This window comes from Kineococcus anabasis, from assembly GCF_054590795.1.
Genome location: NZ_BAAIHU010000008.1, coordinates 1 through 228,678, shown reverse-complemented (window position 1 = coordinate 228,678; position 228,678 = coordinate 1). Strand labels below are relative to the sequence as shown.

The 228,678-nt window shown below is 75.0% G+C and carries 202 protein-coding genes, 2 tRNA genes and 2 pseudogenes (1 of these 206 only partly in view); 106 read left to right on the top strand and 100 right to left on the bottom strand.

Features of this window, described 5'->3' with window-relative positions:
* From ACYQBY_RS14600 to ACYQBY_RS14590, 3 genes are all read left to right on the top strand, one after another.
* Positions 1 to 410, top strand: the 3' portion of a protein-coding gene (locus ACYQBY_RS14600) for an ATP-binding protein (protein ID WP_459644591.1). Its footprint begins 124 nt before the window's first position; only the last 410 of its 534 coding nucleotides appear in the window; its start codon lies off the left edge, out of view; its stop codon occupies positions 408 to 410.
* A 154-nt stretch (positions 411 to 564) separates the two neighbouring features.
* Positions 565 to 4,098, top strand: a complete 3,534-nt coding sequence (locus tag ACYQBY_RS14595; RefSeq protein WP_459644607.1) for a TM0106 family RecB-like putative nuclease — start codon at positions 565 to 567, stop codon at positions 4,096 to 4,098.
* Positions 4,099 to 4,224: 126 nt separating this feature from the next.
* A complete protein-coding gene (locus ACYQBY_RS14590; RefSeq protein ID WP_459644590.1) occupies positions 4,225 to 5,139 on the top strand; it encodes an SGNH/GDSL hydrolase family protein in 915 nt (304 codons plus the stop codon).
* A gap of 22 nt (positions 5,140 to 5,161) precedes the next feature.
* Here ACYQBY_RS14590 and ACYQBY_RS14585 read toward each other — a convergent pair whose 3' ends face one another.
* On the bottom strand, positions 5,162 to 5,827 hold the full coding sequence (locus ACYQBY_RS14585; protein WP_459644589.1) for a hypothetical protein: 666 nt from the start codon (positions 5,825 to 5,827) through the stop codon (positions 5,162 to 5,164).
* 169 nt (positions 5,828 to 5,996) lie between these two features.
* Positions 5,997 to 6,848, bottom strand: coding sequence for a helix-turn-helix transcriptional regulator (locus tag ACYQBY_RS14580; protein WP_459644588.1), 852 nt, complete (start codon positions 6,846 to 6,848; stop codon positions 5,997 to 5,999).
* Between the two features lie 76 nt (positions 6,849 to 6,924).
* Between ACYQBY_RS14580 and ilvD the strand changes: the two genes are divergently transcribed.
* Positions 6,925 to 8,778, top strand: coding sequence for a dihydroxy-acid dehydratase (gene ilvD, locus ACYQBY_RS14575; protein WP_459644587.1), 1,854 nt, complete (start codon positions 6,925 to 6,927; stop codon positions 8,776 to 8,778).
* A gap of 123 nt (positions 8,779 to 8,901) precedes the next feature.
* Here the strand turns inward: ilvD and ACYQBY_RS14570 are convergent, their stop codons facing one another.
* Positions 8,902 to 9,366: a MarR family winged helix-turn-helix transcriptional regulator gene (locus ACYQBY_RS14570; RefSeq protein ID WP_459644586.1), complete on the bottom strand. Its 465-nt coding sequence runs from the start codon at positions 9,364 to 9,366 to the stop codon at positions 8,902 to 8,904.
* A 117-nt stretch (positions 9,367 to 9,483) separates the two neighbouring features.
* On the opposite strand from ACYQBY_RS14570, the gene ACYQBY_RS14565 reads away from it, so the two are divergent.
* The gene (locus ACYQBY_RS14565; RefSeq protein WP_459644585.1) at positions 9,484 to 10,116 is read left to right on the top strand and encodes an NADPH-dependent F420 reductase; all 633 of its coding nucleotides are present in this window, start codon (positions 9,484 to 9,486) and stop codon (positions 10,114 to 10,116) included.
* Between the two features lie 135 nt (positions 10,117 to 10,251).
* On the opposite strand, the gene ACYQBY_RS14560 is transcribed toward ACYQBY_RS14565, so the two are convergent.
* Together ACYQBY_RS14560 and ACYQBY_RS14555 are read right to left on the bottom strand one after the other, a co-directional pair.
* Positions 10,252 to 11,013 (bottom strand): LGFP repeat-containing protein, encoded by a 762-nt coding sequence (locus ACYQBY_RS14560; RefSeq protein ID WP_459644584.1) that lies wholly within the window; start codon positions 11,011 to 11,013, stop codon positions 10,252 to 10,254.
* A 164-nt stretch (positions 11,014 to 11,177) separates the two neighbouring features.
* On the bottom strand, positions 11,178 to 12,545 hold the full coding sequence (locus tag ACYQBY_RS14555; protein ID WP_459644583.1) for an MFS transporter: 1,368 nt from the start codon (positions 12,543 to 12,545) through the stop codon (positions 11,178 to 11,180).
* Between the two features lie 112 nt (positions 12,546 to 12,657).
* On the opposite strand from ACYQBY_RS14555, the gene soxR reads away from it, so the two are divergent.
* From soxR to ACYQBY_RS14525, 6 genes are all read left to right on the top strand, one after another.
* Positions 12,658 to 13,128: a redox-sensitive transcriptional activator SoxR gene (gene soxR / locus ACYQBY_RS14550; protein ID WP_459644582.1), complete on the top strand. Its 471-nt coding sequence runs from the start codon at positions 12,658 to 12,660 to the stop codon at positions 13,126 to 13,128.
* A 79-nt stretch (positions 13,129 to 13,207) separates the two neighbouring features.
* On the top strand, positions 13,208 to 13,954 hold the full coding sequence (locus ACYQBY_RS14545; RefSeq protein ID WP_459644581.1) for a PIG-L deacetylase family protein: 747 nt from the start codon (positions 13,208 to 13,210) through the stop codon (positions 13,952 to 13,954).
* 159 nt (positions 13,955 to 14,113) lie between these two features.
* Positions 14,114 to 15,880, top strand: a complete 1,767-nt coding sequence (locus ACYQBY_RS14540) for a glycoside hydrolase family 13 protein (RefSeq protein WP_459644606.1) — start codon at positions 14,114 to 14,116, stop codon at positions 15,878 to 15,880.
* A complete protein-coding gene (locus ACYQBY_RS14535) occupies positions 15,877 to 16,962 on the top strand; it encodes a Gfo/Idh/MocA family protein (RefSeq protein WP_459644580.1) in 1,086 nt (361 codons plus the stop codon). Before ACYQBY_RS14540 ends, ACYQBY_RS14535 begins: the two co-directional genes overlap by 4 nt.
* A complete protein-coding gene (locus tag ACYQBY_RS14530; protein WP_459644579.1) occupies positions 16,959 to 17,723 on the top strand; it encodes a ThuA domain-containing protein in 765 nt (254 codons plus the stop codon). The genes ACYQBY_RS14535 and ACYQBY_RS14530 overlap by 4 nt, the downstream gene beginning before the upstream one ends.
* Positions 17,724 to 17,760: 37 nt before the next feature.
* Entirely contained in the window at positions 17,761 to 17,982 is a 222-nt protein-coding gene (locus tag ACYQBY_RS14525) for a hypothetical protein (protein WP_459644578.1), read from the top strand.
* Positions 17,983 to 18,021: 39 nt separating this feature from the next.
* Here ACYQBY_RS14525 and ACYQBY_RS14520 read toward each other — a convergent pair whose 3' ends face one another.
* A complete protein-coding gene (locus ACYQBY_RS14520) occupies positions 18,022 to 19,167 on the bottom strand; it encodes an epoxide hydrolase family protein (RefSeq protein WP_459644605.1) in 1,146 nt (381 codons plus the stop codon).
* Between the two features lie 121 nt (positions 19,168 to 19,288).
* On the opposite strand from ACYQBY_RS14520, the gene ACYQBY_RS14515 reads away from it, so the two are divergent.
* From ACYQBY_RS14515 to ACYQBY_RS14495, 5 genes are all read left to right on the top strand, one after another.
* Positions 19,289 to 19,921 (top strand): TetR/AcrR family transcriptional regulator, encoded by a 633-nt coding sequence (locus ACYQBY_RS14515; RefSeq protein ID WP_459644577.1) that lies wholly within the window; start codon positions 19,289 to 19,291, stop codon positions 19,919 to 19,921.
* 137 nt (positions 19,922 to 20,058) lie between these two features.
* Positions 20,059 to 20,985, top strand: coding sequence for an ABC transporter ATP-binding protein (locus ACYQBY_RS14510; RefSeq protein ID WP_459644576.1), 927 nt, complete (start codon positions 20,059 to 20,061; stop codon positions 20,983 to 20,985).
* Positions 20,982 to 21,722, top strand: a complete 741-nt coding sequence (locus tag ACYQBY_RS14505; RefSeq protein WP_459644575.1) for an ABC transporter permease — start codon at positions 20,982 to 20,984, stop codon at positions 21,720 to 21,722. The genes ACYQBY_RS14510 and ACYQBY_RS14505 overlap by 4 nt, the downstream gene beginning before the upstream one ends.
* 41 nt (positions 21,723 to 21,763) lie before the next feature.
* Complete coding sequence (locus ACYQBY_RS14500; RefSeq protein ID WP_459644574.1) at positions 21,764 to 23,008, top strand: sensor histidine kinase; 1,245 nt, start codon at positions 21,764 to 21,766, stop codon at positions 23,006 to 23,008.
* Positions 23,009 to 23,067: 59 nt separating this feature from the next.
* Complete coding sequence (locus ACYQBY_RS14495) at positions 23,068 to 23,649, top strand: response regulator (protein WP_459644604.1); 582 nt, start codon at positions 23,068 to 23,070, stop codon at positions 23,647 to 23,649.
* Positions 23,650 to 23,694: 45 nt separating this feature from the next.
* On the opposite strand, the gene ACYQBY_RS14490 is transcribed toward ACYQBY_RS14495, so the two are convergent.
* From ACYQBY_RS14490 to ACYQBY_RS14470, 5 genes are all read right to left on the bottom strand, one after another.
* A complete protein-coding gene (locus ACYQBY_RS14490) occupies positions 23,695 to 23,892 on the bottom strand; it encodes a hypothetical protein (protein WP_459644573.1) in 198 nt (65 codons plus the stop codon).
* A 135-nt stretch (positions 23,893 to 24,027) separates the two neighbouring features.
* Entirely contained in the window at positions 24,028 to 25,737 is a 1,710-nt protein-coding gene (locus ACYQBY_RS14485) for an EAL domain-containing protein (RefSeq protein WP_459644572.1), read from the bottom strand.
* Positions 25,738 to 25,816: 79 nt separating this feature from the next.
* Positions 25,817 to 26,326: a hypothetical protein gene (locus ACYQBY_RS14480; RefSeq protein WP_459644571.1), complete on the bottom strand. Its 510-nt coding sequence runs from the start codon at positions 26,324 to 26,326 to the stop codon at positions 25,817 to 25,819.
* Positions 26,323 to 27,498: a zinc-dependent alcohol dehydrogenase gene (locus tag ACYQBY_RS14475; protein WP_459644570.1), complete on the bottom strand. Its 1,176-nt coding sequence runs from the start codon at positions 27,496 to 27,498 to the stop codon at positions 26,323 to 26,325. Before ACYQBY_RS14475 ends, ACYQBY_RS14480 begins: the two co-directional genes overlap by 4 nt.
* 45 nt (positions 27,499 to 27,543) lie before the next feature.
* On the bottom strand, positions 27,544 to 28,431 hold the full coding sequence (locus ACYQBY_RS14470) for a manganese catalase (protein ID WP_459644569.1): 888 nt from the start codon (positions 28,429 to 28,431) through the stop codon (positions 27,544 to 27,546).
* A 186-nt stretch (positions 28,432 to 28,617) separates the two neighbouring features.
* On the opposite strand from ACYQBY_RS14470, the gene ACYQBY_RS14465 reads away from it, so the two are divergent.
* Genes ACYQBY_RS14465 through ACYQBY_RS14455 form a run of 3 tightly spaced genes read left to right on the top strand, consistent with a single transcriptional unit; the run spans position 28,618 to position 31,566 of the window.
* Positions 28,618 to 29,640: an agmatine deiminase family protein gene (locus ACYQBY_RS14465; RefSeq protein ID WP_459644568.1), complete on the top strand. Its 1,023-nt coding sequence runs from the start codon at positions 28,618 to 28,620 to the stop codon at positions 29,638 to 29,640.
* Between the two features lie 58 nt (positions 29,641 to 29,698).
* Positions 29,699 to 30,277, top strand: a complete 579-nt coding sequence (locus ACYQBY_RS14460) for an ArsR/SmtB family transcription factor (RefSeq protein ID WP_459644567.1) — start codon at positions 29,699 to 29,701, stop codon at positions 30,275 to 30,277.
* Positions 30,274 to 31,566, top strand: a complete 1,293-nt coding sequence (locus tag ACYQBY_RS14455) for an MFS transporter (RefSeq protein ID WP_459644566.1) — start codon at positions 30,274 to 30,276, stop codon at positions 31,564 to 31,566. Before ACYQBY_RS14460 ends, ACYQBY_RS14455 begins: the two co-directional genes overlap by 4 nt.
* A 15-nt stretch (positions 31,567 to 31,581) precedes the next feature.
* Here ACYQBY_RS14455 and ACYQBY_RS14450 read toward each other — a convergent pair whose 3' ends face one another.
* On the bottom strand, positions 31,582 to 32,247 hold the full coding sequence (locus tag ACYQBY_RS14450; protein ID WP_459644565.1) for a maleylpyruvate isomerase N-terminal domain-containing protein: 666 nt from the start codon (positions 32,245 to 32,247) through the stop codon (positions 31,582 to 31,584).
* A gap of 63 nt (positions 32,248 to 32,310) precedes the next feature.
* Here ACYQBY_RS14450 and ACYQBY_RS14445 point away from each other — a divergent pair, with 63 nt between their 5' ends.
* Together ACYQBY_RS14445 and ACYQBY_RS14440 are read left to right on the top strand one after the other, a co-directional pair.
* The gene (locus ACYQBY_RS14445; RefSeq protein ID WP_459644564.1) at positions 32,311 to 33,474 is read left to right on the top strand and encodes an acyl-CoA dehydrogenase family protein; all 1,164 of its coding nucleotides are present in this window, start codon (positions 32,311 to 32,313) and stop codon (positions 33,472 to 33,474) included.
* 11 nt (positions 33,475 to 33,485) lie between these two features.
* Entirely contained in the window at positions 33,486 to 35,576 is a 2,091-nt protein-coding gene (locus ACYQBY_RS14440) for a SpoIIE family protein phosphatase (RefSeq protein WP_459644563.1), read from the top strand.
* A gap of 157 nt (positions 35,577 to 35,733) precedes the next feature.
* Here the strand turns inward: ACYQBY_RS14440 and ACYQBY_RS14435 are convergent, their stop codons facing one another.
* Positions 35,734 to 37,272 carry a CCA tRNA nucleotidyltransferase gene (locus ACYQBY_RS14435; protein WP_459644562.1) on the bottom strand — a complete coding sequence of 513 codons (1,539 nt, stop codon included), beginning with the start codon at positions 37,270 to 37,272 and terminating at the stop codon, positions 35,734 to 35,736.
* A gap of 168 nt (positions 37,273 to 37,440) precedes the next feature.
* Here ACYQBY_RS14435 and ACYQBY_RS14430 point away from each other — a divergent pair, with 168 nt between their 5' ends.
* Positions 37,441 to 37,917 carry an NUDIX hydrolase gene (locus tag ACYQBY_RS14430; protein WP_459644561.1) on the top strand — a complete coding sequence of 159 codons (477 nt, stop codon included), beginning with the start codon at positions 37,441 to 37,443 and terminating at the stop codon, positions 37,915 to 37,917.
* 26 nt (positions 37,918 to 37,943) lie between these two features.
* Positions 37,944 to 40,160: a DUF6049 family protein gene (locus ACYQBY_RS14425; RefSeq protein WP_459644560.1), complete on the top strand. Its 2,217-nt coding sequence runs from the start codon at positions 37,944 to 37,946 to the stop codon at positions 40,158 to 40,160.
* A gap of 49 nt (positions 40,161 to 40,209) precedes the next feature.
* On the opposite strand, the gene murJ is transcribed toward ACYQBY_RS14425, so the two are convergent.
* Positions 40,210 to 41,928, bottom strand: a complete 1,719-nt coding sequence (gene murJ, locus ACYQBY_RS14420) for a murein biosynthesis integral membrane protein MurJ (protein ID WP_459644559.1) — start codon at positions 41,926 to 41,928, stop codon at positions 40,210 to 40,212.
* A 231-nt stretch (positions 41,929 to 42,159) separates the two neighbouring features.
* Here murJ and ACYQBY_RS14415 point away from each other — a divergent pair, with 231 nt between their 5' ends.
* The 5 genes from ACYQBY_RS14415 (at position 42,160) to trxA (ending at position 47,105) form a co-directional block, all read left to right on the top strand.
* Positions 42,160 to 43,740 carry a protein kinase family protein gene (locus tag ACYQBY_RS14415; RefSeq protein ID WP_459644558.1) on the top strand — a complete coding sequence of 527 codons (1,581 nt, stop codon included), beginning with the start codon at positions 42,160 to 42,162 and terminating at the stop codon, positions 43,738 to 43,740.
* A gap of 1 nt (position 43,741) precedes the next feature.
* Positions 43,742 to 44,335 carry an RNA polymerase sigma factor SigM gene (gene sigM / locus ACYQBY_RS14410; protein WP_459644557.1) on the top strand — a complete coding sequence of 198 codons (594 nt, stop codon included), beginning with the start codon at positions 43,742 to 43,744 and terminating at the stop codon, positions 44,333 to 44,335.
* Positions 44,336 to 44,516: 181 nt separating this feature from the next.
* Entirely contained in the window at positions 44,517 to 45,560 is a 1,044-nt protein-coding gene (locus ACYQBY_RS14405) for a hypothetical protein (RefSeq protein ID WP_459644556.1), read from the top strand.
* Between the two features lie 125 nt (positions 45,561 to 45,685).
* On the top strand, positions 45,686 to 46,714 hold the full coding sequence (trxB, locus tag ACYQBY_RS14400; protein WP_459644555.1) for a thioredoxin-disulfide reductase: 1,029 nt from the start codon (positions 45,686 to 45,688) through the stop codon (positions 46,712 to 46,714).
* Positions 46,715 to 46,763: 49 nt separating this feature from the next.
* Positions 46,764 to 47,105: a thioredoxin gene (gene trxA, locus ACYQBY_RS14395; RefSeq protein WP_459644554.1), complete on the top strand. Its 342-nt coding sequence runs from the start codon at positions 46,764 to 46,766 to the stop codon at positions 47,103 to 47,105.
* Positions 47,106 to 47,436: 331 nt separating this feature from the next.
* Here trxA and ACYQBY_RS14390 read toward each other — a convergent pair whose 3' ends face one another.
* On the bottom strand, positions 47,437 to 48,108 hold the full coding sequence (locus ACYQBY_RS14390) for a GNAT family N-acetyltransferase (RefSeq protein WP_459644553.1): 672 nt from the start codon (positions 48,106 to 48,108) through the stop codon (positions 47,437 to 47,439).
* Between the two features lie 234 nt (positions 48,109 to 48,342).
* On the opposite strand from ACYQBY_RS14390, the gene ACYQBY_RS14385 reads away from it, so the two are divergent.
* Both ACYQBY_RS14385 and ACYQBY_RS14380 read left to right on the top strand, forming a co-directional pair.
* Entirely contained in the window at positions 48,343 to 49,737 is a 1,395-nt protein-coding gene (locus tag ACYQBY_RS14385; RefSeq protein WP_459644552.1) for an aminotransferase-like domain-containing protein, read from the top strand.
* Entirely contained in the window at positions 49,734 to 50,708 is a 975-nt protein-coding gene (locus ACYQBY_RS14380) for a D-alanine--D-alanine ligase family protein (RefSeq protein ID WP_459644551.1), read from the top strand. Before ACYQBY_RS14385 ends, ACYQBY_RS14380 begins: the two co-directional genes overlap by 4 nt.
* Positions 50,709 to 50,806: 98 nt before the next feature.
* Here ACYQBY_RS14380 and ACYQBY_RS14375 read toward each other — a convergent pair whose 3' ends face one another.
* From ACYQBY_RS14375 to rpmH, 8 genes are all read right to left on the bottom strand, one after another.
* Entirely contained in the window at positions 50,807 to 52,285 is a 1,479-nt protein-coding gene (locus ACYQBY_RS14375) for a ParB/RepB/Spo0J family partition protein (RefSeq protein WP_459644550.1), read from the bottom strand.
* Positions 52,282 to 53,472, bottom strand: a complete 1,191-nt coding sequence (locus ACYQBY_RS14370) for a ParA family protein (protein ID WP_459644549.1) — start codon at positions 53,470 to 53,472, stop codon at positions 52,282 to 52,284. The genes ACYQBY_RS14375 and ACYQBY_RS14370 overlap by 4 nt, the downstream gene beginning before the upstream one ends.
* 868 nt (positions 53,473 to 54,340) lie before the next feature.
* Positions 54,341 to 55,186: a 16S rRNA (guanine(527)-N(7))-methyltransferase RsmG gene (gene rsmG, locus ACYQBY_RS14365; RefSeq protein ID WP_459644548.1), complete on the bottom strand. Its 846-nt coding sequence runs from the start codon at positions 55,184 to 55,186 to the stop codon at positions 54,341 to 54,343.
* Positions 55,187 to 55,238: 52 nt separating this feature from the next.
* Positions 55,239 to 55,838, bottom strand: a complete 600-nt coding sequence (locus ACYQBY_RS14360) for a Jag family protein (RefSeq protein WP_459644547.1) — start codon at positions 55,836 to 55,838, stop codon at positions 55,239 to 55,241.
* 112 nt (positions 55,839 to 55,950) lie between these two features.
* Complete coding sequence (gene yidC, locus ACYQBY_RS14355; RefSeq protein WP_459644546.1) at positions 55,951 to 56,976, bottom strand: membrane protein insertase YidC; 1,026 nt, start codon at positions 56,974 to 56,976, stop codon at positions 55,951 to 55,953.
* Positions 56,977 to 57,096: 120 nt separating this feature from the next.
* Positions 57,097 to 57,363: a membrane protein insertion efficiency factor YidD gene (yidD, locus tag ACYQBY_RS14350; RefSeq protein WP_459644603.1), complete on the bottom strand. Its 267-nt coding sequence runs from the start codon at positions 57,361 to 57,363 to the stop codon at positions 57,097 to 57,099.
* 1 nt (position 57,364) lies between these two features.
* Positions 57,365 to 57,733: a ribonuclease P protein component gene (gene rnpA, locus ACYQBY_RS14345; RefSeq protein WP_459644545.1), complete on the bottom strand. Its 369-nt coding sequence runs from the start codon at positions 57,731 to 57,733 to the stop codon at positions 57,365 to 57,367.
* Positions 57,734 to 57,752: 19 nt separating this feature from the next.
* The gene (gene rpmH / locus ACYQBY_RS14340) at positions 57,753 to 57,890 is read right to left on the bottom strand and encodes a 50S ribosomal protein L34 (RefSeq protein WP_104433422.1); all 138 of its coding nucleotides are present in this window, start codon (positions 57,888 to 57,890) and stop codon (positions 57,753 to 57,755) included.
* A gap of 399 nt (positions 57,891 to 58,289) precedes the next feature.
* Here rpmH and dnaA point away from each other — a divergent pair, with 399 nt between their 5' ends.
* The 5 genes from dnaA to ACYQBY_RS14315 all read left to right on the top strand — a co-directional run bounded on the left by dnaA (position 58,290) and on the right by ACYQBY_RS14315 (position 64,435).
* Entirely contained in the window at positions 58,290 to 59,855 is a 1,566-nt protein-coding gene (gene dnaA, locus ACYQBY_RS14335; protein ID WP_459644544.1) for a chromosomal replication initiator protein DnaA, read from the top strand.
* Positions 59,856 to 60,479: 624 nt separating this feature from the next.
* The gene (dnaN, locus tag ACYQBY_RS14330) at positions 60,480 to 61,607 is read left to right on the top strand and encodes a DNA polymerase III subunit beta (protein WP_459644543.1); all 1,128 of its coding nucleotides are present in this window, start codon (positions 60,480 to 60,482) and stop codon (positions 61,605 to 61,607) included.
* 74 nt (positions 61,608 to 61,681) lie between these two features.
* Positions 61,682 to 62,593, top strand: a complete 912-nt coding sequence (gnd, locus tag ACYQBY_RS14325) for a phosphogluconate dehydrogenase (NAD(+)-dependent, decarboxylating) (protein WP_459644542.1) — start codon at positions 61,682 to 61,684, stop codon at positions 62,591 to 62,593.
* A gap of 17 nt (positions 62,594 to 62,610) precedes the next feature.
* A complete protein-coding gene (recF, locus tag ACYQBY_RS14320; RefSeq protein ID WP_459644541.1) occupies positions 62,611 to 63,798 on the top strand; it encodes a DNA replication/repair protein RecF in 1,188 nt (395 codons plus the stop codon).
* Positions 63,791 to 64,435, top strand: a complete 645-nt coding sequence (locus tag ACYQBY_RS14315; protein WP_459644540.1) for a DciA family protein — start codon at positions 63,791 to 63,793, stop codon at positions 64,433 to 64,435. Before recF ends, ACYQBY_RS14315 begins: the two co-directional genes overlap by 8 nt.
* Before the next feature lie 21 nt (positions 64,436 to 64,456).
* Here the strand turns inward: ACYQBY_RS14315 and ACYQBY_RS14310 are convergent, their stop codons facing one another.
* Entirely contained in the window at positions 64,457 to 64,951 is a 495-nt protein-coding gene (locus tag ACYQBY_RS14310; protein WP_459644539.1) for a hypothetical protein, read from the bottom strand.
* Between the two features lie 530 nt (positions 64,952 to 65,481).
* Here ACYQBY_RS14310 and gyrB point away from each other — a divergent pair.
* The 5 genes from gyrB (at position 65,482) to ACYQBY_RS14285 (ending at position 73,283) form a co-directional block, all read left to right on the top strand.
* Positions 65,482 to 67,602 carry a DNA topoisomerase (ATP-hydrolyzing) subunit B gene (gyrB, locus tag ACYQBY_RS14305; RefSeq protein ID WP_459644538.1) on the top strand — a complete coding sequence of 707 codons (2,121 nt, stop codon included), beginning with the start codon at positions 65,482 to 65,484 and terminating at the stop codon, positions 67,600 to 67,602.
* Positions 67,603 to 67,717: 115 nt separating this feature from the next.
* On the top strand, positions 67,718 to 70,354 hold the full coding sequence (gene gyrA, locus ACYQBY_RS14300) for a DNA gyrase subunit A (RefSeq protein ID WP_459644602.1): 2,637 nt from the start codon (positions 67,718 to 67,720) through the stop codon (positions 70,352 to 70,354).
* Positions 70,351 to 70,821, top strand: a complete 471-nt coding sequence (locus ACYQBY_RS14295; protein WP_459644537.1) for a DUF3566 domain-containing protein — start codon at positions 70,351 to 70,353, stop codon at positions 70,819 to 70,821. Before gyrA ends, ACYQBY_RS14295 begins: the two co-directional genes overlap by 4 nt.
* A gap of 65 nt (positions 70,822 to 70,886) precedes the next feature.
* Positions 70,887 to 70,960 (top strand) — tRNA-Ile (locus tag ACYQBY_RS14290).
* Positions 70,961 to 71,615: 655 nt separating this feature from the next.
* Positions 71,616 to 73,283, top strand: a complete 1,668-nt coding sequence (locus tag ACYQBY_RS14285; RefSeq protein ID WP_459644536.1) for a hypothetical protein — start codon at positions 71,616 to 71,618, stop codon at positions 73,281 to 73,283.
* A gap of 94 nt (positions 73,284 to 73,377) precedes the next feature.
* On the opposite strand, the gene ACYQBY_RS14280 is transcribed toward ACYQBY_RS14285, so the two are convergent.
* The 8 genes from ACYQBY_RS14280 to ACYQBY_RS14245 all read right to left on the bottom strand — a co-directional run bounded on the left by ACYQBY_RS14280 (position 73,378) and on the right by ACYQBY_RS14245 (position 80,141).
* The gene (locus ACYQBY_RS14280) at positions 73,378 to 74,547 is read right to left on the bottom strand and encodes a tyrosine-type recombinase/integrase (protein ID WP_459644535.1); all 1,170 of its coding nucleotides are present in this window, start codon (positions 74,545 to 74,547) and stop codon (positions 73,378 to 73,380) included.
* Entirely contained in the window at positions 74,544 to 74,765 is a 222-nt protein-coding gene (locus tag ACYQBY_RS14275) for an excisionase family DNA-binding protein (protein WP_459644601.1), read from the bottom strand. Before ACYQBY_RS14275 ends, ACYQBY_RS14280 begins: the two co-directional genes overlap by 4 nt.
* 23 nt (positions 74,766 to 74,788) lie before the next feature.
* Positions 74,789 to 75,886, bottom strand: a complete 1,098-nt coding sequence (locus ACYQBY_RS14270) for an AAA family ATPase (protein WP_459644534.1) — start codon at positions 75,884 to 75,886, stop codon at positions 74,789 to 74,791.
* Positions 75,886 to 76,887, bottom strand: coding sequence for a bifunctional DNA primase/polymerase (locus ACYQBY_RS14265; protein ID WP_459644533.1), 1,002 nt, complete (start codon positions 76,885 to 76,887; stop codon positions 75,886 to 75,888). The genes ACYQBY_RS14270 and ACYQBY_RS14265 overlap by 1 nt, the downstream gene beginning before the upstream one ends.
* A gap of 248 nt (positions 76,888 to 77,135) precedes the next feature.
* On the bottom strand, positions 77,136 to 79,271 hold the full coding sequence (locus ACYQBY_RS14260) for a cell division protein FtsK (protein ID WP_459644532.1): 2,136 nt from the start codon (positions 79,269 to 79,271) through the stop codon (positions 77,136 to 77,138).
* On the bottom strand, positions 79,268 to 79,657 hold the full coding sequence (locus ACYQBY_RS14255; RefSeq protein ID WP_459644531.1) for a hypothetical protein: 390 nt from the start codon (positions 79,655 to 79,657) through the stop codon (positions 79,268 to 79,270). Before ACYQBY_RS14255 ends, ACYQBY_RS14260 begins: the two co-directional genes overlap by 4 nt.
* 5 nt (positions 79,658 to 79,662) lie before the next feature.
* The gene (locus ACYQBY_RS14250) at positions 79,663 to 79,875 is read right to left on the bottom strand and encodes a hypothetical protein (RefSeq protein ID WP_459644530.1); all 213 of its coding nucleotides are present in this window, start codon (positions 79,873 to 79,875) and stop codon (positions 79,663 to 79,665) included.
* Positions 79,872 to 80,141: a DUF6284 family protein gene (locus ACYQBY_RS14245; RefSeq protein WP_459644529.1), complete on the bottom strand. Its 270-nt coding sequence runs from the start codon at positions 80,139 to 80,141 to the stop codon at positions 79,872 to 79,874. Before ACYQBY_RS14245 ends, ACYQBY_RS14250 begins: the two co-directional genes overlap by 4 nt.
* 116 nt (positions 80,142 to 80,257) lie before the next feature.
* Between ACYQBY_RS14245 and ACYQBY_RS14240 the strand changes: the two genes are divergently transcribed.
* Together ACYQBY_RS14240 and ACYQBY_RS14235 are read left to right on the top strand one after the other, a co-directional pair.
* Positions 80,258 to 81,046 (top strand): helix-turn-helix domain-containing protein, encoded by a 789-nt coding sequence (locus ACYQBY_RS14240; RefSeq protein ID WP_459644528.1) that lies wholly within the window; start codon positions 80,258 to 80,260, stop codon positions 81,044 to 81,046.
* A 10-nt stretch (positions 81,047 to 81,056) separates the two neighbouring features.
* Positions 81,057 to 81,524 carry an NUDIX hydrolase gene (locus ACYQBY_RS14235; RefSeq protein WP_459644527.1) on the top strand — a complete coding sequence of 156 codons (468 nt, stop codon included), beginning with the start codon at positions 81,057 to 81,059 and terminating at the stop codon, positions 81,522 to 81,524.
* Here the strand turns inward: ACYQBY_RS14235 and ACYQBY_RS14230 are convergent.
* The 3 genes from ACYQBY_RS14230 to ACYQBY_RS14220 form a co-directional block, all read right to left on the bottom strand.
* Positions 81,496 to 82,059 (bottom strand): HD domain-containing protein, encoded by a 564-nt coding sequence (locus tag ACYQBY_RS14230; protein ID WP_459644600.1) that lies wholly within the window; start codon positions 82,057 to 82,059, stop codon positions 81,496 to 81,498. The genes ACYQBY_RS14235 and ACYQBY_RS14230 overlap by 29 nt on opposite strands.
* Positions 82,060 to 83,132: 1,073 nt before the next feature.
* Positions 83,133 to 83,702, bottom strand: a complete 570-nt coding sequence (locus ACYQBY_RS14225; RefSeq protein ID WP_459644526.1) for a hypothetical protein — start codon at positions 83,700 to 83,702, stop codon at positions 83,133 to 83,135.
* Between the two features lie 3 nt (positions 83,703 to 83,705).
* Entirely contained in the window at positions 83,706 to 88,796 is a 5,091-nt protein-coding gene (locus tag ACYQBY_RS14220) for a polymorphic toxin-type HINT domain-containing protein (protein ID WP_459644525.1), read from the bottom strand.
* Between the two features lie 1,917 nt (positions 88,797 to 90,713).
* On the opposite strand from ACYQBY_RS14220, the gene ACYQBY_RS14215 reads away from it, so the two are divergent.
* From ACYQBY_RS14215 to ACYQBY_RS14205, 3 genes are all read left to right on the top strand, one after another.
* The gene (locus tag ACYQBY_RS14215; RefSeq protein ID WP_459644524.1) at positions 90,714 to 91,292 is read left to right on the top strand and encodes a nuclease-related domain-containing protein; all 579 of its coding nucleotides are present in this window, start codon (positions 90,714 to 90,716) and stop codon (positions 91,290 to 91,292) included.
* 185 nt (positions 91,293 to 91,477) lie between these two features.
* Positions 91,478 to 91,717 (top strand): hypothetical protein, encoded by a 240-nt coding sequence (locus tag ACYQBY_RS14210; RefSeq protein WP_459644523.1) that lies wholly within the window; start codon positions 91,478 to 91,480, stop codon positions 91,715 to 91,717.
* 101 nt (positions 91,718 to 91,818) lie between these two features.
* The gene (locus ACYQBY_RS14205; RefSeq protein WP_459644522.1) at positions 91,819 to 92,931 is read left to right on the top strand and encodes a hypothetical protein; all 1,113 of its coding nucleotides are present in this window, start codon (positions 91,819 to 91,821) and stop codon (positions 92,929 to 92,931) included.
* A 321-nt stretch (positions 92,932 to 93,252) separates the two neighbouring features.
* On the opposite strand, the pseudogene ACYQBY_RS14200 reads toward ACYQBY_RS14205, so the two are convergent.
* Both ACYQBY_RS14200 and ACYQBY_RS14195 read right to left on the bottom strand, forming a co-directional pair.
* Positions 93,253 to 93,516, bottom strand: a pseudogene (locus ACYQBY_RS14200) (HD domain-containing protein); the annotation flags it as partial.
* 360 nt (positions 93,517 to 93,876) lie between these two features.
* The gene (locus ACYQBY_RS14195; RefSeq protein ID WP_459644521.1) at positions 93,877 to 94,536 is read right to left on the bottom strand and encodes a LysE family translocator; all 660 of its coding nucleotides are present in this window, start codon (positions 94,534 to 94,536) and stop codon (positions 93,877 to 93,879) included.
* 554 nt (positions 94,537 to 95,090) lie between these two features.
* Between ACYQBY_RS14195 and ACYQBY_RS14190 the strand changes: the two genes are divergently transcribed.
* The 11 genes from ACYQBY_RS14190 to ACYQBY_RS14140 all read left to right on the top strand — a co-directional run bounded on the left by ACYQBY_RS14190 (position 95,091) and on the right by ACYQBY_RS14140 (position 106,203).
* Positions 95,091 to 95,699 carry an NADPH-dependent F420 reductase gene (locus ACYQBY_RS14190; RefSeq protein ID WP_459644520.1) on the top strand — a complete coding sequence of 203 codons (609 nt, stop codon included), beginning with the start codon at positions 95,091 to 95,093 and terminating at the stop codon, positions 95,697 to 95,699.
* Between the two features lie 119 nt (positions 95,700 to 95,818).
* Positions 95,819 to 96,727, top strand: coding sequence for a zinc-binding dehydrogenase (locus ACYQBY_RS14185; protein ID WP_459644519.1), 909 nt, complete (start codon positions 95,819 to 95,821; stop codon positions 96,725 to 96,727).
* Positions 96,728 to 96,742: 15 nt separating this feature from the next.
* Positions 96,743 to 99,556 carry an ATP-binding protein gene (locus ACYQBY_RS14180; protein ID WP_459644518.1) on the top strand — a complete coding sequence of 938 codons (2,814 nt, stop codon included), beginning with the start codon at positions 96,743 to 96,745 and terminating at the stop codon, positions 99,554 to 99,556.
* A 93-nt stretch (positions 99,557 to 99,649) separates the two neighbouring features.
* Positions 99,650 to 100,105: a DUF2255 family protein gene (locus ACYQBY_RS14175; protein WP_459644517.1), complete on the top strand. Its 456-nt coding sequence runs from the start codon at positions 99,650 to 99,652 to the stop codon at positions 100,103 to 100,105.
* Positions 100,102 to 100,731, top strand: a complete 630-nt coding sequence (wrbA, locus tag ACYQBY_RS14170; protein ID WP_459644516.1) for an NAD(P)H:quinone oxidoreductase — start codon at positions 100,102 to 100,104, stop codon at positions 100,729 to 100,731. Before ACYQBY_RS14175 ends, wrbA begins: the two co-directional genes overlap by 4 nt.
* A gap of 62 nt (positions 100,732 to 100,793) precedes the next feature.
* On the top strand, positions 100,794 to 101,867 hold the full coding sequence (locus ACYQBY_RS14165) for an ABC transporter ATP-binding protein (RefSeq protein ID WP_459644515.1): 1,074 nt from the start codon (positions 100,794 to 100,796) through the stop codon (positions 101,865 to 101,867).
* Complete coding sequence (locus tag ACYQBY_RS14160) at positions 101,864 to 102,076, top strand: hypothetical protein (RefSeq protein ID WP_459644514.1); 213 nt, start codon at positions 101,864 to 101,866, stop codon at positions 102,074 to 102,076. The genes ACYQBY_RS14165 and ACYQBY_RS14160 overlap by 4 nt, the downstream gene beginning before the upstream one ends.
* Before the next feature lie 7 nt (positions 102,077 to 102,083).
* Complete coding sequence (locus ACYQBY_RS14155) at positions 102,084 to 103,082, top strand: helix-turn-helix transcriptional regulator (protein ID WP_459644513.1); 999 nt, start codon at positions 102,084 to 102,086, stop codon at positions 103,080 to 103,082.
* Positions 103,083 to 103,152: 70 nt separating this feature from the next.
* Positions 103,153 to 103,911 carry an ATP-binding cassette domain-containing protein gene (locus ACYQBY_RS14150; protein WP_459644512.1) on the top strand — a complete coding sequence of 253 codons (759 nt, stop codon included), beginning with the start codon at positions 103,153 to 103,155 and terminating at the stop codon, positions 103,909 to 103,911.
* A gap of 109 nt (positions 103,912 to 104,020) precedes the next feature.
* Entirely contained in the window at positions 104,021 to 104,746 is a 726-nt protein-coding gene (locus ACYQBY_RS14145) for an Atu4866 domain-containing protein (RefSeq protein ID WP_459644511.1), read from the top strand.
* Between the two features lie 41 nt (positions 104,747 to 104,787).
* The gene (locus ACYQBY_RS14140) at positions 104,788 to 106,203 is read left to right on the top strand and encodes an amidohydrolase family protein (protein WP_459644510.1); all 1,416 of its coding nucleotides are present in this window, start codon (positions 104,788 to 104,790) and stop codon (positions 106,201 to 106,203) included.
* A gap of 60 nt (positions 106,204 to 106,263) precedes the next feature.
* On the opposite strand, the gene ACYQBY_RS14135 is transcribed toward ACYQBY_RS14140, so the two are convergent.
* The 4 genes from ACYQBY_RS14135 to ACYQBY_RS14120 all read right to left on the bottom strand — a co-directional run bounded on the left by ACYQBY_RS14135 (position 106,264) and on the right by ACYQBY_RS14120 (position 109,716).
* Positions 106,264 to 106,617 (bottom strand): ArsR/SmtB family transcription factor, encoded by a 354-nt coding sequence (locus ACYQBY_RS14135; protein WP_459644509.1) that lies wholly within the window; start codon positions 106,615 to 106,617, stop codon positions 106,264 to 106,266.
* Positions 106,618 to 106,701: 84 nt separating this feature from the next.
* Positions 106,702 to 106,998, bottom strand: coding sequence for a DUF1330 domain-containing protein (locus ACYQBY_RS14130; protein WP_459644508.1), 297 nt, complete (start codon positions 106,996 to 106,998; stop codon positions 106,702 to 106,704).
* Positions 106,999 to 107,122: 124 nt separating this feature from the next.
* Positions 107,123 to 108,313: a serine hydrolase domain-containing protein gene (locus tag ACYQBY_RS14125; RefSeq protein WP_459644507.1), complete on the bottom strand. Its 1,191-nt coding sequence runs from the start codon at positions 108,311 to 108,313 to the stop codon at positions 107,123 to 107,125.
* A gap of 161 nt (positions 108,314 to 108,474) precedes the next feature.
* Positions 108,475 to 109,716: a serine hydrolase domain-containing protein gene (locus ACYQBY_RS14120; protein ID WP_459644506.1), complete on the bottom strand. Its 1,242-nt coding sequence runs from the start codon at positions 109,714 to 109,716 to the stop codon at positions 108,475 to 108,477.
* A gap of 159 nt (positions 109,717 to 109,875) precedes the next feature.
* On the opposite strand from ACYQBY_RS14120, the gene ACYQBY_RS14115 reads away from it, so the two are divergent.
* Genes ACYQBY_RS14115 through ACYQBY_RS14105 form a run of 3 tightly spaced genes read left to right on the top strand, consistent with a single transcriptional unit; the run spans position 109,876 to position 112,134 of the window.
* The gene (locus ACYQBY_RS14115) at positions 109,876 to 110,667 is read left to right on the top strand and encodes an SDR family oxidoreductase (RefSeq protein ID WP_459644505.1); all 792 of its coding nucleotides are present in this window, start codon (positions 109,876 to 109,878) and stop codon (positions 110,665 to 110,667) included.
* Between the two features lie 56 nt (positions 110,668 to 110,723).
* Positions 110,724 to 111,569 carry a helix-turn-helix domain-containing protein gene (locus tag ACYQBY_RS14110; RefSeq protein ID WP_459644504.1) on the top strand — a complete coding sequence of 282 codons (846 nt, stop codon included), beginning with the start codon at positions 110,724 to 110,726 and terminating at the stop codon, positions 111,567 to 111,569.
* A 52-nt stretch (positions 111,570 to 111,621) separates the two neighbouring features.
* The gene (locus ACYQBY_RS14105) at positions 111,622 to 112,134 is read left to right on the top strand and encodes an MmyB family transcriptional regulator (protein WP_459644503.1); all 513 of its coding nucleotides are present in this window, start codon (positions 111,622 to 111,624) and stop codon (positions 112,132 to 112,134) included.
* A 48-nt stretch (positions 112,135 to 112,182) separates the two neighbouring features.
* Here ACYQBY_RS14105 and ACYQBY_RS14100 read toward each other — a convergent pair whose 3' ends face one another.
* The 3 genes from ACYQBY_RS14100 to ACYQBY_RS14090 all read right to left on the bottom strand — a co-directional run bounded on the left by ACYQBY_RS14100 (position 112,183) and on the right by ACYQBY_RS14090 (position 114,176).
* Positions 112,183 to 112,479, bottom strand: a complete 297-nt coding sequence (locus ACYQBY_RS14100; RefSeq protein ID WP_459644502.1) for a putative quinol monooxygenase — start codon at positions 112,477 to 112,479, stop codon at positions 112,183 to 112,185.
* Positions 112,480 to 112,545: 66 nt separating this feature from the next.
* Positions 112,546 to 113,370, bottom strand: a complete 825-nt coding sequence (locus ACYQBY_RS14095) for an SDR family NAD(P)-dependent oxidoreductase (RefSeq protein ID WP_459644501.1) — start codon at positions 113,368 to 113,370, stop codon at positions 112,546 to 112,548.
* Positions 113,371 to 113,441: 71 nt separating this feature from the next.
* Positions 113,442 to 114,176: an SDR family NAD(P)-dependent oxidoreductase gene (locus ACYQBY_RS14090; RefSeq protein ID WP_459644599.1), complete on the bottom strand. Its 735-nt coding sequence runs from the start codon at positions 114,174 to 114,176 to the stop codon at positions 113,442 to 113,444.
* A gap of 223 nt (positions 114,177 to 114,399) precedes the next feature.
* Between ACYQBY_RS14090 and ACYQBY_RS14085 the strand changes: the two genes are divergently transcribed.
* The 3 genes from ACYQBY_RS14085 to ACYQBY_RS14075 all read left to right on the top strand — a co-directional run bounded on the left by ACYQBY_RS14085 (position 114,400) and on the right by ACYQBY_RS14075 (position 115,443).
* Positions 114,400 to 114,729 carry a nuclear transport factor 2 family protein gene (locus ACYQBY_RS14085; RefSeq protein ID WP_459644500.1) on the top strand — a complete coding sequence of 110 codons (330 nt, stop codon included), beginning with the start codon at positions 114,400 to 114,402 and terminating at the stop codon, positions 114,727 to 114,729.
* Between the two features lie 76 nt (positions 114,730 to 114,805).
* On the top strand, positions 114,806 to 115,102 hold the full coding sequence (locus ACYQBY_RS14080; protein WP_459644499.1) for a UBP-type zinc finger domain-containing protein: 297 nt from the start codon (positions 114,806 to 114,808) through the stop codon (positions 115,100 to 115,102).
* Positions 115,099 to 115,443 carry a GNAT family N-acetyltransferase gene (locus ACYQBY_RS14075; RefSeq protein WP_459644498.1) on the top strand — a complete coding sequence of 115 codons (345 nt, stop codon included), beginning with the start codon at positions 115,099 to 115,101 and terminating at the stop codon, positions 115,441 to 115,443. Before ACYQBY_RS14080 ends, ACYQBY_RS14075 begins: the two co-directional genes overlap by 4 nt.
* A gap of 61 nt (positions 115,444 to 115,504) precedes the next feature.
* Here the strand turns inward: ACYQBY_RS14075 and ACYQBY_RS14070 are convergent, their stop codons facing one another.
* A complete protein-coding gene (locus tag ACYQBY_RS14070) occupies positions 115,505 to 115,885 on the bottom strand; it encodes a putative quinol monooxygenase (protein WP_459644497.1) in 381 nt (126 codons plus the stop codon).
* Positions 115,886 to 115,953: 68 nt separating this feature from the next.
* Positions 115,954 to 116,664 carry an SDR family oxidoreductase gene (locus tag ACYQBY_RS14065; protein WP_459644496.1) on the bottom strand — a complete coding sequence of 237 codons (711 nt, stop codon included), beginning with the start codon at positions 116,662 to 116,664 and terminating at the stop codon, positions 115,954 to 115,956.
* Positions 116,665 to 116,855: 191 nt separating this feature from the next.
* Here ACYQBY_RS14065 and ACYQBY_RS14060 point away from each other — a divergent pair, with 191 nt between their 5' ends.
* Positions 116,856 to 117,827 carry an AraC family transcriptional regulator gene (locus ACYQBY_RS14060; protein WP_459644495.1) on the top strand — a complete coding sequence of 324 codons (972 nt, stop codon included), beginning with the start codon at positions 116,856 to 116,858 and terminating at the stop codon, positions 117,825 to 117,827.
* A 76-nt stretch (positions 117,828 to 117,903) separates the two neighbouring features.
* Here ACYQBY_RS14060 and ACYQBY_RS14055 read toward each other — a convergent pair whose 3' ends face one another.
* The 4 genes from ACYQBY_RS14055 to ACYQBY_RS14040 form a co-directional block, all read right to left on the bottom strand.
* Positions 117,904 to 118,824, bottom strand: a complete 921-nt coding sequence (locus ACYQBY_RS14055) for an LGFP repeat-containing protein (protein WP_459644494.1) — start codon at positions 118,822 to 118,824, stop codon at positions 117,904 to 117,906.
* A 118-nt stretch (positions 118,825 to 118,942) separates the two neighbouring features.
* Positions 118,943 to 119,728 (bottom strand): SDR family oxidoreductase, encoded by a 786-nt coding sequence (locus ACYQBY_RS14050; protein WP_459644493.1) that lies wholly within the window; start codon positions 119,726 to 119,728, stop codon positions 118,943 to 118,945.
* A gap of 44 nt (positions 119,729 to 119,772) precedes the next feature.
* On the bottom strand, positions 119,773 to 121,593 hold the full coding sequence (nhaA, locus tag ACYQBY_RS14045) for a Na+/H+ antiporter NhaA (protein WP_459644492.1): 1,821 nt from the start codon (positions 121,591 to 121,593) through the stop codon (positions 119,773 to 119,775).
* Positions 121,594 to 121,631: 38 nt separating this feature from the next.
* Positions 121,632 to 122,411, bottom strand: coding sequence for an SDR family oxidoreductase (locus ACYQBY_RS14040; RefSeq protein ID WP_459644491.1), 780 nt, complete (start codon positions 122,409 to 122,411; stop codon positions 121,632 to 121,634).
* Positions 122,412 to 122,443: 32 nt separating this feature from the next.
* Between ACYQBY_RS14040 and ACYQBY_RS14035 the strand changes: the two genes are divergently transcribed.
* Positions 122,444 to 123,181 carry an SRPBCC family protein gene (locus ACYQBY_RS14035; protein WP_459644490.1) on the top strand — a complete coding sequence of 246 codons (738 nt, stop codon included), beginning with the start codon at positions 122,444 to 122,446 and terminating at the stop codon, positions 123,179 to 123,181.
* Positions 123,182 to 123,680: 499 nt separating this feature from the next.
* On the opposite strand, the gene ACYQBY_RS14030 is transcribed toward ACYQBY_RS14035, so the two are convergent.
* Positions 123,681 to 124,697, bottom strand: a complete 1,017-nt coding sequence (locus ACYQBY_RS14030; RefSeq protein WP_459644489.1) for an LLM class flavin-dependent oxidoreductase — start codon at positions 124,695 to 124,697, stop codon at positions 123,681 to 123,683.
* Positions 124,698 to 124,816: 119 nt separating this feature from the next.
* On the opposite strand from ACYQBY_RS14030, the gene ACYQBY_RS14025 reads away from it, so the two are divergent.
* A complete protein-coding gene (locus ACYQBY_RS14025) occupies positions 124,817 to 127,573 on the top strand; it encodes a helix-turn-helix transcriptional regulator (protein ID WP_459644488.1) in 2,757 nt (918 codons plus the stop codon).
* 39 nt (positions 127,574 to 127,612) lie between these two features.
* On the opposite strand, the gene ACYQBY_RS14020 is transcribed toward ACYQBY_RS14025, so the two are convergent.
* Together ACYQBY_RS14020 and ACYQBY_RS14015 are read right to left on the bottom strand one after the other, a co-directional pair.
* Positions 127,613 to 128,596: an aldo/keto reductase gene (locus ACYQBY_RS14020; RefSeq protein ID WP_459644487.1), complete on the bottom strand. Its 984-nt coding sequence runs from the start codon at positions 128,594 to 128,596 to the stop codon at positions 127,613 to 127,615.
* 50 nt (positions 128,597 to 128,646) lie between these two features.
* Complete coding sequence (locus tag ACYQBY_RS14015; RefSeq protein WP_459644486.1) at positions 128,647 to 129,612, bottom strand: alpha/beta hydrolase; 966 nt, start codon at positions 129,610 to 129,612, stop codon at positions 128,647 to 128,649.
* Between the two features lie 259 nt (positions 129,613 to 129,871).
* Between ACYQBY_RS14015 and ACYQBY_RS14010 the strand changes: the two genes are divergently transcribed.
* Positions 129,872 to 130,465, top strand: coding sequence for an NADPH-dependent F420 reductase (locus ACYQBY_RS14010; RefSeq protein WP_459644485.1), 594 nt, complete (start codon positions 129,872 to 129,874; stop codon positions 130,463 to 130,465).
* 83 nt (positions 130,466 to 130,548) lie between these two features.
* On the opposite strand, the gene glpX is transcribed toward ACYQBY_RS14010, so the two are convergent.
* The 4 genes and pseudogenes from glpX to ACYQBY_RS13990 form a co-directional block, all read right to left on the bottom strand.
* Positions 130,549 to 131,574 carry a class II fructose-bisphosphatase gene (glpX, locus tag ACYQBY_RS14005; RefSeq protein ID WP_459644484.1) on the bottom strand — a complete coding sequence of 342 codons (1,026 nt, stop codon included), beginning with the start codon at positions 131,572 to 131,574 and terminating at the stop codon, positions 130,549 to 130,551.
* 64 nt (positions 131,575 to 131,638) lie between these two features.
* Positions 131,639 to 132,040 (bottom strand): annotated as a pseudogene (locus ACYQBY_RS14000) (glycogen debranching N-terminal domain-containing protein); the annotation flags it as partial.
* 177 nt (positions 132,041 to 132,217) lie between these two features.
* Positions 132,218 to 132,631: a (R)-mandelonitrile lyase gene (locus ACYQBY_RS13995; RefSeq protein ID WP_459644483.1), complete on the bottom strand. Its 414-nt coding sequence runs from the start codon at positions 132,629 to 132,631 to the stop codon at positions 132,218 to 132,220.
* A 124-nt stretch (positions 132,632 to 132,755) separates the two neighbouring features.
* Complete coding sequence (locus tag ACYQBY_RS13990; RefSeq protein WP_459644482.1) at positions 132,756 to 133,790, bottom strand: LacI family DNA-binding transcriptional regulator; 1,035 nt, start codon at positions 133,788 to 133,790, stop codon at positions 132,756 to 132,758.
* A 201-nt stretch (positions 133,791 to 133,991) separates the two neighbouring features.
* Here ACYQBY_RS13990 and ACYQBY_RS13985 point away from each other — a divergent pair, with 201 nt between their 5' ends.
* Positions 133,992 to 136,193, top strand: a complete 2,202-nt coding sequence (locus tag ACYQBY_RS13985; RefSeq protein ID WP_459644598.1) for a glycoside hydrolase family 3 N-terminal domain-containing protein — start codon at positions 133,992 to 133,994, stop codon at positions 136,191 to 136,193.
* A 49-nt stretch (positions 136,194 to 136,242) separates the two neighbouring features.
* On the opposite strand, the gene ACYQBY_RS13980 is transcribed toward ACYQBY_RS13985, so the two are convergent.
* Positions 136,243 to 136,521, bottom strand: a complete 279-nt coding sequence (locus ACYQBY_RS13980) for a DUF427 domain-containing protein (RefSeq protein WP_459644481.1) — start codon at positions 136,519 to 136,521, stop codon at positions 136,243 to 136,245.
* Between the two features lie 98 nt (positions 136,522 to 136,619).
* The gene (locus tag ACYQBY_RS13975; RefSeq protein WP_459644480.1) at positions 136,620 to 137,471 is read right to left on the bottom strand and encodes an alpha/beta fold hydrolase; all 852 of its coding nucleotides are present in this window, start codon (positions 137,469 to 137,471) and stop codon (positions 136,620 to 136,622) included.
* A gap of 149 nt (positions 137,472 to 137,620) precedes the next feature.
* On the opposite strand from ACYQBY_RS13975, the gene ACYQBY_RS13970 reads away from it, so the two are divergent.
* Positions 137,621 to 138,247 (top strand): hypothetical protein, encoded by a 627-nt coding sequence (locus tag ACYQBY_RS13970; protein ID WP_459644479.1) that lies wholly within the window; start codon positions 137,621 to 137,623, stop codon positions 138,245 to 138,247.
* 44 nt (positions 138,248 to 138,291) lie between these two features.
* Here the strand turns inward: ACYQBY_RS13970 and ACYQBY_RS13965 are convergent, their stop codons facing one another.
* Entirely contained in the window at positions 138,292 to 138,504 is a 213-nt protein-coding gene (locus ACYQBY_RS13965; protein WP_459644478.1) for a hypothetical protein, read from the bottom strand.
* 392 nt (positions 138,505 to 138,896) lie between these two features.
* On the opposite strand from ACYQBY_RS13965, the gene ACYQBY_RS13960 reads away from it, so the two are divergent.
* Together ACYQBY_RS13960 and ACYQBY_RS13955 are read left to right on the top strand one after the other, a co-directional pair.
* Positions 138,897 to 140,855, top strand: coding sequence for a glycoside hydrolase family 127 protein (locus ACYQBY_RS13960; RefSeq protein ID WP_459644477.1), 1,959 nt, complete (start codon positions 138,897 to 138,899; stop codon positions 140,853 to 140,855).
* A gap of 121 nt (positions 140,856 to 140,976) precedes the next feature.
* The gene (locus tag ACYQBY_RS13955) at positions 140,977 to 142,059 is read left to right on the top strand and encodes a LacI family DNA-binding transcriptional regulator (protein ID WP_459644476.1); all 1,083 of its coding nucleotides are present in this window, start codon (positions 140,977 to 140,979) and stop codon (positions 142,057 to 142,059) included.
* Between the two features lie 322 nt (positions 142,060 to 142,381).
* Here ACYQBY_RS13955 and ACYQBY_RS13950 read toward each other — a convergent pair whose 3' ends face one another.
* Both ACYQBY_RS13950 and ACYQBY_RS13945 read right to left on the bottom strand, forming a co-directional pair.
* Positions 142,382 to 143,350 carry a S66 peptidase family protein gene (locus ACYQBY_RS13950; protein WP_459644475.1) on the bottom strand — a complete coding sequence of 323 codons (969 nt, stop codon included), beginning with the start codon at positions 143,348 to 143,350 and terminating at the stop codon, positions 142,382 to 142,384.
* A gap of 71 nt (positions 143,351 to 143,421) precedes the next feature.
* Positions 143,422 to 143,913 carry a hypothetical protein gene (locus tag ACYQBY_RS13945; protein WP_459644474.1) on the bottom strand — a complete coding sequence of 164 codons (492 nt, stop codon included), beginning with the start codon at positions 143,911 to 143,913 and terminating at the stop codon, positions 143,422 to 143,424.
* 252 nt (positions 143,914 to 144,165) lie between these two features.
* On the opposite strand from ACYQBY_RS13945, the gene ACYQBY_RS13940 reads away from it, so the two are divergent.
* On the top strand, positions 144,166 to 145,314 hold the full coding sequence (locus ACYQBY_RS13940; protein ID WP_459644473.1) for a diguanylate cyclase domain-containing protein: 1,149 nt from the start codon (positions 144,166 to 144,168) through the stop codon (positions 145,312 to 145,314).
* A 72-nt stretch (positions 145,315 to 145,386) separates the two neighbouring features.
* On the opposite strand, the gene ACYQBY_RS13935 is transcribed toward ACYQBY_RS13940, so the two are convergent.
* The 3 genes from ACYQBY_RS13935 to ACYQBY_RS13925 form a co-directional block, all read right to left on the bottom strand.
* The gene (locus tag ACYQBY_RS13935) at positions 145,387 to 148,587 is read right to left on the bottom strand and encodes an Ig-like domain-containing protein (RefSeq protein WP_459644472.1); all 3,201 of its coding nucleotides are present in this window, start codon (positions 148,585 to 148,587) and stop codon (positions 145,387 to 145,389) included.
* 61 nt (positions 148,588 to 148,648) lie between these two features.
* Entirely contained in the window at positions 148,649 to 150,439 is a 1,791-nt protein-coding gene (locus ACYQBY_RS13930) for a glycoside hydrolase family 35 protein (protein WP_459644471.1), read from the bottom strand.
* A gap of 186 nt (positions 150,440 to 150,625) precedes the next feature.
* Positions 150,626 to 151,639, bottom strand: coding sequence for a glycoside hydrolase family 5 protein (locus ACYQBY_RS13925; RefSeq protein WP_459644470.1), 1,014 nt, complete (start codon positions 151,637 to 151,639; stop codon positions 150,626 to 150,628).
* Between the two features lie 391 nt (positions 151,640 to 152,030).
* Here ACYQBY_RS13925 and ACYQBY_RS13920 point away from each other — a divergent pair, with 391 nt between their 5' ends.
* The 4 genes from ACYQBY_RS13920 (at position 152,031) to ACYQBY_RS13905 (ending at position 156,619) form a co-directional block, all read left to right on the top strand.
* The gene (locus tag ACYQBY_RS13920; RefSeq protein WP_459644469.1) at positions 152,031 to 152,954 is read left to right on the top strand and encodes a carbohydrate ABC transporter permease; all 924 of its coding nucleotides are present in this window, start codon (positions 152,031 to 152,033) and stop codon (positions 152,952 to 152,954) included.
* A 5-nt stretch (positions 152,955 to 152,959) separates the two neighbouring features.
* Entirely contained in the window at positions 152,960 to 153,892 is a 933-nt protein-coding gene (locus tag ACYQBY_RS13915) for a carbohydrate ABC transporter permease (protein WP_459644597.1), read from the top strand.
* 85 nt (positions 153,893 to 153,977) lie between these two features.
* Positions 153,978 to 155,315 carry an ABC transporter substrate-binding protein gene (locus ACYQBY_RS13910; RefSeq protein WP_459644468.1) on the top strand — a complete coding sequence of 446 codons (1,338 nt, stop codon included), beginning with the start codon at positions 153,978 to 153,980 and terminating at the stop codon, positions 155,313 to 155,315.
* Positions 155,316 to 155,626: 311 nt separating this feature from the next.
* On the top strand, positions 155,627 to 156,619 hold the full coding sequence (locus ACYQBY_RS13905; protein WP_459644596.1) for a LacI family DNA-binding transcriptional regulator: 993 nt from the start codon (positions 155,627 to 155,629) through the stop codon (positions 156,617 to 156,619).
* A 39-nt stretch (positions 156,620 to 156,658) separates the two neighbouring features.
* On the opposite strand, the gene ACYQBY_RS13900 is transcribed toward ACYQBY_RS13905, so the two are convergent.
* From ACYQBY_RS13900 to ACYQBY_RS13875, 6 genes are all read right to left on the bottom strand, one after another.
* The gene (locus ACYQBY_RS13900; protein ID WP_459644467.1) at positions 156,659 to 157,771 is read right to left on the bottom strand and encodes a glycosyltransferase; all 1,113 of its coding nucleotides are present in this window, start codon (positions 157,769 to 157,771) and stop codon (positions 156,659 to 156,661) included.
* Between the two features lie 131 nt (positions 157,772 to 157,902).
* Positions 157,903 to 159,324 (bottom strand): MFS transporter, encoded by a 1,422-nt coding sequence (locus ACYQBY_RS13895; RefSeq protein WP_459644466.1) that lies wholly within the window; start codon positions 159,322 to 159,324, stop codon positions 157,903 to 157,905.
* A 153-nt stretch (positions 159,325 to 159,477) separates the two neighbouring features.
* Positions 159,478 to 159,906, bottom strand: coding sequence for a Dabb family protein (locus ACYQBY_RS13890; RefSeq protein WP_459644465.1), 429 nt, complete (start codon positions 159,904 to 159,906; stop codon positions 159,478 to 159,480).
* Between the two features lie 461 nt (positions 159,907 to 160,367).
* On the bottom strand, positions 160,368 to 161,432 hold the full coding sequence (locus ACYQBY_RS13885) for an alkene reductase (RefSeq protein ID WP_459644595.1): 1,065 nt from the start codon (positions 161,430 to 161,432) through the stop codon (positions 160,368 to 160,370).
* 391 nt (positions 161,433 to 161,823) lie between these two features.
* Complete coding sequence (locus ACYQBY_RS13880; protein WP_459644464.1) at positions 161,824 to 162,957, bottom strand: zinc-binding dehydrogenase; 1,134 nt, start codon at positions 162,955 to 162,957, stop codon at positions 161,824 to 161,826.
* 93 nt (positions 162,958 to 163,050) lie between these two features.
* Complete coding sequence (locus ACYQBY_RS13875; RefSeq protein WP_459644463.1) at positions 163,051 to 163,602, bottom strand: GNAT family N-acetyltransferase; 552 nt, start codon at positions 163,600 to 163,602, stop codon at positions 163,051 to 163,053.
* A gap of 254 nt (positions 163,603 to 163,856) precedes the next feature.
* Here ACYQBY_RS13875 and ACYQBY_RS13870 point away from each other — a divergent pair, with 254 nt between their 5' ends.
* Positions 163,857 to 165,929 (top strand): ATP-binding protein, encoded by a 2,073-nt coding sequence (locus ACYQBY_RS13870; RefSeq protein ID WP_459644462.1) that lies wholly within the window; start codon positions 163,857 to 163,859, stop codon positions 165,927 to 165,929.
* A 36-nt stretch (positions 165,930 to 165,965) separates the two neighbouring features.
* Here the strand turns inward: ACYQBY_RS13870 and ACYQBY_RS13865 are convergent, their stop codons facing one another.
* Entirely contained in the window at positions 165,966 to 166,346 is a 381-nt protein-coding gene (locus ACYQBY_RS13865) for a peptidase inhibitor family I36 protein (protein ID WP_459644461.1), read from the bottom strand.
* A 295-nt stretch (positions 166,347 to 166,641) separates the two neighbouring features.
* On the opposite strand from ACYQBY_RS13865, the gene ACYQBY_RS13860 reads away from it, so the two are divergent.
* From ACYQBY_RS13860 to bla, 3 genes are all read left to right on the top strand, one after another.
* Complete coding sequence (locus ACYQBY_RS13860) at positions 166,642 to 167,034, top strand: peptidase inhibitor family I36 protein (RefSeq protein WP_459644460.1); 393 nt, start codon at positions 166,642 to 166,644, stop codon at positions 167,032 to 167,034.
* Positions 167,035 to 167,223: 189 nt separating this feature from the next.
* Positions 167,224 to 167,607 (top strand): peptidase inhibitor family I36 protein, encoded by a 384-nt coding sequence (locus ACYQBY_RS13855; RefSeq protein ID WP_459644459.1) that lies wholly within the window; start codon positions 167,224 to 167,226, stop codon positions 167,605 to 167,607.
* 252 nt (positions 167,608 to 167,859) lie between these two features.
* Positions 167,860 to 168,852 (top strand): class A beta-lactamase, encoded by a 993-nt coding sequence (gene bla, locus ACYQBY_RS13850; RefSeq protein WP_459644458.1) that lies wholly within the window; start codon positions 167,860 to 167,862, stop codon positions 168,850 to 168,852.
* Here the strand turns inward: bla and ACYQBY_RS13845 are convergent.
* Together ACYQBY_RS13845 and ACYQBY_RS13840 are read right to left on the bottom strand one after the other, a co-directional pair.
* The gene (locus ACYQBY_RS13845) at positions 168,845 to 169,768 is read right to left on the bottom strand and encodes an NADP-dependent oxidoreductase (protein WP_459644457.1); all 924 of its coding nucleotides are present in this window, start codon (positions 169,766 to 169,768) and stop codon (positions 168,845 to 168,847) included. The genes bla and ACYQBY_RS13845 overlap by 8 nt on opposite strands.
* A gap of 89 nt (positions 169,769 to 169,857) precedes the next feature.
* Positions 169,858 to 171,027: an alkene reductase gene (locus ACYQBY_RS13840; protein ID WP_459644456.1), complete on the bottom strand. Its 1,170-nt coding sequence runs from the start codon at positions 171,025 to 171,027 to the stop codon at positions 169,858 to 169,860.
* 178 nt (positions 171,028 to 171,205) lie between these two features.
* Between ACYQBY_RS13840 and ACYQBY_RS13835 the strand changes: the two genes are divergently transcribed.
* Complete coding sequence (locus ACYQBY_RS13835; RefSeq protein ID WP_459644455.1) at positions 171,206 to 171,691, top strand: MarR family winged helix-turn-helix transcriptional regulator; 486 nt, start codon at positions 171,206 to 171,208, stop codon at positions 171,689 to 171,691.
* A gap of 206 nt (positions 171,692 to 171,897) precedes the next feature.
* Here ACYQBY_RS13835 and ACYQBY_RS13830 read toward each other — a convergent pair whose 3' ends face one another.
* From ACYQBY_RS13830 to ACYQBY_RS13790, 9 genes are all read right to left on the bottom strand, one after another.
* Positions 171,898 to 172,509 carry an AAA family ATPase gene (locus ACYQBY_RS13830; RefSeq protein WP_459644454.1) on the bottom strand — a complete coding sequence of 204 codons (612 nt, stop codon included), beginning with the start codon at positions 172,507 to 172,509 and terminating at the stop codon, positions 171,898 to 171,900.
* 172 nt (positions 172,510 to 172,681) lie between these two features.
* The gene (locus tag ACYQBY_RS13825; RefSeq protein WP_459644453.1) at positions 172,682 to 173,284 is read right to left on the bottom strand and encodes a GAF domain-containing protein; all 603 of its coding nucleotides are present in this window, start codon (positions 173,282 to 173,284) and stop codon (positions 172,682 to 172,684) included.
* The gene (locus ACYQBY_RS13820) at positions 173,281 to 173,607 is read right to left on the bottom strand and encodes a hypothetical protein (RefSeq protein ID WP_459644452.1); all 327 of its coding nucleotides are present in this window, start codon (positions 173,605 to 173,607) and stop codon (positions 173,281 to 173,283) included. Before ACYQBY_RS13820 ends, ACYQBY_RS13825 begins: the two co-directional genes overlap by 4 nt.
* Before the next feature lie 112 nt (positions 173,608 to 173,719).
* Positions 173,720 to 175,621, bottom strand: a complete 1,902-nt coding sequence (locus ACYQBY_RS13815; protein WP_459644451.1) for a carbohydrate-binding domain-containing protein — start codon at positions 175,619 to 175,621, stop codon at positions 173,720 to 173,722.
* A gap of 33 nt (positions 175,622 to 175,654) precedes the next feature.
* Entirely contained in the window at positions 175,655 to 176,446 is a 792-nt protein-coding gene (locus ACYQBY_RS13810; RefSeq protein WP_459644450.1) for a polyphosphate polymerase domain-containing protein, read from the bottom strand.
* A complete protein-coding gene (locus ACYQBY_RS13805; RefSeq protein WP_459644449.1) occupies positions 176,443 to 177,078 on the bottom strand; it encodes a DUF4956 domain-containing protein in 636 nt (211 codons plus the stop codon). Before ACYQBY_RS13805 ends, ACYQBY_RS13810 begins: the two co-directional genes overlap by 4 nt.
* Before the next feature lie 211 nt (positions 177,079 to 177,289).
* Positions 177,290 to 177,949 carry a hypothetical protein gene (locus ACYQBY_RS13800; protein ID WP_459644448.1) on the bottom strand — a complete coding sequence of 220 codons (660 nt, stop codon included), beginning with the start codon at positions 177,947 to 177,949 and terminating at the stop codon, positions 177,290 to 177,292.
* A gap of 146 nt (positions 177,950 to 178,095) precedes the next feature.
* Positions 178,096 to 178,995: a serine hydrolase gene (locus ACYQBY_RS13795; RefSeq protein ID WP_459644447.1), complete on the bottom strand. Its 900-nt coding sequence runs from the start codon at positions 178,993 to 178,995 to the stop codon at positions 178,096 to 178,098.
* A complete protein-coding gene (locus tag ACYQBY_RS13790) occupies positions 178,992 to 179,885 on the bottom strand; it encodes a LysR family transcriptional regulator (RefSeq protein WP_459644446.1) in 894 nt (297 codons plus the stop codon). The genes ACYQBY_RS13795 and ACYQBY_RS13790 overlap by 4 nt, the downstream gene beginning before the upstream one ends.
* A gap of 183 nt (positions 179,886 to 180,068) precedes the next feature.
* On the opposite strand from ACYQBY_RS13790, the gene ACYQBY_RS13785 reads away from it, so the two are divergent.
* From ACYQBY_RS13785 to ACYQBY_RS13775, 3 genes are all read left to right on the top strand, one after another.
* Positions 180,069 to 181,223 carry an FAD-dependent monooxygenase gene (locus tag ACYQBY_RS13785; protein ID WP_459644445.1) on the top strand — a complete coding sequence of 385 codons (1,155 nt, stop codon included), beginning with the start codon at positions 180,069 to 180,071 and terminating at the stop codon, positions 181,221 to 181,223.
* 267 nt (positions 181,224 to 181,490) lie between these two features.
* Positions 181,491 to 182,405: a sugar phosphate isomerase/epimerase family protein gene (locus ACYQBY_RS13780; RefSeq protein WP_459644444.1), complete on the top strand. Its 915-nt coding sequence runs from the start codon at positions 181,491 to 181,493 to the stop codon at positions 182,403 to 182,405.
* 28 nt (positions 182,406 to 182,433) lie between these two features.
* Entirely contained in the window at positions 182,434 to 183,213 is a 780-nt protein-coding gene (locus ACYQBY_RS13775) for a sulfite exporter TauE/SafE family protein (protein ID WP_459644443.1), read from the top strand.
* Positions 183,214 to 183,264: 51 nt separating this feature from the next.
* Here the strand turns inward: ACYQBY_RS13775 and ACYQBY_RS13770 are convergent, their stop codons facing one another.
* Positions 183,265 to 185,862, bottom strand: coding sequence for a sensor domain-containing phosphodiesterase (locus ACYQBY_RS13770; protein WP_459644442.1), 2,598 nt, complete (start codon positions 185,860 to 185,862; stop codon positions 183,265 to 183,267).
* 441 nt (positions 185,863 to 186,303) lie between these two features.
* On the opposite strand from ACYQBY_RS13770, the gene ACYQBY_RS13765 reads away from it, so the two are divergent.
* The 3 genes from ACYQBY_RS13765 to ACYQBY_RS13755 all read left to right on the top strand — a co-directional run bounded on the left by ACYQBY_RS13765 (position 186,304) and on the right by ACYQBY_RS13755 (position 190,082).
* On the top strand, positions 186,304 to 188,358 hold the full coding sequence (locus tag ACYQBY_RS13765) for a diguanylate cyclase (protein ID WP_459644441.1): 2,055 nt from the start codon (positions 186,304 to 186,306) through the stop codon (positions 188,356 to 188,358).
* A gap of 44 nt (positions 188,359 to 188,402) precedes the next feature.
* A complete protein-coding gene (locus tag ACYQBY_RS13760) occupies positions 188,403 to 189,398 on the top strand; it encodes an AAA family ATPase (RefSeq protein WP_459644440.1) in 996 nt (331 codons plus the stop codon).
* A 66-nt stretch (positions 189,399 to 189,464) separates the two neighbouring features.
* Positions 189,465 to 190,082 (top strand): arsenate reductase/protein-tyrosine-phosphatase family protein, encoded by a 618-nt coding sequence (locus ACYQBY_RS13755; protein ID WP_459644439.1) that lies wholly within the window; start codon positions 189,465 to 189,467, stop codon positions 190,080 to 190,082.
* Positions 190,083 to 190,088: 6 nt separating this feature from the next.
* Here the strand turns inward: ACYQBY_RS13755 and ACYQBY_RS13750 are convergent, their stop codons facing one another.
* Positions 190,089 to 191,540 (bottom strand): tyrosine-protein kinase domain-containing protein, encoded by a 1,452-nt coding sequence (locus tag ACYQBY_RS13750; RefSeq protein ID WP_459644438.1) that lies wholly within the window; start codon positions 191,538 to 191,540, stop codon positions 190,089 to 190,091.
* Positions 191,541 to 191,768: 228 nt separating this feature from the next.
* On the opposite strand from ACYQBY_RS13750, the gene ACYQBY_RS13745 reads away from it, so the two are divergent.
* Positions 191,769 to 193,217 carry a sugar transferase gene (locus tag ACYQBY_RS13745; protein WP_459644437.1) on the top strand — a complete coding sequence of 483 codons (1,449 nt, stop codon included), beginning with the start codon at positions 191,769 to 191,771 and terminating at the stop codon, positions 193,215 to 193,217.
* Entirely contained in the window at positions 193,214 to 194,416 is a 1,203-nt protein-coding gene (locus tag ACYQBY_RS13740; RefSeq protein WP_459644436.1) for a glycosyltransferase, read from the top strand. The genes ACYQBY_RS13745 and ACYQBY_RS13740 overlap by 4 nt, the downstream gene beginning before the upstream one ends.
* A 40-nt stretch (positions 194,417 to 194,456) precedes the next feature.
* On the opposite strand, the gene ACYQBY_RS13735 is transcribed toward ACYQBY_RS13740, so the two are convergent.
* From ACYQBY_RS13735 to ACYQBY_RS13715, 5 genes are all read right to left on the bottom strand, one after another.
* Positions 194,457 to 195,935, bottom strand: coding sequence for a lipid II flippase MurJ (locus ACYQBY_RS13735; RefSeq protein WP_459644435.1), 1,479 nt, complete (start codon positions 195,933 to 195,935; stop codon positions 194,457 to 194,459).
* Positions 195,936 to 195,980: 45 nt separating this feature from the next.
* Complete coding sequence (locus tag ACYQBY_RS13730; RefSeq protein ID WP_459644434.1) at positions 195,981 to 197,204, bottom strand: glycosyltransferase family 4 protein; 1,224 nt, start codon at positions 197,202 to 197,204, stop codon at positions 195,981 to 195,983.
* Positions 197,201 to 198,358 (bottom strand): glycosyltransferase, encoded by a 1,158-nt coding sequence (locus ACYQBY_RS13725; RefSeq protein WP_459644433.1) that lies wholly within the window; start codon positions 198,356 to 198,358, stop codon positions 197,201 to 197,203. Before ACYQBY_RS13725 ends, ACYQBY_RS13730 begins: the two co-directional genes overlap by 4 nt.
* Positions 198,359 to 198,443: 85 nt before the next feature.
* Positions 198,444 to 199,787 carry an O-antigen ligase family protein gene (locus tag ACYQBY_RS13720; RefSeq protein WP_459644432.1) on the bottom strand — a complete coding sequence of 448 codons (1,344 nt, stop codon included), beginning with the start codon at positions 199,785 to 199,787 and terminating at the stop codon, positions 198,444 to 198,446.
* 1 nt (position 199,788) lies between these two features.
* A complete protein-coding gene (locus ACYQBY_RS13715; RefSeq protein WP_459644431.1) occupies positions 199,789 to 200,982 on the bottom strand; it encodes a glycosyltransferase in 1,194 nt (397 codons plus the stop codon).
* A 158-nt stretch (positions 200,983 to 201,140) separates the two neighbouring features.
* Here ACYQBY_RS13715 and ACYQBY_RS13710 point away from each other — a divergent pair, with 158 nt between their 5' ends.
* Both ACYQBY_RS13710 and ACYQBY_RS13705 read left to right on the top strand, forming a co-directional pair.
* Positions 201,141 to 201,257: a DLW-39 family protein gene (locus tag ACYQBY_RS13710; RefSeq protein ID WP_459644430.1), complete on the top strand. Its 117-nt coding sequence runs from the start codon at positions 201,141 to 201,143 to the stop codon at positions 201,255 to 201,257.
* Between the two features lie 27 nt (positions 201,258 to 201,284).
* Positions 201,285 to 201,357, top strand: a tRNA-Ala gene (locus tag ACYQBY_RS13705).
* Between the two features lie 63 nt (positions 201,358 to 201,420).
* Here the strand turns inward: ACYQBY_RS13705 and ACYQBY_RS13700 are convergent.
* A complete protein-coding gene (locus tag ACYQBY_RS13700; RefSeq protein ID WP_459644429.1) occupies positions 201,421 to 202,317 on the bottom strand; it encodes a hypothetical protein in 897 nt (298 codons plus the stop codon).
* Between the two features lie 118 nt (positions 202,318 to 202,435).
* Between ACYQBY_RS13700 and ACYQBY_RS13695 the strand changes: the two genes are divergently transcribed.
* Positions 202,436 to 202,960: a peptidylprolyl isomerase gene (locus ACYQBY_RS13695; protein WP_459644428.1), complete on the top strand. Its 525-nt coding sequence runs from the start codon at positions 202,436 to 202,438 to the stop codon at positions 202,958 to 202,960.
* A gap of 46 nt (positions 202,961 to 203,006) precedes the next feature.
* The gene (locus ACYQBY_RS13690) at positions 203,007 to 203,894 is read left to right on the top strand and encodes a rhomboid family intramembrane serine protease (RefSeq protein WP_459644427.1); all 888 of its coding nucleotides are present in this window, start codon (positions 203,007 to 203,009) and stop codon (positions 203,892 to 203,894) included.
* A 329-nt stretch (positions 203,895 to 204,223) separates the two neighbouring features.
* On the opposite strand, the gene ACYQBY_RS13685 is transcribed toward ACYQBY_RS13690, so the two are convergent.
* Entirely contained in the window at positions 204,224 to 204,472 is a 249-nt protein-coding gene (locus ACYQBY_RS13685) for a cell division protein CrgA (RefSeq protein ID WP_459644426.1), read from the bottom strand.
* An 81-nt stretch (positions 204,473 to 204,553) separates the two neighbouring features.
* On the opposite strand from ACYQBY_RS13685, the gene ACYQBY_RS13680 reads away from it, so the two are divergent.
* The 5 genes from ACYQBY_RS13680 to ACYQBY_RS13660 all read left to right on the top strand — a co-directional run bounded on the left by ACYQBY_RS13680 (position 204,554) and on the right by ACYQBY_RS13660 (position 208,887).
* A complete protein-coding gene (locus ACYQBY_RS13680) occupies positions 204,554 to 205,351 on the top strand; it encodes a DUF881 domain-containing protein (RefSeq protein ID WP_459644425.1) in 798 nt (265 codons plus the stop codon).
* Positions 205,348 to 206,070 carry a class E sortase gene (locus ACYQBY_RS13675; RefSeq protein WP_459644424.1) on the top strand — a complete coding sequence of 241 codons (723 nt, stop codon included), beginning with the start codon at positions 205,348 to 205,350 and terminating at the stop codon, positions 206,068 to 206,070. The genes ACYQBY_RS13680 and ACYQBY_RS13675 overlap by 4 nt, the downstream gene beginning before the upstream one ends.
* 3 nt (positions 206,071 to 206,073) lie before the next feature.
* Positions 206,074 to 206,292, top strand: coding sequence for a hypothetical protein (locus ACYQBY_RS13670; RefSeq protein ID WP_459644423.1), 219 nt, complete (start codon positions 206,074 to 206,076; stop codon positions 206,290 to 206,292).
* A gap of 121 nt (positions 206,293 to 206,413) precedes the next feature.
* Positions 206,414 to 208,375 carry a S8 family serine peptidase gene (locus ACYQBY_RS13665; RefSeq protein ID WP_459644422.1) on the top strand — a complete coding sequence of 654 codons (1,962 nt, stop codon included), beginning with the start codon at positions 206,414 to 206,416 and terminating at the stop codon, positions 208,373 to 208,375.
* Positions 208,376 to 208,455: 80 nt separating this feature from the next.
* Positions 208,456 to 208,887 (top strand): DUF4190 domain-containing protein, encoded by a 432-nt coding sequence (locus ACYQBY_RS13660; protein WP_459644421.1) that lies wholly within the window; start codon positions 208,456 to 208,458, stop codon positions 208,885 to 208,887.
* Between the two features lie 87 nt (positions 208,888 to 208,974).
* On the opposite strand, the gene ACYQBY_RS13655 is transcribed toward ACYQBY_RS13660, so the two are convergent.
* Positions 208,975 to 210,306, bottom strand: coding sequence for an aminotransferase class I/II-fold pyridoxal phosphate-dependent enzyme (locus tag ACYQBY_RS13655; RefSeq protein ID WP_459644420.1), 1,332 nt, complete (start codon positions 210,304 to 210,306; stop codon positions 208,975 to 208,977).
* Positions 210,307 to 210,369: 63 nt separating this feature from the next.
* On the opposite strand from ACYQBY_RS13655, the gene ACYQBY_RS13650 reads away from it, so the two are divergent.
* The 4 genes from ACYQBY_RS13650 (at position 210,370) to ACYQBY_RS13635 (ending at position 214,432) form a co-directional block, all read left to right on the top strand.
* Complete coding sequence (locus ACYQBY_RS13650) at positions 210,370 to 210,834, top strand: GNAT family N-acetyltransferase (protein ID WP_459644419.1); 465 nt, start codon at positions 210,370 to 210,372, stop codon at positions 210,832 to 210,834.
* 1 nt (position 210,835) lies between these two features.
* Positions 210,836 to 211,540, top strand: coding sequence for an FMN-binding negative transcriptional regulator (locus ACYQBY_RS13645; protein ID WP_459644418.1), 705 nt, complete (start codon positions 210,836 to 210,838; stop codon positions 211,538 to 211,540).
* A gap of 80 nt (positions 211,541 to 211,620) precedes the next feature.
* Positions 211,621 to 213,147: a hypothetical protein gene (locus ACYQBY_RS13640; protein ID WP_459644417.1), complete on the top strand. Its 1,527-nt coding sequence runs from the start codon at positions 211,621 to 211,623 to the stop codon at positions 213,145 to 213,147.
* Positions 213,148 to 213,346: 199 nt separating this feature from the next.
* The gene (locus tag ACYQBY_RS13635; RefSeq protein ID WP_459644416.1) at positions 213,347 to 214,432 is read left to right on the top strand and encodes a hypothetical protein; all 1,086 of its coding nucleotides are present in this window, start codon (positions 213,347 to 213,349) and stop codon (positions 214,430 to 214,432) included.
* Here the strand turns inward: ACYQBY_RS13635 and ACYQBY_RS13630 are convergent.
* The 7 genes from ACYQBY_RS13630 to ACYQBY_RS13600 form a co-directional block, all read right to left on the bottom strand.
* The gene (locus ACYQBY_RS13630) at positions 214,429 to 215,349 is read right to left on the bottom strand and encodes a metallophosphoesterase family protein (RefSeq protein WP_459644415.1); all 921 of its coding nucleotides are present in this window, start codon (positions 215,347 to 215,349) and stop codon (positions 214,429 to 214,431) included. The genes ACYQBY_RS13635 and ACYQBY_RS13630 overlap by 4 nt on opposite strands.
* Positions 215,350 to 215,374: 25 nt before the next feature.
* Positions 215,375 to 216,406, bottom strand: a complete 1,032-nt coding sequence (locus ACYQBY_RS13625) for a DUF418 domain-containing protein (protein ID WP_459644414.1) — start codon at positions 216,404 to 216,406, stop codon at positions 215,375 to 215,377.
* A gap of 103 nt (positions 216,407 to 216,509) precedes the next feature.
* Positions 216,510 to 217,166 (bottom strand): response regulator, encoded by a 657-nt coding sequence (locus tag ACYQBY_RS13620; RefSeq protein ID WP_459644413.1) that lies wholly within the window; start codon positions 217,164 to 217,166, stop codon positions 216,510 to 216,512.
* A complete protein-coding gene (locus tag ACYQBY_RS13615) occupies positions 217,163 to 218,362 on the bottom strand; it encodes a sensor histidine kinase (RefSeq protein WP_459644412.1) in 1,200 nt (399 codons plus the stop codon). Before ACYQBY_RS13615 ends, ACYQBY_RS13620 begins: the two co-directional genes overlap by 4 nt.
* Positions 218,363 to 218,389: 27 nt before the next feature.
* A complete protein-coding gene (locus ACYQBY_RS13610; RefSeq protein ID WP_459644411.1) occupies positions 218,390 to 220,414 on the bottom strand; it encodes an FtsX-like permease family protein in 2,025 nt (674 codons plus the stop codon).
* The gene (locus ACYQBY_RS13605) at positions 220,411 to 221,199 is read right to left on the bottom strand and encodes an ABC transporter ATP-binding protein (protein ID WP_459644410.1); all 789 of its coding nucleotides are present in this window, start codon (positions 221,197 to 221,199) and stop codon (positions 220,411 to 220,413) included. Before ACYQBY_RS13605 ends, ACYQBY_RS13610 begins: the two co-directional genes overlap by 4 nt.
* Positions 221,200 to 221,436: 237 nt before the next feature.
* Complete coding sequence (locus tag ACYQBY_RS13600; protein ID WP_459644409.1) at positions 221,437 to 222,198, bottom strand: alpha/beta hydrolase family protein; 762 nt, start codon at positions 222,196 to 222,198, stop codon at positions 221,437 to 221,439.
* Between the two features lie 101 nt (positions 222,199 to 222,299).
* On the opposite strand from ACYQBY_RS13600, the gene ACYQBY_RS13595 reads away from it, so the two are divergent.
* The 5 genes from ACYQBY_RS13595 (at position 222,300) to ACYQBY_RS13575 (ending at position 228,597) form a co-directional block, all read left to right on the top strand.
* Positions 222,300 to 223,682: a sensor histidine kinase gene (locus tag ACYQBY_RS13595; protein ID WP_459644408.1), complete on the top strand. Its 1,383-nt coding sequence runs from the start codon at positions 222,300 to 222,302 to the stop codon at positions 223,680 to 223,682.
* Positions 223,683 to 223,732: 50 nt separating this feature from the next.
* Positions 223,733 to 224,338 carry a response regulator gene (locus ACYQBY_RS13590; protein ID WP_459644594.1) on the top strand — a complete coding sequence of 202 codons (606 nt, stop codon included), beginning with the start codon at positions 223,733 to 223,735 and terminating at the stop codon, positions 224,336 to 224,338.
* Between the two features lie 180 nt (positions 224,339 to 224,518).
* Positions 224,519 to 225,598, top strand: coding sequence for a hypothetical protein (locus ACYQBY_RS13585; protein WP_459644407.1), 1,080 nt, complete (start codon positions 224,519 to 224,521; stop codon positions 225,596 to 225,598).
* Positions 225,599 to 225,947: 349 nt separating this feature from the next.
* Complete coding sequence (locus ACYQBY_RS13580; protein WP_459644406.1) at positions 225,948 to 226,694, top strand: MerR family transcriptional regulator; 747 nt, start codon at positions 225,948 to 225,950, stop codon at positions 226,692 to 226,694.
* A 334-nt stretch (positions 226,695 to 227,028) separates the two neighbouring features.
* Positions 227,029 to 228,597 (top strand): LCP family protein, encoded by a 1,569-nt coding sequence (locus ACYQBY_RS13575; RefSeq protein ID WP_459644405.1) that lies wholly within the window; start codon positions 227,029 to 227,031, stop codon positions 228,595 to 228,597.
* Positions 228,598 to 228,678 lie beyond the last annotated feature (81 nt).

Here is a 228,678-nt window from a genome sequence, read left to right as displayed (position 1 = left end):
GCACCGTGCTGCTGGCCTGGGGCTGCACCGACCCCACCACCCACGACGTCGTGGAGCTGGTCGTCACCGAGCTCGTCACCAACGCGGTGCGCTACGCCGACGGCTCCCAGCCCCCCCGCCTGCACCTGGAGCACGGTGAGGAGCTCCTCGTGGCCGTCTCCGACGGCTCCTCCATCCCCCTCGTCGTGCACGAGTTCACGGACAGCGCCGAGTCCGGCCGCGGCCTGGGGATCGTCCGGTCCCTCGCCATCACGTGGGGCATCGAGGACCGGGGCCCCGGCAAGCGCGTCTGGGTCCGCATCCCCACCTCCCCCGGGCCCGGCGGGGCGCCCGTGCCGGCCGCGCGCCCCGCCGGGCGGGCACCCGAGCCCTCCCCCGGCGGCGGCGCCGACGCGGTGCCCACCGCCTGAGGACCCCCCGCCGGGCACCCGCCGCGGGGCGGGAGGAGGAGGACGCGACGCGCCGGGCGTGTCGGACGGCACCGCCAGGGTGTGCGGCCACCGCACACTGGACGAGCCGACCGACCCCAGGAGGCCACGCGTGCTCACGACCGGCGACGGGCCGATCATCTCCCCGACCGACCTCGTCGACCTCCTCGAGTGCGAGCACCGCAGCGCCCTGCGGCACGCCCTCGCCGCCGGCCTGCCCGGCGCGCCCGAGCCCACCGACACCCCCGACCGGCTCGTCGTCCAGCACGGTCTCGAGCACGAGCGCGCCGTCCTGGAGGACTTCCGGCGCGTGTTCGGCCCCGACGGCGTCCTGGTCGTCGAGCAGCCCGCGCCCACCCGTCGCGCCATCGCCGCGGCCGCCGAGGTGACCCGCGCGGCGCTCGCGCGCGGTGTGCCCGTCGTGCACCAGGGCGTCCTCGTCGACGGCGACCTCGCCGGGCGCGCCGACTTCCTCGTCAGCACCGCCCACGACCCCGCCACCGGTGAGCGCCTCGGCGGGCACCCGGCGGGCTACGAGCCGTGGGACACCAAGCTCGCCCGCCACGCGCGGCCCGCCGCCGTCGTGCAGCTCACCGCCTACGCCCAGGCCCTGGCCGCCGGCACCGGCACCGCCGGGCCGCACATGCACCTCCTCCTCGGCGACGGCACCCGCGAGACCCTGCGCGTGGCCGACTTCACCGCCGTGGTGGACGACCTGCGCCGCCGCCTGGCCGGGCGCCTCGCCACCGGGGCGCGCGTGCCGGAGCTGCCGTGGGCCGAGGAGCGCCCCGCCTGCTCCACCTGCGCGTGGAGCACCGCCTGCGCCCGGGGCCGGGAGGGCGCCCGCGACCTGTCGCTCGTGGCGGGGCTGCGCTCGGACCAGCGGCGCGTCCTCGTCGCGGCGGGCCTGCGCACCATCGACGACCTCGCCGCCGCCGAGCCGGACGGGAGGCCGGCGGAGATGTCGCGGTCCACGTGGACGTCGCTGCGGCTGCAGGCGGCCCTGCAGGTGCGGCAGGACGCCACCCGCACCCCCGAGCGGCCCACCGGCGACGTCACCGCGGAGGTCGTGGCGCCGTCCGCGCTGGCCACGCTGCCGCCGCCGGACGCGGGCGACGTGTTCTTCGACATGGAGGGCGACCCGTACGCCCTGCACGAGAGCGGGCTGGAGTACCTCTTCGGGGCCGTCGTGCTGGAGGGCCCCTGGCCCGTCGACGGGGAGCTCGCCCTCGACGTGCCCCTGGAGCGGTTCACGGCGTTCTGGGCGCACGACCGCGGGGAGGAGAAGCGCGCCTTCGAGCAGTTCGTGGACTTCGTCACCGCACGGCTCGCGGCGCACCCCGGCGCGCACGTCTACCACTACGCGCCCTACGAGACGACCGCCCTGAAGAAGCTCGCCGCCCGGCACGGCACCCGCGAGGAGGAGGTCGCGGACCTGCTGCGCGCCGGGGCGTTCGTGGACCTGTACGCCGTCGTGCGCAAGGGTCTGCGGGTCTCGCAGCGCTCCTACTCCATCAAGTACCTCGAACCCCTCTACATGCCGGCCGCGCGCGGGGGGGACGTCAAGACGGCCGCCGGCTCCATCGAGATGTACGAGGACCACCTCGCCGCCCGCCGCCGCGGGGATGACACCGCCGCCAAGGCCGCCCTCGACGCCATCGCCTCCTACAACGAGGACGACTGCGTCTCCACCCACCGGCTGTTCCGCTGGCTGCACGAGCTGCGCGAGCAGCACGGCATCGAGAGCGCACCGCCGCCGGAGGTGGATGCGGAGACGTGGGCGGCGATGGAGGAGCGGCGCCTCGCCCGGGCCGAGCGGGCCGCCGCGCTCGCCGCGATCACCGGCCCCCTCCTCGACGGCCTGCCCGACGACGAGAGCGCGTGGGACGCCGACCAGCGCGCCCGCGCGGTGCTCGCCGCCGCCGCCGGGTACCACCGCCGCGAGATGGACCCGGAGTGGTGGGACTTCTTCCGCCGCGTCGAGCAGCCCCTCTCCGACCTGGAGACGGACTCCGCCTGCGCGGTGCCCGTCTCGTGGCGGGCCGAGCCCTGGGTGGAACCCGCCGGGCGGGTGCGCAACCACAAGCGGACCCTGCACGCCCGCTGCTCCGCGGAGCGCCCGCACCCGTTCGCGCCCGACCAGAACGTGCGGCTGCTGTACCTCGACGGGGCCACCACCTCCACGCGCGGGGCCACCGTCGTCTCCGCCTCCGGCACGCACCTGGAGCTGCTGGAGTCCGTGAAACCCGACGCCTTCACCGGCGCGGCGGGAACCCCCGTGGCGGTGCTGCCCGGGGACCCGGTGAAACCCGCGCCCAAGGACGCCGCCGTGGAGGACCTCGCGCGCCGCGTCGCCGAGGCCCTGCCGGAGCTGCCCCGCGTGTGCGGCGTGGACCTGCTGCGCCGCACCCCGCCGCGGCTGGCGGGCGGGCGGGCCCTGCCCCGCGCGGAGGACCACGACGGGGACCTCGTGCGGGCGGTCATCGCCGCGGTGGACGCCCTGGACTCCTCCACCCTCGCCGTGCAGGGGCCACCGGGGGCCGGCAAGACGTACCTCGCCGGGGAGCTGGTCCGCCACCTCGTCCAGCGCGGCCGCACCGTGGGCGTCACCTCCACCAGCCACCGCGCCGTGGAGAACGTCCTCGCCGCCGCCGTGGAGGCCGGCGAGCGCGCCGGCGTGGAGATCCCCGTCGCCAAGCGGTACCAGGGGAGGAAGCCCCTGGAGGACGTGCCGTGGGAGCAGCCGAAGGACAACAGGGGGCTGGCGAGGTTCCGCGCCGACAACCCCGGCGGGCACCTCGTCGGCGGCACCGCGTGGAACTTCGCCGCGGAGGAGGTGCGCTCCGACCCGGTGGACGTGCTGATCGTCGACGAGGCCGGGCAGTTCGCGCTCGCCGACGCCCTGGCCGTGTCCACCGCCGCGCACAACCTCGTCCTCCTCGGCGACCCGCAGCAGCTCCCGCAGGTCGTGCAGGGGACCCACCCGCACGGGGCGGACGCGTCCGCGCTCGGGCACCTCATCGGCGGGGCCGACACCGTGCCGGCGGAGCTGGGGTACTTCCTCGACACCTCCCGGCGGATGCACCCGCAGGTGTGCGCGCCCGTGTCGCGGCTGTCCTACGCGGGGCTGCTGCACTCCCACGACTCCGCCGCGGGCCGGCGCGTGGAGGGCGTGGAACCGGGCCTGCACGTCGCGTCCGTGGAGCACTCCGGGCGCATCACGTCCTCACCGGAGGAGGCCGCCGCCGTCGCGCAGGTCATCGAGGACCTGGTCGGGCGCACCTGGCACGACGGCTCCCGCGCCAGACCGCTCACCGCCGCCGACGTGCTCGTCGTCGCGCCCTACAACGTGCAGGTGCGGCTCGTGCAGCAGCACCTCGCGGAGAGGGGGCTGGGCGCGGCGCGGGTGGGCACGGTCGACCGCTTCCAGGGGCAGGAGGCGCCCGTGGTGGTCGCCACGATGACGTCGTCCTCCTCCTCGGACCTGCCGCGCGGGCTGGAGTTCCTGCTCTCCCGCAACCGCCTCAACGTGGCGCTCTCCCGCGCGCAGGCCGTCGCGGTGCTGGTGTGCTCGCCGCGGCTGGTGGCCGCCGACGTGCGCAGCGTGGAGGCCCTGCGGCTGGTGTCGGGGATGCTCGGGCTGCTGCAGCAGGGGCGGGCGTGGGAGTGAGGAGCCCGACGGGCTGACCAGGCACGGACAGCACCGGTGCTGTCACACTCGGTCCGACCCCGGGAGGGCCCGATGCTCCGTGCACCGTCCTGTCCACCTCACCGCCGCCGCGGTGCCCCCGCGGTCGTGGCCGCGCTGGTCGCGCTCGTCGCGGGCTCCACCTCCGGCGCCACGGGAGCCGCGGCGGCCCCACCGGGCCCGCCCGCCGGCGGCGCGCAGGTCGTGACGCTCGGCGACTCCTACGCCTCCGGGGAGGGGGCTCCCTCGCCGGTCGGCGCGCCCTGGACGGTCGACGCCCTGGGGGACAGCGGGGCCGACGGCTGCCACCGCTCCGTCCTCAGCGGCCACGCGTGGTTCGGGTTCCTCGCCGCGCGCGGGAAGCCGGGCCGGTACGTCAACGCCTCCTGCAGCGGCGCCACCACCGCCGACGTCGTGACGGGCAGCAGGGGCGAGGCGTCCCAGCTGTCCGTCCTCGGGCCGCGCACCCGCACGGTGACCCTCAGCGTCGGCGGCAACGACGCGGCGTTCGGCACGGTCGCCACCGCCTGCCAGAGCGTCGCCCAGCCGGACGAGGCCCGGTGCCGGGTGGCGCTGGAGCTCGCCGGGCAGGGCCTGGCCCGGCTGACGACACCGGCCGCGGGGGGCGTCTCGCCGCTGGAGGGGCTCTACCGCACGGTCCGGGAGCGGGCGCCCCGCGCGGAGGTCCTCGTCGCCGGGTACCCGCTGCTGTTCCCGGCGGCGGACGCCGCCTCGCCGGTGTGCGACACGGTGTTCGGCTTCGCCCGGGAGGAGCTGAACCGCCTCGCGCTGGCGGCGAACACCGCCATCGCCGCGACCGCGGAGCGGGCCGGGGCCGTCTACGTCGACCTGGCGGGGCCGTTCACCGGGCACTCCTCCTGCGAGGAGAACCCGGCCCGCTCCTGGATCAACACGCTGACCCCGCAGGACCCGGTCGCCAGCTTCCACCCGAACCGCGCCGGTCAGCGCGCCATCGCCTGCGCCCTGGCGAGGGCCTCGCGCACCGCGCCCGGGAGGGCCTGACCAGGGCGGGCCGGGCGGGGTCTCAGCCGACCACCGTCCCGTCGGGCAGCTCCACCTGCCGGCGCCGGGCCGGGCGCAGGCTCAGGGTCGTGCGCTGCTCCATCGCCCGCCCCTCCCACTCGCGCACCGTCGTCAGGTCGATCCCGCGGACGACGCCGCCGTCGAGCACCACCGCGCCGCGCAGCACGGTGACCGGCGGGGTCTGGTTGTCCTCCCGGAGGCTGGCGGCGACGTCGGGTGCGCTGCGCCGGGCCGCGACCTCCACGTCGGCCTCCACGTCGAAGTGCCCCGGCGCGCCGGGCCGCGCGGTGGCGGAGGTCACCCCGCGCAGCCACAGCAGCACCGCGGGCTCCGCCGCGGCCACCCCCCTGACCGGCTGCAGGTCCCAGCGGGGGGCCGCCCCGTCCTCCAGGGCGGCCCAGTACCTGCGGCCGTGCTGGATGCCGCGCGCCCGGTGGACCGGGACCGGTGCCTCCGCCCCGAACCACCCCGGCGCCTCGCCGGCGTCGAACCACGCCCGGGTCTCCACGAGGGGGACGCGCAGGTCGAACCAGCCGGACGTGCCGGCCCGGCAGGTCGGCCGGCTGATCATGGCGAAGCCGTAGTCGAAGTCGAAGACGGCCGCCTCCACGGTGCGCTCGACGGCGTCCAGCACTGTGGTCACGGCGGGGTCGGCGGACGGGTCCACAGGTCTCCTCCCGGGTCGCGGCGCTCCAGCGTCGCAACGAGCGCGGTGGCCGGGCGTGCCCCTTCCGTCGCCGGGCGGGGCCGACGGGAGACCCACCCGGCGGCGTCCCCGCTGCACCACCCGGACGACACGCCGCGGACCGGGCGGCGGTGCGGGGTGTCCCGGCCGCTCACGCCCCCGCGGCCGGGTCCTGCGCGAGCAGCTCCGCCAGCGCCCCGGGCGTGCGGCCGTCGCCGACCGGCGTGTAGACGACGACGTGCAGGTCGGGGTGGTCCGACGGGCTGAGCCGGTGCTGCTCCAGGCGCAGGTCGCCCACGCGCGGGTGGTGGAACAGCCGCTCGCGGGAGCTGAACCCCGCCACACCGCGACCGGTCCAGCCCGCCCGGAACTCGGGGCTGGTCTCCCGCAGGCGCTCCACGAGCGCGGCGACGGCCGGCTCGCCCAGGTGCGGGCCGGCCTCGGCGCGGAACTCGGCGAGGAAGCGGCGGCTGTCCTCCGCCCAGTCCGGCAGCAGCTCGCGCACCGCCGGGTCGGTGAACACCAGCCACAGGAGGTTGCGGTCCTGCGCGGGGGTCGTGGCGACGTTCGGGTAGAGCACCGCGTACGCCGCGTTCCACGCCGCGATGCCCCAGTCGCGGGCCACGGCGAACGCCGGGGAGCCGGGCAGCGCGTCGAGCAGGCGCTGCACGGAGCCGGGGGCGGTGCGGACGGGGGCGCCGGGGGCGGGCAGGGGCGCCGCGTGGCCCGCGAGGGAGAGCACGTAGGCGTGCTCGGCGGGTGAGAGCCGCAGGGTGCGGGCGACGGCGTCCAGGACCTGCCGGGAGGGCCGGATGTCGCGGCCCTGCTCCAGCCACGTGTACCAGGTGACGGACACCCCCGAGAGCGCGGAGACCTCCTCGCGGCGCAACCCGCCGGTGCGGCTGCGCGGCACGGGTGGCAGGCCGAGGGCGGAGCGCTCCAGCGCCTCGCGGCGGGCGCGGAGCAGCGCGCCCAGCTCCTGGCGCTGCGCCTCACCACCCACCCGTGCAGGGTAGTGGTGCCGGTACCAGCACCAGCGCCGTCTCCCACCGCCGCGCGCGGAACCGCACACTGGGCCCGTGCCCCCCCTGAGATCGCGGACCGTCACGCACGGCCGGAACATGGCCGGCGCCCGCGCCCTGCTGCGCGCCGCCGGCGTCGCGCGCGAGGACTTCGGCAAGCCGATCATCGCCGTCGCCAACAGCTTCACCGAGTTCGTCCCCGGCCACACCCACCTGCAGCCGGTGGGCCGCATCGTCTCCGACGCGGTCCAGGCCGCCGGCGGGATCCCGCGGGAGTTCAACACCATCGCCGTGGACGACGGCATCGCCATGGGCCACGACGGGATGCTCTACTCCCTGCCCAGCCGCGACCTGATCGCCGACTCCGTGGAGTACATGGTCGAGGCCCACCGCGCCGACGCCCTGGTCTGCATCAGCAACTGCGACAAGATCACCCCCGGGATGCTCATGGCCGCGCTGCGCCTGGACATCCCCACGGTGTTCGTCTCCGGCGGGCCCATGGAGGGCGGCACCGCGGTCCTCGTCGACGGCACCGTCCGCAGCCGCCTCAACCTGGTCTCCGCCATCGCGGACGCCGTGGACACCGAGGTCTCCGACGCCGACATCTCCCGCATCGAGGAGGCCGCCTGCCCCACGTGCGGGTCCTGCTCGGGGATGTTCACCGCGAACTCCATGAACTGCCTCACCGAGGCCCTCGGCCTGGCGCTGCCCGGCAACGGCTCCGTGCTCGCCACGCACACCGCGCGCAAGCGGCTCTACGAGGACGCCGGGCGCACCGTCGTGGAGATCGCGCACCGCTGGTACGACCAGGACGACGCGAGCGTCCTGCCCCGCAACGTCGCCTCCCGCGCCGCGTTCGACAACGCCATGTCCCTGGACATCGCGATGGGCGGCTCCACCAACACGATCCTGCACCTGCTCGCCGCCGCGCAGGAGGCGGGGCTGGACTACACCCTCGCCGACATCGAGGCCCGCTCGCGGCAGGTGCCGTGCCTGACGAAGGTCGCCCCCAACGGCACCTACCTCATGGAGGACGTCCACCGCGCCGGCGGCATCCCCGCGATCCTCGGGGAGCTCGACCGCGCCGGCCTCCTCGACCACGACGTCACCACCGTGCACTCCGCCTCGGTGGCGGAGTGGCTGAAGAACTGGGACGTGCGGGGCGGCTCGCCCTCGGCGGAGGCCGTGGAGCTGTTCCACGCCGCGCCCGGCTGCGTCCGCTCCGCGCGGGCGTTCTCCCAGTCCGAGCGGTGGGACTCCCTCGACACCGACGCGGCGGGCGGCTGCATCCGCGACGTCGCGCACGCCCACTCCGCCGACGGCGGCCTGGCGGTGCTGCGCGGCAACCTCTCCCCCGACGGTGCGGTCGTGAAGACCGCCGGCGTCGACGAGTCGATCTGGGAGTTCACCGGCCCGGCCGTCGTCGTGGAGTCCCAGGAGGACGCCGTCGAGGCGATCCTGTCCGGCCGCGTCGTCGCCGGCGACGTCGTGGTGATCCGCTACGAGGGCCCGAGGGGCGGGCCGGGCATGCAGGAGATGCTCTACCCCACCTCCTACCTCAAGGGCCGCGGCCTGGGGAAGGTGTGCGCGCTCGTCACGGACGGGCGGTTCTCCGGCGGCACGTCGGGGCTGTCCATCGGGCACGTCTCCCCCGAGGCCGCCTCCGGCGGGGTCATCGCCCTCGTCGAGGACGGCGACACCGTCGTGATCGACATCCCGCACCGGGTGCTGCGCCTCGACGTCCCCGACGAGGTCCTCGCGCAGCGCCGCGCGGCGCTGGAGGCCGGGCGCGGGTACCGGCCCGCGAAGGCCCGGCCGCGGAAGGTGTCCACCGCGCTCAAGGCGTACGCGGCCCTGGCGCTGTCCGCGGACCGCGGCGCCGTGCGGGACGTCTCGCAGTTCGAGGGCTGACACCCGCCCCGGCTGGGCGGACCGGCCGGGGACGTCCTGCGCGACCGCCCCGGCCCGGTGGGGACGTTCCGCGCGCGACACGCCGGTGTCGCGGGGCGGAACGTCCCCACCCGGGGGTGCGGCTCACTCCGCGGAGGCGGCGCGCAGGTGGTCGCGCACCGCGCCGAGGGTGTCGGCGAGGGCGCGGAGCTGCTCCCGGTCCAGGAGGTCGACGAGGCCCTCGCGGACGACGCGCACGTGCCCGGGCGCGGTGCGCTGCAGCACGTCGAGCCCGTCCCCGGTCAGCGCGGCGAGGACGCCGCGCTCGTCGTCCGCGCACGCCTCCCGGCGCACCAGTCCCGCCTTCTCCAGCTGGGTGACCTGGTAGGTCAGCCCGCTGCGGGAGGCGACGAGGAGATCGGCCAGCTCCGTCATCCGCAGCCGCCGGCCGGGGGCCGCCTCCAGCCGGGTCAGCAGCTCGTACTGCGGCTGGGTGAGCCCGCCGTCCTCGCGCAGCTGCCGGTCGATGCGGCGCTGCAGGAGGTTGCTCGCGTCGAGGAACGCGACCCACGCCCGCATCTCGGTCTCGTCCAGCCACCGGGGTTCCACGGCACGAGGGTACCCCCTTGCTTCGAATTGGAAACAGCTCTACGGTTCCCCCAGTGCTTCCAATTCGAAGCATCCGGGCGCAGCAGCGCCCGCACCACGCACCCACCGGGAGACACCGTGAAGATCGCCGTTCTCGGAGCGGGCAACGTCGGCTCCGCCCTCGCCGCCCGGCTCGTGGCCGAGGGCCACCACGTCACCCTCGCCGCCAGCCGCCCCGACTCCCCCCGGCTGCTGGAGGCCGCAGCGGCCGCGGGCGCCGCGACCGGGACCGCCGCGGAGGCCGCCACCGGCGCGGAGGTCGTCTTCCTCGCCGTCCCCTTCGCCGCCCTCGACGCCACGCTCACCACCGACGTCGCCGACGCCCTCGCCGGTGCGGTCGTCGTCGACGCCACCAACCCCCTCGCGCCCGACTTCATGTCGCTGACGCTCGGGCACACCACCTCCGCCGGTGAGCAGGTCGCCGCCCGGCTGCCGCGCTCGCGGGTCGTCAAGGCGTTCAACACGGTCATGGCCGCGACCCTGCACACGCCGGTCCTCGGCGGGATCCGCCAGTTCCTGCCGGTGGTGGGGGACGACGCCGAGGCGAAGCGGGTCGTGGTGGAGCTGGGCGCCGCACTGGGTTTCGACGCGCTCGACGCCGGGCCCCTGACGAACGCGCGCTACCTCGAGCCCGCGGTGGAGCTGCTGATCCAGCTCGGCTACGGGCAGGGCCTCGGCGCGGGGATCGGGTTCGCGCTGGCGCGGGGTTGAGGCCGGCCGCGGGCGGTTCCGCTGCGATCGACCGGCGACGCGCCGCCGCACCCGGCAGCGGGAGCGGCGCGTCCCGGACCGACGGCAGCGGAACCGCCCGGGCGAGGTGCGGACCGCCGGACGGGGCGGGGTGCGTCAGGGTCGGATCGGGCGGTTCACCCGCGCGCCGGTGGCCGCGGACCACTCGACGTACCCGCCCTCGAAGTTCACGCGGCGCCCGCCCGGGATCGTGAACTCGCTGCTGGTGGGGTACCCGAGCACGCCGTTCTCCCAGCCCTGCCAGCCCCACGCGTCCCGGATCGCCCCGTACACGAGGTGGGCACCCGTCTCCGGGGTCCAGTAGATCGAGCCGCCCTCGAAGAGCGAGTAGGCGCCGCGGCCGTCCGGGGTGGCGATCTCGTCGCTGACGGGGAAGCCGAGCACACCCGTGTGCCAGCCCGACCAGCCGTACGCGCCGCGGATCGCGCCGCGGACCTCGTGGGCACCCGTCTCCGGGGACCAGTAGATGGTGCCGGTCTCGAAGGCGCTGTAGGACCCGCGCCCGCCCCACGCCCCCGTCTCGTTGACGACGGGGAACCCGAGCGGGCCGTTCTCCCAGCCGAGCCGGCCCCAGTGGTCGCGGATCGCGCCGTGCACCTCCCACGCGCCGGTGCCGGGGGACCAGTAGATCGAGCCGCCCTCGAAGAGCTGGTAGACGCCGCGCCGCCGCGGGGTGGGGTTCTCCCCGCTCACGGGGTCGCCGAGGAAGCTCGCCGGGCCGCCGAGCAGGTCGTAGGTGCGGGCGATCGCCCCGCCGACGGCCGGCGGGTCGGCCGCGACGGCGCTCGGGGTGGCGGTGAGGGTGCTGAGCAGGACGGCCGCCAGGACTGCGGCGGCGGTCGGGGCGGTGCGCTTCACGGGGTCCTCCACGGGACGGCTGGTGCCGGGTGCACCGGGTGGACGCGGCGGCGGACGGTTCTGCTGCACCGCCGGGCGGAGGTACGGCGTGTCGCGCCGCTGCGGGCGGCGTGTCGCGCGACGGCCGCAGCGGAACCGTCCGCGCCCGGAACCGCCGGGCCGCCTCAGCGCGCCCGGCCCGCGAGCAGCGCACCCACCAGCGCCGCACCGCCCGCGACCGCGAAACCCGCCGCGTAGGACAGGGGGTCCTGCGCGCCGAGCGCCCCCAGCACCGAACCGCTCGCCGCGAGCACGACCGTCGCGACCAGCGCGTCGCTGATCTGCAGCGCGGAGGAGTTGCGGCCCTGCTCCCCCTCCGGCGACATCCCCAGCACCAGCAGCGACGTCACCGGGTACGCCAGCCCCGTGCCGAACCCCGCGACCAGCCACCCGGCCAGCGCGACGGCGACGGGCACCGCGGGCAGCAGCGCCGCGGCGGCGACCGCGATGCCGAGCGCCTGCATCCCCAGGCCCAGCCGCAGCAGCCCGGCCCGCTCCGCGCGCAGCGCCTCCGCGTCCGGCGGCACCTCCCGCCGGCCCTGCCACCACGAGCCCGCCGACCACCCCAGCGCCCCGGCGGTGAGGACCAGCCCCGCGACCGCCACGGGCAGCTCCCGCCGGGCCGTCAGCAGCAGCGGCAGGAACACCTCCGCACCGGTGAACGCCGCGAACACCAGCCCCCGCAGCGCGACCACCGCGGGCAGGCCGCGCCGGGCGAGCACGGTCCCGGCGGGCAGCAGCCGGGGCGCGCCGGCCACCACCAGGGCCAGGGACGCCGCCGCCAGCAGCGCGCCGGAGGTCCCGCCGCGCTCCCCGGCCAGGTGGAGCGCGCCCGCCCCGAGCGCCAGCGCCGCGGAGAAGGCCAGGCGGGTCCGGGCGTCCCCGGCCGCCCGTCCGGGGGTGTCGCCGGGCAGGCGGCCGGCGACGGGCACGACGGCGGCCGCGGCCAGCAGCGGTGTCGCGAGGAACACCCACCGCCAGCCCAGGTGCTCGGCGACCAGCCCGCTGACGGCGGGGCCGACCATCGCGGGCAGCACCCACGCGGCCGCCATCGCCGCGAACACCCGCGGCTGCAGCCCGGCGGGGAAGGCGCGGGCGACGACGACGTACAGCGCGACGACGAGCATCCCGGACCCCAGGCCCTGCACGGCGCGCCCGGCGGTGAAGACCTCCATCGACGGGGCCAGGCCGGACAGCAGCAGACCGGCCACGAACAGCACCAGGCCCAGCAGCAGCGGCCGGCGGGGACCGCGGGCGTCGCTGGAGGAGCCGCCCGCGACGACACCGACGATGCTCGCCGCCAGCGGCGCCGCGAACGCCAGCGCGTACAGGTGCAGGCCGCCGAGGTCGCGGGCGACGACGGGCATCGCGGTGGCGACGGCGACGGCCTCGAAGGCGGTGAGCGCCACGAGCCCGACGATGCCCAGGACGAGGGCGCGGTGGGGCCGGGCGAGGAGCGGGGCGCGGGTGGGTGCGGTGGTGGAGGTGCTCACCCGGCGACGGTAGGAACTCAACCGCGGTCGAGGTCAACGCGGTTTCCGCGGCAGCCGCCCGGCGACCTCGACCACCCTTGAGGTCCGCGCGGGACCCGGCCATGCTGGCACCGTGCGAGCGGACGAGGGCCTCAGCGTCGGGGAGGTCGCCGCCCGCAGCGGGGTGGCCGTCTCCGCACTGCACTTCTACGAGCGCAAGGGCCTCCTCACCAGCACCCGCACCGCCGGGAACCAGCGCCGCTACCCCCGGCACGTCCTGCGCCGCCTCGCGCTGGTCCGGGTCGCGCAGCGCGTCGGGGTGCCGCTGGCGCAGGTCGCGGAGGCCTTCGCGACCCTGCCCGCCGACCGGGCGCCCTCCCGGGAGGACTGGGAGCGCCTGTCCCGCGCGTGGCGGGCGGAGCTGGACGAGCGGATCGCCGCGATGCAGCGGCTGCGGGACGACGTGACCGGCTGCATCGGCTGCGGGTGCCTGTCGCTGCGCTCGTGCCGGGTGGTGAACCCCGGGGACGCCGAGCGCTCCCGGGGACCGGGCTCGCGGCTGCTGCGCGGCCGGGCGGAGGAGGGCGAGGCCGCCTCGGCCTGAGCGGGCCCCTTGACCTCGACCCCGGTGCAGGTCGCAGGCTCGTGCCCGGCACCGCGACCGACGGACGAGGAGGACCCCCGTGAACCCCGAGCTCCCGCCCCTGCAGCCCCTCCCCGACGACTGGCGGCGCGCCCTCGCGATCGCGGCGCACCCCGATGACGTGGAGTGGGGGGCCGCCGCCGCGGTGGCCGCCTGGACCGCCGCCGGCAAGGAGGTCGCCTACGTCATGGCCACCTCCGGCGAGGCCGGCATCGACACCCTCTCCCCGGCGGAGGCGGCCCCCCTGCGCGAGCGCGAGCAGCGGGCCAGCGCCGCGCTCGTCGGCGTGCGGGAGGTGGAGTTCCTCGGCCACCCCGACGGCGTCGTGGAGGCCGGTCCGCGGTTGCGGCGGGACATCGCCCGCGCGATCCGGCGCCACCGCCCCGAGCTCGTCGTCACCGTGAACCACCACGACACGTGGGGGCCGGGGTCGTGGAACAGCGCCGACCACCGGGCCGTCGGTCGCTGCGCCCTGGACGCCGTCGCCGACGCGGGCAACCGATGGATCTTCCCGGAGCTGGTGGAGGAGGGTCTCCAGCCGTGGGCGGGCGTCCGCTACGTGGCCGTCGCGGGCTCCCCGCACCCCACGCACGCCGTCGACGTGGGCGACACCGTGGGGGCGGGCGTCGCGTCCCTGCTGGAGCACCGCACCTACCTGGCCGCCCTGGCCGACGAGCCGCCGGAGGAGCAGGCCCGCGCCGTGTACGACATGGTGCTGTCGGTGGGCACCGCGAGGTTCGGGGGCCGGCCCGCCGTGACGTTCGAGCTGGCGGTCGGGGGGTCCTGAGGCCGCTGGAAGACTTGCGGCGGCCTGCGCGGCGGGAGCGGGTGTGCTGTGCGAGGCTCGGGCGCAGCGACCCGACCGCCCAGCACCCGTGGCAGGAGCAGGCCAGTGACGACCGCCCCCTCCGGTGAGACCGCGACGACCGCTCACCCCGGCGAGCAGGTGACGACCGCCCCCTCCGGCGGGCAGGCCCCCGCGTGGTGGTCCGACGCCGTCGTCTACCAGGTGTACCCGCGCTCCTTCGCGGACTCCGACGGCGACGGCGTCGGCGACCTCGGCGGGGTCCTCGCCCGCCTGGACCACCTGTCCGACCTCGGCGTGGACGTCGTGTGGCTCTCCCCGGTGTACCCGTCCCCGCAGGACGACAACGGCTACGACATCAGCGACTACCAGGACGTCGACCCGGTGTTCGGGACCCTGGAGCAGTTCGACGCCCTGCTGGCCGAGGTGCACCGGCGCGGCATGAAGCTCGTCCTGGACCTCGTCGTGAACCACACCTCCGACGAGCACCCCTGGTTCGTGGAGTCGAGGTCGTCGGCGGACTCCCCGAAGCGGGACTGGTACTGGTGGCGCCCGCCCCGCGGGGGCATGGCCGCCGGGCAGCCCGGGGCCGAGCCCACGAACTGGCAGAGCTTCTTCTCCGGCCCCGCCTGGGAGCTGGACGAGGCCACCGGTGAGTACTACCTGCACCTGTTCTCCCGCAAGCAGCCGGACCTGAACTGGGAGAACCCCGAGGTGCGCGCCGCCGTGTACGCGATGATGAACTGGTGGCTCGACCGGGGCGTCGACGGGTTCCGGATGGACGTCGTCAACCTGCTCTCCAAGGCCGTCCGCCCCGACGGCTCCCTGCCCGACGGCGCGGGGGCCGACGGCTCCCCGTACGGCGACGGCTCACCGCACTTCACCAACGGCCCCCGCATCCACGAGTTCCTCGCCGAGATGCACCGGGAGGTGTTCGCCGGCCGCGACGCCGAGCTGCTCGCCGTCGGGGAGATGCCCGGGGTGACGCTGGAGGAGGCGCGGCTGTTCACCGACCCCGCCCGCGCCGAGGTCGACATGGTGTTCCAGTTCGAGCACGTCGGCCTCGACCACGGCCCCGGCGGCAAGTTCGACCCGCGCCCCCTGCGGCTGACGGACCTCAAGGCCTCCTTCGGCCGCTGGCAGGCCGGGCTCGCCGACGTCGGCTGGAACAGCCTCTACTGGAACAACCACGACCAGCCGCGCGTGGTGTCCCGCTTCGGGGACGACTCCCCGGGGTTCCGGGTCCGCTCCGCGACGTGCCTGGGCACGCTGCTGCACCTGCACCGCGGCACGCCCTACGTCTACCAGGGCGAGGAGCTCGGCATGGCGAACTTCCCGTTCACGCACATCGGGGAGTTCCGCGACATCGAGTCCCTCAACCACCACCGGCAGGCCGTGGCCGCCGGGGCCGACGAGGAGAGCGTTCTCGCGGGGCTGCGCGCCATGGGCCGCGACAACGCCCGCACCCCCGTGCAGTGGGACGCGAGCGAGCACGCCGGTTTCACCACCGGCACCCCGTGGCTGCCGGTGAACCCGGACTTCCGCGAGGTCAACGCCGCCGCCCAGCGCGACGACCCGGACTCCGTGCTCACCCACTACCGGCGGCTGATCGCGCTGCGGCACGGCGAGCCCGTCGTCGCGCACGGGGACTTCACCATGCTGCTGCCCGACGACGAGCAGGTGTACGCCTTCACCCGCCGCCTCAGGAGCACCGAGCTGCTGGTGCTGGCGAACGTGTCCGGGGAACCGGCGGCGGTGGAGGTCCCGGAGAGCTGGACGGGCAGCGAGGTGCTGCTCGGGAACGTCCCCGGCGAGGCGCCGGGGGACACCGGGGAACTACGACCGTGGGAGGCACGGGTGCACCGCAGGGTTCTGGACCACGATCGGGGACGGGAGGGGTCGGCGTGACGGACAGGCCGCTGCGCGTCGGGGTCGTCGGGCTCGGCTGGGCCGGGCAGCAGCACCTCGACGCCTACTCGAGCATCCGGGGCGTCGAGGTCGTCGCCCTCGCCGGGCAGGAGGCCGGCCTCCTCGCCGACCTCGGGCAGCGCTTCGGGGTGCCCGCGCTGTTCGCGCGCTGGGAGGACCTCGTCGAGCTGCCCGGGCTGGACGCGGTGAGCATCGCCGTGCCCACCTACCTGCACGCCCCCATCGCGATCGCCGCCCTGCGGCGCGGCGCGCACGTCCTGTCGGAGAAACCCGTCGCCCGCACCGGCGACGAGGCGCAGACCATGGTCGACGCGGCGCGGGAGGCCGGGCGCGTCCTCGACGTGGTGTTCAACCACCGCCACCGCGGGGACGTGCAGGCCGTCGCGGACGTCATCACCGGCGGCCGCATCGGCAGGCCCTACTACGCCAAGGGGTCCTGGCTGCGGCGCACCGGCATCCCCCGCATGGGCAGCTGGTTCGTCAACGAGGAGATGTCCGGCGGCGGCCCCCTCGTCGACATCGGCGTGCACGTCCTCGACTGGTCCCTGCACCTGCTCGGCGAGCCCCGCGTGCTGTCCGCCACCGCCGCCACGTACGCCGAGCTCGGCCCGCGCGGGCGCGGCGGCAGCGACCGCGACACCCTCGGGCACGAGGACTCCGCGTACGAGGTGGAGGACTTCGCCTCCGCGTTCCTGCGCCTGGAGGGCGGAGGCACCCTCCTGCTGGAGAGCGGCTGGGCGACCTACCGCGACCCCGTCGACGTCATGGACTTCACCGCCTACGGCACCGACGGCGGTGTGGAGTGGCGCGCCGTGGGCGCCACCGACGTGCCGGTCGCCGACGTGCGGGTGTTCACCGACCGCGCCGGGCACCCCGCCGACCACACCATCACCGCCTCCCCCGGCCGCGGCCACCGCGCCGTCGTGGAGGAGTTCGTCGGCGTCGTGCGGGGCGAGCCCGCCGGGTGGGCCGCCCACGACGGCTCCCTCGCGCTGGACCGCGCCCGCGTCATCGACGCCTGCTACCGATCCGCCCGCGAGCAGAGGGAGGTCCACCTGTGACCGTCGCAGACCCCACGGCGCTCCGCGTCACCGTGTGGAACGAGAACGTCCACGAGACCAACAACCACCCCGCGGACATCCGGGAGTACTACCCCGACGGGATGCACGGCGCGATCGCCGCCGGCCTCGCGGAGAACCTCCCCGGCGCGCAGATCCGCACCGCCACCCTCGCCGACCCCGAGCACGGCCTGACCGAGGACGTCCTCGCCGGCACCGACGTCCTCCTGTGGTGGGGGCACGCCGCGCACGGCGACGTCTCCGACGAGGTCGCCGAGCGGGTGCAGCGGCACGTCCTGGGCGGGATGGGGCTGCTCGTCCTGCACTCCGGGCACTTCGCGAAGGTGTTCAAGCGGCTGCTGGGCACCACGTGCTCCCTGGACTGGCGCAACGACGGCGAGCGCGAGGTCGTGTGGACCGTCGACACCACCCACCCCATCGCCGAGGGGATCCCGAACCCGTTCGTCATCCCCGTGCAGGAGATGTACGGCGAGCCGTTCGACGTGCCCCCGCCCGACGAGCTGATCTTCATCAGCTGGTTCGCCGGGGGCGAGGTGTTCCGCTCCGGCATGACGTGGCGGCGCGGCAGGGGCCGCATCTTCTACTTCAGCCCCGGGGACCAGGAGTACCCCGTGTACCAGCAGGCCGAGGTGCGCAGGGTGCTCGCCAACGGGGTGCGCTGGGCCGCCCGCCCCGGTGTGGAGCGCGAGCCGCTGGGGGTGTCGCACGCGCAGCGGCGCTGGGACGGCGGCGCGCAGGGCTGAGCTCAAGGAGGGGCGCCCGGATGCCGAGGGAGGGAGCGTGAGCATCCTCCGCGCGCTCTGGGCGCCCCTCGCCGTCGTCGGTTCCTCCTTCGGCCGGTACTGGCTCGGCACCGACCGCGCCGGGGAGGGTGCGGAGTACGACCAGCCCCGCCGCCCCGGCCCCGTCGCCGTGGCGTGGCGCACCGTCGAGCCCGTCGTGGTGCTGCTGGTCCTGGCGCTGTTCGCGGGCGCGCTGGCCGCCGGGACCCTCACCGCCTGACGCCCCCGGTGGGCGCGGCCGGGCCGGGGAGGTGCCCGGTCAGGCGGCGGAGCGGAGCGCGCGGAACGTCGCGCGGATCTCCTCGGTGAGCACCTCCGGCTGCTCCAGCGCGGCGAAGTGCCCCCCGCGCTCGAGCCGGGCGTGGTGCAGGACGGTGGCGTAGCGGCGTTCGACCCACCGCCGGGAGGCCTGGACCGCCTCCGCGGGGAAGATGCTGAAACCGGCCGGTGTCGGGCCGGGTTGCGGCGTTCCCCGGCCGGCGGCCTGCTCCTGCCGCGCCTCCCAGTACAGCCTCGCGGCGGAGGCACCGGCGTTGGGCAGCCAGTACATCATGATGTCGTCGAGGATCTCGTCGCGGTCGACGACGTCCTCGGGGGAGCCGTCGTGGTCCGCCACGTCCTCGAACAGGGTGTAGATCCACGCCGCGAGGCCGACCGGTGAGTCGGCCAGCGAGTACCCGATCGTCTGCGGGCGGGTGGACTGCTCCCGGGAGTAGGCGTCCTGCGAGGTCGCGTACTCCTGCGCCCGGGCGGCCATCCGCTGCTCCTCCGGGGTCGCCTCCCGGAGCTCCTGCGGCGTCGGGAAGACCAGGGGCATGTTGAAGTGCAGCCCGACGCACCCCGAGCCCGGCCGGCGGCCGATCGCGTCCACGACGGCCGCGCCCCAGTCGCCTCCCTGGGCGAACCACCCGTCGTAGCCGAGGCGGCGCATCAGGGTGATCCAGGCGTCGGCGGTGCGTGCGACCCCCCACCCGGCGGTGGTGGGTTTGTCCGAGAAGCCGAACCCGGGCATCGAGGGGACGACGACGTGGAACGCGTCGGCGGCCCGGCCACCGTGGGCGACGGGGTCGGTGAGGGGGCCGATCATGCGGCGGAACTCCAGGACGGACCCGGGCCAGCCGTGGCAGAGCAGCAGGGGCCTGGCGCCGGGCTCGGCGGAGCGGACGTGCAGGAAGTGGATCCCCAGGCCGTCGAGGACCGTGCGGGAGGAGCCGAGGGCGTCGAGGTCGGCCTCGCAGCGACGCCAGTCGTAGCCGTCGGCCCAGTAGTCGCACAGGGCCCGCAGGCGCTGCAGCTCCGGACCCTGTCCCGCGGCGGTCGCCGCGTCCGGCCAGCGGGTGGCGGACAGGCGGGCCCTGAGGTTCTCCAGCTCGGAGTCGGGCACCCGGATCGGGTGGGGCGTCACGGCGGACGGGGGCGGTGCAGGGTTCACGGGTGTGCTCCGGTGTCGAGGGGGTCGCGGTCGCAGAGAACCGGAAGGTTTCTTCAACTTAGCAGCACATCTTCCGTTTCGGTAGGGTCGTCGCGTGCCGCCCACCCCCCCGCCGCTGCGCCGCGACGCGGAGCGCAACCGCCGGCTCCTGCTGACCGTCGCCGGGGAGCTCATGGCCCGCCGCGGCCTCGACGTCTCCTACGAGGAGATCGCCCGTGCGGCCGGCACGGGGATGGGCACCGTCTACCGGCGCTTCCCCGACCGCCAGGACCTCGTCGACGCCCTCTTCGGGGACCACGTCGAGGCCGTGTGCCGGATGGCCGAGGAGGCGGCGCGGCACGAGGACCCCTGGCAGGGACTGACCGGGTTCCTCGAGCGCCAGCTGGAGCTCGAGGCCCGCGACCGGGCGCTCGGGGAGATCCTGCGCGGGCAGAAGGGCTCCCACGCCATCGCGCACCGCGCCCACCAGCGCATGACACCGCTCGTCCGCGAGCTCGTCGACCGGGCCGTGCGCGCCGGGCGCCTCCCGGCCGGCGTCACGTCCGCGGACCTGGTCGCCGTGCACGTCATGGTGGGCAGCGTCGTGGACGCCTCGCGCGACGTCGCCCCCGACCTGTGGCGGCGCGCGCTGGCCATCGCCCTGGCCGGGTTGCAGCACGCGCGGCTGCCGGCCCCCGCACCGCCCGACGACCTCGTCGAGGACCTCTTCGCCCGCGACGAGCGCTGAGGGACCACCGCGCCTCTCCCGCGGGACCCGCCCGGACCGCTCCACCGATCGGTCGACCTCGGGCGCGCCGACTGGACGGCACCGGCGCCCCTGCGCAGGCGATCCGCGGCGCGGGCCGGGTTCCTAGCGTCGACGTCATGCCCGTCATCACCGTGGAGGACCTGACCAAGAGGTACGGGGAGCGCACCGTCGTCGACGGCGTCTCCTTCACCGTCGACGAGGGCGAGGTGTTCGGGCTCCTCGGCCACAACGGCGCGGGGAAGACCACCACCGTGGAGTGCGTCGCCGGCCTGCGCGCCCCCGACTCCGGCACCGTGCGCGTCCTCGGCGTCGACCCCCGCGCCCGCCGCGACGTCGCCCGCGCCGCCATCGGCGTGCAGCTGCAGGAGAGCGCGCTGCCCGACCGGATGCGGGTGGGGGAGGCGCTGCGGTTGTTCGCCTCCTTCCACCCCGACCCCGTCGGCGTGGACGACCTGCTGGAGTCCCTCGGCCTCGCCGGGCACCGCGCCACCGCCTACCGGAACCTCTCCGGCGGGCTGAAGCAGCGGCTGTCGTTCGCCCTCGCCCTCGTCGGCGCACCCCGCATCGCCGTCCTCGACGAGCTGACCACCGGCCTGGACCCGCAGGCCCGCCGCGACGTGTGGCAGATCGTGCGCGACGTGGTCCGCGAGCGCGGCGTCGCCGTCGTCCTGGTCACCCACTTCATGGAGGAGGCCGAGCGCCTGTGCGACCGCGCGGCCGTCCTCGACGGCGGGCGGGTCGTCGCGCTGGACACCCCCGCCGGGCTCGTCGAGCGCGCCGCGGGCGAGCAGTCGCTGCGCTTCACCCCCTCCGCGCCGCTGGACCCCGCGGTGCTGCGCGCGCTGCCGGAGGTCACGTCCGTGGTGGCGTCGGCGGGCGCCGTGCACGTCCACGGCCGCGGCGAGCTCGTGCACGCCGTGATGTCCGTGCTGGCCCGCGAGGGCGTCGTGGCACGCGGGCTGCGGATCGAGCAGACCACCCTCGACGACGCCTACCTGGCGCTGACGGGGAACACCACGCGGAACGAGGAGGTGCGCCCGTGAGCGCGCAGGCGGAACTGGTGCGCAGCGAGGCGCGCCTCATGGCACGCGAACCCCTGGCGACGTTCTGGGTCGTCCTCTTCCCCACGGTCCTGCTGGGGGTGTTCGCCCTCGTCCCGCCCTTCCGCGAGCCCGTCGACGGGCTGGGCGGGCTGACGCTGCTCGACCTGTACGTGCCGATCAACGTGACGCTGGCGCTGGCGTTCCTCGGGCTGCACGTCCTGCCCGGGACGCTCGCCGCGTACCGGGAGCGGGGGGTGCTGCGGCGCCTGGCCACCACCCCGGTCGGCCCGGTGAAGGTGCTGCTGGCGCAGCTGCTGGTGTCGGGCGCCACGGGGGTCGCGGGGGTCGTGCTGCTGCTGGCGGTGGGGTGGGCGGCGCTGGGTGCGCGCACACCGGCCGACCCGGCGCCGTTCCTGGGGGTGCTCGTCCTGGGCCTGCTGGCGATGCTGTCCGTGGGGCTGCTCGTCGCGGCGCTCAGCCGCACCTCCAGGACGGCCTCGGTCACGGGCAACCTGCTGTTCTTCCCGATGATGCTCCTGTCCGGGCTGTACGTGCCGCTGGCCGTGCTGCCGCCCCTGGTGCAGCGCGCCGGGGAGCTCACCCCCCTGGGGGCCGCGGCGCTGGCGATGCAGGACGCGACGGCCGGGGAGCCCGTGGGCGGGCTGCGGGTGCTGGTCCTGGTGGTCTGGACCCTGGTGCCGCTGGCCGTGGCCGTGAGACGTTTCCGGTGGGAGTGATCCGGCGCACGGGCGCACCAGGACGACCGCGGGGAGGCGTGGTGGCCGAGGACGGGGCGTTCTCCACCTCGGAGGGCTGGGCGGTGCGCCTGGAGCGCTGGGAGAGGCTGCTGCCGTACCCGCTGCTGGTGGTGTCCGCGGCGCTGGCGGCGGTCCTCACCGCGCAGGGCTGGTCGACGTGGGAGCGGTGGTGGCAGCTGCTGGGCGTCGCCGTCCTGACCGGTGCCCTCACCGCGTGGTTCGAGCACCGGCCGCGCCCGCCCCGGGTGGCGCTGGCCTGGTACGCCGTGCGCTGGGTGCTCTGCCTGGTGCTGGTGCTGGGGAACCCGTTCTACGGGGTCCTCGCCTGGGTCGGCTACATCGACGCGATCCGCTTCTTCCGCTTCCCCGCGGCCCTGTGCGGCATCGCGGCCACCGCGGTGCTCGTCGCGCTGTCGCAGTCCGCCGGCCCGCCGGAGCCGTCACCGGTCAAGGTCCTGGGCTTCCTCCTGCTGTGGGCGTTCAACGCGGCGCTGGTGACGCTGTTCTCCTCCCAGGGCCTGCTCGCGGAGCAGCGGATGGCCGAGCGCCGCGCCGCGGTCGCGGAGCTCACCGAGGCCAACCGGCGGCTGCGGAAGGCGCAGGCGGAGAACGCCGGCCTGCACGCCCAGCTCGTCGCGCAGGCGCGGGAGGCGGGGGTGCTCGACGAGCGCGCGCGCCTGGCCCGGGAGATCCACGACACCATCGCGCAGGGCCTCACCGGGATCGTCACCCAGCTCCAGGCGGCGCAGTCGGAGGGCCCGGCCGGGGCGCAGCGGGTGGAGAGGGCGGTGGAGTCGGCGCGGGAGTGCCTGGCGGAGACCCGCCGCGCGGTGCAGGCCCTGCGCCCGGCGGCGCTGGAGGACGACGACCTGCCGACAGCCCTCGCGCGGCTCACCGGCAGGGCGGGCCCGGCGGCGCGCCTCGTCGTCACCGGCGAGCCCGTCGAGGTGCCCGGCGAGGTGGGCTCCGCCCTGCTGCGCACCGCCCAGGAGGCCCTCGCGAACGCCGGCCGCCACGCCCGGGCCGGGCAGGTGACCGTGACCCTGTCCCGGATGGGCGACGCGGTGACGCTCGACGTGCGCGACGACGGGGTGGGGTTCGACCCCGCGGAGGTGCCCGGCACCGGGTTCGGCCTGGAGTCGATGCGGCAGCGGATCGCGCTGGTCGGCGGGGCCCTGCACGTGGAGAGCGCCCCCGGCGAGGGCACCGCCGTCTCCGCGCAGGTGCCGCTGACCGCACCCGACCGCGCGGGGGTGCCCGCGTGAGCGCGCTGCGGCTGCTGCTCGTCGACGACCACCCGGTCGTGCGCGACGGGCTGCGCGGGATGCTGTCGGCGGAGCCGGGGTTCGAGGTCGTCGGGGAGGCGGCCGACGGCGCGGAGGCGGTCGCGCAGGTGGACGCCCTCGCCCCGGACGTGGTGCTGATGGACCTGCGGATGCCGCGGATGGGCGGGGTGGAGGCCCTGCGGGTGCTCGCCGGCCGGCCCCGCAGGACCGCGGTGCTCGTGCTGACGACGTACGACACCGACGACGACGTGGCCTCCGCGATCGCGGCGGGCGCCACCGGGTACCTGCTGAAGGACGTGCCGCGCGCCGACCTCGTCCGCGCGGTGCGCGCCGCCGCCCGGGGGCAGTCCACCCTGGCGCCCCCGGTGGCCACGCGGCTGCTCGGGCGGATGCGCGGCCCGGTGCCGGAGCCGCTGTCGGGGCGGGAGGTGGAGGTGCTGCGCCTGGTCGCGGACGGCTGCACGAACCGGGAGGCGGCGCGGCGCCTCAGCATCAGCGAGGCCACCGTGAAGACGCACCTGGTGCACGTGTACGGCAAGCTCGGGGTGGGGGACCGGGCCGCGGCCGTGGCGGCCGGCTACGAGCGGGGGCTGCTCGCCGCGCGGGAGCCCCGGACCTGACCGGGCGGCGCACCCGGGCGGACCGCCCGGCCGGGCGCGGTGCGCTCAGCCGCGGGTGTCGTCCACGGTCCCCAGCGCGTCGGCGACCTCGGCCAGGACGTCCCCGGGGACGGCGGGGCGCGCGGGAGGCAGGGTGCCCGGCGCGGGCTGCCCGCTCGCCCCGGGCACGCGGCGGGCCAGGGGCGCCCGCCGCGAGCCGTCCAGGTCGATCACCCGGGGCTGGAACCCCTCAGCAGCGGACACGTCGGCTCCTCCCGCACACCACGCGCACCCCTCGGTACGCCGGGTGCATGGTGCACCGGCCGCGTCGCGAAGGGAAGCGGGACCGCGCAGCGAAGGGAAGCGGGACCGCGCAGCGAGGGGAGCGGGCCCGCGCCGTCAGGTGAGGGGGTGGCGGGCGCCGGGCGCCAGCAGGGCCTGCTCCGCCACGGGAGCCGGCCGGGCCAGGTGGAAACCCTGGCCGTAGCGCACCCCCAGCTCGCGCAGCGTGTCCAGCTCCGCGGGGGTCTCCACGCCCTCCGCGACGAGCCGGGCGCCCAGCTCGTCCGCGAACAGCACCATGGCGCGGGCCAGGGCACGGCGGCTGAGGTCGGTGTCGATGCCGCGCACCAGGCCCACGTCCAGCTTGATGACCTGCGGGGAGACGGTCAGCACGTGCTGCAGGCTGGCGAAGCCGGAGCCCGCGTCGTCCACGGCCACCGCCACGCCGAGCTTGGCGAGGCGGTCCAGCGCCGCCAGCAGCGGCGGGTAGTCCGCGACCGCGACGTGCTCGGTGATCTCCACGACGATCCGCCCGCGCTGGGTCGCCGCCAGCCGGCGCAGCAGCCGCTCGTCCAGCACCGTGGCGGGGCTGGCGTTGACGGACAGGTAGACCTCCGGCGGCAGGCTCGGCAGCGCCCGCAGGGCGGCGTCGATCGCGGCCAGCTCCAGGTCGGTGCCGCGGCCGACCCGGTGCGCGGCCTCGAAGACGTCCGCGGGGCTGCCGCCCTGCCAGCCGGGGAAGCGGGAGAGCGCCTCGACGCCGGCGACCAGCCCGGTGCGCAGGTCGACGATGGGCTGCACGACGGAGCGCAGCCCGCCGGGGGCGAGGCAGGCGGCGACGGCGGACTCCCGCCGGCGGCGCTCGCCCTCGTGCCGCTGGTGGCGGGCGAGCTGGTCGCCGACGAGGTCGGCCAGCGCGCGCAGGAAGCCGAGGTCGGCGGGGACGAGGGGCTCGGCCGCGGGGGAGATCGTGCAGAGGGTGCCGTAGAGGTCCCCGCCGGGCGTGCACAGGGGCACGCCCGCGTAGGAGCCGATGTCCAGGCCGAGGCGGCGGTTCTGCGCGGAGGCGAAGGGGTCGGCGTCCGCGTCGGGGATGAGCCCGGTGATGCGCCCGTCGAGCACGGCCTGGCAGTAGGTGTTCTCCAGGGGCACGGCCTGCCCGACGGCGAGGCCGAAGGCGTCGGCGTCCCCGGCCAGCCGGTCGTAGCGCTGCACGCCGTCGCCGACGCGGGAGACGATGGCGAGCTTCATGCCGAGGTGGCTGCGGGCCACGTCGAGGATCCGGTCGACGGCGCGCATCGGGTCCTCGTCCTGCACGGCGTCGCGCAGGACGGCCGTGGTGGTGGCGGGGGGCTGCTCCTGCAGGCGCCGGCCGAGCTCGCTGGCGGTGCGCTGGGCGCGCAGGCCGGTGACGGTCTGCGCGGCCTGGCGGGCGAGCGCGGCGGCGACGACCTCGTGGTCGTCGGTGAAGGCGGTCCCGGCGGGGGCGGTGAGGCACAGGACGCCGAGGACGTGGCCGTCGCTGACGATCGGCGCCCCGAGGATCCCGCCCGTGGTGGAGCCGCGGGGACCGCGGCGGACGAGGCAGTGGGCGCGGAGCACGTCCTGCACGGTGGGGTCGGCTAGGGGGACGGGCACGACGGGGTTGCCGGCGGCTCCCGCGGAGGCGCTGTGGGTGACGCCCGTGGGGCCCACCAGCAGGGCCGTCCCGCCGGCCGCCCCGGTGCTGCGGACGGCGACGTCGGCGGTCCGCCGGAGCACGGAGGCCTCGTCGGTGTGGTCGCCGATGCGGACGAGATCCTCGATGGCGTCCGTGAGCGCAGTCATGCGGTCCCCCTTGTCCAACACACTGAGTCACAGTATGTGCACAGTACGTGTCGACAGGATCGCGTGAGAGCGCATTCCGTTACGCCGTCCGGGGCACCTCCCGCTCGGCGAACGCCGCCTCGACCACCCGCGCCCGCAGGTCCTCGATCGTGGCGACCTGCCGCTCCGCCGTGCGCGCCAGCTCCTCCAGCGTCGCCACCGGCAGCCGCGGGTCCGTGCGCGCCAGCACCAGCAGCGTCCGCCACCCCGCCCACTTGCCGTGCACCCCGAGCAGCAGGGCCTCCAGCTCCAGGAAGTCGCTCAGCGGCGCGCGCGCCACCACCCGGCCGTTCGGCTTCAGGCGGCTCACCCGCTCCCCCAGCCACGCCGTCGCCACCTTCGCCCGGTGCACCGGCGCCCCGGTGGCCCGCATGAGCTGCCGCAGCGTGCGCCGCTCGTCGCCCACCTCCCGCGCCAGCTCCGCCAGCACCGCCCGCACCTGGGGGTCCCGGTGCACCGTCGAGGCCCGCCGCAGCAGCGCCAGCCCGGCCGCCGCCCCGGCGTAGTGGTCGTTCAGGTAGATCGCCAGCGGGTCCGTCCGCGACGTCACGGCTGCAGCACCACCTTGATGCAGCCGTCCTCCTTCTTCTGGAAGGTCTCGTACATCGCCGGCGCCTCCTCCAGCGGCACCCGGTGCGTGGCGAGGTCCAGCGTGCCGAGGGGGTCCGCCGGGTCCTCCACCAGCGGCAGCAGCTCGTCGATCCAGCGCCGCACGTTGCACTGGCCCATCCGCAGCTGCACCTGCTTGTCGAACAGCGTCATCATCGGCATCGGGTCGGCCTCCCCGCCGTACACGCCGGACAGGGACACCGTCCCGCCGCGCCGCACCGCGTCGATCGCGGTGTGCAGGGCCGTCAGCCGGTCCACCCCCGCCGTCGAGATCGCCTTGCGCGCGATCGCGTCCGGCAGCAGGCCCGCCGCCTTCTGCGCGAACTTCCCCACCGGCGAGGCGTGCGCCTCCATGCCCACCGCGTCGACGACGGAGTCCGGGCCGCGCCCGTCCGTCAGCTCCCGCAGCACGTCCGCCACGTCGTCGGAGAGGTCGAGCACCTCGACGCCGTGCCGCTCGGCCATCACCCGCCGCTCCGGCACAGGGTCCACCGCGACGACCCGCAGCCCGAGGTGGCGGCCGATCCGGGCGCACATCTGCCCCACCGGGCCGAGCCCCAGCACCGCCAGGGTCCCGCCCGCCGGCACGTCGGCGTACGCCACCGCCTGCCAGGCGGTCGGGACCACGTCGGAGAGGAACAGGTAGCGCTCGTCCGGCAGGTCCGTGCCGACCTTGATCGGCCCGTAGTCCGCGTGCGGCACCCGCAGCAGCTCGGCCTGCCCGCCGGGCACCGAGCCGTACAGCTCCGAGTACCCGAACAGCGCCGCACCCGAGCCCTGCGCGCGCACCTGCGTCGTCTCGCACTGCGACTGCAGCCCGCGGGAGCACATGAAGCACCGCCCGCAGGAGATGTTGAAGGGGACGACCACCCGGTCCCCCACCCGCAGGTTCCCCACGGCCGGGCCCACGGCCTCCACGATCCCCATCGGCTCGTGGCCGACGACGTCGCCCTTCGCCATGAAGGGACCCAGCACCTCGTACAGGTGCAGGTCGGAGCCGCAGATGGCCGTGGAGGTGATGCGCACCACCGCGTCGGTGGGCTCGACGACGCGCGGGTCCGGTACCTCCCGCACCTCCACCGAGCGGGTGCCCTGCCACGTCACTGCGCGCATCGTTCCTCCAGGTCGGGTCCGGGTGGTCGTTCCGCGGCGCTCGGCTCAGCCGCGGTTGAGCTTGTCCTTCACGACCGCGGTGACCTTCTCCACGGTGTTGCTCTTGTCCGTGGTGCCGTAGAAGCGCGGGTCGGGACGGGTCACGTCGCCCAGCGGCACGCCCTGGTTCGGCTCCGGCAGGTACTCGAAGCGCGCGCCCTCCGGGTCGTCCGGGATGGGCCCGTTCGCCCACGAGCCCTCGGCGACGTCCGCGCCGTTCGAGAAGTTGATGAACTGCCGGCCGGCGTCCAGGTACTTCTTGTCGCGCGGGAACTTGTCCGGCACCGGCATGCCCTCCAGGCCCTCGGCCTGCAGCTCCATCGCGGCGGCCGTCCACTGCCGCTGGTGCATGGTGTCGCGCTCGATGAGGAACGAGAGCATGTCCCGCACGCCCTTGTCGTTCGTCATGTGCCACAGCCTCGCCACCTGCAGGCGGCCCTGCAGCTCGGCGTTGGCGTTGGCGGTGAAGTCGGCCAGCAGGTTGCCGCTGGCGGTGATGTAGGAGCCCTGCCACGCGTTGCCGTTGGAGTCCACGGGGCGCGCACCGGCCCCGGCGACGATCGCGTGCTGCACGTCCATGCCGCCGACGACCGCGGCCACGGTCGGGTCGTTCTGCACGGCGTCCTCGACGATGCCGACGGGCGCCTTCTCCAGCAGCCGGGCGATCATGATGGCGAGCATCTCGACGTGGCCGAACTCCTCCGTCGCGATGCTGTAGAGCAGGTCCCGGTACTTGCCCGGGATGTGGACGTTCCAGGCCTGGAAGCCGTACTGCATGGCGACGGTGATCTCGCCGTACTGCCCGCCGAGCGCCTCCTGGAGCTTGCGGGCGTAGATGGCGTCGGGCTGGTCGGGCTTCGCCTCGTGCTGGAGCTCCTGGCGGTGGAAGAACACGCGTACCTCCGGTGGTCTGCTGCGGGTACCGCGCCCCGCTCGCCGGGGCGCCGTGCTGGTCTCGATCTGGTTGAACGTCGCTGCACCGGCGCCCTACCCGCCCCGCCGGTGTTCACACCCGGACCGCGGCAGTTCACAGGCTCCGGTGCCCCCCGGCCGCCGGGCCCCGGTGGTTTGATGCGGCCCATGCCCGTCGACGTCGCCGGTCCCGCCGTCCCGTCCCTCCCGCCCGTGCACCGCCGGGTGCCGCCGGAGTGGGCGCCACACGCCCGCACCTGGCTGGCGTGGCCGACGGCGGACGGCACGTTCGGCGCCGCCGGCGGCGAGCGGCTGGCCGCCGCGCGCGAGGCGTGGGCGGCGCTGGCCTGCGCCGTGGCCCACCACGAGCCCGTGACGGTCCTGGCCCGCGCCGGCGAGGGCGCCGCCGCGCGGGCCGCAGTGCGCTGCCGCGCGGAGGTGGCCGAGGTGGCCGAGGTCCCCCCGGGCGGGGTGTGGCTGCGCGAGAGCGGCCCGGTGTTCGTGCGCGGGGCCGACGGCACCGCCGCCGCGGTCGGCCGGGCGGCCCCGGAGCGCGACCGGCTCCTCGCCCGGCGCGTGGCGGAGCTGGCGCGGGTGCCGCTCGTGGAGTCCTCCCTCGTGCCGGCGGCCGGGGGCGCGGTGCGCGTGGACGGGCAGGGCACCGCGCTGGTGCCGGAGGCGGTGCTGCCGGACCCGGGCCGCGACCCCGGCCCGGCCCGCGCGGAGGCGGAGGCGGAGCTGCGGCGCACCCTGGGCGTCGAGCGCACGGTGTGGCTGCCGCGGGGGGCGGGCGCCGGCGCGCACGGGCCCGCGGACGTCGCGGCCTTCGCCCGGCCCGGGCTGGTCCTGGCGCACGTGCAGCCGGACCCGCGGCACCCCGACCACGAGGTCTGCGCGGAGACCGTGCGGCTGCTGCGGGCCTCGGAGGACGCGCGCGGGCGGCGGCTGGAGGTCGTGGAGGTGCCGGCGCCGGAGGTGGACGGGGAGCTCGCGGGCGCCACCTACCTGGGCTTCTACCTGGTCAACGGGGCGGTGCTGCTGGGCGGGGTGGGCGGTGTGCGGGAGGCGGAGGTGGTGGCGCTGTTCCGCCGGGTGTTCCCGGAGCGGGCGGTGGACGTGGTGGACGCGCGGGCGGTCCTCGCCGCGGGTGGCGGGGTGCACCGGGCCGTCCAGCCGCAGCTCGCCCCCTGACCCGCGAGATTCCACAAGACTTCTTGTGCAACATTCGTCGTGCTCCTAGCGTGGCGGCATGCCCGAACCCCGGCGCACCGTCGCGCACGTCCGCGACCCCGCCACCATGCGCGCCCTCGCCCACCCCACCCGCCTGCGCCTCCTCGGCGAGCTGCGCACCTCCGGCCCCCGCACCGTCGGCCAGCTCTGCGCCGTCCTCGACGAGGCCCCCGGCTCCGTCAGCTACCACGTCGGCAAGCTCGCCGCCGCCGGCCTCGTCGAGCAGGCACCCCACCTCGCCCGCGACCGCCGCGAGCGCTGGTGGCGCGCCGCCCACGACGTCTCCTCCTGGGAACCGCCCGAGGAGTACGCCGGCCCCGGGCACGCCACCGCCTACCGCGAGCTGCAGCGCACCGTCCAGCAGGGCCTCGCCGCCGAGCACGCCCGCTATCTCGACGCCGAGGCGTCACTGCCCCGCGAGTGGGTCGAGGCCGCCGTCAGCGGTGACCTCGTCCTGCACCTGAGAGCCCCCGAGCTCGCCGAGCTCAGCGCCGAGCTCGAGGCCCTCGCCGAGCGCTGGCACCTGCGCAGCGACCCCGGCCGCGAGGACGCCGCACCCACCTGGTTCGTGTACTCCACCTTCCGGAAGCCCGCGTGAGCGCCCCCGCGGGAACCGCCAGCGCCGCCGCCCAGCGCAGCCGCCGCCCCCTCGCCGGGCTCCTCACCGCCCACGGCATCTCCACCGGCGGCAACGCCGTCACCCTCGTCGCCGTCCCCCTGCACGTCCTGCAGACCACCGGCTCCGCGGCCCTCACCGGCCTCGCCGCGTTCTGCGCCACCGTGCCCGTCGTCGTCGGCGGCACCCTCGGCGGCGTCCTCGCCGACCGCGTCGGCCACCGCCGCACCAGCATCGCCGCCGACCTCACCAGCGCCGCCGCCATCGGCGCCGTCCCCCTGCTGCACGTCACCACCGGCCTGCCCCTGTGGGCGCTGCTCGCCCTCGTCGCCCTCGCCGGCCTCCTCGACGTCCCCGGACAGGCCTCCCGCTACGCGCTCCTGCCCGAGCTGGCGGCCACCGCCGGCACCCCCGTGGGCCGCGCCACCGGGCTCATCGCGAGCGCCGACCGCGGCTCCCGCATGCTCGGCGCCCCCCTCGGCGGGCTCCTCGTCGCCACCGCCGGCGCCCCCTGGGCCCTGGCCGCCGACGCCGCCACCTTCCTCGTCTCGGCCCTCCTCGTCGCCCGGTGCGTCCCCCGCAGCGCCCCCCACGACGTCCCCGGCGCGCGGGCCGCCTCCGACGGGGACGGGAAGGGCGCCGGCTGGCTGCGGGACCTGCGCGACGGCCTCGGCACCGTCCTCGGCAGGCCCCTGCTGCGCGCCCTGCTGCTCCTCGTGCTGCTCGCCAACGTCCTCGACTCCGCCGAGCTCGGCGTGCTCCTGCCCGTGCACAGCACCCGCGTCCTCGGCGACCCCGCCGCCACCGGCCTGCTCCTCGGGGTGTTCAGCGGCGGCGCGCTCCTCGGCAGCCTCGCCTGGGCCGCCGTCGGGCACCGCCTGCCCCGGCGGGCCGTCTTCACCGCCGCCTACCTCGTCTGCGGCGCCCCGCCGTTCCTCGCCCTCGCCCTCGCCCCGCCCCTGCCGGTGCTGCTCGCGGTCTTCGCCGCCGCCGGGCTCGCGGCCGGGTCCATCAACCCGATCATCGACGCGGTGCTGCTGGAGCGGACCCCCGTGCACGCCCGCGCCCGCGTCCTCGGCCTCGTCGCCGCCCTCGCCTGGCTCGGGACGCCCCTCGGGCCGCTGCTGGCCGGGCTCGCCGTGGACGCCGCCGGGCTGCGCCCCACCCTGCTCGTCGCGGGCGGCCTGTACCTCCTGCTCACCCTCGCCCCCCTGCGCGGCGGGCCCTGGCGGGAGCTCGGCACACCCCCCACCCGGCCCGGCACCCCCTGAGCGGCCCGGCGGGCCTCAGGCCCCGCCGGGCACCGCCCCGTACCAGCGCCAGCGCTGCAGGCGCTCCCGGCCGGGCTGCTCCGTGCGGCCCGTCGCCCACAGCAGGTCCCGCCACGGGTCCTCCAGGCGCTCCACGTGCGGGAACAGCCGCCGCAGGACCCGCTCGCAGGCCGCGGGGTCCGGCTCCCAGCGCCGGTCCAGGGCCAGGGCCACGTCGTGCACGTGCACCGCCGTCTCCACGAAGCCCATCGCCGCGAAACCGGGCCCGTCCGACAGCCCCGACGGGTGGTACGCCCGCCGCCCCGCCGGCACCGAGCGCGCCGCCGCCGCCAGCAGGGCGCCCGCCGACTCCAGCACGTCCAGCAGCCCCGCCGGCCCCGCCGTCCGCTCCACGTGCAGCATCACCGCCGGACCCCCCGTGCGGTCCGCCCCGTACTGCACCGGCAGGTACTCCCCCGCCGGCGGCCGGCGCGGACCCAGCTGCAGGGCGTAGGCCAGCAGGTCGTCCACGACGTGCTCACCCACCTCCCAGCACGACCAGCGCGAGCCCGCGGCCGGCCGGTCCCACTCCTCCTCCGCGGTGTCCCGCAGCGCGTCCGCGGCGGCGGCCACCACGGCCAGCAGGTCACCGGCCAGGTCCGCGGTCGGCTCACCCGTCACGTCACCGGCAGGAGGCAGCATCCGGGCATGGTAGGCACCCGCCCACACGTGGCCCCGTTCCCCTGCCGTGGTTACGGTGGGTCGATGCAGACCTCACCCGGGACGGTGGAGGAGGCCGTGCGCCGGGCGGACCGGATCGCCACGGAGGTCGCCGCGCCGCTGGCCGCCCACACCGACGCCGGGAACTGGCCCGTGGAGGTGCTGCAGGCACTGCAGGAGGCCGGGCTCGGCGGCCTCGCCGCCCCCGTGCACGTCGGCGGCTCCGGTCTCGGCCTGCGCGCCCTCGCCGGCGTCAGCGAGGTCCTCGGCACCGCCTGCGCCTCCAGCGGCCTCTGCTTCGGGATGCACGTCGTCGCCACCGCCGTCATCGCCGCCAAGGCCACCGACACCCAGGTCAAGGAGTACCTCTCCCCCATCGCGGCCGGCGAGCACCTCACCACCCTCGCCCTGTCCGAGCCCGGCACCGGCGCGCAGTTCTGGCTGCCCCAGACCCAGATCCGGCGCACCGAGGACGGCTACACCGTCGACGGGGAGAAGAGCTTCGTCACCAACGGCGGCCGGGCCGACTCCTACGTCCTGTCCACCGTGGCCGCCGACGAGGACGCCCCCTCCGGGCAGTTCTCCTGCGTCGTCGTCCCCGGCGACGCCCCCGGCCTGGAGTGGGTCGGCGGCTGGGACGGGATCGGCATGCGCGGCAACTCCTCCCGCCGGGCGCGCCTGGACGCCGTGCACGTGCCCCACGACGGCCTGCTCGGCGCCGAGGGCGACCAGATCTGGTACGTCTTCGAGGTCGTCGCCCCCTACTTCCTCGTCGCCATGGCCGGCACCTACCTCGGGGTCGCGCAGGCCGCGCTGGCCGAGGCGGGCCGGCACCTCAGGTCCCGCCGGCACGCCCACTCCGGCCGCTCCCTCGCCGCCGAGCCGGTCCTGCAGCACCGGCTCGGGCAGCTGTGGGCGCAGGTGCAGCGGACCCGGTCGCTGGTGCGCTGGGCCGCCACCGAGGCCGACACCGGCGGGCCCGACGCCCTGCCCGGCCTGTGCGCCGCCAAGGCCGAGGTCGCCGACTGCGCCGTGCAGGTCGCCAACGAGGCGATGACCCTCGTCGGGGGCATCGGCTACCGCGACCGCTCCCCGCTGGAGCGGCACCTGCGCGACGCCCGCGCCGCGCACGTCATGAGCCCCACCACCGACATCCTCCGCACCTGGACGGGCCGGGCGCTGCTGGACGTGCCCCTGCTCGCCGACTGAGCGGGCGCTCCGTGGTCCTGGACGTCGCGCTCGTCGGCCTCACCCCCGCGGACCTCCCGCTGCCCCCGGAGGTCGCCGTCCGCGACGGGCACGGCACGGACACCGGCGCCGCCCTCCGCGCGCTCGACGCCGGCACCGCCCTCGACGTCCTCGACGCGGTGGTCGTCGGCCCCGCCGGCGGCTCCCAAGTCACGGCGGTGCAGCACGTGCACGCCCTCGCCCCGGAGGCGTCCCTGGTCGTGCTGCTGCCGCCGGGGGACCCCGCCGGGGTCCGCCGGGCGCTGCGCTACTCCCCCGGCGTGCCCGCGGAGATCGAGCTCGTCGAGGGCACCGGGCCCGACGCCGCCCACCGCGTCGTCGAGGCCGCGCAGCACGCCGCCCTGCGCCGGCGGCACCGCACCCTGCTCGCCGCCGTCGCCGCGCAGCCCCGGCGCCCCACCCCCGCACCCTCGGCGGGCACCCCCCTCGGGGCCCTCCTCGACCACGCCCCGCTCGGCGTCCTCGTCATCGACCCCGACGGGCTCCTGCTGTCCTGGAACCGGCGCGCCGCGGGGCTGCTGCGGATCGGCCGCTGGGAGACCGGCACCCCCCTGACCGGCTACCTCGCCGACCCCGACGCCGCCCGGGACGCGCTGGCCCGCATCCGCGCCGGGGAGGTGTCGGTCCCGCCCCGCCCCGTCGCGCCCCTGCGCCGCGCCGACCTGGAGGACGACGTCGCGCTGGAGCTCAGCGCCGTCGCGACCCGCCTCGACGACGGCCGCCCCGCCGTGCTCGTGCTGCTCGTCGACGTCACCGGCCGCCGCGCCGCCGAGGCCGCGCGCGACCTGCTCTCCGCGCGCCTGCTGGTGGTGCGGCGCTCCCAGGAGTTCCTGCTGCGCGCCTCCGACGTCCTGGCCACCGTCTCCGGCTACGAGGACACCCTGGAGCAGCTCGCCAGGGTGTCGGTGCCCACGCTGGGGGACCTGTGCCTCATCGACGTGCTCGACGACGACCGGCGGCTGCGCCGCGTCGCCGTCGCCGCCGCCGACGAGGCCCACGCCCCCCTGGCCCGGGAGCTGAAGGAGCGCTACGCGCCGCGCGCGGACAGCACCCACCCCGCGGCGACCGCGCTGGTCGGGCACACGCGCTGGTCGGCGACCGTGACCCCCGACTGGCTGCGCCGGCAGGCCCGCGACGAGCGGCACCTGCAGATCCTCGAGCAGCTCGGCGTGAGCGGCTACATCACGGTGCCCCTCGTCGCCGACGGGGAGGTCCTCGGCACCGTCTCGGTGGTGCTCACCGGCACCGCCCGGCGGTTCGGGCCCGACGACGTGGCCCTCGCCGAGGAGCTCGCCGGGCGCGTGGCGCGGGTCGTGGCCAAGGAACGCCGCTACGACCAGGAGCACCGCATCGCCGAGGCGCTGCAGCGCAGCATGCTGACCCGGCTGCCGCGGCTGCCCGGCCTGGAGCTCGCCTCGCGCTACGTCCCCGCGCGGCAGGGCACCCACGTCGGCGGTGACTGGTACGACGCGTTCGCCTTCCCCGGCGAGGACCCCGTCGTCGTCATCGGCGACGTCGTCGGGCACGACCTGGAGGCCTCCGCCCGGATGGGCGCGCTGCGCAACGCCCTGCGCGGCCTGGCCCACGGCCGCAGCGGCGGGGCGGCCGCGGTGCTCACGGCGCTGGACGCGCTGACCACCGGCCTGGGGGTGGCCGACCTGGCGTCGGTGCTCTACGGCGTGCTGGAGCCGGGGCCCGGCGGGGGGCGCCGGCTGCGCTGGTCCAACGCCGGCCACCTGCCGCCGCTGCTGCTGGTGCCCGGGGCCGCCGCCCGCTTCCTGGAGCACGAGGCGGACCCGCTGGTCGGCGCCGGCCACCTCGGTGCCCGCTCCGAGCACGTCGTGGACGTCCCGCCGGGCGCCACGGTGCTGCTGTACACCGACGGGCTCGTGGAGGACCGGGCCGAGCAGCTGGAGCGGGGCCCCGGCGTGCTGGCCGACCTGGCGACGCGGCTGTCCGGGGCACCGCTGGAGGAGCTGTGCGACGCGGCGCTCGGCGAGCTGGGCCGCGACTCCGAGGACGACATCGCCCTGCTGGCCGTGCGGGTCCTGCCCGCGGGCTGAGGAGGGCCCCAGCCCTGGAGGGGGACGTTCTGCGCGCGACACGCCGGTGTCGCGCGACCGGACGTCCCCGCGAACGGGCGGCCGCGCCTCGCCGGGGACGTCGTGCGGCGCGACACCGGCGTGTCCGGCGCCGAACGTCCCCGCGAACGGCCGCGCCTCAGCCCTGCTGCGCCTCCGGCTGCTGCGCCCACCAGCGCAGCAGCTCCTCCGTCGCCGCCGCCGCGCCCAGCGGGCCGCGCTCCATCCGCACCCCCAGCAGGTGCTTGTACGCCCGCCCCACCACCGGCCCGGGGCGCAACCCCAGCAGCTCCATGATCTGCGTGCCGTCGAGGTCGGGCCGGACCGCGTCCAGCTCCTCCTCCCGCCGCAGCCGGTCGATGCGCTGCTCCAGGTCGTCGTACGCCGCGGCCAGCCGCTGCGCCTTGCGCTGGTTGCGGGTCGTGCAGTCGCTGCGCGTCAGCTTGTGCAGGCGCGTCAGCAGCGGCCCCGCGTCCGTCACGTAGCGGCGCACCGCCGAGTCCGTCCACTCCCCGTCGCCGTAGCCGTGGAAGCGCAGGTGCAGCTCCGTCAGGCGCGCCACCGCCTTGATCGTGTCCTTGTCGAAGCGCAGCGCCCGCAGCCTGCGGGCCACGAGCTTGGCCCCCACCACCTCGTGGTGGTGGAAGCTCACCCCGCCCGCCGGCTCGAAGCGCCGCGTCGCCGGCTTGCCGATGTCGTGCAGCAGCGCCGCCAGCCGCAGCACCAGGTCCGGGCCCGGCACCGGCCCCTCCGGGCCGTCCTCCAGGTCCATCGCCTGCCGCAGCACCGTCAGGGAGTGCTCGTAGACGTCCTTGTGGCGGTGGTGCTCGTCGATCTCCAGCCGCAGCGCGGGCAGCTCCGGCAGCACGTGGTCCGCCAGGCCCGTGTCCACCAGCAGCCGCAGGCCGGCCACCGGGTCGGCCGCCACGAGCAGCTTCTCCAGCTCCGTGCGCACCCGCTCCGCCGAGACGATCGTGATGCGCTCGGCCATGCCCGTCATCGCCGCCACGACCTCCGGCGCGACCCGCAGGCCCAGCTGCGCGGCGAAGCGCGCCGCCCGCATCATCCGCAGGGGGTCGTCGGAGAAGGACTCCTGCGGCGTCCCGGGCGTGCGCAGCAGCCCCGCCGCGAGGTCCCGCAGCCCGTCGTGGGGGTCGGCGAACTCCAGCGACGGCAGCCGCAGCGCCATCGCGTTGACCGTGAAGTCCCGCCGCGACAGGTCCGGTACGAGGTCGCTGCCGTAGGACACCTCGGGCTTGCGGGAGGACGCGTCGTAGCTCTCCGAGCGGTACGTCGTCACCTCCACGACGACGTCGAGGCCGCCGAGCCGCTTGCGCGCGCCGATCGTGCCGAAGTCGCGGCCGATCTCCCAGTGCGCGTCGCCCCACCGCGCCAGCAGCGCCGCCGTGGCGTCGGGGTGGGCGTCGGTGGTGAAGTCCAGGTCCGCCGAGGTGCGGCCCAGGAAGGCGTCCCGCACCGGCCCGCCCACCAGCGCCAGCTCGTGCCCGGCGCGCTCGAAGACGCGGCCGAGGTCCGTGAGCACCGGCATGACGGGCTCCAGCGCCGCCACGGCGCGGCGGCGGGCATCGTCCAGGACCGCCTGCAGGGCGTGCTGGCCGGACGGGACACCGGGCTGCGGGGCGGGAGCCGCGTCGGTCGGGGATTCGGGGGACGGCACGGGGTCCAAGGGTGCCAGAGTCGCGGGCACCCCCGCGGAGGCCGCGATCCGGGACCGTGCCGCGGGACCGTGCCGCGGGACCGTGCTGCGGGACCGTGTTCCGCGATCGGGGCCCGCGTGCGGGAGTGGTGGCCCGGGGTCGCCCCCCGGCGTGGTTACAGTGAGGCGGTGGTCAGGCCTGCGCGGGAGCCGCGGCGACGGCTGCCCACCGTGCAGGAGACCTCCGCCGGTGGGCTGGTCGTCGACGTGGACGCCCCCGTGCCGCGCGCCGCGGTGATCTGCCGCCTCAACCGGGCCGGGCGCCTGGAGTGGTGCCTGCCCAAGGGCCACCTGGAGGGTGCGGAGACGCCCCAGGAGGCCGCGGTGCGGGAGATCGAGGAGGAGACCGGCATCCGCGGCCGGATCATCGACTCCCTGGGCCACATCGACTACTGGTTCTCCGCCGAGGGCCGCCGCATCCACAAGGTCGTGCACCTCTACCTGCTGGTCGCCACCGGGGGGGACCTCACCGTCGAGGGCGACCCGGACCACGAGGCGGTGGACGTGGCGTGGGTGCCGCTGCCCGAGCTGAGCAACCGCCTGGCCTTCCCCAACGAGCGCAGGATGGCCGAGGCCGCCGCCTCCCGGCTCGTCGGCAGCGCGTGAGGGCAGGGCCCGGCACCCGCAGGGGCGTGGCCGCCGGCCTCGTCCTGGCCGCGGTGGCCGCGGGCGGCCCGGCGCTCGCCGCGGCAACGCCCACGGCCCGCCCCGGCACCTCCTCCCGCAGCACCGCCGCGCGCGCCACCCTGCCCGTGGAGGTGCGGCCGGTGTCCGTGCAGCCCGCCGCCTACGTGCCCGCGGGCGCGGCGCCCGCCGGTGCGCAGCCCACCGGCTCGACCGTGACCGTGCGGGGCACGGTGCGCAACACCGGCACCGAGCCGGTGGAGGACGTGACGGTGCACCTGCGCGTGCAGCGCGCCGCCCTGCGCACCCGCGAGGCCGTCGACGACTGGGCCGACGCGGCCCCCACCGCCGCCCTGGGCGGCGGCTTCCGGTCCGTCGCGCAGGTCCCCGCGGGCAGCCTGCCCGGTGGGTCGCGCCGGGAGCCCGCCGTGCTGGTCCCCGGCACCCTCGCGCCCGGGGAGGAGGCCCCGTTCACCCTCACCGCCGACGCCGCCGACCTCGGCACCGCGCCCGGTGCCCACGCCACCGCCGTGGAGGTGCGCTCCGGCACGCGGCGCGCCGGGATCGCCCGCACCTACCTCACCGCCGCCCCGGCGACCACCGTGCAGGGCACCCGCATCTCGCTGCTCACGCCGCTGGTCGCGCCCCGGCCGCTGGACCGCGCCGAGCCCGCCGACGGCCTCGCGGACGCCGCGGACCTCGCCGCGCAGGTGCGCGGCGGCGCCCTGGGCAACACCCTCGCCGCCACCGCCGACCGGCGCGTCTCCTGGGTGCTGGACCCGGCGCTGCTGCGCTCCGCGCAGGCCGCCGCGCAGGAGGGCGCGGACGGCCCGGACGGGCGGGCCGCCGCCGACTGGCTGGCGGCGGTGCGCGCCGGCGCCACCGGCCGCGACGTCCTCGCCCTGCCCTGGGCCGACCCCGACCTCGCCGCCCTGGCCCGCGCCGGCGACGGCGCCGCCCTGCTGGAGGCCGCCGGGCGGGCCGGGTCCGAGGCCGCCGAACTGCTCGGCGAGCCCGTCCTGGACGACGTGGCCTGGCCCGCGGGGGGCGCGGCCGACGCCCGCACCGCCGCGTTCGCCGCCGCCGGCGGAGCGAGGGCCGTGGTGCTCGACAGGGCCTCCGCGCCCGTCGAAGCCGACCTGACCTACACCCCCACGGGCCGCAGCGACGTGCGCACCCGCGAGGGCACCCTCGACGCCCTCGTCGCCGACGCCGAGCTGTCCGCCGCGCTGGCCGGCACCGCGCAGGAGGACTCCGGCACCCTCGCCGTGCAGCGCTTCCTCGCCGAGGCGGCCACGGTGACCCTGGAGCGGCCCAACGACACCCGCAGCCTGCTGGCCGTCGCACCCCGCGGCTGGAACCCGTCCCCCGCGGCCGTCACCGCCCTCCTCGCGGCCCTCGACGCCTCGCCGTGGGCCGAGGTGCAGCCCCTGTCGGACCTGCTGGCCACCGAGGCGCCCGGCGGGGCGCACGGCCCGCCGGGGGAGAAGGTGGAGGACCCCACCCGGCGGCTGCCCGGCGCGCACCTGCAGGCGCTGGCCACCACCCGCCGCCGCCTCGACGGTCTCGCCGCCGCCCTGCAGGGCCCCGCGCCGCAGGTGCAGGACCGGCAGCGGGCGGCCCTCGCCCTGGCGTCGGTGGCGTGGCGCGGGCGCGGCGAGGACCTGGTGGAGTCCCGCACCCGGCTGGACGCGGCGGTGCGGGACCTGCTCGCCGCGGTGCGCATCGCCCCGGGCAGCGACCGCAACCTGGCCGCCACCCACGCCGAGCTGCCCCTGACCGTGGTCAACGAGCTGCCCGTGCCGGTGACGGTGGAGCTGACGATGCGCCCGCGCACCGCCCGGCTGCGGCTGGCGGACCGCTCCCGCACCCTGACGCTGCAACCGCGCAGCCAGCAGCGGGTGGGCGTGCCCGTGGAGGCCGTCGCCAACGGCCGGGTCGTCGTGGACGCGGAGCTGCGGACCCCGGACGGCACCGCCCTCGGGGCGCGCGCACCCATCACCGTGAACATCAGCATGGGGTTGGAGACGTGGATCCTCGGTGGCGTCGCGGGCGGCGCGGGCCTGCTGCTGGCCGTGGGCCTGGTGCGGGCGGTGCGCCGGGGGCACCGCCGGATGGACGAGGTGGAGGTCGTGGTGCCCGCGGACGGCGCGGGGACGGACGACGCGGGCACCCCGGGGGCGGCTGACGGCGCGGGCGCGCAGGGACCGGTCCGCACGTCCTGACCCGCGGACCGCCGATCCGTGAGGCCGACCGGCGGACCCCCGGCCCGGCTCAGCGGCGCACGCGGCGCAGCAGCGGGGTGACCAGGTCGGTCAGCTCGTGCACCCGCATCAGGCGGCACAGCGCCGTGAACACCACCAGCAGCAGCACCCCGCACACCCCGGTCACCACCACGGCCAGCGGCCACCCGGGCAGGGCCGGGCCGAGCAGCGCCCCCAGGCCCCGCGTGGCCCCCCAGGTCACCGCACCGGAGACCACCGCGATGACCGCCAGCCGCACCGCCGTGCGCAGCAGCCGGTGCCCGTCGATCCCGCCGCCGTCCAGCGAGCGCAGCCGGCGGCGCAGCAGCACCAGCGACAGCGCGCACACCACGACGTTCGAGACGGACATCGCCACGCCGATCCCCACGACCTGCCAGCGCGGCGCCACCGACAGCAGCAGCAGCACGTTGGCCGCCGTGACGACCACCGCGCCCACCACCTGCACCAGGAACGGGGTGCGGGCGTCCTCGTAGGCGTAGAACACCCGCTGCACCAGGTACGTCACCCCGAACGGGACCAGCCCGGCCGCCATCGCCACGACCACCTCGCCCACCCAGCGCCCACCGGCCCCGAACAGGGTCACGCCGATCCAGGGCCCCAGCACGGCGAGCGCCACCGCCGCGAGGGTGCCCGCCGCCGCGACCGTCCGGGCGCCGGAGGAGAAGTCGCGCCGCACCGCGGCCGTGCCCGAGTCGGCGGCCGCGCGGCTGATCCGCGTGAACAGCGCCGTCACCAGCGACACCGCCACGATCGAGTGCGGCAGCATGAACAGCAGGTAGGCGTACGTGTAGGTCGGCCCCGTCGCCCCGTCCAGGCCCGCCCGCTCCAGCGCGTTCCCGGCGCTCGTCATGACCCGCGACGTGAGCAGGTACGCGAGCTGGCCCACGGCGATCCCCGCGAACGTCCAGCCCGCCACCCTCCCCGCGGTGCGCAGGCCCATCCCCCGGAAGCCCCACCGCGGCCGGTACCGGAACCCCGCCCGGTGCAGCGGCACCAGCAGCACCAGCGCCTGGGCCGCCACCCCCAGGGTGTGCCCGCCCGCCAGCAGCGCCACCATGCCCGGCGTCCACCCGGCCGGCCGCAGCAGCTCCGCGCCCGGGTACAGCACGAGGAACACCACGACCGCCGCGATCGCCACCACGTTGTTCAGCGCCGGCGCCCACATGTACGCCCCGAAGCGGCCGTGCGCGTTGAGCACCTGCCCCAGCACCGTGTACAGCCCGTAGAAGAAGACCTGCGGCAGGCACCAGAACGCCATGAGCGTGGCCAGCGCCAGCCAGTCCGCCGCCCAGCCGCCGGAGTACGCCCGCACCACCAGCGGCGCCGCGAGCGTCAGCGCGAGCGTCGTCCCGCCCATGACGAGCAGCGCCAGGGTGATGAGCCGGTCCAGGTAGTCCCGCCCGCCGTCCGGCATCCGGAACGAGCGCATGATCTGCGGCACGAGGACCGCGTTGAGCACCCCGCCCGCGAGCAGCATGTAGAAGACGTTCGGCGCCTTGTTGGCCAGGTCGAACGTCTGCGCACCGATCTGCGTGGAGACGCCGAGGGCCGCGGCCAAGGCCGCCACCCGCCCGAACCCCAGCACCCGCGACACGAGCGTCCCGCTCGCCATCAGGGCGCTGGAGCGCGCCAGGGACTCCCGCCCGTCCGCTCCGTCCGCCACGGCGTCCCCCTCCGGTCGGGCGGCCTGCGGCCGGCTCTGCGTGCGGGGCTCCCCTGCGCTGCTCACGCCCCGATGGTCGCCGATCCCGCGGGCCCCGCGCGCCCGGCCCCGTCCCCGGCCCGTGGACGTCCCGTGCAGGGTGCACCCGGCCCGCCGTCCGGCCGGGCCGCGAGGGCGCGGCGCGCACCCGTCCGGCGCAGCCCCGCCCCTAGCATGGGCTCCGCCCGCACCCCGCGTGCGGGCTGAGCCGTCCCCACCGGGGGGCGGGCGCGACCTCGGGGGGCAGTCCTGGACGGCGTGGGCCGCGGCACCGTGGCGGACCGCTACGTGCTCGGCCGGCGGATCGCCCTGGAGAGCTCCACGCCCGCGTGGGAGGCCCACGACACCACCCTCGACCGGCGCGTCACCGTGCGGACCCTGCCCGCGCAGGACCCCCGCGCGGAGGACTTCCTCGACGCCGCCCGCCGCGCCGCGCTCCTCAGCGAGCAGCGCCTGCCCCGCGTGCTGGACGCCGGCACCGACGACGGCGTGGCGTTCGTCGTGGAGGAGCACGTCGAGGGCGTCTCCCTCGGGGAGCTGCTGGTGCAGGGCCCCCTGCCGGCGGCGGCGGTGCGCTCCCTCGTCGGCGAGGCCGCGGCCGCCCTGGACGCCGCCGCCCGCCGGGGCCTGCACCACACGCGCCTGACCCCCGAGTCGGTGCTGCTGTGCGTGGACGGGCGGGTGCGGGTGCTCGGCACGGCGCTGGAGGCGGCCCTGGAGCTGGACCCCCCGCACGTGTCCGCGGCGCGGGCGGCGGCGCTGGCCAACCGCCGCGACGCCGTGGGTCTCGTCGCCCTCGTCTACGCGGGGACGACGGGACGCTGGCCCGTGGTGGAGGACGTCGAGCCGTACCCGTCGCTGCCGTCGGCGCCGGTGGACGGGCCGCACTCGGCGCCCATCCCGCCCAAGGACCTGCACCCGGAGGTCCCCAACGACCTCGACACGCTGTGCGCGGTGACGTTCGGCCCGAACGAGGACGGGCCCCGCGACCCCGGCGAGCTGGCGCTGCAGCTCGCGCCGTGGTCGATGGACCCGTGGGAGCCGACCCTGCGGCGGATGCGCGGCGAGCACGCCGTGCGGGAGTTCCGCGAGAAGATCACCGGCCGCGAGGAGGTGCCGGAGGAGGAGCCGCCCGCACCGTTCGTGGCGCCCAAGCCCACGGCGCGCCCGCCGCTGGAGCAGTCGCGGTACGCGCTGAAGGTCGTCGCGGTGTGCGTCGCGGTGGGTCTGGTGCTCGCGGTGTGGTCGCTGAGCCGCCTCGTGGTGCCGGTCGTGGAGGGCGTGCTGCCCGCGAGCTCGCGGCCCACGAGCGCGGCACCGGCGGCCGCGGACGCCCCGCCCGCCCCGGCGCCCCCGCCCCCCGCTCCGGCCCTCACGGCACCGGCGCCGCTGCCCGTGACGGTGACCCCCGTCGACCCCCTGGGCGACGGGGAGGAGAACGACGCCGACGCGGCCGCCGCGGCCGACGGCGATGCGGGCACCGCGTGGCGGACGCAGCGCTACTCCTCCCCGGCCTTCGGCGGGCTCAAGGACGGCGTGGGCCTGGTGCTGGACCTGGGCGCCGAGGCGGACGTGAGCGCCGTGGAGGTCCTCGCGGGCGGCAGCGGCGGGCGGGTGGAGCTGCGCGTGCTGCCCGGCCCCGACGTCGAGGGCGGCACGGGGGTGGTCGTGGCGGGTGCCGGCGGCAGCGGGGAGCTGCGCCTGGCCCCGCCGCAGCCGGTGCGGGCGAGCGCCCTGCTGCTGTGGTTCACGGAGCTGCCGCGGCTGGACGGCGGCCACCGCGGGGAGGTGGCGGAGGTGCGCGTCCTCGGCGTCCCGGCGGCACCCGCGGCGGGCTGACGTGCCGCCGGGCGTCCCGGGCGGGGACGAGCGCACCGACGCGGAGCTGCTGGCCGCGCACGTCGCCGGTGACCCGGACGCGTTCGGGGAGGTGGTGCGCCGGCACCGGGACCGGCTGTGGGCGGTGGCGCTGCGCACGTGCGGGGACCCGGAGGAGGCCGCGGACGCGGTGCAGGACGCGCTGGTGTCGGCGCTGCGGGCGGCGGACCGCTTCCGGGGCGACTCGGCCGTGACGACGTGGCTGCACCGGATCGTCGTCAACGCGTGCCTGGACCGGGCCCGGCGCCGCGCGGTGCGCCCGACGGTCCCGCTGGAGGAGGGCACCTCCGGCCCGGACGACGACGCGGCGCGCACGGGTGCGGCGGTGGTGCCGGTCCCGGACCGGACGGCGACGGTGGAGGCGAGGCTGGACGTGACGGCGGCGCTGGCGAGGCTGCCGGAGGGTCAGCGGGCGGCGCTGGTGCTGGTGGACATGTACGACGTGCCGGTCGGGGAGGCCGCGCAGATCCTGGGCGTGGCGGAGGGCACCGTGAAGTCGCGCTGCTCGCGGGGCAGGGCGTTCCTGGCGGGGCTGCTGTCCGGGGGTGGGCGGTGAGCGGGGCGCCCGCCCGGGCCGGGGGCGGTGCGGGGCGGAACCGGGGGCGGCGCGGGCGCGTCGGAGGTGCTGTGCCGCTGGAGCGGCGCGCGGGGACGGCGGGTCCCGGGGCGCCGGGGGCGGGTCCCGGGGGCCGCGTCCCGCGGATCGTCGGTCGGCCGGGAGCCGGGGAGGGGTGGACGTGACGGATCTGCCCGAGGCGGCCGGACCGGGTGACGGGCGACGGCGCGACGGCGGGGCGGACGGGGTCGTGCCGGAGGTGGAGCTCGTGCCGGAGGTGGAGCTCGGGGCGGACCTGCCCGAGCTGGACGCCGCCGGGACGGAGCGCGTCCGGGTGCTGCTGCGCGGGGCCGCGGCCGGCCCGATGCCCGCGGACGTCGCGGCCCGGCTCGACGCCGCCCTGGCGCGGGCCCGCGCGGAGCTGGCCGAGGAGTCGCAGGACGGGCCGGAGTCGCAGGAGGCCCCGGTCGTGTCCCCGGTGGTGTCGCTGCACGAGCGGCGGCCGGCCCGCGCCCGCCGCTGGCGCAGCGCGCTGTCGGTGGCGGCGGCCCTGGTCGTGGCCGCTGGGGTGGGCACCGCGCTGGTGCAGGGCGGCTCCGGCGGCAGCGCCACCCAGAGCAGCGGGACGAGCGCGGGTTCGGCCGCCGGGGGCGCGGCGGAGTCCGCGGACGGCCCGGCGACGCGGCTGTCCTCGCGCGCCGGGAGCGCCCAGGACGCTGCCGTGCTGCCCGCCAGCGCCCGCGTCGTGGCCTCCGGCACCGCCTACCGCGCCGGTGCGGCCGAGGAGCAGGTGCGCGGGCTCGTCGCCTCCGTGCTGCCGGTCCCGGCCGGGGCGGCGGGACCGGGCCCGGTGGAGCGGGACCGGAGCGCGGAGTCCTCCGCCGAGGAGTCCTCCGCACCGTCGGCCTCGTCCGCACCGTCGGCGCTGGCCGCGCAGCCCCCGCCGCCCGTGGCCGGCACCGCCGCGGAGCCCTCCGCGCCGGTCGTGCGGGCGCTCGCGCCGGGGGACCCCGCCGTCGCCGAGCGGGCCCTGGCGTGCGTGCGGTTCTACGGCTCCCCCACCGAGACGGCCGTCGCCGTCGACGTCGCCACCTGGGAGGGCCGGGCCGCCGTCGTGGTCGTCACTCCCGGTGGCCAGGACCCCGCCGGCTACCGGGTGACCGTGGTGGCGGCGGACTGCGCCCCGGGCACGGCGCCGCTGGCCGTGCTCGACGTGGCGCCCTGAGGGACGGCGCGCGGCGGCACGACGGGGAACAGGCGCCACCTAGGATCGGTTGACGCGCGTGGACGCCGCACCGGGGGACCGGGCGGCGGACGCGGCCCGGACCGCCCAGCCAGAGGAGCTCCTTCGTGAACGACGTCCGCAACGTGATCGTCATCGGCTCCGGGCCGGCGGGGTACACGGCCGCGCTGTACGCGGCGCGCGCCGAGCTGGCCCCCCTCGTGTTCGAGGGGTCCGTGACGGCCGGCGGTGCGCTCATGAACACCACCGAGGTGGAGAACTTCCCCGGCTTCCGCGACGGGATCATGGGTCCGGAGCTGATGGACAGCATGCGGGCGCAGGCGGAGCGCTTCGGCGCCGAGCTGGTGACCGACGACGTCGTCGAGGTGCGGCTGACGGGCGAGGTGAAGGAGGTCGTCACCGGCTCGGGGACGACCCACCGCGCACGCGCCGTGATCCTGGCGATGGGCTCGGCCTACCGGGAGCTGGGCCTGCCCGACGAGAAGCGCCTGTCCGGGCGCGGCGTGAGCTGGTGCGCCACCTGCGACGGGTTCTTCTTCCGCGGCCAGCACATCGTGGTCGTGGGTGGCGGTGACTCGGCGATGGAGGAGGCCAACTTCCTCACGAAGTTCGCCGAGTCGGTCACCGTCGTGCACCGCCGCTCGGACCTGCGGGCGTCGCGGATCATGCAGCAGCGCGCGTTCGACAACCCCAAGATCCGCTTCGAGCTGGACACCGAGGTCTCGGCCATCCTCGGTGAGGACCGCGTCAGCGGTCTGCGCCTGCGCAACACCGTCACCGGCGCCGAGCGCGAGATCGCCGCGACGGGCCTGTTCGTCGCCATCGGCCACGACCCCCGCAGCGAGCTGGTGCGCGGGCAGGTGGACGTCGACGCGGAGGGCTTCATCCAGGTGGAGGGGCGCAGCTCCCGCACCAACCTGCCGGGCGTCTTCGCCTGCGGCGACGTCATCGACCACGACTACATGCAGGCCATCACGGCCGCCGGGTCCGGCTGCGCCGCCGCCCTCGACGCGGAGCGCTACCTCGCACACCGCGGGGACCTGCCCCAGGCCGAGGACCCGCCGCGCGAGGAGACCGTCGACCCGGTCGCCGCGCACGGCGGCACCGTGCCCCGGCCGCAGCCGCTCGGCATCTGACCCACCCGCGGCGGGCACCGCCGCCGGGACCCATCCCCGAGGAGGAACAGTGGGCGCGACCCAGTCCGTCACCGACGCAGATTTCGACAGCGTCGTCCTGCAGTCCGACAAGCCCGTGCTCGTGGACTTCTGGGCGCCCTGGTGCGGCCCGTGCCGCCAGGTCGCCCCGATCCTGGAGGAGATCGCCGCCGAGCACGGCGAGAAGCTCCGGATCGTGAAGATCAACACGGACGAGAACCCGCAGACGGCGGCGCGGTACGGCGTGGTGTCCATCCCCACGCTGAACGTCTACTCCGGGGGCGAGGTCGCCAAGACCATCGTCGGGGCCCGGCCCAAGCCTGCGCTGCTGCGCGAGCTGGCCGACTTCCTCGCCGAGACGCCGGTCTCCTGAGACCCGTCAGGCCGACCTGACAGCGGCGCCGTCCCACCCGGGGCGGCGCCGCTGTCGTCACGTCGGTGGACCCTGCTCCCCCGGGCACCGGCGCCCCCTCTCCTGCGCGCAGGCGCCCCCTCTCGCTGCCCGGGCGCCCCTTCTCCTGCCCATCTCCGGGTTCGAGCGCGCCGAAAGCGGTTTCTCGGCGCCCGAACCCGGAGATGGGCGGGAGCGGCGTACCAGCGTCCGCGCACATCCGGAGATGGGCGGGAGCGGCGTACCAGCGTCCGCCCGAACCCGGAGATGGGCGGATGCGGGCTGGGGCGTGCGCGACGGGACGAGACGCCGCTCAGTGCGCCGGAGGTGCGCCCAGACCGCTCAGCGCCGGCATCCGCACCGCGCCCAGCAGCCGCTCCAGGGCCTGCTCCACGTCCTCGCGCCACGCCAGCGCCGAGCGCAGCTCCAGCCGCAGCCGCGGGTAGCGGTGGTGCGGGCGCACCGTCGTGAAGCCCACCGACAGCAGCATCTCCGCCGGCAGCACGCAGTCCCCCTCGTGCCCGCCCGGGGTGCGTGCCTCGTCCCGCGGGTGCTCCGCCGCTGCCGCCACGCCGAACGCCTCGATCGCCTTGAACCCGCGCTTGGTGAGGTCCTTCGCCACGCCCTGCACGAGCATCCTCGCCAGCCCACCGCCGCGGTGCTCCGGAGCCACCCAGCCCGTCATCAGCAGCACCGCGTCACCGCTCACCGGCGACGTCGGGAACGCGTTGGCCCGCGGGGAGAACACCGGCGGGGCGTACGTCACGAACCCGGCGAGCACGTCGTCGATGAACAGCAGCCGCCCGCACGGCCCCCACTGCAGCAGGACGGTGGAGAACCACACCTCCTTCTCGAAGTCCGGGTACCCCGCGTCGACCGCCTGCCGGGCGGCCACGGGGTCCAGCTCCCAGAAGACGCAGCGCCGGCTCGAGACGGGGAGGGCGGACAGGGCGTCCAGCGTGAGCGGCACCATCCGCCGGCCCATCGACGAGCTCCTCCCGCATGCCGGGGGCCGCCCAGGCCCGACCGGAACGCCACGACGGCGGTACGACCCGCGCCCGGACGACCACGTGACGCACGCCGCTGCGACCACATCCGGCGTGGCCGTGCGCGCGCCACGACGGCACAGGCATCCTAGACAGGGGGCGGCGCGCGCGCAGGAACGCCACAGGAGGCCTCCTGCCCCGTCCCAGCCGTTCGGCGAGCACCTGGAGGACCGATGAGCCAGCAGCACACACCCGCGATCCCGAGCGCAGCCGAGGCCGCTGCCGCCGCCGGGGCCCGGGCCGCTGCCGCCGCGTCGTCCCCGGGCGCGCCGGTCGGCACCCGGCTCGACCCGTGGCTGGCGTCCTACGCGGAGCGGACCCGCACGATGACGGCCTCGGAGATCCGCGCCCTGTTCGCCGTCGCGAACCGCCCGGAGGTGGTGTCCCTGGCGGGCGGCATGCCGTACCTGCCGGCCCTGCCCCTGGACGTCATCGCCGGCATCACGCAGCGTCTCGTGGCCGAGCGGGGTGCGGTGGCGCTGCAGTACGGCTCCGGGCAGGGCGAGGAGGTGCTGCGGGAGCAGATCGTGCAGGTCATGCGGGAGCAGCAGATCCACGCCCACCCGGACGACGTGGTGGTGACGACGGGTTCGCAGCAGGCGCTGGACCTGGTGGCGCGGGTGTTCCTCGACCCGGGGGACGTGGTCGTCGCGGAGGCCCCGAGCTACGTGGGCGCGCTGAACGTGTTCCGCCAGTACCAGGCGGAGGTGGTGCACGTGCCGCTCGACGCGGACGGCCTGCGGCCCGACGCGCTCGACGAGGCGCTGACGGCGCTGGCCGCGGCGGGGCGGCGGCCCAAGCTGCTCTACACGGTGCCCAACCACCACAACCCCGCCGGGGTGACGCTGTCCCTGGAGCGGCGTCCGCGGGTGCTGGAGGTGGCCCGGCGCCACGGGGTGCTCGTCCTGGAGGACGACCCGTACGCGCTGCTGGGCTTCGACGGGGACCCGCTGCCGGCGATGCGCTCGCTGGACGCCGACGGGGTGATCCACCTCGGCTCGTTCTCCAAGACGTTCGCTCCGGGCTTCCGGGTGGGGTGGGCGGTGGCGCCGCACGCGGTGCGGGAGAAGCTCGTGATGGCCGCGGAGGCCTCCGTGCTGTGCCCGACGTCGTTCGGGCAGCTGGCGATCGCGGAGTACCTGAGCACCTACGACTGGAAGGGCCAGGTGAAGGTCTTCCGGGAGCTGTACCGGGAGCGGCGCGACGCGACCCTGCAGGCGCTGGCGACGCACCTGCCGGAGGCGACGTGGACGGTGCCCGCGGGCGGTTTCTACGTGTGGGTGACGCTGCCGCCGGGGCTGGACGCCTCCGCGATGCTGCCGCGGGCGGTGACGGCGCGGGTGGCGTACGTGCCGGGCACGGCCTTCTACGCCGACGACCAGGGCCGCCAGCACCTGCGGCTGTCCTACTGCTTCCCGACGGCGGAGCGGATCCAGGAGGGGGTGCGACGCCTCGCGGGGGTCGTGCGGGCGGAGGTGGAGACTCAGGCCATGTTCGGTACCCCGCTCTCCGGTCATCCGCACGCCCACCACGGCAGCAGCGACGCTCCTGCCCCGGACCTGGCGTGAGCCCGCGCGTCGCCGTCCTGGCGGGCGGCATCAGCCACGAGCGGGACGTCTCCCGCCGCTCCGGGCGCAGGGTGCAGGACGCCCTGCGGGAGGCGGGCTGCGAGGTGGTGCTGCTGGACGTGGACGCCCAGCTCATCGGCTCCCTGCGCGCGGAGGCCCCCGACATCGTGTGGCCGGTGCTGCACGGGGCGGTGGGCGAGGACGGTTCCATCCGGGACGTCCTGGAGCTGCTGGGGCTGCCGTACGTCGGGACGCGCCCGGCGGCGTGCCGCACGGCGTGGGACAAGCCGGTGGCCTCGGCCACGGTGGAGCACGCGGGGCTGTCGGTGCCCGACGAGATCTCGCTTCCGCACGCGCTGTTCCGGGACCTGGGGGCGCCGGTGGTACTGAGCGCGGCGCTGGAGCGGTTCGGCCTGCCGGTGGTGGTGAAGCCGTCCCGGGGTGGCTCGGCGCTGGGGGTGAGCGTGGTGCGCTCCGCCGGGGACCTGCCGCGCGCGGTGGTGGAGTGCTTCGCGTACGGCGACACGGCGGTGGTGCAGCGCCACGTGGCCGGCACCGAGGTGGCGGTGGCCGTGCTGGACCTGGACGGGCGGCCGCGGGCGCTGCCGGCGGTGGAGATCGTGGCCGACGGCGGGGACTACGACTACACGGCCCGCTACACCGCGGGGGCGGTGGAGTTCTTCGCCCCGGCGCGGCTGGACGCGGCGGCGTCGGAGGCGCTGGCCGCGGCGGCGGAGCGTGCGCACGAGGCGCTGGGGCTGCGGCACCTGTCGCGCATCGACTTCATCGTGGACGCGCGGGGCGTGCCGTGGTTCCTGGAGGCGAACGTGGCGCCGGGGATGACGGAGACGTCCCTGCTGCCGCAGGCGGCGGTCGCGGCGGGGCTGGACCTGGAGGGGTTGTACCGCCGGGTCGTGGACGTGGCGCTGGAGACGTCCGTGACGCGTGTGACTGCTGTGACGACCGGCTGACGGACCTGCACGACGGAGGGCGTGCCACCCGCGCGGGTGGCACCCCCTCCGTCGTGGTCCGCGGCCGCGCCGGGTGCGCGTGCCCCCGGCCCTGCCCGTCAGCCCTGGTCGGCGCCCTGCCCGGCGCCCCGGCCGCCCTGCAGCAGCGCCAGGATGCGGTCGAGGTCGTCGAGGCCCGCGAAGTCCACCGTGAGCCTCCCCTTGCTCCGGCCCATGCTGATCTTGACGCGGGTGTCGAGCCGGTCGGCGAGGCCGGCGGCCCGGGCCTCCAGGTCGGCCGGCGGCGGGCTCGCCGCGCGGCGGCCGCGGGCGGGCCCCACGCCACCCCCCAGCGTGATGATCTCCTCGACCGCGCGGACGGACAGGCCTTCCGCGACGACGCGCTGCGCGAGCCGCTCCATCGCCGCACCGTCCTCCAGGGCGAGCAGCGCCCTGGCGTGCCCGGCGGAGAGCACCCCCGCCGCGAGCCGCCGCTGCACCAGCGGGGGCAGGCGCAGCAGCCGCAGGGTGTTGCTGATCTGCGGCCTCGAGCGGCCGATGCGCTCGGCGAGCTCCTCGTGGGTGCAGCCGAAATCCTCCAGGAGCTGCGCGTACGCCGCGGCCTCCTCCAGCGGGTTGAGCTGGCTGCGGTGGAGGTTCTCCAGCAGCGCGTCGCGCAGGAGGTCGTCGTCGGTGGTGTCCCGGACGATGGCGGGCACGACGCCCAGCCCCGCCTCGGTCGCGGCGCGCCAGCGCCGCTCGCCCATGACCAGCTCGTACGCCGGGCCCTCGGCCGAGGCGGCGTCCACGCCGGGCAGCGGTCGCACGACGACGGGCTGCAGGACGCCCACGGTCTGCACGGAGTGGACGAGCTCGGCGAGCTCGTCCTCGTCGAAGACCGTGCGGGGCTGGCGGGTGTTGGGGACGATCGAGGTGACGGGGATCTCGAGGAAGCGCGCACCGGGAACGGGCACGAGACCGTTCCCGTCCTCGCCGGGGACGTCCACGACGGGCTGCTCCGGCGGGAGCGGCCGGATGTCGCCGGCATCCACGACGGCGCGCTCCCCGGTGCCGGGGAGGCCGCCGGTGCGGTGGTCCGGTGCGGTGTCCTGCGACTCCCCGGTCTCCGGGGTGACCACGGGCTCCGCGGGAGGCTCGCTCACCGGCTCCGGGTGCGGGGTGCCGGCGTGGGCGGTGACCTGCGTCGACGCCTCGGCCCGGGCTTCCGCGGAGGGCGCCGGTGCGGCGCCGGGACCGCTGTCGTCCGCACCCTCGTCCACAGCGCCCGGTGTGGCGCCCGCCTCGTCGTCGGGCGCGACGTCGAGCGTCTGCTGCTCGTCACGCTCGTCCGCGGGGAACGCCGGGACGGGGACCCTCCGTCCGGTGCCGGCGCCGGTGCGGGCCATGAAGACGGAGCGTCCGGCGCCCTCGGGGGCGCGCGTCTCCTGCTCCGCGTCCGGGACGTCGAGCCGCTGGTCGAAGAAGACGTCGACGGGGCGCGCCTGGGGAGCCCGGTCCGGCGTCGACCGGGGGGTGACGGGCCCGCTCGGGATCAGGGCGCCCAGTCCCCTGCCCAGCCCACGACGCTTCTCGCTCACTCTGTTCCTTCCCCTCGGCCCGTACCGCGGCGACCCGCAGTCCCGTCGCTCCACCGCGACCACGGGTCCGGTGCCGTTCTACCGCCCACCTCGGCGTGCGCCGGGGAGCTCCCCGCCCCTCCGGGTCCTTCCTCCGGTCGGGCGCCCCGGGCGGCGAGCTCGCGCGCCGCCTCCAGGTACGCCAGGGCACCGCTCGACGTGGGGTCGTACGCGATGACCGACTTGCCGTGGCTGGGCGCCTCGGAGATGCGGACCGAGCGCGGCACGAGCGTCTGCAGGACCTGCTCCCCGAAGTGGCTGCGCACCTCGTCCACCACCTGGGCGGCGAGGCGGGTGCGGCCGTCGTACATCGTGAGCAGGATCGTCGAGACGTGCAGGTCCGGGTTGAGGTGCTGCCGGATGAGATCGATGTTGCTGAGCAGCTGGGTCAGCCCTTCGAGCGCGTAGTACTCGCACTGGATGGGGATGAGCACCTCGGGTGCCGCGACGAAGGCGTTGATGGTCAGCAGACCGAGGCTGGGCGGGCAGTCGATGAGGACGTAGTCGATGCGCCCCTCACCCGAGCGCTCGACCTGGCGCAGGTAGGCGGCGAGTGCGCGCTGCAGCCGGGACTCGCGGGCCACCATGGAGACCAGCTCGATCTCCGCGCCGGCCAGGTCGATGGTCGCGGGGGCACACCACAGGTCACCCGGCTCCTCGCAGCGCTGGACGACCTCCACGAGCGGCCTGCCCTCGACGAGGACCTCGTAGACGCCGGGGACCTCCTCGTGGTGCTCGATCCCGAGCGCCGTGGAGGCGTTGCCCTGCGGATCGACGTCCAGGACGAGCACCTTCAGGCCGGCCGCGGCGAGGGCCGCAGCCATGTTGACCGCGCTCGTCGTCTTGCCGACGCCGCCCTTCTGGTTGGCGATCGTGAGGATGCGGGTCTCGTCCGGCTTGGGGAAGGCCGGGTTCGGTGTCACCGCAGGGCGGCGGCGCTGCTCCGGCGGCGCAGGGGGCACGAACGGCTCCTCGGGGGCGGCCGGCGCCTGGCCGGGCAGTTGGGCCGTGCTGAGCACCGAGGCGAGCGCGCTGGCCTGTTCGGCGGCCTCGATGTCCGAGGCACTCGGCTCGTCGAGCAGCACGGGCAGGTCGGCGGTGTCGCTGCCAGGGCTGACCTCGAAGAGCGTGGTGGCCGGCGCGGCCATGTCTGAGGTCCCAATGCCCGGGGTGGCGTCACCGACGGAGCTGACAACCCCGGTCTCCGGCGCGGTCGCTACCGCGAGCACCTGCCCGGCGCCCGGGGCTCCGCCCGATGGCGCCGCATCCTCGGAGGCTGAGGTTTCACGTGAAACGACCTCGGCGATCTCATCGACCGTGGAGGGCACCCCGTGGTCGTCAGCTAGCGCGGCCCCGCCCGTCACCGACGAGGGCGTCTCGTCGTGCTGCAGCTCCTCCGACGTACGTGGGAGCAGGCCCCCCGCAGCATCATGCCGGGGCAAGCCCTCGCCAACGAGAAGTCGATCGCTCGAGCGGTCGGCCGGGATGGCGGCACCGCCTCCACCTCCCACGGCTTGAGTGGCGACCGAGGCTGTGGATGCCGTGATGACCGGCCCGGCGTGGCCCCGATCCGTTTCACGTGGAACCACGTGATCGGCGGCATCCGGGCTGGAGGCGGCTCCACCGCCCCCTGCAGTGTCCTCAGACCGACCAGACGGCACGGAGGAGGCAGGGGTGGCCCCGAGCGCCGGTGGGAATTCTTCCAGCGGGCTGGTTTCACGTGAAACGGCATCCAGGCCGATGCTGGCCGGCGCCTGCCGGTTGCCGGTGGCGTCATCGACGCCTCCGCTCCCGGAAGCTCCGACATCAGCCGACTCGGGTCCGTCACCACCTGCCCAACGCGCGTTCATCGTCACTGCCTCAGCGTCCACCTGCGGCGCGTCGTCGCTCGGACCATCGGTTTCACGTGAAACGACGCCCTGCCACCCCACCGGCTCGGGACTCGGCTGCGATGCCTCCGGGGCGCCGATCCACCCCACCGGTCCTGGCTGTCCGGGGCCCTGTCCGGTCCATGCTTCAGCGCTCACGACCTGCTCCACCGCCCTTTCCCCCACGTGCTGCCGACGGCGCCGCACGTCGTCCTGTGCCCTGCTGCTTCTTCTTGGCCGGTGCGCCGGCTGTGGCACCGCGCCGACCGGGGCCAGGCCTCCGCAGCGGTCCGGTTCCCCTGGCGATGCTCACGATGGTGAGCGGCGCCTCCTCGACGCCGGTGTCGCAGGTGAGCACCTGAGGCATCTCCGGCACTCCCCACCGGCGCAATGCCGGCCAGGCCTCGTCGACCTCATCAGCCGCCGACCTGCCCTTGATGGCCAGCACCGCCCCGCCGGGCCGGGTGAGCGGCAAGGCCCAGGCGGCGAGCTTCTCGAGCGGGGCGACGGCCCTGGCCGTCACGGCATCCGCGGAGAACTCACCGCGGATCTCCTCCGCCCGGGCCCGCACGACATGACACCGCCCGGCCAGGTCGAGCGCCGCGACAACCTCCCGCAGGAAGTGGTAGCGACGCTCGAGCGGTTCGACGAGCGTGATGCTCAGATCCGGCCGGGCGAGGCAGAGCGGGATCCCGGGAAGGCCGGCGCCCGAGCCGATGTCGAGCACGGTCGCACCATCGGCGATGGCGTGTCGAAGCCCTGCGCAGTTCAGCAGGTGGCGGTCCCAGAGGCGAGGCACCTCGCGCGGGCCGATGAGGCCCCGCTCGACGCCGGCGTCGGCCAGGATCGCCGCATAGTGCGTGGCCTGGGCTGTTGCCGAGCCGAAGATGTCCGCCGCGACTGCTGGAACGCCGACGGGGGGCGCCGCTGTTTCACGTGAAACAGCGTCGCCCCCCGTCTCGGAAGGGTTCTCGGGAGAGTTCTGGTCGAGCACCCCCGGAGCCTACCGACGACTCCGGACCACCCGGCCCCGACTCACCGCGGTGTCAGTCCTTCGCGCCCGGCGCGAGGATGACGACATAGCGGTTGGGCTCCTCACCCTCCGACTCGCTCTCCAGCCCGGCTGCGGCGACCGCGTCGTGGACGACCTTGCGCTCGAAGGCGGGCATCGGTTCGAGCCGGGCGTCCACGCCTCCGGCCCGCACCCGCTCGACCGCCTCGGTCGCCAGCGCGGTGAGCGTCGTGCGCCGGCCCGCCCGGTACCCCGCGACGTCGAGCAGCAGGCGGGTGCGGTCACCCGTCTGTGCCTGCACCGCCAGGCGCGTCAGCTCCTGCAGCGCGTCGAGCACCTCGCCGTCGTCCCCGACGAGCCGCTGGAGCTTCTGGTGCGAGTTGCCCTCGGCCACGACCGCCAAGGACGCGCGGCCGTTCTCGATGTCGATGTCGATGTCGCCGTCCAGGTCGGCGATGTCGAGCAGCTCCTCGAGGTAGTCGGCGGCGATGTCCCCCTCCTCCTCGAGCCTGGTGACGCCCGCGGGGCGGCGCGCGGTGCCGGGCGCGGAGCCGCCGGCCCCCTCGGTCGTGGTCTCGTCGGTCACGGTCTCGTCAGCCGCGGCGTCGACCGTCTTCGCGGTGCTCTCGTCCATGCGCTCCTCCTCACGGGTTCCCGTGGGAACCCTCACCGACGCCGGCTGACACCGGCGCCACGTCGTGCGGGGCGCCCCCCAGGTGGGACGCCCCGCGGTGTTCGTGGTCCGGTCAGCGAGCGGGCCCGCCGCTGGCCGGAGGGGTGCCGGGCCGGGGCCGGCGGTTGCGCTCGTTGCGCTTGGGCTGCTGCCGCTGACCGCTCGTGCGCGGCGGCGGCACCGCCTTGCTGCCACCGTTCGCCCCTCCGCCGGCCGGGCCCGCCTCGGGAGCCTTGCCCAGGTCCAGCGGCGTCCCACGACGGGCCGCCTTGCGCGCCTTGCGCTCCATCAGCTCCTTCTCCGCCAGCGAGCCAGGGCTCGGCATGCGGCGGATGACGTAGAACTGCTGCCCCATCGACCAGAAGTTCGTGGTGAGCCAGTAGAGCAGCACGCCGATGGGGAAGTGCACGCCCGAGAGGGCGAAGACGACGGGCAGCAGGTACAGCATCATCTTCTGCTGCTGGGCGAAGGGGTTGTTCTCGTCCATGGCGCTGGAGGTGTTCTTCGCCATGAGCTGCTTCTGGGTGATGAACTGCGACAGCGACATCAGCACGATCATGGTGATCGTGAGGAGCACCGTGGACACGTCGTCACGGTTCGCCCAGAACGTCGCCGACAGCGGCGCACCGAACAGCGTCGCGTCGCGCGCCTGCTCCGCGAGGGGGTCGGTCAGCGCACCGATCCCGTTGCCGTCCTTGATGCCGTTGAGCGTGTAGAACAGCGCGAAGAAGATCGGCGACTGCAGCAGGATCGGCATGCACGAGGCCATCGGGTTGGTGCCCGACTCCCGGTACAGCGCCATCATCTCCTGCTGCATGGCCTGCCGGCTGGCGGTGTCCGTCTTCCCCTTGTACTTCTGCTGGATCTTGCGCATCTCCGGCTGGATGAGCTGCATCCCGCGCATCGCCTTGATCTGCTTGACGAAGAGCGGGATCAGCAGGATCCGGATGACGATGACCAGCCCGACGATGGACAGCGCCCAGGCAGGGCCGCCCGCGGGGTCCATGCCGAGGGTGATGAACAGCTCGTGGAACCTCACCATGATCCAGGCGACGACGTGCTGGATCGGTCTGAGCAGGGTGAAGAAGAAGTCGATCATCCGGGGCGAGTCCTCCAGTTCGCTCGGTGCCGGCGGCTCCGGCCGATCGCGCCGATCCCGGGACCGGGAGGTGGGCGACGTGCGGGGAACGAGGCAGCGGCCGGTGCGGCCGGTGCCCGCTCAGCTGTGCGAGGGCGAGCCCCTCGGCGGAACGGGGTCCACCCCTCCAGGGTTCCACGGGTGGCACCGCAGGAGCCGCCGCACGGCCAGCCAGGTGCCGACGAGGGCGCCGCGGGTGCGCAGCGCCTCCACCGCGTACGCGGAACAGGAGGGGTAGAAGCGGCACGTGGGGCCGAAGAGCGGTGAGATGAGGAGCTGGTAGACCCGCACGAGGAGCACCAGGAGCAGGCTCGGCCAGCGGGCCGGGTGCCACGCCGGGCGCTGCACCTCAGCCACGGGGGCTCGCCCCCCCGTGGCCGGTGGGCAGCCCGAGCCGCCGCAGCCCCTTGTCGAGGTCGGCGCCCAGCTCGCGGGAGGTGCTGCCCGCGGCGGCGGGCAGGGCCCGCACCACGAGGAGGGTGCCGGCGGGCAGGATCTCGAGCCGTTCGGCACAGAGGTGGCGCAGCTGCCGCTGCACGCGGTGCCGCACGACCGAGTTGCCCACGGCCTTGGAGACGACGAAACCCACCCGTGCCGGCGCGTCCCCACCGGAGTCGGCCGCGTGCAGCACGACGCGCCGTGCCCCTGCGCGTCGCCCGCCTCGCAGGGCGACGGTGAAGTCGTCCCGGCGGTGCAGGCGGCGCGCTACGGGGAGCACGGCGCGTGGCGGGGGAGCGTCAGGCCGAGAGCTCGGCCCGGCCCTTGGCGCGGCGGGCCGAGAGGATCGCGCGGCCGGCGCGCGTGCGCATCCGCAGCCGGAAGCCGTGGGTCTTGGCCCGACGGCGGTTGTTCGGCTGGAAGGTCCGCTTGCTCACGTCAGGTCTCCAGATCGATCGGTACGGGGGCTACGGTGCTGGCCGCCGCGACCTCACCGGCACGAACGACCGGCACAGAACTCCGAGACAGCACAGAACACAATCGTCGCCAGAGTACGGGCCGGGGGTGCCCGGGTCAAAGCACGCCGGCGGTCGGCACCCGTGCGGCGACCCCTGGGCCGATCACGCGTGCGACACGGCCGGCCCACCCCCCGGTGAGGCGTACTTGAACGGCTCGGGTCGGGGTTGTTACCGTCCGGCTCGACTGCTGGCGCCCACGCCCGTTCCAGTGGCGGACCGAGGGGGCGCCCATCGCCGCACCCCTGCGTTCTGCACATCATGTGGACAGGGGTGTGGACACCGCCCTCCCCACAGCGCAGCACGACAGGAGTGGCTTCAGTGGATGCCGAGGGCGACACCTTCTCCCACGCCTGGAAGCGGGCCGTGGCGCAGCTCGAGAGCTCGGGGGCCACGCACCAGCAGCGCGCCTTCGTCCGCCTGACCAAGCCCCTGGGCCTGCTCGACGGCATCGCGCTGCTCGCGGTGCCGAACGACCTGACCAAGGAGTTCATCGAGCAGAAGATGCGCGAGCCGCTGGCCGGGGCGCTGAGCGAGGCGCTGGGCCACCCGGTGCGCATCGCCGTCACGGTGGACAGCTCCCTGGGCGACGACCGCGACACCGCTGCCGCCCCGCCGGAGCGGGCCCGGGCCGCGGAGCGGTCGTGGCGCGAGGAGCGCGAGGAGCGGGAGGAGCACGAGGACGACGAGCCGCCCGCGCAGCGGTCCTCGCGCGACGGCCTGCCGCTGGACGACTCCGACCCGGACCTGCTCTTCACCGGCTTCCAGGTGGACCGGGGCCCGGGCACGGGCCGGCAGGCGGGGCGCCCGGCGAACCGCGGCAGCGCCTCCAGGGCCGGCGCCAAGAGCGAGACGGCCAGGCTGAACCCGAAGTACATCTTCGAGACGTTCGTCATCGGCGCCAGCAACCGCTTCGCGCACGCCGCGGCGGTGGCGGTGGCGGAGGCCCCGGCGAAGGCGTACAACCCGCTCTTCATCTACGGCGAGTCCGGGCTGGGCAAGACGCACCTGCTGCACGCCATCGGGCACTACGCGCAGAACCTCTACCCGGGGGTGCAGGTGCGCTACGTGAACTCGGAGGAGTTCACCAACGACTTCATCAACTCGATCCGCGACGACAAGGCGCAGGCCTTCCAGCGGCGCTACCGCGACGTCGACGTCCTGCTGATCGACGACATCCAGTTCCTCTCGAACAAGGTGCAGACGCAGGAGGAGTTCTTCCACACCTTCAACACCCTGCACAACAGCAGCAAGCAGGTCGTGATCACCTCCGACCTGCCGCCGAAGCAGCTGTCGGGCTTCGAGGAGCGGATGCGCAGCCGCTTCGAGTGGGGCCTCATCACGGACGTGCAGCCGCCGGACCTGGAGACGCGGATCGCGATCCTGCGCAAGAAGGCGATCGGCGAGCGCCTGGAGGCACCGGACGAGGTGCTGGAGTACATCGCGTCGAAGATCTCCAGCAACATCCGCGAGCTGGAGGGCGCGCTGATCCGGGTGACGGCCTTCGCGAGCCTGAACAGGCAGGCCGTGGACACGCAGCTCGCGGAGATCGTGCTGCGGGACCTCATCCCCAACGACTCGACCCCGGAGATCACCGCGTCGACGATCATGGGGCAGACGGCCTCGTACTTCAGCGTGACGCTGGAGGACCTGTGCGGCACGTCCCGCTCCCGGACGCTGGTGACGGCCCGGCAGATCGCGATGTACCTGTGCCGGGAGCTGACGGAGCTGTCGCTGCCGAAGATCGGGCAGCAGTTCGGCGGGCGGGACCACACGACCGTCATGCACGCCGAGCGGAAGATCAAGCAGCAGATGGCGGAGCGGCGCAGCACCTACAACCAGGTGACCGAGCTGACGAACCGCATCAAGAAGCAGGCCGGCGCCTGACGGGCGCCCTGCGACGAATCCACCCAGCGGCCTCCCCCGGGATTTCCCGGGGGAGGCCGTCGTCGTCTCGTCCACAGATCCTGGGGACCGCCCTGTGCACTTCTCTCCACAGACTGGGGACAAGGTTGTGGACAACCTCGTCCAGAACCGTGGACAGCCCGGTGGACGGGCGGTGCACACGCACAGGGCTCGCGGTGGACGGTTGTGCACAGCGATTTCCCCGTCCACGGGCCTGTGGACACCGGCGGTCCGCGCTCCGCAGGCGCTCCACAGGCCGCGCTACCTCCTGCAAGCCTCTGACCTGCACGAACACCTCTCCGTCCACAGCCTCCACAAGGGCTATGACGATGATGGATCCCCCCTATGGATGTTCCGTCAGCCCACATGAACCCGTGGAGAAGTGGACGGGAGGAGGGCGGCCGGACCTGGGGAGAACGGGAAGAGCTCCGGGACGGGTCCCCGGTTCACCGCTGTCACCCGACTCGCGTACTGTCGTGAGTCGCTCCCCGCTCCGGTGGAGGACTGTGGACGCCCGTGGTGGACAGCCCGTCCTCGCCGAGCGCACGGGAGGCTCCAGGAACGGGTAAGCCGGGTCGGTTCCGGCGCGGAGGAAGGCGGTGGCCCGTGAAGCTCCAGGTCGAGCGGGACGTGCTCGCGGAGGCCGTGGCCTGGGCTGCCCGCGCTCTGCCGGCGCGGCCGCCGGTGCCCGTGCTCGCCGGGGTCCTCCTCGAGGCGGACGCGCAGGGCACCCTGACGCTCTCGAGCTTCGACTACGAGGTCTCCGCCCGCGTGGAGGTCCCCGCCCGGGTCGACGAGCCCGGGCGCGCGCTGGTCTCCGGCCGGCTGCTGGCCGACATCTGCCGCAGCCTGCCGCCCCGCCCCGTGGAGCTGGCCACGGAGGGCACGAAGGTCACGCTGAGCTGCGGGGCGAGCCGCTTCAACCTGCTGACGATGCCGGTGGAGGAGTACCCGGCCCTGCCGGCGATGCCCGAGGCCGCCGGCACCCTGACCGGGGACACGTTCACCGAGGCCGTCGGGCAGGTCACCATCGCGGCCAGCCGCGACATGACCCTGCCCATCCTCACGGGCGTGCGCATGGAGATCGAGGGCGACCGGCTGACCCTCATGGCGACCGACCGCTACCGCCTGGCCATGCGCGAGCTGCGCTGGCAGCCGGGCGACGCGGACGTGCAGGCGGTGGCCCTGGTGCAGGCACGCACCCTCTCGGAGGTGGCGCGCTCGATGGGGGCCGCCGGGAGCATCACCATGGCCCTGGGCCAGGGCACCACGGAACTGATCGGCTTCGAGGCCGCCGGCCGGCACGCCACCTCGCTCCTGGTGGACGGGGAGTACCCCAAGGTCCGGGCGCTCTTCCCGGCCGAGTCGCCCACCCACGCCGCCGTCGAGCGCGCCCCCCTGATCGAGGCCGTCAAGCGCGTGGCGCTGGTGGCCGAGCGCAACACCCCCGTGCGGCTGCGTTTCGAGGACGGCGTGCTGACCCTCGAGGCCGGTCAGGGCGACGACGCGCAGGCGTCGGAGTCGATGGACGCCACGCTGACCGGCGAGTCCATCTCCATCGCCTTCAACCCGCAGTTCCTGCTCGACGGGCTGGGTGCGCTGTCGACGACCTACGCCCGGCTGTCCTTCACCCAGCCCACCCGCCCCGCGGTCCTCACCGGCCAGCGGGAGCAGGAGGGCGAGGACGACGAGAGCTACCGCTACCTGCTCATGCCGGTCCGCCTCGCCGCCTGAGGACGCCGGCCCCGCCGGTCGCCCGACCGCGGGACACGACCCCGGCACTGCCGGGCCAGGGAGGATGCATCCAGATGCACATCGGACTGGTGGGTCTCGGCAAGATGGGCGGCAACATGCGCGCCCGGCTGCGCGAGAAGGGGATCGAGGTCACGGGCTACGACCCGAACCCCGACGTGACGGACGTGGCCTCCCTGGCGGACCTCGTCGCCGCGCTGCCGGGCCCGAAGGTGGTGTGGGTGATGGTCCCCTCGGGGCAGATCACCCGCGACACCGTCGCGTCGCTCGCGCCGCTGCTCGGGGAGGGCGACCTCGTCATCGAGGGCGGCAACTCCAAGTGGACGGACGACGAGACGAACGCCGCGCTGCTCGCCGAGCGCGGTACCCGCTACCTGGACTGCGGCGTCTCCGGCGGCGTGTGGGGCCGGGACAACGGCTACGGCCTGATGGTCGGCGGGGAGAAGGCGGCCGTGGACCTGGCGCTGCCGGTCTTCGACGCGCTGCGCCCGGACGGCCCCCGCGAGGAGGGCTTCGCGCACGCCGGCGGGGTCGGTGCGGGCCACTACGCGAAGATGGTCCACAACGGCATCGAGTACGGCCTGATGCACGCCTACGCCGAGGGCTACGAGCTGCTCGAGGCCAAGGGGATCATCGACGACGTGCCCGCCGTCTTCAAGGCGTGGACCCGCGGCACCGTGGTGCGCTCCTGGCTGCTGGACCTGCTGGTGCGGGCCCTGGAGGAGGACCCGAAGCTGGCGAAGCTGCGCGGCTACGCCTCGGACTCCGGCGAGGGCCGCTGGACGCTGGAGCAGGCCATCGAGAACGCCGTGCCGATGCCGGTGCTGGCCGCCGCCCTGTTCGCCCGCTTCGCGTCGCGGCAGGAGGACTCCCCCTCCATCAAGGCCGTCGCCGCGCTGCGCAACCAGTTCGGCGGGCACGCCGTCGCCTCGGCGGGGCCGACCTCCGGTTCCGGCTCGGTCAGCTGACCCCGCCGGGTCCCTGAGTGCACGTCGCGCACCTCTCCCTCGCCGACTTCCGCTCGTACCCGCAGCTGGAGCTGCCCCTGTCGCCGGGGGTGACGACGCTGCTCGGGCACAACGGGCAGGGGAAGACGAACCTCGTCGAGGCCATCGGGTACGTGGCGTCGCTGTCGAGCCACCGCGTCAGCACGGACGCCCCCCTGGTGCGCCAGGGGGCCGCCCGTGCGGTGGTACGCGCCGACGTGGTGCGGCGGGACCCCTCCGGCGGTGAGCGGCACACCCTCGTCGAGCTGGAGATCACCCCCGGGCGGGCCAACCGGGCACGGGTCAACCGCTCCCCGGTGCGGCGGCCGCGGGACGTCCTGGGGGCGCTGCGCACGGTGCTGTTCGCCCCCGAGGACCTCGCCCTGGTCAAGGGGGACCCGGACGGCCGGCGCCGCTACCTGGACGACCTCCTTGTGGCGCGCTGGCCGCGGCTGGCGGGCGTTCGGGGCGACTACGACCGGGTGGTGCGCCAGCGCACGGCGCTGCTGAAGACGGCCGGTGCGGCGGTGCGCTCGGGCAGGGGTGACCTGCGCACCCTCGATGTGTGGGACGAGCAGCTCGCCGGCACCGGTGCGGAGCTGCTCGTGGCGCGACTGGCGCTGCTGCGGCAGCTGCGCCGCCCCGCCGCGGAGGCGTACCAGGTGCTCAGCCGGGGGCAGGGCGACCTGGGCCTGTGGTACCGCTCGAACCTCAAGGCGCTGGAGGGTTCGGCCGCGACGGACGCCTACGGTGACGTGCCGGCGGTCCCGGAGGTGCAGGAGGCGCTGCTGGCCGAGGCGCAGGAGCAGCGCCGCGCGGAGCTGGACCGCGGTGTCACCCTCGTCGGCCCGCACCGCGACGACCTGCAGCTCGACCTGGGCGGCATGCCCGCCAAGGGCTACGCCAGCCACGGCGAGTCGTGGTCGGTGGCGCTGGGGCTGCGGCTGGCGAGCTACCGGCTGCTGCTGGCCGACGCCGAGCACGAGCCGGGCGGTGCGCCGGTGCTGATCCTCGACGACGTGTTCGCGGAGCTGGACACCGGCCGCCGGGAGCGCCTCGCGGACGTGGTGGCCGGCGCCGAGCAGGTCCTGGTGACGGCGGCCGTGCCGGAGGACGTGCCGGAGGCGCTGCGGGCGGCGGGCACCTCCCGCGTCGAGGTGGCGTCCGGGAGCGCCGCCCGTGCCTGAGGACGCCACCGCGCCCGGGAGCGCCACCCCGGAGGAGGAACCGGGCCCGCGGCTGCCGGCACCCGGGAGCGCGGCGGAGCCCTCGGTGGAGGAGGGCTCGGCGGACGCGGTGCGCGGTGCGCTGGGCCGGGCGCGCTCGGCGGCCGCGGCCCGCGGTCACAGCCCGGCTGCGCGCACCCGCGGCGGCGGGTTCGAGGCGCCCCGCACGGGGGTGGACCGGGCGGCGGAGCGGCAGCGCCGGCGTTCGGCCGCCGCCCGCTCCGGTGCGTGGCCGGACGCGCGGGACCCGCAGCTCGTCGGCCCGGTGCTGGAGCGGCTGGTGGGGGAGCGGGGCTGGCGCGAGCCGGTGTCGGTGGGGGGCGTGTTCGGCCGCTGGGACACCGTGGTGGGCGCGGAGGTGGCGCAGCACTGCCGCCCGGAGGCGTTCGACGAGGGAAAGCTGGTGGTGCGGGCGGAGTCGACGGCGTGGGCGACGCAGGTGCGGTTGCTGGTGCCCACGGTGCTGCGCCGGCTCGACGAGGAGCTGGGCAGCGGTGTCGTGACGCAGGTGCTGGTGAAGGGGCCGCAGAGCCCGAGCTGGCGCAAGGGCAGCCGCAGCGCCCCCGGCAGCCGTGGCCCGCGCGACACCTACGGCTGACGCTGCCCGCGCCGTGCGGCCTCAGCGCAGGCTGCCGCGCGCCTGCCGCCACCGGGCGGCCTGCTCGTCGTCCAGGCGGTAGCACGCCTCCAGCGGGTTCTCCGGGTCGAGCAGGGGCCCCCAGGTGCGCGAGAGCATCCAGCCGCGGCCGCTGTAGTGGGCGCGCACGTGGCGGGTGAGCGCGGAGAACGCACCGCGCAGGTTGGACCGCGGGATCCCGGTGAGCTCCTCGAGGTCGCTGGTGGCGAAGTACTGGCCCGGGTCCTCCGCCAGCACGTCGAGGACCTTGCACAGGGTGACGTTCATGGCGCTCGGGGTCCGGGCGAAGCGGCGCAGGTCCTCCACCGTCCAGGGCACGGCGTCCACCACCACGGCGTCGTCGTCGGCCGGTGCGGGCACGGGGGCCGGTACGGCGACGTCGAGGGCTCCCTCGCGTTCGGCGATGAAGGCGTAGACCGCGGTGAGGTGGCGGCGGGGGACGAGGACCTGCACGAGGTCGTCTTCGCGGGTGGTCATGCGTCTCCTCGGATGTGCTGAGCGGCGGGCCCACCCTAGAGGGCACCACGAGGGAGGAGACCACAGCGACGCGGGAGCCCGTAGAACGGTCCAGCAGCGCTCCGGAGTGCTCTGGAGTGTTGTGGGACCGTTCGGCCGACGGTCGCGTCCGGTGGGTGTGCCGCCGGTTCCCGCGCGGCGGCCACCCGCCGGGCCCCGCGCGGTCCGTCCGCGCCCGGTGCCGCGCTCGCCGCCGGGGGTGGTGGTGTTCCCCGGTCGCGCAGGGGTGCGACGCCGGAGCGCGGCTGGACGGCCCGGTGGGGCGGGAGCGTGGGGACCCTCGCGTCGGGGGTGCCGGAGGCTCCTAGGGCCGCTCAGGGCCGCTCAGGGCGGCTCGGCGTTCCGGAGTGCGCGGCTCCGGCGGGGTAGACTGCAATCTCCAGGTGACCGCCTGGTCGCGCTCCCACCGGGGTGCGGCCGCCATCCGGTGCCCAGCGGCGCGGGTGTGGAACACGTGTGGTCGCCGTCCTCCGGAGGGAGAGCACAGACCCGTGCCCAGCGACGACGCCAGCCCGGCCGACAACCCCCAGCAGGGGAGCGACGGGGCGGCAGCCGCCGATCCGCACGAGCGCCCGACGGCACCGGAGGCCGGCGACGGCACCCTGCCCTCGCTGGCCGACGCGCTCCCCGCGAACGGCTCGAAGATCCCGGAGGGCGACTACGGCGCCAGCGCGATCACCGTGCTGGAGGGCCTCGACGCGGTCCGCAAGCGCCCCGGCATGTACATCGGCTCCACCGGGGAGCGCGGCCTGCACCACCTCGTCTACGAGGTCGTCGACAACTCCGTCGACGAGGCGATGGCCGGTCACTGCGACACGATCCGCGTGGCCCTGCTGCCCGACGGTGCGGTGCGCGTCATCGACAACGGCCGCGGCATCCCCGTGGACCTGCACCCGGTGGAGAAGCGCCCGGCCGTGGAGGTCGTGCTCACCGTCCTGCACGCCGGCGGCAAGTTCGGGGGCAGCGGGTACGCCGTCTCCGGCGGCCTGCACGGCGTCGGCGTCTCCGTCGTCAACGCCCTGTCCCGGCGCCTCGACGTGGAGGTGCGCCGCCAGGGGTTCGTGTGGCGGCAGACCTACGTCCACGGCGTGCCGCAGGCGCCGCTCGCCAAGGGCGAGGAGACCACCGAGACCGGCACCACCGTCACGTTCTGGCCCAGTGCCGAGACGTTCGAGACCACGCACTTCGACTTCGAGACGCTGCGCACCCGCTTCCAGCAGATGGCCTTCCTCAACAAGGGCCTGACCATCCAGCTGGTCGACGAGCGCACCCCGGAGACCGAGGACGACGCGGAGGACACCGAGACGGCGCCGCGGGAGGTCACCTACCGCTACGACGGCGGTCTCGTCGACTACGTGCGCCACATCAACGCGCAGAAGAAGAACGACCCGCTGCACGAGACGGTGGTGTCCTTCGAGAGCGAGGACACCGAGCGGCGCATCGCCGTGGAGGTCGCGCTGCAGTGGACGACCGCCTACTCGGAGTCGGTGTTCACCTTCGCCAACGCCATCAACACCTCCGAGGGCGGCACCCACGAGGCGGGTTTCCGCACGGCGCTGACCAACCTCGTCGTCGGCTACGCCCGCGAGCAGAAGCTGCTCAAGGAGAAGGAGACCCTGGAGGGCTCCGACATCCGCGAGGGCCTGACCGCGATCGTCTCGGTGAAGCTGTCCGAGCCGCAGTTCGAGGGGCAGACGAAGACCAAGCTCGGCAACACGGTCGCGCGCACGTTCGTGCAGCAGCAGGTCGCCGAGCACCTCGGGCACTGGTTCGCGAGCAACCCCGCCGAGGCCAAGTCCATCGCCCGCAAGGCCGTGGCGGCCTCCGTCGCGCGCACCGCGGCCCGCAAGGCGCGCGAGGCCAGCCGCAAGGGGCTGATGGAGCGCAACTCCCTGCCCGGCAAGCTCAAGGACTGCCAGTCCAACGACCCCGCCGAGTGCGAGGTCTTCATCGTCGAGGGCGACTCCGCGGGCGGCTCGGCAGTGCGCGGGCGCGACCCGCGCACCCAGGCGATCCTGCCGATCCGCGGGAAGATCCTGAACGTCGAGAAGGCCCGGCTGGACCGTGCGCTGGGCAACCAGGAGGTGCAGGCGCTCATCACGGCGTTCGGCACCGGCATCGGCGAGGAGCTCAACCTCGACAAGCTCCGCTACCACAAGATCGTGATCATGGCGGACGCCGACGTCGACGGCCAGCACATCCGCACGCTGCTGCTGACGCTGCTGTTCCGCTACATGAAGCCGCTCGTGGAGGCCGGCCACGTCTACCTGGCCCAGCCCCCGCTGTACCGGATCAAGTGGCAGAACAACGCCCCCCACGAGTTCGCCTACTCCGACCGCGAGCGCGACGCCCTCATCAGGGCGGGGCAGGAGGCCGGCAAGCGGCTGCCCAAGGAGAACAGCGTCCAGCGCTACAAGGGTCTCGGCGAGATGAACTGGGACGAGCTGGCGGAGACCACCATGGACCGCGAGCACCGCACCCTGCTGCAGGTGACCCTGGAGGACGCCGCCGCCGCCGACGAGATCTTCTCGGTGCTCATGGGGGAGGACGTGGAGTCGCGCCGGTCCTTCATCCAGCGCAACGCCCGCGACGTCCGCTTCCTCGACGTCTGAGCGCACGCCCCCTCCCCCCGCCCCACCGCACCGGCCGCAGGAGACCTTCCCCGTGAGCGAGACCACCGAACAGCCCCCCGGCGACCGCGTCGAGCAGGTCGACCTGCAGCTGGAGATGCAGCGCTCGTACCTGGACTACGCGATGAGCGTCATCGTGTCCCGGGCGCTGCCGGACGTGCGCGACGGCCTCAAGCCGGTGCACCGGCGCGTGCTGTACGCGATGTACGACGGCGGGTACCGCCCCGACCGGGGGTACTCCAAGTGCGCCCGCGTCGTCGGCGACGTCATGGGTCACTACCACCCCCACGGCGACACCTCCATCTACGACGCCCTCGTGCGCCTGGCGCAGGAGTGGTCGCTGCGCTACCCGCTGGTGGCGGGGCAGGGGAACTTCGGCTCCCCCGGCAACGACCCCGCCGCCGCGCCCCGCTACACCGAGTGCCGCCTCGCGCCGCTGGCCATGGAGATGGTCCGCGACATCGACGAGGAGACCGTCGACTTCGGGGCGAACTACGACGGGCGCAACCAGGAGCCGCTGGTCCTGCCCAGCCGCTTCCCCAACCTGCTCGTCAACGGCTCCGCCGGCATCGCCGTCGGCATGGCCACCAACATCCCTCCGCACAACCTGCGCGAGGTCGCGGCGGGGGTGCAGTGGCTGCTGGCCCACCCCGAGGCCTCCGACGAGGAGCAGCTCGCCGCGCTCCTGCAGCACGTCAAGGGCCCGGACTTCCCCACGGGCGCGCAGATCCTCGGCTACCGCGGCATCGCCGACGCGTACCGCACCGGCCGGGGCTCCATCACGATGCGCGCGGTCGTGGAGATCGAGGAGATCCAGAACCGGACCTGCCTCGTCATCACGGAGCTGCCGTACCAGGTCAACCCGGACAACCTCGCCGAGACCATCGCCTCCCTCGCCAACCAGGGACGCATCGCCGGCATCGCCGACGTGCGCGACGAGACCTCCGGCAAGACCGGCCAGCGCCTCGTCGTCGTGCTGCGCCGCGACGCCGTCGCGAAGGTCGTGCTGAACAACCTGTACAAGCACACCCAGCTGCAGCAGACGTTCGGCGCGAACATGCTCGCCCTCGTCGACGGCGTGCCCCGCACCCTGCCGCTCAACGCCTTCCTGAAGCACTGGATCGGCCACCAGGTCGAGGTCGTGCAGCGGCGCACCCGCTTCCGCCTGCGCCGGGCGGAGGAGCGCGCCCACATCGTGCGCGCCCTGCTCAAGGCGCTGGACGCGATGGACGAGGTCGTCGCCCTCATCCGCGCCTCCGCGACCGTGGACGACGCCCGCGCCGGCCTGATGGACCTGCTCGAGATCGACGACGTGCAGGCGCGCGCCATCCTGGAGATGCAGCTGCGCCGGCTCGCCGCCCTGGAGCGCCAGCGGCTCACCGACGAGTACGACGAGCTCATGCGACAGATCGAGGACTTCCAGGACATCCTCGCCCGGCCGGAGCGGCAGCGGCAGATCGTCGGCTCGGAGCTGGCCGAGCTGGTGGAGAAGTACGGCGACGAGCGCAGGACGCAGATCCTCCCGTTCGAGGGGGACATGAGCGTCGAGGACCTCATCCCCGTCGAGGACGTCGTCGTCACCGTCACCCGCGGCGGCTACACCAAGCGCACCCGCACCGACCAGTACCGGGCGCAGCGCCGCGGCGGCAAGGGCGTGCGCGGGGCGCAGCTGCGCGGGGACGACGTGGTGGAGCACTTCTTCACCACCACGACCCACCACTGGCTGCTGTTCTTCACCAACCTCGGGCGGGTGTACCGCGCCAAGGCGTACGAGCTGCCCGAGGCCGGCCGGGACGGGCGCGGCCAGCACGTCGCGAACCTCCTGGCGTTCCAGCCGGGGGAGCGGATCGTGGCCGTCCTGGACATCGAGGACTACGAGCAGGCGCCGTTCCTCGTGCTCGCCACCCGCGGTGGTCTGGTGAAGAAGACCCGGCTGTCGGAGTACGACTCCAACCGCTCCGGCGGCCTGATCGCGATCAACCTGCGGGAGCGGGAGGACGGCACGCCCGACGAGCTGTTCGCCGCGGACCTCGTGGGTGACGCCGACGACCTGATGCTGGTCTCCCGCAAGGGCATGTCGGTGCGCTTCACCGCCGACGACGGCGCCCTGCGCCCGATGGGTCGCGCCACGTCCGGTGTGACGGGCATGAAGTTCCGCAGCGACGACGAGCTGCTCGCCCTGGCCGTGGCCCGGGAGGACCAGGACGTGTTCGTGGTCACCGAGGGTGGCTTCGCCAAGCGCACCCCCATCGACCAGTACCGGCGCCAGGGCCGCGGCGGCCTGGGGATCAAGGTCGCGAAGCTGGCCGAGGCCCGCGGTGACCTGGTCGGCGCCCTCACCGTGCAGGAGAACGACGAGGTGCTCGTCGTCATGGCCGGCGGCAAGGTCGTGCGCTCCCGCGTGGACGAGGTGCCCGCCAAGGGCCGCGACACCATGGGCGTCACCTTCGCCAAGCCGGACACGGGTGACCACATCATCGCCGTGGCCCGCAACGCCGAGCGCGCCCTGGCGGACGAGGTCGCCGCCGTGGACGACGCCGCGGACACCGGTCCCGAGGGTGCGGACGTCACCGACGTGCCCGACGAGGCGGGGCCCGGGGACGACCTCGCGGCCGGGGACGGCGGGGAAAGCCCTGGTGAGGGTGCTGTGGACGGCGCGGCCGGAGACACCGGGGATGGCGTACGGTCTGACGACCCGTCCACGTCCGAGGCGGAGCAGGGAGGCACGGAGTGAGCCCGGTGGATCGCACGTTCGGGCAGGGCACGTCGCCCGGCTCACCAGGCACCACGGCGCCCAGCCGCCCCGCGGCGCGGCCCGGTCAGGGCGCCGCCACGGACGGGATGCCCCGCCGGGTCCGCCTGACCCTGGCCAGGATCGACCCGTGGTCGGTCACGAAGCTGTCGTTCCTGCTGTCCGTGGCCGTCGGCCTGGCCCTCGTGGTCGCCACCGCCGTCGTGTGGGTCGTGCTCAACGGCATGGGCGTCTTCAGCTCCGTGAACGGCCTGCTGCAGACGATCGTCGGCTCCAACGGCCTCGACGTGTACGAGTACGTCGGCTTCGGCAAGGTCGTCTCCCTCGCCACCGTCGTCGCGGTCGTCGACGTGGTGCTGCTGACGGCCCTGTCCACGCTGGTGGCGTTCCTCTACAACGTCTCCGCCGCCCTCGTCGGCGGCTTGCGCGTCACCCTGTCCGACGACTGACCCGCCCGGGGTGGAGCACCCCACCCCGTGCGGTAGAGTCGTGTACCGCTGCCCTCGGGTGGCACGGGCCTATAGCTCAGTTGGTTAGAGCGCTTCCCTGATAAGGAAGAGGTCACAGGTTCAAATCCTGTTAGGCCCACAGCGTTGTCGCAGGTCAGAGGCCCGCACCCCTCCGGGGGTGCGGGCCTCTGGCGTTGGCGGGGGTGGGGTGGGTGACTAAGTGAGTGACTAGCGGTTGTCATGTGCCTACCTGCAGGGCTCCTGGCTGGTCGGCGCCAGCCGCCCGTCCTACAGGCTCCGCCCCTGGGCCGTAGGCGCCGGCTGTGAGGTGTGAGGCACTAGCACCGAGGCGGGCGGGCGACCACGGCGGCACTGAGGTCGGTCGGCACCCGGCCACCTGGCCAAGGCGCCGCTAGGAGCGGCAGTACCACTGGTGCGGGGGAGAGAGAGCAGGCTGCTTCGAGTGGTGAACGACATCGACGGCCATGCCGGGGTGAGCAACTCCTGGCGACTGGCGGCGAGCGCATCACAGATGTGGGTTACTACGCCAGGACGGCAAGCACGATGACTGGCAAGAGAGCCCGTTGACCGCCATGCAAGGGGGTGGTGCGGAAGGTATAGCCCAAATATCTTCCTCATCGACCTTGCCCATGAGGACGGCATGCAACATGGTCAGGGACGTTTGAGGTTGAGTGCAGCGTCCAGAGCATATACGACTGCCGCGCGGACGAGCTGGCGAGGTCGACCTGCTACGGCGCGGTGCGGCGGCGCTTGTCACTATTTGATGGAATCATGTGAGCATGACGACGGTACGGTGGGACGACTTTAAAGGTTCGCCCAAGGTCGAAGAGTTTGTAGCTGTCGCGCTGGGACGTGCCCATCCTGGCATTCAGCGAATTGACGGCGCTGGTGGCGACGAGGGTCGCGACATGCAATATGTTGCCGAGGGCATTCGAGAAATTTATGAGGTCAAGTCATTCACTGGTCGAATGTCACCTCGTTCGCCGAATCGTCGAGTGCAGGTTGAGCGATCACTGAAGAAGGCCGCTGAACTGAATCCGACGTCCTGGACCCTTATCGTTCCGATCGATCCCAATCCTGTCGAAGATCGCTGGTTTGATGGCCTTCGACGACAGTACCCCTTTCCGTTGGAGTGGTGGGGCCTCGGGTGGCTGAATGACATGGCTGCCACACACTCCGATGCGCGAAAGTACTTCTTTGAGGACGCCAATGCCGAGGTGGTACGGCTTCTGCGCGAACTAAAGGGTGAGGATGCAGTCGTCGGAAGTATCCAGGATGCCTTTGCGCGGACTCGCTCACTTCGGGACAAGCTTAATGAGATAGATCCGTACTATAGATTTCATGTTATTGACGGGCCTATTGAAGCGGCCCAGCTAGCCCATCCAGCGGCGGTTATGTACATGCAAGAAGGCAACGACCCTGCCGTCGGCGTTCTGTCAGTCGCGGTAGTCGAGAAGCAGACGGGTGCCGCAATAGACCGTCCCATGACTGTGAACCTGCGCCTGAACTTCGATCAAGATGAAGTTGATCAGCGCAGAGAACAGGAACTGAGGGGTGCGTTAAATTTTGGTCGTGACGTCATCGTGGCGTCTGACAACGTGCAAGGAGTCGTTGTGGATGCCCCTGCAGGCTTGGGTGGTAGCTACACCAGTGCAACGATCAGTCTTGGCTCTGTTGCCACGCCCAACTCCATCCAGGCTGGAAAGATTGAAGTTAGAGATCCTGACGGATCTACTGTGGCAGCACTGCCCCTGGTATTCAATAAATCAACACGAGGACAGCACGGAATTGAGTTGTCGGGTGCGGATATAAGTGGGGTCCTTAAGGTGACCTTCCGCATTGACTCCAAGGCAAAGAAGGTAGAGATTGACTTCCATACCGTAGGAACGCGGCTGGTGACGGCGGCGCAAGCCTTGCCGGCACTTCGGCTTGCCGCGTCAATCAAGGCTCCCAATGAACTTAGTATTGCATTTGAGGGAGTTGATGTCGGTGATTTTGAGACTCTGACGAACGAAGCTGCTCCTGTGTCGAGTGGACTAGTGGAGCTATTTACTCAACTGCGAGACATCCAGGATGCCGCGAACAACTGGTTTGAAGTCACTCTTGACTTGACCGAAGCCGATGTGCGGGAGATTCGAGAAACGCATGCACTTTTGCGTGGGGAGGTCATCACCGTTGCGCCCCGCGAGGTGCCGTTTCAGCTACATCCTGGAAAAACTATGGCAGACGTCGTTCAGGGTCCCGTTGCGGTGGCGCTGCCCTTCGTTCGGGAGGCATCCATTGCTGGTCAAGTCTTCCGCCTCGGAGACTGTCTGGTTGATATGCGCCCTGTGGCGATCGAGCCAAATGGTCAAGACGCGGAAGGAAACATCCTGGCCATCGCGAAGCCCTTGGATGATACTGTCGCGACAATGTGCATCTTGACTAGGGAGGGTGGGTGACAATACCTTCTTGCATTAGACCTGCCCTATTATGCGCTGTAGGCGATTCCCTATGCGGATAGGCAGTTGAGCGACCGAAGAAGAACACCTTCCGTCACACTTCCCGATTCAAGGTGAAGAGCTGGTCCATGACCGTCGCTCCTGACTGCAGTACGGGGCGGAGCTGGTGGCGGTAGACGAGTTCGGTGACGGTTGTGCTGCTGTGCCCGACGAGACGGGCGATCTCCTCGATTGGCACGCCGCTGTCGGACAGCAGTGAGACGAAGGAGTGCCGCAGCTCCCGCGGAGTCCACTGCGCCGGGTCCAGCCCCGGCACGGCGCTGAGCGCCTGGCGGAAGTCGCGGCGGACGTTGGAGGGGTTCATCGCCGTGCCGACGGCAGTGGCGAACACCAGGTCGTGCTCCTGCCAGCGGGCGCCGGCCGCTTTCCGGTCGCGCTCCTGCTGAGCCCACTGCTGGCGCAGGGCGTCGATGCAGCGCCCAGGCAGGGCGAGGGTGCGGCGGGACTGGCGGGTCTTGGTCTCCCCGCCGGCGCGCACCGAGCGCCACACCTCTAGGTGCGGCGGAAGGGCCGGCGTCCGGCTCAGGTCGAACTCCAGGTGCACGTGCCGCCATGTCAGCGCCCGCAGCTCCTCGGTACGGGCGCCCGTGAGCAGCGAGACGACGATGTAGGGATAGAGCCGGTGCTCGCGGGTGCCGGCCAGGATCGCTTCTGCCTGGGCGGTGTCGAAGGCCTTGGACGGCCGGCCCGGTCGACCGTGCGGGATCGAACAGAGCTCGACGACGTTGCGCTTGACCCGGTCACGGGCCATCGCCCGCTTCACGGCCCGGTTGAGGCATGCGTGCGCCCGCCGGATCGTCTGCGTGCTGAGCGACTCGGTGAGCTTGAGCAGCCAGCGCTCGACCTCCACGGCGGTCAGGTCGCGCAGCTTGCGGGCCCCGAGGTGGGGGAGGACGTGCTTGGTGCAGATGACGGTGCACGTCTCGCGGGTCGCGGCGCTGCGGGTGGTCAGCCCAAGCTCCAGCCACTCACGGACAGCGTCACCGACGGTGTAGCCGTCGACGGCGATGACAGGCAGACCGTCGTCGTAGTCGCGCAGGACCTCCTTCAGCCGGGCCTTCGCCTCGGTCTTCGTCCGGCCGCTCGCCTTCCTCACGACGCGCTTGCCCTTGCCCTCGTAGCCGATCGTCACCGTGGCGATCCATCGCTGCCTGCCCTCGTCCCAGTGCAGGCCGCCCTCGCCGCGACTGCGTCGCTTCGTCATGCCGCCTCCTGCTCCAGCAGCACGACGTACTCGTGCAACGCCCGAGCGGGCACCAGGCGGGTGCGGCCCTCCTTGACCGAACGCAGCCGGCCGGAGCGCAGCAACTCGAAGACGATGCTGCGGCTGACGCTGAGCAGCACGGCGGCCTCCTCGGGGCGGTAGAGCAGCTTGGTCGGGACGGACGCCGGCGGCTCAGGCTCGTCGCTCGCAGCGGGCAGGGCGGTGACCAGGGTGGCGGGCTTCACGGGAGTAGCTCCTGGGGGGCTGCGGGGACAGGGGAGACAGCGGGGACAGCGGTCTGGTGCCAGTCACCGGGAGCGCTGTAGGTGCCGGTGTGGTCGACGGCGAGCTGGCCGTCCTCGGCCATGCGGGCGCAGGTGCGCTTGACGTTGTCCCGGCTCATCGCCAGCGCATCGGCGATGGCCGCAGGTCTCGCCGGGGCGCTCGTGCGCAGGTGGCGCAGGATGGAGGCGCGGGTGTCGCCCAGGGCGTGCTCGTCGGCGGGGCGGTCGGACATGCGCCATTGCCCGGTCTCGGGCTGGAACACCAGGGCGTGCTCGGCTTCCTCGACGTCGCGTCCGGTGACGTGCAGGACGCCGTCGTGCTGGCCGCGGGCGCGCTTGAGGACGAGGGTGGCGTCGGCGGCTCCGGCGATGCCGTTGGTGCCGGACACCTCTTGGAGGAAGTCGTCGGAGCCGGCCTTACGGACGTGGTGGACGAGGACGACGGCAATGGCGAAGTGGTCGGCGATGCGCTTGGCGCGCCCGACGGCGGCGTAGTCGGCGTCGTAGGCGCCCATGCCCTGCGGGGTCGGTCCGCGCATCTTGGCGAAGACGTCGAGGACGACCATCCGGGCCTCGGGGTGCGCTCGTAGCCAGGCGGCGATGGCGGCGTCCCCGCCGGCCGGCAGGGGCGGCCAGTCGGTGGCGATCTGCAGCTCGCCAGGGGCGGGGGAGCCGTCGAGGAGCTTGCTCATCCGGGCCTTGAGGCGGCGCGGGGTGTCCTCCAGCGCCAGGTAGAGCACCGGGCCGGCTCTGACCGGGATGCACCCGAACGCGGTCCCGCCGGCGGCGACGGCCAGGCCGAGGCCCAGGGACAGCCAGGACTTGCCCACCTTCGGTGGGCCGACCAGCAAGGAGACGCCCTCGCAGAGCACCCCGGGGACGGCCCACTTCGGCGGGGCGAAGTCGGTGGCCATGAGGGAGTCGGCCGACCACAGCTGCGGCCGCCACGTCGGGGCAGGCTCGTCGTCGCGCACCGGGCGCAGCCGCGGCCCGTCTCCGGGGTACTGGCGCTGCACCGTCCCGTCGGTCCCGGGGTGTTCCAGCCTCGTGCTCATCAGGCGGCGCTCCCCTCGGCGGCCGCGGCGCTTGCGGTGGTGAAGGAGCGGGGGCGGTCCTCACCGCGGCGCAAGCCCGAGGCGATGGTCTTGTGGGCCTCGCTCGCGGACTGCCCGACCTGCTGCCCGGCGGTGAGCAGGAGGGCGGTAACGGTGTCGGCGCTCAGCTCGCCGCCGGCGACGAGCTGGCCGAGCTGCACGGCCGCGCCGTAGAGGGCCTGGTTGTGGGCGTGGTCGGCCGACGTCAACACCCCGCGGACCGCGCCGTCGAGGGCGGCCTGCAGGTAGGCGCGGCGGCGGGTGTCGCTGATGTCGGCCAGCCGGATGGTGACGGGCTCCTTCGCAGGGAGTGGTGCCGGGCGCAGCCGCTCGGCCAGCCAGTCCGGCAGTGGAGCCGGTGGCACCGCGCGGACGACGGCGTAGACGCCATCGCGGGTGCGGGTGGGGGCGGCGACGACGTAGCCGCCATGGCCGCGGGTGTCGATCAGCCAGCCCAGCCGGTTGGGGCTGCCCGGCCCGGTGTTCGGCAGGGCGACGTCGTCGGGTTGGCGGAAGTAGACGTGCCAGCCGCCGCGGGCGGTCAGCACGGTCCACGTCCGCGGCAGCCCGCGGCCCTCCCCGGCCAGGAGCCCGGTCAGCACGCCGACGCCGTCGCGCACGTCGGTGTCGCAGTAGCGGCGGGGGACGGTGTCGCCGGGCTTGGCGGTGTCCAGGTCCAGGACCAGCAGGCTGGAGGGTCCGCAGGCGATGCCGATGCCGAAGCGGCGCCCGCTCCAGGCGGCCCGGATGCGGTCGGGGTCGGTGGTGGCGCGCTCCTCCCACTTCACGTGCTTCCCGGCCCGGGCGCAGCGCGGGTCGGAGCCGGTGCAGCGGTCAGCGGCGTGGTCGGGGAAGGCTGGGCGCTTGTCGCCGGGTCGCAGCGGGAAGACCGCCCAGCCTGCCTCGGCGTAGGCCAGGGCGGTCTCGACGATGTCGGTGGAGCTGGTGGGTGGCTGGAGCACAGGAGCCTCCTCGTCGCAGTGACGGTGGGTAGTCGCATGCGGGCATGGCGATGCCCGGGAAGTGGTGGTCGAGAAGCGCGCGAAGGGCGCGAAGAGGTGGCCTGACCTGCGGTTCCGCAGTGCGGCGCTCACCGGGTGCTAACGCGCTAACGAGCAGCTCACGGGCCGGTCAGCGGCGTTAGCGGGGTCGCTAACGTTAGCGATCTGTGAGGGCCGGTTAGCGGCGCGACCGATCAGCCCGATCGCGGTCAGCCGCTGCGGCGTTGCTCACGCTGGGTGAGTACGGCGTGGAGCTGGTTGCGGTCGATGCCGCGGCGGTTGACGACCTTGCCGTCGATGCGCCGCCCGATCTGGACGGTGTCGATGCCGAAAGGGGCGACGGCTCCGCCGAGGTCAGCGGCGGACCAGTCGGCGTAGACGTCGGGGCGCAGCTCGGCCAGGCGCTCGACGAGGGTCTCGGACCACTCCCGCTCACCGGTGGTGGCCATGACCTCGGCCAGGTCGTCGAGGACGGTGGGCACCTCGGCGTTCTCGGCCGGGTCGGGATCGAGGCCGGCGGCGTGCCCAGTGAGCCGGCCAGCCGCGACCCTGGCTGCCCTGGCCCGGGTGATGACGGCCTCGGCGGTAGGGGCGTCGAGGTAGGCGGCGCGGACGATGACGGGCTCAGCGCCGTCGCCGACGAGGTAGCCCACGCCGCGGTCGGCGCGGGTGAAGGTCGTGGCGCGGATGCCGGCCTTGTACATCGAGGTCCCCAGCACCATGTCGTTCTCCACCTGCCCCATCACCCGCAGACAGAAGCGCAGCGCCGCGTTGGAGCTGATCCCGGTGGGCAGCGACTTGGCGTCCGGGCGCTGGGTGCCCAGGACGACGACGATCCCGACGGCCGGGCCGCGCTTGACCAGGTCGGTCAGCAGCGCCTCGGCCTCCTTGCCGTGCTCGGGGTGCTCGAAGAGGAACTGACACTCATCCACCGCCACGACGACCGGGTGCAGGCCGAGGTCCTTGCGGGCGGCCAGTTCGGGGGTCACCTTGTTCTCCGGGCACTCCACCCGCGGCAGCGACCGCAGCGTGCGGTAGCGCCGGGACATGTCCTTGCCCAGCATGCGCAGATTCGCCATCAGGAATGCGAGGTCCTCCTCCTCGTCCCCGCAGCGGTAGCGGTGCGCCACCGGCTCCAGCGGGCCGAGGTCCCCGGAGCCCTTCAGGTCGTAGACGTGCAGCTCGGCCAGGACGTCGAGGGCGGCGGCCAGCAGGAGCAGGCGCAGGAAGAACGTCTTGCCCATGCGAGGCACCGCGCCGATGACCATGGCGGCGAACATCAGCGTCAGCGTCGCCGGGCGACCCCGCTGGTCCACCCCGACGGGGAACGGCTCGAACAGCGACACCCGCCCCGCCTTGGTCAGCGACCACGCCACGGGCTTGCCGGCGGACAGTGCCTTGTCCCCGACCCACAGCACCAGCCGCCCGGCGTGCTGCTCCGAATCCGGCTCCGGCCACACGCACCCCAGCGGCCGGCGCAGCCCCGAGGCGAGCCGGTCCCGGCGGTCGATGACGTCGCCCGCCGTCACCCCGGGCGGCAGGTCCAGGTCCGCCCGCCAGCCCGGCCCGTCCCGGTGGATCGGGCCGACGAACCGCACACCCTCACCGGTGCGCATGTGCTTGTTCAGCTCCGCGACGCCCAGCGAGCCCAACGCGGTGAGGATCAGCTCGGAGGTGAACCGCGGTACCGACGAGGCAGACACCGCCGAGCCGGTGATGCGCTCCTCCGGCTTCCGCCCGAACGCCCCGAGCCCGGCCAGCACCGCCGCGGCCACCGCGGCGACGCCCCAGGCCGTCAGTGCCGTGACGATGACGTAGGCGCCGACGAGGAGCGCGACGCTGACGGCGGCGAGCAGGGCCAGGCGTACCCGCACCCGCTCGCGGTGCTGCTCGGAGACCCGGTGGAAGGCCGTGGCCTCGTGGGCGCCCATCACCTCACCGTGGGCGAGGGCACGGCGCACGTGCCGGCCGTTGCCGTCCGAAGCCCAGGACGCCACCGCGCAAGCGATGCGGCAGGTCCCGCGCGGGGACCGAGCGACCAGGCGTGCCCAGTACAGCGGTGCCCGCACCACGTGGAACGCCGTGGTGCGCCAGGCGGCGTCGGCGTACTCGCGCACCAGGCCTGTCACGGCGGCGCGGTCGCGCAACCAGCCCGGCACCACCTCCCGCCGCTGACGGGCCGACACCACAGGGACCGCCCGCACCGCCGCGTCGGCATCGAGCACGACGCCCTCGATCACCTCACCGATGCCCGCGTCCGCAGCCACCGCTTCCTCGGCCGCCGGCTTGTGCCGTGCTCGCACGGCACTGAGGTCCACCACCTGCCCCGGCTCCTGCTGGCTCATGCCGCACCTCCCGGCTGGTCGGTGCCGAGGGACCTCGCGGCGATGGTCGCGACCGGGCGCGCGGCGTGGTGCAGCTCGTTGTGCACCCCGGCCAGGAACTGCGCCTCCGACGTGCTGCTCGCGGCCCTGCCCTCCAGGTGGCAGGCCAGGCAAATCACTGCCGCAGGGGCGCTGTCCGCACTCTCAGTGACCCTTGCGCCGGGGCGGTCGCTGGACCAGACCCACTCCGGCCCCCAGCCGGGGACCGCCCGGCCGGTGAGCCGCCACTGTGCCCAGGCGCGGTGCTGAGCACGCCGGGCCGAACGGTCGAGCCGAGCCAGTCGCCAGATGACCACCACGGTGACCACCGAGGAGACAACGAACAGCAGGAGCATCGGAGTCGTCATGGCGCTCACGCTCCGAAGAGGTTGCTGCCGAGCCCGTCGAGGCCGGCGCGCACGCCGTCGACGAGGGACTGCGAGACCCCGCCCAGTGCACCGTCGGATCCAGCGACGGTGAGCCCGAGCATCACGGCCACCACTGCGACGAACGTCGATCGCGTGTCCTTCCAGCACGCCGCGACCAGCGCACCGAGCAGGAACAGCCCGAAGACGGCCAGGCTCATGCCGCCACCTCCGTCCCGGCCGAACCGGCGCGGTGCCGGCGGACGGCCCAGGCGCGGGCCTCCGCGGCCACCCGCACCTCCGCACGGCGTACCCGACGCCGCGCCAGGTCGCACATCGCCGAGGACGCCGCCAGAGCGGCCACCTCGGCGTTCACCAGTTCCACCTCCGCCGCGATGAGCGGCCACTCCGCCTCGATGTCCCCGAGGGCCTGCGGTGTGGGTTCCGTCGCCTGTCGGTCTTCCGTCTCGGCGGCTGCTGCGGCCACCGTCCTCTCACTTCGCATGACTCTCAGTCAGTCGAACATCGCTTGACGTGTTCACCGCGTCCATGGGACGTTTGGGACGTTTCCGAGATCGCCGAAACGTCCCGGACGGGTGTGCCATGACGAACGAGCGGCTGCGCAAGGCGATGGGCACTACCGGTATGACGCCGGAGCGGGCCGCGCGTCTGACGGGCGTGGACCCCAAGACGGTGCAGCGCTGGCTCTCCGGGCGGGTGCCGCACCCCCGGCACCGCTACGCGCTGGCCGACGCGCTCAACGAGAGCGAGCAGTTCCTCTGGCCGGAGGTGCAGGAGAGTCGCGCCGGTGACACCGGCGCCGCCGAGCTCGTTGCCGCGTATCCCCGCAGGGCCGATGTCGAGGTCTCGCGCTGGTGGCACCTCATCAACCGCGCCGAGACCCAGATCGACCTGCTGGGGTACACGCTCTACTTCCTGCCGCACCAGCACCCGCAGCTCGTCGACGTGCTGTTGGACAAGTGCGCGGCCGGGTGCCGCATTCGCGTCGCCATCGCCGACCCGGGATCGGAGCACGTGCGCCGCCGCGACGAGGAGGAGCGCCAGGCCATCACCATCGCCGCCCGCATCCAGAGCAGCCTGGAGGAGTTCGCCCGGCTGTTCGCCTGCGAGCGGGTGGAGGTGCGGCAGCAGGACGCCCCGCTCTACAACTCGATCTTCCGCTTCGACGACGAGATGTTCGTGACCCCGCACCTGTACGCCACGCCGGGGCGCTCTGCCCCGCTGATGCACCTCAAGAAGCTGGGCCGCGACGGGATGTTCGCCCGTTTCGAGAGCCACTTCGACGCTCTTTGGGCCGACAGCACGCCGATGGCTCGCGAGACGCTCGTGCTCGACGACCCCGCCGGGCAGCTCAGCGCTGCCGGCGCCTGAGGAGCAGCTTGTGGGACGACGCGATTTCTACGACGACCCGGCCGCACCGCCAGCCAACTCGCTGGTGCCGGCGGCCTCTGCCGTCATCGTGGACGAGGACGGGCGCATCCTGCTGCACCGCCGGCGGGACAACGGCAAGTGGGCCCTGCCCGGGGGGAAGATGGAGTTGGGGGAGTCCCTCGGGGACTGCGCCGTCCGCGAGGTGCGCGAGGAGACCGGGCTCGACGTGGAGCTGACCGGCATCGTCGGCATCTACAGCGACCCCAAGCACGTCTTCGCCTACGACAACGGCGAGGTCCGCCAGGAGTTCTCCATCTGCTTCTCCGGTCGCGTCACCGGCGGGGAGCTGACTGCCAGCGACGAATCCCACGAGGTCGCCTGGTTCACCCCGGCCGAGGTGGAGGAGCTACCGATGGTCGACTCCATCCGCGCCCGCATCCTCGACCACCTCAGCGGGGCAGTGCCAGCGATCCGCTGACCACCACACCGGCCTCGGCCATCCGGGCCTCGGTGTCGCGCTGTGCCCGTTCGAACTCGGGCACGCACGCGTTGATCGCCCGAGCGACGGTGTGGTCGGGGCCGTAGCGGCTGGTGATCTCCTGCACCCGCCAGGCCAGGGTTACACGCTCACCGTCCGGGCTCGTCGTCAGGTCGCAGTAGGTGAGCGCCTGGTCGAGCGGGCTGTCGAGGAAGGGGAACTCTTCCTCATAGTCGTCGAAGCCGCGCAGATTCGCCTCGTAGCGAGCACCGGAGTGGTGCGCCACCAGCAGGGCGAGCTGCTCGTGGCCGTGCTGGCGGACGAAGCGGGCACCGTCGAGGGGGTGCAAGCCGGTGTGCGCTAGCCCGGGGGCGTAGCCGATGTCGTGCAGGTAGGCCGCCGCGATGAGGGTAAGACCATCTTCACTGAAGGCCCCGCCAACCACCTCGGCGAGGGCGGCCACCTGCTGTACATGCCGCCACCGTCGCCCTAGAGGGCTCAGAGCAGCCTCCGAGGCTTGCCTGGCCCACTCCACCGTCGCATTTGTCACCGTGGCTCCAATCCTCGACAGCGCGGATGCTATTCCCCCGCTGGTGCGGGGCGTCGAGTTGGCGGTTGGCTCCCATGTTCACTGAAGTCGCTCACGTCGCCGCTGGTGCGGCTTCTCGGCTGGTGTCGAGCGTGGACGCGGAGCGGACAGGTCTTCGACCGAAGGCTGGACCGCAGCCTCGGCACTGAGCGCCTCCTTCCCCAAGTGGAGGCGCAAGTGAATGGGATCAGCGAACTGATCAGCTACCCCTTCAGGGCAGTGAAGCGCGAGTTGGCTGGCGTCGCAGCCGGGACGGTAGCCCCTGCGGGCTGGCAAGCGCTGGACCTCAGCAGGCCCAAGCGGTGCTGGGAGCAGCACCGTAGGGCGCGGGGACTCGCGCAGGCATCGGAGGACGCCGGTGTCGTCACGTACGTCACCGCTTAGCAGACCTACGCGCTTCTCGCCGCGGAAAGTCGGATCAAAGATTCACGCAGATGGGCGCTGCACTGCAGGCTGCGGGCGAGTCGGTGCCGACCTGCTGCGGTAATAGCTCCCGGAGGTCGAGGGGAGTCAGCCACTGCGGTCGACGACTTGAATCGTGCGCAAAGATGCCCGACGACGCCGTGACTGTGTTAGATCGCGGCGACAGTGAGGTGCTGCCGCTTCTACCGCTCGATGAGAGGCGGCGCGCTCGGTGGCGCCGGCACTGCTTGGCGTGCGCCGGCGATGAAAAATCGGTGCTCCAACGTAAATTGGCGCCCGCTTGGTTAGGCAGCGCGTGCTGGTGCTGCCCTACACATCGAACTCGCTCACGCCTACAGGCAGCAAGGAGAACCGGGAAGGTAGAGCAGCTCCTGGTGGTTGCGGAACACCCTTCAATGACGTGACCGGTTCTCAGTGAAAGTGCCATCAAGCCGCCATGCCATGGCAATGTGTGCCACGCCAGAAGATAGCTGCTCTCAACGTCCGACAACAATGCACGCCCAATCGCTTTGAGTCTTGCAGTAGCGCCCGGCCGCTACTAGTAGTTCCCTCGCTCGTGACCCAATTCAATGGCCAACTGATCGATTCCCGCCGAGTTAGTCGGTACGCCGCACCCTATGAATTGGCACACTTCCTCTCAGGGAGACGTATATGCGCCTAGGGCATCGAGAGCCGTTGAAATCTATATCTCCTTCGAAGACATCGTATGCATCCCGGTAGCCGATCGATTCCATGACGAATTGAGCACCACGGCTTAGAGGTGAATGTACGCCCCAGTGCCGCATGTGTTCATGGGTCAGGTTACCCTCCCAGATGTGCGGCTTGATGAGATCAAGTTGTCCATCATTGCAAACTGTGCGCCCGTCGTCTCCATCGAGTTGCCACCCCGTTAATGACACCAGTTGCAGGATGCTTGGGTCATCACGCTTCACGGTCTGTCTATGCCGCTCGATCTCTTCGAGTAGCCAAGTTGCCACCCTAATCAGCGCGCGATTTTGTTCCCTGATGCTCAGGGGCGCAAGAAAGGCAAGTTGATGTAGGCGCGAGTACAGAGGGGTCTCGTCGAAGATCTCAACTTCACCGAACACTTCCGGTCCGGTGATGCCCTCTGCCCTCATGACGGAGCTAAATTCGGCAAGATGCGTTGGGGGTTCGATCCGCATCATCGCTCACACCTGCCATCCGTAGTCCCTTAGCCAACCAATAACCTTCCCAGGCCAGTGAGGGTTCCCGTCATGGAAGCTGCCGTCCATGTTGATGCCAGGGCTTCCCCTTCCAGGGCCTTGAGCATGCCACTGGCTTCCCGGCACGCTCTCCTCGGGCTCATCGATTCGACCGATCTGTCGAGGAGCCTGACCTCGATCAACGGCTCGCTGGGCCGCCCTACCGTTGATGTTCGCGATGCGGGCGGCCCACTCGGCGCTGCGCTGAGCGATGACTGCCGGGTCGTATGCATCCCCTCGCAATCCTCCCCAGCCGCCACAGTTGGTGTTGTGGACGAGGATCGGGGTGTCGCCGGCGAAGACGTAGAAGGTGTGGATGTCAGCGACGGTGAGGTTGTACATGACGTTCGCGCCGATGAAGGAGCGCGAGGCGGTGACGGTGGCGCGCTGGCCGGTGTCGGTGAGGAGTTGCTCGCCGACACCAAGGTCGACGGCGTCTTCCCACTCTTCTGTGGTGGCGTTCCAGAAGGGGTGATGCTGGGTGGTGTTGATGACTGATTGGTCGCCGTCGGGTTCGGTGACGGTGAGGTCGGTGAACTCGGCGTCGTTGTTGATGTGGACGGCGGTGACCTCGCGCACAGCGGTGCGGCCGGTCTCGGGGTCGGTGGCGAGAACCTGGTCGCCGACCTTGATCTCGGCGATGGGCTTGCGTCGCCCGTCGCCCATCACCACGAGGGTGTCGGCGGTGAAGGAGTCACGCCGCAGCAGGCAACCGACCAGTTCGGGCCTCGGCAGCGCCTCCTTGATGTGCCTCGTGCGGACGATCTCGCCGCCGACAGCACCTAGCCACCAGGTGAGCTTGTAGTTCCAGGCGCCACTGTCGACGAAGCAACTGGTACCGGGATCCATAGTCTCTCGGACAGACTTCGTCCAGTCGTCCGTGGCGCCGTCACCGAAGCCGGTCGCCGCAGTGCTGGCGCTCGTGAGGATGTCGTTGCCGAGGTCGCTCCAGCTGAACCACCCGGCGCGGGTGCTGGCCAGTCCGGTGGGGTCGCCGTACTGCAGGGGGTTGCCGGAGGCGTAGCCATACGCCTCCCCGGTGAGGTTTTCGATCGGGTCGCGGGTGAGGAACTGGGCGGTGGCGGGGTCGTAGTCGCGGGCGCGCAGGTAGACCAGGCCGGTGTCGACGTCCGTGTACTCCCCGGCGTAGCCGAAGCGGGACAGGGTGCCGGTGGAGGTCTCACGGGCGCCGTAGGGGCCGTATGCGGCGCGACCGGTGACAGTGCCCGTGGCGCTGGTGAGGGTGGTGACCGAACCGGTGAGGTCGGTGTGCAGCCAGGTGACCGCTCCGCCCTTGCGATCGATCTGGGCGATGGGGGTGGCGCCGGGGCCATAGATGTAGTCGGTTGCCCCGTCGGCGAGCATGACCGGCAGGGCGCCGGTGGTGTTCCAGGCGAACCGCTCGCTGGTCGTGGTGGTGGAACCGGTGGCGGTGCGGGCGCGGGCCACGCGCAGGCCGTCGCCGTCGTAGGTGTAGCCGAGCTTGGCGGTCGGCACGGTGGCGCTGGCCAGGCGGTCAGCGGCGTCGTAGGCGTAGGTGCTGATCGACGCCTGGGTGGTGCTGGTTGCCGCGGTGGTGGCTGCGGTGCGGTTGCCGACGAGGTCGTAGGTGTAGCTGACCTGCGGGCCTGCGCGGGGAACTCGGACGGTGAGCCGGCCCGTGGCGTCGTAGTTCAGCACGTCCCCGGCCGGGGTCGCGGTGACGTTGCCGACGGCGTCATAGGTGTACGCGCCGCTGGGGGTGGCGCTGGTGGCGGCGGTGCCGGTGTTGGTGAGCTTGTCGAGCTGCCCACGGGCGTTGAATCCGTACTGCCGGGAGGTGTCCACCCCACCACTGACGGTCTGAGCGGTGAGCTGGGCGGCCATGTCGTAGCTGTAGGAGTAGGTCGACAGGGCTGTTCCGGTGGCGGACACGACACCGGTGCTGGAGGTCGTGACGGGGGAGACCTTCAGGCCGGTGAGGAACCCGGCGGTGTCGTAGCTGCGGAACGCGCCTGTCTTGGCGTTGGCCAGTGACGCGAGCTGCCCGTCGGCGGTGTAGGTGAACGTGCCGACCGCGGCGGTTCCGGTGGGTGCCTTGGTGCCGCTGGCGGCGCCGGTGGGGACGGACACCTTGGTCATCTGCCCGGCGGCGTCGTAGGTGTAGGTGGCCACGCGCAGGTCGGGGTAGGTGATGGACGTCTGCTGCCCGAGAGCGTTGTACGCGAAGGCGGTAGCACCGGTGGGCGCTGCGACGCGGGTGGTGCGCCCGGCGGGGTCGTAGGTGTACGTGGTGGTACCAGAGCCGTCGACCATCCGCGTGCGCTGTCCCGCCGCGTCGTAGGTGAACGAGACGTCGGGGGTGGTGCCGGCGTGGTCGATGTTGGCCAGGCGCCCGGCCTTGTCGTAGACGTAGGCCGCACCGCCCACCTGCGTGGTGGTCGTGCCGGCGGCGGCGGTCGTCGTGACCACGCCGGTGGCGACCTTCGCCAGCTCGTTCTCTGCCGTCCAGTCGTAGGTGGTCAGCCCACCACCGGGCACGTTCGCGCCGACGCGGCGACCGGCCGCATCGTAGGTGTAGGTGGTCGTCTTGCCCGCCTGGTCGCGGTAGGTGAGTTCCTGACCAGCCGCGTTGTACGTCCACGTCTGGAAGGTGCCGTCGGCGGCGGTGGCCATGGTGACTCGGCCGACGGCGTCATAGGAGGTGCGCGAGGTCCGCCCCAGCGGGTCGGTCACCGCGATGACGCGCCTGGCGGTGTCGTAGGCGTACGTCGTGGTGCGCCCGAGCGCATCGCTGGTGGAGGCGATGGATCCATCGGCGTTGTAGGTGGTCTTCGACGTCGCACCCGACGGCGCGGTGGCGCTGACCTGCTGCCCCGCCGTGTCATAGCTGAACGTCGTGGCGCGGCCGAGCTCGTCCGTGATCGAAGCCACCCGACCGGCCGGGTCGTAGGCCTGCTTCGCGACGTTGCCCGCAGCGTCGGTGACCGAGGCCAGACGCCCGACAGCGTCATAGCTGAACGCGGTCGTCGCACTTGTGGGGTCGGTGGCGGTGAGCCGCTCACCCATGAGGTTGTAGGTGGCCTTAGACACCCGGCCCAGGGGGTCGGTGGTCGAGGTCAGCCGGCCCGCGGCGTCGTAGGTGAACGACGTCACCGCACCGGTGGGGTCGGTGGCCTTGACGACCCTGTCGCCCGCGTCGTAAGTGAAGGTGGTGACCCGCCCGGTCGGGCTCGTCGTTGACGTCACCCGGCCAGCAGCGTCGTAGGCGTACGTCGTCACCCCACCTGCAGCGTCCGTGGCGGAGGCCAGGTCCCCGGTAGGGGTGTAAGCGTAGGAGGTGGTCCGGCCCATCGCGTCGGTGGACGTGGCGACCGTGCCATCGGCGTTGTACGTGAACGTCGAGACCGCGCCGAGGGCGTCGGTCACCTTCACCGGGTTGCCGGCGGCGTCGTATTCAACCGCCGACTTGGCGCCGGCGGGGTCGGTGACCGAGGTCAGGTCCCCGTCACCGTCGTACGTGAAGCTTGAAGTGCGCCCAGCGGCATCAGTACGGGAAGTGATGTTGCCGCTCGCGTCGTCGCTGGTCTTGGTGACCCGCCCCAGCGGGTCGGTGACCGACGCCAGGTTCAGCGCGGGAGTGTAGGCGTACTCGTACGTCGCCTCCGCCGGGGTACCTGCGGCAAAGGTCTGCGACGTGAGCTTCAGGCCCGAGTGGCGCACGATGCGCTTCGTGCCGTCCGCCTCCGTGATGGTGGTGTTGTCCACGTCGTAGGAGAACGTCATGGTGCGTGACTGGGTCGCGGAAACCGTCTGGGACTGGCTGACAACACGAGAGTGCTCGTCGTAGACGTTGGTGACCTTCTTCCCGTCCGGGAAGGTCTGCGACAGCATCCGGTGGTTCTCGTCGTACGTGTACGACGTCACCGCGCCCGCGGGGTCGGTCACCGAGACCAGGTCGCCGGCGGTGTCGTACACGTACTTCACCACTCGACCCGCCGAGTCCGTCACCGAGGACACGAACTCACCGGCATAGGTAAACGTCAGCGATCGACCCGAAGAGGAACGCGCCAGCGACACCCGCCCGGCAGCATCGCGCTCCACGGTGACCGCGTTGCCATGCGGGTCGCGGATCGCAACCAGGGCGCCGTCAGCGGCGAACGTGAAGAACGTCTTACCTCGGCGCACCATCGTGAAGGTGCCATCCGTGTTGGTCCGCAGGTCCGCCAGCACGCGAGCTGGAGCAGTGAACGAGTCACCCACTCCACGGGTGAAAGTCACCGTCGAGCCAGTCTCTTGCAGCACAAAATACTTTGCCGCTTCCGCCTTGGCGGTAGCCATCTCCGCATCCCGCTGAGCGTTGCACTCTTCGAGGTACGAAGCATCTTGCGACGTACCCGGCAAGCCCGAAAAATGACACTCCTCAAACTTGGACTCGTCGAAAGGTGCGGGCACGACGAGACGCGTACCAAACGGGTCCGCCCATCCATACCCGAAGCGACCCACGCGTCCGGCATTGTGTGCTGAGTAAGTGCGCGACGCAGTCAGGGGAAAGCCGCGTCCCGGCAGGGATACGTCGGTCTCCGACTGGAAAAAGTCACCCGTCACCACGCAGATCGGATCGCCCGCACAGGTTCCTGCATTGTTTTCGGACGGATTGCCGCCAGCAGTCTCATCCGTGCCGATGCCCTGGTCCCCATCGCCCGGATCCCCGTCGCCCGGATCCCCGTCGCCCGGATCCCCGTCGCCCGGATCGGGCGAAGAATTTGCCTGCCCGGCGGTCCAAGTCGCCCAGAGCCCCCATGGGCCGCTTGGCGACTCGTTGGCGTGGATCTGTGCGCGAGTAATCTCCTTCAAAATGCAGTGCTTATACTGGCCGTACACGTCGCCGACTCGGGCGCTCGTGGAGATGGTTTTGCCGTAGACGCCCATTTCGCCGGCCAGGGTCCAGAGCTCCGGCGAACCGCCACCGCAGCTCACCATTCCTTGCAGATTAACGCTCACGTCCTGGACGACCGTCGATGTGCCCTTCTCGTTCGCGGGCGTGGTGATCGTCACCGTGGCGGCGTCCGGACCCCCAGATGCCCCCACGGACAGCTGTACTTCGGGGTACTCAGGCTGATCCGATGGAGCGGCGATCCGGTAGTAGTACGTCCATGGCGCCGGGGAGCGGTCCCAACCCGAAGGCGGACCGCTCGACACTGTCGTGGTCTGCTCGCTCTCCGTGGAAGCGCTGGCCACGGTCGCCGCCGACAACCCGCCTGCAACCATCGCTACCGCAGCAAGGTGAGCAACTACACCGCGCAAGCCGTGACCCATCAGCACTCCCAGCGACGCTCTTGGACCCGCTGACCCCCGATGGGCACACGCGGCGACTCATCGAGTAACCCACGGTCACCACGCGAGGTGGTCTGATCTGCTGATGGTTCACCGATGCGGAGCAGTCTCCGTGAGCCGAGTAGGCGATGAGTCGGTGCAGTAATGAGTCTATTGATCATGGAGGAGCAGTCGACGCATGCTGGTGCTGTGACATGGCAGGCACGACGAGCGGTTTGGTATCTGCGGTCAGCCTGCGTCGTTCAAGTCTGGGCGGACTCAGCCTCATTCACCTCGTTGCGACAGGGATCTATTCTTATGGACCCCTGAAGTGCTCATGTGGTAGCGAAGAAACTCAAACTGCTTTCTGCTGGACGTGGGGCGCCATGTCATGAGGGCTGCCCTGCTGGTCCTGCTGGTCCAGAAAATGAAGTAGTGCGGCGCGGGTGCCGAATTGGCGATAGTGCTCTGCTTGATGCGCAGGGGCACTCCGCCGAGCGGGACCTGCCTCATTTGCTCAATGACATTGATGTCTCCCGGCTCGTTGATACTGGTGCAATGTCGCGCAGCGAGAGCATGGTGCGAGGTTCGGACTTCGCCAATAATGCATGATTCAGCGACAGGGCGTTTCGGTTCCGGCGCTTGTGGGTGGAATCAACGCCACGCGGGTGCGAGACTTGTAAAGCAAGGCCGTCATGGCATCCCTTTCAACAGTCATGACATGGTGCTCGAAATGCCTGCCGTGAGGTGACTCGAATGCGACGGGTCGGTGTCGGGCAACACCGTAGCTATCGGCCCCTGCAGGCGAACAAGATCAGTCTTGACGTGATCGACCGGTCAGGAGCGAGGCGTAGTGGCGTGAGGTGTCCCTGGTGTCCCCGCTGTCCCCCGTTGGAAGGATGCCGTGGTCCTGGCATCGCCCTGCGGTCGTCGAGTCTCGAAGGGCTGGAACACCCCCGCGTGTTCCAGCGCGTGCCTCGGCTCTCCGAGGGCCGCTGAGTACCCAACTGAGTGACAACGGCGACGGCTCTGTGTGGACGGTGGTGGACTGTTCGACTTGCATCGCCCCATGTCGGAGCGGGTGTCGACGCGCTCGACCTGCACTCCGACCGCCCGCTCACAGCCCTGATAAGGAAGAGGTCACAGGTTCAAATCCTGTTAGGCCCACCAGCATCACTGCAGGTCAGAGGCCCGCACCCCCTCGGGGTGCGGGCCTCTGGCGTTGGCGAGGGTGAAGTGAGTACCTGACTGAGTACCTGAGCTCTTCAAGGGTCATCCCGGGACGAGCCGCACCGTGCTCCCCAGGTGTGCCCCTTCCGGGTGATCTTCCTGTGGTCGTTGCCTCCGCCAGCCGATGCAGCCGTGGTGAAGGTCTTGGCGCTGCGACGAGCCGATGAGTGCGCCGGGTGCCGCCAGGCCCTACCAGTGGGATCCAAGGCCGCCTGGGAGCCCGGACCGCGCACGGTCCGCTGCCTGCCCTGCGTCGGCGCCGAGCCGACGAGTGCGGCCTCCTCCGCACCTACCGCGGCTCCCGCCCCGGCGATGTCGGCGCCCCGCCGGGGCCGGTCGACCCCGAGTGGCGCAGCAGGTGCCTCGGCGCAGCAGGAGTACGAGCGCCGCGCCAGGCAGCGCGAGCAGGATGTGCGTGCCCGCCACCCCTTGCTCGGGGGACTGCTCCTGGCGCTGAGCGAGGAGCCGGCCAGCACCCGCGTCTGGGCGCAGGGCGCCGCCGGCGAGCGGGCCGTGGGCGCGACGCTGGAAGGGCTGGCCGGCACCCACGTCGCCGTCCTGCACGACCGGCGCCTGCGCCGCCCGGACGGGCGGTTGTCCAGGGCCAACATCGACCACCTCGCCGTGGCGGCCTCCGGGGTGTGGGTGATCGACGCCAAGACCCACACCGGCGCCCTGGAGGTCCGCCGCACCGGTGGTCTGCTCACCCGGCGCACCGAGACGCTGTACATCAACGGACGCGACCAGTCCCGGCTGCTGGAGGGTCTGGCCGGTCAGGTGCAGGCCGTGGCCGCGGAGCTGGCACGGGTGGGTGCGAGCGTGCCGGTGCAGGGGGCGTTGTGCTTCATGGGTACGGAGCTGCCCTGGTTCGGCGAGACCGTCGGCGACGTGCCCCTGGTCGGACACCGTGGCCTGACGAAGATCCTCAAGCGTGCAGGCGACCTGACAGCGGACGACCGCGACGCCCTGGCGCGCTATCTCGCCGTCCGCTTCCCTGCCGCGCACTGACGTCCATCACAACGCCCGTTGAGGGCGGACGGGGGTGCACCCGTCAGTCGAGGAGGCAGGCTCGCTAGCTGTCCAACTGTCGTGGCGAGCTTGACCCGCTGGTCCGCGAAGGCGTTGCGCAGGCGACTCTCCGATCCGACAGCGTCGTCGCTGAAGGTCTGCAGTTGCCCCGGTTCCAGACCCTCGTGGGGGCCAACGACGACTACGCCACCTACTCGCCGGTCCAGCGCACCCAGGTGGCTACGGTCGTGAGCCTGGTGACAACCATCCTCTCGATCATGTCCACGCCGCTGACCGACGACGACGGAGTGGTCACCGACCTGTCCGGTCAGGTCGTCGACGATGCCCGCCAGCGGCTGCACGATCTGAGCGACGACGGCTCCGTGCCTGCTGGAGACGCACTGACCACCGGGCCGGCCTCGTGAGCGCGGATGCTCCTGATGACCCCGACGAGCTCGGTGACCCTGCCGCGCCTGACCAACCCGATGAGCCTGCCCGCCGACGCCCCAAGATTCTGCGCAGCGGGATGGATGCGGCGACCTGGGCGCTGGTCAACGCCTCGACCCGGAAGCTGGCTGACCAGACCGCAGAAGCACTGCGCATCCGCGAGATCGCTCAGCAGATCGCGGCCCGGCACCGCAACACCGGCCTGCCGCAGCGTGCCGGGCACCTGTTCGAGGTGATGCACGAGGCGTCCTTCAACCGGAACGCGATCAAGAAGGGCTCGGCGCTGCGTGCCCCCACCACCGAGTGGGCAGCGGGCGGGTCGCAGAACGCAGCGGCCGATCTGCACATCCTCGACGGCCAGCGCCTGCTGGCCGCCGCGCAGGCCAAGCTGATGGGTCGCGCCACGACCACCGCCAGGAGCATCGCCAACGACCGCTACGACGGGATGCAGCGCCTCATCGCCGTCGACCAGCTCAAGACGGTCGAGGACCTGCTCGACCGGCGCCTGACCCTCAACCCCGAAGAAATCAACTACGCCGACTACGCCGACGCCCGCGCACACGTCACCGACACCCTGCACGCCGGGATCGTGAGCAGCCGCCCGGTGACCACCACTCGGGCTCACAAGGCCGCCGCCCGTGGCGCCGTCCGCTCCGGCTCGATCGCCGGCCTGGGCAAGAGCATCGGCATCGCCGCCAAGGCCGGAACTCTGCCCGCCGCCCTCGGAAGAGGATCATCACCGGCCGCGATGGCCGAGGCCGTCATCGACATCACCGAAGCCGGGATCGCCTTCGCCCGCGGCGACCTCGACTCCGGTGACCTCGCCGCCCGCTGCTGCCAAGCCGCCCTGCGCACCGCCATCACCGCCGCACGCGCCGACCACCTCGACGAGGAACGGATCGAGGCCCTGGAGGACGAAGCCGCGACCGCCCTCGCCACAGCGCTGCTGCTCGCCGAGGCCGAACACGCGCTAGGAGAGCAACGCAACGCCCACGTCACCACCACCGTCAGCCCTCTCCTGGACGACGCACTCATCGCAGCCACCACCGCCTCGCCGGAGGAGGCGCTCAAGCGGCTCACCGAGGTCGCCCGGTGCTTCTCCGGTCAGCCGCTCTTCGTCACGGTCGACGAGTTCGACGCATGGATGGCCGACCCGATGACGACGCTGACGATGAATCCGAACTGGCACTGACACCGGCGACCACTCGTCGCGACCGTCGTCCTGCGCCAAGGCGAACAGACGGTCCGTGACCGTCGCTCCACTCTGCGACACGGGGCGGAGCTGGTGGCGGTGGACCAGCTCGGTCACAGCCGTGCTGCTGTGCCCGACGAGGCGGGCGATCTCCTCGATGGGCACGCCGCTGTCGGAGGGCAGTGACCCGAAGGAGTGCCGCATCTCCCGCTCGCAGTAGGTCAGGGCCTGGTCCAGTGGGCTGTCGAGGAAGGGAAACTCGGTCTCGTAGTCGTCGAAGCCGCGCAGCTTCGCCTCGTAGCGGGCACCGGAGCGGTGTGCCACGAGCAGGGCCAGCTGCTCGTGACCGTGCTCGCGGGCGAAGCGGGCACCGTCCAGGGGGTGAAAGCCCGTGTGCGCCAGCTCGGGGGCACAGCCGATGTCATGGAGGTAGGCAGCGGACACGAGCGTGGGGCCGTCATCGCCCAAGGCGCAGCCGATCGCCTCCGCCAGGGCCGCCACCCGCTGCACGTGCCGCCAGCGCCGCCCCAGCGGACTCAGCGCCGACCTCGCGACTTGCTGAGACCACTCAACGACGCTGGGCATGGATGCTCCGATCGAACGTTCGAATGATCCTACTTTGCAGCCGCGACCTGCTGGTTGGCGCTGCCACCGTTCGGTGCAACGGCCGTCGAGGGCCCATGTCCACGGCGTCGACCGATCGGTAGAAGCACCAGGGGCGCTGGCAGAGGGGGACTGCCTCTGCTGCACCGCTCCCGCGGCTGAACGAAGCACCGGTGACGTCCTGGGCTTTCTGGCCCTCGGTCATGCAACATGTGCGACGGTCAGGGACTGCTCGGTGCCGTGACCATCGACCCGCTGGCTGCTGACCTGTTCGAGATGGGTGCACCGCTGTGCTCCGCGCCATCGTCGCCGGACGCTCCTCGTCGTGCCGGAACCCTGCGGTCAGCGTTCCCAACCGGTGGCCGCCAGGAAGAGACCCAACGCGATCAGCGCGGCCCCGCCGACGCGACCCGACGTCCGCAGGCGCGTGCTCGAAGAGGCGAGCCATGTGCGGGTGTGGCCGGCGGCCAGAGCCCATGCGCACCCGGTGAGCAGACCGATGGTGAGCGGGACGAGTGACAGCAGCAGCATCTGTGCCGTCACGTGACCAGCAGCGCGGTCGACGAAGGGTGGGATGACCGCTGCGAAGACGAGGTACATCTCGGGGTTCGTGACGGCCACCACCACACCGGAGCGCACCGACGGCCAGGAACTCGGATCGCCTGCCACCACAGCGGGTCCTGGAACGTGACCGGCGTCCCGCAGGGCCTGCACGCCTAACCACACGAGGTAGGCGGCGCCGACCAGCTTCAGCACCGAGAACGCCAGTTGCGACGCCTCGAGCAGCGCTCCGAGACCCAGGGCGACGCAGACGGCCACCAGGAAGGAACCCGTGATGTTGCCCAGCACGCTCGACAGCGCGACGCGGCGGCCGTAGCTGAGAGCGCGTCCGACGACGAACAGCACGCTGGGTCCGGGCATGATGATGAGCACGGCGCACGCGGCGGCCAGAGCCACCACCTGTTCGGCGCTGACGGGCACGAGCGTGCCGACCGAAGCCATGTGTCCCCTCCTCCCGAGGGCTTCCTCGTTCGACCGGTGGAGGCCGGATGTCGCAGGTGGGCTCGAGGCTGGAGCAGCCACCGCGCCGTGCGCCTGGCGGTCGGGCAGCATCTTCGCAGACGATCGTTGAGGGCCGGTTCCCTCCTCGGTGGCTCAGGCGCCACGCGCCCACGGGTGACTCGCGCGACGGGGAACCGGGTTGGCCAGCCTCCACCGGGGTGACGCGGAGCACCGGTGTTCCGGTGGTGCCGCGCGCGCCTCGTCCACCGCGCCGATCAGCTCGCTGTGCCGGGAGCAGTGGATGTTCATGGACTGTTTCCCACCCGCTGTCGCCGCGCTTCGGCGGCGGTGCGGCCACCTCGCACGAGCGCGAGGCGCCGGAGCCTCCGCCAGGCCTGGTTGGTCCCTGTGCCGGCCCATCGTCACGGCACGGTCAACCGGATCCTAGGAGCGGTAGGGCCTCCCACGCCGGTGTGGTGGTCCGGAGACTCTGGACGACGCAGGTGCGGGGACCAGCGCGCCGCCGGTGCGCACCGCAGCTCTGGGAGCCGACCATGCAGATCGCAGTTCTCGGTGCCGGCAACGTCGGCACCGTCCTCGCCCGCGGCCTGCTGGACGCAGGGCACGAGGTGGAGCTCGGCGTCCGCGACCTCGGAGCTGTGCGCCTCGGCGCGCCGGCGACCACACCGGCCGACGCGGTGGCCGACGCGGCGGTCGTCGTCAACGCCCTACCGGGCAGCGTTTCCGTGGAGGTGCTGCGGCAGGTCGGCGCCGACGCCCTCGCCGGCAAGGTGCTCCTCGACGTCGCCAACGCCGTGACGCCCGCGTTCGAGCTGCTGCACCCGGACGGGAGCCTCGGCGCCCTGCTGCAGGCGGAGTTCCCGGCCACGCGCGTCGTCAAGACGCTCAACACGGTCCCCGCGGCGTCCATGGCGGATCCGGGGGCGCTTCCCGGCCCCAGTAGCGTGTTCCTCTCCGGGAACGACGCGGAGGCCAAGGAGGTCGTCGCCGGGTTGCTGGCCGACCTCGGCTGGAGCAGGGACAGCGTGATCGACCTGGGCCCCATCGACACCGCGCGGGCCACCGAGCACTACCTGTACCTCTCGCTGGCGATCATGAAGGCCACCGGGTCGACCGTGTACAACGTGCGCGTCGTCCGCTGATCGTGGTGGAGGAGATCACGGTGGACGAGGAGCGCGCCGCGGGGGCCACACCCAGCGCGGGAGGACGAGCCCGTGCGGTCAGGTTCCGCCGGTACGGGGGCCCGGAGGTGCTAGAGGTCGTGGAGGTCCCGCGTCCGGTCGCGGGGCCGGGGCTCGTCGTGGTGGAGGTCGTGGCCGCCGCTCTCAACCCGGGGGAGATCGGCATCCGCGAAGGCGTTTTCGCCCGGATCTGGCCTGCCACGTTCCCCGAGGGGCAGGGCAACGACTACTCCGGGGTCGTCGCCGAGGTCGGGGCGGGGGTCCGGGAGCTCGCCGTGGGTGATGCCGTCCTGGGGTTCGCACCTCGGGCGGCGCAGGCGGAGTTCGTCCTCACCGGTCCTGACCGGCTGGCCCCGAAGCCGGAGGAGCTGAGCTGGGAACAGGCCGCCGCCATCGCCGGTGCCGGCGCCACCGCGTGGGCGGCGGTCAGGGCGGTGGATCCCCGGGCGGGGGAGACCGTCGTCGTCTCCGCTGCGGCCGGCGGGGTGGGGGTCGTCGCCGCCCAGTTGGCCCGCCTTCGCGGCGCTCGGGTCCTCGGGACCGCAGGAGAGGCGAACGCACCGTTCCTCGCCTCCCTCGGGGTGGAACCGCTCACCTACGGTGAAGGGCTGCTGGAACGGATCCGTGCCGCCGCACCCGGCGGCGTGGACGCCTACGTCGACACCTACGGCGCCGGGAACGTCGACGTGGCGATCGCCCTAGGGGTTCCGCCGTCGCGAATCACCACCACGGCCGATGGCCGGGCCGTGCGCGTGCACGGCGTGCGTTCTGACGCGCAGGAGCAAGCCGACACCCCTGACGTGTGGTCGGCCCTCGCGCGCCTGGTCGCTGCCGGGCACGTGGTCATCCCCATCGCGAGGATCTATCCTTTGGACCAGGTCCAAGAGGCATACCATGACCTCGCGACGAGGCACGTGCGGGGCAAGCGTGTGCTGAGCGTCATGTCCGGTCCCCGGCGCGCTGAGCTGGAGAGCTCTCGCCCTGGATGACCGAGGGAGCACGGCATGGCGCTGCACGGGCGGACGGACGAATCGGCGGTGCTCGGGAACCTGCTGCGTGCGGCGACCGGGGGCAGCGGTGGCACGCTGGTGGTGCGCGGTGTGGCGGGGATCGGCAAGTCGGTGCTGGTCGACCACGCCGTGCAGGCGACCGCCACCACCTCGCGGGTCCGGGACCTGCGGGTGCTCCGGGCGACGGGTGTGGAGTTCGAGGCCGACCTGGCGTTCGCGGGACTGCACCAGCTGTGCTCCCCTTTGCTGGAACACCTCGGTGAGCTACCGGCACCGCAGGCCGACGCGCTGCGCAGTGCCCTCGGCCTGGGTGGGCAGCCGGCCGCGCCGGAGGCGGCGCTGCTGGTGGGCGCCGGCCTGCTCGCCCTGCTGGCCGCCGCCGCCCGGGTGACACCGGTGGTGTGCGTGGTGGACGACGTGCAGTGGCTGGACGAGGCCAGCACCAAGGCGCTGGCCTTCGCCGCCCGGCGACTCGACGACGTGCCCGTGGCGTTGCTGCTCGTCGTGCGTGACGGAGAACCGGACGACGAGCCCGCCGCGGCGCAGATCCTGGGGCGCTTGCCGCACCTGCGGTTGGCGGGCCTGCGCGATCGGGACGCTCGTGCCCTGTTGGCCGCGGAGGTCCGCGCGCCGATCGACCCGCGGGTCCGCGACCGGGTCGTCGCCGAGGCACGGGGCAACCCGCTGGCCCTGGTCGAGCTGCCGCGCACGTTCAGCCCCGCGGAGCTGGCCGGTGGCTACGGCCTCCCGGACGACGAGTCGGTCCCGGCCGTGCTGGAGAGCAGCTTCCGACACCGTTTGATGACGCTGCCTGCAGCGTCACTGGCGTTCGTCACGCTGGCCGCAGCCGAGCCGACCGGGGATCCGGCCCTGCTGTGGCGCGCTGTCCGCGAGGCCGGACTATCCCCCCGGGCCGCCCTGCCGGCGGAGGCCACGGGTCTGCTGTCCGTGGGTACCACCGTGCGCTTCCGCCACCCGCTCGTGCGCTCGGCGGTCTACCGCGCTGCCGGGCTGAGCGAGCGGCGCGCGGCGCACCGGGCGCTGGCGCTGGCCACCGACCCGCAGACCGACCCGGACCGGCGCGCCTGGCACCTGGCGCTGGCCGCCGACGGGCCCGATGAGGAGGTCGCCGCCGAGCTGGTGCGCTCGGCCGACCGGGCGCAGGCACGTGGTGGCCTGGCCGCGACGGGCGCCTTCCTCGAGCGCGCCGCGGCCCTGAGCCCCGACCCCGCCCGCCGCGCGGAACGCCTGGTGTCGGCCGCCGTCGCCAAGAGAGCAGCCGGGGCGCCCGAGGCGGCGGTGGAACTGCTCGCGGCCGCGGAGAACGGCGTGCTCGACGTGCGGCAGCGTGCGCATGTGGTGGTGCTGCGGGCCCGCACGGCGTTCGACCGCCGCCGCGACGCCGACGCGGTGGAAGGACTGCTCACCGCCGGTCGTTCCGTCGCGGCGGTGGACGTCGACACCGCCCGCGACGTGCTGCTCGAGGCGTTCGCGGCCGCCGTGTACACCGGGCGCTTCGCCGACCGCGGGTTGATCCCGCTCATCGCGGGGACCCTGCGTTCCCTGCCCCGACCGGTGGACCACCGCGATCCGATGGAGCAGTTGCACGAGGGGTTCCTCGCGCAGGTGCTGCACGGACCCGCGGTCGCCACCCCGCTGCTGCGGGCCGGCGTCGCACAGGCTCTCAGTGACGTCTCCGGCCCGCTGCGGACCAGCTCCCTGTGGCTCGTGTGCAGTGCAGCGCAGGAGACGTGGGACGAGGCGTCGTTCCGCACGATCGCCGACCGGCAGCTGACCGGGGTCCGCCGCGCCGGAGCCGTGGCCTCGCTGCCCATCGCACTCAGCTACCGGGCGCTGGCTCATGTGCACGCCGGCGAGTTCGACGCGGCGCAGGCCCTTGTCGACGAGTGCCATCGCGTCGCCGTCGAGCTCGAGGTGCCGCCGATGCTCCACGTCGACGTCACCATCTCGGCGTGGCGGGGTGACGACGTCCGGACGGCGGAACTGCTCCGCAAGGGCATGCACGACGCCACCGTGCGGCAGGAGGGCAGGCTCCTCACGGCGCTGGAGTACGCGCAGACGGTGCTCCTCAACGGTCAGGGACGCTATGCCGAAGCCCTGGAGGTGTGCCGGGTCCCCGTGGAGCTGGCGCCCACCACCTTCCAGGTGTGGATCCCCGCCGAGTTCGTGGAGGCAGCCGTACGCTCCGGGCACCCCGATCTGGCGATGCCGGTACTCGATCGGCTCCGGGAGAGCGCGCGCGCCGCGGGCAGCGACTGGGCCGCTGGCATGCTCGCCCGCTGTACCGCACTGGTGACGGTGGGCCCTGAAGCCGAGGCGTCCTACCGCGCTGCGGTCGAGCACCTCGCCCTGACGCACGCTGCTCCACAGCTGGCCCGCACACACCTGCTGTACGGGGAGTGGCTGCGGCGGGAGGGCCGTAAACGCGAGGCGCGGGAGCAGTTGCGCACCGCGCACGACGCCTTCTCAGCCCTCGGTGCCGCGGCCTTCGCGGCACGCGCGGCGCGAGAGCTAGCGGCGACCGGTGAGCGCGCCAGGGCCCGCGGGGCGGGCGATCCGGAACAGCCTGCACCGCTGACCGCGCAGGAGCTGCAGGTGGCGCGACTGGTGGGGGGCGGGGCGACGAGCAAGGAGGTCGCCGCGGAGCTGTTCCTGAGCCCTCGTACGGTCGACGCGCACCTGCGCAACATCTTCGCCAAGCTCGGCGTCACCTCGCGGCGGCAGCTGCGTGACCTGCCGCTGCCCGCGGGACCGGAGGAGCGCGGAGCAATCCTGCGCAAGATGTAGGCGAGGACCGCCGAGGCGAGGCGATCCGCCGCGGCCGAGCCTGGCCGGGTGATCGACCCCACCGGCACCCTTCGGCTCCCACACTTGCACGAGGTGTCGTTGCTGACCCGTCGCGGCGACGTCTGGACGAGCCGCCAGGTGTGGGTGGTGACCGTGGCGGGGTGGGCGTACGTCCGCTCGGCGTTCGGCACCCGCGCGGTCTGGTACCGGCGGGTGCTCACGGACCCCCACGCCCGGGTGGTCGCCGGCGACCTGATCTTCGACGTCGGGTTCGTCCCGGTCCGCGACGCCCTGACCGTGGCCGAGGTGTCCGTGGCGTACTGGGAGAAGTACGGGCTGGGCTGGCCGGGGCCGACGGCCGGCATGACGGCACCGGAGGCGGCGTGCACGACGATGCGGCTCGTCGGCGGCCCGGCGGCGCATGTAGGTGATGACCACCGAGGCGAAGCAACCGCTTCGACGGGCATCGTTCGGATCCCGGACGGTGGCGCGGCAGGCGTCCCGGCGACTGGGCGTGACGTGCCCCGGCACCAGGAGGAGTTCCAGTGACCGACGTGAAGCTCTCCGTCATCTACTACTCGGCGACGGGGACCATCCACGCGATGGCCCGCCGCGTCGCGCAGGCGGGGGAGAAGGCCGGCGCGGAGGTCCGGCTGCGCCAGGTCCCCGAGCTGGCCGCGCCGGAGCGCATCGCGGCGAACGCGGCGTGGAGCCTGCACCTCGACACCACCGGGGACGAGCCGAAGGCGACGACCGAGGACCTCGTGTGGGCGGACGCGGTCCTGCTAGGGACCCCCACCCGCTACGGCAACGTGGCCGGCCAGCTCAAGCAGTTCCTCGACGGTACAGGCGGGGCCTGGGCGAAGGGCCTGCTGGCGGACAAGGTCTACGCGGGTTTCACGTCCACCCAGACCGCCCACGGCGGGCAGGAGTCCACGCTGCTGGCGCTGTACAACACGATCTACCACTTCGGCGGGTTCCTCGTGCCGCCGGGTTACACCGACCCGCTGAAGTTCGCGGACGGCAACCCCTACGGCGTCGCCCACGTCACCGGCCCCGGCAACGACACCCCGCTGGGCGACGTCGAACACGCCGCCCTCGACCACCTCGCCCAGCGCGTCGTCGACGTCGCCACACGGCTCGCGGCGGGCCGGCGGGCGCTGCAGAACTCCTGACCCCGCCCCACGGCGGAACCGACGGATCGTCCGGCACGTACCTGCCGGAGAGGGAGACCACGATGGCCACGGTGACCTACGACGGAGCGACACGGCTGTACCCGGGCAACCCGGTACCCGCGGTGAACTCGCTCGACCTGGGCGTGGAGGACGGTGAGTTCCTCGTCCTCGTCGGCCCCTCGGGGTCGGGGAAGTCCACCTCCCTGCGCATGCTCGCCGGTCTTGAGGACGTCAACGGCGGTCGCATCCTGATCGGCGACCGTGACGTCACCACGGTCCCGCCGAAGGACCGGGACATCGCGATGGTGTTCCAGAACTACGCGCTCTACCCCCACATGACGGTCGCCGACAACATGGGCTTCGCCCTGAAGATCGCCGGCACCCCCAAGGAGGAGATCAAGCGCCGCGTGCAGGAAGCGGCCAAGATCCTGGACCTGGAGGCCTACCTCACCCGCAAGCCCAAGGCCCTCTCCGGTGGCCAGCGCCAGCGCGTGGCCATGGGCCGGGCCATCGTGCGCCAGCCCCAGGTCTTCCTCATGGACGAGCCGCTGTCCAACCTCGACGCCAAGCTGCGCGTGCAGACCCGCACCCAGATCGCCTCCCTGCAGCGCCGCCTGGGCGTCACCACCGTCTACGTCACCCACGACCAGATCGAGGCCATGACGATGGGCGACCGCGTCGCGGTCCTCAAGGACGGCATCCTGCAGCAGGTCGACACCCCCCGCCGGATGTACGACCACCCCAACAACGTCTTCGTCGCCGGCTTCATCGGCTCCCCCGCGATGAACCTGCTCACCCTGGACGTCACCGAGGGCGGGGTCCGCTTCGGCGACACCGTGCACCCCGTCGAGCGCGCCGCGCTGGCCGCCACCGGCAACAAGCTCACCCTCGGGGTGCGCCCGGAGGACCTGGAGCTGGCCGAGCACGGCATCCCCGTCACCGTGGAGGTCGTGGAGGAGCTCGGCGCCGACGCCTACATCTACGGCTCCCTGCGCCACGACGCCACCGACATGCCGATCATCGCGCGCGTCGACGGCCGCCGTCCCCCGGAGAAGGGCTCCACCGTCCACTTCACCGCCCGGCCCGAGCAGATGCACCTGTTCGACGCCGGCACCGGCGAGCGGATCGCCCCGTGATCCGCCCGCACCTGCCCGGTCGGCACCACGACCGCCACCACGACGGCGGCACCGCGCAGGCGGGGGAGAGCGCCCGCTGGGCGGAGTACGCGCTCCTCGCGGACCGCGGGCCCGAGGAGATCGCGACGGAGATGGCCCGTGCCACCGAGCACGGCGATCCCGCCCCCGGCGACGGCGGTCCCCGTGGGGCCGGCGAACGGCTCAGGTGAGACGCGCATGTCCACGAGTGCAGCGGACGTGCAGCGGGCGGGAACGCTGCCACGGGCCCGCGGGGGCACCGGGACCCCGGTCCCGTCGGGTGTGCCCGCGACACCCCCGCCCGGCGCTGTCGCACCACCGACGCTGGGGGACTTCCTGCGGGCGATGCGCAGCCGGCTGCGCCCGCGGGACGTGGGCCTGCCGGCCTCGCTGGGCCACCGCCGGGTCCCCGGGCTGCGCCGGCAGGAGGTCGCGGATCTGGCCGGCGTGAGCCTGGACTACTACACCCGGATTGAGCAGGGTCGCGTCGGGGAGGTTTCCGGTGCGGTCCTCAACGCGGTGGGGGACGCGCTGCGGCTGAGCCCGGAGGAGGCCGCCCTGCTGCACCGTCTGGCGGCCCCGTCCCGCTCGGTGCCGAGACCGCGCACAGGAGGGACGTTGCGGCCGGGCACCGCGGCGATGCTCGCCTCGCTCACGGTGCCGGCGGCCGTGGTGGACCACCGGATGGACGTGGTGGCCGCCAACCTGCCGTTCCGGCTGCTCGTGGCGCGGCCGGGCGGGGCGCCGGAGGCGATGGACAACCTCGTGCGCTGGTTCTTTCTGGACCCGTGGGCCCGTGACCTGCTCCCCGCGTGGGGGGAGAGCGCCGGCGCGGCGGTCGCGGGCCTGCGGCTGAACTGGATCCGGAACCCGGGCGACCCGGGGCTCGACGCGCTTGTCGCCGAGCTGTCGGCGCGCAGCACGGAGTTCTCGCGGACGTGGGCCGTGCCGGACGTCACGGTCGCCCCCCACGGGCGGCTGACCGTCGAGCACCCTTGGGCGGGGACGTGCTGGCTGGACCACCACGTGCTGACGCTGCCGGGCGAGGGGATGTTCCTCACCCTGCAGACCCCGGTTCCCGGGACGGGATCGGAGGCCGTGCTGGACCGGTTGCTGCGCTGCTGGGACGGCCCGCGCCCGGACCTGTTCTGGGACGTGCGAGCACCGGAGGCCGGGCGTGCTGCCGGCGGGGGGTGAGGTGCGGGAGGTACCCGGCCGCCCGGGCGCGCCGGTCCACGTCACGTGGGCGGAGCACCCACCGGCGGCCGTGAGCCTCCGGGCGGCGGTGTGCCGGCGCCCGGGTACGGGCCGACAGACCGGTCCGCTGCACCTGGACGTGGCGGCGGGGGAGTTCCTCGTCCTGTCCGGGGGCACCGGTGCCGGCAAGTCGACGGTGCTGGGCATGGTCGCCGGTTCCGCACCGGTGACGGCAGGCCGGGTCCTCGTGAGCGGTCGCGACGTCACGGCCCTGCCGGCCCGCAGCCGCGGTGCGATCGTCCTGGCGGACGGGCACCCGCTGCAGCCACGCATGAGCGTCGCGGAGAACCTCGCGCTCGTCCTGGCCGTGGGCGCTGCGCCGAGGACGTGGCGCGCGGACCGCGTCGCGGGCACGGTGCGGGCGCTGGGGCTGGAGCACCTGCTGGGGCGCACCCCGCCGGGGCTGTCCACCGGGGAACGACGGCTCGTCGCCCTCGCCCGCGCGCTGGTGCACCGCTGTGGCGTGCTGCTCCTGGACGACCCGCTCGCCGGGCTCGACCCGGCGTTGCGCGCCACCACCCTGGAGGCGCTGCTCGCGCTGGCCCGGGAGCGGGGCACGACCACCCTCTACGCCACGAGCGAGGTGGGGGGCGCCGCGGTTCCGGGGGTGCGCGTCGTCACCCTCGACGGCGGCGCGCTGAGGGAGACCACGTGGGTTCCCGCGGTTCCGGGTGACCGGGAAGTTTCAGGCGATCCGTCCGCCCGCGGGCCGTCCGCCTGGACGCCCGGGCCCAGGGTGGGTGCGACGGGACCTCCCACGCCTCGGTGACGGGCACGAACCTCGTCCTGTGCTGGCACGGGGCCGGCGCGGGGCCGGCATGAGGCCGGCACGGGACCGCCCGCAGGGGCCGACGGAACTCTGGGAGGACGAGGTGGACGTGCACGCGGGACGGACGGGGACCGGCCGGGACGAGGTGGTCCTGGAGCAGATCAGGGAACGGGCCGCGGGGACCGGCCGGCCGCTGCTGCTGTCGGGTGGCACGGTCGTCACCGGGAACCCACGGCTGGGCAGCTGGGAGCGCGCCGACGTCCTCGTCGGTGGAACGGTCGTCGTGGGGGTCGGTCCAGGGTTGCTGACGGCCGCCGGTGACGACGACATGCTCGTGCTGGACTGCACCGGCTGCGTCGTGCTGCCCGCGCGGCTGGACCTCACCGACCCAGCCTCCGCCGGCACCCTGACCCCGGGGAGCCCGGCGGACGTGGCGGTCGTCCGCACCGACGGCCCGGCCACCCCTGAGCAGGCGGACCCCCGCCGGGGCCCCCTGCTCGACGTGCTGGTCGTCGGTGGCGAGGTGCGCGTCTGGCGCGGGACGCCGCTGGACGGGGACCGGGGAGGCGCGCAGGCGGGGCCCCCGGCGGCGCGGCGACCTGCCGAGGAGCCCTGGACGGGGACGTGGGTGGACGAGACGGGATTCCTGCACCAGGAACTGCGCCCCGACGGCCGCTACGACGAGACCCGCGGCGGGCGGCCCCACGCCTTCCAGGGCCGCTACTGGGTGGACGGCGACCGCGTCGACTACCTCGACGACCTGGGTTTCTGGGCGTTCGGGGAGTTCCGCGACGGGGTGCTCCACCACGCCGGGTACCGCATGCGCCGCCGGTGACCGGACCGGTGGCGAGGATCTCGAGGACACGAGGAGGAACCATGAACACCCGGGCGACCCACGACCCCCGCCTGCTGGAGCAGGTCCGCGACCGCTCGTCGGAGGAGCCGCTGCTGTTCACCGGCGCGACGGTCGTCACGATGGACCCCGCCCTCGGCGTCCTCGACGACGCCGACCTGCTGGTGCGGGGGGAGCGCATCGAGGCGGTGGGGCCGGGCCTGGCCGGCAGCCCCGCCGCCGCCGGTGCCGTCGTCGTCGACGCGACCGGCAGCATCCTGGCCCCCGGTTTCGTCGACACCCACCGTCACGCCTGGGAGGCGCAGCTGCGGCGGAGCACCCCGGACGTGGACGACCTCGGTGCATACGTGGTCTCCACGCTGGCGGGGATCGCCCCGGCCTATGGCCCGGACGACGTGCACACCGGCACGGAACTGGCGGCGCTGACGGCCCTGGACGGCGGCATCACCTGCATGCTCGACTTCTCCCACAACTCCCGCAGCGCCGCGCACTCCGACGCGGCCGTGCAGGCGCTGGTGGACACCGGCATCCGCGGTGTCCACGCCTCGATGCGCCCCCACTTCGGCGAGTGGGACGGTCAGTGGCCGGCGGACCTGGAGCGCCTGCAGGAGAAGTGGTTCTCCTCGGAGGACCGGCTGCTCACGCTGCGGCTGGCGACCCTGGCGACCGACGAGATCGCCGGCCCGGACCTCGCCTACGGGCCGCGGCTGGCCGCCGTCGCCCGCGACCTCGGCGTCGGGGTGAGCATCGACGCCGTGTTCGGCCCCTCCGGTTCCGCGGCGGTGCTGGCGTGGGAGCAGGCCGGGCTGCTGTCGCCGGACGTCACGCTCATCCACTGCACCGGGCTGACCCCTGAGGCGTGGGACGCGGTGGGCCGCACGGGCACCACAGTCTCCCTGGCTCCCTCCTCCGACGCGCAGATCGGGCTGGAGACGGCCGTCCCGGCCGTCGACGAGGCCCTCGCGGTGGGCGTCCGACCCGGTCTCAGCATCGACGTGGAGGTCGCCCTGGCGAGCGACATGTTCACGCAGATGCGGGTGCTGCTGGCCGTCCAGCGGATGCGCGCGGTGAACTCCGCCTACGGCACGGACCGCACCCCGCGGCGCATCGGGGTCCACGACGTGCTGGACATGGCGACCTTGCAGGGGGCGCGGACGAACGGGTTGGCGGACGTGACGGGGTCGCTGACGCCGGGCAAGCAGGCCGACCTGCTCGTCGTCGACGCCGAGGACCTCAACACCATGCCCCTCAACGATCCCGTCGGGACCCTCGTCCTCGGTGCCGACGCCCGCAACATCACCGCGGTCCTCGTCGCCGGGCAGGCGCGCAAGTGGGGCGGCCGGCTCCTCGACGTCGACCTCGACGCGCTGCGCGAGGAGGTCCGCGCTTCCCGGGACGCGGTGCTGCGCAGGGCCCGCGCCGCGGGGGTCGCCGTCTGAGGTGCGGGGCGGGGACGGGTGCCGTCCGCGCGGTCCCGTCCCCGCGCCGTCGCCACGTCGTCAGCCGTCGGCGCCGGGCACCAGGACGCGCTGGCTGCGCACCGCCCCGGACTCCCGGCCGGCGGCGAGGACGCAGTCCAGGAGGCCGGGGAACCGGACGTCGAGGTCGTCCCGGCGCAGTGACATCAGGACCCTCCTGCCCTCCCGGCGGGCGTGCAGCACACCGCTCTCGCGCAGCACCCGCCAGTGCCGGCTGGCGGTGGAGGGGGTGACGTCCGGCAGGGCGGTCGCGCAGGTCAGCTCACCGAACTCGGCGAGCCGCTGCACGACGCGCAGGCGCAGCGGGTTCGCCAGCGCCTCGAGCACCCCCTCGATGCGGATCTGCTCGCGGGAGGGGTGGGGCAGTTCCTGCACGGTGTCACCGCACGCGCGGGGACGGAGCGTGCCCGCGGGCCGTTCCCCGTCCCCGCGCGTGCGCCCGGACACCCCGTCCGCCGCTCACGCCGCCGGGACGCCGTCGATGACGATGGCCTCGGCGCGCGCGAACGTCTGCCGGAACTCCTTGAGCGGTGCGTACTCCGGGGATTCGTAGAAGGCCAGGACGTCCTGCTTGGAGCCGAACTCCAGGATCACCCCGAGGTCGGGCCGCTCGTCGGTCTCCAGGACGAGCGGCGCCTCGTCGCGAGCGACCGGCCGGCCGCCGTACCGGGTGACGACCTCCAGGGTGCGCTGCTCGTAGTCGCGCATCTTCTCCGCGTTCTGCGGCGAGACGCGGATGACCATGTACGTGCTCACGGGTTCCTCCCGGTGGACGATGGTTCGCGTACACGTGAACTATAGCCCGGTGCGGAACTTCTCCCAGGGTGCGCTGCGGCCACCCTCGCGGGGTGGCCGCGGCGCCCACGTCGCCGGGCCGGCGTCAGGCGCACACCGCCGCGTCGACCAGTTCCAGCACCGCGTCCGCCGCGGCCTGCGGTTCCGCCAGCGCGCCCGGCAGCGCCGTGACGGCGACGGTGACCGCGCGCCCGTCCTCGGTGGCGCCGCCTCGGGTCTCGTAGCCGGGGATGTCCCCGCCGTGGCCCCACAGCAGGCCACCGCACGTCAGTGGCGTGCTGATGAGGCCGAGCCCGTACCGCGCACCCGGCCACATCCCCGGCGCCTCGACGGTCGTGCGCATCTGCGCCAACTCGGCCGGGGCCAGCAGGTCCCCGGCCAGCAGCGCGGAGAAGAACCGGTCGAGGTCGCGGGGGGTGGAGACCAGGCCGCCGGCGGCCCATGCCCACGAGGCGTCCAGCTCGGTGATGTCGCGCAGCTCCCCACCGGGTTCCGCGGAGTGGTAACCGCGCACGTGCCGGCCGCGGATCGCGCGCTCGCCCGGCGCGGGCAGGTACGTGTCCTCTAGGCCGAGGCGCTCGACGACGCGCTCGTCCACCTGCTCCTCGAACGGCCGGCCGGTGACCCGCTGCACGATCATCCCCGCGAGCAGGTATCCCGTGTTGCTGTAGCGCCACCCCTGCCCGGGCGCGAAGTCCGCGGGCAGGGTGAGGGCCATGTCCAGCAGGTCCCGCGGTTCGCGGTAGGTGTCGCGGCCGGCGAACCAGTCGGTGCCCAGCACGCGCACGTAGTCCGGCAGGCCGCTGGTGTGCTGCAGGAGCTGCCGCACCGTGATGGCCCGCCCGTCGATGCCGTCGCCGCGGACCAGGCCGGGCAGGTAGGTCTCGACGGGCTCGTCCAGCCCGATCCGGCCCTCGCCGACGAGCTGCAGCACGACGACCGCCGTGAACGCCTTGGTGTTGCTCCCGGCGCGGACCTGCCCGTCGACCGGTGCCCTGCGGCCGGTGCGCAGGTCCCCGGTCCCCGCGGCGAGGTCGACCTGCCGTCCACCGCGGGTGTGCACCGACGCCAGGGCGGCCGGGAAACCCTCTTCGCGCACGAGGCGTTCCAGGCCCTGCCGGACCACCTCGCGGGTTCCGTCGCGCGGGGCGGCGGCGGACGGGGCGGCGCCGAGGACGACCGCGCCCAGGGCGGCGGCCGAGACGGTCGCGACCGTCCTGCGGTGCCGCGACGGCACCCGCGGGGTGTGCGGTGGGCGGGAGGGACGTCCGGACATGGTGATCCCTTCGTGCCCGCGCCTGGCGGGCTGCTGAGGAGGTTCGTCGGGCGGTGCGGTCCCGCGGGCCCGGCGTCGGCGGCGGGACGGCGGCCCGGCCAGCATCGGCGGTACCCACCCGGGCAGGGAGGCCCTGACGCTCCTCCCCTGACGCGTGGTCCTCAGGAACGGCCGGCGGGCAGGGCGCACAGCGCCTCGTCGACGAGGGCCAGGACGCGGGTCGCCGAGGCCAGCGGGTCCTCCAGCGCCGTGGGGATGGCCGTCACGGCGACGGTCACGGCGCGCCCGTCGTCGGTCGCCCCGCCGCGGGTCTCGTAGCCGGGGATGTCCCCGCCGTGCCCCCACGCCAGCCCGCCGCAGCTCAGCGGCAGGCTCTGCAGGCCCAGCCCGTAGCGGGCCCCCGGCCGGCTCGGGCTCGGGGAGGGGATCGTGGTGCGCATCTGCGCCAGTTCCGCCGGGCGCAGCAGGTCCCCGCCGAGCAGGGCGGTGGAGAAGCGGTTGAGGTCGCCCGGTGTGGAGACCAGGTCGCCGGCCCCCCACGCCCAGGACGGGTCCAGCTCCGTCAGGTCGCGCAGGGCACCGCCCGGTTCGGTGGCGTGGTAGCCGCGCGGGTGCCGGCCGCGGAGGGCGGACTCCCCGGGGGCGGGCACGTACGTGTGCCGCAGCCCCGCGCGCCGGACGCCCCGTTCGGTGACCTCCTCGGCCAGCGGCCGGCCGGTGACCCGCTGCACGAGCAGCCCCGCCACCAGGTACCCGGTGTTGTTGTACTCGAACCGGGTTCCCGGCGCGGCGTGCGCCGGTTGCGCCAGCGCGAGGTCCAGCAGCTGCCGGGGGTCGAACCACTCGTCCCGCAGCGCGAACCAGTCCTGACCGAGCAGCTCGGTGTGGTCGGGCAGCCCGCTGGTGTGCTGCAGCAGGTGCCGCACCGTGATGGCCCGCCCGTCGATCCCCTCCCCGCGGAGCAGGCCGGGCAGGTACGTCTCGACGGGCTCGTCCAGCCCGATCCGGCCCTCGCCGACCAGCTGGAGGACGACGACCGCCGTGAACGCCTTCGAGTCGCTGCCGATGCGGACCTGCCCGTCCACCGGGACGGGGGCGCCCGTGGCGAGGTCGGCGGTCCCGGCGGTGAGGTTGCGCACGCGCCCGTGCCGGTCCCTGACCGAGGCGAGCGCGGCGGGGAAACCCTCCTCGCGCACCAGGGCGTCCAGACCTGCCTGCACCGCGCCCAGCGGGGTCCCGGCGTGCGCGGGGGGCGCCGCCGGGACCACGGCCGGGAACAGGCCGGCCACCGCGAGCGCGGCCGCCACGGCGAGCGTCCGCGGTCGGGTGACGACAGGAACTCCACCGGGAGCGGTGCCGGTGGAACCGCCGCCCGGGGTGCGGTCGGGGTGGGATCGGTGCATCGGAACTCCTCGCCGTGCCCTGCCGGGCGCTGGTCGGACGGCTCCGCGGGAGAGGGGAGCCGCCGCACGGGTGCGGCAGAACCCCACCACGCGCGGGCCCGGGCAGGGTGGGTGCGTCAGGGCCATGTTCCCCGCGCCGCGACGGGGCACCGTGGGAGCATGACGCAGCTGACGCAGACCACGCTGATCTCCGGAACCCCGCTCGCGGGACGTGTCGCAGTCGTGACCGGCGCGTCCAGCGGTATCGGCGCCGCCACCGCCGCGCGCCTGGCCGCCCTCGGGGCCCGGGTCGCGCTGATCGCCCGGCGGGCCGACCGCCTGGAGGACCTCGCGGCCACCATCCGCGCCGGTGGGGGGACCGCCCTGCCGCTCCCCGTGGACGTCACCGACCGCGAGGCTCTGCTCGCCGCGGCGGAGCGCGTCCACCAGGAGCTCGGTGAGGTGGACCTCGTCTTCGCCAACGCCGGGCGCCAGCGCATCTCCTCCATCACCGACCTCCGCGTGGAGGACTGGGACGACCAGATCGACCTCAACGTCAAGGGCCTGATGAACACCATCGCCGCGTTCGTGCGCGACCTGGAGCGCGCCGCCGCCGACGGCCGGCCCGCCGACCTCGTCACGACGTCGTCCATCGCGGCCGTCCGCGTCCTGGAGCGGTTCCAGGTGTACTCGGGCACGAAGGCCTACGTGACCCAGCTCAGCCGCCTGCTGCGCACCGAACTGGGCCGCAAGAAGGTGCGCGTCTCCACGATCGAGCCCGGCATGGTCGACACGGAGCTGCCGGACCACGTCACCGACCCCGAGGCCAGCGACCTCATGGCCGGGCTGCTGAAGGACATCGACGTGCTCTCCGCGCAGGACGTCGCCGAGACCGTGGCCTTCATCGCCGCCGCCCCCCGCCACGTCAACCTCACCGAGATCACCATCCTGCCCACCGAGCAGGTCATCTGAGAGGAGGGCCGGTGCCCGCCGTTGCCGTTCCCGGCGCCGCTGCCTAACCTCCGACCGTGGCCAGGGACAACGAACTGGGATGTTTCTTGCGGGCCAGGCGGGCCGCGGCGTCGGCCGACGACCTGGGGGTCCCCTCCTACGGGGTGCGCCGGGTCCCGGGGTTGCGCCGCGACGAGGTCGCGGCCCTCGCCGGGGTCAGCATCGACTACTACACGCGGCTGGAGCAGGGCCGGGAGCGGCGCCCGTCCCCGCAGGTGCTCGACGCGCTGGCGCACGCCCTCGACCTCACCCTCGACGAGCGCCGCTACGCCTACGCGCTCGCCGGGGCCGCGTGGACCCCGCCGCTGCCGGCGACCCGCGCGCCGGTGGACCCCTCGGTCGACCGGCTCGTGGCCTCCTGGCCCGGGGCGGCGTGCTTCCTGCTGGACCCGGTGCTCGACGTGCTGCGCACCAACGCCCTGGCCGACCGGCTGTTCTCGCCGTTCCGGTCGACGGAGAACCTCGCCGAGATGGTGTTCCTCGACCCCGCCGGCCGGGAGTTCTTCGTGGACTGGGAGCACGCCGCCGCGAACACCGTGGCGAGCCTGCGGGCGACGGCGGGTGTGCACGTGGGGGCGGCGCGGCGCGAGGAGCTGCTCGCCCGCCTCACTGCGGGCAGCCCCCGCTTCGCCGAGCTCTGGGCCGCGCACGAGGTGCGGCCCAAGACGCACGACGCCAAGGAGCTGTCCCACCCGGAGGTCGGCCCGCTGACGGTGGCGTTCGACGCGCTGGAGGTGGCGGCCATGCCCGGCCACCAGCTCGTGGTCTACCTGGCCGAGCCCGCCGACACCGGCGGGCAGCGGCTGCGCGCCCTGGCCGAGGGCGGGCCGGTGCCGGTGGAGGACGCGGCGCCACGCGCCTGAGGGGCAGCGGCACGGCCAGGTTCCCCGCGCCGCCGCTGCCTACCGTGGCGGTGTGCGCGAGGTTCCGGGGGTTCCCCAGGGGGCCGGGCAGACCCCGTGGGTGCTGCTGACCCCGGCGCTGGAGGTGGTGCGGTGCAGCCGGGCGTGGGCCGGGCTGCACCTGCCGCTCGGGGACGTGCGGAACCTCGCGCACGCCGTGTTCTGCGCGCCGCGGGCGGGGAGTTTCTACGTCGACCCGGTCCGGGTGGAGCAGGCCCTGGTGGCCCGGCTGCGCAGCGGCCTGCACGACGGCCCGCGCGAGGAGGACGCCGACGGCGACGACCCGGCCGTCGCCGGGGTCGTCGCGGACCTGCTCGCCCGCAGCGCGGCGTTCCGGCGGCTGTGGGCCGGTCGCGAGCTGCGCTTCCGCGGCCGCGACGGCTACGAGGTGAACCACCCGGACCTGGGACGGCTCGTCTTCGAGCACCGGGTGTGCCGGGCACCCGGCGGGTTGTGGCGGGACGAGTACCTGCCGAGGCCCGGCACCCGCACCGCCGAGCTGGCCGGGCTCCTCGCCCTGCTGTGAGGGCACGGGACGGGCGGAGCCCGACCGGCGCCCTCCTGGGGACGGGTGTCAGACGTCCGTGGCGACGGTGAGACGGGTCAGGACGGGTTCGGCTGCGAGCACCGAGGGAAGCTGCGAGGCGCCCTCCGGGGAGGAGCGCCACTCCCGGTACGCGGCATCGCTGCGCGGGGAGTCCCACCGCTCGTGGACCACGACGTGCGCCGGGTCGTCGGTGTCCACGAGCACGTCCACCCCCAGGCAGCCCTCGAAGGCCCGGGTCGCCGCGAGGGTCTCGTGCAGGACGGCGAGCGCCTCCGGGCCGGACCCGGGGCGCAGCCGCAGGTCCATCAGGGCGATGAGCGTCATGGGAACTCCTCGTGCTCGGTTGCGGGTGTCCTCGGTGATGGGTTTCCCCGGTGGGGCGTGATTCGCTCAGGACCTGGCCGGGTCCCGGTCGGAGTCGAGCTGTGCGGCGGTCAGGCGCGTGAGACGGTCCCGGACCCCAGGATCGCGTGCCTCGGCGCTGGGGTCCACGAGCTCGCCGTCGTCGATGTAGGAACCGGTCGGGACACGTGCGTCGAGGGCCTCGACGAGCCGCCGGGCGCCGTGCTCGACGTCCCGGCCGCCGGCGCCGAACATGGCGTGCAGCAGGGACGTGCTGATGACGCCGGGGCTGATGCTGAGCACGTCGATGCGGCGCTCCCGCAGGCGGGCGGCGAGCGCGACGGAGGACGCCACGACGGCCAGCTTGGAGCGCGCGTAGGCGCGGACCGGGTCGTAGCCGTGTTCGAGGCCGGGGTCGTCCAGCGACAGCGTCGTCATGCGGTGGGTCGTGGAGCTGACGTTCACGATGCGCGAACCCGGTCCCAGGCGCGGCAGCAGCAGTTCCGTCAGCAGCGCCGGGGCCACGTGGTTGACCTGCCAGGTGCGCTCGAAGCCGTCGGCGGTGAGGGATCGGGTGGCCGAGCCGGGCACACCGGCGTTGTTGACGAGCGCGTCGATGCGCGGGACGAGCTCGCTGATCGCCCCGGCGGCGGCACGGACCTCGAGGAGCGAGGTGAAATCCGCGCGGACGTAGTGCACCTCTCCTGCGGAGGAGCGCCGCAGCTGCCACAGCAGGCCGTCGACCTCCTCGGCAGGCTCGGGCCCGTGGACGACGAGGGTGCCCGTCGTGGGGGCGAGCCGGCGGGCGGTGGCGCGACCGATGCCGCTCGTCGCGCCCGTGAGGACGATCGTGCCCCGGCGTGGTGTGCTCATGCTCTTCCTCCCGTGGACGCGAGCCGGTGGACCGTGGGGGCGCCCCCGCCGCAACGGGGCACCCCCACGGGTCAGCGTGCGGGGATGCCGGCGGACTCCCCGCCGTCGGCGATGAACTCCCCGCCGGTGGAGAAGGCGGACTCGTCGGAGGCGAGGAAGACCACGAGCGCCGAGAGCTCGTCGTCCGCGGCGGTGCGGTGTAGAGCCACGTTGGCGGTGTTGTCCCCCAGCTCCTCGGTCATCGGGGTCCGCACGAAGCCGGGGTGCACGGAGTTGGCCCGGATGCCGTAGACGCCCAGGTCGAGCGCCGTCGTCTTGGTCAGGCCGCGGATGCCCCACTTCGACGTCGTGTAGGCCGGCAGGAACGCGTAGCCGGTCATGCCCGCGGTCGACGACACGTTGATGATGGAGCCACCCCCGGCCCTCCTCATGGCGGGGATCACGGCCTTGGTGCCGTTCCAGATCCCGGTGAGGTTCACCCCGATCACCTCGTCCCACATCTCGTGCGAGTGGGTCTCGATCGGCTCGCGGCGGAAGATGCCGGCGTTGTTCACCAGCACGTCCAGCCGCCCGAACTCCTCCTCGGCCGCGGCCACCACGGCGTCCCACCGCGGTCGCTCGCGCACATCCAGGTGCAGGTAGCGCGCCTCGTCACCGAGTTCCTTCGCGACGACCTCCCCGAGGTCGTCCAGCACGTCGGCCAGCACGACCCTGGCCCCCTCGGCGACGAACCGCCTGGCGTGCTGGGCTCCCATGCCCCGCGCCGCACCGGTGATGAGCGCCACCTTGCCGTCGAGCCTGCCCATGGTGTTGCCTCCAGTTCCCGCTCGCTCGTGCGCCGCCGCGGTCCCGGCCTGCGGTGCACCGGCCGCGACGTCGGGAGGGCCGTCGCCCTCCACCGCCGAGCCTCCGTCCGGTTCCAGCTCGGAGGGAGGTCCTCCCGCTCCTACCCTCACGCCCGCCCGCGGCCCGGCAGAGTAGGACTGCGGGGGCCTCCCACTCGCGCGCGGCGACGTGGAGGGTCGGGTCATGAGTGTCCCCGCCAGCGTCCGGCTGCTCCTCGACGCGATGAACGCGGAGGACACCGAGGACTTCCTGGGTGTCTTCCACGACGACGCCGTCGTGGACGACGACGGGCGGCGCTTCGAGGGCCTCCTGCAGATCGCGGAGTGGAACATGCGCCACGTCATCGGGGCCCGCGCCCGGGTGGACGTCAGGCACGGCAGCGGGTCCGCGGAGGGTGCCGAGGTCGCGCTGGACCTCAGCCGTCACGGCTCGACGGTTCCCCGCCTGCTCACGGTCAGGCTCCGGGAGGAGCTCATCAGCCATCTCGTCCTCCGCCCGGAGGAGGGCGGATGACGGGTGGGCAGGACACAGCCGGCGCGCGCGGGCGCCGCCGCGACCGGAACCGGAGCAAGGGCGAGCTGGAGGAACGATGACCACGACCTGTGACCACCTGGGCACCATCGACGTGCAGGCCTCGCCAAGCGCGGAGGGTTGTGAGGACTGCTTGCGCACGGGGGGCCGCTGGGTGCACCTGCGGATGTGCGCGACGTGCGGGCACGTCGGCTGCTGCGACTCCTCCCCGAACCGGCACGCGACCGGTCACGCGGGCGGCAGCGGCCACCCCGTGGTGCGCTCCTTCGAGCCGGGCGAGGACTGGTTCTGGTGCTACCCCGACCGTTTCGCGTTCGAGCTACCGGGCGTACCGTCCGCACCGTCGCACCCGTGAGACCGCAGCAGAGGACGGAGCCGACCGTGGACGTCACCGTGACCGACAACGCCGACATGCACCGCTACGAGGGCCGGGTGGGCGGGGAGCTCGCCGCGGTGGCGGAGTACTCCCGCGCCCCCCGGTTCCTCGTGTTCTCCCACACCGAGGTCCTCCCCGGTCACGAGGGCAGGGGCATCGCCTCGGTCGTCGTGCGCCGCGCCCTCGACGACGTGCGCCGGCAGGGCCTGTCGATCGTGCCGCTGTGCCCGTTCGTGGACCGCTTCGTGCGCAAGCACGCCGACGAGTACGGCGAGCTGGTGCTCCGGTCGCCGGCGCGGGTGCCCGCCGAGGTGGACTGAGAACCCCCGGCGCCGGGCGGAGCGCCGTCGACCTCCCGGTGCTCCGCCCGGCGCCGGCGGGTCAGGCGGGGACGGGGGTGAGCCAGTGCGCCTCCAGGTCACCCTCGACCAGTTCGCCGATCGCGGCGAAGTAGCTCTGCATGAAGGGCTGTGAGACGTGGGCGAGGAGGTGCGCCCCCGAGGACCAGCGCTCGTAGAACGCGAAGGCGCGGGGGTCCTCCGCCGTGGTGTGCACCTCGTACTGCTCGTAGCCGGCCTCGGCGCGGGTGGGCCCGATGATGGCGCGGATCTGCTCCAGCAGGTCTTGCTCGCGCCCGGCCTTGGCGCGGGCGTAGCCGTACACCGCGACCGGCGTCGTCGATGCGAGCACGTGCGCGGGGATCAGGCCGTCGGGAACCGCGTCAGCGGTGGTCGCCGGGTCGTGGGTCGTGCCGGTCGTCATGGGAGACCTCCTGGTGGTCGTGGGGCCGGGCGACGGCTGAACCCGTCGCCCGGGCTGGTTGTTCCGGTTCAGGCCGCGCGCACCGTCTGCGGGTACAGGACGCTGGGGTCGGCGGCGAGGGCGGCCTTGAGCTGGGCGCTGTTCTCGTCGGCCAGGACCTCCAGCAGCCCCGCCTGGAGGCCGTCGAGGCCCGCGCGGGCGACGTCGGCGGGGTCGTTCTTGGGCACGTCCCAGCCGGCCATCATGTCGGTGTTGGTGCTGCCCAGGTGCAGGCCGGTCACGAGGGTCCCCTGCCCGGCGAGTTCGAGGCGGATGCCGTTGGTGAGGGCCCACTCCGCGGCCTTGGCCGCGGAGTAGGCGTTGGCGCCGTCGTAGGCGAGCCACGACAGGGCGGACAGGACGTTGAGGACGGCGCCGCCGCCGTTGGCGGCCAGAACCGGCGCGAAGGCGCGGACCACGTGGAGGGTGCCGAAGAAGTGGGTCTCCATCTCCAGGCGGATCTTGTCCAGGTCGCCGGTGACGAGGTTGGTGTACGTGGCCGTGCCGGCGTTGTTGACGAGCACCGTGACGTCACCGGCGGCGGCCGCCGCGGCGGCGACCGAGGCGGGGTCGGTGATGTCGAGCCGGAGGACGTGTGCGCCGGGGATGTCGACGAGCTCGGGTCTGCGGGCGGTCGCGTAGACCTTCGAGGCGCCGCGCTGGAGCAGCTGCTGGGCGAAGTGCCGGCCGATGCCGCGGTTGGCGCCGGTGACGAGGGCGACGGAACCGGTGAGGTCCACTGCGGGCTCCTGGGAGTTCGGGGATCGGTGCACGCCGACCTCGCGGTGAGGACGGCAGGACCCACCGTAGGAACGGCTGCTGCGATGGTCGATGCCTGTGGATCGCACATTCATGTCCGTCTGCCTCACTTCGCACCACCTCATGAGGCAGACGGCTACCGCGCGCCGTGCATCGCGGCTACCGTCCCGGCATGGACCTGCTGACCGACGTCCTGGCCGTCTCCGGTGTCCGAGGAACGGTCGGTGCCCGCATCGAGGCCGGCGAGCCGTGGGGGGTGCTGGTCGGTGCGGTGCCGGGCGCAGCCTTCCACGCGGTCACGGCCGGTACGGCGTGGCTGACCCGCGCGGGGCGCGAGCCGTTGCGGCTGATGCCCGGCGACGTCGTGCTCCTGCCCGGCGGGGAGGCGCACGGCCTGGCCGGCCACCCCGACACCGTGGCGGCGCCCTGTGACGAGGCCGCCGCCGCGCAGGCCCGTGCCGACGGCGGGGTGCTGCGTCTCGGCACGGGGCCGGTGCGGACCCGCATCCTCAGCGCGGTCTACGACCACGACCCCGCGGTCGCCACCCAGGTCATCACGGTGCTGCCCGACGTCGTCCACCTGCGGGCCGAGAACGGCGGCACCTGCCTGGAGGACACCGTCCGCCTGCTGGCCCGGGAACTGGCGAACCCGCAGATCGCCACCGGGATCGTGCTGGACCGCCTGGTCGACGTCCTCCTCGTGCAGCTCCTGCGGGTGTGGCTGGCCACCGGGCCCGCCCAGCCCGAGGGGTCGTGGCTGGGGGTGCTCGACGACCCCGTCGTCGCCGAGGCACTGGAGAGGATCCACCGGGAACCGGCACGGCCGTGGACCACCGCGACGCTGGCCGCGGAGATCGCCGTGTCCCGCGCGACGCTGTCCCGGCGGTTCCCGGCCGTCATGGGCACGACGCCGGTGGCCTACCTCACCCGGTGGCGGATGGACCTCGCCGCGTTGCGGCTGCGCGACAGCGACGACTCGCTGGAGGCCATCGCCCGGGCCGTGGGGTACACCTCCGTGTACGCCTTCAGCCGTGCGTTCAGCCGTGCCCGCTCCGTGCCGCCCGGGCAGTACCGCGTGCAGGCCCGGAGCGAGCGGCGCGGGCGGGTGGGTGGCATGTCGCTGACGGCCGGCGCGGTCGCCTGAGGACCTCCCCGGCCCGCGGGGGCGCCCGCCGGCCGGTGAGACGGTGAGCGCCCCCGCGTCCGCGCCGCCGGAACGGTCAGCCGATGAAGACGACGTCCTCCACGACGGCCCCCGCACCGGGGTACACCCCGATGCCGAGGTGGGCTTCGACGCCCTCGCCGGTGGGGTCACCGGCGCGCGGGGGGAGGTAGTAGACGCACTCGATCCCGGACGTGCCGGTCGTCGTCCGGCGCGGGGGGCGGCTGCACCCGTCGGCGGTCGCGCGGGTGTAGGGGGTGGCGAGGAGTTCCCCGGCCACGGCGTTGGTGGCGTAGGTCGACAGGACGTCGCCGCGGCGCAGTTCCCAGCCGCGCACGGTGCAGCCGGCGGCCTGCTCGGGGGTGGCCCGGTTGAACGGGGACGGGCAGCCGGCGACCCCGGAGTTCCCCACGATGGTGGTCCCTGCGCGGGGGGTCCACTCGATGAAACCGTTCTGGAAGTTGGTGCGCTTGCCGCCGCGGACGTCGAACTCGCTGCTGGTGGGGAATCCCAGGGTGCCGCCCTCCCAGCCGTGGGCGCCCCAGGTGTCGCGGATGGCGCCGCGGACCGCGTGGGCGCCGGTGGCGGGGGACCAGTAGACCGAGCCGCCCTGGAAGACGTTGTAGGCGCCGCGACCGTTGGGGGTGCGCACCTCGTCGGTGGTGGGGAACCCCAGGGAGCCGTTCTCCCAGCCACCCCAGGCGTAGGCGTCCCGGATCGCCCCGTGCACCTCGTGGGCGCCGCTCTGCGGGGACCAGTAGATCGAGCCCCGGTCGAACACCACGTACGCCCCCTTGCCGTTCGGAGTGCGGATCTCCGGGGTGAGCGGCGCGCCGAGCAGGCCGCGCTCGCCCCCGAGGGCCTCGTAGCGCACGCCGATCTCACCGCCGACCCTGGGGTCGGCCTGGGCCGGCGCGGCCAGCACCCCCACGGCCACGGTGGCCATCAGGGCGGTCGCTGCACGGACGGTGTTCTTCACGGGATCTCCTGCCGGTGGGCCCGGTGCACCCGCACCGGGTCGTGGTCGTAGCGGAAGCCTCTCCGTCGCAACGCCTCCCAGGGAGGCCCTTGCACTCCTCCCCTGCGGTTCCGGCCGCTCAGTCGTGGCGGGTCGGCATGACGACGAGTTCCGCGACGTTCACCTCGGGCGGGAACGTCGCGGTGAAGACGACGGTGTCCGCGACGTCCTCCGGGGTCAGCGGCCGCTCCGCGCTCCGCAGCGCCGCCAGGTGCGCCACGGCGTCCGGGTCGTCGATGCCCGCGCCCAGGCCGGTGAGCGTCACCCCGGGTTCCACGTGCCGCACCCGCACCCCACGCGGGCCGACCTCGGTGCGCAGCGTGCGCGACAGCTGGCTGATGGCCGCCGCCGTCGCGGAGTAGGCGGTGAACCGCGGGAACAACAGGTAGGAGGCGATCGAGCCGGTGAAGACGAGGTCGCTGGGTGCGCCGCGGTCGGCGGCGTCGAGGAGGTCACCGGCGAACACCCTGGCCGTGATGAGGGACCCGCTGAGGTTCACGTCGACCATCCGGCGCCACTGCTGCGCCGAGGAGCTCTCGAACGCCCCACCGACCATGATCCCCGCGTTGGCCACCACGAGGTCGGCGCCGCCGAGCCGGTCGTGCACGGCGCCACGCGCCCGGAGCATCGAGTCCACGTCCGCGACGTCGGCCACGACGCCGAACGCCGTGGCGCCGGAGGCCGCCGGCACGTCCTCCGCGCGGAACGGCAGCGGCCTGCGGTCCAGCAGCGCGACCGAGGCGCCGGCCCCGAGCAGCGCCTCGGCCAGCGCCCGCCCCACACCACCGGCCGCGCCCGTGACGACCGCGCGGCGTCCCCGCAGCGGCGCCGCCGACCCGGCGGCCTCCTCGTCCCCGTACCTCATGCGGTCCTCCAGGAGTTCTCCAGGGCCCGTCCCGCCGGTCCCGCTCACGGGGGAGAGGGGGCGAGGCGGTCGCCACCGGTGGTGGTCAGGGCCCGCAGCAGGTCGCCCACCTCGACGGGCCCGTCGTACAGCTCGCCGTTGACGAAGAACCGGGGTGGTTCCTCCAGGCACATCGTCTCCGCGTCCACCGCGTCGTCGAGGATCCTCGCCTCGTGCCTGCGGTGCCGCACCGCGTCCTCCAGGCGGTCCAGGTTCAGCCCCGCCTCGGCGGCGCAGCGCCGGATCTCCCGGGAGTCCAGCCGTCCCGAGCGGACCGCGAGCGCGTCGTGCATCGGCCAGAACCGGCCCTGCTCCGCCGCGGCCTCCGCGGCGCGGGCAGCCTCCAGGGCGACGGGCTCGCCGGAGGGCAGGTGCCGGAAGACGAACCGGAGGGAGCCCGGCGCGCAGCGCAGCACCTCCTCGACGACCTCGACGGTCCGCCCGGCGGTGTCGAACGCGAACGAGGCGTAGACGAGCAGGGTCGTGGGGGCCTCCACCGGCCCTCGGACGTGGTCTCGCCCGGGGTCGACGGGCCGCAGCAGGTGCTGCCGCTCCGGGGCGCGGGCCCGGTCGACGGCGCGCACGGCGGAGAGCGCCAGCGCGCCGAGGACCGCCGCCGCCAGCGAGGCCGCCAGGACGCCGATGCGTGCCTGCGCCTGCAGCGCCGGGTCGGTCAGCGCCAGGTCGACGATGAACAGGGAGATGGTGAAACCCACACCCGACAGCAGCCCGCCCGCGGCGACGTGGCGCGCGGCGAGCCCCGGCGCCAGCCGGCCCAGGCGCAGGGCACAGCTCAGCGCCGTGCCCGCGCAGATCCCGATGAGCTTGCCGGCGACGAGGCCGGCGACGATCCCCCACGTCAGCGCCGAGCCCGCCGCCGCGCGGAGCGACTCGGCGTCCAGCCGCACACCGGCGTTGGCCAGCGCGAAGACGGGCACGACGAGCAGGCTGACGTAGGGGTGGAACAGGTGGTGCAGCCGCTCGTTGACCGACACCGCCCGCGTGATGCCCAGGACGGCCGTGCGCGCCCTCTCCGGCGTCGGGGAGCGCCCGAAGGCCTGCACCCGGCGCTCGGAGCGCTCGACCTCCGACCGCTTCGGGGGGTAGACGGGCATCAGCAGCCCGATCGCCACCCCGGCGACGGTGGCGTGCACACCGGAGGCCAGCACGGCGAGCCACACCAGGACCGACACGAACAGGTACGCCGGTCCGCGCCACACCCGCAGCCGGCGCAGCAGCAGGATGCCGCCCAGGCCGAGCGCGGCGCCGGCCAGCGCCACCAGGTCCAGGCGCTCGGTGTACACGACGGCGACGACGGCCAGGGCCCCCACGTCGTCGACGACGGCGAGCGTGAGGAGGAACACGCGCAGCGCCGGCGGCACGGCGGTCCCCGCCACGGCCAGGAGCCCCAGCACGAACGCGGTGTCGGTGGAGATGACGACCCCCCACGCCCCCCTCACCTCCGGCGGGGCGTCGCCGGCCCAGCCGACCGCGAGGAACACGGCGGCCGGTACCGCCAGGCCGACGAGGGCGGCGGTGACGGGAACCCGGGCGCGGCGGCGGTCGCGCAGCTCGCCGAGGGCGAACTCCCGCTTCACCTCCAGGCTCACCTGGAAGAAGAACAACGCCATGAGGGCGTCGTTCACCCAGTGCTGGAGGCTGAGCTCCAGGGTGCTGCCCGCGACGCTGATGCCGACCGGTGTGTGCCAGAAGTGCGCGTACGACTCCCCGGGGAGGTTCGCCCACACGACGGCCGCGGCGGCCGCGGCGAGCATCACGGCGGCCCCGGCCGTGTCGGACGTCCCCAGCGACCGCACCCGCGTCACGAGCGGTACCTGCGCAGCCCGCGTGCGCGCCCGCCGGGTCACCGGGGGCCCGCCACGCGGATGGGCAGGTGGCCGTCCTGACGGGTCGGCAGCACCACCAGGTCGGCGATGTTGACGTGGGCGGGGCGCGTCACGGTGAACAGCACGGTGCGGGCGACGTGGTCGGCGTCGAGCGGGGGGACCGACCGGCGCAGGTCCTCCCACTGCCGGCGGGTGGGTGCGTCGCTCATCGCGCCGCCCAGGCCGGTGCGGGTCAGGCCCGGCTGGATGTTCCGCACGCGCACCCCGCGGCCGCCGTACTCGGCGCGCAGGGTGCGTGCGAGCTGGGCCACCGCCGCCTCGATCGCGGAGTACACGGCGTACTGGGGGTAGCGCACGGTGCCGGCGATCGCGCCGATGACCACGAGATCGCTGCAGCGGCCCGCGTCCGCCGCACCGAGCAGGTCCCGGGCGAACGTCTGCGCGGTGTGCAGCACCCCGCGCAGGTTGACGTCGATCATCTCCGCCCACTCGCCGGGGACCGCGTCCTCGAACGGGGCGCCGCTCATGACGCCCGCGTTGGCGACGACGAGGTCGACGGGCCCGAACCGCTCGTGGACCACGTCCCGCGCCTCGACGAGCTGGTAGGCGTCGGAGACGTCCGCGACCTGCCACAACGCCCTGCCGTCCGCCCGGGCCTGCGCCGCCGCGTCCTCGGCGGTGGGGCCGCTGCGGCCGAGGAGCGCCACCCTGGCGCCGGCCCGCAGGAGCCGCTGGGCCGTGGCTCGGCCGATCCCGCTGCCGGCACCGGTGACGACGGCGACGCGATCGGAAACCATGTGGCCTTCTCCCCTCGGAGGCTTCCCGCACCGTGCCCGACGGTGACCGACGATGCCCGCCGGTGGCGGCACGTGGGAGGCCCTCGCACTCCTACCCTCCGCGAGGGTTCCACCGCGAGGGTGGGAGCGCGGGGGCCTCCCACGGGTGGCGCCGCCCGTGCAGGCTCGCGGACCTCGGAAGCCGGCGTCACCCGGTGGTGCGGAGGAGGTTCTCGGTGGGTTCCCCGGACGGATCGCCGCGTCGCCCGTCGCGTTCGCGGCCTGTCGTCGTCTCGGTCACCACGACGGCGGCCCTGGAGCAGGAGGAGGCGTTCACGGCCGCGCTGCGGGCGGACAGGGTTACCCTCCCGCGTGGTGCGTGGCCCGTGCCCGGTGTCACGGCGGTCTTCGAGCCCAGCGGGGCGTGGAACCGCGAGGGGGTCGTGCGGCGCCTCGCGCTGTCCGACCGCACTGAGGCGGTGGAGGAGCTGACGGACTACTCCCCCGGTCGCTGCTTCGCCTCGCGCGTCAGCAGCTTCACGGGGGTGATGGGCCGGCTGGTCTCCGAGGTGCGCGACGAGTGGGTGTTCCTGCCGGCCGGGGACGGTGGGGGGACGCGCATCACCTGGCGTGCGTCGTTCCGGCCGAGGCCGGGCCGCCGGCTCGTGGCGCAGCTGCTGTTCCCGGCGTGGTGGCGACGGTCCATGCGCCACGGATTGCTGTCGGCGGTGCGCCGACTGGAGCGCCGTGCTCTTGACACGAGGGATGACCGACGCGCTGCTGGGGGATGACGCCGGTGGATCCTGTGGTCGGGATGCATCGTCCGTGGTGGGTGCTCGAAGACAGGTGAGGATCTGCAGTCCGTCGGCTCATGTGGCCTTCACGGCTTCTCAGTCCTCCGGGTGCGCGTCAACCCAGCGATCGGCGACGGTGCGGTGCCAGCTGTCCCTTCTGTCCTCGGCGGACCCTCGGGGAGTGACGAGCCCGTGGAGGTCGACGCACCAGGTGTTCCAGCCTCGGGGCACGGGTGGTTCGAGGCAGCTGAGTGCCTAACTGAGTGACAACCGAGCTGGACCTTCCCGGACTGCCAGGGACCCCGTGACATGCGTCTGTGCAGGTCAACGCACTGGTCGACGTGCTGACCTGTACTTCAGGCACCCGCTCACAGCCCTGACGAGGAAGAGGTCACAGGTTCAGATCCTGTGAGGCCCACAGACGAAGTCGCAGGGCGGAGGCCCGCACCCCCTCGGGGTGCGGGCCTCCGTCGTCGGTGGGGCGCCGCCGGACGCGTCAGACGGTCGCACCCAGGAGAGCGCCTGCGGTCAGGGCCACCGACTCCAGCCGGTCCGCGACCTGCGGCGCCTGGTGGGCGAGGATCAGCTCGTCGGCCCGGGCGTCCTCGGCGAAGGAGGTGAGGTAGGCCCGCACCTCGTCGGGGCCGCCCACCGCCGCGTACGTCATCATCGAGGCGATCTCGCGGCCGCTCGGCGTCGCCAGGAAACCGTCGACCTGCTCGTCCGTGAGGGTCGCCGCCCCGGGCGAGCGGGCGATCAGGGCCCGCACGAGGGAGCGGCGGGCGGTCTCGAACCGCTGACGCGCGGCGTCGGGGGAGGCGGCGGCCACCACGTTCACGCCGGCGATGACGTAGGGCGACGCCAGCTGGGCCGAGGGCGTGAACTCCCGGCGGTACACGTCGACGGCCTCGTGCAGCAGCCGGGGCGAGAAGTGCGAGGCGAACGCGTAGGGCAGGCCGTAGGCGGCGGCGAGCCGGGCCCCGAACATCGAGGAGCCCAGGATGTACAGCGGCACGTCGGTGCCCGCCCCGGGTGTCGCCTGCACCCCCGCGACCCGCGACTCACCGCGCAGGTAACCCTGGAGCTCCAGGACGTCCTGCGGGAAGGTGTCGGCCGACATCGGGTCGCGGCGCATCGCCCGCATCGTCACCTGGTCGCTGCCGGGCGCCCGGCCGAGACCCAGGTCGATCCGCCCGGGGTGCAGCGTCGCCAGCGTGCCGAACTGCTCGGCGATCACCAGGGGGGAGTGGTTGGGCAGCATGACGCCGCCCGCGCCGAGCCGGATCCGGGAGGTCCGGCTCGCGACGTGGGCGATCAGCACGCTCGTCGCGCTGGAGGCGATGCTCGCCATGTTGTGGTGCTCGGCGTACCAGACCCGCTCGTACCCGTGGTCCTCGGCGGCCTGCGCGAGGGCGACGGAGTTCTCGAAGCTCTGCGCGGCGGTCTCGCCCGGGGCGATGGGCGCGAGGTCCAGGATCGACAGGCGCGGGGTCGCCGGGGAGCTGCTCGTCATGTTGAGGTCAAGGCGCCGGCCGCCCGGCGTGTTCCCGGCGGGGGAGCGGGCGGGTCACCGCCGTGCGGCCGCCGGGTACCGTCGGCGGCGTCGGGGTCGGTGGTCCGGAAGGTGTGCACGTGATCGGGCGGGAGCGGGAGCTGGCCGACCTGCGGGCCCTGCTCGCGCAGGTGGCGACCTCGGGCACCGGGGCGGTCGTCGTGGTCGAGGGCGAGGCCGGGATCGGCAAGACGACCCTGGTGACCGCACTGGCCGAGGCCGCCGTCGACGCGGGTTTCCGCCGGCTGGCGTGCACCGGGTTCCAGCGCGAGGCCCTCGCCGGGTTCGCCGCCGTGCACGAGCTGCTGCACCCCGTACTGGACCGGCTGGGGGCCCTGCCGGCGCTGCAGCTCGGCGCGCTGGAGACCGCGTTCGGCCTGCGGGAGGGCCCGCCCCCCGACCGCCTGCTGATCCACCTGGCGGTGCTGGGTCTGCTGGAGGAGGTCGCCGCCGGCCGGCCGCTGCTCCTGGTCGTCGAGGACGCACCCTGGCTGGACGCCTCCAGCGCCGAGGTGCTGGCTTTCGTGGCCCGCCGCCTCAGCGGTGCCCCGGTGCTGCTGGTGGCCACGGCCCGCACCCCCGGCGGTCGGGTGCTGCAGTCCGCCGCGCACCGGCGGATCGTCCTGCAGCCGTTGTCCGAGCGGCACTCCGAGGAGCTGCTGGACTCCCTGGACACCACCGGCGCCGCCCTGAGCGCCTCCGCGCGGCGCCGGGTGCTGCAGGAGGCCGGTGGGAACCCGCTGGCGCTGCGGGAGTTCGGCTACGCCCTGCGCGGCCGCGGCCCGGACGGGCGGGTCCCCTCCGGCGCGCCGCTGCCCACGACGCGGCGCCTGGAGGACGCCTTCCTCGGGGAGGTGGCCGCCCTGCCGGCCCCGAGCAGGACGGTGCTGCTGCTGGCCGCCGCGGGGGAGGAGCTGTCCCTGCCCGAGCTGCTGGCCGCCGGGCGGGAGGCGGGGTTGCACCCGCGGGACCTGGTCCCGCTGGAGCGGGCGGACCTGGTGAGCGTGGTCGGGGACCGGCTGCACCTGCGCCACCCCCTGCTGCGCTCGGCCGTCTACGGCGCAGCCTCCACCGTCGAGCGCGCCGAGGCCCACCGGGCCCTGGCCGCGGCCGTGCGCGACAGCGGCCGGGCGGCCTGGCACCGCGGGGCCGCGACGTTCGACCGCGACGAGCCCGTCGCCGCGGACCTGGAGGCCGCCGCCGCCCGCGCCGCCGAGCGCGGGGCCCGGGCGGAGGCGTCCGCCGCGCTGCGCCGTGCCGCCGAGCTGTCCCCCGACGCCGACGAGCAGGTGCGGCGCCTGGTGCAGGCGGCCGAGCTTGCCCGCCAGGCGGGCCTGGTGGAGCGCGCCGAGCAGATCATCCACGAGGCCGAGCCGCTGGCGGTGACGCCGCAGCGGCGCTACGAGCTGTCCCAGGTCCGGGGCGTGCTCGGCACGTACATCGGCAAGGACAACGACAACAGCGCCGACCAGTTCGCGTTCGTCCGCGCGCTGGGCGGGCCCTCCGGCACGGAGCAGCCCGAGGCCCGGGCCCGCGTGCTGGTGGCGGTGGCCTTCGGGGTGACCAACCGCACCAGCGGCGACCCGGCGCGGGACGCGGCGCTGTGGCGCACGGTGCACGACGCCCTGGTGGCGGTGGACCTGGGCCGCTGGGACGACCACCAGCAGATCGGCCTGGCCGTGCTCGACCCGCTGGGCCGCGCCCCGGTGGTGCTACCCGCCCTGCCCGGGCTGGCGAGGTCGCTGACGGGGAACCTGCCGCTGCTGCTCGGGCTGGGGCAGGCGGCGGAGTACCTGCAGGACCTGGTGACGGCGCGCGCCGCGTGGGCCAGGACGGCGGAGGAGTTCAACCGCTCCGGGTCCGCCGGTGACATGAGCCAGTCCCTCAGCCTCCTGGCGAACCTGCGCACCACGGCCGGGCAGCTGTCCGAGGCGCTCGTCGACGGCGAGAACGCGCGGCGCACCGCGCTGGACCTGGGGCTGACCGTCGTCGCGGCCTCGGCGGAGGCGGGCCTGGCCCGGACGCTGCTGTGGACGGGGCGCACGGCCGAGGCGGCCGCGGCCCTGCGCCGCAGCAGGGAGCTGTACCCCGGTGGGCAGCTCCCGCAGGTCCTGGCGGGCGCCCGCTGGTCGGCCGGCCTGCTCGCGCTGGAGCAACGCCACTACCGCGAGGCCCTGACGGAGCTGCGCGGGACCTCCGTGCACCGCGCCTACGCGCAGTGGGCCGTGGCGGACCTGACCGAGGCCGCCGTGCGCGCCGGGGACCCCGGCGCGGCCCTGCCCGTGGTGGCCGCGGTCGAGCACGCCGCCGGGGTCCTCGGCTCGGCGCACCTGCGCGCCCTGGTGCACCGCAGCCGTGCGCTGCTCGCCGACGGGGCGGCGGCCGAGGAGCACTACGGGTCCTCGCTGGCCGCGGGCGGTGGCGCCGGGGTCCCGCTGGAGCAGGCCCGCACCCACCTGCTGTACGGGGAGTGGCTGCGGCGCGCCCGGCGCGTGCGCGAGGCCCGCGAGCACCTCACCGCCGCGCTCGGCGCCCTGGAGTCCGCCGGGGCGGGTTCTAGTTCCCCGGCCGGGCGGGCCCGCGCCGAACTGCGCGCGGCGGGCAGCGCGACCACCGCTCCCGCCGCTCCCGACGCGACGGCGGCGCTCACCGCGCAGGAGCTGCAGATCGCGCGGCTGGCGGCGCAGGGCCTGACGAACAAGGAGATCGCCGACCGGGTCTACCTCTCGCACCGCACCGTCTCCTCGCACCTGTACCGGGTCTTCCCCAAGCTCGGCATCGCCAACCGCCACCAGTTGCGCGACGTCCTGCGAGCGGCCCCCGCGCCGGGCCGCTGACGCACCCGGGGGCGCCGGCACGGGGGTTCTCCCGGGGTGTCAGCGGTAGTTGGCGCGCAACCCGGCCTCGGTGTCGCGCTCGCCGGCGACGGCGTCCGGGGTGAACGCCGCGTCGAGCTCCGCCAGGTCGTCGGCGCCCAGGTGCACGTCCACCGCCGCGGTGTTCTCCGCCAGGTGGCTGCGCCGCCTCGTCCCGGCGATCGGCACCACTTCCTGGGCGAGCACCCACGCCAGCGCCACCTGCGCGGCGCTCACCCGCAGCCGGCCGGCCAGCGCGCGCACCACGTCGACCAGGCGGGCGTTGGCGGCGAGGTTCTCCGGGGTGAAGCGCGGCAGGTGGCGGCGCGCGTCGTCCGGGGCGAGGTCCTCGGGCCGGGTGATGCCGCCCGACAGCACGCCGCGGCCGAGCGGGGAGAAACCGGTGAACCCGATCCCGAGCTCCCGCACGACGTCCAGGACGCCGTTGTGCTCGACGTCGCGGGCGAACAGCGAGTACTCCGACTGCACGACGCTCAGCGGGAACGTGGCGTGGGCGCGCCTGATGGTGTCGGGTGCGGCCTCGCAGATCCCGATGTACCGCACCTTGCCGGCGGTGACGAGTTCGCCCATGGCACCGACGGACTCCTCGACCGGGACCTCCGGGTCGACGCGGTGCAGGTGGTAGACGTCCACCTCCTCGACCCCGAGGTGCCGCAGGGAGCGGTCGATGGCGCGCCGGCAGTGCCCGGCGCTGCCGTCCCGCCCCAGCGAGGTGCCGTCGGGGGTGAAGTCGGTGCCCCACTTCGTCGCCACGACCGCCTCCGCCCGGCGGGTGGCGAGCACCTGACCCAGCAGCTGCTCGTTGCGGAACGGACCGTACGCCTCCGCGGTGTCGAGGAAGGTGAGCCCGCGGTCCAGCGCCTGGTGCAGCGTGGCGATCGACTCGGCGTCGTCGCGGGGGCCGTACCAGACGCTCATCCCCATCGCCCCGAGCGCCAGGGTGGAGACCTCCAGACCCTGCGAACCCAGCGGTCTCGTCCTCATCACCGCGTCCGCGGCCGCGGTCTCCACGTGGACCGGTTCTCCTCGCCGCATCAGTCGGTGCCGAGGACGCCGGCGAGGAAGGCGATGCCCTGGGTGATGGCGCCCTGGGCGGCGAAGGTGTGCCGCAACGGGTTCAGGCCGACGAAGTCGTGGATGGCGCCGTTGTAGCGCACCGCCGTCACCGGCACGCCCGCCTCGCGCAGCCTGGCCGCGTACGCCTCGCCCTCGTCGCGCAGGACGTCGGCCTCGGCCGTGATGACGAGCGCCTCGGGCAGGCCGGCGAGGTCCTCCAGCGTGGCGCGCAGCGGGGAGGCGGTGATCCCGGCGCGCTCGGCGGGGTCGGTGGTGTACTGGTCCCAGAACCACTTCATGCCCTCGCGGGCCAGGAAGTAGCCCTCGGCGAACTGCTCGTAGGAGCCGGTGTCGAAGGAGGCGTCGGTGACGGGGTAGTACAGCAGCTGCCCCTTGAACTCCACCCCGCCGCGCTGCTTGGCCAGCAGGGTGGTCACGGTGGCCATGTTGCCGCCGACCGAGTCGCCCGCCACGGCGATGCGGGAGGTGTCCAGCGAGTGCTCCGGGCCGTTCATCGAGATCCAGTCGGCGACCGCGTAGACCTGCTCGATCTGCGTGGGGTACCTCGCCTCCGGCGCCAGGTCGTAGTCGGGGAAGACGACCGCGGCGCCCACCCCGACGGCGATCTCGCGGACGAGGCGGTCGTGGGTGACGGGGCCGCCGAACACCCAGCCGAGGCCGTGCACGTAGAGCACCACCGGCAGCAGCCCGGTGGCACCGGCCGGGCGGACGATGCGCACCCGGACGCTGCCGGTCGGTCCGCCCTCCACCGTCAGGTCGGTGACGTCGGCGGTGGGCAGCGCCGGGGTCGGGTCGGTCTGCACAGTCTCGGCGATCTTCCGGCCCTGCTCGGGGGTCAGCTGGTACAGGAACGGCGGGGTGGAGTTGGCGTCGGCGAAGGCCTGGGCGGCCGCTTCCAGCACCGGCTCGACGGGCTGGGACATGGTGGTTCTCCTTCGATCGGTGGCACCCCCGCCGGCGGTGGTGCGGCGCGGTGGGTCCGCGCGGCACCGCCGGTGGGGTCGCGGCCACGCTGCCCGAGCCGGTCGGCACCCGCATCCGTCACGTGACTGACCGCCCGGCCTCCCGGCGCGGGGCCACCCGGCCAGTCACGTGACGGATGCCGTGGCGCGCCGGCCCTGTTTGAGTTCCCCCGGCCGGCGCGCACCGCGCCGCACCCCCCCGCACCCGCAGGAGCGAGCAGTGAAGATCGGCATCATCGGCAGCGGCAACATCGGCTCGGCCTTCGCCGGCCACGCGGCCGCCGGCGGTCGCGAGGTCGTCGTCAGCAACAACCGGGGCCCCGGCAGCCTGGGCGAGCTGGTCGGGCGGCTGGGCGGTGCCTCGCGCGCCGGCACCGTGGAGGAGGCCGCGGCCCAGGACCTCGTGGTGCTCGCCGTCCCCGGCGACCTCGCGGCCGACGTCGTCGCCGCGGTGCCCGACTGGGGCGGGCGCATCCTCGTCGACGCCACCAACGACTTCTCCGGCGGGCAGCCCGGTCCCGGTGAGCCGACCAGCAGCGAGGTCGTCGCCCGGCACGCCCGCGGTGCCCGGGTGGTCAAGACCGGCAACCACATGGGGGCCGCCGACCTGGGCGCCGCGCCGGCGCGGACCGACGGGAACGTCGTGCTGTTCCTGTCCGGTGACGACGCCGACGCGAAGAAGGTCCTCACGGAGCTGCTGGAGGGTTTCGGGTTCGTCGTGGCCGACCTCGGCCCGCTGGGGCCGGGCAGCCGGCTCCAGCAGTTCCCCGGGGGGCCGCTGGCCGGCCGCGCCTTCGTCACCCCGCCCCTGTGAGCGGCCCCGGGGCCGGCACCGGTCCCTCCTGAGCACCGCCCGCACGGAGGCCCGCACCCCGGAACGCGCGGGCCCCCACCGCCTCACGTGCTGTAGCGCTGGACCTTGCTGATCGCGTGGGTGCTGGTGACGGAGCGGACGGTGCCGCTGCGCGAGCGCATGACGAGGGAGCGGGTGCGGGCGCCGCCGGGGACGTAGTGCACGCCCGCGAGGAGTTCGCCGTCGGTGATGCCGGTGGCGACGAAGAAGGTGTTGTCGCCCGCGACGAGGTCGTCCAGTCCGAGGATGCGTCCGAGGTCGTGGCCGGCGTCGAGGGCGCGGCGGCGGGAGGTCTCGTCCCCGACGTGCAGGCGGGCCTGGATGTCCCCGCCCATGGCCTTGAGGGCGCAGGCGGTGATGACGCCCTCGGGGGTGCCGCCGATGCTGATCATGGCGTCGATGGGGGAGTCGGGGCTGGCGGCGGCGATGGAGGCTGCGACGTCGCCGTCGGAGAACAGCTTGATGCGGGCGCCGGTGGCGCGGACGTCGCGGATGAGGTCGGCGTGCCGGGGGCGGTCGAGGACGGCGACGGTGACGTCGGCGGCGGTGCCGCCCTTGGCCCGGGCGATCACGGCGATGGTGTCGGCGACGGGGGCGTCGAGGTCGACGAGGCCGGCGGCGGCGGGACCGACGACGAGCTTGTGCATGTAGAAGACGTCGCGGGGGTCGTACATGCTGCCGCGGTCGGAGGCGGCGATGACGGCGATGGAGTTGGGCATGCCGTTGGCCAGCAGGGTGGTGCCGTCGACGGGGTCGACGGCGATGTCGATCTCGGGGCCGGTGCCGTCGCCGACGAGCTCGCCGTTGTGCAGCATGGGCGCCTCGTCCTTCTCGCCCTCGCCGATGACGATCCGCCCGCGCACGGGGACCTGCGCGAGGACCTCGCGCATGGCGTCGACGGCGGCGCGGTCGCCGCTGTCCTTGTCGCCCCGGCCGGCCCACTGCCCGGCGGCCATCGCCGCGGCCTCGGTGGCGCGCATGAGGTCCAGGCCGAGGTTGCGGTCGGGGAGCTGGTAGCGCAGGGGCCGGGCACCGGCTCCGGGGTCGGGCTGGGCGTCGTGGGAGCTCATGGGTCGTGCCTCTCGGGCCGGGGGTGGGTGCTGCGTCGCGGGGCCCATCGTCCCGCTGCCCGCCTCACGCCCCGCCGTCACCCTGCACGAGGACCCCGGTGCGCAGCCCCGCCCCGTTCGCCGCCGACGTCTCCACGTCGGCTGCCGCCCCGGCCCGGCCGTCCTCGACCGCGAACGCGTCGGCGAGGTCCGCCGCGAGGTCGAGGACGAGTTCCACGTGCACGGGGGAGCGGGGGAGGTCGCGCAGGCGCAGGTCCGCGCGCATCCCGTCGCCCACGTACCGGTGCCGTTCCAGCAGGAGGTCCGTCCGGGAACCCGAGGGCACCACCCGGCAGACGACGTCGGCGTGGAAGGGCTCGGCGAGGCCGATGTCCAGGACCTGCAGGGACTCACCGGCGACGGTGAGCACCCACTGCGAGAGGACCCGGGTGTCCCGGTGGAAGAGGCCGGTGTGCGGCCGCTGCGGGAGATCGCCGACTTCGCGGTGCGGGCCGTCCCGGTGCCGAGAGGGCCGGCCTGACCGTGCTGCACCGGGACCGGGCCCCGACGGTCGTGGCCACGGTGGAGTTCGTGCGCGCGGTCGACGAGGCGGTCCGCCGCGCCCGCGCCCGCGCGCAGGGCGGCACGTGAGCACCGCGCCGCCTCAGCCGCCGGGTGCGGGGGTGGCCGTGTACTCCGCGTCGGTCACCGGGTCCAGCCACTGCACGACGGCGTGCTCCTCGTCGCCCTCGTTGAGGGCCAGGTGCACCATGAACCTGTTCGGCGCCGCACCGTGCCAGTGCTCCTCGTCGGCCTCGAACAGCACGCGGTCCCCGGGGCGGATGACCTCGACGGGTCCGCCGCGGCGCTGGCACAGCCCGACGCCCTCGGTGACGAAGACGGTCTGGCTCAGGGAGTGGCGGTGCCAGTGGGTGCGGGCACCGGGCGTGAAGTGCACGAGGTTGGCGCTCAGCCGCGAGGGCGGTGGCGCCGCGGCGACGGCGTCGATCCACACGTCACCGGTGAACCAGGCGGCCGGTCCCCTCACGGTGTCGAGCGAGCTGCGGGTGATCTGCATCGCGGTGTCCCCTCCGGTCGTCCGGCTCGCGGTCGTCACCGGGTGCGGTCGACGGCGGGCCCGGGGACAGACAACCCCAGCCGGACGGTTCCCGGGAAGCCGGCGGGACACGCCGGCGCCCACCTCACGCGGACTCGCGCACCACGAGCGTGACGGCGTCCGGGCGGGGCCGTGGCGGCGGGTCGCCGCCGGCGGTGCCGTGGAGCACCGCGGCGGTCAGGTAGGCCACGAACGCGTCGACGTTCGGGTCGATCGTCGTCAGCGGCGGGGCCGCGAACGGGGCCAGGGGGGTGTCGTCGACGCCGATCACGGCGAGGTCCCCCGGTGCGGTGAGCCCGAGGGAGCGCATGCCGGCCAGCAGCGCGAAGGCCAGGTCGTCGTCGTAGGCGCACACCGCCGTCACCGCCGGGTCCTCCGCGCGCCAGGCGGTGACGGCGTCGGCGGCCGCCCGCAGGTCCACCGGCACGACCCGCACGGACGGCTCGTCCAGGCCCAGTTCCAGGCAGGCGGTCCGCACCCCGTCCAGGCGCAGGTCGCGGAAGACCGCCACGCGCGGGTCGGCCGGGGCGGCGTAGCCGACGTGCCGGTGGCCGGTGGCGGCCAGGTGCTGGAGCTGAAGGCCGCCGATGAGGGAGTGCGAGACGGTGAGGACGCCCGCACTGCCCGGTCGAGGGGCGGGCATCGTGCTGACGACCGCCACCCCGGCCGCGGTCATGGCCTCCACCTCGGCGGGGTCGAGCCCGTCGAAGCCGACGACCGCCGCGGGCCCGAGGGTGCGCCACAGCCCGGCCAGCGGCCGCGCCGCGCTGGTGCGGCGGGTGAGGACGGACAGCCCGTGCGGCTCCAGCGCGTCGGTGAGGCCTTCGACGGCCGCGACGAGGGTGGCGCCGAGGGGCCAGTCCGGCAGGACGACCAGCACGGTGTCGCTGCGGCCGCGGCGCAGCGCGCGCGCCGCCGCGGAGGGGGCGTAGCCCAGGCGCTCCATCGCCTCGCGCACGCGCCGGCGGGTCTGCTCGGGGATCGTCTGGCCCGGGGTGTCGTTGAGGACGTAGCTCACGGTGGCCTGGGAGACGCCGGCCTCGCGAGCCACGTCGCTGGCGGTCACCCTGCGCCGCCCCGGCCGGTCCGCCGGTGGCGGGGACTTCTTGACGCCTCGCACGACGGCAGCCTAGCGTCGCCAACTGATACGAATCAGTGACGTGCCGGCGGGCAGCCGGCCCCCGGCACCAGCGTCGGGGCCCGCGCCCGGCGAGCCGCCCGGCGGACGACCCGTGAGAGGAACACCGTGACCACGACCGAGGCCGGGAACGACGGGGACGGCACCGCGATCCGGGCCCGGGTGGAAGAACTGCTCGCGGTGATGAGCGTGGAGGAGAAGGCCGGGCAGCTGACCCAGTACTTCTCCTTCGGCGCAGAGGTGGCCGACGCCGGGGTCGGGCCGTCGCCGCAGCGCCCCGGCGAGGTCGCGGAGGCCCTGGCGCGCGGCGGGGCGGGATCGCTGCTGTTCGTCACCGACCCGGCCGAGACCAACCGGCTGCAGCGCCTCGCCGTGGAGGGCAGCAGGCACGGCATCCCGGTGCTGTTCGGCTTCGACGTCATCCACGGGCTCCGCACGATCCTGCCGGTGCCGATCGCCCTGGCCGCGACCTGGGACCCCGCCACGATCGAGCGCGGGCAGGCGGTCGCCGCCCGCGAGGCCCGCGCGGTCGGCATCTCCTGGACGTTCGCGCCCATGGTGGACATCGCCCGCGACCCCCGGTGGGGCCGCATCGTCGAGGGCGCCGGGGAGGACCCCCACCTCGGCGCGGCCGTCGCCGCGGCGCAGGTGCGCGGCTTCCAGGGCGGGCACCTCGGCGCGCCGGAGCGGGTCCTCGCCGGGCCCAAGCACTTCGCCGGCTACGGCTCCGCCCTCGGCGGGCGCGACTACGACGAGGTGGACCTGTCGGACGCGCAGCTGTGGAACGTGGTCCTGCCGCCGTTCCGGGCCGCGATCGAGGCCGGTGCGGCCAACGTGATGACCGCCTACATGCCCCTCAACGGCATCCCCGCCACCGCGAACCGCTGGCTGCTCACCGACGTCCTGCGCGGTGTGCTGGGATTCGAGGGTTTCCTCGTCAGCGACGCCAACGCCGTGCGCAACCTCGTCACGCACGGCTTCGCCGCCGACCTCGCCGACGCCGCGGTCCGTGCGGTGGACGTCGGCCTCGACCTGGAGATGGCCATCACCGACCCCGCCTACACCCGCCTGCCCGACGCGGTGGCCAGCGGTGCGGTGAGCACGGAAGCTCTCGACGCCTGCGTCCGGCGCATCCTCGAGGCCAAGCTGCGCCTCGGGCTGTTCGAGCAGCCCTACGTCGACGAGGAGCGGGCCCGCGCGGTCCTGTCCGACCCCGCCCACCGGCAGGTGGCGCGCGAGGCCGCGCAGCGCTCCGCGGTGCTGCTGCGCAACCAGGGTGACCTGCTGCCGCTGGACCCGGCCGGTCTCCGCTCGGTCGCGGTGCTCGGGCCGCTGGCCGACTCCCGCCGCGACACCCTGGGCCCGTGGGTCTTCGACTTCGACCTGGAGGAGACCGTCACCGTCCTGCAGGGCCTGCGCGAGCGGCTCGGCGGGACGACCGACGTCCGCTACGCCCCCGGCGTCCGCCCCGCACGGCGGGTGTTCCCGTCGATGTTCGACATGTTCCCCGGCAACACACCCCCCGACCCCGAGGGTTTCGACGACGACGCCGAGCTGCGGCGCGCCGTCGACCTGGCCCGCGAGAGCGACCTCGCCGTCGTCGTGCTCGGCGAGTGGCAGCACATGATCGGCGAGGCCGCCTCCCGCTCCTCGCTGGAGCTGCCCGGCCGCCAGCTCGAACTGCTCCAGGCCGTCGTCGCCACCGGCACGCCCGTCGTCCTGCTGGTCGTGAACGGGCGCCCGCTGGACCTGCGCTGGGCCGCGGAGCACGTGCCCGCGATCCTCGACGTCTGGTACCCCGGCACCCAGGGCGGCACCGCCGTCGCCGACCTCCTCCTCGGGGACGTCGCCCCCGGCGGCAAGCTGCCCTTCAGCTGGCCACGCACCGTCGGGCAGATCCCCGTGGTCTACGGCCACACCACCTCGCACGAGCCGGAGAACCAGGCCAGGCGGTACTGGGACGAGGAGAGCACCCCGCTGTTCCCCTTCGGGTACGGCCTGTCCTACACCCGGTTCGAGTACTCCGACCTGGTCCTGGACCGGCAGGTCCTGCCCGCCGGGGAGAGCCTCACCGCCTCGGTCACCGTCACCAACACCGGGGACCGGGACGCCGACGAGGTCGTGCAGCTCTACCTGCACCAGCGCCACGGCAGCGCCGCCCGTCCCGTCCGCGAGCTCAAGGGGTTCCGCCGCGTCCACGTGCCGGCGGGCGCCTCGCGGACCGTGGAGTTCGCCGTCGGGCCCCGGGAGCGCCGCTACTGGAACGCCGCGGTGCGGGACTTCGTCCTCGACGCCTCCGTGTTCGACGTGTGGGTCGGCGGCGACTGCGCCGCGCAGCTCACGGCGACGTTCACCACCACGGACGCGCAGGTGCCCGCGGCCTGACGGGAACGACGGGTGGAGGAGCGCGGCCGGGCTCCTCCACCGCGCCGCCTCAGCCCACCTGCACCCCGCGCCAGAACGCGACCCGGTCCCGGATCTGCGCGGCCGCCTCGGAGGGCTCGGGGTGGTACCAGGCGGCGTCAGGGTTGCCCGCCCCGTCGACCTCGAGGCCGTAGTAGGACGCCTCGCCCTTCCAGGGGCAGTGGGAGTGCGTGGAGCTGGGGCGCAGGTACTCCTCCCGCACGCTGCTGCGGGGGAAGTAGTGGTTGCCCTCCACCACCACGGTGTCGTCGGACTCGGCGATCACGGCGCCGTTCCACGTCGCGCGCATCGGGAACCTCCTGCTCGGTGCGGGGCCCTGCTCGGGGCGGGGCTCCGTCCCTCGCCCCGGGAACCTCCCGCGGGGGGGCGTTGTTCCCGCCGCGGCCGCTACCCGGCCACGACGGGCGCCTCGGCGGGAGGCGCGTCGAGGAAGGTGGTCACGACGTCCAGGACGAGGGCGGTGCGGGCGAGCCCGGCGAAGTGGGTGGTGCCGGGGAAGACCGCCAGCTGTGAGGCGGGGACGCCGACGAAGTCGCCGTTGACGTCGCCGCCGCGCAGGCGCAGGAAGCGCACCGCGTGCTCCAGCGTGACCATGTCGCAGTCGCCCACCGTGATCAGGGTCGGTGCGGCGATGCCCCGGACGTCGTCGTCCGACCAGCCGGGGAAGCCCTCGTCGAACCTCGCGAGCTTGGTGAGGACGTCCTGCAGCCGGTCCGGGGTCGGCGACTTCGCCCGGAACTCCGCCTCCATCGGTGTGCCGGCGATCATGTCGACGGTCAGCTCCGCGACCGCCCCCGCGTTCTCGGGCCGGTCCCCGTCGGGGGAGAAGGACACCGACGACACGACCAGCTTGCGGACCAGCCCGGGGTGCCGGACCGCCAGGTGCAGGGCCACGGCGCCGCCCACGCTGAACCCGAAGACGTCGACCTGCGGCACGTCCAGGTGCTGGAGCAGCCCCACGACGTCCGAGGCCAGGTCGGCGGCGCGCAGCGGCCGGTCGACGTCACCGGTGTGCCCGTGCCCCTGGAAGTCCACGGCGATGACCTGCCGGCCCTCCGAGAGCCCGGGCAGGAGCTCCCCGAACTGCAGGTCGATGGTGAACAGGCCCCCGTGCAGGAGCAGCAGGGGTGTCCCACCGGCTCCGTGGATCTCGTAGTACACCTGCAGGCCGTTCACCGGTGCGTAGCCCGTCCGCACCGCCCCGCCCGTGCCCGGCTCGTCCGTCGGCTGTTCGGTCATCGTCCGCCTCCCTCTCGCTCGCTGCTGCGGGGATGGACCCGCCCCCGTCCGGGAACTCATCGCCACCGCATCCTCGCGACCCCGTGATCCGCGGGTGCGCACGGCCTACCGTGGCAGCAGCAGCGCCCGCCGGCAGGCAGGAGGACGGCATGTCCGCCACCACGACGTCGAGGAGCGTTCCCGGGGCGCGGCGGCGCTCCGCGGTCGCCGCCGTGCTGTGCGGCACGGCCGCCGCGCTCCTGCTGTTCAAGGGGGTGCGGACCCTGGGGCCCGGCCCCCACGGCACCGTCGAGCCGGGGTGGGCGGCCGTCGTGCTGCTCGGGGCGCTGCTGGCCGCGGGTGCCGCCGCGTGGAGCACGGGCCGGCCCCGGCGCGCGGTCGCCCTCGCCGCGGCGGCCGCCGTGCTCTCCCTCGCGGGGGACGCGCTGCCGACGGCGCCGCCGCGGCTGCTGCCCCTGCTGCCGCTGGCCGTGGCGCTGGCGCTGCTGTCGGTCCGGCCCGCGCCCGCGGGGGTTCCCCGGGCGCGCGGCGCCGTCGTCGGGTGGGCCGGGATCGTGCTGCACGTCGTGGTGGGCTGGCCCTACCTGACCTCCGGTCTGGTCGCGCCCGGCTACGGGGTGGCCCTGCTGTGGGCGCTGTGGGGTGCGCTGCTCGTCGTGGCCGTCCGCCTCCTGCGGCGCCGGCCGGTGTGGACCCCGGTGGTCCCCGCCGTCGCGCTGGGCGCCTGGTTCCTCGTCCTCTCCCTGGGTGGGCACTTCCTCGGCTGGAGCCCCTGAGCCCGGCCGGGTGGGAGGTCCCGGGGACCGCCGCCCGTGCCGGCTCAGATCTTCGGGACGCTCCGCACGTAGGCCTCGGCCTCCGCCAGGGTGAGCACGGGACCGGCCGCCCCGAAGGCGATGCGGGCGTCTGCGGCTCCGGGTCTGCCGCTGGTGAGCAGGTAGCCGGGGTGGCGCTTCGTGGGCGCCTCCAGCGTCCAGCCCTTCGCCCTGGCCTGACGCCGCAACTCCTCGAACCGCTCCTGCTCACCGGCCATGCCCGCACTGTGGCCACCTCACCCGGCGCGCGCAAGGGGTGCCCGCACGGCCGCCCCGGCCGCGGCGGGGGTCGCCGCGAGGCGGCCGGGTGCGCCGGGTGGTGGGGCGCCGCCCCGGCGTCCGGTCGAGCGCCGGGGGAAGCCTTCTCCTGCGACGTGGTGGTCGTCGCGGACCGATCGGCACGACCCGACCGGCAGGAGGCGTTGCCGGGCAGCGGTTCGGCCACGGCGGGCGGCGGTGCCCGCCCCGATCGACGCCGGACGGTGCTTGACCTGGCGTTCCGGATGAGGAAGCCTTTCCCCACCGGCTCGCCGCTGCCGCACCGCAGCGGCACCCGGGCTCCCCACCTCCCGGTCCACGGTGAGCACCGCTGCCTGGAAGGACGACCCCCATGACGCCCGACGCCGCGACCGCCTGGCCTCCCGGGGGACCGCTCGCGCCCTCCGAGGGCGCGGACACCGCCCTGCGCCCCCTGGACCACCGCGCCTTCCGCCTCGCCGGCGAGGGGTGGCTCGGGGCCTGGCAGACGCGGACCGTCGAGCGGACCCTGCCCCACGTCCTGCGGCACGTCCGCCGGGGCGAGGCGTGGACGAACCTCGCCCGGCTCACCGGCGCCTCCAGCGCCCCCTTCACCGGCATGCTCTTCACCGACAGCGACGTCCACAAGGTGCTGGAGGCGGTCGCCTGGGCGGCGCCGTTCCTGCCGGCCGCCGACGAGCGGCTGCGGCAGGCGGAGGAGCTCGTGGACCTCCTGGTCCGTGCGCAGGAGGCGGACGGGTACCTCAACTCCCGGGTGCAGGGCGACCCTGGCGTGCCGCGCTGGTCGGACCCGCAGTGGGGGCACGAGCTCTACACCGCCGGGCACCTGTTCCAGGCCGCCGTCGCCGCCGCCCGCTGCGGCGTCCTGCCCCGGCTCGTCGACGTCGCGCGGCGCAACGCGGACCTGCTCGTCGCCTCGCTCGGCGCCGAGGACTGCCCCCACGTCGACGGGCACCCCGAGGTGGAGACCGCGCTGGTGGAGCTGTACCGGGTCACCGGTGGGCGGGAGTACCTCGACCCCGCCCGCCGGCAGCTGGACCGGCGCGGCTCCCGGTGGCTGGGGGGGAGCCACTTCGGCTCCCAGTACTTCCAGGACGACGTGCCGCTGCGGCAGGCCACCCGCGCCACCGGCCACGCCGTGCGCCAGCTGTACCTGGCCGCCGGGGCGGTCGACGTGGCGGTGGAGACGGGCGAGCGGGAGCTGCTCGACTACGCCGTGCGGATCTGGGAGGACCTCCAGGCCGGCAAGACGTACGTGACCGGCGTCCACGGCTCCCGCCACCGCGACGAGGCCATCGGCGACCCCTACGAGCTGCCGCCGGACCGCGCCTACGCCGAGACGTGCGCGGCGATCGCCGCCTTCCAGCTGGCCTGGCGGCTGCTGGTCGCCACCGGGGAGGCGCGCTACGCCGACGCGATGGAGACGACGCTGTACAACGCCGTCGCCGTCTCCACCTCCGCCGACGGCACCGCGTTCTTCTACTCCAACCCCCTGCACCTGCGCACCGGCCACGACGGCACCCACGAGGACGCCCCCTCCCAGCGGCTGCCCTGGTTCACCTGCGCCTGCTGCCCGCCGAACCTGGCGCGCCTGCTCACCGGCATCCACGACTACTGCCTCACCACCTCCGCGGCGGGCGTCCAGGTCCACCACCCCACCGCCGGAACCGCCGAGCTGGACCTGGGCGGTGCGCCGGTGCGGCTCGGGCTGCGCACCCGGTACCCGCTCGACGGCGCCGTGGACCTGACCGTGGCGACGGCGTCCGCGGAACCCTTCGAGCTCGCCGTCCGGATCCCCGCCTGGTGCACCGCCTGGACGCTGACGGTGGACGGGGAGCCGGCCGGGGCGGACGCCCCCGACGGGTACGTCCGCACCACCCGGTCCTGGCGGGGCACGCACGAGGTCGCCCTGCGCCTGGACACGCCCGTCCGCGCCATCGCCCCGCACCCCCGGGTGGACGCCGTGCGCGGGTGCGTCGCCCTGGCCCGCGGCCCCGTCCTGTTCGCGCTGGAGGAGGCCGACCTGCCCGCGGGCGTCGTCCTGGAGGACGTGCGCCTCCTCGCCCTCACCGGGGAGTCCGCCGGGGGTTCCGCCGGGGGTTCCGGCGGGGGTTCCGCCGACGACCCCGCGGTGACGATCCGCGCGGTCACCGAGGTTCCCGCGCGGCCCGGCGCGCTGTACACGAGCGGGGAACCGGCGCCCACGTGCTCCGGGCCCTTCGACGTGGACCTCGTCCCCTACCACCGGTGGGGCAACCGGACCCCCGGTGCGATGCGCGTCTGGATCCCCACCGCCCCCGGTGTCCGCTGACCTCCTCCCGCACAACCGTTCCGGAGAGGGGACACCGCGCCGAACACCCCCGCCGGGAACCCGGCGACGGGCGACGCCCGGACCACCGGCCGGCAGGAACGGCGCTGGCATACTGCGCCGGGTGACGGCGCGGCGCGCATCGACGCTGACCGAGGTGGCCCGGCGGGCCGGCGTCTCGCTGACGACGGCCTCCAAGGCGATCAACGGCCGGAACAGGGTCTCCGAGGAGACGCGCGCCCGGGTCCTCGAGGCCGCCCGGGAGCTGTCGTTCACCCCGAACCCCATGGCCCGCAGCCTCATCAGCGGGCGCAGCGGAACCGTCGGCCTCGTCATCGTCGACAGCCTCTCCCAGCGTTTCGTCGTCCCCGCGATGCTGGGCGCGGAGGCCGCGCTCAGCGAGATCGACCTCACGATGATCACCAGCGACGCCCGCGGGGACGCCGGGCGGCTCAGGGCCATCCTCGAGATGCTGCGCCGGCGCAAGGTGGACGGCGTCATCGTCCTCGGCGACAACAACGTCGTCACCCCGTCGCTGTCCGCCGGGATCGACGCGCCCGTCGTCTACGTGCACGGCGAGACCTCCGAGCCCCGCGACGTCGCGCACGTCCCCGACGACCGCGACGGCGGGCGGGTGCTCACCGAGCACGTCCTCGGCACCGGCCGGCGGCGCATCGCCCACCTGACCGGCCCGGCCGGGACCCGCGCCGTCACCGAGCGCGTCCGGGGCGTGGAGGCCGCGCTCGGCGCCGCCGGCCTGGAACCGGCCGCCCCCGCCGCCTACGGCCCGTGGTCGCAGCGCTGGGGGCGCTCGGCCGTGGAGCGGCTGCTCGCCGAGGTCCCCGACGTCGACGCCGTCGTCTGCGGCTCCGACCAGATCGCCTACGGCGTCGTCACCGGGCTGCAGGCCGCCGGGCGCACGGTGCCCGGCGACGTGGCGGTCACCGGGTACGACAACTGGCCGGTGTTCGCCCTGGAGACCGATCCCCACCTGACGACCGTGGACATGAACCTCGACCACCTCGGGGCCGCGGCCGTGCGCGACCTGTTCGGCATCATCGACGGCGACCGCGTCGGCCGCGGGGTCCGGCTGCACGACTGCACCCTGGTGGTGCGCGGGTCCACCGGCGGGGCGGAACCCACCGGCGGGGCGGAACCCACCGGCGGGGCGGAACCCAGCGGCGGCCGAACCACGACCGGCGGCTGAACCACGACCGGTGCCCGTGGCGGAGTTCCACAGGGCGGACGGGGCGGCTTCGGCCCACCGGTGAGGAGCGGACGGCTCCGGCGGTGCTGTCGGTGCCCACCGGACGCCTCGGTACCTGTCCACCACCCACGGCCCGCACCTCCCCCTCGACGACGCCGCGCGATCATCGCGGTGACCACCGACATCCCCTCTCGTGCACCCGGACGCCGACATCCGGCTCCGCTGCGCTGCGGGCGCGGTGCCGACCCGGTGAGCGACGGACGTGCCGGAGCGACCGTCCTCGACGGGGTGCTGCTGCACCGGGCCCACGGTTCCGCACCGTTCAGCCGGCCGGCGCCCCGTGCGGCCGCACCGCCGGTTCGAGCAGCGAGAGCGTGCGCTGCTGCGCGTCGAGGGCGACGCGGACGCCGACGGGCATGGGCAGGTTCGGCCCGGCGTGACCGAACTCGACGCCGCCCAGGACGGGGATGTCGCGGTCGCCGAGGACGTCGAGGACGATCTCGGGCAGGGTCGGGCCCGCCTCGGGAGCGCCGGGTCCGCCGAGCCCGCCGACCTGGTGCGGGACGCCCACGACCATGCCGGCGATCCGGTCGAGGACGCCGGCGTGCCGCAGCACGTGCAGGTAGCTCCACACGTGCGACGCCTGGCCGCCCGTCTCCTCCCAGAACAGCACCGCGCCCTGGAACGACCCCGGCGGCAGCGCGTACCGCGTCGCCTGGAGCAGCGCGATGCGGTTGACCACCCCGCCGATCAGCGGGCCCTGCGCGCGACCGGGCCGCCAGCACTCCCACGAGGGGGTGGTGGGCAGCGCACCGATCGGCTCCGTGCCGGTCAGCAGTCTGGAGTAGAGGTCCGCGAGCTGCGCCCGGCGCGCCGCGGGCGCGCTCTGCCACGCGCCGCCGAGCCCGGGGGTGGCCAGGTCGGCGTGGAAGCCCACCAGACCGGTGCGCGCGTGGAGGACCAGGTGCAGCAGCGAGATGTCGCTGTGGCCCAGGATCGGCTTGGGGTCGGCGGTGACGGCGTCGACGTCGATCAGGTCGAGGTAGCCGAGAGCCGTCTGGCCACCGTCGTGCGCGATGATCGCGCGCACCTCGGGGTCGCGCAGGAGCCCGTTGAGCTCCGAGGCGATCTCCGCCGGTGTCGCCGCGCTCCACCAGTGCTGCCGGCCCGGCGCGAGGAGCGGTGAGACCCGCACGCGGAAGCCCATCCCCTCCAGGACGCCCACCGCCCGCTCCAGGCCCGTCTCCTGCTGCCACCTGGCGTCGAGCGGCCCGGACAGCGCCGAGACCACGACGAGGTCTCCCGGCGCCAGAGTGCGGGGCAGGAGCGGCCGGGGCGTCCCGGCCGCCCGGTCCGGTGGGCTCAGCGCTGCCCGCCGGGTGGGGCCGCGAGGGACCGGCTCATGCTCCGCAGGTCGATCTCGCGCCTGTCGGAGGACCCGCCGCGCTGCCCGAGGCCGGGTTCCTCGGGGTCCAGCGTCGCGAAACCGACGAGCGGCTCGTAGATGCGCAGGGAACCCCACCGCCCGCTCAGCGCCCACCACCCCGGAGGGGACGCCTCGGCGGGACCGATGTGGTCCAGGTAGCCGAGGTCCTCCTCGTCCCGGGTGTCCGGGGCGCCGGGGTGGTCGGTGGGCAGGTCGTAGTGGACGAGGTGCTCGCTCCTGAGCGTGAGGATCCCGTGGCGGTACAGCAGCAGGTCACCCGTGCCGCCGGGGGCACCGGCCCGCGGCTGCGGGCGGAAGACGGCCTTCACCTCGAAGGTCACCGCCTGCGGCGCGGTCAGCATGCCGAGGAACAGGGTCTCGCGCAGGCACAGGCTGCGCAGGTCGCCGGCGCGTACTGGTTCTGGCACGGCACCCACCGTGGCCCCCGGACCGCCTCGGGTTCAACCCCAGCAGACGCGTGCGTCCCACCGTGCCGCGATCGGGCCGCGATCAGGCCGCGATCAGGCCGCGATCGGGCAGCGGGGAACCGAAAACCGGTGCCGCGGCGATCTGGTCGTGCGGCGGCCGGAGGCCTAGCGTTGGACCGGCGGTCGAGCGGAGCCGCGAGTCGTCCCGGGCAGGGCGTCCACCCTGGGCGGGCGGGAGGCCGGGGGTGGCTCGTGGCTGACCGGGAGGCGCTGCTGCAGGTGCTCGCCGCCTTCGCCCGCCGTGCCGGCGGCACCTTCCACGTCCCCGACATCCTCGGCGACCTCGCCGTCGCCGCCGGGCGCGTGCTGGAGGTGCAGGGAGCCGGCGTGGCGATCCGGTACGGGCCGCGCGTGGAGTTCGTCCGCGCCAGCAACCCGGTGGCCGAGCAGATCGGGCGGGTGCAGGACGCGCTGCAACAGGGCCCGTGCCTGGACGTCCGCGCGGGGGCCGGTCCCGTCGTGGTGGAGGACCTCGCCGCCTGCGCCGGACGCTGGCCGGTGTTCGTGGAACAGGCCGTGGCCCTCGGCCTGCACGCCGCGGTCTCCCTCCCCCTGCAGGCACGCGGCCGGGTGTGGGGCTCCCTCGACGTCTACCGGGCCGAACCCGGCCCCTTCGTGCCCGCCGACCTGGAGACCGCCCAGGTCCTGGCCGACGTGGCGTGCAGCTACCTCGTGATGGCCCACGACCGCGACGAGGCGGTGGCCCGGCAGCGCGAGGCCAGCCACGCGGCCACCCACGACCCCCTGACCGGGCTGGCCAACCGCGCCCTGCTCCACGACCGCCTGCACCACGCGCTGGACACCTCCCGGCGGCACGGCACACCGCTGGCGGTGCTCTTCCTCGACCTCGACGGTTTCAAGGCCGTCAACGACACCTACGGCCACGAGGTCGGTGACGCCCTCCTCGTGGAGGTCGCCCGGCGCCTGCGGGACGCCCTGCGCGCCGGGGACACCCTGGCCCGGCTCGGCGGCGACGAGTTCGTCGTCGTGTGCGAGAACCTCCACCGCGACCCCGTCGGCGGTGTCGCCGAGGACTCCCTGGCCGCCGTCGTCGCCAGGGTGCGCGCCGCGCTCAGACGGCGGGTGCGCGTGCAGAACCACGACATCGCCGTCGCCGCCAGCCTCGGGGTCGCCACCTCCACCGGCAGCACGGAGGACACCGACGCGCTGCTGCGCGCGGCCGACGCGGCGATGTACGAGGCCAAGCGGCGCCGGGCGTCCCGGCAGCCGTCCGCGGGTGCCCCCGGGGGCGTGTACACCGTCGTCGACCTCGCCGCCCACGAGGAGCGCCGTCGCTCCGCGAACGGCTCCCGCCGCGGCCCGGCCCGGCCCGGGGCCTGAGCCGGCGGCCGTCCGGACGCGGGTGGAGGGGCCCCGCGCCGCCGCGGGACCCCTCCACCGTCCTGCCCGGGCTCAGCGCTGGGTGAGCCGGACCTCGTACGTCCTGCTGGCGGCGCCGTCCTCGCTGGTGACGGTGACGGTGGCGGTGCCGCCGCGGCGCTCGGCCTGCACGACCTCGACGGTGGCGTACGGGTCGGCGGCCACCGCGGTCACCTCCCGGGTGCGCTGCGGCGCGTCGTACACGAGCCGGTCGGGGGAGAACCCGGCCAGCGGGGTGCCGTCGGCGGAGATCGAGGCCGCCGAGGCGTCCGAGGAGGTGCTCGGTCCGCCGGTGTAGACCTGGATCTCGCTCATCGTGATGTAGCCGCTCGGCCGCGCGGTCATCACCAGGCGCACCGCGTTCGTGGTGACCGGCGGGAACGCGATGTCCACCACGGGGCCCGTGGCGCTGGCGTCGGGCAGGGCCTGCGTGCCGCGGGCCACCCAGGCGCCGCTCGCGTCGCGGGTCTCGACCCGGACGCTGGTGGGCCAGGAGCCCTCACCGTCGCGGTAGAAGGTGCCCACGACCCGCTTGACCGGCTGCGCCTGCGCGAGGTCCAGCGTGACGGTGTCGGAGGGGTTGCGGTCGCTCGCCTTCCAGGTGGACCAGCCCTTGTCCTTGAGGTTGCCGTTGAGCAGTGCCGCGACGTCGTAGCCGCGCTCCGTGAACGTCGCCGACGCCTTCAGGCTCGCGGACGGGATGAGCTGCTCCCCGCCCTCGGTGACCTGGACGCGGACCGTGGCGGGCAGCCTGCGGCCGTCACCGGCGTCGGCCGTGCCGGTCAGCGTGACCACGCCGACCTTCGAGAACGACCCCTGCGGCGCGGCGTCCCACACGACGGGGCGCTCGACCAGGCGGCCCTCCTGCCCGACGGCGGGAACGGTCGCGGGCAGCTGCGGGGTGCCGCCGAGCGAGGTCTTGGCCCGGGTGGGGAGGGTGGAGGTGAGGGTGTCGACGACGACCGTGACGGTGGCGTCGTGCTGCACGCCGAGCAGGTCGGTGGCCCGGCCCTCGACCTCGACGGTGCCCGGCTTCTTCCAGCGGGCCTCCGGCGGGACCTTCCAGGTCACCGGCAGGGCGCCGCGGATGGGGGCACCTCCCGCTTGCGGGGGACCGTCGCGGTACACGCCGGCGACGGTCGCCGGCAGCACCGGGGCGGTGCCCGGGACGGTGAAGACCTCGGTGGGCGCGGTGCCGCGGGTGGTCTCGTCCACGATCGTCCAGCGCTGGTTGGGGCCGGAGTTGGCCGTCCAGCTCGTCACGGCCGACCCCTCGGCGGTGGCCTCGCCCCCGACCTCCAGGACGCGCCTGGTGCCGACGTTGACGAGGGTCCAGGTGCCGTCCTCGCCGGTGGTGGACCCGATCCACTGCGTCTCCGGGCCGGTGGCGCCCGCCGGGGCGAGCGTCACCGCGCCGTCGGCGGCGATGGCGAGACGCCGGCCGTCGGCGACGCTGGTGAAGGTCCAGCGCGCGCGGTTCGTCCCCGCGCCGGAGACGGTGCCTGCACGCCACAGCTGCTGCGTGGTGGTCGCCACGTCGGCGCCGATGACGGCACCCGCGCCCTTCGGGGTCACGGACTTCCCGCTCTGCGCGCCGCGCAGGCGGTACACGTTGCCGTCCTGGAGCAGGGCGGCGTCCTCCGCCACCCCCTGCACGCCCTCGACGAGGAAGGTGGTGACCGACTCGGCGGGGACCCGCAGGACGGCGCGGCCCTCCACGACCTCCACGGCCTCCCCCCGGACCAGCGCGCCGGCGGCGCTGGTCACGACCGGCGTGACCCTGGCGTTGCCCCGGACCTGTGCGAAACCGGTCAGGTCCAGCGTCACGTCCCGCGCCGCGAGCGAGTCGTTCACGTGCACGACGGTGGCGCCGCCCTCGCGGACCGCCGCGGTGCTGGAGACGTCGTCCACGCCGATGAGGTGGTCACCGGGGCGGATGAAGTGGGTGAAGTTCTGGGTGGTCTGGAACTTCGTGTTCGTGTAGATCGGGCAGGTGGCGAGCGTGTCCGCGCTGTCGCAGTCGAAGGGGAGCTGGATGCTGCCCCAGTTGCCACCGAGGGCGCTCTCCCCGCCCGGCTTCATGTTGTTGTAGTCCTCCACCGGCTGCCAGAAGACCCAGGCCTCCGGCTCCAGCTCGCGCAGGTCGTCCGCGATGCGCTGGGCCATCCCGAGACCGGGGACCATGGACGTGAAGTCCTGGCCCTTGCCCCAGTTGCCCTCGACCTCGCTCATCCACAGCGGCTTGTCCTCGCCCTTGGCGATGTCGCGGACGGTGGTGCGCTGCCCGGTGCCGTAGGTGTGGACGTTGAGCTGGGCGACGGCGTCGCGCACGTCCTGGGGGTACGCGTTCCAGTTGGTCGCGAACAACCCGGGGTTCGTCTCGTCCATCGCGGAGATGACGGCGTCGGTGTCCGCGGTCTCCAGTTGCTGCGCGAGGTCGCGGAGCACCTTCACCTGGAGCTCCGGGCTCATGTGGGCGCCCTCCTGGCGGCCGCCCGTGGGGTTGCCGTCCGCGCCGAGCTTGGTGCTCCAGTAGTTCGTGTTCGGCTCGTTGAACGGGTCGAGGGTGTCGACCTCGATGCCGTGGGCCGCCTCGAGCCGCTCCGTCGCCCCGATGAGGTAGGCGTTGAACTCGTCGATGCTGTCCGGCTCGAGCTGGTCGTCCGTCGCGTTGAACCCGCCGGAGACGTAGCCGCTGACCGTCTGGAACCACGGCGGGGAGTTGCTGAACGTCTCCCAGTGGGTGATGCGGTCCTTGATGCGGTCCACCCACCAGCGCTGGGTCCGGTCGGCGTCCGGGTTCCAGTCCGCGGGGTCCTCGGGGTCGAACCAGTCGACGTCCGTGCGGGTGGTGCCCTCCGGGGCCTTCCACCAGCCCTCGACGGCACCGCCGGCGCGCAGGTAGTCGGGCACGTCGGGGGCGTTACCGCCGCCGATGTTGTAGCGGGCGATGTTGAGGTTGAGCCCCTGCGGCCCGAAGACCAGGTCGGCGAGCTTGTTGCGGATCTCGTCGGGGTAGTCGCCGGTGGCGTTGGCGAACCAGACGAGGCTGGTGCCCCAGCCCTGGAACTCCTGCCCCTGGTAGGAGGGGTCGAGGCGCACCGTCACCCCGGGGACGGAGCCGGCCGCGGGCGCGGCCGTGGCGGCGGGGAGGCCGGTGGCCAGGACGACCGTGGCCGTGCACGCGGTGGCCAGCCGCCAGGCCGCCCGCCGGGTGGATCCGGGTCGCTTCATGCTTCCTTCTCTCTGCGCGTCGTCGCGGTGGGAGGTTCGTGGGCCCCGGGAGCCGGGGTGCTCAGGCCTCGGTGTGCCCGAGGTCGAGGGAGGAGACGAACTCCACGTCGGGCCGTCCGACGTGGAGTTCGAGGAGCACGAGCTCGTTGGCCTCGTGGCGCACGAGGGGGCCGGGCACGTAGAGCGTGCGCTGCGGGCCCCGGGACCAGTAGCGGCCCAGGCAGAAACCGTTCAGCCAGGCGATGCCCTTGCCCCAGCCGCGGGTGCTGAGGAACAGGTCGCCGGTCCAGGCGTCGCGGCCGGGTTCGGCCCCCGGGGGCAGGTCGAAGGTGGCGCCGAGGAGCGCCGGCCCGGCGATCGCCCCCCCGGGCACCGGGGAGGGGCCGCGGCGCGCGGCGGCCGGGAAGCGCTCGAGCTCCAGCGGGCGCACGGACCAGTTCCGCACGGGCCGCCCGTCCAGGAGCACCGGCCCGATGAGCCCCTTCTGCTCGCCGATGTGCGGGCCGTAGTTGACCCGCCCGAGGTCCTCCACGAGGAGCTCGACGACCCGGCCGGCGGGCAGGGGCAGGGCGCGCTCGTGGGCGTCGCGGGACAGCACCCCGACAGGTGCGCCGTCCACGAACACCTGGGCGCGGTCGCGGACCTCGCCGAGCTCCAGCACGCCGGGCCCCCCGTCGCCGGGCAGCTCGGCGCGGTACAGGGCCAGCACCGGGTAGCCGGCGTCGCGGCCGGCGACGTCCAGGGTGGGCACCTCGTCGTGGTCGGCCGCGGTGCCCACCTCGCCGAGCGCCTCGGCCAGCGGCCGCGTGGTGCTGACGGGGACGCGGAAGGCGGGCCCCGGTGCGGCGGTGGGCACGTCGTACTCGGGCACCTGCGTGTGGCGGGCGAGGACGTCGCGCATGGCCCAGAACTTCGCGGTCGGCTCACCGGCCTCGTCGAGGGCCGCGTCGTAGTCGTAGCTGGTGACGGTCGGCGTGTAGGTGCCCTTGTGGTTTGCGCCGTTGGTGGTCCCGAAGTTGGTGCCGCCGTGGACCATGTACACGTTGACGGAGGCGCCGAGGGAGAGCAGGTCGTCGAGGTCGGCCGCCGCCTGCTCCGCGGAGGTGGTGTGGTGGTGCCCGCCCCAGTTGTCGAACCAGCCGTCCCAGAACTCCGAGCACATCAGCGGCCCGGTCGGCTGGTGCTCCCGGAGCTTCTTCAGCCGCTCCAGGGAGCGGGAGCCGAAGGAGGCGGTTCGGTGCAGGCCGGGGATGCTGCCGTTGCGCAGCATCTCGTCGGTCGGCTGGTCCACGGTGGTGAGCGGGACGGTGACGCCGATGTCCCGCGTCATGCGGGTGAGGGTGCGCAGGTACTCCGCGTCGTCGCCGTAGGCGCCGTACTCGTTCTCCACCTGCACGAGGACCACGGGGCCGCCGCGGTCGGCCTGGCGGGGGACGATCACGGGCGCCAGCGCCGAGTAGTACTCCTGGATCGCCTCCAGGAAGCGGGGCTCGCAGCGCCGCACACCGGTCTCGCCGTCCTCGAAGAGCCAGGCGGGGAGGCCGCCGTTGTACCACTCGGCGCAGATGTACGGGCCCGGCCGGACGATGGCGTGCATGCCCTCGGCGGCGACGAGGTCGAGGAAGCGGCCGAGGTCGAGGCCGCCGTCGAGCCGGAACTCCCCGCGGGTGGGGGAGTGCGCGTTCCACGCGACGTAGGTCTCGATGGTGTTGAGACCCATGAGACGGGCCTTGTGGATCCGGTCGGCCCAGTGGCCGGGGTGGATCCGGAAGTAGTGCAGCGCACCGGACAGGACGCGGAACGGCTGCCCGTCGAGCAGGAAGTCCTCCTCGCCGATCTCGAAAGTGCTCACCGTTCTGCTCCTCTGCTCGTCCTCGGGCCCTCCCGGCGGCGCGTGTCGCCGGGAGGCACCGGGGTCCGGTTGATCCGGCCGGGTCGACCAGATGTTTGCGCAAACATGCCTGCGCAGATCGTCCCTGCGTCGGCCCCGCCCGTCAACCGTCCGACGGCGGGTGGTGGTTCCGGTGGGTGAGCCGGGTCAGAGCCCCCAGCCCCAGCGGAGCTGGGCGACACCGGAGGCGTTGTTGACCGCGAGGCCCGTGCCGCTCTGCCGGGTGAGGGAGTAGCTGTCGTTGGCGCGCAGCCCCGGCCAGTAGATCACGCCCATCTGCCGGCTCCGGGCGAAGTCGGTGGTCGCGGCGAAGTACGACGAGAACTGGTTGCCGTCCTGGTGGCCGGCGGAGTAGTTGATGCCCGTCGTCATCGGCGCGCCGGTCTCGTCGATGATCGTGCGGGCGGCGCAGTTCCCGACGCGGCGGCTGAGGTCGGCGGTCCACCGGTCCCGGGTGGTGTAGGTGTTCCAGTACCCGTAGAAGTGCAGGGACAGCAGGGTGCCGTTGAGGGCGCCGGCGGCGCACACGCCGGTCACGTCGTCGTTGTACCCGGTGCCGCTGATGATCACCCGGCCGCGCGGGACGCCGGGGTGCCGGGAGAGCCACTGCGAGGTCAGCGAGACCCAGCTGCTGAGGCTGTAGCCGAACGGCTCGTTCATGATCTCGAAGTAGACGTTGCCGTTGCCGCCGTAGTCCCGCACGACGCGGTCCCACATGGCGTTGAACGCCGCGGTGTCGTCGACCACGCCGTTCTTGTTGTCGTTGGCCTCCCAGTAGCTCAGGACGACCTTCATGTTCTGGGCCAGGGCTTCGTCGACGGTGCCCTTGTACCGGCCCCACCAGTCGGAGTTGACGGTGTACGGGTTGACCGGTAGCCGCAGCGTGTTGGCGCCGAGCTTGCCGCGGAAGTCGGTCAGGATGCCGCGCGCCTTCGTGCGCACGGTGGAGTAGCTGTCGGAGGCGGTCAGGCCGGTCGGGATGACCCAGCCGTTGACGTAGTTGTCGCGCTCGTCCGCCCAGTTGACCCCGCGGAAGGTGTTGGTCGCGGCGCTCGACGGCGTCGCCGCCGGCACCGAGGCCACCAGGGGGGTCACGAGGACCGCCACGAGGGCGGCGCGCAGGCGGCGGGAGAGGCGGGGGGCGCGGGGAGTTCGGGTCACGGGATCTCCATCGATCTCGGGTGGGGTCCGCACCGGGGCGCGGGGAGGGGGGACCGGCGGGACGCGGGCGCCGCGGGTGCGGCGGTCAGGACACGGAAGAGGTGTGGGCGGCGTCCCGGCGAGGAACCGGCTGCTCGGGTCCCGTCGCCGCCGGGGCACCGCCCCGGCCGGTCACCAGCGAAGTGTGAGCACGACGCCTGCGGGCGTCAAGTGCGGGCGTGAGCCGTCCCCGCCACCCGTCCGGGTGACATGTCGGTAACGGGCCGGGAGAGGGGTTTGACTCGGACGGGCTCGAGGTGCACCATCCTCTCACCCCGTGTTTACGCAAACATCGGCGCTGTTGCGGAATGTTTGCGCAAACACCCACGACGTCGTGCGCGAGGAGGCCGTCATGACGACCGCCGCACCACCCAGGGTCGTCCGCCGGAGACCCGTCGCCACCACCAGCCGGCGCTCGCTGGCGGGCTGGGCGTTCATGGCGCCGTTCATGCTCGTCTTCGCCCTGACGTTCCTCGCCCCCATCGTCTACGCGCTCGTGCTGAGCCTCTTCCGCACCCAGCTCGTCGGCGGCACCGCCTTCGTCGGCCTCGCCAACTACGCGCAGGTCGTGCAGGACCCGCAGTTCTGGGCCGGTGTGGTCCGGGTGACGCTGTTCCTCGCGGTCCAGGTGCCGGTGATGCTGGGCATCGCCCTCGCCGTCGCCCTCGCCGTCGACAGCGGACGCCTCCACGGCCGCAGCTTCTTCCGGATCGGGGTGTTCCTCCCGTACGCGGTGCCCGCCGTGGTGGCCGCGCTCATGTGGGGGTTCATCTACGGCGACCGCTTCGGGCTCGTCGGCGGTCTCAACCGGGGCCTCGGGGTGGACCTGCCCGACCCGCTCTCGCCCTCCCTCGTGCTCCTGTCCATCGGCAACATCGTCACCTGGGAGTTCGTGGGCTACAACATGCTGATCTTCTACTCCGCCCTCCAGGTGGTCCCGAGGTCGCTCTACGAGGCCGCGGAGATCGACGGTGCCGGCCCGCTCCGGGTCGTCACGGCCATCAAGCTCCCCGCCATCCGCGGTGCGCTCGTCATCGCCACGATCTTCTCGATCATCGGCAGCTTCCAGCTGTTCAACGAGCCCGCGATCCTGCAGTCGCTCGCCTCGAACTCCATCACGTCGTTCTACACGCCGAACATGTACGCCTACTCGCTCTCCTTCGCCGGGCAGCAGTACAACTACTCCGCGGCCGTCGCGATCGTGATGGGCGTCCTCACGATGATCGTCGCCTACGTCGTCCAGCTCCGCGGGATGCGCAAGGGGGCGATGGCGTGAGCACCGTGACCACACCCCCGGCCGGCGCCGCGCGGCCCGCGCCCGCCAGGCCCTCCACCCGCCCGGTCCGCGCACCGCGCCGGTACTCCCGCGACACCCCGCGACGCAGCGCGCTGCTCACCGCCCTGACCGGCCTCGTCCTGGTCTACAGCCTGCTCCCGCTGTTCTGGCTCGTGGTCAACGCGACGAAGACCCAGCCGGGCCTCTTCCGGTCCTTCGGCCTGTGGTTCGACTCCGAGTTCGCGCTGTGGGACAACATCCGCCAGACGCTCACCCACGACGACGGCATCTTCCTGCGCTGGTTCGCCAACACGCTGCTGTACGTCGTGGCCGGCGCGGGCGGCGCCACCGTCCTGGCCGTCCTCGGCGGGTACGCCCTCGCCAAGTTCGACTTCGCCGGCAAGAAGGCCGTCTACGCCGTCGTGCTCGGCGCGGTCGCCGTCCCCGGCACCGCCCTGGCCGTGCCGACGTTCCTGATGTTCAGCCAGCTGGGACTCACGAACAACCCGCTGTCCGTCATCATCCCCTCGCTGGTCTCACCGTTCGGGCTCTACCTCATGTGGACGTTCGCGTCCGAGGCGATCCCCGACGAGCTGATCGAGGCGGCCCGCGTCGACGGCGCCGGGGAGTTCCGGACGTTCTTCCAGATCTGCCTGCCGCTGCTGGGCCCGGGCATCGTGACCGTCCTGCTGTTCGCCGTCGTGGCCACGTGGAACAACTACTTCCTGCCGCTCATCATGCTCAAGGACCCGGACTGGTACCCGCTCACCCTCGGGCTGAACTTCTGGAACGACCAGGCCGCCACGGCCGGCGGCGAGCCGGTGTTCCACCTGGTGATCACCGCATCCCTCCTCACCATCCTGCCCCTCGTGGCGGCGTTCCTGCTCCTGCAGCGCTACTGGCAGGCAGGTCTCGCCAGCGGGAGCGTCAAGGAGTGAGGACCCCGCACCCCCGCACCACCGCACGAGACGCCCACCGGCCGGTGGGCACCCACCGCCCCACCACGCGAGATCGGACAAGACCATGACCTGGCAGCGTCGCCGCACGATCCTCAAGGGCGCAGCCCTCCTGGGTGCGCTCACCCTCACCGCCGCCTGCGGCGGCACCGACAGCGGCTCCACCGGTGGCACGGCGGAGACCGGCCACGCGGCCGTCGAGAAGGCGCTGGCCGAGGGCGGGGAGATCACCGTCTGGGCCTGGGAGCCCACCCTGGAGCAGGTCATCGCCGACTTCCAGGCCGAGCACCCGAAGGTGAAGGTGAAGCTGGTCAACGCCGGCACCGGCAACGACCAGTACACCGCGCTGCAGAACGCCGTCTCGGCGGGCAAGGGCGTCCCGGACGTCGCGCAGGTCGAGTACTACGCCCTCCCGCAGTTCGGCCTCGGCAAGTCGCTGGCCGACCTCTCGCAGTTCGGCGCCGCCGACCTGGACGGGACCTTCACCCCCGGCCCGTGGTCGGCCGTGAGGTCGGGCGACGCCGTCTACGGCCTGCCCATGGACTCCGGGCCGATGGCGCTCTTCTACAACGAGGAGCTGTTCACCAAGCACCAGATCGCCGTCCCGACCACCTGGGACGAGTACCTGGACGCCGCGCGCAAGCTGCACGCCGCCGACCCGAACGCCTACATCACCAGCGACACCGGCGACGCGGGCTTCACCACCAGCATGATCTGGCAGGCCGGCGGCAAGCCGTACCAGGTCGACGGCACGAACGTGGGCGTGGACTTCTCCGACCCCGCGACGCAGAAGTTCGCGCAGACCTGGCAGACGCTGGTCGACGAGAAGCTCCTCTCGGACATCGACGGCTGGAGCGACGAGTGGTACAAGGGCCTCGGTGACGGCACCATCGCCACCCTGGTGACCGGCGCCTGGATGCCCGCCAACTTCACGCCGGCCGAGCAGTCGAAGGGCAAGTGGCGCGTCGCCCCCATGCCGCAGTGGGAGAAGGGCGGCAAGGCGACGGCCGAGAACGGCGGCAGCTCCCTGGCCGTGCCCGCGGCCAGCGAGAAGCAGGCCCTGGCCTACGGGTTCCTGGAGTACGCCAACGCCGGCAAGGGCGTGGCGACCCGCATCGCGGGCGGGGCCTTCCCGGCGACGACGAAGGAGCTGAACGACCCGGCGTTCCTCGACGCGCCGTTCGAGTACTTCGGCGGGCAGCAGGCCAACGAGGTCTTCGCCGAGTCGGCCGCGAACGTCGTGCCCGGCTGGTCGTACCTGCCCTTCCAGGTCTACGCGAACAGCATCTACAAGGACAGCGTCGGCAAGGCCTACCTGGGCCAGACCACGCTCGCCGAGGGCCTGCAGGCCTGGGGCACCGCGTCGGAGAAGTACGCCGGCCAGCAGGGCTTCACGGTCAGGTGAGACCGGGGGGCCGGGCGGGTGAGCAGCCCCCGCCCGGCCCCCCGCGCACCCGCCGCACCCGCGGCGGGTGCGCCCGGTCCGGATCCGGCCCTCCAGGCCGGGTCCCGCGGGCCGATCGTTCTGTATGTTGCGACGGTATGAGCGGGGGGGCAGCCCGCCGGCGCCGTCGCGGACCGGTGGAGGAGACAGCCGTGGAGGCACCTGCGACGACGGACCGGCCCGGCAGGGGCGGTGCTCCCGGGCGTGGCGGGACCGCGGACCGCGGCCTGCCCCGGCAGGCCGTGCCGGAGGCCCGCCCGCGCCGGGTGTCCATGGCGGACGTCGCCCGGCACGCCGGGGTGTCCGCCCAGACCGTCTCCCGCGTCTCCAACGGCTACGAGGGTGTCGTCCCCGAGACCCGCGAGGTCGTGCTCCGCTCGATGCACGAGCTGGGCTACCGCCCCAACGGGGCCGCGCGGGCGCTGAAGTACGGCGAGTTCCGCACGATCGGCGTCCTCCTCTTCACGCTGTCCACGACGGGCAACATGCGCACCCTCGACGCGATCGCCACGTCAGCGGCGCGCGAGGGGTACGCCATCACGGTCATCCCCATCGCGGCGCCCACGGAGGCCGGGGTGCGGGGGGGCTTCTCCCGCCTGGAGGAGCTCGCCGTCGACGGTGTCGTCGTCATCATGGAGGTCCACCTCCTCGACACGGCGGTGGTCTCCCTGCCGCCGAACCTGCACGCCGTCGTCGTCGACTCCAACGCCGGCGACCGCCACGCGGTGGTCGACACCGACCAGGCCGACGGTGCCCGCCAGGCGGTGGAGCACCTCCTGGAGCTGGGCCACCGCACCGTCCGGCACGTCGCCGGGCCCGAGGACTCCTACGCCGCGGAGGGGCGGGCCGCGGCGTGGCGGGAGACGCTGCAGGCCGCCGGCCGGCCCGCGCCGCCGATGCTGCGCGGGGACTGGTCCGCGGAGTCGGGCTACGCGGCGGGGCTCCGGCTGGCCGACGACCCGGAGTGCACCGCCGTCTTCGCCGCCAACGACCAGATGGCCCTCGGCCTGCTGCGCGCCTTCCACGAGCGGGGCCGGGTGGTGCCGCGCGACGTCAGCGTCGTGGGTTTCGACGACAGCGCCGACGCCGCCGACTTCATCCCGCCCCTCACCACCGTCCACCAGGACTTCGCGGAGGTGGGGCGCCGCTGCGTCGACGCCGTGCTGCGCCAGATCCGCACCGGCAGCGCCGGGCACGGCACCACGCTCGTCCCCACCCGGCTGGTGGTGCGGCAGAGCACGGCGCCACCGCCTCCCGGCGCCTGAGCGCACGGCCGGCGGGCATCCCGCCGGCCGGGCGACCGCTCAGCTCCCGCCGAGGCGGCGCCACACCTCGGCGGGGGAGGGGACCTGCGCCAGGCAGGCCGCCTGGCGCCGAGCCGCGTCGCGGTAGGAGTTCTCCCCGAGCACCAGGCCGACGCCCTCGCCGAGGTCCTCCGGCCGCGCGCACGCGACCGCCGCGCCGGAGGCGGCGACGCGCTCGGCGATGAGGGGCTGGTCGGCCAGCACCGGCATCAGCACCAGGGGGACGCCGTGGGTGAGGGCGCCCAGGACGGTGCCCGCCCCGCCCGCGGCGACCACCGCCGACACCCCGGGCAGCAGCCTCGCCAGCGGCGTGAAACCGGTGACGTGGACGCGGTCCGCCGGGACGTCGAGCTCCGCGGGCGCGGTCCCGGCGGGCGCGGTGAGCAGGACGTTGACGTCCCGGCGCAGCACCCCCTCCAGCGCGGCGAGGTGGAGGTCGCGGTCCCCGACCACCGTGCCCAGGGTCAGCAGGACGGTCGGCAGGTGCTCGCGGCCGGGGAAGCGTGCGCCGTGCCCGGTGGCGGCGGGCTCGTCGTGCGCCTCGGGGCGGATCGGCAGGACGTCCGCCGGCTGCACGTACCCGTCGGGTTGCAGCCACGCCGGCCACGCGTCGACCAGCGCCCGGCGCGGCACCTCGGGCAGCCCTCTCTCCCGCAGGCGATCCGCGAGACCCTCCTCGAAACCTTTCTCCAGCAACGGGTCCAGGGCCGTCGTGACGGAGAAGGCCACCCGGGGAACCCCCAGGGCGGCGGCGACGAGGGGCGCGACGAAGTCCGTGGAGTCGGCGACGACGAGGTCGGGCGCGCAGGTGCGGGCCACGTCCAGGAGGGCGTCGAACGACATCTCGACGCGGGTGCCGGTGAACATGTCGACGATCGGGCCGGTGTCGGCGAGGTCGGCGGGCCCGGCGCCGGCGTTGCGCCGGGCGTTCTCGGCCACCAGCGCGGGCAGCGACGGACCGGACGGCGTGAACGGCAGGTCCCCGACGACGCCCGCCAGCGCCTCGTGCGCCGAGACGACGACGTCGGCCCCCGCGGTGCGCGCGGCGCGCGCCAGGGGGAGCAGGGGCAGCAGGTGGCCGTGGGCCGGGACGGCGGTGAACAGGACGCGCACGGGTTCTCCTGGGGATCGGTGGTGCGGGGTGAGCGGGGTGGAGCGGTGCACCCGGTCACGGCACCGCGGGGGAGGGTGGGTGCCGTGACCGGGCGTTCGGGGCCGGGGCGTTCGGGGACGCGTCCGGGACGTCAGGTGCGGGGTGCGGGGCGGGTGCCGAGCAGGGCGGCGGCCAGGCTCACGGCGGGGACCGCGGCGGTGACCAGCAGGACGGCCCACCCCGGCACCACCCCGTCCAGCCCTCCGACGAAGGCCGAGCCGACGGCGCCGCCGACGAGGAAGACCAGCGTGGCGATGCCGAGGGCGATGCCCCGCACCTCCTCCCCGGTCGCGGCGCCGACCTGGGCGAGCATCGCGGGCTGGCCGTGGCTGAAGGCGACCGCCACCGCGGTGAAGGCGACGACGAGCAGCGCGGGCGAGGACAGGAACTGCCCCAGCGCGGCCAGCAGCAGGGCGCAGACGGCGACCGCGGCGCTGGCCGCGAGGGTGCGGCCGGTGCCGAGCCTGCCGAGGACGGGCCGGGCGGTGCGGGTGGCGAGCAGGGCCACGGCCGCGGCCGGGACCATGGCCGCGCCCGTGGTCAGCGGGCTCCAGCCCCGCAGTGCGAGCGTGGTGGGCAGGGCGAAGAGCATCGCGAACCAGGCCGCGGGCAGACCGGCTCCCGCGACGGCCGGCAGCAGGACGCCGCGGTCGGTGACGACCCGGCGGGGGAGGAACCCGTCGCTGTTGCGGCGCACGTGCCGCACGAGCAGCGGCAGGCCGGCCAGCACCAGCAGGGCCCCGGGCACGGCGATGGCCGCGCCGCCGGAGGGTGCCTGCGCCAGCAGGACGGCACCGCCGGCGGTGGCGGTGACGTACACGGCGCCGGGCAGGTCGAACCTGCCGCCGCCGCCCTCGCGGGGCGCGAGGCGCGCCAGGGCGGGGACGAGCAGGAGGGCCACCGCGGGCAGCGCCATCACGGGCCGCCAGCCGACCTGGCTCTCCAGCACCCCGCCCAGCAGGGGCGCGGCGGCGCTGAGGGCCGCGCCGATGCCCGCCACGCGGCCGAGCGCGGCGGCGCGGACCCGGCCGCTGTAGCGGGCGCTGAGGAGGGCGGCGGCCAGCACGGTGATCGACGCCGCACCCGCGCCCTGCACGAACCGCGCGGTGATGAGCACCGCGGGCGTGGTGGCGGCCGCGGCGGCGAGGGCCCCGGCGCTCATGGCGAGCAGGCCGGTCACGAAGGGCGTGCGGATGCCGATCTGGTCGGCGGTGCGCCCGAAGACGGGCGTGAACACGGCGAGCATGACCGCGTAGCCGCTGAGGACCCAGGCGGCGGCGGAGCGCTCCACGCCGAGGTCGGCGGCGGTGGTGGGCAGGACCACCGCGGCCGCCGAGGAACCGCTGACGGCCAGGCCGAACAGCGTCCCGAGGAGCAGCGAGACGCGCCCGGCGTCCTGTGGTGGGTCCGGGGTCGGCGGGTCGGGGGTCGGCGGGTCGGGGACCTGCCCGGTCCTGCCGGGCGCGGGCGCTGTGCCGGCGGGTGCGGTGCTGCCGGGTGCGGTGCTGCTCATGGTGGTGCCGCCTCTCGGGCTGGGGGGCTCTCGTGCCGGGGACCGGTGGTGCGCGCAGCACGGGTCCCGGGGGAGGCGTGCGGGCCGGGACCCTCCTGGCCCGCACGCCTCCGGTCGGGGTCGCCGCGGGGAGGTCCGCCGCGGTCGCGGTGCTCAGCGCCCGGTGCCGGCCGCGCCGGAGTGGCCGGCCACGCTGCCCTCGTAGGAGCCGAGCCCCTCGATGAGCCCGAGCAGCTCGCGGTCACCGGCGAAGCGGTCGGCGTGGATCTTCTTGATCTTCGCCTCGATGTCCGGGTCGGCGTCGTCGACGATGTCGAAGGAGACCATGTCCTGCACCAGCGGCAGGCCGAGCTCGTCGGTCTTCCGGTGCGTCGGGTGGAGCATGTACTCCTCGTAGCCGGCGATGTCCTCGATGAGGAACGTCGCGCCGGCGTCGAAACCCTCTCCGACGTGCGGGCCGACGGCGAAGGACTTCACCGACCCGATGACCTCGCCCTGCAGGCGCAGGTTCGCCATCGCGGCGTCGATCTTGTCCTGCGGGGCGTCGGGGCGGAACGAGAAACGGATGGTGTGGAAGATCACGGCTGTCTCCTCGGTGTGGTGGTTCGGTGGTGCGGCCGCACGGTCGTGCGGCCGCCGTGGTGCGGGGTGCCCCGCCCGTCCCCGGGTTCCGGCGATCGCGGGGGGTCCGGGCCACGCCGTGCCCCGGGGCGGGTGGGGGAGGGCGGGTTCCTTCCTCATGTAGTAAGTGACTCGTCAGTCACATTAGACCGGTGCCGCGGCCGTGGCAAGCGACCGCCGGGTGGACCGGTGCCGGCACTTCCGGCGGACCCGGCCGGAACCTTCGGCGGACCCTCGTGGGAACGAGCGCGGGAACTGCGTGGGAACGAGCGCGGGAGCCACCACCCACCGCCCCCTCCGTGTGGTTCCTCCGCTGCGGCACAGCACCTCCGGTGTGCACAGGCTCCTGCACAGGGTGTGGAGGAGATCCCGGCGCCGGCGGTGGGCGCCCGGTTGCGGGGAGGCGTGCGGACCGGGACACCTCAGGTCCGCACGCCTCCGGTCCGGGTTCCCGCGGCGGGTGCCGGCGCCCCGGTGCGGGCGGCCGGAACCCCTGCCGAGGTCGGGTAGTCGGTGTAGCCGCGCGCGTCCCCGCCGTAGAAGGTGGTGGGGTCAGGCTCGTTCAGGGGTGCTCCGGTGCGCAGGCGCTCCGGCAGGTCCGGGTTGGCGAGGGCGGCGGTGCCCACGGCCACGACGTCGGCCGTGCCGTCCTCCAGGTCGGCGAACCGCTCGTGCAGCGGTGCGCCCGCGCGGTTCAGCACGAGCGGGTGGGACCACAGGCCGCGCAGGGTCGCGAGGAGCCTGTCGTCCCCGGTGTGCAGCACGTGCAGGTAGGCCAGGCCGAGCGGGTCGAGGACGGGGACCAGCGCGGTGTACAGGGCGGTGGTGTCCTCCTCGGTGATGTCGTTGAAGGGGTTGCCCGGCGAGATGCGGAAACCCACCCGGCCCGGGCCGATCTCCGCCGCCACCGCGGCGGCGACCCGGACGGCGAAGCGGATGCGGTTCGGGACCGTTCCGCCGTAGTCGTCGGTGCGCCGGTTGGTGCCGGTCGCGAGGAACTGGTGCACCAGGTAGCCGTTCGCGCCGTGGATCTCCACGCCGTCGGCGCCCGCCTCGACGGCCAGGGCCGCCGCCTGCCGGAAGTCGTCCACGACCGAGACGATCTCCCGGGTCGAGAGCTCCCGGGGGACGGGTACCGGCTGCGGACCGGAGGCGGTGTGGATGTGACCGGCCGGCCGCACGGGGGAGGGTGCGACCGGCCGGCGGCGGTGGAGGGTGTTGTCCGGGTGCGCGATGCGCCCGGCGTGCACCAGCTGGACGACGAGCCTGCCGCCGCCGGCGTGGACGGCGTCGGCGACGCGGCGCCAGCCCCGGACGTGCGCGGACGTGTGCAGCCCGGGCGTCAGGGCGTAACCCTGGCCCTCGGGCGAGGGCTGCGTCCCCTCGCTGATGACGAGGCCGAGGGAGGCGCGCTGACCGTAGTAGCGGGCCATCAGCTCGCTCGGGGTGCCGTCGGGCCGGGCCCGGTTCCGGGTCATCGGCGACATCGCCAGCCGGTGCGGCAGCGCGAGGTCGCCCAGCCGCACCGGGCTGAACAGGAGGGTCGGCGCGGAGGTGCTCACGGTGGTCTCCTTCGGTCGTCCCGGGAGGGGGTCCCGGTGCTCCGCCGGGCGCAGAGGCGTTGCCCCCGTTCGCTTCTGCCGTTCGGCCTCCGCCCGGTGATTTCGGAAGCCTTGACCTAGACGGACCTGTCTGTCAACCTCGGTGCACCAGCGATTCCGGAGGAGGTCCACGTGCGACGGAGCGACGAGGACGGGAACCACCGCGCGACCCGGGGGCGCACCGCCTGCGCCTCGGGGGACCTGTTCTTCCTCCCCGCGACCCGCGGGGAGGGCGCCGCCCCGCCGCTCGCCGGGAGCGCGGGACCGGCTCACGCGCTCACCCCGCCGCCGGCAGCGGAACCCGCGGTTCCGCCGCCCCCGGCACGACGAGCGCCTTGACCACGCGCTGCGCGGCGACGTCGTCCAGCGCCCGCTGCGCCTCGTGCAGGCCGTACTCGTGCGAGACGAGCCCGCCCCAGCCGAACCACCGGCCGTAGCGGTGCACGACCTGCACCGCGCGCACGAGGTGGCCCACGTCGCTGCCCCAGCAGCCGCGCACGTCGAGGTGCCTGCGGTTCAGGTCCAGGTGCGGGTTGAACGTGGCCGTCCCCGCGTCCGTGTACTGGCCCACCACGACGTACCGCCCGGCGTCGCGCGTCAGCCGCATCCCCTCGGGAACCGCCCCGGGCACACCGGTGGCCTCGATCGTGACGTCGGCGCCGCGCCCACCGGTCAGCTCCCGCACCGCCTCCTCGCGCTGGGCGGCGCTCGTGCCGGCGATGTCCAGCACGACGTCGGCGCCGAACCGCAGCGCCGCGGCCAGGCGCACCTCCGGCCCCCCGGTGACCACGACCCGCCCCGCGCCCCGCAGCTGCGCCAGGACCGCCGCGCACAACCCGACGGGCCCGGCGCCCTGCACCACCACGGTGTCCCCGAACTGCACCTCCGCCAGGGTGACGGCGTGCAGGGCGGTGGGCAGGCCGCAGCCGCCGGCGAGGAAGTCCCGCCACGGCAGGCCCTCCGGGAGCGGGACGACGTGCGCGCCGGGCAGCAGGTGGACGAACTCCGCCCACCCGCCGAGGAGGCCGTCGTCGGCGGACAGCGTGACGCCGTACACCCGGCGGTGCGGGCAGCGGGTGGTGGCGTGCGCCACCGTGCAGTACCAGCAGCGCCCGCAGGTTCCGATCACGTCGAGGAACGTGACCACCTGCCCGACCCGCACCGGGTCCCCGTGCACGTCCAGCGCCACGGGCCCCGGCCCGAGCGCGGCGACCTCCCCGACGCTCACGTGCCCGGGGATGATCGGGTAGGGAACCCCGGCGAGCTGCCCCCTCGACAGGTGCACGTCCGTCCCGCACACCTCGCTGCCCAGCGTGCGCAGCAGCACCGCACCGGGTTCCAGCTCCGGCAGCTCCAGGTCGCGGACCTCCAGCGGCCGGTGCGGTTCCGTCATCACCGCGGCAGCGACCACGGTTCCTCCTCGTGTCCCGTCCGCACCGCGCGCGGCGGTGCGGAATTCGTCGTCGGTTCGCCCGGCTGCAGGACGCGGCCGGGCCGTCCGGGCTCAGCCGGATCCCTCCGGAGCCCCGGGACGCCACGGCGCCGCGGGTGGGCCCAGGTCCCTGCGCAGCTGCTGGGTGACGACGGCGTAGCCGCAGCGCTCGTACAGGGAACGGGCACGGGTGTTGGCCGCGAACACGTTCAGCATCAGCGCCCCCACCCCGGCCGCCCGCACGGCGTCCTCGGCGGCCGCCAGCAGGGAGCGGCCCAGGCCCGCGCCGCGGTGACCGGGATCCACCGTGAGGTCGTAGAGGAACGCGCAGTCCGGGGTGCCGCGGGGGTGGGCGAGGGCGATCCACAGCGAACCCACGGCCACCCCGTCGGGGCGCACCCCGCGCAGCAGGAGCATCCCCGCCGTCGCGGGACCGGCGGGCAGGAGGTCGGAGATCTCGCGCCGCGCCTCCTCCAGCGCACCGGCCGGGGGCCGGTTCCCGGCGGTGACCTGCTCCCCGGCGTAGGACCGCGCGAGGGTCTCGTGCCACGCCCCGAACTCCGCGTCGGTCATCGACCGGACGCCCAGCGTCACCACGGTGGCGGGTTCCCCGTTCCCGTCCACGTCACCTCCTCACGCCTCCGCCGTGTCCGCGACCCGGCCGGACACCAGGGTGCGGTCGGCACCGGGTCCCGCGGCCCCACCGGGAACCGCCCACACCTGCTCACTCCCGCCCGGTCGCACCCGGTGGAGCGCGTGGCACCGCCGGACGACGACGTCCGGTGGGTGCCCGGGGTGCCTGTCAAGCGGCGCAGGTGGACGGATCGGGGAACCCGCGGCGCACCACGGCGTCCGCGTCCGGTGGCACCATTCCGCCCATGACGACGGCGCCCGGTGGTGAGAGCACGGTGTCGCAGGGACGACCGCGGCCGCTGGAGGTTGTCCCCCCGCCGCCGGCCCCGGACCCCGCTCCGCACCACGCTGGGCTCCTCGGGCGCGGCCCGGAACTGGCGGTGCTGCGCGAGGCGCTCGACGGCGGGCCGGGGGCGCCCCGGGTGGTCGTCCTCGCGGGACCCGCCGGGGTGGGCACCTCGGCACTGCTGCGCCGCTGCGCCGAGGACGCGCGAGCCCTGGGCCGGCCGGTCCTGTGGATCGACGCCCGTTCCGTCGAGCCGACCCCGGCCGCGCTCGCCAAGGCGTTCGCGCGCGAGGCGGCGGCGGCCGGTGCGGGACGGGCCGTCCTGCTCGTCGACTCCGCCGAGACCCTCACCGGCCTGGAGCCCTGGCTGCGGGAGCGGTTCCTCCCCTCCCTCGCACCCGGCACCACCACCGTCCTGGCCACCCGCCACGTCCCGTCGCTGGCCTGGCGCGCCGACCCGGCGTGGCGGGGGGCGCTGCGGGTGGTGACCGTGACCGACCTGTCCGCCGACGAGGCGCGTGAGCTGCTCGCGGAGCGGGGCGTGCCGGCCGGCCTGCACCAGGACGTCCTGGCCTTCACCGGCGGGTCCCCGCTGGCGCTGGCGGCGGCGGCCGAGGAGGTGCTGCGGCAGCCACCCCGCTCCGGCCGCTGGACCCCCTCCGCCGAACTGCTGGACGCCCTGCTGGAGCACGTCGTGGGAGAACTGCCCTCACCGGCGCACCGGCGGGCGCTGGAGGTCGCCGCGCACGTCCTGGACACCACCGAGGACCTGCTGCGCGAGGTGCTCGGCGACGAGGCGCCGGAGCTGTTCACCTGGCTGCGCCGCCAGCCGTTCGTGGAGGCCGGCCCGCAAGGGCTGCACCCGCACGAGCTGGTGCGGCGGCTGGTGGAGACGGACCTGCGGTGGCGGGACCGGCAGGGCTGGGAGGCGATGCACCGCCGCATCCGCGCCTGCCTGGCCACGCGCGCGCTGGGCGCCCGCGGGGCCTCGACGCGCACGGCGGCCGCCGGGCTGAACTTCCTGCACCGCAACGCCGAGCTGCCCGCGCGGTTCCTCACCTGGCGCGGCCGCGGCGAGGTCGCCGAGGAGCCGTACGGGGCCGCGGACCGCGAGGCGCTGCTGGCGCTGGCGCGGGAGGCGACGGACGAGGGGACCACCCGGCTCGTCGACCTCTGGCTCCGGCGCCGCCCGCAGGACGCCGTCGTGCACCGCGACACCACCTCCGGGCAGGTGGTGGGTTTCCTCGTCCACCTGGTCCTGGCCGCCCGGGACGAGGAGGAGGTGCGGGCCGACCCCGTGGTGGCGGCGGTGTGGGAGCACGTGGAGCGGACCGGGCCCCTGCGGTGCGGTGAGCACCTGCGGATCGTCCGGTTCGTGGTGCAGGCCGGTGGCGACCCGCGGCCCTCGCCGTTCTCCGACCTCGTCATCGCGCGCTGCCTGGCGGAGTACCTGCACGACGACGACCTGGGCTGGTCGTTCGTCGTGCTGCGCAACGCCGGGTTCTGGGAGCCCCTGCTGTCCTACCTCGACCACCCGCGCCTCGACGGCCCCCTCGCCGGCGCGTTCGCGCACGACTGGCGCGCCGTCCCGAGGGAGGCGTGGCTGCGGCTGTGCGGCGAGCGCCTCGTCCACGGGCCCGAGGTGTCCGCCGGGGCCCCGGACGACGCGGTCCTCCCGCGGACGCGGTTCGACGAGGCCGTCCGGGACGTCCTGCGGACCTGGCACGACGACACCGCGCTGGTGGGCAGCCCGCTGATGAGCACCCGCCTCGCCGGCGCGGGCACGCCGCAGGAGCGGCTGGCCACCCTGCGCTCCGCCGTGCTCGACGCCGCGCGGGGCCTGTGCGGGCCGCGCCTGGGCAGGTACGGCACGGTCCTCACCACGACCTACCTGGACTCCCGCCCCCGCACGCAGGAGGCGGCGGCCGCCCGCCTGTCCACGCCGTTCAGCACCTACCGGCGGCACCTGGCCGCGGGGGTCCGGGAGCTCACCGACGCCCTGTGGCGGCAGGAGACCGGCCGGGGCGGGTGAGGCGACGGCCACCTGGGGCGGCGGGCGGCCGGCGGCTCAGCAGACCGCGTCGATCCTGAACGACGTCATGCGGTCGTTGAACACGTGGCTGACGTTGGCGCTGGACCCCCCGGGCGGGATGCTGATCATGCAGTTGCGGAAGGCGCCGTGCTCGTAGACGGCGACCCACTTGTTCGTGCGGTTCCAGTACGACGTCATGCTGTCGTTCAGCGCGCTGCCGATGTTGCTGTTGCTGCCGAAGTCCCCGCTGAAGCTGCCATTGTAGCGGCTGTCGCTCCAGAAGCAGAACTGGCCCGGTGAGCACTGCCGGAAGTCGGCCGACGCGGGTGCCGACGTGGCGACCGCGGTGCCGGCGAGGACCGCGGAGCCGAGAGCCGCGGTGACGACGGCCCGCCGGGCCCTGGTGCTGGTGTTCACGTGTTCGTTCCCTCCGGTGGGTGACGGGGACCGTGCGGTCCACCTGCACCGGGACGCTAGGTGGGCCGGGTCCGGGCGGGACAGCCCACGACCCGTCCAGTGCCTGCCCACTCCTGCTCAGGTCCACGGCGACCTCCCGGGCGGCACGCGCGGGCCGGGCGGGGAGTGGGCAGCGGTGGTCACCCGTGGGCACCCGGTGGGCGGGGAACGGTCTGTCGGCCGGTTCCGGGTTCTCCTACCGTCGGGGCCGACACGCTGCGGGACGGAGTCCCCAGCCCGACGAGAGGATTCGACCATGACGGTGCAGAGCCCGGTGCGCAAGGTCACCGCCGCCCTGATTCCGGCCGCTGCTGTGGTGGCCGCAGTGCTGCCCGCCGCGCCCGCCTCCGCGCACTACAGCCAGTGCCCGCCCGGCAAGATGTGCCTGTGGGAGCACACCGGTTACGAGGGCAGGTTCCAGGCGTTCGACGGCACCAGCCACAACATCGGGTCCCACATGAACGACCGCACGACGTCGATCTGGAACCGGACGAACCAGCGGGTGTCCGTCTACCTCGACAGCGGGTTCGGGACCTGCCTGCTCAGCCTGGCTCCCGGGAGTTCCGTCTACAACCTGAACTCCTGGCACAACGACAGGATCACGAGCATCCGGGTCGACGACGGCACGGGGTGCACGCGGGTCGGGTGACGGCCGCCCGCCTCGGCGCACCGTTCGGCACCCACCGGCGGTACCTGGCCGCCGGGTGCCCCGGTACCGGGCAGGGGTGGGCACCGGATGAGCACACGATGGCCTGTCGGGGGGTTCCGGGGCCTTCCTAGCCTCCTCACCACCACGCCGCGGGGAGGAGTTCCCCGGGCCCGAGGAGAGGAACCGACCATGAAGGTGCAGAACCCGGTGCGCAAGGCCGCCACCGCCCTGATCCCCGCCGCTGCCGTGGTGGCCACGCTGCTGCCCGCCACACCCGCCGCCGCGCACTACAGCCAGTGCCCGCCGGGGAAGATCTGCCTGTGGGACGACACCGGGTACAACGGCAGGTTCCAGGCGTTCGACGGGTCCACGGGCAACATCGGTGCCCACATGAACGACCGCACGACGTCGATCTGGAACCGCACGGGCACGGTCGTGCACTTCCAGGAGGACGCCGACAACATCTCCTGCATCTGGACGCTCCCGCCCGGCGGCTCGACCTGGAACCTCCCGCCGCGGCAGAACGACGAGATCACGGCCATCCAGCTCGGGGGCCGCTGCAGCTACCTGTGACGGCGGCGGGCGACGGCGGTGACAGCTCACCGGCGACCCGTCCGCTGCCCACCACCGCTCACCCGCTGCCCGGGGCTGCGGCTGCCCCGCCGCCTCACCGCAGCCCCGGGCGCCGCCATGCCGGGACGGCATCACCGCGGCCGATCCGGTCTTGGACGGCATCCCGGCAGCGCGGCAGGGTGGCGGCACACCCCCGAACCCGGGGACACCACGCGGACCGACGACGCAGATCGACGACAGGAGCAGGAACCCATGACCGTGCCCTTCCTCCGCAGCGCCTGCGCGGTGCTCGCCGCCGTCCTCTCCTCGCCCGCCTGCTCGGCCGGGTCGGCCTCCGGTCCGGGAACACCACCCGCGGTCCCCTCCTCCGCGCCGGCGTCCTCCGCGACCACCCCCGCGCCCTTGACGTCCGCCGCCTTCGGGCGCCTCGAGGCCGAGTTCGACGCCCGCCTCGGCGTGTACGCCGTGGACACCGGCACCGGCCGCACCGTCGAGCACCACCCCGACGACCGCTTCGCGTACACCTCCACGTTCAAGGCGCTCGCCGCCGCGGCCGTGCTGGACTCCACCACCCCGGCACAGCTCGACGAGGTGGTGCGCTGGTCGCGGGAGGACCTGGTCACCTACTCGCCCGTCACCGAGAAGCACGTCGAGACGGGGCTGACGCTGCGCGAGGTCGCCGACGCCGCCGTCCGCTACAGCGACAACACCGCGGGGAACCTGCTGCTGGCCAGGCTCGGCGGCCCGGCCGGTTTCGAGGCGGCGCTGCGGGCGATCGGCGACACCGTGACCGACCCGGAGCGCATCGAGACCGCGCTCAACGAGGCGGTCCCCGGGGACGTGCGGGACACCAGCACCCCGCGCGCCCTGGCGGCAGACCTGCGCGCCTACGCCGTCGGCGGGGAGCTGGAACCGGGGGACCGCGCGCAGTTGGTGAACTGGCTGCGGCGCAACACCACGGGTGACGCCCTGGTGCGCTCCGTCGTCCCGCCCGGCTGGCGGGTGGGCGACAAGACGGGCGGTGGCGGCCACGGCACCCGCAACGACATCGCCGTGGTGTGGCCCCCCGGGCGCGCGCCGGTCGTGCTGGCCGTGCTGTCCAGCCGGGACGAGCCCGGGGCCCGCTACGACGACGCCCTCGTGGCCCGTGCCGCGCACGCGGCCCTCGACGCGCTGTACCCGCAGGACATCCCGGGCGGCGAGGGCGAGCGGCCGGTGCGGCCCTCCGCGCCGTCGGTCAGCTGAGCGGCCCGGCCGCGACGAGCTTGCCGCGCAGGTGCCCGCGCTCGCTGACGTCCAGGGCGGCGGGGATCTCCTCGAACTCGAACAGCCGGGCGACGGGGATCGTGAACTCTCCCTTGCGGGCCAGCTCCAGCACCGGCAGCAGGGGCGCGGCGGTGAGGTCGGCCAGGTTCCCCGGTGCGATCCGCACCCCCAGGGCCGCGGCCTCGAAGTCGCTGGTGGTGACGATGCGCCCGGGGTCCCCGACGAGCGGGACGACGCTCGCGGCGAAACCCCGGCCGGCGGTGTCGAGGATGGCGTCGACACCCCGGGGGGCGGCCGCCCGGATGCGGTCGAGGACCCCGTCCCCGTAGGTGACGGGCACCGCGCCGAGGGTCCGCAGGTAGTCGTGGTTCGGCTCGCTCGCGGTGCCCACGACGTGCACGCCGTCGCGGACCAGGAGCTGCACGGCCGCGCTGCCCACGGCACCGGCGGCGCCGTTCACGACGACCGTCTGCCCGCGCTGCGGCGCCAGCACGGCCAGGGTCCGCAGCGCCGTCTCCACGCCGACGGGCAGGGCGGCCGCCTGCTCGAACGTCAGCTCGTCGGGGATGCGCACCACGCCGGTGGCGCGGGTGACGGTGGACCCGGCGTACGCGCCGGAGTCCGCGAAACCCGCGACCCGGTCACCGACGGCGAGGTCGTCCACGCCGGGACCGACCTGGTCGACGGTCCCGGCGACCTCGGTGCCGAGGACGGCGGGGAACCGGGTGGGCACCACGTCGCGCAACCAGCCGTTGCGGATCTTGAAGTCGACCGGGTTGACGCCGACGGCGGCGACGCGGACGCGCACCTGGCCGGGACCGGCGGTGGGGGTGGGGACCTCGGCGGTCGAGAACTGCTCGTTGCCGCCGAAACCGTTGAGCACGAGAGCCTTCATGACGTCGTCTCCTCGTTCAGGTCAGGATGGGGTCTGGGGTCTGGGGTCTGGGGTCTGGGGTCTGGGGTGGGGGTCGCGGGACGGCGGGCTCAGCCCACGGCGCGGGCCGTGGGAGCGGCCTGGGCCGGGATGCGTGCGGTGAGCTCGGCGAGCGTCGGGTAGTCGGTGTAGCCGCGGGCGTCGCCGCCGTAGAACGTGGTGCGGTCGGGCTCGTTGAGGGGGGCGCCGGTGCGCAGCCGCTCCAGCAGGTCGGGGTTGGCCAGGGCGGCGGTGCCGATCGTGACGACGTCGGCGGTGCCGTCCGCCAGGTCCGCGAAGCGCGGTCCCAGCGGGGTCCCGGCGCGGTTGAGGACGAGCGCGCCGGACCAGAGGCCGCGCAGCCGCGCCAGGAGGGCGTCGTCCCCGCCGTGCAGGACGTGCAGGTAGGCGAGGCCGATCGGGTCGAGCGCGGTGACCAGTGCGGTGTACAGCTCGGCGGTCCCCTCCTCGACGATGTCGTTGTACGGGTTGGCCGGGGAGATCCGCAGGCCGGTGCGCCCCGCGCCGATCTGCTGCGCGACGGCGGTGGCGACCTCGACGGTGAAGCGGATCCGGTTCTCCACGGAGCCGCCGTAGGCGTCGGTGCGCCGGTTGGCGTTGGAGGACAGGAACTGGTGGGGCAGGTAGCCGTTGGCCGCGTGGATCTCCACGCCGTCGGCGCCGGCCTCGACGGCCAGTGCCGCGGCGCGGGCGTAGTCCGCCACGGTGGCGGCGATCTGCCCGGAGGACAGCTCCCGCGGCACCGGCATGGGCTGCGGGCCGGTGGCCGTGTACATGTGCCCGGCGGGCTGCACCGGCGAGGGGGCGACGGGCTGTCGGCCGTGCGGGGTGTTGGACGGGTGGGCGATGCGCCCGGCGTGCATGAGCTGGAGGACGAGCTTCCCGCCGCCGGCGTGCACGGCGTCGGCGACCCGGGCCCAGCCGGCGACGTGCTCGGGGGCGTGGATCCCGGGGGTGAGCAGGTAGCCCTGCCCGTCGGGTGAAGGCTGGGTCCCTTCGGTGATGAGCAGTCCCATCGACGCGCGCTGCGCGTAGTACTGCACGTTCAGCTCGCTCGGCGTGCCGTCGGGCCGGGACCGGTCGCGGGTCATGGGGGACATCGCCAGGCGGTGCGGCACGGCGATGTCGCCGAGGGCGGTGGGGCTCAGGACGGCTGTGGGGACGGTGGTGGTCACGGGGTGCTCCTCGGTTCGTCTCGGTTGTCGTGTGGTCGGCAACATGAATGTAGCCACTGATAGGTGGCCGGTCAAGTAATCGATCGCCGGCCGTCCCGCCGGTCGGACGGGGTCAGCGCGCAGGGGGCGCTCCGCCGCCGCGGCGGCGCCGTCGGTGCGGGCCGCACGTGTGCGGTGGGGTGGTGGCCTCCGGGGCGCGCGAGCTGCGGGTACCGTCGCGGGCATGACGGTCCCTCCCCCCGCGGCAGGCGGGGAACCCGCGCCCAGCGCGGGGCGCGGCTACCCGGTGAGCTTCGCGGTCTTCGCCGTGGCCCGGGCGCACCGCGGCCTGGCCGGTGCCATGCTCGCGGACCTCGGGCTGTTCCCCGGCCAGGAGCTCATCATCATGCAGCTCGCGGTGCGGGACGGGCGCTCGCAGAAGGAACTGGTCGAGGCCCTGCGGCTGGACCACTCCACGATCGCGAAGTCGTTGCGGCGCATGGAGGCCGCCGGTCTGGTGACCCGCGTGACGTCCCCGGAGGACGCCCGGGTGAAGCTCGTCTCGCTGACCCCCGCCGGACGGGCGCTGGAGTCCCGGATCGAGCAGGTGTGGACTGAGCTGGAGCGGCTGTCGACGCAGGCGCTCAGCGAGCGGGAACAGGCGCAGTTCGTGAAGCTCGCCCACGAGCTCGCCGCCTCGCTGCCGCCCGGCGGTCCGCTGGGCGACTGAGGAGCGCAGCGCGGCGGGTCGACGACCTCGTTGCCGTGGAGCTCCGCGGCCTCGGCCGGCAGGAGCGCGGGATCCCGAACACGAGCGCCTCCCCCTCGAGACGTCGAAGGGGTTCACCAGCCGTTCCTGTGCGCGGCCACAGGAGAACCGGCATCGCACGGCCGACCACACGACAGGCGGCCGCGGCCCGCCGCGAGGAACGCCGCTCAGCCCACCCGGGGTGCCGGGACGGGCGGGCACGGCGGGGCGAGGACCGCCTCCAGCGTCAGCCGCTGCGCCCCCTCCCGGTCCACGACGACGACCCGGTCCGCGCCGGCGGGTCCCGGTTCCCGCACCAGCCGGCGCCAGCGCTCGGCGTGCCGGCGCATCCGCCGCGGCGGGACGGTCCGGCCGCGCGCCACCTGACCGCTGCCCGCCAGTTCCGGGGACGTGTCCAGCAGCACCACGTGCACCGCGCGGCCCGCCCGCCGGGCCGCCGTGCGCACCAGCGACGGCCAGCGGCTCCCCGTCCACGGATCGGTGAGGACGACGACCGGTGTGCCCGCGGCGACCTCCCGCAGCACGCGCCACCGGTGCACGCCGTGCACGAGGGGGCGCAGCCACCGGTACGGCACGTGGAGCCCGGCCGTGCGGAGCCGGGCGCTGACCTGCTCGGCGTCGAGGAACCGCACGCCCGGCGCGCCCCGGGCCGACAGGCGGCGCAGCAGCGTCGTCTTGCCGCTGCCGGGCAGGCCCGCGACGACGACCAGGACCGGCCGCGGTGCCCGCTGCGTCCCGGCGCCCCCGCGGTGCCCGCCGGGCAGCGCCACGATCCCCACGTCCACCTCCCCGCACCCCACCGGGACCGGAGTCCCCGCTCCTGCTCGGGACGAGAGTCCCCGCTCCTGCTCGGGACGAGAGTCCCCGCTCCTGCTCGGGAGAACCTGTGGGGCGCGTGGGGAGTTCCTGGGAGGAACCGGGGTTCGCCCCCGGGGCCCGCTGTCGGGGTGCTCAGGCCGCCGCGTCGTCGCGCACGTCGCCCGGGGCGGCCTCGTCCAGGCGGGCCATCGCGTCGTCGGCGGCGAGCCGCAATGCCGCCAGGTCCTGCTCGGAGAACTCCCGCGGCTCGGTGTCCAGGACGCACACGGCGCCGATGACGTGGCCCGTGCGGGTGCGCAGCGGCACCCCGGCGTACGCGCGGACGCCGTCCACGACGTGCAGGGGGTTGTCCGCCGTGGCGGCGTCGGCGGCCAGGTCGGGCACGACGTAGGCCTCACCGGTGCGGACCACGGTGGAGCACAGGGCCCACTCCGCGGGGGTGGCGCGGGCCTCGGCGAGCCAGCCGGTCAGCCCGTGCGCGCCGGCGATGACCTGCGCGCCGGACAGGACGACGTTGAGCAGGCCGATCGGGGCGCCCACCTCGCTCGCCGTGCGGGCGAGCAGGTCCGCGGTCAGCGGCTGGACGTGCTCGATGTCGTCGGCGCCCAGCGCGGCGACGGCGCCGAGCCGGTCCTCCGCGTCCAGCGGGTCCGGCGACGGGCCCTCCGGCGCCCAGGCCCCCGTGAGCCAGGCGGGGAAGGCCGCGTCGTCGTGGACGTGCTCGTCGTGGTTCATCGTGTCTTCTCCGCACCTGTGAGCACCCGGTAGGTCCGCAGCCGGGCCAGGCAGCTGCGCGCCGCCATCCGCACGGCCGCCTCGGTCGAGTTGTCGACCAGCCACTGCCCGAGGGCCCCGAGCTGGTCGGGCGTCAGGAGCATCCCGTGGCAGCCGGTGGCCAGGGCCGCCGGCGACCAGGCCGCCAGGGCGCGCTCGGGGCCGAGGACGCGGGCCAGCTCCTTCAGCCAGTCCAGCGCGGTCGGCTGCGCCAGCCCGCGCACCGCTGCACCGTCGACGCGCACGGACGGGTGTCCGGCGTCGGTGAGGAGCGTCGTGGTCATGGACGGTGCATCGGCACGCCGCGGGACGGGGTGAAGCGCACCTCGTCACGCCCCACCTGCCCGGGGGGTGTGCGCGGGCCCCTCCCGGCGGGAGGGGCCCGTGGGAGCCGGGTCAGCCGGGCGCGCCCCACCGGCCGCGCCGCGAGCCGCCGGTGTGCTCGCCCGCCGTGACGGTGGCCAGCTCGCGCGCCCCCGACGCGTCGCCGGAGGCGGCCAGGCCGCCGGTGAGCGCCCCGCTGGTGCTGCCGCCCGTGAGGAGCGCGTACCGCTCGCCGGTGGTGACCGCCGCGGAGGAGAGGACCAGCGACTGGAACGGCTTCGACGCCGTGAAGGCGGCGACCCCGGTGCCGTCGGCGGACACCACGTGCACGGTCGTGCCGGCGGCCTGCGGCGAGGCGAGGGTGGCCGACACCCAGCCCTGCGCCGAGGCCGCGTCCGGTGCCTCCGGCATGTTCGCCGTGCCCGCCGCGAGCAGCGTCCCGCCCGAGACGTCGAACGTCCCGTCCACGTCGAGCGCCCCGTTCATCGAGGCGCTCGGGCCGTTCACGACGACGGTGCCGCCCGTCATCGTCGCTGAGCCGTTGGAGTCCAGCCCGTCGCCCCCGGAGTCCACCACCGTCGTGCCGCCGCTGATCGTCAGCCGGATCCCCCCGGTGGCACCCTCCCCGCCGGGAGCGTCCGCGGTGGAGGAGGAGTCGTTGCCGCCGGAGACGTTGATGCCGTCGTCGTCTGCGGTCACGTCGACGTCGCCACCGGCGATCGTGACGACCGCGCCCTCCAGGCCCTCCTGGGAACCGGCCACGGTCAGCTCGCCCCCCGAGACCGTGAGGTCCGCGTCGGCGTGCACGCCGTCGTCGCCGCTGGCGAGGGTCAGCGTCCCGTCGCTCACGCTGACGGCACCATCGGAGTGCACGGCGTCGTCGGCGGACTCCACGTCCACCGTGCCACCTCCCACGACCAGGGCGGCCCCCGCGCGCAGGCCCTTCGCCGAGGAGTCCGCGGCCACGGTGCCGCCCGCGCCCCCGCCGGCGACGACGGTCAGGGAACCGCCGGGGACCAGGAGGTCCGTCCGCGCCTGGACGCCGTCCGCGCCGGCGGTGACCGCGACGGTCCCACCGGCCAGGAGCACGTACCCGGCGGTGGCGTCGGTGTCGTCGTCGGACGTCACGCCGTCACCACCGGCGTCCACCGTCAGGCTCCCGCCCCGCACGACGACGTAGTCCTTGCCGCGGACCCCGTCGTCGACCGCGCTGACGGTGAGGTTCCCGGACTCCACGACCAGGCCGTCCTTGCCGGTGACGCCGTCGTTCGAGTTCCCCCGCACGGTGAGCGACCCGCCGCCCGTGACGGTCAGGTCCGCGCTGCTCCACAAGGCGGCGTTGGGTTCCTCGGTCTCGTCGGCCCCGGTCCCGTCGCCCGCGGGGTCCTCGGCGGTGCCGTCGTCGGCGGAGGTGTAGCCGGTGCCGTCGGCGAGGGAGTTCGCGGTGCCGTCGGCGAGCTCCACGACGACCGAACCGGCGTCCGTCACGGCGAGGGCGGAGGTGGTGGAGGAGGTGATGTCCGCACCGTCCAGGACGAGGCGGACCTCCCCGTCGCCGCCGCTGTCCACGACGACCTGCCCGTCGGTGAGGGTTCCGCTCAGCCGGTACGTCCCGGCCGCGGTGATCGTGACGGTCCCGCCCTCCACGCGCACCGCGCCGGAGCCCGCCCGCGCCGTCGACCCGCTCAGGGTGACGGCGACCTGCGGGCCGGTGCCCTGCGCCGCGGCGGCGTGCGCGGCGAGGTTCGCGGCCAGCGCCTCCTCGACGACCTGCCCGGCCGGGACCGCCGCGGCGGCCGTCGTGCCCGGAGCCCCCGACGCGGATCCCGGCGGTGCCGATCCCGGCGACGCGGAACTCGCGGCGGAACCCAGCGGCGCCGAGCCGGTGCTGGTGGCGGCGGTGCAGCCGGTGAGGAGGACGGCGGCGGTGGCGGCGGACAGGACCGCTCGCCGGAGGTTCGGCAGGCGCTTCACGGCAGGCTCCGTTCGGGTCGGGTGCTCGGGTGTTCAGGCGGCCGGGACGACGGCGCGGACGTGGCGGTTGACCACCGCGCGCCACCTGTTCGAGGGCAGGTCGGGACGCAGCACGGCCAGGCCCGTGCCGTACTTGGAGATCCGGGCCGGCCGGTGCCCGAGCGACCACAGCAGCCGGTCGGCGGGCGAGGCGGACGTCCCGGACTTCGTCTCCACGACGGCGAGCGGCCCGAGGCGCAGCGCCGCACCCGCTGGCAGGTCCCGCGCCCGGTCCCACACCAGGCCGGTGTCGACGGTGACGCGGCTGCCGTCGGCGGGCAGGAACAGGGTGGTGCGCTCGTACCGGGTGCGCAGCGCCGGCCGCAGCAGCGGGCCCGGGACCCGGGCGGCACCCGAGCGGGCCAGGCGCTCCTCCACGAACCGGACGCCCTCCGCGTCGAGCAGCTCGGACGTCGCGCCGCAGAGGATGCGCTCCTTGACGGTGCGGCCCCGGGGATCGCGCGTCTTGACCTCCAGGTAGGACCCGCCGCCGTCCAGGTAGGTGCGGCGGCGGACCTTGAACCGGTGCCTGCGGGCACGGGCGGCCAGGTGGTAGCTCGTCAGCCCGGGGGTGTCGAGGTACAGGGACTCGTAACCGGCCGAACGCCGACCGCCGATCTCCAGGACGCGGGCGCTGCGGCCCAGTTCCGCCACGAAACGCTCCGCCGCGACCAGGGGCAGGACGTACTTGCGGTCCACCCGGGTCAGCAGCGCGGCGCGCTCCACCAGCTCCTCCAGCCCGACGGGTTCCAGCAGGCCGGCGGAACCCAGCGCGGGGGCGCTCACCGGCCGGCCCCGCTCAGCTCAGGGTGCCCGGCCCGCGGGGCGGGAGCCGCCGCCGGGGAGGTGGCGGGAAGCCCGGCGGGGGAGGCCGGCAGCTCGTAGCGGACGTCGGCCACGGTGGTGTCGTCCACCAGGTCCACGCGCCGCACCCCGACCTGGTGGACGCGGGCGCCGAGCAGGCCCTCCAGCCGCCGCACGAGTTCCGCCTCGTCGGTGACGGCGCCGTCCAGCACCACGGTCTGCCGTCGGTACCGGTGGAACAGGCGGGGGTGCCCCGCGACGTACATCACGCCCACCACCAGCGCCATGAGCGCCACGTGCAACCCGACCGCTCCGGTGCTCGTGCCCAGGCCGCCGAGCAGGCCCAGGGCCAGCGCCGAGAAGTAGTACGCCACCTCGGGCTGGTCCAGCTCCGCGGAGCGCAGCCTGATGATGGACAGGACGCCGAACAGCCCCAGCCCGAGCCCCGCGCCCACCGTGCTGCCGGACAGCGCCGCGGAGACGGCGAGGACTCCCACGTTCACCCCGAGGTAGGCCACGACGAGGTCGCGGCGGCGGTGGCGGGGGAAGTACACGCCGAAGGTCAGCAGGCTGACGGCGACCAGGTCGGCGGCGTACAGGGTGATCGGGGACACGGGGGCCTCCTCCGGGCGGCTTCCTGAACGTTTGAAGCTTCAGGTATTTACATGTCCCGGTCCTCGGAAACTCCTGTGTGCCGGCTGTGAGGGTTCCCCGCCCCCGACCCTCCGGCACCCGGCGCCGCCCGTCCGCCGCGGCCGGCCGGCCGGGAACGCGACCGCCCCGCCGACCGCGGCGGGTCGACGGGGCAGCGGGTGCGGGGTCCGCTCAGGTCGTGCTGGAGGAGGTCGCTCCGGAGGAGTTCGTGCCGGAGGAGGGGGCGGTGCTCGCGCTCGGGGCGGGCGCCGGCTCGTCGCCGCCGCGCCCGCCGCGGCCGGGCCCGCGGGCGGGCAGCTCCTGGTCGACCATCGCCGTGATGCGCTCGGTCAGGCCGGCGGCGCGCTCGTCGGCCTCGGCCTGGGTCAGCTTCCCGTCCGTGACGGCCTGCGCGAGGCGCTCCTTCCCGGCGGCCACGAGGGCGTCGACCAGCTCCTGCCTCTCCACGTCCCTGCTCTCCGCGATGCCCGCCAGGGTGGCGCCGTCGGCGGCCAGGGCCGTGCGCAGCTCCTCGGTGGTCATCCCCAGGACCTCCGCGGCGGCGTCGAAGCCGAGAACCCTGCCGGGGCCGCCGCGCCCGCCGTGACCGCGCAGCGCGTCGGAGGACTCCAGCGTGGTGGCCACCCGGTCCGCCTGCGCCTGGGTGATCGTGCCGTCGGTGACCAGCCCGGCCAGGGCGTCCTTGAGGGCCTGCAGCCGGGTGCCCACCCCGGACTCCGCGGTGGCGGTGGCCGCGGTGGCCGCCGGGGCGCCCAGCACCACCAGGCCGAGCCCGGTGGCGGAGAGCAGCCCGGCGGTCCCGGCGGCGACGATCCTCTTGGTGATCTTCATGGTGTCCCTCGCTCTGGTGTGCCGGGGCCCTCCCGTGCACACCTCAGGTATCGCGGGCCGCGCTGTGCGGGAGCTGTGGTGCGACTGGCACCCCGCACAGAGTTCCGGTGCGCCTCGGGTTCCGGTGCGCCCCGGGTTCCGGTGCGTCAGGACCGCAGGCGGTCGCGCAGCATCCGCGCGACGTGCGCCATCGCCGCCTCCGCCCCCGGCTGGACGGCCGCCGAGACCTGCGACTCCGTCAGCGCGACCACGGCGAACGTCGGCCCGCCGGTGTGCTCGACGACACCCGCCTCGTGGCGCAGGTTCAGCAACGTGCCCGTCTTCGACGCCCAGCGCGCCGAGTCGGTGGCCAGGTCCGGCGCGAGGCGGTGCCGGATCAGGTTCTGGTGCAACAGCTCCGGCACCCGCAGCGCCGTCCCCGGCAGCACCGCGGTGGGCCGCCACAGCTGCTGCAGCAGGTCCGCCAGCGCGCGGGCCGAGCCGGAGTTCGCGCGGCTCACGTCGAGCTGCGCCACCGGGTGGCCGTGCCCGGACGTCGTGGCGCCGATGGCGAGGGAGTGGGCCAGGTCCGCGCGGGCCGGGCCGAACAGCTCCGCCGGGGTGTCCGTCAGCTCCCGCACCAGGTGCCGCACCGCGATCCCCTCCACGCCGATCCGGTGCAGCTCCGCGGTCACCGCGGCCGGCGGTGTCAGCTCGAACAGCGCGTCGGCGGCCGTGTTGTCGCTGATGCAGACGGCCAGGTGCAGCAGGTCGTCCACCGCGATGGTGGCCGGGTGGCGGAACCTGCTGGCCCCCGCCGGTCCCGGTGTGGTGAGCGCACCGGGGACCACCTGCACGGCGGCCGCGCCGTCCAGCTCACCGCGCCCGATGCGCTCCTGCGTCGCCACGGCCAGCGGCACCTTCACCAGCGACGCCAGCGGGAACACCACGTCCGGGTCGATGCCCAGCTCCTCGCCGGTGTCCAGGTCCCGCACCAGGAACGAGCCGCGCAGACCGGCCTCCCGCAGGGTGCGGCGTGCCCGGTGCAGGACCTCCGCGTCGCTCACGCGGGCCCCTCCCCGGGCGCCGCCGCCCCGAGGCAGCGGCCGATGCCCGCCGCGATCGCCGAGCGCAGGCTCGCGGCGTCCTCCCGCCGCCCGGCCCGCAGCCGGTAACCGCGCTCCAGCGCCACCTCGCCGATCCGCGTCCACGGCAGGTCCAGGTGCGAGGCCTCCTCCCGCGAGCACAGCAGCAGGTCGCCCGAGACGAGCACCTCCGCCGCCGCCGGCACCACGGAGACCGCCGCGACCACCTGCCCCGGGTGCAGCCCCACGGCGTTGCAGGCGTCCCGCAGGCGGTCCCGCACGTGCGGGACGTCGTCCTCCGCCTGGACCCAGATCCGCCGCGGCGGTTCGCCGCGGTCCACCCGGCCCGGGCGCAGGGTGTCCAGGTACACGACGGGCCCGCGCGCCGGGGCCCCGAGGGCGAGGCCCAGCGGCACCCGCCAGGTGCCCTCGTCCGCGGGGACGGCGACCAGGGCGGCGCGCACCTCCCGGGTGCGCACCAGTTCCGCGCGCTCGCCCGGGCCCGCGGGGTGCAGCTCCAGGTGCAGCCCCGCCGCGCGCGCCTCGGCGACCAGGCGCACGAGCGCGTCCTGCGGGCACGCGGCGGGGACGGCCAGGCCCGTCGGCCGCTGCCGGGCCGTGTCCGCCTGCTGCACGAGCGCGTCCGCGAGGTCCACGAGCCGCTTCGCCGAGGGCAGCAGGTCCCGGCCGAACGACGTCGGCGTCACCGCGCGCGCCGAGCGGTCGAGCAGGCGCCCCCCGAGGTGCTGCTCCAGCGCGGCGACACGGCGGCTGGCGACCGACTGCGGGATGCCCGCCGCGGCGGCGCCCACCGTGAAGCTGCCGCGGGTGCTGACCGCGACGAACGCCCGGCACGCCGCGACGAGGTCCACGGCGCCGACCCTAGCGAGCGGGTGCGGGAGCGGGCGGTGCCGTCGGCACCGGCACCGCCGCGTCGTCCCCGGCCACTCCTGACCACCTCCGCCCGACCCTGCCCACCCCGGGCCGGGGTGAACCCGCCGACCGCCGCGGGCGTGTATCCCGTTCACCAGCCGATACCCCAGGAGGAACACCCCGTGCAGACCGACCCCAGCACCCCCCGCGTCCTCGTCGTCGGCGCCGGGATCGCCGGCCTGGCCACCGCGCACGCCCTGCGCCGCGCCGTGCCCGGCGTGCACGTCGACGTCGTCGAGCGGGCACCCCGGCCCCGACCCACCGGTGCCGCGTTCTACCTGCCGGGCAACGCCGGGCGCGCCCTGGAACTGCTCGGGCTGTGGGAGCCGGTCGCGGCCCTCGCCCACCCCGTGTCCACCCAGACGATGCTCACCGCGGCGGGGGAGGAGCTGACCGTCACCGCGACGGCGGAGCTGTGGGACGGCGTGGGGCACAGCGTCGCCCTCACCCGGCACGACCTGCACCGCGTCCTGCTGGACGCCGTCGGGGAGGGCGCGGTGCGGTACGGCCTGCACCCCCGCTCGATCGGGCGGGACGGCGACGGGCGGGTCGGCGGCGGGCGGGACGGTGCGGTGCCCGTCGGGTTCTCCGACGGCTCCACCGGCGAGTACGACCTCGTGGTCGGCGCGGACGGCCTGCGCTCCTCGGTGCGGGAGATGGTGTTCCCCGCCGCCCCCGCGCCGCGGTCGCTGGAGTGGTGGAGCTGGCGGTTCCTCGTCCCGGCGGACGGCCCGGACGGGTGGACCGTCCGGCTCGGCCGCTCCAGCAGCGTCCTGACCGTCGCGCTCGGCCCGCGCCTCGTGTACTGCTACGTGGACGTCGACCTCGCCGGCGACGGACCCGTCCCGCCGGACTGGCGGGAGGTACTGGAGGAGTACACCCCGGATGTGCGGGAACTGCTCGCCGGGGCCGAGCCCACCCACGCCGGACTGCTGGTGGAGCTGTCCCCGCCGGTGTGGTCCTCGGGACGGGTCCTGCTCGCCGGGGACGCCGCCCACGCCAGTTCCCCCAACACGGCGCAGGGGGCCGCGATGGCGTTCGAGGACGCCGTCGTGCTGGCCCGGCTCGTCGCGCAGGCCGCCCCCGGCGGGAACCTCCCCCTGGTGGGCGGCCGGTACGCGGCGGCGCGCGGCGCCCGGGTCGGTTTCGTGCAGGAGCAGACCCGGCAGCGCGACGCCCTGCGCAGGATCCCCGCCGCGCGCCGGCACGACATCCTGCGGCAGTCGGGCCGGGCCGCCGTGGTCGCGAGCCACGCGGCGCTGCTCCAGCCGCTCTGAGGGGTTTCCGCGGCATCCCCCGCGAACCCACCCTCCCGGTGGCGGAGGTTCCCTGCGTCGCCCCGACCGCGAGGAGGTGTCCATGACCGGAACGCGCTCCCCGATGCCGGACCGGCATGCGCCGGGAACTCCTGTGTGGCAACGGTGCAGCGCCCGTGCAGGGGCCGTGCAGCAGTCGCGCGGCGGCGAACCGGGCCCGCGACGCGGGAGTTCCCCCGGTGTCCACGGCGGGCGCGACGGCCGCCCGCGAGAACCCGAGGAGACCCCGTGCCCGCACACCCGGTGCCGAACCCACACCCGACGCCCGACGCACACCCGAGGCTGCTCGCCTCCGCCGCAACCGTCTCCGGCCCGGTGGAGCTCGGCGTGCGGGAGTGGAGCCTCGTCGGCTGGCCCGAACGGTGCGCCGCCGCCGAGGCGGCCGGGGTGGGCGGGCTCGGCCTCTGGCACGCCGACCTGGAGCACCAGCTCGGCCTGCGCGGCGCGGAGGAGATGCGCCGCATCGCCGACGACCACGGGGTGCACGAGGTGGAGCTGGAGTTCCTCACCGACTGGTTCTGCGAGCCCGGGACCCCGGAGCGGGCCGCCGCCGACGCCCGCCGCGACCTCCTGCTCGACGCCGCCGCCGGACTGCGCCCGCGGCACGTGAAGGTGGGAAACCTCTCCGGGACCGCCTGCCCGCCGGAGAGACTGGCGGAGGAGCTCGCGGCGCTGTGCGGGCGCGCGGCGGAGCGCTCCGGCACCGTCGTCGCCTACGAGGTCACGGTGTTCGACCCCGTGGTGCGCTCCCCGGCCGCCGCCGTCGACCTGGTGCGGGCCTGCGGTGCCGCCGGCGCCGGCGTCGTGCTCGACACCTGGCACCTGGCGCGGCTCGGCGTCCCTCCCGCCGCCGTGCGCGCCCTGCCCCCCGGGTGCGTCGCCCACGTGGAGCTCGCCGACGGCGCCGCCGCCCCGCAGGAGGCGCACCCGCTGCTGGACACGTTCCTGCACCGGCGGATGCCCGGCCGGGGCGAGCTGGACGTGCGCGGGTACGCCGAGGCCGCGCTCTCCCTGGGCTACGACGGCCCCTGGGGGGTGGAGGTCGCCTCGGAGGAGGTGCGGGCGATGCCGCTCGCGCAGGTCCTGCGCGACGTGGTGGGCTCCGCCGCGGCGTTCCTGGAGGACGCCCCGCGCGGGCCGTGACGACCCGGGCGCCGCCTACGCTGGCGCCGTGACCCTCGCCTCGCTCGGCCTGCTGACGGTCGTGCTGCTCGTCCTCGCCGCGTTCCTGGCGGGCTGGGTGGACGCGGTCGTCGGCGGCGGTGGGCTCGTGCAGCTGCCCGCGCTGCTGCTGGTGCCTGGCATGGACCCGGTGCAGGCGCTCGGCACCAACAAGATCGCCGGCGCCATGGGCACCGCCACCAGCTCCGTCACGTACTACCGCCGGGTGCGGCCGAACCTGCGGACCGCGCTGCCCACCGCGCTCGTCGCGGCCCTCGGCGCCGCCGCGGGGGCGCTGTCGGCGGCGGCCGTGCCGGAGGGCGTGCTGACCCCCGTCATCCTCGTCGCCCTCGTGCTGGTCGCCGCCTACACGCTGCTCAAGCCCGACCTCGGCGGTGCCACCGCCCTGCGCTTCAGCGGCCACCGGCACACCGTGGTCGCCGGCCTCACCGGCGCGGTCATCGGTTTCTACGACGGCATCGCCGGGCCCGGCACCGGGGCGTTCCTCGTCTTCACCCTCGTCGGCCTCCTCGGCTACGCGTTCCTGGAGGCCAGCGCCACCGCGAAGATCGTGAACCTGGCCACGAACCTCGGGGCGCTCGCCGTGTTCGCCTGGCACGGCTCCGTGCTGTGGGCGCTGGGCCTAGTCATGGGCACCGCGAACCTGCTCGGCGGGTACCTGGGGGCGCGCACCGCCGTCGCCGCCGGCAGCCGTTTCGTGCGGACGGTGTTCCTCGTCGTCGTCGCCGTCCTCGTCGTCCGGCTCGGCTGGCAGGTCCTGCACGGCTGAGGTCCCCGGCTCGGGTCGCGGCCCGGGTCGCGGCGCGCGCGCCGGGGCGGGTCAGGCGGCCCGGTGGGCGGCCAGCGCGACGCCCGCCGCCACCGGGGCGCCGGTGTGGAAACCCTGCACGAGGTCGATGCCGTAGCCGCGCAGCTCCTCGAGGTGCTCCGGCGTCTCCACGTACTCCGCGATGGTCCGGTACCCCATGTCCTCGGCGAGGGTGACGGTGGCGCGCACGACCGCCCGGTCGAGGTTGTCGGTCAGGATCCCCCGCACGAAGTCACCGTCGATCTTCACCGACTGCACCGGCAGGTGCTTGAGGTAGTAGAACGACGCGTACCCCGCGCCGAAGTCGTCCAGCGACAGCCCGCAGCCCAGCTCCGCCAGGCGCCGGGTGAAGGAGATCGCGGTGTCCAGGTGCGTCACCGCGGCCGTCTCCGTCACCTCGAACACCAGGCGGCTCGCGTCCGCACCGGACAGGTGCCGCTCGATGCACGCCAGGACCGAGGGGTCGCTGAGCGAGCGCCCCGACAGGTTCACGTGCAGCGTCGGCGGCGCGCCCCCGTCCAGCCCGCCCAGGCCCGCCAGCAGCCCCACCGCCTGCTCCACCACCCAGCAGTCGATGCGCTGCACCAGGTCGAAGCGCTCGGCGGCCGGCAGGAACGCGCCCGGCGGCACCAGCTCCCCGTGCTCCCCGAGCATCCGCACCAGCAGCTCGAAGGACGCCACCGCGCCGGAGCGCAGGTCCACGATCGGCTGCGCGTGCAGCGTGAACCGCTCCTCCGCCAGGGCGTCGCGCAGGTGCTGGGTGGAGCTGCTGCGCAGCGCGGAGCTGCGGGCGGCCAGCGCCACGTCCCCGTAGACGGCCACCCGGTCGCGGCCCTCCTGCTTCGCCTCGTACATCGCCGCGTCGGCCGCCTGGAGCAGGTCCTCGGGCGGGGAACCCGCCACCACGGGCGCCACCCCGATGCTCGCGGTCAGCCGCACCGGCCGCCCGTCCACGACGAGCGGCCGCTCCCGCAGCAGGCCCAGCAGGGAGGCCGCCACCTGCCGCGCCGACGACGGGGGCACCGCGGGCAGCAGCACGGCGAACTCGTCGCCGCCGAGCCGGGCCAGCACGTCCCGCTCGCGCACCCGCTCGTGCAGGACCGCGGCGACGTGGCGCAGGCAGTCGTCCCCGGCGCGGTGGCCGAACGTGTCGTTGATGTGCTTGAAGGCGTCGAGGTCCACGAGCATCAGGCTGCCGAGCTCGCCGCCGGGCACGCCGTCCCCGCTGAGCGCCGAGAGCGAGCGGAAGAACGTGGCGCGGTTCGCCAGGCCGGTGAGGGGGTCGCGCTCGGCGAGGTGGCGCAGCTGCTGCTCGGCGTGGTGGCGGTCGCTGACGTCGCGGACGAAGGCGATGAAACGCCCGGGGTCCTCACCGGCGTCGCCCACGGCCATCTCGGCGGGGAACAGCTCCCCGTCGCGGCGCCGGCCCAGGATCTCCAGACGCCGTCCCACCAGCTCGCGGGCGTCGCCGTCCGCGTACGCGTCGAGGGCGCGGCGCACGTCCTCGCGGAAGAGGGGCGCGACCAGCTCGGCCGTGACGTCCCGCCCGACGACCTCCCCGGCCCGCACGCCGAACATGCGCTCCGCCGCGGGGTTGAGCTGCACGACGGTGCCGTCCGCGCTGAAGGTGACGACCCCGTCGAGGGACTCCGCCATCACCTTGTCCGCCCTGGCGCCGCTGCGCCGGGCCGCCTCCTCGGCGCGCACGCGGTCGGTGACGTCGGAGGAGATCGAGCACACGGCGTAGGACTCCCCGCGCCAGTCGCGCAGCAGGAACCGGGACGTGGACCACAGGCGGTCCTCCGTCCCCGGGGGTACCTGCTCCACGCTCTCCCGCGCGTCCGGGCCGCTGAGGGTGAGGAGGTCCTCGCGCCGGCGCACGGCGGCCGCCCACCCGCCGAACAGGTCCTCGTCGGTGCTGCGCAGGATGCGCTCCCGGGGCAGGCCGAGACGCTGCTGCAGGGCCCGGTTGACGAGCAGGTAGCGCCCCGCGGTGTCCTTCACGGACACCAGCGCCGGCGAGCCGTCCAGCACGTCCTGCAGCATCTCCGGGGGGTCGGGGCGGCGGTGGCCCGTCACCGTGGCCGTCAGCTCCGCGGCCTGCCTGCGCAGCTCCAGCTCCCGCACCACCTGCCCGGCCAGCCGGCGCAGCGCCTCGCGCTGTGAGGGCCCCAGCGTGCGGGGCTCGTAGCCGATGCCGCAGACCGTCCCCAGGGCGTACCCGTCGGGGGTGACCAGGGGGGCCCCGGCGTAGAAGCGGATGCCCGGGTCGCCGGTGACGAGGGGGTTGTGGGCGAAGCGCGGGTCGGCGGTGGCGTCCTCCACCACCGCGACGTCGCTCTGGCGGATCGTGTGCGCGCAGAAGGAGATGCTGCGCGGGGACTCCTTGAAGGGGAAGGAGACGGCGGCCTTGAACCACTGCCGGTCGGCGTCGACGAAGCTGATGAGCGCGGTGGGGGAGCCGGTGATCTCCGCGGCCAGCGCCGCGAGGTCGTCGAAGACCGGGTCGGGCGCGGTGTCCAGCACGTGGTACCGGTGCAGGGCCTCTAGACGCTCCTGCTCCCGGTCCGTGCCGGGCTGCCACGTCCGCTCCTGCGGTTCCGCGCTCATGCAGGCTCCCGCGAGGTCGGTGCACGGGACCCGTCCTGCACCGTCGGCTCCAGTGCTGGTCACCGTGCGTTCACAGCATGCACCGCAGCGTCGCGTCAGAACAGCGGTTCACCGGATCGCCCTGGATCGGCGGCACCGTGCGCCCGCCCCTGCGCGGGCTCCGGGCAGGATGTGCACGCCCGCCACCGCGACCCCCACGAGGAACCGTGACCGCACCCGCGGCCCCTGTCCGAGGTCCTCGGCGCGCTCCCCGCGACCTCCCGCGGCCGGGGCCCCGCGCAGGCCCGGTGGGGGGAGGCCGCGCGGGCGCACCTCCCCCACCGGGCGCGGAACCGCCGGGAAGGTTGAGGACCGGACGACGACGTGCTCAACTGCGCCCCTGACCCACCGGCCGGCACGGGACGCCCCGGCGGGACCGGTCGCGAGCTCTGGGGAGGTGCCGTGGTCACGTCCGGCCGGGGTGCGCCGGTCGTCGTCGTGTCCATGACCGGCCTCGACGCCTACCAGGACGCCCTCCTGCACGGGGTCGTCACGGCCCTGGCGGGGGAGGACGTCTCCGTCGTCGCGCACGTCAACCACTGCAACCGGACCGCCGTGGACCCCGTGCTCGTCGGCCTGCTCAGCCGGCCGAGCACCGGTGCCGTCATCTCCACCAACTCCCCCACGGAGGAGATCGAGGACGTCCTCAGCAGGGTCATCGCCGAGCGCGGCCTGCCGGTGGTGCGGATCGGGCAGGACACCCGCGGGCAGTCGTGCGTGCGCGCGGACAACGTGCAGGGCATGCGGGAGCTGGTGCGGCACCTCCTGGACGACTGCGGCGTGCGCCGCCCCGTGCTCGTGCGCGGCCTGCCCCACCTCGTCGACCACCGCGAGCGGGAGGAGGTCCTGCGCGCGGAGCTGGCCGTGCGGGGGCTGCGGCTCGAGGAGTCCCTGGTCCTGGAGGGGCGCTCGGAGCGGGACGTGGCGCGCCGGGAGATGACCCGGCTGCTCGCCGTGCGCCGCGACCTCGACGCCGTCGTGACGATGGACGACTGGAGCGCCACCGCAGTCGTCGAGGCCCTCACCGACGCCGGTGTCCGGGTCCCGGAGGACGTGGTGGTCACCGGCTTCGACAACTACCCGGTGGGGATGATCGGCTGGCCGGCGCTCACCACCGTCGACCAGGACCTCGGCGGGCAGGGCGCGGTGGCCGCGCGGGAGGTGCTGCGGCTCCTGGCGGGCGGGCGCCCCGGCCGCCACGTCACCACGCCGTGCCACCTCGTGGTGCGCAGGTCGACCGCGCGTGGCCGGGGGGCGCGGCTGAGCCCCCCGGTGTCCGCCGAGCAGGTGGCCCGCGCGGCGCAGCGGCACCTCAGCACCCAGAGCCAGCTGCTCGCGCTGAGCCGGGCCCTGACCGACTGCCGCACCCGGCAGGACATCTGCCGGGTGCTGGAGGAGTACCTGCCCGTCCTGGGGTTCCGGCGCTGGTACTTCGTGGTGGTCGACGCGGTGGACGGCGTGGTGGACGGCGCGGTGGACGGCGCGGTGGGTGCCCACGGCTCCCGGCGCGTCCTGCTCGGCCACCGGGACCGCTCGGACGACGGCCCGGGCGGCGGGGAGGCGCCCGTCCGCTTCTCCGGCCCCGCCCTGCTGCCCCCGGGGGTCGGGGACGGGCCCGGCGGTTTCCTGGCGTACGAGCCGCTGCTGGGCTCCGGCGGCCTGCTCGGGTACCTGCTGTTCGAGCACGCCCACAGCCCCGCGGTGTTCGTCGAGACGCTCACGATCAACCTCAGCCGGGCGCTGGACATCGTCTGCAGCACCGCCCAGCTCGCGGCGCACTCCCAGCACCTGGAGGCGCTGGTGGCCGAGCGCACGCGGGAGCTGGAGCTGGAGGTCGCCCAGCGGCGGGAGGCGGAGCTGGAGCTGCGCCGCACCAACCTGGAGCTGGAGCGGTTCGTCCTGCGGGACGGGCTGACCGGCATCGCCAACCGCACGGCCCTGGAGCAGCAGCTGCCCGCGTGCTGGGGGGAGGCGACGGAGCGGGCCCGCCCGCTGGCGCTGCTCATGGTGGACGTGGACCACTTCAAGTCCTACAACGACCGCTACGGGCACCTGCGCGGGGACGCGGCGCTGCGCATCGTGGCGAGGTGCCTGCAGGAGGCGCTGCTGTACCCCTCGGACCTGGCGTGCCGCTTCGGCGGGGAGGAGTTCTGCGCGCTGCTGCCGGCCAGCGACTCCGAGGCGGCCCTGACGGTGGCGCGCCGCTTCACCGGGCGGCTGCGCGCGGCGGCCGTCCCCCACGGCGGCTCCTCCTCGGGGATCCTGACCGCCAGCGTGGGCGTGGCCGCCGTGGTGCCCGCCCGGGGCGGGGACCCCGAGACGCTCATCGCCCTGGCGGACCACGCGCTGTACGAGGCCAAGCGTGCGGGCCGCGACCGGATCACGGTGCGCGCGGGAGTGCCGGGGGACGGCACCGCGGCGGTGGCCGGGACGCAGGGAGTGACGGGCAGTAGTTGATCCGGTGCTCCTTGTAGGCTGGCGGCCGAGCGCGGGAGGGCCGGATGGCGACGGGTGCACAGATCAAGGCGCTGGTGGAGAGCCACGGGGCCGGGGACGACGCCCGCTTCTACGCCACCGCCCTGGAGATCGCGCAGAACGCCGCCCACCGCGGGCGCATCCGCTTCGCCCAGGAGCTGCGCACCCTCGTGGAGACCATCCGCGCCGCCGGGCCCGGCTCGCGCCCCGGCTCCGCCGTGGTCCCCCTCCTGCCCGTGGCCCAGCCCCGCGGGGAGCTCGCGCAGGTCCTCACCGTGGAGTACCCCGCCACCCGGCTGGCCGACCTCACCCTCGCCTGGGAACCCGTCCGGCGCCTCGGGCGCGTCCTGGAGGAGCAGCGCCGCAGCGAGACCCTGCGCGCCCGCGGGTTCGAGCCCGCGCGCAAGCTCCTCCTCACCGGGCCCTCCGGCACCGGCAAGACCAGCACCGCCGCCGTCCTCGCCGGCGAGCTGCGCCTGCCCGCCTTCACCGTCCGCCTCGACGCGCTGTTGGACAGGTTCGGCCCCGACGCCGCCGCCAAGCTCGACCTGGTGTTCGACCTGCTGGCCCAGACCCGCGGCGTCTACCTCTTCGACGACGTCGACGTCGTCCTCGACCACCCCGACCCGGAGGTCGCGCGCGAGGCCAGGCACCTCGCCAAGGCCTTCCTCGACCTCCTCGCCCAGGACGGCTCCGCCAGCCTCGTCGTCGTCACCACCCACCGCCCGCAGACCCTCGACCGCGGCGTGCTGCGCCGCTTCGACGCCCACATCGACTACCCCCTGCCCACCACCGGCGTCGTGCAGGAGCTCGTCGCCCGCCGGCTGCGCGGCTTCGACCTGTCGGCCGTGGAGTGGCCCCGCGTGGCCTCCACCGCCAGCGGCCTCAGCCACGAGGAGGTCGCCGCCGCCGCCGAGCGCGCCGCCAAGCAGGCCGTCCTGGAGGACCGCCCGCACGTGGAGACCGCCGCCCTGCTCAACGCCCTGCGCGAGCGCCGCGAGCTGCTGAAGATGGCGCCGTGACCCCGGCCCCGGCCCCGGCCCCGGCCCCGGTCCCGGTTCCGGCGCCGGTCCGCTGCGGCCGCTGACGTGCCACCGGCAGAGCCCGCCGGTCTCGGCGTCCTCGTCGTCTGCACCGCCAACGTGTGCCGCTCACCCCTGGTGGCCGGTCTCCTGCGGCACCGCCTCGACACCACCTTCGGTGCCCGGGCCCGGCGGGTCACCGTGGCCGGCGCCGGCACGCACGCCGTGCCCGGCGACGTCGTGGACGAGCCCGTGCTGGACGTCCTGGCGCAGGTCACCGGCCGCCCCGCGCAGCGCACCCGCGCCCGCCGGCTCGACGCGGACCTCGTGCGCGGCGCCGACCTCGTGCTGGCCATGACGCGGCAGCACCGCTCGGACGTGCTGGCCCTGGTGCCCGCGGCGCAGCGCTCGGTGTTCACGCTGCTGGAGCTGGCCCGCATCGCCCGCGCGCTCACCGCCCCCGGCCTCCCTCCCGGAACCGGCCACCGCGGGGACCCCGCCGCCGCCTGGCGCGCGCTGCTCGCCGCCGCACCCGCCCTGCGCGGGCCCACCGCCCCGCGCGACCCCGCCGCCGACGACCTCGCCGACGTCCACGGCCTACCCGCAGAGCACTACGAGCGCACCGCCCGGCAGGTCGGCGCGGCCCTCGACGCGGTGTTCGCCGCCCTGCCGCCCGGGCGCTGAGCCCGCTCAGCGCCTGGTGAGCACCGGCTCCGACCCGGCCTGCGACCCGGCCTGCGACCCGGCCTGCGACCCGGCCTGCGACCCGGTCTCCGACCCGGCCTGCCCCGGGCGGTAGCCGTAGCCGTAGTGGTAGCCGTAGACCTGGTCCGTCCCGCGCTGGGGGACCATCGTGAGGATGCCGCCGAGCACCTTGGCGTCCACCGCCTCCAGGCGCTCCAGGGCCTTCGCAGCCTGGTCGCGGGTGGTGCGCCCGTGCCGCGCGACGAGGACCACGCCGTCGGCGTGCCGGGCGATGACCGCCGCGTCGGTCACGGGCAGCAGGGGCGGGCTGTCGATGATCACCAGGTCGGCGCGCTCGCGGAGCCGCTGCACCAGGTCCGCCATGTGCCGCGAGCCCAGCAGGGCCGACGGGTTCGCCGGGATCGACCCGCTGGCCAGCACCGACAGGCCCGTGTCGCCGTAGGGCTGCAGCACGTCGTCCACGTCGGCCTGCCCCGCCAGCACCGTCGTCAGGCCCGTGCTGCCCTCCACCCCCAGGTACTCCGCGACCTTCGGCAGCCGCAGGTCGGCCTCCACGAGGATCGTGCGCAGCCCCGCCGTCGCCATCGTCAGCGCCAGGTTCGCCGCGGTCGTGCTCTTGCCGTCCCGCGGCAGTGGCGACGTCACCACGACCACCTGCGGAGGGTTGTCCACGTCCACGAACTGCAGGTTCGTGCGGATCTGCCGCATCGCCTCCGACTGCGGGGTGCGGGCGTGCTCCTCCATCAGCAGCGGCCGCTCGCCGACCGCGCCGGCCACCAGGGTGGTGCCGAGGGCGTGCGCACCCAGCGCCGTGAGGGTCTCCGGGGTGCGGACGGTGGTGTCGAGCACCTCCCGCAGCACCGCCAGGCCGGCACCGGCGACCAGGCCCACGAGCAGGCCGAGGGCCAGGTTGCGGGTGGTGCGCGGCTCCAGCGGCACCGTGGGGACCTCCGCGGGGCGCAGCACGGTGACCCGCACGGGGCTGGCCACGCCCGGCGCGGGCTGCTCCAGCTTCTTCACGGCGGTGGCGAAGTGCTTCGCGGTGGTGTCGGCGATCCTCGCGGCCAGGGCGGCGGAGTCGTCCTCCACCGTCACCTCGAGCACGACGGTGCCCAGCGGCGCGTCCGCCCCCACGCGCTCCGCGAGCCCGCGGGGCGTGACGTCGAGGTCCAGCTCCTCCACGACCGGCCGCAGCACCATCGGGCTGTCGAGGACCTCGGTGTACGACTGCACCCGCTGCGTCGTGAACATCCCGCCCTGCATCATCGCCGCGGTGTTCGCGCCGTCGTGCATGGAGATGAACAGCAGCACGTCCGCCCGGTACAGCGGTGTCGCCGTGACCGACAGGCCCGCCGCCGCTCCGGTGCCCAGCACCGCGGTCACGAGCACGAGCACCCAGCGCTTGCGCAGGATCCGCAGGTAGTCGACGAGGTCCACGGGCGGCACTCCTGGAGGACTCGGGGGATGACCCGGGGTGGACGTGGCGTCCGGGCCGACCTCACCCCATCGGCGCAGCGGCCCCCCTCCTTGAACCGCGGTGCGGGGTCCGTGCGGACGGGGCCGATCGGGTGAGGCGCGTCAACCGGCCCGCCGGGGGCGCCGATGCCCTCCGAGGAGCGCTGGAGCAGCACGGCGCCCTCCCCGACGAACCGGAGCACCCTTCCCGTGACCCTGACCGACCAGCCGGCAGCGGGCACGCCCGCGCAGGCGGGCCGGCCCGTGCACCCCGGCGTCCCCGCAGCCCTCCCGGTCCCCGCGGCGCCCCCGGCCGCCGCGGCGCCCGCACGCCGCACCCGCTCCCGCCTCACCCCCGCGCTGCTGGCCGGCGACCTCGCCTGCGCCGCCGCGGTCCTCGCCGCCGCCGGCCCCGCCCGGCCCGGCGTGCTCGTCTTCACCCTCGCGCTGGCGGTCCTGTACGGCCTCACCGGGCTCTACCGCTCCCGCCTCGGGCTGTGCGTCCTCGACGACCTGCCCCTGCTGCTCGGCGGGGCCGTCGCCGCGCTCGGCGCGAGCACCGTCGCCGACGTCGCCCTGCACGTCGTGGACGTCGACGCGCGGCTCGTGGGGGCCCTCGCCGCGCAGACCGGCCTCCTCCTCGCCGGCCGCGCCGCCGGCTACGCCGCCGTGCACCGCGCCCGCCGCTCCGGGCGCATCGCGCACCGCACCCTCGTCGTCGGCTGCGGCGGCCTCGGCGCCCAGCTCGCCGGGATCCTCGCCCGCCGCGAGCACGGCCTCGTGCCCGTCGGCTTCGTCGACGACGAGCCCCGCCTGTCCCTGGAGCACCGCCCCCTGCCCGTGCTGGGCGGCATCGCCGACCTGCCGGACCTCGTGCGCGAGCACGGCGTCGCCGTCGTCGTCGTCGGCTACTCCAACATCCCCGAGCCCGTCCTCGTCGACGTCCTGCGCGGCTGCCACGGCCTCGACGTGGAGATCTACACGGTGCCGCGCTTCTGGCAGATCCACACCAGCCACCGGCTCGTGGAGGTGCTGCGGGGGGTGCCCGTGGTGCGGCTGCGCCGGCCCGCCTCGCGGGCCTCGTCGTGGTGGGCGAAGCGGGTGTTCGACGTGGTGGCCTCCGCCGTGGGCGTGGTCGTGCTCAGCCCCCTGCTGCTGGCCTGCGCGGTGGCCGTGCGTCTGGAGGGCGGCCCCGGCGTCCTCTTCCGGCAGGAGCGCGTCGGCCTCGCCGGGCGCCGCTTCCAGCTCCTGAAGTTCCGCAGCCTCAAGCCCACCGGGCAGGCCGAGAGCGCCACCCGCTGGAGCATCGCCACCGACGCCCGCGTCGGCCCCGTGGGGCGCTGGCTGCGCCGGCTGTCCCTCGACGAGCTGCCGCAGCTGTGGAACGTGCTGCGCGGGGACATGTCGCTGGTGGGGCCGCGCCCCGAGCGGCCGTACTTCGTCGAGCGCTTCAGCGTCGACCACGACGAGTACCTGTGGCGCCACCGCGTCCCGTGCGGCCTCACCGGGTGGGCGCAGGTCCACGGCCTGCGCGGCGACACCTCCATCAGCGAGCGCGCCCGCTACGACAACCACTACATCGAGAACTGGTCGCTCTGGCTGGACGTGAAGATCCTGCTGCGCACCGTCGTGCAGGTCGTGCGGGCGGCGGGCGGGTGAGCGCGCAGCAGCCCGGGTCCGACGCGCGCTCCCGCACGGGGTCCGACGCGCGCTCCCGCACGGAGCCGCTCGTCCTCGTGCTCGGGACCGCCGACTGGGACGCCGTCATCGGCACCAACCAGCACTACGTCACCCGCGCCCTCGCCCAGCGGTTCGGCGTGGTGTTCACCGAGGGCACCGGCACCCGCCGCCTGCGCCTGTCCGACGCCCGCCGGGTGCTGCGGCGGCTGCGGCCCTCGGCGCCCACCGGTGCCCGCCGCCCCGTCCCGGACGGCGTGCAGGTCGTCACCCCCCGCCTCGTGCCCTCCCACGGGCGCCCCGTGCGGCCGCTGAACTCCCGCCTCCTGCACGCGCAGGTCAGGCGCTGGGTCGAGCACCCCGGCCCGCGGCTGCTGTGGACCTACACGCCCTACGCGTACGGGCTGGCGGAGCTGGCCGACGCGACCGTCTACCACCTCGTCGACCTGCTCCACGAGAACCCCGGCGTGGACCGCGCGTCCCTGCTGGCCGCCGAGCGGGAGCTGGCGCGGCGCGCGGACGTGGCCATCGGCACCAGCGCGCCCATCCAGGAGCACCTGCGCTCCCAGGGCTTCCGCTCCACGCTGTGCCTGCGCAACGTCGCCGACGTCGCGGTGTTCGCACGCGCCGCGGAGCGCCGCACCGGCCCGCGCCTGCCCGTGGTGGTGTTCGCCGGTGCCGTCACCGAGCACAAGCTGGACCTGGAGCTGCTGGCGGCCCTGGCCCGCGGGCTGCGCGGCACGGCGCGGCTGCGGCTCATCGGCCCCGTCTCGCCCGGCGCCACGGCGCACCCGCGCTGGCGGGAGCTGCTCGACGCCGGCGCCGAGGTCGTCGCGCCGGTGCCGCTGGAGGAGCTCGCGGAGGAGTACGCCTCCGCCGCGGTCGGGATCGTGCCCTATCGCAGCACCCCCCTCACGCAGGGCATCACGCCGCTGAAGACGTTCGAGTACCTCGCCGCGGGGCTGCCCGTGGTGTCCACGCCCCTGCCGGGTGTGGAGCCGGTGCGGGAGGCGGTGTGGGTGGAGGACGGCGCCGAGGCGTTCGTGGCGCGGGTGCGCACGCTGGCCGCGGCGTGGGACCGGCGCCGCTCCGAGCGCTGCCGGTCCCTGGCGTCCGGGCACGACTGGTCCGCCCGCGGGGAGGAGCTGCGCTCCCTGCTCGCCTCCCTCGTCGCGGCCTGACCCACCCGCCGCGACCGGGCGGTGCGGCCGGAGGGCACGGTCAGGGGGTGCGCCGGCGCAGCACGCCCCGCGCCGCGGAGCGCAGCGACGGCACGCACGCCAGGTACGCCGCCCACACCGCGCCCATCACCGCCGTGCACAGCAGCAGCCCCGCCCACCCCTGGCCCGCACCCGACACCGCCGAGCCCGCCGCCAGGGCCAGCACCGCCCCGGGCGCGCAGCGCCCCAGCCAGCGGGCCGTCGTGGCGGCCACACCGAGCTCCCACGCGGCCAGCGCCGTCGTCACGACCGCACCCAGCGACGCCGCCAGCCCCAGCGTGAGCGGGCCCAGCACCCGGTACAGGCCCACGTCCACCAGCACCACCACCACGCACCCCGCCGCCAGCGCCCGGGTCGCGCGGCCGTTGCGGTCGCGGGCGTTCAGCGCCCGCACCAGGACGTAGGAGACGGTCTGCGCCCAGAAGCCCACGGCGAGACCGGCCAGGACCGACGCCGACGTGGCCACCGCCGCCGCGTCGAACGCGCCCCGCCCGTACAGCACCTGCACGACGCGGGTGCTGTTGAGGAACAGCACCGTGGAGGCGGGCACGACGACCACGAGGACGGCCGGCAGCAGCGACTCCAGGCGCGCGCGGGCCTCCGCCTCGCCCAGGCCGGCCAGCACCGCCAGGCCCGCGAAGCCCAGGGGCACCGCGAGCAGGGCGACACCCGTGTCGGCGACGAAGCGCGCGTAGTCCACGGCCGCGACCGTCCCCGTGCCCAGCAGGGACGCCACGACGCGCTCGGCCACGACGGAACCCTGCAGCAGCACCGGCAGCAGCAGCAGCGGGCGCAGCCGCACCCACAGCCTGCCGAGGAGGGCGCGCACCTCTTCGCCCACCCAGGCGGCCCGGCCCGGGCACAGGCCGCGCCGGCGCAGCGAGCCCCGCGCCCAGGCGTGCAGGAGGAGGTAGGCGGCGGTGAAGCCCCACGCCAGCAGCACGGGCCGCGACAGCGACCACGCCAGCGCCACGCCCGCCACCATGCCGACGTTCTGCCCCACCGCCCGCACGCCGGCCAGGCGGAACTCCCCGTGCGACATCTCCAGGTAGCTCAGCAGGGCGAACTGCAGGTAGCTGGGGATGCCGAGGGCCATGACGCGCAGGAAGTCCGCCGACAGGGCCGCGGTGCGGGCGTCCACACCCGGCGCCAGGAGCGGCACGACCCCCGGCGCCGCGACCCACAGGACGGCGGCGAGCAGGAGGGACAGCGCCCACAGCAGCACCCGCAGGACGTGGAACAGGGTGGCGGCCTGCGCGGGGCGGCTGGTGCGCAGCGTCGCGTGCAGGGGCAGGAACCCGGCGGCCAGGGCGTCGGCGAGGAGGAAGTTGACCGGTACCAGCGTGCCGGTCTGGGCGATGCGGCTGGCGGCGGCGGGAGCGGTGGTGCCGTACGCCGTGGCGAGCAGGACCTCCCGCACGAGGCCGAGGACCTTGCCGGCCAGCCCGCCCCAGAAGAGCCGCTGCACGGCCTGGCGCACCGGCGGCTCCCGTCCTCGGGGTGCTCCCGCCCCGACGACGGGGAGTCACTGATCGATGATCCCCCGTAACAGCCCGTCGTACTCCCGGGCGACACGCCCCAGCTCGTAGCGCGGCGGCAGCACCGAGCGCCGCGGCCCCTCCCCGGCCGCCCGTCCCGTTCCCGCCGCGCCCCGCCCGCCGCGCGCCAGGACCCCCGCCACGGCCCCCGCCAGCGCCCCCGCGTCGCCCGCGTCCACCCGCGTCACCGCGTCCCCCGCGTCCTGCACCGGCGCCGTCGTCAGCGGCGTCACCGCCGGCGTCCCGCACGCCAGGGACTCCAGCACCGACATGGGCAGCCCCTCCCGCCAGGCCGACGTCAGCACGCACACGTCGGCCGCCGAGTAGTACGCCGCCATCCCCCCGCGGTCCAGCGCGCCCGTGAGACGCACCCGCCCGGTGACCCCCAGCTCCCCGGCCAGCGCCCGCAGCCGCGCCTCCTCCGGGCCCTCCCCGGCCACGAGCAGGTACGGCCCCGGCCCCTCCCGCCCGCCGCCGGCGCCCACCAGGTCCGCCAGGCACCGCACGGCGCGGTCCACGCGCTTCTGCGGGTGCAGCCGCCCCGCCGCCAGCAGGACCCGCGCCCCGGCCGGGACCCCCAGCGCCGCCCGCACCGCCGCCCCCGCCGCCGGGTCCGGGCGGAACACCGCCGTGTCCACGCCGTTGGTGATCGTGCGCACCGGCGGCACCCCCGCCCACCGGCCCAGCGGGAACGAGGACAGCGACTCCGCCACGCTCGGCCCCACCGCCACCACGGCGTCGAAGCGCCGGTAGGAGCGCAGGTCCCGCAGCAGCCCGTGGGCGTTGCGCGGCGCCGTCAGCAGCGGGCGCAGCGCACCCGCCGACAGCTTCGAGCGCAGCTCCATCACCGACGTGCCGTGCGCCTGCATCACGAACCGCGGCCCCGTCCCCGCCAGGTCCAGGCAGCCGAACGCGGCGGCGCTCACCGACAGCACCCCGGCGACCGGGCCCGCGCGCAGCTCCTCCCCCAGCGCCCGGCGGGAGAGCCGCCACCACGCCCGCGAGTACCGCCCCGGTGGCGTGCCGGCCAGGGCGCGCACCCGCACCCCGTCCTCGGTGAACACCTCCGCGCGCCCCGGCAGCGCCGTGGTCAGCACCGTCACCGGCGAACCCGCCGCCGCCAGCGCCCGCGCCAGGTCCCACGCCACCGACTCCATCCCGCCCACCCGGTGCCGCGGCAGCCCTCGGGTCAGCACCACCAGCCCGCTCACCGGGCACCTGCCGGTCTCCCGCGCCGCCCGGCCGCCAGCCCGTCCAGCAGGTCCTCCAGCACCCGGGTCCGGCCCACCACGTCGAAGTGCTCCCGCACGTGCCGGCGCCCCGCCCCGCCCGTCCGCCGGGCGAGCGCCGGATCGCCCAGCAACCGGCCCAGCGCCCCCGCCAGCGCCTGCGGGTCCGCCTCGGGCACCAGCAGACCCGTGACCCCGTCCACCACGGCCTCCGGGATCCCGCCGTGCGCCGTCGCCACCACCGGGCGGCCCAGCGCCCCCGCCTCCAGCAGCACCTGCCCCAGACCCTCCTGGTCCCCGGTGCCCGCCGTGACGCTCGGCAGGCACAGCACCTGCGCCGCGGCGACGGCCGCCAGCACCTCCGCGTTGCCCAGCGCGCCGGTGAACACCACCCGCCGGGCCACGCCCAGCCCCCGCGCCAGCTCCTCCAGCCCCGCCCGCAGCGGCCCGTCCCCCACGCACACCAGGCGCACGTCCACGCCCCTGCCCGCCAGGAGCGCCACGGCCCGCACCAGGTGCGCGGTGCCCTTCTTCTCCACCAGCCGCGCCACATGCACGACCGTCCCGGCGGCGCCCGGCCCCGGGGCGTCCGGCACCTTCGCCAGGTCCAGACCCAGGTGGTGCGTCACGGTGCGCGCCGCGGGGAACCCGCGCTCCAGCACCCGCCGGTGCAGGTGGTCCGACACCGGCAGGAACAGGTCCCCGTGCCGCCGCAGCGCGGGCAGCCGCCGCACGTACGTGGCCCACGACACCCGGCGCCCGCGCAGCAGCGCCGCCCGCGTGTACGTGGCGTCGAAGCCGTGCAGGACCGTGGCCAGCGGCACCCCGAGGCGCCGGGCGCTGGGCAGCGCGTACGAGCCCTCCACCCCGAAGTGCGCCAGCACGACGTCCGCGCCGGCCTCCCGCAGGGTCCGCGTCAGCGGCCACGACACCAGCCCCGCGGCGTACGCGGCGGCCGCGCGGGGCCCCCACCGCTCCGCCAGGCTCACCACCGGCACGCCCGGGTCGAAACCGGCGGGCAGCGGGTCGCGGGCCACCAGCAGCGGCTCCCAGCGCCCGAAGGCGCGCGCCTGCTCCAGCACGAACGGCTCGGAGGGCACCCCCACCTGGTGGCGCAGGACGGCTACGCGCGGCACAGCCGCCCCCCGCGCCGGGGCGTGCCGCCCCGCCCGGCCCGTCGCCCGGCCCCGCACCCGGCCCCGTGCCCGGCGGCCCGCCCGCTCACGGCTGCCGCGCCGCCACGGCCGCCCGCTCCGGCGCGGGCAGGGACGCCGCCGTCACCAGCCCCAGCAGCAGCGCCAGCAGGATCATCGACTTCGACTCCCCGTAGACCGCGGTGTTGTCGCCCATGCCGTGCACGAGCGCCCACGTCCAGGCTCCCAGGGCGAACGCCGCGGTGCGCGCCGACGCGGACCCCACCTGCGCGAGCACCACCCCGCCCAGGCGCCGCACGACCGCGACCACCAGCACCGCCAGCGCCACCACACCGGCCATCCCGCTCGCCGCCCACGCCGCGATGAACAGGTTGTGCGGCGGCAGGACCGCCACGCCGAACTGCGCGTACTGCTCCATCGTGAGCGCCCAGCCGCCGTGGCCCAGGCCCAGCAGGAAGCGCTCCTCGAACATCTCCAGCGCCGCGTTCCACATCGGCGCCCGGCTCGACAGGCTGTGCGCGGAGGCGTCCGCGTAGCCCGGGACGAGACGCGCCAGCAGGACCGGCAGCAGCCACACCACCCCCGCGACGGCCAGCGCGGCCTGCGGCAGGAACCACCGCGCCGCGGGCCTGCCCAGCAGCCGCACCCCCCGCACCGCCACCGGCAGCAGCAGGGCCAGGGCCGCCGCCGTCTTCGAGCCCGTCGCGAACGTGGCCGACCAGGTCAGCAGCGCCCCCAGCAGGTGGCGGCGCCTGCGCTCGCGGGTGAACAGGACCAGCCACGCGAACGTGCCGACCCCGAGGAACATGGACGCGACGTTGGCGTTGATGAAGAACCCGCCGGCCTTGGCCGGGTCCATGACGTTGTTGGCGCCCTCCCCCCAGAACGCGGCCATCGCGTCCGGCCCGGCGACGGCCGAGGCCAGCGGCGAGCGCAGGAACGCCGTCTCCGTGCCGGGGGAGAGCCGGAACACCCACACCAGCGCGGCGCCCGCCAGCGTCCACGCCAGCGCGACCTTCAGCGCGACCAGGGCCCCGCGCGGGTCGGTGCGCTCCACCCGCACCGCGTAGAGGTAGAGGAACGCGAACGAGGCGAGCCGGGCGACCTCGAGGACGCCGACGAGGGCGTCGGGGGACCAGACGAGGGCGGCGCCGTTGACGGCGGCGAGGACGAACACCCCCCGCAGGACCGGGTCGCCCAGGGGGAAGCCCTTGCGCTCCACCAGCCAGCACAGGGCCATGAGGATCACCCAGCACTGGCTCAGCGGCAGGGAAAGCTGCCCGAGGGGACCGGCGAACACCTGCGGCACGGCCAGGAAGGCGGCCACCGCCAGGCGGGTGCGGTCGGAGGCGGTGACGCAGAACAGGACGCCGGTGAGGGCGACGACGGCGGCGGCTGCGGCGATCTCCACGTCAGCGTGGACCGGCCGGTGCCGCGGCGGCGACCGGCGGCACGGCGGAGGAGTGCTCCGCGACCCAGGCGGAGAAGCGCTCGCGGAACCGCGCGGGGGCGAACGACGCCGCCCGGCGCGTGCAGTCGGCGGCCGTGCAGCCCTCGGCGCGGGTGACGGCCTCGGCGTAGGCGGCCACCCGGTGCTCCGGCGCCAGCGTCCCGGACACGCCGTCCACGACGGTGTCCAGGGCTCCGCCCAGGCCGAGGGCCGCCACGGGCGTCCCGCTCGCCATGGCCTCCACGGGCACCATCCCGAAGTCCTCGAAGGTCGGGAACACCAGGACGGCGGCGTCCCGGTAGAGCCGGCGCACCTGTGCCCGGGTGGGTCCCTCGACGACCACCACGGGAACGGACGCCTCCGCGGCGCGGGCGCGCAGGGCCCGCGCCATCGGCCCCGAGCCCGCGATCACGGCCGGCCGCCCGAGCATCTCGGCCACGTCGACGACCGTGGCGTGGTTCTTGTACCCGACCCACCTGCCGAGCCCGAGCAGGTAGCCGTCCGGGAGCGCAGGCAGGCCCTGCTCGCCCGTTTCGTCGTCGTGCCTGCCGAAGAAGTCCACGTCGACGGGAGGGTGCACGACGTGGGCCTGCCGTCCCCAGGTCTGCTCGATGCGCCGCGCGACCTCGTTGCTGTTGGCCGCGACGGCAGTGAGGCGGGCGGCGGCCCGCCGGTCCACCGACGCGAGGACGCGGCGTGCCGGGACCAGCCACGGCGAGGCGCCCCGCCCGTCCAGCTCGGGGGTCCACACGTAGCGGGCGGGGGAGTGCACGTAGGCGAGGTGGACGCCGTCGCCGGCGAGCCGGTTGGCGCTCGCGAAGGAGTGGTGAGAGGTGATCACGAGGTCGTAACGGGGTCCGCGCAGGGCCTGCCACGCCAGCGGCATCAGCGGCAGGGTCAGGCCCCGCCGGTCGCGCAGGCCGGAGCGGTCCAGCAGCGTCGTGCGCACCTGCCTGCCCCGGAGGTCGAGGTCGACCCCGGGGGCGCGGGAGAGCGCGTACAGGTCGGCGGTGGGCCACATGCCCGCCAGCACCTCGAACACCTGCTCGGCGCCGGCGTGCGAGGCGATCCACTCGTGCACGACGGCGACGGCGGCGTCCGGGGGCGCGTCCGCCCGGCGTGGTGTGCCGTCGACCGCGGGCTGGGTCTCGTCCATGGTCCTCCGGGATCCGGGGGTCTCCGTCCTCTCCCCATCGGACGCCGCGGGCCGGTCCTGAGCCCCCGGACCGCCCAGGCCCGTCCATGATCCGCGTGCTAGCCTCGGACGGTCACCGGCCCGGGACGGGCCGCTCACGATCCGCCTGGAGGTTCCCCGTGAAGAAGGTCCTGCTGCTGGCGCTGGTCGCCGCGGGGGTCCTCGCGTGGCGCCGGCGGGCGTCCGACAAGGCCGAGCGGGACCTGTGGGCGGAGGCCACCGACACGATCCGCTGAGCTCCGCGGCCGGTCGGACCGGCACCCGGGGGCGTGGCGCAATTGGTAGCGCACCTGCTTTGCAAGCAGGGGGTTGTCGGTTCGAGTCCGATCGCCTCCACCGGGACCACGACGAAGGCCCCTCCCGCACCGCGGGAGGGGCCTTCGTCGTGGTGTGCGGGTCTCAGCTGCCCTGGAAGGGGCCGGGGCCCTTGTCGCGGGCGGCGTCCGCGGCCTGCTCGACCTGGGACGCGTCGGCGGTGCCGGCGTCGAAGCCGGTGCTGCCGCCGTCCCCGGGCGTGACGGCCGTGTCGGTCGTCGCGGCCTTGCCGGGCTTGGCGCGCTTGCCGGTGCCCGCCGCGGGTGCGGGGCTGACCTGGGTGGTCGCCGACGAGGTGCCATCGGTGCCGTCGGCGCTGTCCTCGGTGCCGGCCGCGCCACCGGTGCCGGTCGCACCCAGCGTGGAGGCGGTGTCGGTGCCCTTGTCCACGACCGTGATGCCGCCCTCGGTGTCCTGGGTGGTCTGCGCGGCGGGGGCCTTCGGGGTGGTCCACGTCGCACCCGGGGTCGCCCACGGGTCCTCCGCGCCGCGGCGCTTCTGCACGGCGGCGGCCGCCGCGGCGGTGCCCCCGAGCAGCAGCACGAACACGACGAACCGCTTGCCGCGGCCCTTCTGCTTCTTCTTGCGGGGCACCACGGCCTCGCCCTTGAGGACGGCCAGGGCGTCGGCGGAGCGGTGCCTCGCCTCACCGGCGAACTCCCGGCCTCCCACGGCGGCGGCACCCGCCACGGCGGTCGCCCCGGCGGCGGCCTCCGCCAGCTTCGGCAGGACCTCCTCGACGATCATCTCGCGGGCGGCCTCCACGGCCGGGCCCACCTTCACCGCGGCGGACTCCACGTGCGGGGTGGCCCACTCGCGGGCGGACTCCACGTGCGGAGCCGCCCACACCTTGGCGCTCTCCACCTTCGGCGCCACCTTCTCGGCCAGCGCGGCACCGGCCAGCGCCGCTCCCGCGAGGGCGCCGGCGCGGTGCGCCAGGTCGTTCTGCGGCACCGGCGGTGCCGTTCTCCTGCGGAACATGCGTTCCCCTCTCCCCCTCGTGCGGTCGCTCGGCTCGCGCGGCCCGGATCGCACCTGCGGCCGTTCACCGGCCGGACGTCACCGATCGGTGATCTTCCCAGCATGTAAGGATGACGCCATGCACGCCACCCTGCACACGAACCACGGCGACATCCGGATCGAGCTCTTCCCGAACCACGCGCCGAAGACCGTCGCGAACTTCGTGGGACTTGCCGAGGGAACCAGGGAGTGGCGCGACCCGCAAACGGGGCAGCCGCGCAACGACCCCTTCTACAACGGCCTGACGTTCCACCGGATCATCCCCGGCTTCATGATCCAGGGCGGGGACCCCGTGGGCAACGGCACCGGGGGCCCGGGTTACGACTTCGACGACGAGATCCACCCCGACCTGCAGTTCTCCAAGCCGTACCTGCTGGCGATGGCCAACGCCGGCAAGCGCATGGGCAAGGGCACCAACGGCTCGCAGTTCTTCATCACCACGGTGGGCACCCCGCACCTCAACGGCCGCCACACCATCTTCGGCGAGGTCGTCGACCAGGCCGGCAAGGACGTCGTGGACCGCATCTCCGCCGTCCCCACCGGCCAGATGGACCGCCCGCGCGAGGCCGTGGTCATCGAGTCCGTCACCGTCGAGCACGACTGATCGCCCTGTCCGGCACACGGCGGGGTCGCGGCGCGTTGCAGCAGCCGTGACCTCGCCCGTGCCCGGCTCCGTCCCGGTCCCCGTCCCCGTCTGCCCGCGGCACCCGCAGCGGGAGTCGTACGTGCGCTGCCAGCGCTGCGAGCGGCCCGCGTGCCCGGAGTGCCAGCGCGAGGCGCCGGTGGGGGTGCAGTGCGTCGACTGCGTCCGCGAGCAGAACAAGGGCCTACGCACGGCGCGCACGGCGTTCGGCGGCGAGCTGTCCTCCGCCGACGGCCGCGTCACGAAGGTGATCATCGGGCTGTGCGTGGTGCTGTACGCCGTGCAGTTCGTCGCCCCCGGTCTCTACGACCACCTGGCGCTGGTCAACGCGCCCGACGTCTTCCCCAACGCCTTCGCGGCGGGCAACTGGTGGCAGCCGCTGACGTCGGCGTTCCTGCACGCCAGCTCCCCGATGCACCTGCTGTTCAACATGTACGCCCTGTACGTGACCGGCCCGTACCTGGAGGGGCTGCTGGGCCGGGCGCGCTTCGTCGCGCTGTACCTGCTCTCGGCGCTGGGCGGGGCGGCGGGCGCCACCCTGCTGCCGTTCACGGAGAACACCGTGCTCGTGGGGGCCTCCGGTGCGGTGTTCGGGCTGTTCGCCGCGACCTTCATCGCCGCGCGCCGGCTGGGGCGGCAGGCCGGGCAGGTGGCGGTGCTCATCGCGATCAACCTGGCGCTGGGCTTCTTCTTCCCCGGCATCTCCTGGCAGGGCCACCTGGGCGGGCTGGTGGCCGGTGCGGTGGCCGCGGCGGTCCTCGCCTACGCACCGCGGGCGCGCCGCTCGGCGGTGCAGTGGACGGGCCTGGGCGTGCTGGGCCTGGTGCTGGTGGCGCTGCTCGCCTACGCGGCGTTCCGGATGTCGGGTGTGCAGCCCTTCGTGAACGTCGGCTGAGCGGGCCCGTGCACCGTTCGTGCGGTGATCACCGAAGGGTCGTCCACGGGCCACGCCCCGTCCACAGGCTTCTCGCACAGGTGTGCGAACAGCGCTCCGATATCCACCAGGTGTGTGGACGGATGTGGAAATCAGGGGCCTTTACCCACAGCTGTCCACAGGTTGTGGACACCGTGGTGGACGACGGTGGGGACGGAGCCTGTGGACGGCGGCCCGCCGTCCACAGGGTGCAGGGCCCCGGACGTGGCGCCGCCCCCGCCGGGAGGAACCCCGGCAGGGGCGGAGGAGGCCGCGTCGTGGTGCCCGCCGGCCCGGCGCCGGCGCGTCGTTCAGCGCCAGCGCGTCGTCATGGCGAAGCCCACGAGCACCAGGCCGAAGCCCGCCACGAGGTTCCAGTTGCCCCACCCGGGCACCGGGTACCGCGTCTGGGAGATGTAGAACACCACGATCCAGATCAGGCCGAGGATCATCAGCCCGACCATCGTCACCACGTACCAGCGCGGTGTGGGGCGCGCGATCACCGGCTCGGTGGAGCCCTCGTCGGTGGACTTCCGCCGCAGACGACGGGAACCGGCCACTTCAACCTCCGCAGATCGTTCCGGGCGAGTGGCTAGCGTAGTGCGGGTGCAGCCCGCAGCAGTGGTCGGCGGTCCTCCCCGATGACCCCGGCCCCGGCCGCTCCCGGCGCACACCCCCCGCGCCGGCGTGCCCCGCTGGCCCGGCGGCTCGGTGTCGGTGCCGTCCTCGCCGTCGCCGGGCTGCTCTTCGCGACCAGCGCGCAGACCTCCCGCGGCACCGACCTGCGCACCGAGACCGCGGACCTCGTCGGCCTCGTGCGGGAGGAGTCCACCCGCCTGGCCGCCCAGGGGGAGCGGGTGTCGCGGCTGCGCACCTCCGTCGAGGAGCTCGCCCGCGCGGCGTCACCGCAGCAGGTCGTCCGCGCCGAGGAGGAGGCCGCGCGGCTCGCGCCGTCCGTGGGGACCGCGCCCGTGGAGGGCCCGGGGCTGGAGGTCGTCCTCGACGACGCCCCTCGGGACCGGCCCGCCCCCGAGGGCGCCGGCCCGGACGACCTCGTCGTGCACCAGCAGGACGTGCAGGCGGTGCTCAACGCGCTGTGGTCCGCGGGCGCCGAGGCGATGACGATCATGGATCAGCGGGTGGTGTCCACCAGCGCCCCGCGCTGCGTCGGCAACGTGCTGATCCTGCAGGGCCGCACGTACTCCCCGCCGTACCGCATCGCCGCGGTCGGGGACCCGGCCGCGATGCGCGCCGCGCTGGACGCCTCCGCGCAGGTCTCCGTCTACCGCGAGTACGTCGCCGCCTACGGCCTGGGCTACCGGGTGCGGGCGCTGGGGTCCCTGCGCGCGCCCGGGTACGACGGGCCGCTGAGCCTGGAGCACGTGCGGGCGCTGCCGGGCCGGGCCGCGGAGGGTCCCGCCGCGGAGGGCGCGCGGTGAGCGGACCCGCCGCCCCCCGGCGCCCGGCGTGGCAGGTGGCCGCCTCCCTCGTCGGCGAGGTGCTCCTGACCGCCGGCGTCCTCGTCCTGCTCTTCGTGGGGTGGCAGGTGTGGTGGACCGACCTGACGTCGGGCCGGGTGCAGCGCGCCACGGTCACGGACCTCGAGCGCACCTGGCAGGCCGCGGCCACCGCGCCCGCCCCCGGCGCGAGCACCCCGGCACCCGCCCCCGCCCGCACCGTCGACACGACCCCTCCGCAGGGGGAGGCGTTCGCGATCCTGTACGTCCCCCGCTTCGGGGAGCGGTACGCGGTGCCGGTCGTGGAGGGCACCGGCGCCGAGGCGCTCAAGGGCGGCGTCGGCCACTACGACGACACCGCCGGTCCCGGGGAGGTCGGCAACTTCGCCCTGGCCGGGCACCGCGTCACCTACGGCAGGCCGTTCCACCTCATCGCCGACCTGCGCGAGGGCGACCCGGTGGTGGTGGCCACCGCCACCGACTGGTTCACGTACCGCGTCACGCGGTGGCAGGTGGTGAGCCCCTCGGCGGTGCGGGTGATCGCCCCCGTGCCGGACCGGCCGGGGGAGGCGCCCACCCGGCGGCTGCTCACCCTGACGGCGTGCCACCCGATGAACTCCGCGCGGGAGCGGTACGTCGTCCACGCGGAGCTGGAGTCGGCGCGCCCGCGGGCGCAGGGCCCGCCCGAGGTGCTGGGCTGAGCGGTGCCGGGCCGAGCGGGCCGGTCGCGGGCGGAGGTCGTGGTGGAGGAGGCGGGAGCGGGGATGTACGGGTGGCTGTGGCGGCACCTGCCGGGACCGGTGTGGGTGCGGGTGCTGACGTGCGCGCTGCTGGCGGTGGCGGTGGTGCTGCTGTGCATGACGGTCCTCTTCCCGGCCGTGGCGCCGCTGCTGCCCGTCAACGACGGCACCGTGGGGTCCTGACCCGCCACGCGGGGGGTGGGCGCGGGGCGGAGGGGTGACCGGGGACGGAGGGCGACCGTAGGCTCAGGTCCGCCCGGGGACTGCCGATCCACTGGGGTCACCGTCCGAGGGGAGCACCACCATGCCCGTGCGGAGCAGCCGGCGCCCTACCGCCGCCGCCCGAGCCGCCCGCACCGGGACCGTCCTCACCGGGGTCCTGGCGCTCTGCCTCCTCCCCGGCCCCGCCGCCGCGACGCCCGCCGCCGTACCTCCTGCGACGACCGCCGCCGCGCCCGCCGCGGAGCCCGCCGCCGTGGACGTGACGCGCCTCGTCGACGGCCGCCCCGTCACCACCACCCTCACCACCTCCGGCGGGCGCGCCGCCGAGGCGCTGGCCGACCGGCTGGAGGACCGCCGGGACGTCCTCGCCGCGGACGTGGCCGTGCGGTACCGGCCGGTCGGCGGGACCCTCGCGCACCGGCCCGCCGCGGGCGATCCGCTGCTCGGCGCCTCCCAGCACCTGTACGCCGCCCGCGCGTCCCGGGCGTGGACCCGCACGACCGGTACCGGTGTCGTGGTCGCCGTCCTCGACACCCGGGTCGTCACGGACCACCCCGACCTGCGCGGTGCGCTGCTGCCCGGGGTGGACACCGTCGCCCGCGGTGACGACCACGAGGACGGCACGCCCTCGTACCACGGCACCCTCGTCGCCTCCGTCATCGCGGCGCGCGCCGGCAACGACGCCGGCGGGGCGGGCGTCGCGCCGGGGGCGCAGGTGCTGCCCGTGCGGGTGTGCGCGCCCGAGTGCTCCAGCGGGGCGCTGACCGCGGGGATCGACGCCGCCGTGGCCCGCGGCGCGGACGTCATCAACCTCTCCGTGGCGGGCACCGAGCACAGCCGCGTCCTGGCCGACGCGGTGCAGCGGGCGGTCGCGGCGGGGGTCGTCGTGGTGGCCGCGGCCGGCAACGACGGCTCGCCCTGCACGGCGACGCTGCGCACCGGCTGCGGCAACCCCGTGATGTACCCGGCGGCGTACCCCGGTGTGGTGTCCGTCTCCGCGAGCACCCCGACGGGGCTGGCGGCGCCGTGGGCGGTGCACAACGACCGGGTGGACCTGTCCGCCACGGGCGAGCGCGTCCTCGGTGCCGTGCCCCCGCGCCGGGCGGGCGTGTACGACGGCTCGGAGTACGGCAGCGGCACCGGCACGTCGTTCTCCGCGCCGCAGGTGGCCGGGGCCGCCGCCCTGGTGCGCGGCGTCGCGCCGGAGCTGCCGCCGGCCGCGGTGGAGGAGCTGCTGCGCTCGACGGCGGCGCGCACGACGTGGCCGGCCGGGTACGGGCGCGGGCAGCTCGACGTGGCGGCGGCGGTGGCCGCGGCGGCGCACGCGCCGGGTGGCCAGCAGCCGGTGGTGGCGCAGCCGGACGGGTCGGTGGCGTACACCCGCGACGGCCGCGTGCACGTCGTGCGCGGAGCCGTCCTGGACCGCTACCGCGCCACCGGCGCCGAGGACGGGCCGCTCGGCTGGCCGGTGACCGGGGAGGTCGCGGTGCGGGGCGGGGCGTTCACCCACTTCGAGGGCGGCTCGGTGTACTGGAGCCCGGCGACGGGTGCGCAGCTGGTGCGCGGCGCGATCCTGGACCGCTGGGCTGCCGCCGGTCGGGAGACCTCCCCCCTGGGCTTCCCGGCGGGGGAGGAGGTGCCGCTGCGCGGTGGCGGTGCCGTGCAGCGCTTCACCGGCGGCCCGGTGTACTGGTCCCCGGCGACCGGCGCGCACGACGTGCGCGGGGCGATCCTCGGCGCCTACGGCGCGGCGGGCTGGGAGAACGGTGTCCTCGGCTACCCCGTGACGGGCGAGGTGCCGCTCGCGGGCGGCGCGTTCAACCACTTCCAGCGCGGGTCGGTGTACTGGAGCCCGGCGACGGGCGCGCAGCTCGTGCGCGGCGCGATCCGCGACGCGTGGGCCCGCGCCGGCTGGGAGCGCAGCCGCCACGGGTACCCGGTGACGGGGGAGCAGCTCGTGTACGGCGGGGTGCGCCAGGTGTTCCAGCGCAGCGTCGCGACGTACTCGTGGGCGACCGGCCGGGTGACGTTCTCGGCGCGCTGAGCCGCATCGGTGCCGCCGGTGCGGCAGGCTGACAGGCTCCGGGACGCATACGTTCCGCAACCCCGACGAGGAGGAGCAGCATGTCGTCGTCCTACCCGCCGCCCCCGCCACCCGAGTACGGGCAGGGCGGCTACGGCGCCCCGCCCGCCGCACCGAGGAACGGCCTGGGGCTGACCGCCCTCATCCTCGGCATCGTCGGCATCCTGCTGTCGTGGACGGTGGTCGGCGGCATCCTGCTCGGCATCGCGGCGATCGTCCTCGGGGTCATCGGGCGCAAGCGCGCCAGGAGGGGCGAGGCCACCAACGGTGGGGTGGCCCTGGGCGGGATCATCACCGGTGCGATCGCGCTGGTGCTCGGTGTCGTGATGATCGCGCTGTCGGCGTGGTTCGTGTCGCAGCTCGGCTTCGGTGACCTGGCCCGGTGCCTCCAGGAGGCCCAGGGCGACCCGGTGGCCGAGCAGCAGTGCCAGGTGCAGTACGAGGGTGAGCTCAACGAGCGGCTCGGCAGCTGACCGGTTGAGCGGCCGGACCGGCCGTCGCCCGGGGGCCGTCCACCACGTGGTGGGCGGCCCTCCGCCGTTCCCGGGGTTCCGGCGGGCTCACGCCCCTGGGCGCCCCCCGGCCGGTCGCACGGCGCCGGCCACCGCCGCGGCCAGCGGCTCGACGTCGTCCGCGGCGAGGGTGCTGACGGTCAGGCGCAGGCCGGGCCCGCTGCGCAGCCGGAACCGGGCGCCGGGCGCGGGCACCCACCCGGCCGCCGCGAGCCGCGCGGCCGCGCCGGTCTCGTCGTCGACCGGCACCCACACGTTGATGCCGGTGCGCCCGTGGGCCCGCACGCCGTGCCGCGCCAGGGCCGCCACGAGGCCGTCGCGGCGGGCGTCGTAGGTGCGCCCCGCCCCCGCCACGAGCGCGGCCGTGCCCGGGTCGGCCCACAGCGCCGCGACGGTGCGCTGCAGCAGGTGGCTGACCCAGCCGGGGCCCAGGCCCTGGCGGCCGGCGGCGCGGGCGGCGGTGACGGGGTCGGCGGCCACGACGGCCAGGCGCAGGTCGGGGCCGTAGGGCTTGGAGACCGAGCGCACGAACGCCCACAGCGGCACGGCACCGGCCAGGGGGGCGAGGGGGACGGCGGCGAGCTCGGCGGCGTGGTCGTCCTCCACGACGAGGACGTGCGGGTGCCCGGCGAGCACGTCGCGCAGCTCGGCGGCCCGCGCGGCGCTCACGGCGGCGCCGGTGGGGTTCTGGGCGCGGGAGGTGACGACGACGGCGCGGGCCCCGGCGGTGAGGGCGCCGGCCAGGGACCGCGGGAGGGGGCCCTCGTCGTCGACGGCGACGGGGACGGCGGGCAGCCCGCACGCGGCGAGGAGGTCGAGCAGGTTCGTCCAGCCGGGGTCCTCCACGGCCACGGCGTCGCCGGGGCGTAGGTGGGCGGCGAGGACGCGCTCGATGCCGTCGAGGGCGCCGCCGGTGCAGAGCACGCTGGTGTCCGGGACGGCGTCGGCGCGCAGCCGCTCGCGCGCGGCGGCGAGCAGGCCCGCGTCGAGGGGGCTGTCGGGGTAGCCGCGGGGGTCGCCGTCGCGGGGCGGGTGCGGCGCGGGGAGCAGGTGCGGCGCGGGCCCGCCGGTGGAGAGGTCGCGGGCGCCGGGCGGCACGGGCAGGGCGAGGCGGGAGCGGGGGGCGTGCACGGCGGGGGTGCGGCGCACGCGGGTGCGCTGCCCGGTGCCGGCCTCCACGACGCCGCGCTCGCGCAGGGTGCGGTAGGCGGCGGCGACCGTGCCGGGGGCGACGCCGCACGCGGCGGCCAGTGCCCGCACGGAGGGCAGGGCCTCGCCGGGTGCGAGCGCGCCGGAGGTGACGCCGTGCTCGACGGAGGCGGCGAGCTCGGCGGCGGTGCCGCCGCGGACGGCGAAGCCTGTGGCATCCTGTTCCGACACAGTACCAGGACTGTACTGGTACATGACCGAGACGTCCAGCCGGACCCGGAGGAGGCACCCGCCGTGCACGTCGTCGACCTCGGCCCCCCGCGCACCGACCCGCGCTGGGCGGCCGCCCTGCCCGTCCTGCGCGAGCTGCGCCCCCACCTCGACGCCGCCCTGCTGGCCACCGTCGCCGACGAGGGCGCACCCCAGGGGCTGCGCTTCAGCGCCGCGTTCGACGACGACGGCACCTGCCACGGCGTCGCCGGCTGGCGGCTGTGGGCCAACACCGCCACCGTCCGCCAGCTCTACGTCGAGGACCTCGTGACCGCCGCGGCCTCCCGCTCCCTCGGCGTGGGCGCCCTGCTGCTCGGCGACCTGGAGCGCCGCGCCCGCGACGCCGGCTGCACGAGGCTGTCCCTGGACTCCGGCGTGCACCGCCACGAGGCGCACCGGTTCTACTTCCGCGAGCGGATGCACATCGCGAGCCACCACTTCGCCCGGGACCTCGCGCCCGTCGGAGCGCCCACCGCCGGGGAGGCCTGAGGTGTTCGTCCCCCGCCCCGACGCCCCGCACGACGAGGCCGAGTCCTGGGAGCACCTGCGCCAGGTGGGTTTCGGCACGCTCGTCGCCCCCGGCGGCCCGGACCGCGAGGTGCCGGTGCTCGCCGCCGCCCAGTTCGCGGTGACCGCGGACCACCACGTCCTGCTGCACCTGGCCAGGCCCAACCCCGTGTGGGCGGCCCTCGCGGAGCGCCCCGTGGCGGTCCTGTCCGTCGCGCAGGACTGGGCCTACGTGCCGGGCGCGTGGAAGGCCGCGGCGGGGGAGGACCCGGCGCTCGGCGTGCCCACCACCTTCTACGCCGCCGTGCAGGTCGTCGCGGACGTCGACGTCGTGGACGAGCCGGAGGCGCTGCTGGAGCTGCTGCGCACCCAGCTCGCCGGGCTCGACCCCGCGCTCGCCGACCCCGCCGCGCACACCGGGGTGCTGCGCGGCATCCGCGGCGCCGTCCTGCGCCCCCGCGAGGTCCGGGGGAAGTTCAAGGTCGGCGGCAACCTCGACCCCGCGCGCCGCCGGGCCGTCGCCGACCGGCTCGCCGCCCGCGGCGCACCGGGGGACGCCGCGGTGCTGCGGCACCTGCACCGGCGGGAGCGGCCGGCCCCGGGAACCGCGCCGGGAACCCCGGCGGGGAAACTCCCGGGAACTCCTCCCGCAACCCGTGCAACACCGCGCCCGCCCGTCGCGTCCTGACGGTGTCGGGGGAGACGGCGCACGTCGCCGCCTCCCAGGGGGGTGCGGGGCCGGGGGGCTCCGCGGACACAGGGGGGACCATGCGCAGCAGGCGCACGCCCGTGGCGCTCGCCACGGCGGTGACCACGACGGTCACGACGGCGGTGGCGGTGGCGGTGCTGGGGGGCACCGCGACCGCGGCGGCGGGGCACGGCCTCGCCGTGACGTCCAGCTGCACCGGGGGCAGGCCGGGTTTCCTGGCCACCCTCGTGCAGGACGGCCGGGCCGCGTTCCTGCGGCAGCAGGGGGAGGCGGACGTCGTCGTGCCGGCCACGCCCGGCCCCGTCCGCCTCGACCTGAGCGGGCGGCGCTCCGAGGGCCGCGGGTGGACGCTCGTGGACGCCTCGGGCGCCGCCCTCGCCACCGCACCGGCCCTGCCGGACCGCGGCTGCGACGGCTGGCCGAGCCGGGAGGCCTACGTCGCCTCCGAGGACGACGAACCCGGCGCGCCGCAATCGCTCACCCGCCTGGCGAGCACCCCGTCGGCCACGCTGCGGGACGGCACCCGCGTGTTCCGCGCCGCGGACGGCACGTTCTACGCCGGCCGGCGCGGCGACTCGCACGTGGTGCGCGGCGCGATCGACGAGCACCACCGGCGCGCGGGGGGCGCGACCGGCCGGCTCGGGCAGCCGCTGACCAGTGAGTTCGGCGTCGCCACCCTCGACGGGTTCTTCACCCGCTTCACCGGCGGCACCGTCTACTGGAGCGCGGCGGGCGGCGCGCACGCCGTCACCCCCGGCCGCATCGCCGACGGGTACGCCTCGCGCGGGTACGAGCGGACCGTCGGCCTGCCGGTCAGCGAGCAGTTCGGCCCGCTGCTGCGCGGCGGGTACGGGCAGCACTTCACCGGCGGCTCGCTGTACTGGAGCCCGGCGAGCGGGGTGTGGCACGTGCAGGGAGCTATCCGGGACAGGTGGGCCGCGGCCGGCTGGGAGCGCTCGGTGCTCGGCTACCCGGTGAGCGACGAGATCCCCGTCCTGCGCGGGAGCCGCGGCCGGGTGCAGCACTTCCAGGGCGGCACCGTGGCGTGGAGCGACCAGACCTCCGCGCAGATCGTGCGCGGCGCGGTCCGCGACGGCTGGGACCGCTCCGGCGGCCCGCACGGCTGGGTCGGCATGCCCGTCACCGACGAGTTCGGGCCGCTGGTGCGCGGCGGGTTCGGGCAGCACTTCGGGTCCGGCTCGGTGTGGTGGAGCCCCGCCACGGGCGCGCACCACGTGGTCGACACCGGCAGCATCCCGCAGCGCTGGGCGCAGCTCGGCCGGGAGGAGGGCCTCGGCTACCCGACGTCCGACACCTTCGTGAACCTGCGGGGGCAGTGGAAGGCGCAGCACTTCGAGCGCGGGTCGCTGTTCAGCAACAGCTACCTGGACGACCCGGGGCCGGTGTTCCTCGTGAAGGGCGCGATCCGCGACCGGTACGCCGCCCTGGGCTGGGAGAACAGCAGCCTCGGCTACCCCACGAGCGAGGAGCGCCCGGTGCCCGGCGGTGTCCGGCAGGACTTCGAGCGCGGCTCGCTGACGTGGACGGCGGCCACGGGGCGGGTGGAGCAGGTGCCGGTGGGCTGACGGCGGCCCGGGGTGGGGCCCGGGGGGGATCCGGAGGCGGGGACGTCCGGGGGACCGGAGGAGGGAGCGGTTCCCCGGACGTTCATCCGCGAAAACCACACAGGGTCACCGGAAACGGCCCTAGCGTGGAACCCGCATCCGCAGGAACCCGGCGCCGGCCGGCGGGGCGCGGCGACGGGCCGACCGCCGAGGAGAAGACGTGCGCGACGACCCCACCACCGGTGCCCTCCCCACGACGTCCTTCCGGACGGACCTCGTCACGACGCTGCTCGCGACCTGGTTCACCCTGGGCCTGCTGCTGGACAGCTGGGCCCACAACAACCTGCCCGGCCTGGAGTCGTTCCTGACGCCCTGGCACGGCGTCTTCTACTCCGGTTTCGCCGCGACCGCGCTGTGGGTCCTGTGGACGGTCCGCAGGTCCCTGCCGCTCGGGCTCGGGGCGCTGCGGGCCATGCCCCGCGCCTACGTCCCCACCGTCCTCGCCCTGCCCGCCTTCGCGGTGTTCGGTGCCGGGGACTGGCTCTGGCACAGCATCTTCGGCATCGAGGAGGCGTGGCGGATCCTCTTCAGCCCCACCCACCTCGGGCTGGTGACGGCCATGCTGGTCATCGTCACCACCGCCGCCCGCTCCGCGTGGGCCGACCCCGGCCTGCACGCCGGCACGCGCTCCCTGCGGCTGCTGCCCGCCGTGCTGTCCACGGCGCTCGGCACCGTCCTGGTGCTGCTGTTCCTGCAGTACGCCAACGCCCTCGTGCTCGACCCGGCCACCGTGGCCCTCGGCCTGTCCGGCACCGACGGCACCGTCACGGCGGACGTCGTCACGGACGTCGCCGCCACGAGCGCGGTCCTGCTGCTGCCCCTGCTGGTCCTGGCGCGCCGCTGGCGCCTCCCCCTCGGCGCGGCCACCGCCGTGTACGGCACGGCGTGCCTGCTGTCCGCCGCGGTCGCCGGGTTCACCAACCTCGCCACGGTGACCGGCGCGCTGCTCGGCGGGATCCTCGTCGACGTCCTCGCCCGGGTGCTGCGCCCCTCCCCCGGGCGCACCGCGCGGTGGTGGGCGTTCGGGTTCTGCGCGCCCCTGCTGACGTGGTGCGCGTACCTCGCCGGGGTCTACACGGGGGCCGGGGCCGTCCCCGCGCCCAATCTGGAGCTGCTGACGGGGCTGCCCCTCGTGCAGGCGCTCCTCGGGCTGCTCCTCGCCGTGCTCACCGCGCACCTCGCCGCGCCCGCGCCCGGCGGAGCCGCGCCGGTGCGGGCCCGCGACGGGGAACCCGCCCGGGTCTAGGACCCCGCCGGCCCCGGGACCCCCGCCTCCGCCGCGATCGCGGGAACCCCCGCCTCCGCCGCGATCGCGGGAACCCCCGCCTCCGCCGCGATCGCCGCGACCAGCTCCTCGTCGAGGACGAACAGCTCCTCCCCGTCGCCGGGCGCCGGCACCGACAGCACCGTGGCGCGCACCCCGTCCGGGCCCAGCTCCACCAGGCACGCGCCGCTGCCCCGCACCGCCCGCTCCCGGCCGTGCGCCACGAGGACGTCGGTGCGGTTCGCCACCCCGGGCGCCACGACCAGCGCGAGCTCCCCGGCGGTCGCCACGTACGGGTGGTGGTAGTGCCCGCTGAGCACCGCCCGCACGTCCGTGCCCGCCAGCACCTCCAGCAGCGCGCCCGGCTCCTGCAGGCGCAGCGCCTCGTGCAGCACCGTCGGCGCCGGCAGCGGCGGGTGGTGGACCACCACGACCGTCCCCCGGGGCGCCGGCTGCGCCAGGACCTCCCGCAGCCGGCCGAGCTGGCCCGGGCGAAGCTCCCCGTAGCCCCGGCCCGGCACGGAGGAGTCCAGCGCCACGAGGCGCAGCCCCGCCACGTCGTGCACGGTGTCCAGCGGTTCCCCCGCCGGAGCGGCCGCCCGGCCGAGCAGCACCTCGGCGAACGGGCCGCGCACGTCGTGGTTGCCCACCGCCCACACCACCGCGGCGCCCCGCCCGGCGGCGAACCCCCCCACGAGGTCCCGCGCCGCGGCGTACGACTGCGCCGAGCCGTCGTCGGAGACGTCCCCCGAGACGACCACCGCGTCGAGGTCCCCGACCCCGGCGAGACCGGCCAGGACGTGCCGCAGCACGGCGGTGGTGTCCACCAGCCCCTGGTGCAGGGCGCCGCCCCCCAGCAGGTGCGTGTCCGACAGGTGCAGCAGGCGCGCGCTCGTCACGGGGCGATCCTCGCGCAGGGGCCGCTCAGGCGCGCCGCAGCGGTTCCCGCCGCCCCCACGTGGCGCAGCGCCACAACCACTCCAGCGGCCCCTGGCGGAACCGGCGCAGCCACAGGACCGACAGGACCCACTGCACGGCCAGGACACCCACGGCGACGAGCAGCAGCTCCGTCCAGGACCGGCTGTGCGACAGGTCCAGCACGTGCCCGGCCAGGACCACCACGGGCGTCGCGGCGACGTAGTTCGTCAGCGCCGTCCGGCCCAGCGGGGTGAACAGCGCCCGCAGGAACCCGCGCAACGGCGTGCGCAGCAGCACCAGCACGCCGCTGACGTAGGCGCCGGCCAGGAGGAACCCGGCGACGGCGGAGGAGGCGGTGAAACCCGAGCCCGCCAGGTCCTGCAGCTGCCACGCCAGGGCGGGCACCGACGCCGCCGCGAACCCCGCGAACAGCAGCAGCGGGATCCCGGTGGAGTCCTCGACCCGGGCCACCACCCCGTAGCGCACGAGCGCCGAGCCGAGCAGGAACACCCCCGGGACCAGGGCGACGCCGCCACCGGTGGTCAGCGCCGCCGGGACCAGGACGGCGGCGCCCAGGGCCACCGTCCACCGCGGCAGCCACGTCGAGGGCAGCAGCACCAGCAGGCCGATGACGGCGTAGAACACCAGCGCCTCCCCCGGGTGCCAGAACTGGTGCAGCACCCCCAGCGGCAGCAGGACGAGCAGCCGCCGCAGCAGCACCACCCGCGGCCGCGCGCTCCGCCGGGCGGCGGAGGCGAGGAACAGGGAGAAGCCCGCGCCGAACAGCAGGGCGAACACCGGGTGGAACCGCTGCTGCACCAGGAGCTGCAGCCAGCCGCCGGCGTCGTCCAGCGTGGGCGGCCCGTGCGGTACGTCGTACCCGAAGTGCGCCACCGGTCCGATGTTGACCAGGAGGATCCCGCACAGCGCGAACCCGCGCAGCACGTCCAGGGCGGCCAGACGCGCGCCGGGCGGGGCCGTGGCGGTGGCGGTGGCGGTGGCGGCGGGCGTGGGTGGTGCGGCGCGCTCGATCGGCATGCCCCCACCGTGTCCGGACCGCAGGGCCGCGCGGATCGGCCGGGTGGCCGGCCCGGGACCGCCGGGGTGGCCGTTCGGCCAGGGCGGAGCCGACCGGCCGCGCTCAGCCGCCGCCCACCTCGCCGCTCTCCCACGCCCAGGCGGCGACCTCGACGCGGTTGCGGGCACCGAGCTTGGTCTGGACGCTGCCGAGGTGCGCCTTGACGGTGCCCAGGGACACGAACAGCTCGCCGGCCACCTCGTTGTTCGTCAGGCCGCGGGCGACGAGGCGCACCACGTCCAGCTCCCGCGGCGTCAGCGGCTCGGCGGGGGCCCGGGCGGTCGTGGGCGCCGGCGCCGTCAGCCGCTGCAGGAGGCGGACGGTCACGGCGGGGCTGATCAGCGACTCCCCGGCCGCCGCGGCGCGCACCGCCTCGACGAGCAGCGCGGGCCCGGCGTCCTTGAGCAGGAACCCGGCGGCGCCGTTGCGCAGGGCCGCGTAGACGTACTCGTCCAGATCGAAGGTGGTGACCACGACGACCCGGACCGGGTCGGCCACGGCCGGGCCGGCGAGCAGCCGCGTGACCTCCAGCCCGTCCAGGCGCGGCATGCGGATGTCCAGCAGCGCCACGTCCGGGCGCAGCCGGCGCGCGGCCTCCAACGCCTCCACGCCGTCGGCGCACGAGGCGACGACCTCGATGCCCGGCTGGGCGTCGAGGATCATCGCGAAACCGGCCCGCACCATCTCCTGGTCGTCGGCCACGAGCACCCTGGTCGTCACCGCTGCACCCTCCCCCCCGGCACGGGGACCGCGGCCCGCACGCACCACCCGCCGCCGGGTGCCGGCCCGGCGGCCAGCGTGCCGCCGAGGGCCGTCACCCGCTCACGCATCCCCACGATCCCGAACCCGCCGCCCGGGACCCCGCCCTCCCCCGGGCCCGTCCGGCCGCGGGTGCTGGCCACCCGCACGACCACCTCCCCCGTCCGCCGGGTCACCTCCACGTCCACCCGCGCGGCGCCGCGGGCGTGCCGGGCGACGTTCGTGAGGCTCTCCTGCACCACCCGGTACACGGCCGCCTGCACCTCCACCGGCAGGTCCGCGGCGTCCTCCGCGCCGTCCGGCAGGCCCGTCAGCCGGACCTCCTCCGCCGACCCCGAGCCGCGGAAGCGCCGCACCAGGTCGGCCAGGTCGGACAGCCCGGGCGTCGGCAGCCGCGCGGCGCCCCCCTCCGGGACGGCACCGGGACCCGCGCGCAGCACCCCGACGAGCCGCCGCATCGACGTCAGCGCCTCGGTCCCCGCGGTCTCGATGGACGCCAGCGCCGCGCCCACCGCGGGGGGCACCGCCGCCGGGTCGGAGCCGGCCACGGCGCGGGCCGCCTGGGTGGCCACGACGATGCCCGTGACGTGGTGGGCGACGACGTCGTGCAGCTCCCGGGCGATCTCCTCCCGCTCCGCGACGCGCACCTGCTCCACGGCGACGCGGCGCTGCTGGTCGGCGCTCCTGAGCGCCGAGGCGACCGCGACCATGACGGCGACGACGGCGAGGGCGAGGGTGGACAGGAGGGGCGTGTCCGGGCTCCACGTGCGCAGGGGCAGCGCCAGCAGCGCCACGACCAGGGCACCGGTGAGCACCCGGTCCCGCCGGCCGGCGGCCCGGCGCCAGCGCGAGACCAGCAGCAGGAGCAGGACGGCGGTCTCCACGAGGCCGAAGGAGGCGGCGGGGGCGGCGGCGGCCAGCACCGCGCTCCCGGCGCAGGAGAGGACCACCGCGGCGGCCGTGGCCGCGTCCCGGCCGCCCTCGCCGCCGTGCAGCAGCGCCGCGGCGGCGAGGGCGGTGACGGCCAGGAAGAGGAGCGCCGGCCACTGTGCGGACACCACCACCACGTCGACCAGGGCGAGCAGGGCCAGCAGGAGCGCCGTCAGGACCGTAAGCGCCCTGCGGCGCCCCGCGCGCGCCCGCACCCGTGTCCCCACCGGCCCCATCATCCCCGCCCCGCCGGATCAGTCGGCGGTGGAGGCCGGGTCGGCCGACACCCGGGCCAGCAGCGGGCGGCTGGCGGCGGAGGCCACGCGCACACCCAGCAGGCCGAGGGCCGTGCAGCCGACGAGCAGGAGGAACCCGGACACGTCGACGCCCCCGCCGCCCAGGCCCAGGCGGGTCAGCGGCGCGGCCGCCACCACCCCGGTCACGGTGGAGCCCACCGCCAGCAGCACCAGCGGCAGCTGCGTCTCCAGCAGCCGGGCCCGGTCCAGGACCCGCAGCGGGACCCCGACCAGCGCGAGCTGGCGGTAGGTGCGGCGCCGGTCCAGCACCGAGGCCGCCGAGGTGATCCCCGCCGAGGCCATCGCGACGAGGAAGGAGACCGCCAGGACCAGCACGGACGCGGCCCGGAAGTCCGTGGCGAACCGGACCTCCCCGATCACGACGTCCCGGCCGGTCGCGGCGACGGACGCCGGTGCCACGCGTCCCACGACGGTGCGCGCCACCTCCAGGTCCCGCTCGGGGCCGGCCACCGTCACCGCGACGAAGCCGGCCGGCCCGGCGCGGGTGTCGAGGAACAGCAGCGCCCCGCGGTCGGTGCCGGGGCCTTGCACGTCCGCGTCGACGCCGGCGGCGGCCAGCTCGGTGCGCAGCCGGTCGGCCGTGGCGCCGGCGGTCGCGGCGGGCAGCGCGACGTCGAGCCGGTCGGCGCCCCCCCAGACGAGCTCACCGGAGCCGGTGGGGAAGAGCGCGAGGGTGCCGGCGACGAACCCGGTCATCGCCACCGACCCGACGACGCGCCACGTGCCGCGCGGGTCGTCCAGCATCCGGCGCCCCGCCAGCAGCGCCGGGGCGCCGGACGCCCGGTGCACGACGACACGCCCCAGGACGCCGACGACCCAGGGCCCGACCACCGCAAGGGCCGCGAAGACCGCGGCGAACAGGCCGACCAGGGCCGTCGTCGAGGGGTTCCCCGACTCGGAGTACCGCAGGAAGCCGACGAGCAGCGCCACGGGGACCAGCACCCGGACGAGGCCCGGCCGGCGCGGTGCGTGCCCGGCGGCCACCCCGAGCGGGCTCGCCAGCACCCGGCGCAGCGCCGACACGGCGCTGCCCACGGCCAGCGCGACCACCCCCACGACGACCGCCGCCAGCAGGAGCGGCGGGGGCACCAGGTCGGCGGCGTACCAGCGGCCACCGGCGACCGGCACCTGCGCCACCACGGGCACCAGCAGCAGGGCCCCCACCACGCCCACCAGCGCACCGGCCGCCGCCGGGAGCGCCGACTCCACCGCTGTCATGGTCACGACCTGGCGCGGGCTCGCCCCGGCCAGGCGCAGCGCCGCCAGCCGCTGGTCGCGGCGCGCCAGGCCCAGTCGCGCAGCGGCCCCGGCCAGCACGAGCAGGGGGACGACGAGGAGCGTGACCGCCACGACGGCCAGCGACAGGTACTGCGCGGCCGGGCCGTCCGGCAGCCGGGTCCCGGTGAGGTCCTCGACGGGCACCGGCCCGGTCCAGGTGCCGGCGCTGCGCTGGTCCCGCCAGGCCGGCGCCGTCACCGCCGCGTCGCCCGGGGCTCGGCCCACGACGGCGACGAGCTCCTCCGGGAAGGCCAGCGCGTCCCCGCCGAGCTCACCGGCGACCGGCCCGAACCGCGTGCCCAGCTCCGCCGGGCGCTCGCGCACCAGCTCCGCCAGGGCGGGGGACAGGTACGCCTGCCCGGGGGCGGGGAAGGCGGCCAGGCCGGGCACGGCGGGCGGTGTGCCCGCACCGGTGGCGGCGAGGTCGACGACCACCACCTGCCTCCCGTCGTGGGCGCTCGTCGTCGTGCGCTGCACCGCCGGCGCTCCAGCGGGGGAGTCCGCGGCCAGGGGCGTGCGCCACTGCGTGCGGTCGGCGCGGGCGTCCAGCCCCACCAGGGTGCCGGCGCACAGCAGGAGCAGCAGCGTGGTCGCGGCGAACCCGGCGCCGGCGAGCGCGGCGGTGGCCAGGCCCCGGCGGCCGCCTGCGCGCAGCAGCCGCCACGACAGGCCCGCGGCGCTCACCGTGCGGCCCCGGCGCGCGGCCCGGGCGCGCGGACCGCGCCCGGGCGCCTGCCACGGTCCCCACCACGGTCCCCGCCACGGTTGCCGCCGGGGTGCTCGCCCGGCGCGGCGCGCCCGTCCCGCACCAGGACCGTCCGGTCGCACCACGCCGCGATGTCGGGGTCGTGGGTGACGAGGACCAGCGCGGCACCGGCGGCGTGCGTGGCGCCGCGCAGCACCTCCATCACCTCGGCGCTGGTGGCCGAGTCCAGCGCACCGGTCGGCTCGTCCGCGAAGACGACCGACGCCCCGGTGACCAGGGCGCGGGCGATCGCCACCCGCTGCGCCTGGCCGCCCGACAGCTCACCGGGGCGCCGGCCCCCCAGACCGGTCAGGCCCAGGGGCTGCAGCCAGGTGCGGGCCCGGGCGACGGCGTCGCGGACGTCCCGCCCCGCCAGCAGCAGGGGTAGGGCGATGTTCTCCTCGGCGGGCAGCTCGGGCAGCAGCTGCCCGGACTGGAACACGAACCCGTAGCGCGTGCGCCGCAGCTCGCTGCGCCGGGCCTCGCCCCAGCCCTGCACGGGGACGCCGTCCAGCAGGACCCGCCCCGAGTCCGGTCGCACGATGCCCGCCAGGCAGTGCAGCAGCGACGTCTTGCCCGAGCCGGAGGGCCCCATCACGGCGACGGACTCCCCGGCCGCCACCGCCAGCGAGGCGCCGTCCAGGGCCGTCGTCGGGCCGTACCGCTTGGTCAGCGCCTCACCGGCCAGCACCGGTGGCGGGGACGGGGTTCGCGTGCTCGTCATGCCGCCACCCTCCGCCGACGCGGCCCGGGCGGACCTCGGCCGCACGACCACGGGGCGCACCGCGGCCTCGGCCGATCGGCCAGGGTCGCGCCCGCGATCCCGCCCACACCACCGCGGCGCCCCGCGCGGCGGCGCCCCCCACGAGGCCCTGGTGCAGGGCGCCGCCCCCAGCAGGTGCCTGTCGGGCAGGTGCAGCAGGCGTGCGCTCGTCGCGGGGGATCCTCGCGCAGGGCCCGCTCAGGCGTCCCGCAGGTACTGGTCCGCCCACGCGCTGATGATCCGGGCCGCCCGCCGGGCCTGACCCGGGGCGAGGAGCAGGTGGTCGGAACCCTCCAGGGCCACGAAGCTGCGCGGGTGGGGGGCCGCCCGGAAGATCTCGCTGGCGTTGTCGATGCTCACGGTGGCGTCGGTGGGCGAGTGCATGACGAGCAGCGGCACCCGCAGCGCCTGGACCTCCCGGCGCAGGTCGGCCCGCCGCACGTCCTCGACGAAGCCGCGCTTCAGCGTGAGCGCCCGCCCGCCCACCGGCCACTGCGCGTGGCCCTCCGCCATCACCCTCTCCACCAGCGCGTCGTAGTGGTGTTCCACGTGCCGCGGTTCCGCCGGCGCCGCGATGCTGACCACCGCCTCCAGGCCGGCGACCCGGCCCGCCGCGGCGAGGACGGCGGCGCCCCCGAAGGAGTGCCCGACCAGCAGGGCGGCCGGGGTCCCGCGCTCCGCCATGAACTCCGCCGCCCGCACGGTGTCGTCGACCTTGTGCGTGAAGGAGCCGTCGCCCCAGTCGCCCTCGGAGTCGCCGAGCCCGAGGTTGTCGAAGCGGAGCATGCCGATGCCCTCGGCGGCCAGCCCGCGGCAGATCCGGGCCGCGGCGGGGGAGTCCTTGCCCAGGGTGAACCCGTGGGCGAAGACGCCCCAGCCGCGCACCGGGCCCTCGGGCACGTCGAGCCGCCCCGCGAGCAGGGGCCCCGCCGAACTGCGGAACGACACGCGCTCGCCCATCGACCCGTCCTCCCGACCTCCGCCGCACCTGGCGTCCACCCTGCCACGGAGGGGGCGCCGGGGTCCGGCCGCGCACCCCGGCCTCCGCCTACAGTTGCCCCGTGCCGCCGCGGCAGCCCGGCCTCGCCGGTCTCGACGCCTGGGTCCGCTCGCACCCGGGCGTCCTCGACGCCGTCCTCGCCGTGGCGTTCGCCGTCGTGCTGCTGCCCTCCTCCGCGACGCTCGTGTGGTCCGCGACGTGGCCGTCCCCGCCGCGGGCGGCGCTGCTGGCGCTGCTGCTGCTGGCGCACGCCGCGGTGGCCGCGAGCCGCCGCTCCCCGCGGGCGGCGTTCGCGGTCTGCAACGCCGTGATGCTGGTGCTCGCGCTGACCCCCGACCTGCGGGGGGAGGGCACCGGGGGGCTGGCCTCGCAGGCGGTGCCGCCGGTGCTGCTGCCGAGCTGCGCGGTCTACCTCGTCGTCCTGCACGCCGTCGCGCAGACCCGCCCGCCGTGGCCGGCGCGCGCCCTCGGGGTGGCGCTGGCGGGTGCGGCGCTGGTGACGGCGCGGCTGTGGGTGGACACCGACTGGATCACCGGGTCGGGGTCGGCGGACGGCTGGGGGTGGCGGCTGTTCGTGGTCCTCGGCCTCGTCGCCGCCGTCCTCGCCCCGTGGGGCCTGGGCCGGTTCCGGGCGGTGCGCGCCGCGTACGTCGAGGCACTGGAGGAGCGGGCGCGCCGCGCCGAGCGGGAGCAGGAGCGCCGCGCGGAGCAGGCCGTCCTCGCCGAGCGCGCCCGCATCGCCCGGGAGATGCACGACGTCGTGGCCCACTCCCTCGCGGTCATCGTGCGGCAGGCGGAGGGCGGCCGGCTCATCGCCGCGAAGGACCCCCAGCGCGCGGCGCACGTGCTGTCGGCGGTCGCGGGCGCGGGGCGGGAGGCGCTGGCCGACATGCGCACCGCACTGGGGGCGCTGCACCCGGGGGAGGAGCCCGCGGACGCCCCGCAGCCCACCGCCGGGGACGTGCCGGCGCTGGTGGAGCGGGTCCGCGCGGCGGGGCTGCCGGTGGACCTCGCCGTCACCGGGGAGGCGGCCGACCTGGACCGGGTCGTGTCCCTGGCGGCGTACCGGGTGGTGCAGGAGGCGCTGACGAACGTCGTCAAGCACGCCGGGGCGGGTGCCGCGGCGCGGGTGCACGTGCGGTGGGGCGCGGGGGAGGTGCGGGTGGAGGTCACCGACGACGGCACCGGCGCCCCGGGCCGGGGCGGGGACGCGGGCCGCGACGGGGACGCGGAGCGGGACGGGGACACCGAGCGGGACGGGGACGCGGGGCCGGGGCGGGGGCTGCTGGGGATGCGGGAGCGGGTCGCCCTCGCCGGTGGGCGGCTGGAGGCCGGTCCCGCCGGCGGCGGGGGTTTCCACGTCGCGGCGGACCTGCCCACGCGCGGACCCGGCACGGCGGAACCCGGTGCGGCGGCCCCCGGCACGGCAGGATCGGCACCGTGATCCGGGTGGTGCTGGTCGACGACCAGGAGCTGGTCCGCACGGGCCTGGCGATGGTCGTGGACTCCCAGGACGACATGCGCATCGTGGCGGAGGCCGCGGACGGCGCGCAGGCCCTCGACGTCGTCGCCGCCACCCCCGCCGACATCGTGCTCATGGACGTGCGGATGCCGCGCCTGGACGGGGTGGAGGCCACCCGCCGCCTCGTGGCCCGCCACCCCTCGGGCCCGCGGGTGGTGGTCCTGACGACGTACGACCTCGACGAGCACGTGTTCGCGGCGCTCAAGGCGGGCGCCAGCGGCTTCCTCCTCAAGGACGCCACCGCCGAGGACGTGCTCGCCGCGATCCGCGCCGTGCACGAGGGGGACGCCGTCCTCGCGCCCTCGGCGACGCGGCGCCTGCTCGCGCGGGTCGCCGACGCCCTGCCCGGCCCCCGCGGCGGCCCGGACCCGCTGGAGCGCCTCACGCCCCGCGAGCGCGACATCCTCGCCGAGGTCGCCACCGGCGACAGCAACGCCGAGATCGCGGCGAGGCTGCACCTGTCGGAGGCGACGGTGAAGACCCACGTGGGGCGGCTGCTGGCCAAGCTCGGCCTGCGCGACCGCGTGCAGGCGGTGGTGCTCGCCTACGAGAGCGGCCTGGTGCGCCCGGGCTCCTGAGAGCCCGCCCCGCGTCCTGCGTCCCGCCCCCGCGCCCCGCCCTGCCCCTGGGGGCGCACCCGCGTACTCCCGCAGGCGTACGCGGGCGCCCTCCCAGGGCGACGACCGGCGCGCCGGCGAGGTGGAGCCTCGGTCCCGGACGCACCGCCCGGGTGCCGCCACGAGGGGAGACCGAGGACGATGACGATGCTCCTGGAGAGGCCGAGACGGGCGGTCACCGGCCCCCTGGACCGCGTGCTGGTCCCCGCCGCCGCCTGGTCGCTGGCGAGCACGGGGCTCGGGCTGGCGTGGCTGCTGGGCGCCCCGGGCAACCCCGCCGACCCGGCCGTGGACGACGCGGTGGACCTGTCCGCGCTCGGGATGCTGGGCCCGCAGGGCGGGGCGGCGCTGCTGACCGGGCTCGGGGTGCTCGGGGCCCTGCTGGCGCTGGGCTTCACGGTGCTCACCCCCGGCGGGCACCTGCACCGGGCGGCGACCGCCGGCGCGGGTGTCCTGGCGGGGGTGCTCGCCGTGGGCCTGCCGGACTACCGGCTGCTCGCCGCGGTGGGGTACACGCCGGTGCTGGCCGTGCTGCGGCTGGCGGGGCGGGACCCCGGCGTGCAGGTGTGGACGTGGCCGGTGGTGCACATGGCGCTGCTCACCCTCGCGGGGCTGGCGTGGGTGGCGGTCGCGGTGGTCGCGGCCCGGCGCGACGCGTACGCGTGCGCGGCGTGCGGCAGGGCACCGGGGCAGCCGTCGTGGCGCTCGGCGCGGGCCGCGGCGCGCTGGGGCCGCTGGGCGGTGGCCGTCGCGGTCGTCGTGCCCGTCGGGTACGCCGTCACCCGCATCGCGTGGGCGCTGGGGTTCCCGCTGGGCGTCTCCCGGGACCTGCTCGACCTGCTGGGCGAGGCGGTGTGGTTCGGTGCGGGGCTCGGGGTGCTGGCTCTCGGCGGGGCGGTGCTGACGGTGGGGCTGGTGCGGCCGTGGGGCGAGGTGTTCCCACGGTGGGTGCCGGGGCTGCGGGGGCGCCGGGTCCCGGTGGCCGCGGCGGTGGTGCCCGCGGCCGTGGTCGCACTCCTGGTGACGTCCGCCGGGGTGATGCTCACGCGGATGGTGCTCACCGGGCGGTTCGGGGAGGAGCTGCCCGGCGCGGACGCGGACGTCATGGCGTGGCTGCCGGAGCTGTTCTGGCCGCTGTGGGGTCTGGCGCTGGCGGCCGCGGCGTACGCGTACTGGCTGCGCCGGCGCGGCACCTGCGCGCGCTGCGGGGGTGCCTCGTGAGCGGCTGGCACTGGGTGTGGCGCCCCTCGGTCCCGGCGCCGCTGTGGAACCGGGCGGCGCGCAGGAGGCCGGGCTGCCGCTGCGCCGGGTGCCGCCGCCACCGCGGGGTGCGGGGCGCGGGCTCCCAGGTCCCGCCGACCACCCGGTCGCGGCCGGAGCGCCTGGCCTCGTGAAGCACCCGGTCGGCCTCCGCCTCCCCGCCGTGCGCCGGCCCGGTGGCCGCGGTGCGTCCCGTCCTCGGCGCTCCCGCCGTCCGGTCACCCGGAACGCTTGACCTTGACGTCGCGTCAACTCCTAGCGTCGTGGGTGCCGGTGCGGAACACCGGCGGGGGACCACGGGAGGAACCACGTGCTCTGGTCGATCCAGGAGCTGGCCCGCGCGGCGGGCGTGTCCAGCAGGACCCTGCGCCACTACGGGGCGCTCGGCCTGCTGCCGCCCACCACCACGGGCGCCAACGGCTACCGGTACTACGACCAGGACGCGCTGGTGCGCCTCCAGCGGATCCTCCTGCTGCGCGACCTCGGTCTCGGCCTGCGGGCCGTGGGCGAGGTCCTGGACGGCGAGCGCGACGCCCCCGCGGCGCTGCGCAGCCACCTGGAGCTGCTGGAACAGGAGCAGCAGCGCCTCGCGCGGCGGATCGAGTCGGTGCGGACGACGCTCCGCAAGGTGGAAGGAGGTGAACCCCTCGTGGCACAGGAGGTCTTCGACGGGTTCGACCACGCACAGCACGAGCAGGAGGTCACCGAGCGCTGGGGCCGCGAGGCGTGGCAGCGCGGCGACGAGTGGTGGCGCTCGCTGACGGAGGAGGAGAAGCGGGCGTTCCAGCGGCGGCACCTCGACATCGCCGCGGACTTCGGGCGCGCGAAGCTGGCCGGGCTGGCCCCGGACGGCGAGGAGGTGCAGGCGATCACGCGGCGCCTGCACGACTGGCTGACGACCACCCAGCCGGAGGTCCCGGCGGAGTGGTTCACCGGCCTGGGGCAGATGTACGTGGACGACGACCGGTTCCGCGCGAACTACGACGTGCACGCACCGCGGACCGCGGAGCTGATCCGCGACGCGATGGCCGTCTACGCCTCGCGGCACCTCGCCTGAGCCCGCCGCCCGCCCGTCTCCGGGTCCGGGCGGCCCAGGAGGGCTCCTCTCCCGCCCGTCTCCGGGTTCGGGCGCTCCGGGACGCTTCCTCTCCCGCCCATCTCCGGGTTCGGGCGCTCCGGGACGCTTCCTCTCCCGCCCGTCTCCGGGTTCGGGCGGCCCGGGGGGGCTGCGGGAGCGCCCGAGCCCGGAGACGGGCGGAGAGGGGGAGGAGGGCGGGGCAGGGGCGCGGGAGGAGGGCGGGTCCGGGGGTGGTGTGGATGTTCTGGGCGGAGTCCCGCCCCGGGCTCAGCGGCGGCGTGCAGCAGCCGAACGGTCGCTTATGGTGACGCGCGTGCCGAGATCGCAGCCCTCCCCGGGAGGGACCTCCGCCGGGCGCGACGCCGACGTCCCCGGCGCCGGTCTGCGAGCGCGCGGCCGGCACGCCACCCACGAGCACGGCCTGGGCTACCGGCTGCTGCGGGCCGCCGGCATCGGCACCCTCGCCGTCGCCCTCGTCGGCGCGGCGGGCGGGGCGTACGCCTGGTACCGGCTCGAGGGCAACATCGCCTCCCGCGACCTCAGCCGCTTCATCGGCGCGGCGCCCTCGGACGAGGCGACCGAGGACCCCGCGACGGGCCGCAAGCCGCTGAACGTCCTCGTCATGGGCAGCGACACCCGCGACCTCGCCGACGGCACGGGCGGGCAGTACGGCGGTGCCGCCGCGGACCCCGGGGCCCGCTCGGACACCACCGTCCTGGTGCACCTGTCGGCGGACCGGAGGAGCGCGGCGGTGGTGAGCATCCCGCGCGACTCCCTCGTGCAGATCCCGACGTGCACGCGGGAGGACGGCACCCCCGTGGAGGGCCGCCGCTGGATGTTCAACGACGCGTTCTCCGAGGCCGGGCCCGCCTGCACGGTGCGCACCGTGCAGAGCGTCACGGGTGTGCGGGTGGACCACTGGGCGGTCGTGGACTTCAGCGGGTTCCGCTCCATGATCGACGCCCTCGGCGGCGTGGACATCTGCCTGCCGAAGGCGGTCGACGACAGGCGGGCGAACCTGCACCTGCCCGCCGGCCGGCGCGAGGTCGACGGGGAGACGGCGCTGGCGTACGCGCGGCTGCGCTACATCGGCGACGGCTCCGACCTCAGCCGCATCGACCGCCAGCAGGCGCTGATGTCGTCGATGGTCCAGAAGGTCACCAGCTCCGACATGCTCCTGCGCCCGGACCGGCTGTACGGCTTCCTCGACGCGGCCACGAAGTCCGTGACGACCGACCCGGAGCTGGCGAGCCTGAACTACCTGCGCGAGCTGGCGATGAGCGTGCAGAGGATGCCGCCCGGGGCCGTGCAGTTCATCACCGTCCCCAACGCGCCCGACACCCGGGACCCGAACCGGGTGGCGTGGACGCCCGCGGCGGACGAGCTGTGGAAGCAGATCCGCACCGACTCCCGCATCGGCGCCCCGCCCGCACCGGCGCCGGGCACGAGGCCGTCGGTGTCCTCCGCGCTGACCGTGCCGCCGGAGCGGATCTCCGTGGAGGTCCTCAACGTCGGGGGGGAGCAGGGCGCCGCGCGCAAGGCGGCCGACGCCCTCGCGGCCCTCGGCTTCGGCGTCAGCGGCACCGGCGACGGGGAGCCGACGGGCTCGCCGTCGGGGGTCCTCGTGCGCTACGGCCCGGACCGGGCGGACAGCGCGGCCACCGTCACGGCCGCCTTCCCCGGCGCGACCAGCAGGCTCGACGCGGCCCTGGGGAGGAAGGTCGTGGTGGAGGTCGGCACGGGCGCCCCGGCGCCGGTGGACGTCCGTCCCCGCCTCACCGGCGGCGCGGCACCGGCCTCCCCGGGCGCGAAGGCGCCGGCGGCCCCCACGCCGGCTCCCACGATCGAGGCGCGCCTGGCGACGGAGGACATCTGCGCCTGACCCGGCCCCGGCCTGGCCTGGTGCTGCCTGGTGCCGGCCTCACCTGGTGCTCCCCTCGGGCGGGGACGTCCCGCGGGCGCC

What these genes read in the sequence shown, in the direction of transcription:
- ACYQBY_RS13590 (WP_459644594.1), top strand. Translation starts at nt 223,733, where the DNA reads ATGGTCGTGGACTCCCAGGACGACATGCGCATCGTGGCGGAGGCCGCG.
- ACYQBY_RS14015 (WP_459644486.1), bottom strand. Translation starts at nt 129,612, where the DNA reads ATGTCCCAGCCCGTCGAGCCGGTGCTGGAAGCGGCCGCCCAGGCCTTC.
- ACYQBY_RS13695 (WP_459644428.1), top strand. Translation starts at nt 202,436, where the DNA reads ATGCACGCCACCCTGCACACGAACCACGGCGACATCCGGATCGAGCTC.
- ACYQBY_RS14125 (WP_459644507.1), bottom strand. Translation starts at nt 108,313, where the DNA reads ATGTCCGGACGTCCCTCCCGCCCACCGCACACCCCGCGGGTGCCGTCG.
- ACYQBY_RS13965 (WP_459644478.1), bottom strand. Translation starts at nt 138,504, where the DNA reads ATGGCCGGTGAGCAGGAGCGGTTCGAGGAGTTGCGGCGTCAGGCCAGG.
- ACYQBY_RS13800 (WP_459644448.1), bottom strand. Translation starts at nt 177,949, where the DNA reads ATGAAGATCACCAAGAGGATCGTCGCCGCCGGGACCGCCGGGCTGCTC.
- ACYQBY_RS13665 (WP_459644422.1), top strand. Translation starts at nt 206,414, where the DNA reads ATGCCCGTGCGGAGCAGCCGGCGCCCTACCGCCGCCGCCCGAGCCGCC.
- ACYQBY_RS13840 (WP_459644456.1), bottom strand. Translation starts at nt 171,027, where the DNA reads ATGTTGCCGACCACACGACAACCGAGACGAACCGAGGAGCACCCCGTG.
- ACYQBY_RS13585 (WP_459644407.1), top strand. Translation starts at nt 224,519, where the DNA reads ATGACGATGCTCCTGGAGAGGCCGAGACGGGCGGTCACCGGCCCCCTG.
- ACYQBY_RS14485 (WP_459644572.1), bottom strand. Translation starts at nt 25,737, where the DNA reads ATGACTGCGCTCACGGACGCCATCGAGGATCTCGTCCGCATCGGCGAC.
- ACYQBY_RS14205 (WP_459644522.1), top strand. Translation starts at nt 91,819, where the DNA reads ATGGATGCGGCGACCTGGGCGCTGGTCAACGCCTCGACCCGGAAGCTG.
- ACYQBY_RS13770 (WP_459644442.1), bottom strand. Translation starts at nt 185,862, where the DNA reads ATGAGCGCGGAACCGCAGGAGCGGACGTGGCAGCCCGGCACGGACCGG.
- ACYQBY_RS14445 (WP_459644564.1), top strand. Translation starts at nt 32,311, where the DNA reads ATGCAGACCTCACCCGGGACGGTGGAGGAGGCCGTGCGCCGGGCGGAC.
- bla (WP_459644458.1), top strand. Translation starts at nt 167,860, where the DNA reads ATGACCGTGCCCTTCCTCCGCAGCGCCTGCGCGGTGCTCGCCGCCGTC.
- ACYQBY_RS13910 (WP_459644468.1), top strand. Translation starts at nt 153,978, where the DNA reads ATGACCTGGCAGCGTCGCCGCACGATCCTCAAGGGCGCAGCCCTCCTG.
- ACYQBY_RS14020 (WP_459644487.1), bottom strand. Translation starts at nt 128,596, where the DNA reads ATGAGGACGAGACCGCTGGGTTCGCAGGGTCTGGAGGTCTCCACCCTG.
- ACYQBY_RS13985 (WP_459644598.1), top strand. Translation starts at nt 133,992, where the DNA reads ATGAGCGTGGAGGAGAAGGCCGGGCAGCTGACCCAGTACTTCTCCTTC.
- ACYQBY_RS13995 (WP_459644483.1), bottom strand. Translation starts at nt 132,631, where the DNA reads ATGCAGATCACCCGCAGCTCGCTCGACACCGTGAGGGGACCGGCCGCC.
- ACYQBY_RS14510 (WP_459644576.1), top strand. Translation starts at nt 20,059, where the DNA reads ATGCCCGTCATCACCGTGGAGGACCTGACCAAGAGGTACGGGGAGCGC.
- ACYQBY_RS14095 (WP_459644501.1), bottom strand. Translation starts at nt 113,370, where the DNA reads ATGAGCACACCACGCCGGGGCACGATCGTCCTCACGGGCGCGACGAGC.
- ACYQBY_RS13895 (WP_459644466.1), bottom strand. Translation starts at nt 159,324, where the DNA reads ATGAGCAGCACCGCACCCGGCAGCACCGCACCCGCCGGCACAGCGCCC.
- ACYQBY_RS14260 (WP_459644532.1), bottom strand. Translation starts at nt 79,271, where the DNA reads ATGAGCCAGCAGGAGCCGGGGCAGGTGGTGGACCTCAGTGCCGTGCGA.
- ACYQBY_RS14450 (WP_459644565.1), bottom strand. Translation starts at nt 32,247, where the DNA reads ATGCTGCCTCCTGCCGGTGACGTGACGGGTGAGCCGACCGCGGACCTG.
- ACYQBY_RS14370 (WP_459644549.1), bottom strand. Translation starts at nt 53,472, where the DNA reads ATGGCCGCGCCGGCCACCACGCTCTTCGAGGTCAGCCCTGGCAGCGAC.
- ACYQBY_RS14385 (WP_459644552.1), top strand. Translation starts at nt 48,343, where the DNA reads ATGAGCCAGCAGCACACACCCGCGATCCCGAGCGCAGCCGAGGCCGCT.
- ACYQBY_RS14040 (WP_459644491.1), bottom strand. Translation starts at nt 122,411, where the DNA reads ATGGTTTCCGATCGCGTCGCCGTCGTCACCGGTGCCGGCAGCGGGATC.
- ACYQBY_RS13905 (WP_459644596.1), top strand. Translation starts at nt 155,627, where the DNA reads ATGGCGGACGTCGCCCGGCACGCCGGGGTGTCCGCCCAGACCGTCTCC.
- ACYQBY_RS14155 (WP_459644513.1), top strand. Translation starts at nt 102,084, where the DNA reads ATGTCCACGAGTGCAGCGGACGTGCAGCGGGCGGGAACGCTGCCACGG.
- ACYQBY_RS14390 (WP_459644553.1), bottom strand. Translation starts at nt 48,108, where the DNA reads ATGGGCCGGCGGATGGTGCCGCTCACGCTGGACGCCCTGTCCGCCCTC.
- ACYQBY_RS13640 (WP_459644417.1), top strand. Translation starts at nt 211,621, where the DNA reads ATGCGCAGCAGGCGCACGCCCGTGGCGCTCGCCACGGCGGTGACCACG.
- ACYQBY_RS13625 (WP_459644414.1), bottom strand. Translation starts at nt 216,406, where the DNA reads ATGCCGATCGAGCGCGCCGCACCACCCACGCCCGCCGCCACCGCCACC.
- ACYQBY_RS14240 (WP_459644528.1), top strand. Translation starts at nt 80,258, where the DNA reads ATGACGAACGAGCGGCTGCGCAAGGCGATGGGCACTACCGGTATGACG.
- ACYQBY_RS13835 (WP_459644455.1), top strand. Translation starts at nt 171,206, where the DNA reads ATGACGGTCCCTCCCCCCGCGGCAGGCGGGGAACCCGCGCCCAGCGCG.
- ACYQBY_RS14225 (WP_459644526.1), bottom strand. Translation starts at nt 83,702, where the DNA reads ATGATGCGGATCGAACCCCCAACGCATCTTGCCGAATTTAGCTCCGTC.
- ACYQBY_RS13600 (WP_459644409.1), bottom strand. Translation starts at nt 222,198, where the DNA reads ATGGGCGAGCGCGTGTCGTTCCGCAGTTCGGCGGGGCCCCTGCTCGCG.
- ACYQBY_RS13885 (WP_459644595.1), bottom strand. Translation starts at nt 161,432, where the DNA reads ATGTCGCCGATGACCCGGAACCGGGCCCGGCCCGACGGCACCCCGAGC.
- ACYQBY_RS14190 (WP_459644520.1), top strand. Translation starts at nt 95,091, where the DNA reads ATGCAGATCGCAGTTCTCGGTGCCGGCAACGTCGGCACCGTCCTCGCC.
- ACYQBY_RS13845 (WP_459644457.1), bottom strand. Translation starts at nt 169,768, where the DNA reads ATGAAGGCTCTCGTGCTCAACGGTTTCGGCGGCAACGAGCAGTTCTCG.
- ACYQBY_RS13920 (WP_459644469.1), top strand. Translation starts at nt 152,031, where the DNA reads ATGACGACCGCCGCACCACCCAGGGTCGTCCGCCGGAGACCCGTCGCC.
- ACYQBY_RS14050 (WP_459644493.1), bottom strand. Translation starts at nt 119,728, where the DNA reads ATGAGGTACGGGGACGAGGAGGCCGCCGGGTCGGCGGCGCCGCTGCGG.
- ACYQBY_RS14460 (WP_459644567.1), top strand. Translation starts at nt 29,699, where the DNA reads ATGCCCGAACCCCGGCGCACCGTCGCGCACGTCCGCGACCCCGCCACC.
- yidC (WP_459644546.1), bottom strand. Translation starts at nt 56,976, where the DNA reads ATGATCGACTTCTTCTTCACCCTGCTCAGACCGATCCAGCACGTCGTC.
- ACYQBY_RS13700 (WP_459644429.1), bottom strand. Translation starts at nt 202,317, where the DNA reads ATGTTCCGCAGGAGAACGGCACCGCCGGTGCCGCAGAACGACCTGGCG.
- ACYQBY_RS14280 (WP_459644535.1), bottom strand. Translation starts at nt 74,547, where the DNA reads ATGACGAAGCGACGCAGTCGCGGCGAGGGCGGCCTGCACTGGGACGAG.
- ACYQBY_RS13935 (WP_459644472.1), bottom strand. Translation starts at nt 148,587, where the DNA reads ATGAAGCGACCCGGATCCACCCGGCGGGCGGCCTGGCGGCTGGCCACC.
- ACYQBY_RS14070 (WP_459644497.1), bottom strand. Translation starts at nt 115,885, where the DNA reads ATGACGACCGGCACGACCCACGACCCGGCGACCACCGCTGACGCGGTT.
- ACYQBY_RS14195 (WP_459644521.1), bottom strand. Translation starts at nt 94,536, where the DNA reads ATGGCTTCGGTCGGCACGCTCGTGCCCGTCAGCGCCGAACAGGTGGTG.
- ACYQBY_RS13760 (WP_459644440.1), top strand. Translation starts at nt 188,403, where the DNA reads ATGGCGACGGGTGCACAGATCAAGGCGCTGGTGGAGAGCCACGGGGCC.
- ACYQBY_RS13660 (WP_459644421.1), top strand. Translation starts at nt 208,456, where the DNA reads ATGTCGTCGTCCTACCCGCCGCCCCCGCCACCCGAGTACGGGCAGGGC.
- ACYQBY_RS13820 (WP_459644452.1), bottom strand. Translation starts at nt 173,607, where the DNA reads ATGACCACGACGCTCCTCACCGACGCCGGACACCCGTCCGTGCGCGTC.
- ACYQBY_RS13975 (WP_459644480.1), bottom strand. Translation starts at nt 137,471, where the DNA reads ATGACCGAACAGCCGACGGACGAGCCGGGCACGGGCGGGGCGGTGCGG.
- ACYQBY_RS14090 (WP_459644599.1), bottom strand. Translation starts at nt 114,176, where the DNA reads ATGGGCAGGCTCGACGGCAAGGTGGCGCTCATCACCGGTGCGGCGCGG.
- ACYQBY_RS14270 (WP_459644534.1), bottom strand. Translation starts at nt 75,886, where the DNA reads ATGAGCACGAGGCTGGAACACCCCGGGACCGACGGGACGGTGCAGCGC.
- ACYQBY_RS13855 (WP_459644459.1), top strand. Translation starts at nt 167,224, where the DNA reads ATGAAGGTGCAGAACCCGGTGCGCAAGGCCGCCACCGCCCTGATCCCC.
- ACYQBY_RS13970 (WP_459644479.1), top strand. Translation starts at nt 137,621, where the DNA reads ATGTCCGCCACCACGACGTCGAGGAGCGTTCCCGGGGCGCGGCGGCGC.
- ACYQBY_RS14360 (WP_459644547.1), bottom strand. Translation starts at nt 55,838, where the DNA reads ATGGACGAGAGCACCGCGAAGACGGTCGACGCCGCGGCTGACGAGACC.
- ACYQBY_RS14060 (WP_459644495.1), top strand. Translation starts at nt 116,856, where the DNA reads ATGGACCTGCTGACCGACGTCCTGGCCGTCTCCGGTGTCCGAGGAACG.
- ACYQBY_RS14030 (WP_459644489.1), bottom strand. Translation starts at nt 124,697, where the DNA reads ATGACGAGCAGCTCCCCGGCGACCCCGCGCCTGTCGATCCTGGACCTC.
- ACYQBY_RS13825 (WP_459644453.1), bottom strand. Translation starts at nt 173,284, where the DNA reads ATGAACCACGACGAGCACGTCCACGACGACGCGGCCTTCCCCGCCTGG.
- ACYQBY_RS14085 (WP_459644500.1), top strand. Translation starts at nt 114,400, where the DNA reads ATGAGTGTCCCCGCCAGCGTCCGGCTGCTCCTCGACGCGATGAACGCG.
- ACYQBY_RS13860 (WP_459644460.1), top strand. Translation starts at nt 166,642, where the DNA reads ATGACGGTGCAGAGCCCGGTGCGCAAGGTCACCGCCGCCCTGATTCCG.
- ACYQBY_RS14310 (WP_459644539.1), bottom strand. Translation starts at nt 64,951, where the DNA reads ATGACCACCCGCGAAGACGACCTCGTGCAGGTCCTCGTCCCCCGCCGC.
- ACYQBY_RS14100 (WP_459644502.1), bottom strand. Translation starts at nt 112,479, where the DNA reads ATGACGCTCATCGCCCTGATGGACCTGCGGCTGCGCCCCGGGTCCGGC.
- ACYQBY_RS14465 (WP_459644568.1), top strand. Translation starts at nt 28,618, where the DNA reads ATGCCCGTCGACGTCGCCGGTCCCGCCGTCCCGTCCCTCCCGCCCGTG.
- ACYQBY_RS14080 (WP_459644499.1), top strand. Translation starts at nt 114,806, where the DNA reads ATGACCACGACCTGTGACCACCTGGGCACCATCGACGTGCAGGCCTCG.
- ACYQBY_RS13605 (WP_459644410.1), bottom strand. Translation starts at nt 221,199, where the DNA reads ATGACGAGCACGCGAACCCCGTCCCCGCCACCGGTGCTGGCCGGTGAG.
- ACYQBY_RS14255 (WP_459644531.1), bottom strand. Translation starts at nt 79,657, where the DNA reads ATGACGACTCCGATGCTCCTGCTGTTCGTTGTCTCCTCGGTGGTCACC.
- glpX (WP_459644484.1), bottom strand. Translation starts at nt 131,574, where the DNA reads ATGAGCTCCCACGACGCCCAGCCCGACCCCGGAGCCGGTGCCCGGCCC.
- gnd (WP_459644542.1), top strand. Translation starts at nt 61,682, where the DNA reads ATGCACATCGGACTGGTGGGTCTCGGCAAGATGGGCGGCAACATGCGC.
- ACYQBY_RS13680 (WP_459644425.1), top strand. Translation starts at nt 204,554, where the DNA reads ATGACCCCGGCCCCGGCCGCTCCCGGCGCACACCCCCCGCGCCGGCGT.
- ACYQBY_RS13715 (WP_459644431.1), bottom strand. Translation starts at nt 200,982, where the DNA reads ATGGACGAGACCCAGCCCGCGGTCGACGGCACACCACGCCGGGCGGAC.
- ACYQBY_RS13980 (WP_459644481.1), bottom strand. Translation starts at nt 136,521, where the DNA reads ATGCGCGCGACGTGGAACGGCGCCGTGATCGCCGAGTCCGACGACACC.
- ACYQBY_RS14165 (WP_459644515.1), top strand. Translation starts at nt 100,794, where the DNA reads ATGGCCACGGTGACCTACGACGGAGCGACACGGCTGTACCCGGGCAAC.
- ACYQBY_RS14250 (WP_459644530.1), bottom strand. Translation starts at nt 79,875, where the DNA reads ATGAGCCTGGCCGTCTTCGGGCTGTTCCTGCTCGGTGCGCTGGTCGCG.
- gyrA (WP_459644602.1), top strand. Translation starts at nt 67,718, where the DNA reads ATGCAGCGCTCGTACCTGGACTACGCGATGAGCGTCATCGTGTCCCGG.
- ACYQBY_RS13960 (WP_459644477.1), top strand. Translation starts at nt 138,897, where the DNA reads ATGACGCCCGACGCCGCGACCGCCTGGCCTCCCGGGGGACCGCTCGCG.
- ACYQBY_RS14120 (WP_459644506.1), bottom strand. Translation starts at nt 109,716, where the DNA reads ATGCACCGATCCCACCCCGACCGCACCCCGGGCGGCGGTTCCACCGGC.
- ACYQBY_RS14495 (WP_459644604.1), top strand. Translation starts at nt 23,068, where the DNA reads ATGCTGTCGGCGGAGCCGGGGTTCGAGGTCGTCGGGGAGGCGGCCGAC.
- ACYQBY_RS14180 (WP_459644518.1), top strand. Translation starts at nt 96,743, where the DNA reads ATGGCGCTGCACGGGCGGACGGACGAATCGGCGGTGCTCGGGAACCTG.
- ACYQBY_RS14140 (WP_459644510.1), top strand. Translation starts at nt 104,788, where the DNA reads ATGAACACCCGGGCGACCCACGACCCCCGCCTGCTGGAGCAGGTCCGC.
- ACYQBY_RS14475 (WP_459644570.1), bottom strand. Translation starts at nt 27,498, where the DNA reads ATGCGCGCAGTGACGTGGCAGGGCACCCGCTCGGTGGAGGTGCGGGAG.
- ACYQBY_RS13870 (WP_459644462.1), top strand. Translation starts at nt 163,857, where the DNA reads ATGACGACGGCGCCCGGTGGTGAGAGCACGGTGTCGCAGGGACGACCG.
- ACYQBY_RS14115 (WP_459644505.1), top strand. Translation starts at nt 109,876, where the DNA reads ATGACGCAGCTGACGCAGACCACGCTGATCTCCGGAACCCCGCTCGCG.